The organism is Streptomyces sp. NPDC048639, assembly GCF_043199075.1.
Classification (GTDB): Bacteria; Actinomycetota; Actinomycetes; order Streptomycetales; family Streptomycetaceae; genus Streptomyces.
The window spans coordinates 172232-399890 of sequence record NZ_JBICVP010000008.1 but is presented as its reverse complement, the minus strand read 5'-3'; the positions used below and the strand labels follow the sequence as shown (position 1 = coordinate 399890).

The window sequence follows — 227659 nt, the reverse complement described above, 5'->3', positions numbered from 1 at the left end:
ATCGCCACCGACGAACGGCTCATCGAGGCCGGCAACATCTTCGAGGGCAAGACCTTCGGCGTCGGCGACGGCGCGCTGCGGCGGCCGGCCAACTGGCGGCACCTCACCAATCCCTTCCGCCCGTCCTGGGGCGAGCCGTACATCGACCAGGTCGTACGGATGACGAGCGCGCTCGCGGCCGCGCGGGACGCGGCGCGCGGGCACGAGGCAGTCGCGGTCAGCCACCAGCTGCCGATCTGGATCGTGCGCAGCTACGCGGAACGGCGGCGGCTGTGGCACGACCCGCGGCGTCGGCAGTGCTCGCTCGCGAGCCTGACGTCCTTCACCTTCCAGGGCGACCGGATCGTCTCCGTCGGCTACAGCGAACCGGCCGGGGATCTCGTACCGGCGCATCTGCGGCCGGGTGCGCAACGGCGTTTCGGGCGGGGCGCGGTGAAGGGCGCCAAGGGATTCGGCGCGTAGGACTGCTGGGCAGCGCCTTCCCCGGCGCTGCACCGAATCTCCATCGAAGATACGGAAGTTACTCATAAGAAACCGGCCATCGGGCCGGAACCCCTCTCACCGTCAATCCCTCTTAACGGCTGTCCGGTTACTGGAGAAACCGGACACCGTGAGTTCGTAGGGGGACAACGATGGGTGACATCAGCCGACGGGGAATTCTCGGGCTGGGAATGGGCGCGGCAGCTGCCGTGGGTATATCGGGCTGCGGCTCGGTGAAGGAATGGACGGGGAGTTCGGGCTCCGGCGCGGGTTCGGGGAAAGAGGAGGGCCCGAAGGCCGAGCCGATCGGTGACGGTTCCACCGCCCGTACCGGGCCGCAGCCGCACCAGCCGAAGCCCGAGAGGCTCGAACCCGGCCAGACGCCGCCGCAGTTCGTGATCTTTTCCTGGGACGGCGCGGGAGACATCGGAGATGGACTCTTCCCGCGCTTCCGGAAGCTCGCCAAGGATTACGGCGCCTCGATGACGTTTTTCCTGTCCGGGCTCTATCTGCTGCCGGAGTCGAAGAAGAGTCTCTACCGGCCGCCGAACAACCCGGTGGGTGCCAGTGATATCGGCTACCTCAAGGACGAGAATATTCGCAGAACGTTGAAGGGCGTGCGATCCGCCTGGCTGGAAGGCCATGAGATCGGAACGCATTTCAATGGCCACTTCTGTGGCGGTACCGGTTCCGTCGCGAACTGGACGCCCGCGGAATGGGAGTCCGAGATCGAGCAGGCTGTGTCGTTCGTCACCAAGTGGAAGACGAACACCGGCTTCAAGGATCTGGAGCCGCTGCCCTTCGACTACCGGAAGGAACTCGTCGGCGGACGGACGCCCTGCCTGCTGGGCCAGGACAATCTGCTGCCGACGGCGAAGAAGCTGGGGTGGCGCTATGACGCGAGCTCCTCAGGCGGGCTGCAGGTCTGGCCGGCGAAGAAAAACGACATATGGGACTTCCCGCTCCAGCAAGTGCCCTTCCCCGGCCGCAGCTTCGAGGTCCTGTCCATGGACTACAACATGATGGCCAACCAGTCGCAGAACGCGTCGCAGAGCGACCCCAGCAAATACCCGGCCTGGCAGCGGCAGGCGCGCGACGCCTACATCGGCGGCTTCGAGCGGGCCTACGGAAGCAACCGCGCACCGCTCTTCATCGGCAACCACTTCGAGTCCTGGAACGGCGGGATCTACATGCGCGCCGTCGAGGAGGCGTTCAAGCGCATCGCCGACGACAAGCGCAAGGACGTACGAGTGGTCTCCTTCCGGCAGTACACGGACTGGCTCGACGCTCAGGACCCCAAGGTGCTGCAGAAACTGCGGGGGCTCGGCGTCGGGCAGCGGCCGCCGGGCGGCTGGAAGGCCTATCTCTCCGCCGCGTGATCCGCTCCGGCGCCGGCCCCAACACGGGCCTCCAGCACCGCGTGATCCCACCCGGCACCCGGCACCCGGCGCCCAGCACCGGCTTCCAGTGCCGCCTCGATCCGCTCCGGCGCCGGTCTCCCGCACCGGCTGATCCGGACGGGCTCCGGGGTCTGCCCCGGCGGCTCCCGGGGATGCCGCCGGCGGTGCTGCCGGGGATGCCGCCGGCGGTGCTGCCCGGGGGTGCCGCCGGCGGTGCTGCCGGGGTTCCCCGTGTCCGGCCAGGGTCGAGAGATGGTTTCGGGTGACTTGAGGGGGGTGCGAAAGATCCCCCGGAGCTCCATGCGAAACTTTTCACATGTTTCCCAGCCGTGCCTCGCGACGCCGCACGACCCCCAGTCGGCCTGCGGTGCGGAGGACTTCTCGCACCACGCTGCTGGCCGCCGGAGCGGCGGCCGCGGCGGTGGCACTGACCGCGTGCCAGTCGGGCGGTACGTCCGGGGGTTCCTCGGACACGAAGTTCGTCACCGGGATCGGTGGCATCGACACCGTGAAGACCGCTGACCGCAAGCCGCTCCCGGGGATCTCCGGCACCACCCTGGAGGGCAAGCCCCTCGATCTCGCCGACTACAAGGGCAAGATCGTCGTCATCAACGTCTGGGGATCGTGGTGCGCCCCCTGCCGCGCCGAGATGAAGCACCTGGTGAAGGTGGCCAACGCCACGAAGCCGGACGGGGTGGAGTTCGTCGGGATCAACACTCGTGACCCCAACAAGCCGCCGGCGCAGAAGTTCGAGAAGGAATACGACGTTCCGTACCCGAGCCTCTACGACCCCATGGGCAAGCTGATGCTCCGTTTCCCGCCCGGCAGCCTCAACCCGAAGGCCATCCCTTCCACGGTGATCGTCGACCGTGAGGGCAGGATCGCGGCCCGGGCGCTCAAGCCGCTGAACGAGAAGGACCTCACCAAGACGCTCGATCCGCTGATCGCGGAGAAGTGATCACGTGATCGCCCTCGCCGCCTCGACCGACCCCAACCAGACGGTCCTCACGGGCGCCCTGCTGCTCGCGGTGCCCGTCGCGCTGGTGGGCGGACTGGTCTCGTTCTTCTCCCCGTGCGTGCTGCCTCTCGTGCCGGGCTATCTCTCGTACGTGACGGGGGTCACCGGGAGCGATCTCGCCGAGGCGCGGCGCGGCCGGATGGTCGGCGGGGCGGCGTTGTTCGTGCTCGGCTTCACCGCGGTCTTCGTCTCCTACGGGGCGCTGTTCGGGCATTTCGGGCTGACGCTGGAGGAGCACAAGGAGACGATCTCCCGGGTGCTCGGCGGCCTCACGATCGTGCTGGGACTCGTCTTCATGGGACTCCTCGGCGGCTTCACCCAGCGCGAGTTCCGATTCCACAAGCGGCCCACCCTCGGCCTCGCGGGGGCGCCCATGCTGGGCGTACTGTTCGGCATCGGCTGGACCCCCTGCATCGGCCCGACGCTGGCGGCCGTCAACGTCCTTGCGCTCAACGAGGCGAGTGCGGGCCGCGGCGCACTGCTGACCGTGGCCTACTGTCTGGGTCTCGGCGTGCCCTTCATCCTGGCTGCCGTAGCCTTCCGCCGGGCGCTGGGTGCGTTCAGCTGGGTCAAGCAGCACTACGTATGGGTGATGCGGACCGGCGGCCTCATGCTGGTCATGGTCGGCGCCTTGCTCATCACGGGGATCTGGGACCGCTTGATCGGCGATCTGCAAGTCTGGTCGTCCACCTTCACTCCGGGAATCTGAGCCAATGTCCAAGACCGAGACGCAGACCGACGGCCGCGCCACGGCCGATGACGTCGGGACCGACGAGGTTCGGACCGAAAAGGTGCGGACCGGCGACGCCGGGACCGACCACGCCGCGACCGAGGAAGGCGCGGCCGGATCGGACGAGCGCGAACTCGGCGCCGCGGGCTCGCAGCTGTCGACCACGCCCGAGGACAGGCTCAACGCCCCGGCGCTGGGGGTACTCGGCTGGACGCGCTGGTTCTGGCGACAGCTCACATCGATGCGCGTCGCGCTGATCCTGCTCTTCCTCCTCTCGCTGGGCTCCATCCCCGGCTCGTTGATCCCGCAGGACAACGTCGACCCCATCAAGGTCGAGGAGTTCCGGAAGCGCCACGAGACGCTCTCCCCGCTCTACGACGAGCTCGGACTGTTCCACGTCTACAGCTCGGTGTGGTTCTCGGCGATCTACATCCTGCTGTTCATCTCCCTCATCGGCTGCATCGTTCCCCGCAGCTGGCAGTTCGTCGGGCAGCTCCGCGGCCGTCCGCCGGCCGCCCCGCGACGCCTCACCCGGCTTCCCGCGTACACCACATGGCGGACCGACGCCGAGCCCACGCAGGTTCTCGCCGCCGCGCAGCGGATGCTGGGCCGTCGCCGCTTCCGCGTGCACACTCCCGGCGACGCGGTCGCCGCAGAGAAGGGCTATCTGCGGGAGGCCGGCAACCTCGTCTTCCATGTCGCGCTGATCGTGATGCTGGTTGCCTTCGCCGTCGGACAGCTCTGGAAGTCCGAGGGCGGCAAGCTGATCGTCGACGGCGACGGCTTCTCCAACACCCTCACGCAGTACGACGACTTCAGGTCGGGCGACCTCTTCGACTCCGACACCCTCGCTCCCTTCGGCTTCTCGCTGCACGGCTTCGATTCCAGCTTCGAGCGCACCGGTCCCGAGAAGGGCACAGCCCGCGAGTTCCGCGCCCACGTGAAGTACTGGGAAGGCGCGGACGGCACCGAGCACAGCGACACCATCGAGGTCAACGAGCCACTCGACGTGGCCGGCAACAAGGTCTACCTGCTCGGCAACGGCTACGCCCCCGTGGTCACGGTCAAGGACGGGCAGGGCGACATCGCGTACCAGGGGCCGGTGCCCTTCCTGCCGCAGGACAAGAACCTGACCTCCGTCGGCGTGGTCAAGGTCCCCGACTACCGTGACAAGAACGGCAAGAAGAACCAGCTCGGATTCCAGGGCCGGTTCACCCCGACCTACGCGCTCGACGAGGTGCGCGGCCCGCACTCCTCCTTCCCCGCGCTCGACTACCCCGTGCTCTCCCTGAACGCCTTCCGCGGCAGCCTGGGCATCGACTCCGGTCTGCCGCAGAACGTGTACCAACTCGACACGCGGAAGATGAAGCAGTTCAAGGACGAGAAGGGCGACCTCTTCCGCAAGGCCCTCCGCCCCGGCGAGACGATGACGCTGCCCGACGGCGCGGGCTCGCTGACGTTCGACGGCGTGAAGACCTGGGCGAGTTTCCAGATCTCCTACCAGCCCGCCAACGGCCTCGCCCTCGGCGGTGCGTTGGCCGCCCTGGCCGGCCTCGCCGCGTCGCTGTTCATCCAGCGCCGCCGCGTCTGGGTCCGGGCGGTCCGGGGCGACGACGGCATCACCGTCGTCGAGATGGCCGGCCTCGGCCGCAGCGAGTCCGCCAAACTCCCGGAGGAACTGGCCGACCTGGCCGTGGCGTTGCAGCCCGACGCACCGCCGGTCGCCGACGACCAGGCCACCGAAGACCTGGCCACCCAGGGCCCGGTCACCCAGGACCATGCCACCGACGACCCGGCCACCGAGGACCGAGACACCGAGGACCGAGACACCGAGGACCGGGCCGAAGAGGACCCTGCCACCGAGGACCGGGATTCGGAGAGCAAGGCTGCCGAGGACTCGAGCACCGAGGGCCCTGGTACTGAGGACCTGGGCACCGAGGACCCTGGTACCGAGGACTCGGGCACCGAGTCTCCGGCCACCATGGTCACCGAAGACCAGGCCACCGAAGACCCGGTCACCGGAGACCAGGCCACCCAACACGACGACCCCGCTGATCCTGCTGAAGGCGAAGGAGCGCGCGCGTGAACCTCGCGGTCGCGGCCAACGAGAACATGGCCAACATCAGCAATGTGCTGATCTATTCGGCAATGGCGGTCTACACCCTCGCCTTCCTCGCGCATATGGCCGAGTGGGTCTTCGGCAGCCGGAGCAAGGTCGGCCGCACCGCCGCCGCGCTCACCGACACCGCCGGTGCCGCTCCCGCCTCCACCGTGGCCGTGAAGGTGGCCACGCAGGGCGGAGGCACCGCCGTACTGGAACGCCCCAAGGTCATCACCCGGTCCGTCGCCGGATCCCGCGACGTCCCGGACGGCCCCGGCGCCGCCGGTGACAGCGAACAGGGCGATCTGTACGGCAGGATCGCGATCTCCCTGACCGTCCTGGCGTTTCTCCTCCATATGGCCGGCGTCGTCGCCCGCGCCCTCTCCGTGCAGCGCGCCCCCTGGGGCAACATGTACGAGTTCTCGACCACCTTCTCCGCAGTGGCCGTCGGCGCATACCTGGTCTTCCTCGTGCTGAAGAAGAATGTGCGCTGGATCGGGCTCCCCCTGGTCACGACCGTCCTCCTCGATCTCGGCCTCGCTGTCACTGTCTTGTACACCGACAGCGACCAGTTGGTTCCCGCCCTCCACTCGTACTGGCTGTGGATCCACGTCTCCTGCGCGATCATCTCCGGCGCGGTGCTCTACCTCGGGTTCGTCAGCACGCTGCTCTACCTCTTCCGCGACCGCTACGAGGTCAAGCTCGCCGCCCCGCAGGGCAAGCGGCCGGGCGCCTTCGCCTCGTCCGTGCTCGAGCGGCTCCCCTCGGCCGCGAGCCTGGACAAGTTCGCGTACCGCATCAACGCGACCGTCTTCCCGCTGTGGACCTTCACGATCATCGCCGGCGCCATCTGGGCCGAGGCGGCGTGGGGCCGCTACTGGGGCTGGGACCCCAAGGAGGTCTGGTCGTTCATCACCTGGGTCGCCTACGCCTGCTACCTGCACGCCCGGGCCACCGCGGGCTGGAAGGGCCGCAAGGCCGCGTACATCGCGCTGGTCGCGTTCGCCTGCTTCCTCTTCAACTACTACGGCGTCAACTTCTTCATCAACGGCAAGCACTCCTACGACGGAGTCTGAGGCGCCGAGTCCCGTACGCCGTAGGCCCGGTGCCCCGGGCCGCCCACCCGCCGCGGCGGTCAGTCCGCGCTGATCGCGTCGAGCTTGGCGCGCAAGTACGTGTGCGAGTCCACCGGTTCGTACGCGATCCTGCCGACCGGCGCGGGCAGCGACTCCACATGTGTCCGCGGGTCGCACTCGTAGAAGTACACCAGTGACATCAGTTCCTCCGCCGGGGCGTCGGCCGGTGGGGGCAGCACCCGGTGGCGGCCCGAGCGCCAGCGGTCGCCCGTCCAACGGGCCATCAGATCGCCGATGTTGACGGTGAAAGCCGCCGGATCGTACGGCGCGTCCTCCCAGCCTCCTTCATCCGTGAAGACCTGCAGCCCGCCCTTGCCGTGCTGCCGGTCGAGGAGGGTGACCGTCCCGAAGTCGGTGTGCGGGCCGATGCGGAACTGGCCCGGCTCCGGTTCGCCCACGACGTCCCTGCCCGGATACCAGTTGATGTTGAAGCCCCAGGTGGGGTGACCCGTGTGCCGGGTGAAGTACTCCGCCGGGAGGCCGAGTGCCCGTGCCAGCAGTTCCAGCACCGTGTCGGACAGCGTCCGCATCCGCGCGAGATACGCCTCGACCAGCGGGCGCAGCTCCGGCGCCTCCAGCGGCCAGGTGTTGGGCAGGAACCACTCCGCGTCGATCTCTGCGTCACCCGTCGGCTCCTCGGCGGCGAAGGAGAGCGACTCCTTGAGGTCCGGCGGGCTCTTCACCCGGTCCGAGCCCGTGCCCGAGTTCAAGCCCGAGTTCGAGCCCAAGCCCGAGTTCGAGCCCAAGCCCGAGTTCGAGCCCGAGTCCGAGCCGGAAGAGGTATCGGCAGCGGTGTCCGCGTAGGCGTTGGCCTCCGCGCCCGGTCCCAGCCAGCCCCGGCCGCCGACCTTCACCGCGTACGGGCGCTTGGCGGCCTCCGGCAGCCGGAAGAAGGCGCGGGCGGCCTCGCGGATCCCGGTGCGCAGCGCCGGGTCGACCCCATGACCGGTGATCAGCAGGAATCCGGCCGTCCGCAGCGCCTCGTCGACCTGTCGCGCGGTCCGCTCGCGCTCTTCCGCGTCGCCGGACAGCCATGGACCGAGATCGATGGACGGAATACGGGAACGGGCCACGTGATCACTCCTCGCACGGCGAGCTGCGGAGCCCCTGGGCCGGCGCCCCGCCGCGGTCAGGGGCGCTTGTCGTCCGGACCGTGGTCCCGGTCCCCGTCGCGGTCCCGGTCCCGGTCCCCGTCACGGTCTCCGTCCCGGTCCTGGATCCCGTCCCGGTCCGGCTCCCCCTGCTTGTCCTTCTCCTGGCCCTTCTCCTTGCCCTTGTCCCCGTCCTGCCCCAGCGACTTGAGGAACTCGGGGTTGTCGTCCGGCGCCACCCAGCGCGCACGCCCCCGCCCGGCCCCGTACGGGCGCGTGCCCCGCGCCGCCTCGGACCGGCGCGCGCGTCCCGCAAGCAGCCAGGCAAGGGAGCCGAAGAGGAGATAGCCGAAGAGCACGATGATGAGGACCCAAGCGGGCTTGGGGAGCTTGCGCACCTGGTCCTCGGGCGTGTTGAGGCAGTCGATGAAGGCGTAGATCCACAGCCCCAGGACCAGCAGGAAGGGCAGATACCTGAGCATGGTGGAGCGGTCTCCCGGGATGCGGAGGAGGGCCGGGGGCGGCCCTGATGACGCGTCCAGGGTAGGCCCCCGGTGGCGTATCCACGGTAGGAGGTGACAGATACTGGGGCGTATGGCTTACGACGATCTTCGCTCGCTCCTGCGGGCGCTGGAGCGCGACGGCGACCTCAAGCGCATCACGGCCGAAGTCGACCCGTATCTGGAAGTCGGTGAGATCGTCGACCGGGTGAACAAGGCGGGCGGCCCGGCGCTGCTCTTCGAGAACGTCAAGGGCTCGGCGATGCCGCTGGCCATGAACGTCTTCGGCACCGACCGGCGCCTCCTCAAATCGCTCGGCCTCACCTCCTACGACGACATCAGCGGCAAGATCGGCGGGCTGCTGAAGCCGGAGCTGCCGCACGGATTCGTCGGGATGCGCGAGGCGTTCGGCAAGCTCGGCAGCATGGCCCACGTGCCGCCGAAGCGGGTGAAGGACGGCCCGGTCCAGGAAGTCGTCCTGACGGGTGACGACGTGGATCTCGACCGGCTCCCGGCGCTGTTCACCTGGCCCGATGACGGCGGGTCCTTCTTCAACCTCGGGCTCACCCACACCAAGGACCCCGAAAGCGGCGTGCGCAACCTCGGGCTGTACCGCCTCCAGCGCCACGACCGCCGCACCATCGGCATGCACTGGCAGATCCACAAGGACAGCCGGAACCACTACCAGGTGGCCGCCCGGCGCGGTGAGAGGCTGCCGGTTGCCATCGCCTTCGGGTGCCCGCCCGCCGTCACCTACGCGTCGACGGCCCCGCTGCCCGGGGACATCGACGAGTACCTGTTCGCCGGGTTCGTGCAGGGCAAGCGCGTCGAGATGGTGGACTGCAAGACCGTGCCGCTGCAGGTCCCGGCCCACGCCGAGGTCGTCCTGGAGGGCTGGCTGGAGCCCGGGAAGATGCTGCCCGAGGGCCCGTTCGGTGACCACACCGGCTTCTACACGCCGCAGGAGGACTTCCCCGCACTGACCATCGACTGCGTGACGATGCGGCGCCGCCCGCTGCTCCAGTCGATCGTGGTCGGCAGGCCGCCGACCGAGGACGGGCCGTTGGGGCGGGCGACCGAGCGGTTCTTCCTGCCGCTGCTGAAGATCATCGTGCCCGACATCGTGGACTACCACCTGCCCGAGGCGGGCGGCTTCCACAACTGCGCGATCGTCTCGATCGACAAGAAGTACCCGAAGCACGCGCAGAAGGTCATGCACGCCATCTGGGGCGCTCACATGATGTCGCTGACCAAGCTCATCGTGGTCGTCGACGCCGACTGCGACGTGCACGATCTGCACGAGGTCGCATGGCGGGCGCTCGGCAACACCGACTACGCACGGGACCTCACGGTCGTCGAGGGCCCGGTCGACCACCTCGACCACGCCTCGTACCAGCAGTTCTGGGGCGGCAAGGCGGGCATCGACGCGACCCGGAAGCTGCCGGAGGAGGGCTACACGCGCGACGGCGGCTGGCCCGACATGGTCGAGTCGGATCCGGACACGGCCGCGAAGGTCGACCGCCGGTGGAAGGAGTACGGCCTGTGAGCGCGGCAGAGGGCGTCCTCGGGTCCGGGCCCGCGCCTGCGCGCGGCGGGATCCGGGCCTTCCTGCGGCTGGTGATGATCGAGCACTCGGTCTTCGCGCTGCCCTTCGCCTACATCGCAGCGCTCACCGCGATGTTCCTCGAGGACGGGACCGTCCACTGGAGGGAACTGCTCCTGATCACCGTCGCGATGGTGGGCCTGCGCACCTTCGCCATGGCCTGCAACCGGATCATCGACCGCGAGATCGACGCCCGCAATCCGCGCACCGCGGGGCGTGAACTGGTCACCGGCGCCGTGTCCGTACGGTCCGCATGGACCGGCGCCCTCTTCGCCGTCGTCGTGTTCCTGGGCGCGGCTGCGCTGCTGAACCCGCTGTGCCTCGCGCTGGCCCCCGTCGCCGTGATCCCGATGGTCGTCTATCCGTACGGGAAGCGGTTCACCCACTACCCGCACGCGATCCTCGGACTGGCCCAGGCCATGGGGCCGGTAGGCGCGTGGCTCGCCGTCACCGGGACCTGGTCGTGGGACGCGGTGATCCTCGGCCTGGCGGTGGGCGTGTGGATCGGCGGCTTCGACCTGATCTTCGCCTGCCAGGACGTGCAGGCCGACCGTGCGCACGGCGTGCTGTCCGTCCCGGCCCGGTTCGGCATCCCGGCCGCGCTGTACGGCGCCCGGGTCTGCCACGCCGTCACCACCGGGCTGCTCGTCTGGTACGGGGTGGCGACCGGCGCCGGGATCCTCTACTGGGCGGGACTGGTGGTCGTCGCGGCGGCCTTCCTCTACGAGCACACGATCGTCAGGCCGCACGACCTGTCCCGGCTGAACCGGGCGTTCTTCACGGTCAACGGCTTCATCGGCATCGCACTCTTCGGGTGCGCGCTGCTCGACCTGATGATTCGCGGGCTCGGCGTCTGAGGGCGGGCGGAAAGTGCTTCCGGACGGCCGCGCGCCGTCCGGGAGTTGACACTGCGGCGACCCGGAGTTGCACCGCGCCGTCCGGGAGTTGCCGCGGCGACCCGGAGTCGCCCCGCGCCCGCAGGGCCCTCGTGCGCGGACAGTCCCCCCGTCAGCCAGTGAGTTCCCCGCCGCGCTGCTCACGGTGCTCGCGGAAGAGGAAGGCGGCCAGCACGCCGCCGAGCAGGCCGAAGAGATGGCCCTGCCAGCTGATGCCCGAGTCCGTCGGCAGCGCGCCCCACAGGATCGACCCGTAGAGCACCCCCACCACCAGGCCGATGCCCACCCACGTCGGCCGCCGGTCGACGAAGCCGCGCACCAGCAGATAGCCGAACAGGCCGAAGACCACGCCCGACGCGCCCGCCGTGAAGGTGCCGGCAGGGGCGAAGAGCCATACGCCCAGCCCGCTCGTCAGGATGATCACCGCGACCACTCCGGCGAAGCGGCGTATCCCGCTGACGGCGGCGATGAAGCCGAGGATCAGCAGCGGCACGGTGTTCGCCATGAGGTGGCCGAACCCGAAGTGGAGGAAGGCCGCGGGCACCACGTCCCGCAACTCGCCGATCTCGCGCGGCGTGACCGCGTACGTGTCCAGGGCGTGGCCGCTCGCGACGTCCAGCGCCTCCAGCAGCCAGAGCAGCGCCACCCACGCCAGCACGATCAGGGCCGCGGCCTTCACACGCTCCCTGCGCGCCGGCGCGGCGGGCCGCGCCGGTCCGGTCCCGTAAGGCGACGGGCCGGAGCCATAGCGCCCCGGGCCGTACGACCCGGGGTCCGGCGAACCGAAACCGGAAGGTCCGTACACCATGGACGACCCCCTTTCCTCCACCCCGACAACGCCCGGAACGGCCCCCCGGGTTCCTTGCGGCCCCGACGGATAGGCTCGGTGCGTGCAGCCGCAGGAGAGACCGAGCGCCGACGCCGGTACCGGGCAGCGCCGGCCCTGGGTGGTCGGGGTGTCCGGAGCCTCCGGCACGCCGTACGCCGCGGCCGTGCTGCGTGCGCTGCTGCACGCGGGCGAGGCCGTCGACCTCGTCGTCAGCCGCGCGTCACGGCTCACCCTCCTGGACGAGACCGGTATCGCCTTCCGCGACGCGCACTGGCGCGAGGACCTGCGGAGCTGGCTGGCGCGGGGTGCGGACGGCACGCCGGACCGGTTCGCGGCCGCGCTGCCGGACCTGACGGCCCTGCCCGAGCGGTCGGACGTACGGCACTGGGCGGCCGGTGACCTGGCCGCGGGACCGTCGTCGGGCTCGTACCCGGTCAAGGGGATGCTGATCGTCCCCGCGAGCACGGCATGCGTGGCCGGTGTCGCGCTCGGGCTCTCTAAGGACCTGCTGCAGCGGGCGGCGAGTGTGACGCTCAAGGAGCGCCGCCCCCTGGTCGTCGCGGTGCGGGAGACGCCGCTGAACGGGCAGACCCTGGAGCACCTGGTGGCGCTGGACCGGGCGGGTGCGGTGGTGACGCCGGCGTCACCGGCGTTCTACGCGGGCGCGCACGACATCCAGGACCTGGTGGATTTCGTGGCCGGCCGGGTGCTCGACGCCGCGGGGGTCCCGCACAAGCTGTACCGCCGCTGGGACGGGGCGATCGGCGGATCCCGGGAGCAGGCCTAGCCGGACCGCGTCTGCCGTGGGAGCCTGGGATGCCTTGGATCCTTAGGTCGATTCGCAGGCGAGTTGGCTCGTATGCCTTTGAATCTTTATACTGGAGCCTGACATTGTGAACAATGGAAGGCGCCAGTGATGGACGCGGTTGACAGGCAGCTCATTCAGGCACTGCGGGAGAACGGCCGGGCCTCGTACGCCGAACTCGGACGGCTGGTCGGACTCTCCGGGCCCAGCGTCACGGACCGGATCAACCGTCTGGAGGCGGCCGGGGTCATCACCGGCTATCGCGCGACCGTCAACGCCGCCACGCTCGGGCTCGGGGTGACCGCCCTCATCGGCATCTCCCTCTCCGACGCCACCGACCACGAGGACGTGGCGCGCCGGCTGCGCGACCTCGAGGAGATCGAGGACTGCTGGTTCATCGCCGGTGACGACTCCTACATGCTCAAGGTCCGCGTCGGCGATGTGGACGGGCTGGAGAAGACCATCCGCCGGCTGTCCGGCACCAAGGGCGTCTCCCGCACCCGTACCACCGTCGTGCTCTCCACCAAGTGGGAGAACCGGGTCGGCGAGCTGCCCGAGAGCGTCTAGGCGTAGGCTCGTTCAGGCCCGATTTCGGCGGAGTACAGGAGAGGCGGCGGCATGGACGCGGGGCTCAAGCGCGAGCTGGAGGAGAAGGTCCACGCCGGGGAGCGGCTGACCCGGGAGGACGGCCTGGCTCTCTACGAGTCCGACGACCTCGCCTGGCTGGGCGGCCTGGCCCACGAGGTGCGGATGCGGAAGAACGGCGACGTCGTCCACTTCAACGTCAACCGCCACCTCAACATGACGAACGTGTGCACCGCGTCCTGCGCGTACTGCTCCTTCCAGCGCAAGCCGGGGGAGAAGGACGCGTACACGATGCGCATCGAGGAGGCCGTGCGCCTCGCCAAGTCGATGGAGGCCGAGAACCTCACCGAGCTGCACATCGTCAACGGCCTGCACCCGACGCTGCCCTGGCGCTACTACCCCCGCTCGCTCAAGGCCCTCAAGGAAGCCCTCCCGCACGTCTCGCTGAAGGCCTTCACGGCGACCGAGATCCATCACTTCGAGACCATCTCGAAGCTGAGCGCGAGCGAGATCCTCGACGAACTGATCGACGCCGGCCTGGAGTCGCTCACCGGCGGCGGCGCCGAGATCTTCGACTGGGACGTCCGGCAGCACATCGTCGACCACCGCACCCACTGGGAGGACTGGTCGCGCATCCACCGCCTCGCGCACGAGAAGGGCCTCAAGACCCCGTGCACGATGCTCTACGGGCACATCGAGGAGCCCCGGCACCGCGTGGACCACGTCCTGCGGCTGCGCGAGCTGCAGGACGAGACCGGCGGCTTCCAGGTCTTCATCCCGCTGCGCTACCAGCACGACTTCGTGGACATGCAGGACGGCAAGGTCCGTAACCGACTGCAGGCCCGTACGACCATGGCGACCGGGGCCGAGGCGCTGAAGACCTTCGCGGTCTCCCGTCTCCTCTTCGACAACGTCCCGCACGTCAAGGTCTTCTGGGTGATGCACGGCGTGCAGACCGCGCAGCTCGCGCTCCAGCACGGCGCGGACGACATGGACGGCTCCGTCGTCGAGTACAAGATCACGCACGACGCGGACAACTTCGGCACCCCGAACAAGCTGACCCGCGACGACCTGCTCGACCTCATCCGCGACGCCGGCTTCCGGCCGGTCGAGCGGAACACGCGGTACGAGGTCATCCGCGAGTACCCGGGCCCGGACGCGGACCGGCGCGAGTCGCCGCAGCCGATGCGGGTGTGAGGTCGGAGGCAGTCCGAGGCAGGTCCGATGGGCGTCCGAGGCGCGGCCGTGCGCGCCGGGCGGGACTTCGGGGCAGGCGCCCGAGCGCACGGGGCAGGACTTCGGGAAGTGATCGTCGCGCTCGGCGCGGCGGCCGGGAGGCGCTGCTCGGGCCGTCGTTCCTGGTGACCGAGCAGCGCGGGATGCTGCTGCCGTGCCCCTCGGTCGATGGGTGGCCCGGCGGCCGGGGCGACGGTTCGGCGGACGGTTCCCCCGAGGGGGAGAGCGAGGCCGGGGGGCGCGCCTGGTCGCCACCATCCACCCCTCCCCGTCCTGCGCTAGGACGACCGGGAGGCGACGTACCAGGGGCTGGTGTCCGACCTGCGGATCGCCGCGGAGGCGCTGCGCCCGCCCGGTTAGGGTCAGTGGCATGCCGTTCACGCCGTTCACGCCGTTCACGCCGCTCACCTTCGACCTGGACCCCGAGATGACGCGCGAGCTGCGAGACGGGGTCTGCCGGCTCTGGGCGGACGTCTCGAACGCCGGCGGTGCCGTCGGCTTCGTACCGCCCGTGACCGCCGACGACATCCGACCCGAACTCGTCAAGCACCTCGCCGCCATGTCGGACGGCCGCACCCGGCTGCTCGTCGGCCGCGACGAGCGCGGCGAGGTCGCCGCGACCGCCTTCTTCACCCTCAACACCCACCGGCTGATGAGCCACTGGTGCTGGCTCTACACGGTGATGGTGCACCCCGCCCACCAGGGCAAGGGATACGGGCGCGCGCTCATGGCCGCCGCCGAGGAGGCCGCCCGCACGGGGGAGGGCATGGAGGGCATCCAGGGGATCCGGCTCACCTGCCGGGGCGGCGAGAACCTGGAGCGGTTCTACGCCGCCTGCGGCTACAAGGAGGTCGGGCGGGTGCCCGGCGCGGTCAAGGTCGCGGAGGACGACTACCGCGACGACGTCACCATGTGGCTCCCGCTCCACTGATCGCCGGGGGCACATGCTTCACTGGAAGCGGTCGGCGCGAGAGCCCGCCGGAGACACCCACAGCCGGAGAAGAAGGTCGGACCCGTGAGCACGAGTACGAGCAGCAGTGGCAGCAAGCAGCGCGCGACGCTCCGCTACACCGCGATGCGGCTCGGCGTCTTCGCCGGCTGCTTCCTCGTCGTCTGGGGCCTGACCTACTTCCGCCTCCTGCCGAGCGGGCTCGGGGATTCCAACTTCGTCTGGGTGGTCCTGCTCGCGCTGATCCTTTCCGCCCCGCTGAGCTGGGTGCTGCTGCGCAAGCAGCGCGAAGCGATGTCGGAGCAGATCGTCGGCACGGTCGACCGCGCGAAGACGCGGCTGACGGCGAACCAGGCGCAGGAAGACGCGTAGCGCTCGCCGCACGTGCGCCTCTCGCCCGGCCTGTTCCTCTCGCGGCGCGTACGCCCTCGCGGCGCGTACGCCCTCGCGGCGCGTACGCCCTCGCCGCGCGGAGCGGTAGCCGTACGGCGTCGGCCAGGCGGAGTGCTCGCCGCACGTAACGCTCCCCCACCCGCGCACACGTAACGCTCGCCCACCCGCGCGCACGTAACGCTCGTCACATCCCTCAGGCACCCCGCCGCGGAGCAGCCGCCTCCGGGTGGGGTGTTGGCGTCTCCGCAAGCCTCTGACTCAAAGCAGAACTTTGAAGTACTCAAAGTTCAAGTGTTAACGTGCTCGGCATGACGACAGCAGCCGCGCACCGCCACGCCGTGGGGCATCCGCTCCCGGCGCGCCTGCCCGTCGGGTTCTGTCGCTGCAATTGCTGTATGTCCGCGGCCTGTTGCCGCCGCAGCTGAGCGACATAGCATCGGCGCTGCCGTCCGTACCTCCACGCGACAGTCCCATCCGCGTCAGTAACGTCACGGCCCGCCGCACCCCGTCCCCGTAGGTCTTCACCCGCCGGAGTGTGTCCGTGTCTTCCCCCGAAACGTCCGCGCCCTCGCCCGAGGCGCCCGCCCGGAAGCCGTCAGGCTTCTCCTTCCCCAAGGTGCCGTTCTGGGCCCAGATCCTGCTGGGTCTCGTCCTCGGCGTGCTGCTCGGCTGGATAGCCCGCAGCGGTGACGTCGGCTGGCTCGTCACCACCCTCGACAAGATCGGCTCGATTTTCGTCCAGCTGCTGAAGCTGGCCGTCGCGCCGCTCGTCTTCTTCGCGATCCTGGTGTCGATCACCAATCTGCGGAAGGTCAACAACGCGGCCAGGCTGGCCGGCCGCACCCTGCTGTGGTTCATGATCACGTCGCTGATCGCGGTCGCCATCGGCCTGGCGATCGGCCTGATCACCAACCCCGGCGCCGGCACCGGCCTCACCGCCAAGGACGGCGCCAAGCCCGAAGAGGCCGGCTCCTGGCTGGACTTCCTGACCGGCATCGTCCCGACGGACGTCGTCACGCCATTCACCGAGCTCAACGTCCTGCAGATCGTCTTCCTCGCGGTTGTGGCGGGCATCGCCGCCCTGCAGCTCGGAGAGAAGGCCGAGCCGATCCTGCGGCTCAGCCACAGCGTGCTGGAGCTGCTCCAGAAGGCCCTCTGGTGGGTCATCCGCCTCGCGCCGCTGGGCACCCTCGGCCTCATCGGCTTCGCCATCGCCACGTACGGCTGGGACCTCATCGGCAAGTACGCCACCTTCACCGCGGACGTCTACATCGGATGCGCCCTGGTGATGTTCGGCGTCTACCCGCTGCTGCTCGCGACGGTCGGCAAGGTCAACCCGGTGCAGTTCTTCCGCGGTGCCTGGCCGGCGATCCAGCTCGCCTTCGTCTCGCGGTCGTCCGTGGGCACGATGCCGGTCACGCAGCGCGTCACCGAGCGGCTCGGCGTCCCGCGCGAATACGCGTCCTTCGCCGTGCCGTTCGGCGCCACGACGAAGATGGACGGCTGCGCCGCGATCTACCCGGCGCTCGCCGCCATCTTCATCGCGGAGATCTTCGGGGTGAACCTGGGCATCGGCGACTACCTGCTGATCGCCTTCGTCTCGGTCATCGGCTCGGCGGCCACCGCGGGTCTGACGGGCGCGACGGTGATGCTCACCCTCACCCTGTCCACGCTCGGCCTCCCGCTGGAGGGTGTCGGCCTGCTGCTGGCGATAGACCCGGTGCTGGACATGATGCGGACGGCCACGAATGTGGCGGGTCAGGTCGTCGTCCCGCTGCTGGTGTCCGGCCGCGAGGGAATCCTCGACCGCGAGGCGTACGACAGCGCCGGGAGCGTCGGTCTGGACGCGGACGCGGACGTGGACGCCGAGCCCGCCCCGGCTGCTGCGTAGGTCGTCGCCAGCCGCGGAGTCCCCGATCACCTCCGGGTATCGGGGATTCTGTCATGGGGGCGTGGTGTGCCCCGTACGGCAGTTGGAACCTCGACTGCGGTCGTCGGTAGCCTCGGAACATGGCTGATTGCGTGCAGGTCTACACAGCGACAGAGAGCCGCGAGGCAGCTGTGGCGCTGGGCAAGAGCGCGACAGAAGCCCGTCTGGCAGCGGGTGTTCAGGTGGTGGGACCGGTGGCCTCGCTCTACTGGCACCTGGGTGAGTTCGGGCAGGGCGAGGAATGGCAGGTGATCTTCAAGACCACGGCTGAGCGCTATCCCGAGCTGGAAGCACACCTTCTCGAGCGGCACCCGTGGAAGAACCCTGAGATCATCGCGGTGCCGGTCGTGGCGGGTGCTCCCGGGTACGTCGATTGGGTCCACCGGACCGTGGCAGACACCTCGGACTGAGTCACATGGCCGCGCGGTCCAGCAGCTCGGCAACGGGCGTCAGTGATCGATGCGGACGGAGGCGTAACAGGAACTCAAGTGCCCTCTCCTGGGGCCGGACAGAGCCGACTCCGGCCGAGAGGTCCATCGCTTTGCCGATCACCGTGGTGGACTGTTCGACCTCTCCGGCGTCGAGGTACGCGTGCGCGAGCCACGTGAGGTACAGCGACTTGTCACGGGCGTGCGTGTCATCGAAGTCGGCGAGCGCCTCTTCCAGCGCGGGCACTGCCCTGAGCGGCCGATGCAACTCGGTCCAGCAGCGACCCTTCATGATCTGAAGCTCTCGGGTATCGACCCAGGATGACCAGTCCGGCCCGGGTCGTTCACCACGCTTTCCGATCAGTGCCTCTTCCGCCTGCGCGATGGCGTGTTCTGCCTCCTTGGCCTGTCCAGCCTTCGCATGGGCCCAGGCGCGGCGTTCGTGGAGCAACGCGCGCACGGTTGCCGGGGCGTCGGGCCCGGCTGTCTCGCATGAAGCTGCTGCGGTGGCCACTCCCGATGTGTCGGTGCTGACTTGCTGATAGGCGAGAAACGCGAGCGAGTTGCCGGCAAGAGCAGAGTCTCCGGCTTCGGTCGCCGCGTGATGGGCCTTTTCGTAGAGTGCTGAGGCCTCTCGCTGGTCACCTGCGTCAAAGGCTGCCCAGCCGGCCTGCTGGGCCTGCTCGGCAACGACGCCCAGTAACCGGCGGCCGGTGGATTCCGTGTAGGCGGACTCCCGCAGCAGCCTCAGGGTGGTGGCGAGTTCGGCCCGGTAGACAAGGCGTGTGTCCGCGCCGCCGAGCACGTCGTCGAGGCCACGAAGCCGTGCCGTACGCCGTTGGATGTGCTCTACGTCTCTGCTTCCGATGCGCCGTCCCTCAGCGGTCTCGGGCAGAAAGGCCGCTCCGCCGGTGACACCTATCGATGCGGCAAGGAACTGCCTGCGCTGCACGTCGTCTCCTTCGAGATCGAAACTCCCGAGATCATGGAGTTCGGGGGAGTCCGTAACCGGCATGAGCCCCGGCTTCAACTCTGGGAGGGTTCTTCCTGAGGGCGTCCGTGCGCTCTCCCAAGGGCGTGGCGCCAGCCCGACCAGATGGCCTGGGATGTGCATCGCATCGGTGATTTGGGCGATCTTCTCGTAGGTCGTGATCGAACCCTCGCCACGAGCGAGCTTTCCCACCCGTTCCGGTTTGATGTCGCAGGCATCTGAGATCTTGACGAAACTGATCCCGCCCCATTGCCGAGCCAACTTGAAAAGCCTGCCGAAATCGTGACACCTCAACGCTGCTCGAACATCGGCGCGACTCAAGACGTCCGCCGGTAACGATGCTGGTGAGCGGTGCCCTGACATGCGACTTCCCCGAATCTGCCTACACAGAAGGAATATCAGCCGACCTGCGAGCGGAGTCTACCCATCATGGGTACCCCCCTCGTCGGGAATCGCGGGCGTCGCTCTATCGCCATCCTCTGAGGCATGCAGGAGTCTCAGGTGTCGCTGAATTCGTCGGCTGTGGTGCGCCGTTGGGCCCGGCATCCGCGGTGCGTCGCACTGGCCCGTGCCGAGTTGCGAAAGGCTGTGGCCGACTGGGGATTGGCCAAGATCGAGGACGCGGCCCTCGTTGTGCTGTCAGAGCTCGTGACCAACGCGTTGCAGCATGCCCGCGTACCTCCGGGGCGAGAGATCGAGACCCGCTACGTCCAACTTGGCAGGGGCCTCCTGATCGAGGTCCACGACGCGGCTGACGAACAGCCCCAACGGCGTGTGTCCGACCTCGACTCGGAGGCAGGCCGTGGTTTGGCACTCGTCTCCGCACTGGCACACGAGTGGGGCGTGAACGAACGCGGTGGCGTCGGTAAGGCGGTGTGGGCTGTGGTGACGACATCTGACGGGGATGGTGATGGGTGATGACGGCTGTGCGGAACAGGCGCCCGCGGCCGCGGGCCCGGATTCGGGTACGGATTGCGTACGGAATTCAGGTCGGGCCCAGGCACTCTCCCGTTGACCGACCCGCCTTCGGCGAGTGCCGGCCGTGCCCGGACCTTCTCCTGTGGGGCGCCCGCGTGCGTGCCGCTAGCGGGCGAACTGACCTACACAGGCGACGATCGCGACGAGAAGACTCAGCACGCCGATGAGAACTTGCCACTTGTCAGGCCCGGTCCACCTCTCCGGCCCGGCCCATCGGTTGCTCGTCCGCTCCAGGTCCTGATCGTCCATCGCTCCTCCTCGCTCCTCCGGACGGGCCCCGAAGGACAGGGCCTCCGCCGGCATCCGGCCGACGAAACTGTGAGGAGGAACGGGGATGAACTCACCTGAGAATACAGCGAGTTGACGTACGACGGCAGGCTTTCCCGCCGGTACGCCCAGGAGTGCGCACGCGCGTGGCGGTTTCGTCGCGACGTGGCGAGGCGCGCGCCGTCGAATGCGCCCTTTCGTCGGCTTCGGGCCGTCCGTTGCCGCGAACGCTGTCTCTACACTGACCGCTTGGTCAGGGCCGGGGGAGAACGTCGGAGACGCCGGGTGGTGCGGCGCTCGTGGGCAGGGGAGTGCGGTGACGGGTTTCGAGATCGCGGTGGTGATCATCGCGGGTGGCTATGTCGTGGGCGGCGTCTGGGATCGCGTGAAGGCCGCGGCCCGCGACCGCCGTACGGAACGCCGACGGGAGATCAACGGCCCGGAACCGATATGCGGTTGCCGTCACCACCTCGCGTACCACGACCCGAAGGAAGGGCGCTGCTACGCCGAGGTGAAGAAGCCCGTGGAGTGGGACGAGGACGGGGACGAGATCCGGTTCGCGCACGAGCGGTGTCCCTGCCGCCGGTACGCCGGGCCGGAGCCGCTGGCGACCCTGTACGCGCCCGAGGTCACGGGGGGCGGTGGCGGGCGTGGCGAGCGGCCCGCTCTGGAGAGCGACTGACGGCGCGCCCGGCGGGCCCTCAGTCGTCGTCGAAGCCGGTGGAGGCCGCGTCGACCGCCAGGTCCTCGCGCATCTCGCCGCGCAGGTGCGACAGATGTCCCCACGCCTCGTCGAACCCCTCGTCGAAGGCCCGGAGTTGGGCCGAGTCGCAGGGCGTGGTCCCGGCGATGCGCTTCAGCGTGCCGTACCGCGTGTTGAGGTGCCTGCTCACGATCCCCGCGACGGCGAGGACCTTCACGGGCATGATCATCTGGGCTTCGGCGTAGTGCTCGCGGTGCGCCGTGCGGCGTTCTTCCAGCTGCTGGAGCTCGGCGTCGAGGTCGCCCGTCCCGTCGCGGAGTGCGTGCAGGACGTTGACCTGGGCGGTCATGTACTGCCGCGCCGCGGTGTTCACGGCGATGTAGCAGGCGCGGCGCAGTGCGAGAAGCTGCTGCGCGCGGGCCTCGGCGCGTTCCGCCTGCAACAGCGCATCGGCGTGGTCGCGTTCCTCGCGCCGCTGTTCGGCTGCCGCCGCCAGCTCCAACCGTTTGGTGCGGTCGGCGCGGCTCTGCGAGAGCAGTGTGCCCGTCAGGGTGCCCGCGACGCCCACCACCGCCACCAGCAACGCGCCCCAGCCGTCGCCCACTTGCCCTCCCCTGCGTCCGGCACGGCCGTCCGTCCACCGGCGTCCTGTGCGGCCCGGAAGAAGTATGGCCGGTCGCCGCATCCTCCCGTCATGGGGCGGTACGAACGGCTCGACCCGTGCGCGCCGCGGCCTGTGACCGGCCAAGCCCGTCAGCCATGTGCGACCGACGTGACGGGCGGTTCTCCAGGGGCCGCGCCGTGCCGGTCCCGCTCGGGCGTGCCGCGCGGTTCCTCCGGCACCGTGCCGCGCGGTTCCTCCGGCACCGTGCCGCGCAGTTCCTCGGGCACTGCGCCGCGCAGCGCCGCGGTGATCGCCGCGATCGCGGGGTGGCCCCCTGAGCCGCTGCGGAAGGCGACCGCGGTGCGCCGGCTCATCGGCAGCCGCGTCAGGGCGACCCCGTCCGGTGCGTCGCCGACGGCGAGTTGGGGCACCAGGGCGACCCCTTGCCCCGCGGCCACCATGGCGAGCACGGTGGTGAACTCGTCCACCTGGTGCCGGATGCGCGGGGTGAAGCCGGCGGCTTCGCAGGCGCGGATCGTCATCGCGTGGCAGAGCGTTCCCGGGGTCGCGGTGATCCAGGGGGCGTTCCTCCACCGGCCGACCGTCTCGCCGGGCCCGGCCGCGGTCGCCGCGGCGGCCGCGCCCGCCGCGGAGACCGATGCCGCCCCCACGTACGACGCGAGGAACATCGACTCGACGCACAACGGCCTGCTTTCCAGGCCCGGTTCGGCGAGCGGAGGTACGAAGTCGTACGCGTGGACCAGTGCGACGTCCAGCTCGCCCACCCGTATCCCGTCCGCCACGCACACCGGGTCGATCTCGGAGACCATCGGCTCCAGGCCGGGGTGCTGGCGCGCCAGGGTCGTCAGCGCCGCCGGGACGATCGCCCGCGCGGCCGTGGGGAAGGTGCCGATGCGCAGGGGGCCCGCCAGGCCCTGACGGGTGTCGGCGAGTTCGGAGGCGGCCTGCTCCAGGCGTTCGAGGACGGCTTCCGCGTGGCGTACGAGATTGTGTCCCGCGGGCGTGAGGACCACGCGCCGTCCGGTGCGCTCCAGCAGGGGAACGCCCGCCTCCCGTTCCAGGGTGCTGAGTTGCTGGGAGACCGCCGAGGGGGTGAAGGCCAGGGCCTCGGCCACGGCGGCGATGGTGCCGCGGAGGGCGAGTTCGCGCAGCAGGCGCAGACGTCGGACGTCGAGCATCGGCTCAGCTTAAGGGCACGTCCAGAAAAGCGAACTGGACCTGCATGATTGCGATGGCGCAGCCTCGTTCCATGGACCAGAAGACCCTTGCGTCCCTCTACGGGATCCATGTGCCGCTCGTTACCCCTTTCGACGCCGACGGGCGGATCGCGGGAGAGGCCCTCGCGGACCTCGCGCGCTCCGTGCTCGACGCGGGCGCCGCCGGAATCGTGGCGCTCGGCACCACGGGTGAGGCCGCCGCGCTCGACCCCGCGGAGAAGCGCGCCGTGATCGGGACGTGCGCGCGGGTGTGCGGGGAGCGGGGCGCGACGCTGACCGTGGGCGCCGGGTCCAACGACACCCGGGCCGCCGCGGCCGCGCTGGCCGGGCTGGCGCACTGGCCGCAGATCACGGCGGCGCTCGTGGCCGTCCCGTACTACACCCGGCCCGGGGAGGCGGGTGTCCTCGCGCACTTCGCCGAGCTGGCGGCAGCGAGCCCGGTGCCCCTGGTCGCGTACCACATCCCGTACCGCACCGCGCAGCCGCTGAGCGGGGAGGCACTGCGGGCGCTCGCCCGGATCCCCGGGGTCGTCGCCCTCAAGTACGCGGCGGGCGGTATCGATCAGGCGGCCGTCGAACTGCTCGGGGACCCCGAACTCCCGCAGGAGTTCACCGTCCTGGCGGGGGACGACGCCTACGCGTCACCGTTGATGGCGATGGGTGCGGCGGGAGGCATTCTCGCCTCGGCGCACCTGGCCACCCGCCGGTTCGTGGAGCTGGCGGACGCCTGGCGCGAGGGGCGGGCGGGGCGCGCCCGGCAGCTCGGGCACGAGCTGGCGGGGCTGTCGGCCGCCGCGTTCGCCGAGCCCAACCCCACGGTGATCAAGGGGGTGTTGCACGCGCAGGGCCGGATCCCCACACCGGACGTACGGCTTCCGCTGCTGCCCGCGGGGCAGGACGCGGTGGACGCGGCGCTGAAGCGGCTGGCCGGGCTGGGGGAGTAGGCGCTCGTCCGAGGTTGTTCCCGGGTGTTGCCCGGGCGAAAGCTGACGTCTTCGGGGGAATGCCCCGGGTGGTGCCCCGTCGGACCGTAAACTTACCTCCGAGTAGCGAATGGGCGGAGGGGTAACGGGTCGTGGGTACGAGGGGCAGGCGGCTGCCGCGTGCGGTACGGGAGCAGGAGATGCTCGACGCGGCGGTGACGACCTTCGCACGGTGCGGCTACGGAAACGCCTCGATGGACGGGATCGCCGAACTCGCCGGTGTCTCCAAGCCGTTGGTCTATCTCTACTTCCAGTCGAAGGAAGACCTGTTCAGCGCCTGCATCCGGCGGGAGTCGGAGGCACTGGTGCAGACGGTGCGCGACGCGGTCCTGTTGCCGGGCGACCGGTCCGTGCCCCGGGAGTCGGCGCAGCGGCTGCTGTGGGACGGGCTCACGGCCTTCTTCTCGCACACCGCGGAGCACCCTGACGGCTGGGCGGTTCTGCACACCCTGGCCCGCAGGTACGGCGAGCCGTTCGCGGACGAAGTGGCCGGGATGCGGGCCGAGATCGTCGCGTTCGTCACCCGGCTCATCGCGGACGCGGCGCGGGAGAGCGCGTGCGGCGCGAAGGGCGGGGAGGGCGCGAAGGGCGGGGAGGCGCGGCCAGCCGGGCGGGCTGGCAGCGCCACCGAGGCCGCGCCGACCGTCACCGGTGACCATGTGGCCGACGGAGCCGACGGAGCCGACGGAGCCGACGGAGCCGACGGAGCCGACGGAGCCGACGAGGGTGACGCGGCCGGCGAGGACAACATGGCCCCTGGGACCGACGCACTGGCCGTGCGCGAGATCTCCGGTCTCGCGCACGCGCTGGTCGGGGCGGCGGAGTCCCTCGCGGCGTGGGCGAACGACCGCGGTGAGGACCGCCCGTCGGCCAAGGAGGCGGCGGCCATACTGATGAACTTCTCCTGGTCGGGCCTGGAGAACCTCATGGACGGGCAGCGCTGGAGCCGGCACCGGTAGCGCCCTTCCTCGGCGCGGCGCGGGGTCGCGCCCGCTCACCGGCGGGCCGGCGGCGCCGTCACCTCGCCCCTGAGGTGGAGCCGCTCGCCGCCGTCCCCGGAACGGAGTTCAAAGGCCGGGCCGTCAGCCGCGTACGTCACCGAGGACGGGAGCAGGACCGGGCTCCGGAACTCCGCCCGTACGGTGACCTCTTCGGCCGCCGCGGCATCCGACTCCGCGACACAGCGGGCGAAGGTCCACATGCCGTGGGCGATCGCACGGCGGAAGCCGAGCGGCCGCGCGGTCCAGGGGTGGAGGTGGATCGGGTTGTAGTCGCCGGACACCGCGGCGTGCCGCCGGCCGAGCCCGGGGGGCAGGCGCCAGGTGGCACGCGCCGTCAGCGGCCCGTCCGCAACGCCGGCTGCCCGGTCACGTGCGGGGGCGGAGTCGGTGCCCGCCGTGCGGTCCGTGGGCGTGGCCGGTCCGCGCGCCAGGTACGTGCTCAGGTCCCGCCAGACCCGTACCCCGTCCCGCCACGCCTCCGTGACGATCACTGCCTCCGTACCGCGCCGGTGCGCCTTCAACTCCTCTGCGTGTACGGACAGATCGACGCTGTCGTCCGGGCTCAGCGGCGCCCACTGGGTGATCTCGATCGATGTATGGACCAGGCCCGGCAGCGGCAGCGGAAAGGCCCGGGCGGCCATCAGCCGGGCCGCGAGCGGAAAGCCCAGAACATGCGGATAGGTGAGCGGCAAGGGTCGGTGCCCGGGCGGGAAGCCGCAGACCTCGGAGTACGCGGTGAGGCGCTGCCGGTCGGGCCTGACCCCGGGCACCACGAGCCGGAAGCGAGGCAGGGCCGCCTCCGGGCGCGGCCTCTTGCCGATGCCGGTCAGCACCCCGGCACCGAGCGCGGGCACCAGCCGCGGCACGCGCCCGAACCGGCGGACGTCACTGCCGGGTTCACCCGGGACCTCACCTCCGGCGGCAGGTCCGGCGGCAAGACCGGCATCAGGCCTGGCATCAGGCCCTGCCTCATCCCGGGCGGCGCTGTCCCCGCCGCTGTCCCTGCCCCCGCCCCAGCCGCTGGCGTCGTCCCGCACGCGGCCGTCACGCTCCCAGCAGGCTCTGGCCGCAGACCCGTACGACCTGCCCGTTGACCCCGCCCGAGGCGGGATGCGCGAGCCAGGCCGTGGTCTCGGCGACGTCGATGGGAAGTCCGCCCTGGGCAAGGGAGTTCATACGGCGCCCGGCCTCGCGGAGGAGCAGGGGTACGGCCGCGGTCATCCTCGTCTCGATGAAGCCCGGCGCGACCGCGTTCACCGTGACGCCGTGCTCGTCGCGGGCGCGCGGAGCGAGGGAGCGGACGAATCCGATGATTCCGGCCTTGCTCGCGGCGTAGTTGGTCTGCCCGGCGTTGCCCGCGATGCCGCTGATCGAGGCGGTGGCGACAATACGGCCCGAACCGCTCCGCAGTGTCCCCGACTCCAGGAGGCGGTCCGTCGTCCGCAGGACGCTGCCGAGGTTGACCTCCAGCACCTGGTCCCAGCGGTCGGCGGGCATGTTCGCGAGTCTGCGGTCGCGTGTGATGCCCGCGTTGTGGACCAGGACGTCGAGCCCTCCCGGTACGGCGGCGGCGATGCGCTCGCCCGCGTCCTCCGCGGTCATGTCGACCGTGAGGGCCGTACCGCCCAACCGGTCGGCGAGCGCGGCAAGTTCGGCCTCCGTCTGCGGAACGTCGAGGCAGACGACGTGCGCGCCGTCGCGTGCCAGGACCTCGGCGACCGAGGCGCCGATGCCGCGCGCGCTGCCCGTGACCAGGGCCGTGCGCCCGGCCAGGGGACGGTCGGGGTCCAGGCCCGCGTGGAGGCCCGTATCCGCGGAGGTGCGCAGCTCCATGCCCGCTTCCGTCGCCGCCTTCGCGGCCGCCGGGTCCCCCTCACCGGCGCCGCTCACCTCGATCACCTGGCCGCTGACATAGGCGGACTTGGGGGAGAGGAGAAAGCGGAGCGTGGATTCCGCCGAGCCCGCGGCGCCGGGCGCCAGGCGGACGAGCTGGACCGTGCGCCCTCCGCCGGTCTCCTTGCCCAGGGAGCGTACGAACCCTTCGAGTGCCTGCTGCGCCGCCGCCTGGTGGTGGTCGGCCGGGTCCGGGCGTGCGCCCAGCACCACGATGCGGCCGCCGCCCGCGACCCGGCGCACGACGGGGTGGAGTGCGGCGTGCACCTCGCCGAGTGAGCCGGTCCCGGTGACACCGGTCGCGTCCAGGACGACAGCCGCGTACGAGATGTCCGGCCGTGTCCGCTCGTGGACCTCCAGGCCGGTCCGCGAGAGGATCGCGGCCAACTCCGCGCCGTGCGGGGAGGCGGCGACCGGCAGATGGAGCACGGGGCCGGTCAGGGCGGGGTGCTGTACCGACCACCGGTGCAGGGGAGCGGGCCGGGGGAGCCCGAGGCGACGGGTCAGGAATCGGCCAGGAGTGCTTCCGGCGAAACGAAGATAGCGATCGGCCATTGGCCAACTCCTTACCCTGCCGTAAATTTACCTCGCGGTAAGGTTACTGCCGGGTCAGGAGCTGGTCGAGATGAGTTCTCGCGCGCGAGATCCACACCGGGATCCCCACGCCGGGGACGTACCCGCCACGGCGCACGCGTCCACGGCGTCCCCCGCGCCGGACGAGCCCCCGCACCTGCTGAGCCCGCGCGTCCGTCGCGTCGCCGTCATCGGCGGGAGCCGGATCCCCTTCGCCCGCTCCGACGGCCCGTACGCCACCGCCTCCAACCAGGAGATGCTCGCCGCCGCCCTCGACGGTCTCGTCGAGCGGTACGGCCTGCGGGGCGAGCGCGTGGGGGAGTTCGTGGCCGGTGCCGTGCTCAAGCACAGCCGCGACTTCAACCTCGCCCGCGAGACGGTGCTCGGCAGCGCCCTCGACCCGCGCACCCCCGCGTACGACATCCAGCAGGCATGCGGCACCGGTCTGCAGGCCGTCATCGCCGCCGCCAACAAGATCGCGCTCGGGCAAATCGACTCGGCCGTCGCGGGCGGCGCGGACACCGCGAGCGACGCACCGCTCGGCGTCAACGACGACCTCCGCAGGCTGCTGCTCGGCGCCCGCCGCGCGACGTCCCTCGGCGGGCGCCTCCGGGAGCTCGCGCGGTTCAGGCCGCGCCACCTCGTCCCCGACATCCCGCGCAACGCCGAGCCGCGCACCGGCCTGTCGATGGGCGAGCACGCCGCCCGTACGGCCGAGGAGTGGGGGATCGGGCGCGAGGAACAGGACGTCCTCGCCGCGACCAGCCACCAGCGCCTCCACGCCGCCTACGAGCGCGGGTTCCTGGACGATCTCGTCGTGCCCTTCCGGGGCCTGTCCCGCGACCAGAACCTCCGGCCCGGTTCCACCGCGGAACAACTCGCCCGTCTCCGGCCCGTGTTCGGCCGCGGTCTCGCCGAACCCACCATGACCGCGGGCAACTCCACGCCCCTCACCGACGGCGCCGCGACCGTGCTGCTCGCCGGCGAGGACTGGGCCCGGGAACGCGGACTCGAACCCCTCGCGTACCTCACGGCGTACGAGACCGGGGCCGTCGACTTCACCGGCGGCGGGGACGGGCTACTGATGGCGCCCGCGTACGCCGTCCCGCGGATGCTGCGGCGCGCCGGCCTCGGCGTCGAGGACTTCGAACTGGTCGAGATCCACGAGGCGTTCGCGTCCCAGGTGCTCGCCACGCTCGCCGCGTGGGAGCAGCAGGGGCTGGCGCCGGTCGACCGGGACCGGCTCAACGTCGCGGGATCCTCGCTGGCCACCGGCCATCCGTTCGCGGCGACCGGCGCCCGGATCGTCGCGACGCTGGCCAAGCTGCTCGCCGAGCGTGAGGGGCCGGGCCGCGGCCTGATCTCCGTCTGCGCGGCGGGAGGCCAGGGGGTGACCGCCGTCCTCGAACGCCCCTGACGCCGCCGCGGCCGGCGCACTCCCGCGACAGGCAGGCCGCAGACACGCCCCGCACCCATCCCAGACACGAAGACACACCCCGCACCCATCCCAGACACGCAGACCCCCCGGACCGCCGCCGCACTCACCCCAGGCACGCAGACGATCCGTTCGCACCCTGCGTACGCACGTCCCACCCCGCCACTCCCCACGCTCCCGATTCGCTCGCACCATCCCAGAGACGAGGAGCCGCTCGTGTCCCGCCAGGAATCCGCACCCCCATCACCCGCCACCGACGTCCCCCTCCCCGCCCCCGCACCCGCCCCCCTCTCCGCGCCCGTGCTCGTCCCGCCGCAGAAGTCGGTCGTCGACGGGGTCGTCCGCGAGGTCTCCGTCCCTCCGCTCGTGCCGACCGTGGCCAGGGGGTCCGTCGCCGACATCCCCTTCGACAACGCGGCCGAGGCCCCGGCCGAGGTCGTGCTCAGCCGGAAACAGCCGGACGGCGCCTGGCGGGACGTGACCGCGGCCGAGTTCGCCGCCGAGGTGCTGGCCACGGCGAAGGGCCTGATCGCGCACGGCCTCCGCCCCGGCGACCGGCTCGCGATCATGGCCCGTACGACCTACGAGTGGACGCTCCTGGACTTCGCCGCCTGGGCCGCGGGCCTGATCCCGGTCCCCATCTACCCCACCTCGTCCGCGAGTCAGGCGGCGTGGATCATCCACGACTCGGGTGCGGCAGCCTGCGTCGTGGAGAACGTCGAGCAGGCCAGGATCATCAGCGGGGAGCGTGCCGGACTGCCCTATCTGGCCCACCTCTGGCAGCTCGACGCGGGAGCGGTCTCCCAACTGGCCACCGCCGGCCGGCAGATCACGGACGAGGAGGCCGCCGCACGCCGCGCCTGGCTCGGGCCCGAGTCGATCGCCACCCTCATCTACACCTCGGGAACCACGGGCCGACCCAAGGGCTGCGTCCTGACCCACGGCAACTTCTTCGCCGAGGTGGACAATTCGATCGAACTGCTCCACCCGGTCTTCAAGTCCGTCACCACGGAGCCCGCCTCCACGCTCCTGTTCCTCCCGCTGTCCCATGTCTTCGGACGGATGGTGGCGATCGGCTGTCTGCGCGCCCGCGTCCGCCTCGGCCATGCCCCGAGCATCCAGACGGACGACCTGCTGGCCGATCTGGCGGGCTTCCGGCCGACGTTCCTGCTCGCCATCCCGTACGTCCTGGAGAAGGTCTTCAACACCGGCCGGGCCACGGCCGAGAAGATGGGCCGTGCCTCCTCCTTCGACCGTGCCGCCAGGATCGCCCGGCGCTACGGGGAGGCGCTGGAGGCCCAGCAGCACGGCACCGGCCGCGGCCCCGGCATCGGCCTGCGCGCCGCCCGCGCGCTCTACGACCCGCTCGTCTACCGCCGGATACGGGCGGCCCTCGGCGGCAACGTCCGGTACGCCGTCTGCGGCGGCTCGCCCCTCGGTCACCGCCTCGCCGCCTTCTACACCGGCGCCGGCATCGAGGTCTTCGAGGGCTACGGCCTGACGGAGACGACCGCCGCCTCGACCGTCACCCCGCCCCTCCAGCCCCGGCTCGGCACGGTCGGCTGGCCCCTCCCCGGCACCGGGGTGCGGATCGCCGACGACGGTGAGGTGCTGCTGCGCGGCGCCCATGTCTTCTCCGGCTACTGGGACGCGTCCATCGCCACGGCCGTGCCCGCCACGCGCGACGGCTGGTTCCCGACCGGAGACCTGGGCGCGCTCGACGGGGACGGCTACCTCACCATCACCGGGCGCAAGAAGGAGCTGATCATCACCGCGGCGGGCAAGAACGTGGCCCCCGCGCCCCTGGAGGACCGGCTCCGCTCGCACCCGCTCGTCGGCCAGTGCATCGTGATCGGCGACAACCGCCCGTACGTCAGCGCGCTGGTCACCCTCGAACCGGACGGGCTCGCGCACTGGCGCCAGATGAAGAAGAAGCAGGACATACGGATCGAGGAGCTGGTGCACGACGAGGAACTCCTCGCGGACATCCAGCGGGGCGTGGACGACGCCAACGGGCTGGTCTCCAGGGCGGAGTCGATCCGCCGCTTCACCGTGCTGCCGGTCGATTTCACGGAGGACCAGGGGCATCTGACCCCGTCGCTGAAGCTGAAGCGCGCGGTCATCATCCGGGACTTCGCCCCGCAGGTCGAGGCGCTGTACGCGAAGCGGCGATAGGCGCGTCGCCGGGATCGCGCCGGGCCAGGGGGTGCGGTGCACCGTTCCGCGCCGCACTCCCCGCGCCCGCCTCGCCGACGGCGGTGCGTTTCGCGCCCGCGGCCGCCTCGCCGACGGCCGTCGGGTTCGCGCCCGCGTTCGTCCCGTCCGCGGCCGTCCTGAACGGTTCCGCCCCGCCCGCGGCCGACCTGAACGCGCCCGGTGTCGTCCCCGTCCAGCGCCGGAACGCGCGGTGGAACGCGGTGTCCTCGGAGAAGCCGAGCCGCGCCGCCACGGCCGCGATCGGTTCGCGCCCCCCGACGAGGCCCTCGATCGCCGCGTCCTGCCGCACCGCGTCCTTCAACTCCTGGAAGGAGGTGCCCTCCTGCCGCAGCCGGCGCCGCAGGGTGGAGGCGCTGACGGCGAGGCGGGCCGCGACGTCCGCCGCCTCCGGCAGCCGCGCGGGGCCACCGGCGCGCAGGGACGGTACGAGAACCCGGCGGACCTGCTCGGCGACCGTCGTGCCGTAGTCGTGGCGGCTGAGCAGGGCGGCGGGCGCCCGGCGCAGCAGTTCGCCGAGCGTCGCTTCGTCCTGCACGACCGGGGCGGACAGTCGGCGGGCGTCCATCGCCGCCGCGGTGCGCTCCGCGCCGAAGCGCACCGGACACCCGAGCAGCAGCTCGTACTCGGCGCGGTGCGGGGGAGCGGGCGCGGGGTGGGCGAACTCGGCGCGCAGCAGCGGGATGCGGTCGCCGATCAGCCAGCTCGACAGCCGGTGCCAGACGACGACCAGGCACTGTGCGACGAAGCGGTCCTCGTCGCGGGACAGGTCGTTGCGGACGACGCACAGGGCCTCGCCGTGCCCGGCGTCCGGATCCCTCCCCGGCCCGTGCCGCTCCAGGGCGAGCCGAGGACCGCTCGGGAAGAGCCCGTAGAACAGGAACGCCCGTTCCGTGGCGGCCCCGAGGTCCTCGCAGCCCAGCGCGGCGCAGCACATCATCGCGAACGTGCCCGGCTTGCTCGGGGCGGCGCCGAGGCCGAGGAACTCGTCGTCCGTGGCCGTGTACACCGCCCGGACGAGAGCGGTGAACTGCTCCGGCGTGACCCGCGCGGTGTCGTCGCGGAGCAGCAGGGGCGGAATCCCGGCCCGCTGCAGCAGCGGTAGGGCGTCGAATCCGCGCCGCTGCGCGCCGCGCAGGACCGCGCGCGCGTGGTGCACCGTGATCGTCCGCCGGCTGGGCATCGAAAGCGGCTCCGTGGGCTCGGTCGTCTCCGTACGTCCGTGGGCTGCGCGGCTCCGGTTCCCGCCCCGTTCATGGGGGCGGTGGTGTGAGCGGTGAGGCCAGTCGTGCTGACGCTTCCCGTCATGCCTGCCCGCCATGCCCGCTCCGTAGCGTCGTGCGCACGCGTCGTATGCACGTCCCCGCGGGGCCCGCGCCCCGCGCGACCGAAGGAGGCGCCATGACCGCACGGCCCGAACAGCCCGCCACGCTCGCGGTGTTCGCCGAGTGGATCGCCGACCGCTTCGGCGATCTGCCCGCCCTGCGCTTCCGGCAGGGGGACGGCTGGGCCGGCCTGACGTACGGGGAACTGCGCGAGACCGTACGGGCCGTCGGCCGGGGACTGATCGGCGGGCTCGGCGTGCGCGCGGGCGACCGGGTGGCGATCCTCGCCGAGACCCGGCCCGAGTGGACGTACGCGCATCTCGGTGTGCTCGCCGCGGGCGCGGTCGCCGTTCCCGTCTACCCGACCGCGGGGGACGAGGAGGTGGCCTGGGTGCTCGCCGACTCCGGGGCCACCGTGATCATCTGCGAGGACGCGGCGCACGCCGCGACGATCCGGCGCCTCCGGAAGCGGCTGCCCGCCCTCCGGCACGTGGTGCTCATGTCCGGGGCCACCGACGCCGAACCGGCCCTGACCGCGCTTCCCGGCCCCGCGCCGACGGCCGACCTCCTGGAGCGCGGCGTGGCCGTCAAGGCCGGGGACCTCGCGTCGATCGTCTACACCTCCGGCACCACAGGACCGCCCAAGGGCTGCCGCCTCACACACGGCAACATCGACGCCGTCTGCGCGGGCACCCTCGGGCTGACCGACGGCGGCCCGGGCGACCTCACGTACCTCTATCTCCCGCTCGCCCATCTCATGGCGCAGCTCGTGCAGTTCAAGGCGCTCCTGCGCGGCGGGAGCCTCTGCTACTTCGGCGGGAGGACCGAGAACATCCTCGCCGAGCTGGCCGAGGTCCGGCCGACCCATCTGCCGTCCGTGCCGCGGCTGTTCGAGAAGGTCCACGCGGGCGTCCTGGCGGCCGCCGAGTCCCAGGAGGGCGGCCGCGACCGCTTCGAGGCCGCCGTACGGCTGGGCGTGCGGGTCGCGGAGGCGCGCGGGCGCGGGGAGGAGCTCCCGGACGAGACGGCGGCACGCTGGGAGGAGGCCGACCGGAACCTCTTCGCCCGCGTCCGCGCGGCCTTCGGCGGCCGCCTGCGATGGGCCCTGACCGGTGCGGCGCCCATCGCCCCGCAGACCCTGGACCTCCTGCGCGCCTCCGGCATCGCCCTCTTCGAGGGGTACGGGATGACGGAGTCGGGCGGCGTCATCGCCCTCAACCACCCGGGCGCGGTGCGGTACGGGACGGTGGGCCGGCCGATGCAGGGCTGCGAGGTGCGGATCGCCGAGGACGGCGAGGTACTGGCCCGCGGAGCCAACGTCTTCCCCGGCTACGAGGGCGACGACGGAGCCACGCGGGAGGCGGTGGACGCGGACGGCTGGCTGCACACCGGCGACCTCGGGGCGCTGGACGCCGACGGGTACCTCACCGTCACCGGCCGCAAGAAGGACCTGATCATCACGTCCTCCGGCAAGAACCTGACGCCCTCGCTCGTCGAATCGGCGATCCAGCAGTCGCGGTGGATCTCCCGCGCGGTGATGGTCGGTGACCACCGCCCGTACCCCGTCGCGCTGTTGACGCTCGACGCGGAGGAAGTCGCCGGCTGGGCGCGGCGCGAGGGCGTGGACACCGGCGACCGCCCGTCCCGCCACCCCGCCGTACGGGCGCTCTGCCAGGAGGCGGTGGACGCGGCGAACGCCCGTGCCGCCCGCCCGGCCCGCATCCGTGCCTTCGCGGTCCTCGACGAGGACTTCACGGTGGCCTCCGGCCTGTTGACCCCGACGCTGAAGCTGCGCCGAGCGGCGGTGTCCGAGCGGTACGCGCCGGAGATCGCTGCGCTGTACGAGCGGGGCTGACGACTCCCGGACGGGCCGGCCGACCTGGACGCGCCGGCCGCTCCGAACGGGCGGAGCGGAGGGTCCGGCTCCGGCTCGGGGCAGCGGCCCCGTGCCGGAGCCGGTGCCGACCCGACCGGACCCGACAATCGGGAAATTGCGGACAATGGAGAGATGGAGCGGTCTCCGTCCGCTGACGTGCACTGTCACGCGTACGCCTGGATCGGGCCCCGCCGGCTGTTCGACCTGGAGGAGGAGCGGCGGCCCGAGTTCGAGGCTGCCTTCGCCGTGTCCGACGTGACACCGGTCCGGGTGGTGGAGTGGCTGCGCAAGCCCCGGCGGCTGATCCGGTCCACGTTCACCGATCCGGCCGAGGCGGCTTCATGGATCAGGGCCCGTGCCGCAGAGGTCCTGCCGGAACTGCTGCACCCCGAGGAGGCCGACTGGCCGGCCCTCGACCGCCGCGAGAAGAGCGCGGCCGACATGATCGGCCGGGGCGGGGACGTGGTGTGGGGCTTCTATCTGCGCGACGGGCGCTTCGCCTCGTACGCGCTCATCTCCTGCCCGAACCGGCTGGAACCGGGACTGCCGTGCCCGGAGCGCGGGCCCTGACCCGCGCGGTGCGGACCGCGACCTGCGCGGTGCGGACCCTGACCCGCGCGGCGCTGAACGTGCTCCCGTCGCGGGCCGTGACCGGCGATCCGGGATCCCGGGTGGGCCCCCGGCGGCACAAAAGGCAGGAGCCCCGCTCCCCACCGTGGCGGAGGAGCAGGGCTCCTTGGGTACTGCGACTCAAACCGCTATTGGCCGTCCCGGGCAGGTCAGGCCGGGGTGACGTTCTCCGCCTGCGGGCCCTTCGGGCCCTGCGTGACGTCGAACGTCACGGTCTGGTTCTCCTCCAGGGAGCGGAAGCCAGACGCGTTGATCGCGGAGTAGTGGACGAAGACATCGGGGCCGCCGCCGTCCTGGGCGATGAATCCAAAGCCCTTCTCGGCGTTGAACCACTTGACGGTTCCGGTAGCCATAAGCCCTCCTTGGGCCAAAGGGTTGCCCTGCTCCAGAACCTGCAAGAAGTCTGAAAACTACAAAAGCCTGCGGCGTCACATGCTCCGCAGGCTCTGTACTGCAAGGGAAACCAAACTGCAACTTGCGCTGAGAATAGCACGCAGCTCTCAGCGCGAGGAAGAGGTGAAGATCACCCACGGGGTGGGTTTTGCTGTTCTGAGACCCCTCCCACCTGCACAGTCACGCACGGTGACGTAGCGCGTGCGGTGCCGCGGCGGCGCGTCAGGACCTGAGCATCCGGGTGAATTCGACCCTCGCGGCTCCCGCCCCCGAGCGCCTGCCGCCCGCGCGCCGCTTTGCCCTCGTTCCCCTTCTTCCCTTTCCTCCCCCCGCCTTCTTTTGCCGCTGCCCCTCTCCGCCGCGTTCGCGCCGCGACGCGCTGGGCGGGCCCCCGGCCACGGGCCGCCGCCCCGCCGGGTCTAGCCTCCCGATGTGGAGAATCCAGACCGAGCCGCCGATGCCGGCGCCACCCCTGCCGCCGACGGCCACCGCCGCAGCCGGCCCCGGGTCGGACACATCCAGTTCCTCAACTGCCTGCCCCTCTACTGGGGTCTGGCGCGTACCGGCGCCCTTCTCGACCTCGAGCTGAGCAAGGACACCCCCGAGAAGCTCAGCGAACAGCTCGTCCGCGGCGAGTTGGACATCGCCCCCATCACTCTCGTCGAGTTCCTCCGCAACGCGGACGACCTCGTCGCCTTCCCCGACCTCGCCGTCGGCTGCGACGGCCCGGTCATGTCCTGCGTGATCGTCTCCCAGGTGCCGCTGGACCAGCTCCACCGCGCGCGCGTGGCACTCGGCTCCACCTCCCGTACCTCCGTACGCCTCGCGCAGCTGCTCATCGCCGAGCAGTACGGGGTCGAGCCCGAGTACTACCGCTGCCCGCCCGACCTGGGGCTGATGATGCAGGAGGCACAGGCCGCCGTGCTGATCGGCGACGCCGCGCTGCGCGCCTCCCTGCACGACGCCCCCCGCCTCGGCCTCCAGGTCCACGACCTCGGGCAGATGTGGAAGGACTGGACCGGGCTGCCGTTCGTGTTCGCCGTCTGGGCGACCCGCCGCGACTACCTCGCGCGGGAGCCGCGGATCGTGAGCCAGGCGCACGAGGCGTTCCTCGCCTCCCGCGACGTCTCCCTCCAGGAGGTCGCCAAGGTCGCCGAACAGGCCGCGCGCTGGGAGTCCTTCGACGCCGGCCTGCTGGAGCGCTACTTCACCACGCTGGACTTCCGCTTCGGTCCCGAACAGCTCGCGGGCGTGGCCGAGTTCGCGCGGCGTACGGGTGCCACGACCGGGTTCCCGCCCGACGTGCGCGTCCGGCTGCTGCCCGAGCCGGACACGCTGTCCGTGCCGGACGCGCCCTCCGTGCCGGACGCGCCCTCCCTGCCGGACGCGCCCTCCCTGCCGGGCGTGCAGTCCGTGCCGGGCGCTTCGGGCGCCCACCAGGGAGCCGATCCGGTAGCTCCCGGGCGCTGACCCCCAGGCTCTAAGCTGTCGGCACGCCGCAAGGAGGGCATCCGGGCGAGCCGAGGGGGGAACGGCAGGCCATGCATCCGCTGGGAGCGGACGATCCGCGCGCCATCGGCCCGTACCGGCTGCTGCGCCGGCTCGGCGCGGGCGGTATGGGCCGGGTCTATCTGGGACGCAGTGCAGGCGGCCGCACGGTCGCGGTGAAGGTGGTGCACCCGCACCACGCGGGCGAGCCGGAGTTCCGCGCCCGCTTCCGGCGCGAGGTGGAGTCCGCACGCCGGGTCGGTGGCGCATGGACCGCACCGGTGCTCGACGCCGACCCCGAGGCCTCTCTGCCCTGGGTCGCGACGGGTTACGTGGCCGGACCCGATCTCAGCGACGCCGTTTCCGCCGTCGGCCCGCTGCCCGCGCACACGGTACGGACGCTGGGCGCGGGGCTCGCCGAGGCGCTGGCCGCGGTGCATGCGCTCGGCCTCGTCCACCGCGACGTCAAACCGTCCAACGTCCTGCTGACCGTGGACGGTCCGCGGCTCATCGACTTCGGCATCGCGCGGGCCACGGACGGCACGGCGTCGCTGACCTCCACCGGCGTCTCCATCGGTTCGCCCGGCTACATGTCGCCCGAGCAGATCCTCGGCCACGGGGTGACACACGCCTCGGACGTCTTCTCCCTCGGTGCCGTGCTCGCGTTCGCGGCGACCGGCGAGGCGCCGTTCCCCGGCGACAGTTCGGCGTCCCTGCTCTACAAGGTGGTGCACGAGGAGCCGGTGCTGGGCGCCGCGCTCACGGGCGAACTGCGCGAACTGGCCACCGCCTGCCTCGCCAAGGACCCCGCGGCCCGGCCCACCCCGCAGCAGGTGGCGCAGCGGCTGGGCGGCGGTACGGGCGCGCAGGGGCTCGTACGGAGCGGGTGGCTGCCGGGGCCTCTGGTCGAGCAGGTGAGCCGGCGGGCCGTGGAACTCCTCGGCCTGGAGGTGGGGACGGAGGCGGGACCGGACGACGCGGGGCCCGGCGCTCCACCGGACCGCTCGGGCCTGGTGACGCTGCCGCCCGCCCAATTCCCGTCCGCGGGGACCGGGTCGGGCAGCGGCACCGACCGCCCGTCGGCACCCTCGTACACACCGGTGGGCGCGTACGGGCCGCCCCACCCCTCGTACGCGGACGCGGCGGTGGGAACCGACGCGGGCAACGGGGCCGGGCGCGACGGCGGTCGGGGGATCTCCGTGTCCGCCACGGCCAACGCCGCGCCGGCGTCGACCGGCGCCCGCGGTGCGCGACGGCTGAGCTGCACGCTGGTGCTGTCCGTGGCCACCGCCCTCGTGGTCGCCACCAGCACCGCGTACTTCCTCGGCCTGATGCCGGGCACCGGAGGCGGCGACACCAACGCGGCCGACAGCGCGGGCAGACCGTCGCCGTCACGCACGCCGTCCGCCGCGGCGTCCTCCGTGCCCGAGGACTTCCTCGGCACCTGGCAGGGCAATCTCACGTCCGAGAACGGCATTCCGGGCGGCCTGATGACCATCACCATCGAGCAGGGCAAGGTGGGCCAGAAGGTGGGGTCCGGCGACATCCGGCTCTCCCCGCTCACATGCCGCAGTCTCTGGCGGCTCGTCACGGCACGGCCCAAGGAACTGGTCCTCGACTCACGGTTCAAGGAGACGGAGGGCCAGGCCCTGTGCAGCCAGGGCTCGACGGAGGAGCGCCTCAGGCTGAAGCCGGACGGCACCCTCCACTACGCGGCGAAGGACGACCCGGCGGGCAATCCCACCGGGACCCTGCGCAAGCTCGCCCGGCCCACGCCCGAAGCAGGCTGACGGGCAGGGACAGGGACAGGGACAGGGGCAGGGGCAGGGACAGGGGCAGAGGTACGGGCGCCCGGGAGCCGGGACGGACACAGGGGGAGAAGCGAGTTGGGACACTCGGCCCGCCCGGGACGCCGTAAGGCCGCGCCCGCCTCGTACGGCGGGGCACCGAAGAAGCAGGGCCGCACCCGGGGAGGCAAGGCCGGCGCGGGACGGCGCGGTGGGTGGGACCGGGAGTCGCGCGTCGGCTGCCTGTTCATGGCCGCACTGCTCGTCGGCATCGTCGCCTTCGCCGTGGCGGTGGCGGAGTGGGGCGCCGCGCTCTGGGCGGACGTCGCCCCCGGCTGGCCCGGTGGCGGCTACGGGTTCGCCGTCACGGCCGGTGCGCTCCTGCCCGTTTCGGCGACGGCGACGGGCATCGCCTTGTTCCGGGTGAGCCGGCGGACGCCCAAGGCCCGTTCGGCGGCCTTTGCCGCCGCGGCCCTGGCGAGCGGGTCGGTCACCCTCGTCACGGTCATCGTGGCCTTCGCGGCGCTGCCGCCCAAACGACGCCGCCGCATCGGCTGTTACGGACCGGGCGAGCCCTGCTCGGTGAACCTGGACCATCCGTACGTCTGGGCCGTGGGCCTCGCCTCGACCGCCGTGACGATCGCGCTGCTGGTCCTCCTGCACCGCCTGCTCGACCGGCGCCGCAAGGACGGGGAGAAGGAGCCGGTGCCCGCGGGGTGAGCGGCGGCGGTCCCGTTCCCCGCGGCCGAGGAGCGCTGGCGTACGCTGGGGCGGTCGTCACGTACCCCCTCGGAAGGGACCGGTCCCCGGTGAGCGAGAGCGCCGACCTGCAGTCCGTCCTCGACCGCGCCGCCTCCGGTGGCCGCATCACGCCCGAGGAGGCGCTCGACCTGTACCGGTCGGCGCCGTTGCACGCGCTGGGCTCCGCGGCGGACGCCGCGCGCCGCAGCCGCTACGCCGGCACCGAGCACATCGCGACGTACATCATCGAGCGGAACATCAACTACACCAACGTGTGCGTGACGGCGTGCAAGTTCTGCGCCTTCTACGCCCCGCCGAAGGACACCGCGAAGGGCTGGACGCGGGACCTCGAGGACATCCTCAAGCGCTGCGAGGAGACCGTCCGGCTCGGCGGCACCCAGATCATGTTCCAGGGCGGCCATCACCCGGACTTCGGCGTCGAGTACTACGAGGAGCACTTCTCCGCCATCAAGAAGGCGTTCCCGCAGCTCGTCATCCACTCCCTGGGCGCCTCCGAGGTCGAGCACATGGCCCGCATCTCCGGCGTCACCGCCGAGGAGGCGATCCGCCGGATCCACGACGCGGGCCTGGACTCGTTCGCGGGCGCCGGCGCCGAACTCCTCCCCGCCCGGCCGCGGAAGGCCATCGCCCCGCTCAAGGAGTCAGGCGAGCGCTGGCTGGAGATCATGGAGGTGGCGCACGGCCTCGGCGTCGAGTCGACCTCCACGATGCTCATGGGCACCGGCGAGACCAACGCCGAGCGCATCGAGCACATCCGGATGATCCGCGACGTCCAGGACCGTACGGGCGGCTTCCGCGCCTTCATCCCGTACACCTACCAGCCCGAGAACAACCATCTGAAGGGCCGCACACAGGCGACGATCTTCGAGTACCTGCGGATGATCGCCGTCGCCCGCCTCTTCCTCGACAACATCGCCCACATCCAGGGCTCCTGGCTCACCGTCGGCAAGGAGGCCGGACAGCTCTCGCTGCACTACGGCGCCGACGACCTCGGCTCGGTGATGCTGGAGGAGAACGTCGTCTCCTCGGCCGGCGCCAAGCACCGCTCCAACCGCATGGAGCTGCTGGAGCTGATCCGTGCCGCGGGCCGCGTCCCGGCGCAGCGCGCCACCACGTACGAGCACCTCGTCGTGCACGACGATCCGGCGAACGACCCGGTCGACGACCACGTGGTCTCCCACTTCTCCTCGACCGCGATCGAGGGCGGCACGGCGCACCCCGAGCTCAAGCTCGTCGAGGCCAACTGACGCTGCGGTGCTGACCGTTCACGCCGCCGACGCGGTCTGGCCGGGGCCCGGCCGGGAGGTCGTCCGCGGGGGCGCGGTGGCCGTCGAGGGCACGACGATCGCCGCCCTCGGCCCGTACGAGCAGGTGGTCGCCGACCACTCCCGCGCCCGCGTCCGGCGCTGGCCGGGGCTGCTGACGCCGGGACTGGTCAACCGCGGGGCGGGGCGGCTGCTGGAGGCCGTCTACCACCCGGACCCGCGCGAGGCCGACGAACTGGGCACGGAGCCCGTGCCCGACGCGGCCCTGGCCGCCGCGCGGCGGGGCGCGAGCGCGCGGCGCGGCATCCAGCGGATGCTGGCGCACGGGACGACGGCGGTGGCCGGGGAGTTCGGGTCCCCGGAGGTGCGCACGGCGCTCGCCCGGGCCGGGATGGTCGTCCTGGGCGGCCCCATCGCGGGCGCTTCCCCTCCGCTCTCGCTCGATCCGCTGGCCGGCGGAGTGCCCGACGAGGTCTTCTCCGGGGTGCTCGCGCCCGGTGGACGCGCGGACTTCGCGGTGTTCGCGGTGTTCGCGGTGTCCGCGGTGGAGGGGGAGAGCGATCCGCGGGAGGCACTCGCCGCGCGCGGCGCCGGGCTTTGCGTCGCCACGGTCCTGGGGGGCCGTCTGGTGTACCGGGGCCGATAGTCCAGAATGGGCGCGTGACCCGAGCCTCCCTGGACAAGCAGCCGCACGAAGTCGCCGCGATGTTCGACGACGTGGCGGCGAAGTACGACCTCACGAACGACGTGCTGTCCCTGGGCCAGGCCCGGCTCTGGCGCAAGGCGGTCGCGCAGGCCGTCGGCGCCCGCCCGGCCGAGCGGATCCTGGACCTCGCCGCGGGCACGGCCACCTCCTCGCAGCCCTTCGCCGCCGCGGGTGCGTACGTCGTCCCCTGCGACTTCTCGCTCGGCATGCTGCGCGAGGGCAAGAGGCGGCACCCGCACATGCCGTTCACGGCCGGGGACGCCACCCGGCTGCCCTTCGGCGACGACAGCTTCGACGCCGTCACCATCTCCTTCGGGCTGCGCAATGTGCAGGACACGGACGCCGCGCTGCGCGAGCTCCTGCGCGTGACCCGGCCCGGCGGCCGGGTGGTGATCTGCGAGTTCAGCCATCCCACGTGGGCGCCGTTCCGCACGGTCTACACCGAGTACCTGATGCGCGCGGTGCCGCCGGTCGCCACCGCATGCAGCAGCAGCCCCGACGCGTACGTCTACCTCGCCGAGTCCATCCGCGCCTGGCCGGACCAGCCCGCGATGGCCGCGCGGATGCAGAGGGCCGGCTGGTCGAAGGTCGCCTGGCGCAACCTGACCGGCGGGATCGTCGCCCTGCACCGGGCGTACAAGACGCGGTAGCGGGGCATGGGCCCTAGCGTCCCACCGGGAGTCCTTGCGGCTCCTTGATCCGCTTCATCACGATCTGCGAGTTGACCTCCGTCACCCCCGGCAGCGCGGTGATCCGCTCGATCCACAGCCGCTCGTACGCGTCGATGTCGGCGACCGCGATCCGCAGCAGGCAGCCGGGGCTGCCGAAGAGCCGGTACGCCTCGACGACGTCCGGCAGCTCGCGCAGCGCGTCCTCGAACGCCTCCACCGTCTCCCGGTCGCGCCGTACCTCCACCGAGACCAGCACCTCGAAGCTGCGGCCGACGGACGGCGGGTCGACCACGGCACGGTAGCCGCGGATCACCCCGTCCTCCTCGAGCTGCCGTACGCGGCGCAGGCACGGCGAGGGGGTCAGGCCCACGCGCTGGGCCAGTTCCTGATTGGTCAGCCGGCCGTCCCGCTGAAGCTCTCGCAAGATGCTGTGATCAATCTTGTCCATACGAGCAATTATCTGCCATGCCGGGACCGGGTAGTGTGAAAATCCGCCATCCTATTGCAGGCAAGAGTCCCTATTCTTGCTCGAAAGCGATCGGGGGCGGAGCAGCGCGGAAACGCACCGGGGAAGAAGGTGAGCAGGGCATGCGAAGGATCGTCGTGGTGACCACAGGCGGGACGATCGCCAGCCGCTGGCAGGGCAACGGTTACGCGGCCGACGCGGCCGGGCGGGACGTCCTCGCCGTGGCGGCGGTGCCCGAGGGCGTCGAGACCGAGATCGTCGACCTGTTCACCGTCAACAGCCCCCGGCTGACCTCCGCCCACCAGTTCGCACTGCTCCGCGCCGTGCACGAGGTCCTGGAGGACCCGTCCGTCGACGGCGTCGTCGTCACCCACGGCACCGACACCCTGGAGGAGTCGGCCTTCCTGCTCGACCTCCACCACCAGGACCGCCGCCCGGTCGTCTTCACCGGAGCCCAGCGCCCCCTGGAGGCCGTCGACGGCGACGCCTCCAGCAACCTCTACGACGCGCTGCTGACCGCCGCGAACGTCCAGGACGTCGGCACGCTCACCGTCTTCGCGGGCCGGATGCACGCCGCCCGCGGCACCATGAAGACCCAGACCGTCGCGTCCGACGCGTTCGCCGACCCCTCCAACGAGCCCGTGGGCAAGGTCGGTTTCGGCCGCGTACACGTCCTGCGCCGCCCCGACCGCTCCCCTCCCCTCCCGCTGCCGTCCGTGGACACCCCGCTGCCGCGCGTCGACATGGTCATGCACCACGCGGACGCCGACCCGCTGTTGCTGGAGGCCGCCGTGGAGGCCGGCGCGCGCGGCATCGTCCTCGTCGCGGCGGGCGCGGGCAACGCCACCCCGGAGTTCGCCGCCGAGGTCGAGCGCGCCGTCTCCCGCGGCGTCCTCGTCGCGCTGACGACCCGGGTCCCGGCCGGTCCCGTCACGCCGATCTACGCGGGCGGGGGCGGCGCCGTCGACCTCATCGCGGCCGGTGCCGTACCGACCGGCACGCTGCGCGCGGGTCAGGCCCGGATCGCCCTCCTCTCCGCGCTGATGGCCGCAGAGAAGCCGGCCGAGCAGGCCGACATCCTGCGCCGCATCGCGGAACCGGACGAGGCCGTCCTCGCGGCCCGGGCGTCCTGACCGCACACCGTCTCCGGACGGCCCGCCGCGTCGCCGAAGACCGCGGCCGGCCGTCCGGGCTTCACCGGCACGCGCGGGACCACCGGCGGGCGGGCGGAGCGGGCGTTCTAAACTGCGACCGTCCGCCGCCTTTCCGCCGAGAGCACCAGGAGTGCCGACGTGCCCGACACCGCCCGCAGCGAGCGCAGCGCCGATGTGATCGTCGTGGGAGCCGGGCCCGCCGGCTCCACCACCGCCTACTACCTGGCCAAGGCCGGACTCGACGTCCTGCTGCTGGAGAAGACGGCGTTCCCCCGCGAGAAGGTCTGCGGTGACGGTCTGACGCCGCGCGCCACCAAGCAGCTCGTCTCCATGGGCATCGACATCTCCGAAGAGGCGGGCTGGCTGCGCAACAAGGGCCTGCGCATCATCGGCGGCGGTGTCCGTCTCCAGCTCGACTGGCCGGAGCTGGCCTCGTTCCCGGACTACGGGCTCGTCCGCAAACGCGACGACTTCGACGAGCAGTTGGCCCGCCAGGCGCAGAAGGCGGGCGCGCGGCTGCACGAGCGGTGCAACGTCGGCGCTCCCGTCATCGACCCGCGTACGGGCCGCATCACCGGCGTCGAGGCCAAGCTCGGCGAGGAGAAGACGCCGGTCACCTTCCACGCGCCGCTCGTCGTCGCCGCCGACGGCAATTCCACCCGGCTGTCCCTGGCGATGGGCCTGCACCGGCGCGAGGACCGCCCCATGGGCGTGGCCGTGCGGACGTACTTCACCTCGCCGCGCCACGAGGACGACTACCTCGAGTCCTGGCTGGAGTTGTGGGACCGGCGCGGGGAGCAGGACCGGCTGCTGCCCGGCTACGGCTGGATCTTCGGCATGGGCGACGGCACCTCCAACGTCGGCCTGGGCGTCCTCAACACCTCGGAGGCGTTCAAGGAGCTGGACTGGCGCGAGGTGCTCAAGGCCTGGTGCGCGTCGATGCCCGAGGACTGGGGCTACACCCCGGACAACATGACGTGCCCGATCCGCGGCGCCGCCCTCCCGATGGCCTTCAACCGCCAACCGCACTACACCAAGGGCCTGTTGCTGGTCGGTGACGCGGGCGGTCTGGTCAACCCGTTCAACGGCGAGGGCATCGCCTATGCGATGGAATCCGGCCAGATCGTGGCCGACGTCATCGTCCAGGCGCACGCGCGCTCGACCCCGGCCCAGCGCGAACTGGCCCTGCACGCCTACCCGAAGATCCTCAAGGAGACCTACGGCGGCTACTACACGCTCGGCCGCGCCTTTGTGAAGCTCATCGGCAACCCGAAGGTCATGAAGGTCGCCACCGAACGCGGGCTCACCCACCCGATGCTGATGAAGTTCACGCTCAAGATGCTCGCCAACCTCACCGACCCGAGGGGCGGCGACGCGATGGACCGCATCATCAACGGTCTGAGCAAGGTGGCCCCGAAGGCCTGAGAAGGGGCCTGGCGGGCCTCGTACGACGCGAAGGGCCGCCGCTCCCGGGAGAAGGAGCGGCGGCCCTTCGAGCGCTCGCGGAGGGGCCACACGCCGGCTCGGAGCGGCGGCCCGGGGGCGGCGGCTCAGAGCACGCGCGTCGCCGACGTCGCCGGGTAGTCGCTGAGCTTCTGCTTCACCACACCCTTGCTGGGGTTGGCGGCGTCGATGTACATGCCGTCGCCCGCGTAGACCGCCACGTGGTACGCGCTGCCCGTACCGCCCCAGAAGAGCAGGTCGCCCACCTGAAGGTTGTCCAGGGACACCGGCGTACCGGTCGTCGACTGGTCCTGCGAGACGCGCGGCAGGTCGACGCCGACGCTCTTGAACGCGGCCTGGGTGAGGCTGGAGCAGTCGTACGCGGCCGTCCCGGTCGCACCGAGCACGTACGGCTTGCCGAGCTGGGCCTCCAGGAAGCTCATGACCTGACCCACACTGCCGCTGGCGGAGGACGCGGTGCTGAGCGTGGTGCGCTCGGCGGAACGGGAGGCCCGCTCCTCCGCGGCCTTCTTGGCCTTCGCCCGCGCCTCGGCCTTCCGCTCGGCCTCCTGCTTGGCCTTCTTGGCGGCCTTGCGAGCGGAGTCGGCGGCACGCTCCCGCATGTCCTGGAGGTCGGCGCGCTGCTGGTAGTCGAGGGCGGCCTGCTCGGTCGCCGCGGAGGACTGCGCGGCGACGTCCGAGAGGACGTCGTTGACCGCGGGAATCTCCGCGGTCGTTTCGCCGGCGGGCTCGGCCGCGATCGCGGACCCCGATCCTGCTGTCACGGCGATGGTGCTGAGGACGCCGCCGGCAACGCGCGCGCGCACCCATGTGGTGGTGGTGCGCGGTTTCCGGCGGCTTCGTATGTGAGCGGTGTGGGACATGCGTACACGGCTACCAGGGAGCCATGGGTTCCTTCAAGAAACGTGTGATGCGCCACACTTGTCGAGTACGCGTCGAGAATGGTTCGTTGCCGATCTTGGCGTACTGATTCCGCTCCGGAGGGATCAGCTCCGGTCAGAGCCATGATCACGTGTTTTCGTTGATTCGCCCGAATTGCACGCTGCTTACCACCACATACGGTCGGTGGCCAAGAAACGGATTTCGCAGCACATCGGCGGAGTGGGATAGCTCACGGTTTGGCGACGAATTGAACACGGCCCCCTCGCAAGTGAATGTGTGCACGCACCGGCGATCTTGGCCGGATTTCACGCCGTCACCCGGAGCCCTCTTCGCGCCCTGTGCTTCCGTGTTCGTGGTTCAACTATCAGGCCTCGCGATCCATTGCGAATTTGCATGGACAGTGGGGCTTTGCTAGGCCTCCACCCCCCTGACCAGCGGTAAGGCGGCCGAATGTCACGTCTCGTGGTCGGCCGGACGCTTCGCGTATGAAGATCACCGCTGATCCGACTTCATGATCGTTCGTCAGGTGGTGGAGATCACAAAGGCCTTGTGCAACCCCGTGTCGCAGATCACAGACCGGGGGGCATAGGATGCATTCGACTCGGGCTTGTGAACTGCCTCACATGTACACGATCTTCGCCTCGGCAGAGCACATGTCCGGTCGCGGTCCGCAGTCATCGTCGACTGGAAGGAGCGAGGAGCGTGAACGCCTATGCGCCCATCCTCGTGCTAGGCGCCCTCGGGGCAGGCTTCGCGATCTTCTCCGTGGTCATGGCCAGTCTCGTCGGCCCGAAGCGCTACAACCGGGCCAAGCTCGAGGCGTACGAGTGCGGCATCGAGCCGACCCCGCAACCCGCCGGCGGCGGGCGCTTCCCGATCAAGTACTACCTGACGGCGATGCTGTTCATCGTCTTCGACATCGAGATCGTCTTCCTCTATCCCTGGGCCGTCACCTTCGACGCGCTGGGGCTGTTCGGGCTCGTCGAGATGCTCCTCTTCGTGCTCACGGTCTTCGTCGCCTACGCCTACGTGTGGCGGCGCGGCGGCCTGGAATGGGACTAGGGAGCTAGGGGCCAAACCATGGGTATCGAAGAGAAACTGCCGAGCGGCTTTCTGCTGACCACCGTCGAGCAGGCAGCCGGCTGGGTGCGCAAGTCCTCGGTCTTCCCGGCCACGTTCGGCCTGGCATGCTGCGCCATCGAGATGATGACGACCGGCGCCGGCCGCTACGACCTCGCGCGCTTCGGCATGGAGGTGTTCCGCGGATCGCCGCGCCAGGCCGACCTGATGATCGTGGCGGGCCGGGTGAGCCAGAAGATGGCGCCCGTGCTGCGGCAGGTCTACGACCAGATGCCGAACCCCAAGTGGGTCATCTCCATGGGCGTCTGCGCCTCCTCCGGCGGGATGTTCAACAACTACGCGATCGTGCAGGGCGTCGACCACGTCGTTCCCGTGGACATCTACCTGCCCGGGTGCCCGCCTCGCCCCGAGATGCTTCTGGACGCGATTCTCAAGCTCCACCAGAAGATCCAGGAGGAGAAGCTCGGTGTGAACCGCGAGCAGGCCGCCCGCGAAGCGGAGGAAGCGGCGCTCAAGGCACTGCCCACGATCGAGATGAAGGGGCTGCTGCGATGAGCGACGACAACGGCAGGGCCGCGAACGGCGACGGCAACGGGGTCAACCCCGACAAGGACCTCAACGCCCAGAACCTGCCCGGCCAGCGTGGTGACCAGGGCGAGGTCGTCGATGTGCGCCGCGGCATGTTCGGCGGCAGCACCGGGGGCGACACCTCCGGGTACGGCGGGCTCGTACGGTCCGTGCGGATGCCGGGTGCGTCCCACCGCCCGTACGGAGGCTGGTTCGACGAGGTCGCCGACGAACTCGAGGGCGCTCTGGAGGAGCAGGATCTGCTCCCGGAGAACGCCATCGAGAAGACCGTTGTCGATCGCGACGAACTCACCTTCCACATCGCCCGCGAGCACCTGCCGCAGGTGGCGAGGACGCTTCGCGACGACCCGGCCCTGCGGTTCGAACTGTGCACCGGAGTCAGCGGAGTTCACTTCCTCGGCGACAAGGGCCGCGAGCTGCACGCCGTCTACCACCTGCGCTCGATCACCCATAACCGGCTGATCCGGCTGGAGGTCGGCTGCCCCGACGAGGACCCGCACATCCCGTCGATCGTCTCGGTCTACCCGACCAACGACTGGCACGAGCGCGAGACGTACGACTTCTTCGGCATCGTCTTCGACGGCCACCCGGCGCTGACGCGGATCATGATGCCGGACGACTGGCAGGGCTTCCCGCAGCGCAAGGACTACCCGCTCGGCGGCATCCCCATCGAGTACAAGGGCGCGCAGATCCCGGCTCCCGACCAGCGGAGGTCGTACACCTGATGTCCACGTCCCATGCAACTCCGCGCGAGACCACCGAAGGCACCGTCTACACCGTCACCGGCGGTGACTGGGACGAGGTCGCTGCCGCCGCGGCCAAGGCGGACGACGAGCGCATCGTCGTCAACATGGGCCCCCAGCACCCGTCGACGCACGGTGTGCTGCGGCTGATCCTGGAGATCGACGGCGAGACGGTCACCGAGGCCCGCTGCGGAATCGGCTATCTCCACACCGGTATCGAGAAGAACCTCGAGTACCGGACGTGGACGCAGGGCACCACCTTCGTGACGCGCATGGACTACCTCACCTCGTTCTACAACGAGACGGGGTACTGCCTGGCCGTGGAGAGGCTGCTCGGCATCGAGGACGACATCCCCGACCGGGCCACCCTGATCCGCGTGCTCCTCATGGAGCTGAACCGTCTCTCCTCGCACCTGGTGTGCATCGCCACCGGCGGTATGGAGCTCGGCGCCACCACGGTCATGATCTACGGGTTCCGGGACCGCGAAATGATCCTGGACCTCTACGAGTTGATCACCGGCCTGCGGATGAACCACGCGTACATCCGCCCCGGAGGCCTCGCCCAGGACCTGCCGCCCGGTGCCGTCGACGCCGTGCGCGAGTTCATCAAGACCATGCGGAAGAACCTCCCGGAGTACGACAAGCTCGCCACCGGGAACCCCATCTTCAAGGGCCGTATGCAGGGCGTCGGCCATCTCGACCTCGCGGGCTGCATGGCCCTCGGCGCCACGGGACCGATTCTGCGCTCCACCGGTCTCCCGCACGACCTGCGCAAGGCCCAGCCCTACTGCGGGTACGAGACCTTCGACTTCGAGGTCCCGACCGCCGACACCTGCGACTCCTACGGCCGCTTCCTCATCCGCCTGGAGGAGATGCGCCAGTCGCTGCGCATCGTGGAGCAGGTGCTGGACCGGCTGGAGCCGGGCCCGGTGATGGTCGGTGACAAGAAGATCGCCTGGCCCGCGCAGCTCGCGCTCGGCCCCGACGGTCTGGGCAACTCGCTCGACCACATCAAGAAGATCATGGGCACGTCGATGGAGGCCCTGATCCACCACTTCAAGCTGGTCACCGAAGGCTTCCGGGTTCCGCCCGGCCAGGCGTACGCGGCCGTGGAGTCGCCCAAGGGCGAGCTGGGCGTGCACGCGGTCAGCGACGGCGGCACCCGCCCGTACCGGGTCCACTTCCGCGACCCCTCGTTCACCAACCTGCAGGCCATGGCGGCGATGTGCGAAGGCGGCCAGGTCGCCGATGTCATCGTCGCGGTGGCGTCCATCGACCCCGTGATGGGAGGCGTCGACCGGTGACAGCCAACCCCGCCAACCCCGAGGTGCAACTGGGGATGCCGCAGCTCCCGGCTCCCGACTACCCGGCCGACGTCCGGGCCCGGCTGGAGGCCGACGCGCGCGAGGTGATCGCCCGCTACCCCGACAGCCGGTCCGCGCTGCTGCCGCTGCTGCACCTGGTGCAGTCGGAGGAGGGGTACGTCTCCCGCACCGGCATCCGGTTCTGCGCCGAGATGCTGGACCTCACCACCGCCGAGGTGACCGCGGTCTCGACCTTCTACACGATGTACCGGCGCAAGCCGTCGGGCGACTACCAGGTCGGCGTCTGCACCAACACCCTGTGCGCGGTGATGGGCGGCGACGCCATCTTCGACGATCTGAAGGAGCACCTGGGCGTCGGCAACGGCGAGACCACCGAGGACGGCAAGGTCACGCTGGAGCACATCGAGTGCAACGCGGCCTGCGACTTCGCGCCGGTCGTGATGGTCAACTGGGAGTTCTTCGACAACCAGACGCCCGACTCCGCACGGCAGTTGGTGGACGACCTGCGGTCCGGTCGCGAGGTCGAGCCGACCCGTGGCGCGCCCCTGTGCACGTACCGGCAGACCGCCCGGATCCTCGCCGGCTTCCCGGACGAGCGGGACGGAGCGGTCGAGGCGACCGGCGGTGCGGGCCACGCCTCGCTCGCCGGACTGCGGCTCGCCAAGGGCGAGACCGGACCCGGCCGCGTCGTCTCCCCGCGCTCCGCCGACCGGTCGGCGGACGAGCCGCCCGCGACCCGTCCGTCGGGCGAGCCGCCCGCCACCCACCCCAGCTCGCACGACGCACCCCACAAGACCTCCGCCTCGGACCCGAAGCACCCCTCCGGTCCGGTGTCCGAGGAAGGCGAGGAGTGATGACCGTGTCCACTGAACAAGGGGGCACCTCCCGGCACGAGACCGGGGGAGAGACCAGCCCCGAGAAGCTGCTCGTACCCGTGCTGTCGGCGTTCTGGGACCAGCCGGACTCCTGGACGCTGGACACCTACCGGCGTTACGACGGCTACCAAGGGCTGCGCAAGGCCCTGGAGATGCCACCGGACGATGTCATCGCCCTGGTCAAGGACTCCGGTCTGCGCGGCCGCGGGGGCGCGGGCTTCCCCACCGGCATGAAGTGGCAGTTCATCCCGCAGGGCGACGGCAAGCCGCACTACCTCGTCGTCAACGCCGATGAGTCCGAGCCCGGCACCTGCAAGGACATCCCCCTCCTCTTCGCCAACCCGCACTCGCTGATCGAGGGCATGGTGATCGCCTGCCATGCCATCCGCTCCAGCCATGCCTTCATCTACCTCCGCGGCGAGACCGTGCCCGTCCTCCGCAGGCTGCACCACGCGGTCGCCGAGGCGTACGAAGCCGGCTATCTCGGCAAGGACATCATGGGCAGCGGCTTCGACCTGGAGCTGACCGTCCACGCGGGCGCGGGCGCGTACATCTGCGGCGAGGAGACGGCGCTGCTCGACTCGCTCGAAGGCCGCCGCGGCCAGCCCCGGCTGCGGCCCCCCTTCCCCGCGGTCGCCGGCCTCTACGCCTGCCCCACTGTGGTGAACAACGTCGAGTCCATCGCCTCGGTTCCCGCGATCCTGCACAAGGGCAAGGACTGGTTCCGCTCCATGGGCAGCGAGAAGTCCCCGGGCTTCACGCTCTACTCGCTCTCGGGACACGTCGCAGGACCAGGCCAGTACGAGGCGCCCCTCGGTGTCACCCTGCGCCAGCTCCTGGACATGAGCGGCGGCATGCGGCCCGGCCACCGGCTGAAGTTCTGGACGCCCGGCGGCTCCTCCACCCCGCTGCTCACCGACGAGCACCTCGACGTCCCGCTCGACTACGAGGGCGTGGGCGCGGCCGGTTCGATGCTCGGCACCAAGGCGCTGCAGTGCTTCGACGAGACCACCTGCGTCGTGCGGGCCGTCACCCGCTGGACGGAGTTCTACGCCCACGAGTCCTGCGGCAAGTGCACGCCCTGCCGCGAAGGCACGTACTGGCTCGTTCAGTTGCTCCGCGACATCGAGGCAGGCAAGGGCCGGATGGAGGACCTCGACAAGCTGAACGACATCGCCGACAACATCAACGGCAAGTCCTTCTGCGCCCTCGGTGACGGTGCCGCCAGCCCGATCTTCTCCTCACTGAAGTACTTCCGCGAGGAGTACGAGCAGCACATCACCGGCCGCGGCTGCCCCTTCGACCCGGCCAGGTCGACCCTCTGGGCCGACGACCACAAGACCGCCACCACCAAGGGGGTGCACGCGTAAATGACCGTCACGACGAACGCCCCCACCGGAGGCGGGGAGGCGGCGGTGCCGCCGGAGGACCTGGTGTCCCTCACCATCGACGGCATCGAGATCTCCGTCCCCAAGGGGACCCTCGTGATCCGGGCTGCCGAGCTGCTCGGCATCGAGATCCCGCGCTTCTGCGACCACCCGCTCCTCGACCCCGCCGGCGCCTGCCGCCAGTGCATCGTCGAGGTCGAGGGTCAGCGCAAGCCCATGGCGTCCTGCACGATCACGTGCACGGACGGGATGGTGGTGAAGACCCAACTCACCTCGCCCGTGGCCGACAAGGCCCAGCGCGGTGTGATGGAGCTGCTGCTCATCAACCACCCGCTCGACTGCCCGGTCTGCGACAAGGGCGGCGAGTGCCCCCTGCAGAACCAGGCGATGAGCGCGGGCCAGGCCGACACCCGCTTCGAGGGCCAGAAGCGGACGTTCGAGAAGCCCGTCCCGATCTCCACCCAGGTGCTGCTGGACCGCGAGCGGTGCGTGCTGTGCGCGCGCTGCACCCGCTTCTCCAACCAGATCGCGGGCGACCCGATGATCGAGCTGCTGGAGCGCGGCGCGCTGCAGCAGGTCGGCACCGGTGAGGGCGACCCCTTCGAGTCGTACTTCTCCGGCAACACCATCCAGATCTGCCCGGTGGGCGCCCTGACCTCCAAGGCGTACCGGTTCCGCTCCCGCCCGTTCGACCTCATCTCCTCGCCGAGTGTGTGCGAGCACTGCGCGGGCGGCTGCGCGACGCGCACCGACCACCGGCGCGGCAAGGTCATGCGGCGCCTCGCCGCCGACGACCCCGAGGTCAACGAGGAGTGGATCTGCGACAAGGGGCGCTTCGGCTTCCGCTACGCGCAGGGCATCGACCGGCTGACCACGCCGCTCGTCCGCAATGACGACGGCGAGCTGGAGCCCGCGAGCTGGCCGGACGCCCTGGACGTGGCGGCCCGGGGCCTCGCCGACGCCAAGGGCCGTACGGGCGTGCTGACCGGTGGCCGGCTCACCGTCGAGGACGCGTACGCCTACGCCAAGTTCGCCCGTGTCGCCCTCGACACCAACGACATCGACTTCCGCGCCCGCGTGCACAGCGCCGAGGAGGCCGACTTCCTCGCCGCGCATGTGGCAGGGCGGGGGCGCGATCTCGACGGGAGCGGGCTGACGTACAGCGCGCTGGAGAAGGCACCCGCGGTGCTGCTCGTCGGGTTCGAGTCCGAGGAGGAGGCGCCCGGCGTCTTCCTGAGGCTGCGGAAGGCCAACCGCAAGCACGGCCAGCGCACCTTCGCCGTCGCCCCGCACGCCACCCGCGGCCTGACCAAGGCCGGCGGCGTACTGCTCCCGGCCGCTCCCGGTACGGAGACCGCGTGGCTGGACGCCATCGCGAGCGCCTCGGGGCTGGACGGCGACGGTGAGCAGGCCGCGCAGGCACTGCGCGCCACGGGTGCGGTCATCGTCGTCGGCGAGCGGCTGGCGGGCATCCCCGGCGCGCTCACCTCGGCCGTCGGCGCGGCGAACGCGACCGGCGCGACGCTGGTGTGGATCCCGCGCCGCGCGGGCGAGCGCGGAGCGATCGAGGCGGGCGCGCTGCCCGGGCTGCTGCCCGGCGGCCGGCCGGCGACCGACCCGCGGGCCCGCGAGGAGACCGCGGCCGCCTGGGGCATCGGCGGACTCCCGCACCGCCACGGTCGCGACACCGCCCAGATCGTCGAAGCCGCCGTGGGCGGCGAGCTGTCCGCGCTGCTCGTCGCGGGCGTCGAGGTCGCCGACCTCCCCGACCCCGACCGCGCGGTCAAGGCCCTGGACGAGGCGCGCTTCGTGGTCAGCCTCGAACAGCGGCCGAGCGAGGTCACCGATCGGGCGGACGTGGTGCTGCCGGTCGCGGCCGTCGCCGAGAAGGACGGCACGTTCCTCAACTGGGAGGGCCGAGCACGGCTGTTCCGGGCCGCGCTCAAGCCGGACCTGATGGTGCAGCGCCACCGCATGACGGACGCCGTCGTGCTCTCCATGCTCGCCGACGCCATGGACGAGCACCTCGGCCTGCCGGACGTGAGCGCCGTGCGCCGCGAGATGGAGCGGCTCGGCAGCTGGACCGGCCCGTACGCCGCGGGGCCCACGGAGCAGCCGGAGATGCTGCCCCGGCCCGCGGAGGGCGAAGCCGTCCTCGCCGGTCACCGGCTCCTGCTCGACCAGGGCCGCCTCCAGACCGGCGACGAGGCGCTGGCCGGGACCCGGCACGCCGCCGTGGCCCGCCTCTCGGCCGCCACGGCCGAGGAGGCCGGGGTGACCGACGGCGCGCTGCTGCGGATCTCCGGCCCGGCCGGGTCGGTGGAACTCCCGCTCCAGGTGACGCCGATGCCGGACCGGGTGGTGTGGATGCCGCTCAACTCGACGGGCGGCGGAGCGTACCGGGACCTGGGGACCGTGCCCGGCCGACTCGTGAAGATCGCCGCGGCCCCGACGGAGGTTGACGCATGATCCAGATGCTGGCAGCGGAAGACCTGTCGATGTTCGGCCGCGACCCGTGGTGGCTCGTCGTCATCAAGGCCGTCTTCTGCTTCGCCTTCCTCATGGTGACGGTGCTCATCGCGATCGTCTGGGAGCGCAAGGTCGTCGCCTGGATGCAGCGGCGCATCGGCCCCAACCGCCACGGCCCCTGGGGCATGCTCCAGTCCCTCGCGGACGGCATCAAGCTGATGCTCAAGGAGGACCTTGTCGTCAAGCGCGCCGACAAGGTGGTCTTCATCCTTGCCCCGGTGGTCGCCGCGATTCCCGCCTTCATGGCCATCGCGGTGATCCCCTTCGGCCCCGCGGGCAACGAGATCTCCATCCTGGGCCAGCGCACCACCATGCAGCTCACGGACCTGCCGATCGCGGTCCTCTACATCCTCGCGGTCGCCTCCGTCGGCTTCTACGGCATCGTGCTCGCCGGCTGGTCGTCCGGCTCGACGTACCCGCTGCTCGGCGGTCTGCGGTCGGCCGCGCAGCTCATCTCGTACGAGATCGCGATGGGCCTGTCGTTCGCGGCCGTCTTCCTCTACTCCGGGTCGATGTCGACCTCGACGATCGTCGCGGAGCAGCACGACCGCTGGTTCGCGATCCTGCTCCCGGTCTCGTTCCTGGTCTACATCATCTCGATGGTCGGTGAGACGAACCGCCTGCCGTTCGACATGCCGGAGTCCGAGGGCGACCTCGTCGGCGGCTTCAACACCGAGTACTCGTCGATCAAGTTCGCGATGTTCATGCTCGCCGAGTACGTCAACATGGTCACCGTCTCGGCGGTCGCCACCACGCTCTTCCTGGGCGGCTGGATGGCCCCGTACCCCATCAGCGCGTTCTGGGAGGGTGCGAACCACGGCTGGTGGCCGATGCTCTGGTTCACCGTCAAGCTCCAGCTGCTGCTGTTCTTCTTCATCTGGATCCGCGGTTCGCTCCCGCGCGTGCGCTACGACCAGTTGATGAAGCTGGGCTGGAAGGTCCTCATCCCCATCTCGATGGTCTGGGTGATGCTCGTCGCGACCGTACGGGCGCTGCGCAACGAGAACGTGGACTACCAGGAGATCGTGCTGTACGTCGGCGGCGGAGTCGTCGCACTGCTCCTGCTGTCGTTCGTGGTGGACATCTTCCGCGAGCGCGGCGCGAAGGCGACGGAGGCCGAGGCGGGTCCGGAGCCCGCGTTCGACCCGATGGCCGGCGGCTTCCCGGTTCCCCCGCTGCCCGGACAGACCCTGCCACCCGTTCCGCGCCGACGGCCGCGCGACGAGCGCGAGTTGATTGTCAGTGGCGGAGTCGATACTGACCGTGACGGAAAGGAGGCTGACGGTGCCTGACTTCCAGAACCCTGTGGCCGGCTTCGGCGTGACCTTCAAGGCCATGTTCACGAAGCGGCTGACCGAGCAGTACCCGGAGGAGAAGAAGCCCACCGCGCCGCGCTTCCACGGCCGGCACCAGCTCAACCGCCATCCGGACGGGCTCGAGAAGTGCATCGGCTGCGAGCTGTGCGCCTGGGCCTGCCCGGCCGACGCGATCTACGTCGAGGGCGCGGACAACACCGAGGAGGAGCGCTACTCCCCGGGTGAGCGCTACGGCCGCGTCTACCAGATCAACTATCTGCGCTGCATCCTGTGCGGGCTGTGCGTCGAGGCGTGTCCCACCCGCGCGCTGACCATGACCAACGAGTACGAACTCGCCGACCGCAGCCGCGAATCGCTCATCTACACCAAGGAAGAGCTGCTTTCGGGGCTGGACGAGGGCATGGTCGACGCGCCGCACTCGATCTTCCCGGGGATGACCGAGAAGGACTACTACCGCGGTGTGGTCACCGAGGCCGCCCCCGGCACCGAGCGCCAGGTCGCGGTCTCCAAGGGCGAGAAGCCCGAGGACGCCGCCTCGACGACCGGTGAGAACGAGCCGGCGGCAGCGGATCCTGCGGCGCAGAAGGGGGCCGAGGCATGAGCGCGCTCGCCGCCTACTCCACCTCCACCGGCGAGGCCGTCCAGTTCTGGGTGCTGGGCACCGTGGCCGTCATCGGCGCGCTGTGCACGATCCTGATGAAGAAGGCCGTGCACAGCGCGCTGTGCCTGGCCGGCACCATGATCATCCTGGCGGTCTTCTACCTCGCCAACGGCGCGTACTTCCTCGGCGTCGTGCAGGTCGTCGTCTACACCGGCGCCGTCATGATGCTCTTCCTCTTCGTCGTCATGCTGGTCGGCGTCACCGCGTCCGACTCGCTCAAGGAGACGCTGAAGGGCCAGCGCTGGCTGGCGGCGCTCTGCGGGCTGGGCTTCGGCGTCCTCCTGGTCGCCGGTATCGGCAACGCCTCGCTGAAGGACTTCAGCGGACTGGGCCAGGCCAACTCCGGCGGGAACGTGGAGGGTCTCGCGGCCCTCGTCTTCACCAAGTACGTGTTCGCCTTCGAGATCACCGGCGCGCTGCTGATCACGGCGGCCGTCGGGGCGATGGTGCTCACCCACCGCGAGCGCACGGAGCGCGCCGCGACCCAGCGCGAGCAGGCCGAGGCCCGCGTCCGCGCCGGCAAGCAGGTGCCGCCGCTGCCCGCACCGGGTGTCTACGCCCGGCACAACGCCGTCGACATCCCCGGACTGCTGCCCGACGGCACGGTCTCCGACCTGACCGTCAGCGACACGCTGCGGGCCCGGGGCCAGATCCGCGATGTATCGGGCCAGGCGCTCGCCGACCTGGCGGCGCTGGAGCAGCGCGCCGAGGCGCGGCTGGGCCGGCTCGAGCGAGCCGAGGAGGCAGGCAAGTGAACCCGGTCAACTACCTCTACCTGGCTGCTCTGCTGTTCAGCATCGGCGCGGCCGGGGTGCTGATCCGGCGGAACGCGATCGTGGTCTTCATGTGCGTCGAGCTGATGCTGAACGCCTGCAACCTGGCGTTCGTCACCTTCTCGCGGATGCACGGCAACCTCGACGGCCAGATCATCGCGTTCTTCACGATGGTCGTCGCCGCGGCCGAGGTCGTGGTCGGCCTGGCGATCATCGTGATGATCTTCCGCTCCCGCCATTCGGCCTCGGTCGACGACGCCAGCCTGATGAAGCTGTAAGGGGTCGCAACAGTGGACAACCTCATCGGACTTCTCATCGCGGCCCCGCTGCTCGGCGCGGCCGTACTGCTGTGCGGCGGGCGGCGGCTCGACCGGATCGGCCACTGGATCGGCTGCGCGCTCGCCTCGGCGTCCTTCGTCATGGCCGCGGTCCTCTTCTTCCACATGCTGGGACTGGGGGGTGAGGAACGCACCATCCGCGAGCACCTGTTCAGCTGGATCCCGGTCGGCGGCTTCCAGGCCGACGTGGCCTTCCAGCTCGACCAGCTCTCCATGACCTTCGTGCTGCTGATCAGCGGGGTGGGTTCGCTCATCCACTTCTACTCGATCGGCTACATGGAGCACGACGAGCGGCGCCGCCGCTTCTTCGGCTACCTCAACCTCTTCCTCGCGGCGATGCTCCTGCTGGTCCTCGCCGACAACTACCTGCTGTTGTACGTCGGCTGGGAGGGTGTGGGCCTCGCCTCGTACCTGCTCATCGGCTTCTGGCAGCACAAGCCGAGCGCGGCGACGGCGGCCAAGAAGGCTTTCATCGTCAACCGCGTCGGCGACATGGGCCTGTCCATCGCGATCATGATCATGTTCGTGACCTTCGGGACGTTCGCCTTCCAGCCCGTGCTGGACTCGGTCGGCGAGACGAGCGAGGGCACGCTCACCGCGATCGGGCTCATGCTGCTGCTCGGCGCCTGCGGCAAGTCCGCCCAGGTGCCGCTCCAGTCCTGGCTCGGTGACGCGATGGAGGGCCCGACCCCGGTCTCGGCCCTCATCCACGCCGCCACCATGGTGACCGCCGGCGTCTACCTCATCACCCGCTCCGGGGCGATCTTCAACGCCTCTCCGGACGCACAGATCGCGGTGGTCACGGTCGGCGCGGTCACGCTCCTCTTCGGTGCGATCGTCGGTTGCGCGAAGGACGACATCAAGAAGGCCCTGGCGGGCTCGACGATGTCCCAGATCGGCTACATGATCCTCGCCGCGGGCCTCGGCCCCATCGGCTACGTCTTCGCGATCATGCACCTGGTCACCCACGGCTTCTTCAAGGCCGGGCTCTTCCTCGGCGCCGGTTCGGTCATGCACGGCATGAACGACGAGGTGGACATGCGGAAGTACGGGGGCTTGAGGAAGTACATGCCGATCACCTTCGTCACCTTCGGGCTCGGCTATCTGGCGATCATCGGCTTCCCCGGTCTGTCCGGCTTCTTCTCCAAGGACAAGATCATCGAGGCGGCGTTCGCCAAGGGCGGCACTGAGGGCTGGATCCTCGGCGGTGCGGCCCTGCTGGGCGCGGCCATCACCGCGTACTACATGACGCGCGTGATGGTGATGACCTTCTTCGGCGAGAAGCGGTGGCATCCGGATGCCGAGGGCAACGAGCCGCACCCGCACGAGTCGCCGAAGTCGATGACCATCCCCATGATCATCCTGGCGTTCGGATCGGTCTTCGCGGGCGGGCTGTTCAGCATCAACGAAGCGTTCGTGAAGTGGCTCGAACCGGTCACCCAGTTCGAGCACGGGCACTCGCCGCTCAGTGCGACCACCGTCACCACGGCGACGGTCGTCGTGATGCTGCTCGGCGTGGGCCTCGGCTGGGCGCAGTACGGTCGCCGGCCGGTGCCGGTCACCGCGCCGCGCGGTTCGCTGCTGACCCGTGCCGCCCGCCGCGATCTGCTGCAGGACGACTTCAACCACGCCGTCCTGGTCAAGCCCGGCGAGTATCTGACGCGCGGTCTGGTCTACCTCGACCACAGCGCCGTCGACGGTGTGGTGAACGGGACAGCGGCCTCGGTCGGAGGTCTGTCGGGCCGGATGCGCAAGATGCAGAACGGCTTCGTCCGCACCTACGCGGTCTCGATGTTCGGCGGCGCGGCGGTCCTCGTCGCCGCGACCCTGCTGATGAGGGCGGTCTGATCGATGTCATTTCCCCTGCTGACGCTCACGGCCGCGGTGCCCGCCATCGGTGCCGTCGCCACGGCCGCCGTGCCGGCCGCGAAGCGCACCGCCGCGAAGTGGCTTGCGCTGGGCTTCTCGCTCGCCACGCTCGTGCTGGCGGCGGTCGTCCTCGTACGGTTCGAACCGGGCGGCGCGCGCTACCAGTTGACCGAATCCCATGCCTGGATCGCGGACTTCGGAGTCCGGTACGAGCTGGGTGTGGACGGGATCGGGGTGTCCCTGGTCGCCCTGACGGCTCTGCTCATCCCCTTCATCATCATGGCGGGCTGGCATGACGCCGACCCCCTGGAGGAGGAGGCGCCCAACCGCCGGTGGCGGCCGACCCAGGGCTTCTTCGCGCTGATCCTGATGGTCGAGGCGATGGTGATCCTCTCCTTCGAGGCCACCGACGTCTTCCTCTTCTACATCTTCTTCGAAGCCATGCTCATCCCGATGTACTTCCTCATCGGCGGTTTCGGGGACAGGGCGGGCGCCCACGGTGAGGACGAGGCGAGCAAGCAACGCAGCTACGCCGCCGTGAAGTTCCTCCTGTACAACCTCGCCGGCGGTCTCATCATGCTGGCCGCCGTCATCGGGCTCTTCGCCATCACCGCCGACGACCTCGGCCAGGGCACGTTCTCCCTCCAGGAGATCGTCCAGGCGCGGGCGAACGGCGACCTCACCATGGCGACGTCCACCGAGCGGTGGCTGTTCCTGGGCTTCTTCTTCGCGTTCGCGGTCAAGGCGCCGCTCTGGCCGCTGCACACCTGGCTGCCGAACGCGATGGGGGAGTCCACCGCGCCCGTCGCCGTCCTCATCACCGCGGTCGTCGACAAGGTCGGCACTTTCGCGATGCTCCGCTACTGCCTCCAGCTCTTCCCGGAGGCGTCGAAGTGGGCCACACCGGTGATCATCGCGCTGGCGCTGGTGAGCATCGTCTACGGCGCGCTGGTCGCGGTCGGCCAGCGGGACATCAAGCGTCTGGTCGCCTACGCGTCGGTCTCCCACTTCGGCTTCATCATCCTGGGCATCTTCGCGATGACCACCCAGGGCCAGGGCGGTGCGACGCTCTACATGGTCAACCACGGGATCTCGACCGCGGCGCTGATGCTGGTCGCGGGCTTCCTGATCTCGCGCCGCGGCTCGCGTCTGATCGCCGACTACGGCGGTGTGCAGAAGGTGGCGCCGGTCCTCGCCGGCACCTTCCTCATCGGCGGTCTGGCCACGCTCTCACTGCCGGGGCTCGCGCCGTTCGTCAGTGAATTCCTGGTCCTGGTCGGCACGTTCAGCCGCTATCCGGTGGCGGGGATCATCGCGACCTTCGGCATCGTGCTCGCCGCGCTGTACGTCCTGGTGCTCTACCAGCGCACCATGACGGGGCCGGTCAAGGAGGACGTCCGGGGCATGCCCGACCTCAAGGTTCGTGAACTGGCGGTCGTCGCCCCGCTGATCGCATTGCTGATCTTCCTGGGCGTCTACCCGAAGCCGGTCGCGGACATCGTCAACCCGGCGGTCGACCACACGATGTCCGTGGTGGACGAACACGACCCCAAGCCTGACGTTCCGGTACGAGACCTGGAGGCCGCGAAGTGATCGCCGTGGCAGACGCAAGTGTTGTCCACAGCCTGTGGACAACGGCGGCAGAGGCTCCCCAGAAGATCCCGGCCCCCGACATCGAGTACGGGCAGCTCGCCCCGACGCTGATCGTGCTCGGTGCCGCCATCGTCGGCGTGCTCGTCGAGGCTTTCCTGCCGCGCCGCAGCCGCTACTACACCCAGCTCATGGTGTCGCTGACCGGCCTTGCCGCGGCCTTCGCGGCGGTCGTCGGGCTGGCCGCGGGGGGCTACTCGGACACCAAGTCGCGGATCGCCGCCATGGGTGCCGTCGCGGTGGACGGCCCCGCCCTCTTCTTGCAGGGCACGATCCTGCTGGTCTCCCTGGTCGCCGTCTTCACCTTCGCCGAACGGCGGCTGGAACCGGCGGCGCACGGCAAGGAGGTCGACTCCTTCGCGCCGTCGGCCGCCGCCACACCGGGCGGACCGGCCGAACAAGACGCGGTCAAGGCCGGGTTCACCACCACCGAGGTGTTCCCGATGCTGCTCTTCGCGGTCGGCGGCATGCTGATCTTCCCCGCCGCGAACGATCTGCTGACCCTCTTCGTCGCCCTCGAGGTCTTCTCGCTCCCGCTCTACATCCTGTGTGCGCTGGCCCGGCGTCAGCGGCTGCTGTCGCAGGAGTCGGCGATGAAGTACTTCCTCCTCGGCGCCTTCTCCTCGGCGTTCCTGCTGTTCGGCATCGCGCTGATCTACGGCTACGCGGGCACCGTCACGTACTCCGGTATCGCCGATGTCGTGGACGGCACCGCGCGGGAGATCACCCCCGCCCTCGCGGGGACCATGGGCAACGACGTGCTGCTGCTGATCGGCGGAGCGATGGTGCTGATGGGACTGCTCTTCAAGGTCGGCGCCGTGCCGTTCCACATGTGGACCCCGGACGTCTACCAGGGCGCCCCGACCCCCGTCACCGGCTTCATGGCGGCGGCGACGAAGGTGGCCGCGTTCGGCGCGCTGCTCCGCCTGCTGTACGTCGTGCTGCCGGGCATGCGCTGGGACTGGCGGCCGGTGATGTGGGGCGTCGCGATCATCACCATGCTGGTCGGTGCGATCGTGGCGGTCACCCAGACCGATGTGAAGCGCCTGCTGGCCTACTCCTCGATCGCCCACGCGGGCTTCATCCTGGCCGGTGTCATCGCGGCCACCCCGGACGGCGTCTCCTCGGTGCTGTTCTACCTGGCCGCGTACTCCTTCGTGACGCTCGGCGCCTTCGCGGTCGTCACGCTGGTGCGCGACGCGGGCGGCGAGGCCACGCACCTGTCCAAGTGGGCCGGGCTCGGGCGCCGTTCGCCCCTGGTGGCGGCGGTCTTCGCGGTCTTCCTGCTGGCCTTCGCAGGTATCCCGCTGACCTCCGGCTTCTCCGGCAAGTTCGCCGTCTTCAAGGCGGCGGCCGAGGGCGGTGCCGGGGCGCTGGTCGTCGTCGGTGTGATCTCGTCGGCGATCGCGGCGTTCTTCTACATCCGCGTCATCGTGCTCATGTTCTTCCAAGAGCCGAAGCCGGAAGGACCCACGGTCGCCGTGCCCAGTCCGATGACGATGGCCGCGATCGCGATCGGCGTCGCGGTGACGGTCGTGCTCGGTGTCGCGCCGCAGTACTTCCTGGATCTGGCGGGCCAGGCGGGTGTGTTCGTGAGGTAGCGGTTCACAGCGGCTACCTCTCCTGTACGCGGGCGATGCCCCGGAGCCGAACCGGCTCCGGGGCATCGCCCGTTCTTGTCCCCGCCGGCTTGCTGACCCCCCGTTGGTCCGTGTGGACGTAGGCCGTCTGAGGGAGACCCCTGGTTCTCGCCATGTCCGGAGGAATCCGCGGCCCGTTGAAGGGCGGGGGTGGAGCGGGTCCAGAGTTCCGAGTGCTCTTAGGAGACATGGTGCAGATGCAGAAGTTCATGAGGGCCACCATGGTGGTCTTGGCGGTGGGCGGGCTGGTGTCCGCAGGTTCCGGGATCGCCTTCGCCGACGACGACCGTGGCGCCTAAGCCGTCGGCGGCTCCTCGGCTGCCGGCGCGGTGTTCCAGCAGAACACCGCCCAGGAGCACCGGCAGAACAACAGCTGTGCCAACCCCGTTGGCACGACCGGTGAGCCGCTGCTGACAGGAAGCCGGGCGGACACCCGCTGTGCAACGGGGGACGCCTCCTTCAACAAGCACACGGTGACCGAGGGGCGCGGCGCGCACGCCAGTGGCGGTTCCACGCCGGGCCAGGTGGTCCAGCAGAACACCGCACAGAAGGGTCGGCAGAACAACAGCTGCGCCAGTCCCCTCGGGCTCAACTCCACCCTGAACGGCGGTCGTGTGGACGGGCGGTGCGTCAGCAAGGACCTCTCCGGCAGCGAGCACACCGTGACCAGGACCGGTGGAGCTCGTACGGAGGGTGGTTCCGACGTGCTCGGCGGCGTGACCCAGCAGAACACGGCGCAGGAAGGGCGGCAGAACAACAGTTGTGACCAGCCCGCCTTCGAGTCGTTCACCGTCAACGGCGGCCGAGCGGATCGTCGATGCGGGAACCGCGACCGGTCCTACACCGGGCACAGCCTCGTCGAGAGTGAGGGCGCCCGCACGACGGGCGGTTCCACCACGGGGTTCAACGTGAACCAGCAGAACGCGGCGCAGGAGGGGCGGCAGAACAACAGCTGCGACAACCGCAACACCGGCGGGATCGACCCGACGGGTGGCCGGGTGGACAGCGCGTGCGGGAACGGGGACCGGTCGCACACCAAGTACAGCGTGGTCAAGGGCGGCGGCGCGGAGACGACCGGTGGTTCCAGCGAGACCCTCTCCGTGTTCCAGCAGAACTCGGCGCAGGAAGGTCGGAACAACAACAGTTGCGACAACGCCAGCAGTGGCGAGATCACCCTGACCGGTGGCCGGGTGGGGAGCAAGTGCAGGAACGGTGACCGGTCGGACACCGAGCACAGCGTCGTCAAGGGCGGTGGTGCGCAGACGACCGGTGGTTCCGCCACCGCAGCCGTGAGCCAGCAGAACTCGGCACAAGAGGGTCGGCAGAACAACAACTGCGCCGACACCAACAACCTCGACGCCACCATCACAGGTGGCCGCGCGCATGCCCGTTGCACCACGGTGGACGACTCCGCCACTCTGGGCTCCGCGGAGTTCGGCGGTGGTGCCGAAGCCGCAGGCGGCACCAGCGGGGCGTCCTTGTTCCAGCAGAACATCGCCCAGGAAGGCCGGCAGAACAACGACTGCGCCAACCTCAACAACCTGACCCTCACCACCTCCGGCAGCCGTACCGACAACCAGTGCGTTGCGTTCGACCGCTCCAAGAGCATCGGCTCCGTCTACCAGTAGACGACGGCACGGCATCGGAAAGGTCCTTGAAGGGCCCTGTGCCTCGATCGGCCCCGTCCGGTACTCCACCGGGCGGGGCCGTCGTCCTTCCGTCGAGCGGTGATCTTTCGGGGCGGGGTCACTGCGGTGAAGCGTTATAGAGGACATTTCTCCGCATTGCGGGTCGTTGGTCGTTCGTTCACCGCCGGATGCCAAGGTTGCGTGCGTGAACCTCCCACAGTCGCAGGGCCGTTACGGCCACCCGGCCGTCCCCACCCGCCGGGTCACCCAGGTCGTCGCCCACCGCGGTGCCTCCCACGACCACCCCGAGCACACTCTCGCCGCCTACGCACAGGCCATCGAGGACGGCGCCGACGCGCTGGAGTGCGATGTCCGCCTGACGCGTGACGCGCGTCTGGTGTGCGTCCACGACCGTCGCGTGGACCGTACGTCGGACGGCCGCGGCGCCGTCTCCGCGCTGACCCTGGACGAGCTCGACCGGTTCGACTTCGGCTCCTGGAAGGGCGGCGATGCCGAGCCCTCGCGGATCCTCGCCTTCGACGAACTGCTGGCGCTGGCCACGTCCGCGCCCCGCCCCGTCGGCATCGCCGTCGAGACCAAGCACCCCACTCGCTGGGCCGGCCGCGTCGAGCAGGAACTCGTACGCCAGCTACGGCTGTTCGGGCTCCACCGGCCCCGGCCGGGGGAGCCGGCGAGGGTGCGGCTGATGAGCTTCTCCCGGACCGCTCTGCGCCGGCTCGCGACCCTGGCGCCGGGGCTGCCGCGGGTGCTGCTCACCGAGCGCAGACCGCTCCCGGGCAGGGCAGCGGCCCTGCCGCACGGTGTCCGGATCGCTGGCCCGGGCATCGATCTCGTACGGGCCCGGCCCGATCTCGTACGGCGGTTGCGGGTGGCGGGACACCGGGTGCACGTGTGGACGGTGGACGAGCCGGAGGACGTGGAGCTGTGCCTGCGGCTCGGCGTGGAGACGCTGATCACCAACCGCCCGCGCCAGGTCCTGGAGCAGATCGGCAACCGCTGAACCGGCCCACGGGCGGGGTGGGGTGTCGCTGCATTCCGGCGGGCCTCCCGGACCGTCGCCTGCCGGTTTCGGCGGTACGTCTCCGGCGCCGTGCGCGGACAGCGGCAGGGGGACGATGCCGTGGCGTCGTCCCCCTGTACCGGGCCGGAGAGTGCTCGGCAGCCTCGAAGTGCCGGGTCACAGCCCGTCCCGATGTACTCCCGACCGGGGATGTCCCGGCCCGGCTACCGTCTCGGTCCCGCGATGGCGTAGGCCGCGGTGCCGACGACCGCGAGGACCAGGGCCGTCCAGGTGCCCGTCGCCGTGCCGGGCGGCAGCAGCATCCAGTTCGCCACCTCCAACGGCACATTCGTCGGTGAAGGGGCGAAGAGCGAGAACGACAGCCAGGCGACCGGCGGCGTCCACGCGAGGTGCGCCCCGCACATCGCCGCCCCGAGGGCGACGAGTCCCATCAGCCCGGCGCAGTCGCGGATGATGAACGCGGTGGTGGCCAGTTCATCGCCCACGGTCCGCACCGCCAGCAGCACCGCGCAGACGACCGTGCCGATCAGCAGGACATGCGCCGCCCTGCGGGGAACCCAGCGGATCGCTGCCGTCCGGTCCAGGGCGAGGTCCTGCCCGCCGAGCCCGATCGAGGCCGCCGTCACCCCCGCCGTGAGGGCGAGTACGGGCAACTGCGGATCACCGGGCCCCCCGTCGCCGTCCTGGGCAAGGGCCCCCACGGCCAGCGCGCTGATCACCACCGCGGCGAGCGACGCGGGAACCTGCCGCGAGCGTGCGTAGAGGGTCAGCCATCTCACGGGGACCCACCGCCGGCCAGCACGGAGAGCGGGTCGGCCTTGCAGGAGAGCGCGGCGGCGTGCGCGGCCTTGAGCCGCGAGAGCTGTTCGGCCCGCGGCAGCGCCTTGAGCTTCTTCCATACCGGTTCGGCCAGCGCGGTCAGGTCTCGCAGGCGGTGCTGGGTGCCGCGGAGCGGTTCGAGGTCCCCGAGGACCCAGCCGGCCGCGACGCCCTGCGCGGCGGTTTCGCTGGGCATGCCGCTGCGTGTGACGGCGGTGCGGGGCTGACAGTGCGGCGCCATGCCTTGGGCGAGCATGGCGCGGGTCAGGTCCTCGCCCTTGGTGTCGGCGATCGCCCCGTCGTCGAAGTCGACGAGCACGGACGTGCGGGACCGTTCGAGCGTGGCGCTGGATGCCCGTAGGGCGGTGTTCTCCCGGATCGAGACCGGCGCCTGGCTGCCCAGGGCGTCGTGCAGCAGGCGCAGTGCCTTCTTTCCGGGGCCCACGATGTCGCCGAGTCGTGCCTGGTGCGCCTTCGTCACGCACACCGGGCCGTCGCACACCATCGCCGCGGCGGCCTCGTCGACGACGTACGTCCGGCGCGGGTCGGAGGGGAGGACGAGCAGAGCGATCGCCGCGCCCGCAAGGAGGGGGGTCAGGGCGAGCAGCCGGGTGCGCGGGGCCGCGGCGATGAGCAGCGCGAAGCCCGTCGCCGCCATGCCGAGCAGCCAGACCGTCTGCCCGACGTGCACGGAGGCGGAGAGCGTGAGGAGCATCTCGCTGACCTGCGCCACAGCCGGTGACAGCAGCGAGACGCGGTTCGGCACCGCGGCCTCCGGCACCGCCGATGCCTCCGACACCCGCAGGAGGTTGGTGAACACAAAGGCGCCCACGGCCATGGCGGGCGGGGTGAGCGCGGATGGCAGGGCCCGCCCGACTCCCATGCCGAGCACGGCCCCCGCGACGAGGGAGAGTGCCCCCACCAGCGAAATGGGCAGCCATCCGAGGTGCATGTATTCGGTGCCGGCGACCACCTGGACCCCACCCACGACAACGAGGAGTGCAAAAGCCGAGGCCAGAGTGAGGGCAGTCGCGCCCGCCAGCGTGGCCGCGCGGTGCCGGGCGGGTCGCGGCGTGCTCGTCAGCAGTTCGTACATCCCGGAGCGGCGGTCACGCAGCCCCTGGAGTGCCCCGAGCCCGACGGCGATCGGCCACAGCAGGATCAGCAGGGAGCGGGTCCACATGGCCAGGGACGTCCACTGGGCCGTCCACCCCGCGGTACCGCTCCACCACAGTCCGGGAATCAGGTACAGGAACGCCAGCGCGGCCGCCAGGATCACGACGCCGGCCAACGGGGCGACGGAGCGCTTCAGTTCGATGCGCAGGACACGGGTGTTCACCAGGCGTTCCTTCCCTGCTCGGGGCCCAGAAGCAGCGCCGAGTAGCCGCGCTCCAGCGGGCTGTCGCCCACGTGCTCGGGGCCGCCCACCGAGGCCAGCTCGTCCGGGGGGCCCTGGAAGACCAGCCGGCCCTCGGCGAAGAGCACCACGTCGGTGCAGGCGGCGGCCACGTCCTCCACCAGGTGGGTGGAGACGACCACGCACGTGTCCTTGCCCAGCTCCTGCAGCAGTTCGCGGAAGCGCAACCGCTGCGCCGGGTCCAGGCCGACGGTCGGTTCGTCCAGCAGCAGGATCGTCGGGTCGTTGACGATGGCCTGGGCGATGCCGACCCGTCGCACCATGCCGCCCGACAGGGCCTTCATCCGGTCGTCGGCGCGGTCCGCAAGGCCGACCCGCTCCACCGCGCGCTGGACAGCCGCGGGGATGTCGGCCTTGGGCACCTCCTTCAGCCACGCCATGTACTCGACGAACTCGCGCACCGTGAAGCGCTTGTAGTAGCCGAACTCCTGCGGCAGGTAGCCGATCCGGCGGCGCAGCGCACGGTGCTCGCCCATGCCGCCCGCGGATTCGCCGAGCAGGTGCAGGGTTCCCTCGGTGGGGCGCAGCACGGTGGCCAGCGCCCGGATGAGGGTCGTCTTGCCTGCCCCGTTGGGGCCGAGCAGACCGTGTACGCCCGTGCCCAGCGACAGGTCGAGCCCGTCGACGGCCATCCGATTTCTGCCGACCCTGACCTTCAGCCCGGCGGCCTGGATCTCCCAGGCGTAGGCAGTCGGTGCGATGTCGGCCGCGCTCACCGCGCGCATCATGTGGTGTTCCTCTCCGATGGTCAACGATGGGCTCCCAGCACGGAGTACGCGCCCCTGCGGGCGAACACGACACCGATGCCGAGCGCGAGGATCAGCCCCCACACGGGCAGACCGGCCGTTTGCAGGGCGATGGTCGTACGGCTCGCGGCCAGGGTCGGCGCCACGATCACGGTGGCCCACACGGCCACCAGTCCGACGGCGGCGCGGGTCACGCCGACGACACCCCCGAGCGCCAGGGTCGCGGAGGTGAAGGCCAGACAGGGCAGCAGCCACTGCGCGGCCATCACCCCCGTCGCCCATCCGCCCGCCAGCAGCGCGGGGATGACCACGGCGAGCACGGACGCGGTGCGTCGCAACACCAGATAGAGCCCGGCCCTGGGCACGGATGCCGTCAGCTCGTACGCCGGGTCCATGCCGCGCGACCAGGACGCCGCGACGCCGAGTACGGGCAGGACCGGGGCGAGCAGCAGCACGAACGACACGTCGCCGGTGCCCGTGTCGACCAGGTCGAGAAGGAGCGCGAGGAGTGCCACGCTCATGACCATGGTCAGCCACGGCACCATCGTCGGCGTCAGCCACCTCGACAGCCGCGCCGACCAGCGCCGTTGGCGCGGCATCGCCGCGGTGGCGGCCAACTGGGGCGCGAGGTCGGACCACACGGTGTCGACGAGCGCCGCCACGGCGGGCGCCTGTGCGGTGACGGCGGCCGACAGCCGGTCGCGGCAGACCCGGCACGCTTCCAGGTGGGCCTCCAGGGCCCACACCTCGTCGGTGGCGAGGTCCGTGTCGCCGCGCGCGTAGCCGTCGATGATCCGCGTCGACGCGTGTTCCCCGCTCATGTCAGCGCCTCCCTCATCGCGATCCGGGCCCGGCGGGCACGGGTCTTGACCGTGCCCTCGGGCAGCCCGAGCAGGACAGCGGTCTCTCGCACGGACAGCCCGTCGAGCACCATGGCCTGCAGTACCTGTCTGAGCTCCGGCGCGAGGCGCCGCAGCGCGTCCCCGACATCACCGCCGACGGTCGCCGCGAGCGCCTCCTCCTCGGCGGCGGGCGCCACGGGCTGCGAGGCTGCCGCGGGCGGCGGCTCCGCGTGGTGAGCCCTGCGCCTGAACGCGTCGATCAGCCGGCGCGCGGCGATCGTCCACAGCCAGCCGACAGCCGTCCCTCCGGCCGCAGTTCCGGCGAACGCGCCCGCTGCGCGCCACACCGCCAGATACGTCTCCTGCATGACCTCGGCAACGATCTGCTCGTCCGCGCAGCGGCGGCGCAGCCGCACCGCCAGCCACGGTGACGTAAGCCGGTACAGCTTCTCGAATGCGGCACGGTCGCCTTTTGCCACGAGCCGGACGAGACGCTCCTCGTCCGGTTCGTGCTGCGCTGCCGCCCTGACTGATCTCACGCCTTCTAGACGCCCGGCCAGGACGGAAGGTTTTCTCGCGGATGTGATCTGCGCCATGTGCGAGGTCTCCTCGGGCACTCTGCGGCGGGTCCCCTGCCGAGACACTCACGAGTGCGGTCATGGGCTCGCAGCGTCAAGACGCCGATCACCGACCGCCCGCGCCAGGTCGTGGAGCGGATCGGGAATCGCTGAACCGGCCGGAGTACGGCGCCGGTTCAGCGGGCGGGGGTTCCGGTCTCGGCGCTCCGGAGCGCTGGGGCGGAAGCGGAATGCCCAGCAGTCACCGGAAGAGGAGCCGCACTGCCCGGGGACGCCGGTGACCGGCCGCATTGCACGAGACCGCGTGCAGATGCCCGCGCTCTTCCTGCCGGTTGGCGGTCTGCGTAAGGGGCCGGCGCAGTGCTCGCGCAGCCGCGCTTCGTTCACCACCGGCTGGAACTCGCGGTGGTGGAGCGCGTCGTCGCCGACGTGGTCGCCGCCCTCCGGAACGGAACCGTCGATGAGACAGGGGCGCTGTGGTGCCCCACGGGCCGATCGCGGGAGAGGGGAGAGGCCCATGTCACGCGGACCGTACGGCCGTTGATGCGGCGGGTGCTCGCGGTCACCGGCCCGCCGCCCCTCCACGCCTCTCAGTGCCGCGCCCACCCGCCGCCTCTCGGCGACGGGTGGGCGCGTGTGTCTGCTGGAGCAGCGCGAAGGCCGCCCCGGTGCCTGCCGGCCTACTGGTCCGCCGCGGGCAGGACGCGGCCCGAGACCTCGCCGAGGCCGATGCGGCTGCCGCCCGGGCCCGGGGCCCACGCCGTCAGCGTCACCTCGTCCCCGTCCTCCAGGAACGTCCGCTTGCCGTCCGGCAGTTCCACCGGGTCGCGCCCCGACCACGTCAGCTCCAGCAGGCACCCGCGCTGCTCCGGCTCCGGGCCGGAGACGGTGCCGGAGGCGAAGAGATCGCCTGTGCGCAGCGAGGCACCGTTGACCGTCATATGGGCGAGCTGCTGTGCCGCGGTCCAGTACATCGTCGAGAAGGGAGGCTCGGAGATCGGGTGGCCGTTGATCGAGACCGTGATCCGCAGGTCCAGCCCGCCGGGCTCCAGGTCGGCGTCGTCCAGGTACGGCAGCAGCGCGTGATCCCGGGCCGGTGGCGTCGTACGGGCCGCGTCCAGCGCCTCCAGCGGGGTGACCCACGGGGAGACGGACGTGGCGAAGGACTTCCCGAGGAAGGGCCCGAGCGGCACGTACTCCCACGCCTGGATGTCCCGCGCCGACCAGTCGTTGAGCAGGCACACACCGAAGACGTGATCACGGAAGGCGGTCTGCGGGACCCGCTCCCCGAGCGCCGACGGCGTGCCGACGACGAAGCCGACCTCCGCCTCGATGTCCAGGCGCAGCGAGGGCCCGAAGGAGGGCGCCGGGTCGGAGGGTGCCTTGCGCTGGCCACACGGCCGTACGACCGGAGTGCCGGAGACGACGACGGTGCCGGCCCGCCCGTGGTAGCCGATGGGCAGGTGCTTCCAGTTGGGGGTGAGCGGCTCGCCGTCGGGCCGGAAGATCCGGCCGACGTTGGTGGCGTGGTGCTCGCTGGCGTAGAAGTCGACGTAGTCGGCGACCTCGAAGGGGAGGTGCAGGGTGACGTCGGTCAGGGGGTGCAGGAACGGTTCGATCGCCGGGTAGCCGAGCCAGGTGCGGATGTCGGCGCGCACGGCCTGCCAGACGGGGCGGCCCGCGGCCATCAGGGCCCCCAGGGTGGGGTGGGCCAGCAGATCCGAATGCGGGGAGCCCAGTGCCGTCGCCGCCGTGTGGACGTCCAGGACGTGGTCGCCGTAGCGCACACCGATACGGCGCCTGCCGGGCTCGTCCGCCGTGCTGAAGACGCCGTACGGGAGATTGCTCAGACCGAAGAGATCGCCTTCGGGAAGATTGAGCGGGCTCCGCTCGGGCTGCTCAAGCTGCTCGGGCATGGATCGGTGCCTCGCCTTCCTGTCCGCCGGGTGGCCGGTCCCACAGGTTACGGCCTGGCGGCGGACCGCGGGCCGATAGGCAGTGAATCACCAATGCACATCACATGCTGGGAAAAAGCAGTGCTGGCGTGGGAAGTTCCGCACGCGCCGGGGGAGGCTCCGTATGCGACCCGGAAGGCTCCGTACGCCCCCCCGGGGAGGCTTCCGTCCACCCCCGCCATCGCCCGGTTCGTGCGGGTTCCGTGCTCGCGGCCCGGGGCCCGCGCTGCGCCGTATGGCCGAGCGCACATGCCCTGCGCCTCGGTGTCACCGGTGGTCGAGGTGGTGTTCCGGTGGCCGGGCCCATCGGACGGACGGCCGCCCGCTGTGATCCACAGGCGACCGGATACGCTGCCAGTGGTGACAGCGACAGATCGACATTGCGTGCAGGTCGTTTGCAGACAGGAGACCCCCTCGTGACCGTCGTCGGGCCATTCGGGCTGAGCGTGCGGGACCAGGCTCTGGAAGCCGATGTCCAGGCCGGGTTGGCGGCTGTCGAGGAGGGCCTGCTGGAGGCCACCAAGAGTGAGGTGCCCTTCATCACCGAGGCCGCACAGCACTTGGTGAAGGCCGGCGGCAAGCGGTTCCGCCCCCTGCTGGTGATGCTCGCGGCGCAGTTCGGCGACAGCCACGCCCCGGGCGTCGTCCCGTCCGCCGTGGTCGTCGAGCTGACGCATCTGGCCACGCTCTACCACGACGACGTCATGGACGAGGCCGACGTACGGCGCGGGGTGGCCAGCGCGAATGCGAACTGGGACAACTCGGTCGCGGTGCTGACCGGCGACTTCCTCTTCGCCCGCGCCTCCCACATCCTTGCCGACCTCGGCCCCGAGGCGGTCCGCATCCAGGCCGAGGCGTTCGAGCGGCTGGTGACCGGCCAGATCCTGGAGACGGCCGGGCCGCGTGACGGCCGTGACCCCGTCGACCACTACCTCGACGTCCTCGCGGGCAAGACCGGCTCGCTGGTGGCGGTCTCCGGGCGCTTCGGCGCGATGATGTCCGGCGCCGACGAGCGCGTCGTCGACATCCTGACCCAGTACGGCGAGCGGCTCGGCATCGCCTTCCAGCTCGCCGACGACGTGCTCGACATCGCGAGCGACAGCCACGAGTCCGGCAAGACGCCGGGCACGGACCTGCGCGAGGGCATTCCGACGCTGCCCGTGCTGCACCTGCGGGCGCGGGCGGCCGCCTCGGGCGACCCTGCCGACCAGGAGCTGTGCGCGCTGCTCGACGGGGACCTGACGGACGACGCGCGCCACGCGGAGGCGCTGCACAGGCTGCGTGCCCACCCGGCGCTCGAGCAGGCCCGCCGGGACACCGTCCGCTACGCGGAGGAGGCGCGCGCCATGCTGGGGCCGCTGCCGACGAGCCCGGCGCGGGCGGCGCTGGAGGAGCTGTGCGACGCGGTGGTGCACCGCGCGGGCTGACCGCGGGTCCGGGGCCGGGGCCGGTGTGGATCGGGGCCGGGACGACGGCCGGGCGTCGGGTGTTCGTGTTGAGGCGTCGTCACATTGCTTGTTCCGCCGAGCTGTCACGGACCGGCACCGGCACCGGCGTCACGGAGTCCGGCACTCCGCGGTACGTCCCGTCCCTCCGGGGTGCCACCCGCTCCGCCCCCTAGGGGATGCTCCGCCGTACGCGGTAGATCCTCCCCCGGGCGGATGGCGCGTCTCATCCCCCAGACGTATGCGGAGTTGATCCCGTCGGCTGACGCCCCGGCGTGGCCGGTTTGGTGGGATTAGTAGCACCAGCGCGGCGGACTAGGGTGACAATATGCGCGACGTGCCCCGGCTCGACGCAACGACCGCCGCCGACACGGAGGTAGGGCAGATGTCAGGTAAGCGACCGACGCAGGCCAACGACGCTTGGAATGTCGACGACGCTGCGGTGCCGCGGAGCCGCAGAGCCGCCCGTTACGCGGTGCCGGTCGCGGTCGCGGGAATCGCGGCGGCCACGATCGGACTCGTGCCGGCGTTCGCCGGCTCCGGCGACCCCGACCTTCCGAAGATCTCGGCCGAGGATCTCGTCGCCAAGGTCGCCGCCTCCGACACGGAGCAGATGTCCGGCACCGTCAAGGTCAAGACGGACCTCGGACTGCCGTCGCTTCCGGGCATGGGCTCGGGCGGTGGCTCCGCCCTCTTCGGCGGCGGGGACAAGGGCAAGGGCGGCGGGACCGCGGATCCGCAGTCGAAGCTGATGGAACTCCTGTCCGGCTCCCACACGTTGAGGGTCGCCACGGACGGACCCGACAAGCAGCGCGTCTCGATCATCGACGATGCAGCCGAGTACAGCCTCATCCACAACGGCGACGAGGTCTGGGCGTACGACTCCGCCGACAACGCCGCCTACCACGCGACCGCGCCCGAGGGCACCGGGACCGACGGGAAGAACGGCGACCGAGGGCACCGCCCGCCGCGCGGCGACGCGGCGGACGCGACGCCGCAGCAGCTCGCGAAGGAGGTGCTGAAGGCCGCGGACGGTACGACGTCCATCACGGTCGACGGCACGGCGAAGGTCGCCGGGCGCGACGCGTACCAGCTCGTGATCAAGCCCAAGCAGAAGGAGTCCACGATCGGTGCGTTCCGCATCGCCGTGGACGCGGAGAACGGTGTACCGCTGAAGTTCACGCTCTCCCCGAAGTCCGGCGGCGGGCCGGTGTTCGACGCGGGCTTCACCAGCGTCGACTTCGCCAAGCCGGACGCGAAGACCTTCGAGTTCACCCCGCCCAAGGGCACCGAGGTCACCGAGCAGAAGGACGACTCCGCAAAGGCGTCCGAGCGCGGGACGGACGTGCCGGTCCAGCCGTCGTCACCCCGTGGCGGCCTCCCGGAGCTGGCGGGACTCGGCGGCTCGGGTGAGGGATGGGCGACCGTCGTCCGGGTCAAGGACCCGGAGGGCGGCCCGGCGTCCCGGCGCGAGGGCAAGGGGGAGTCCGAGGCGCAGTCGCTCATGGACACCTTCGGTGACAAGGTGAGCGGCAAGTTCGGTTCGGGCACGGTCTTCAGCACCCGCCTGGTCAACGCCCTGCTGACGGACGACGGCGCGGTCTACGTCGGCGCCGTCGACAAGTCGGCCCTGGTGAAGGCGGCCAACGAGGCCAAGTAGCCCGCCCCTGACACGCGCCCCACCGCAACCCCCCCCCGCGGTGGGGCGCGTCCATGTCCCACGACGCGTCCGTGTCCCACGACGCGTCCGTGTCCCACGACGCGTCCGTGTCCCACGACGCGTCCGCGTCCCACTGCGCGTCCGCGTCCCACCACGCGTCCCCGCCAGGCGCCAGGCAACCGTCGGCCCGCATGCGGGCCCGTACCGGGTGTACGGATGTCTCCCTGCGGACCGCGTGGCGCGCGAGCGCTTCGCGACCGCCACCGGGGGAGGATGAGCGTGCGGGCGGCCCGGGTCGCCCGCGGCAGCGCCTGATGACGGGGAGAGCGATGGAGCGAATGCTCGGTGAACGGGCCGGGCCCGGCGGGCCCCTGAGGCGCGGAACCGCCCCCGCGCCCGCCCGTACCGGCCCGGCGGCGGGCGCCGGCGGCGAGCCCGTCATCGCCGCGCGCGGCCTCACGAAGCGGTTCCGCGGTGGGCAACTCGCCGTCGACGCCCTCGACCTCGCGGTGCCACGCGGCAGCGTCTTCGGCTTCCTCGGGCCCAACGGCTCGGGCAAGACCACCACCATCCGCATGCTCATGGGGCTGATCGCCCCCACCTCCGGGTCGGTCCGCGTCCTCGGCCGCCCCATGCCGGGCGCGGTGCGCGATGTGCTTCCCGAGGTCGGCGCGCTCATCGAGGGCCCGGCGCTGTACGGATTCCTCTCGGGCCACGACAACCTCGTACGGTTCGACTCCGCCGACCCCACCGCCGATCCCCGCACCCGAACCGACCGCGTCGCCGCGGCACTCGACCGTGTCGGCCTCGCAACGGCCGCGCGCAAGAAGGCGCGGGCCTACTCGCTCGGTATGAAGCAGCGGCTGGGTCTGGCCGCGGCTCTGCTCCGCCCGCGCCGGCTGCTGGTCCTCGACGAGCCGACGAACGGTCTGGACCCGCAGGGCATGCGGGAGATCCGGACCCTGGTGCGCGAGTTGGCGTCCGACGGCACGACCGTGTTCCTCTCCTCCCACCTCCTCGACGAGATCGAGCAGGTGTGCACGCACGCGGCGGTCATGGCGCGCGGCCGCCTCCTCGTACAGGGTCCGGTCGCCGAACTGTCCGCGGGGGCGCGCGGCAGGCTGGCGGTGACCACACCGGACACCACCGTCGCCGTACGGGTGCTGGTGGAGCACGGCGTGGCCGGGATCGCCGTCGCCGGTGACCGGGTCACCGGCGAACTGCCCCCTGGCGAGGCGCCGGACCTCGCGGATCTCAACGCCGCGCTCGTACGGGCCGATGTGCGCGTACGGGCATTCGGTGCCGAACGGGCCTCGCTGGAGGACGCGTTCGTCGCCCTGACCGGGGAGGGTTTCGATGTCGCGGGCTGAGGACGCCACGGGGACCGCGGACCCCAGGGGAACCGCAGACGCCAGGGGCGCCGCAGACGTACGGGCCGTGGACGAGGGCCGCGATCACGCGCGGGTCCCTTCTGACGACGAGGCCCGCACCCACGGCGGAGTCCGTCCACCGGCCGGAGGCGGCCATACCCGCGCCGGGGTCCGCGCACCCGCGCCGGACGAGATGCGGCGCGGCCCGCTGCGGTCGCTCGGCCTCCTCCGCAGCGAACTGCGGACCACCTTCCGCCGCTGGCGCACACTCGCGCTGCTCGCCGTCCTCGCCGCCGTGCCCGTCCTCATCGGTGTAGCCGTACGGATCGAGACGCGCGACGGCGGTCAGGCGGGCGGGGGAGGCGGCGGCCCGGCCTTCCTCACCCAGATCACCGGCAACGGGCTCTTCCTGGTCTTCGCGGCGCTCGCCGCGACGCTGCCCGTCTTCCTGCCGATGGCGGTGGGCGTGGTCGCGGGCGACGCGATCGCGGGCGAGGCGAGCGCGGGGACGTTGCGCTATCTGCTGGTCGCACCCGCCGGCCGCACCCGTCTGCTGCTCTGCAAGTACGCGGCGGTGCTGGTCTTCTGCCTCGCCGCGGCCCTGGTCGTGGCCGCATCCGCCCTGGCCGCGGCCGCGCTGCTGTTCCCGCTCGGAGACCTCACCCTCATCTCCGGCGTCACGGTCTCCTTCACGGAGGGGCTCGTACGGGCCCTGGCCGTCGCGGTCGCCGTCGCCGCGTCGTTGACCGGGATCGCGGCGCTGGGCCTGTTCGTGTCCACGCTCACCAACAGCGGGATCGCGGCGATGGCGACGACCGTCGGCCTGCTGATCACCGTGCAGATCCTCGACAGCATCCCGCAGTTGCACGCCGTCCACCCGTATCTCTTCCCGCACTACTGGCTGAGCTTCGCCGACCTGCTCCGCGAACCGGTCTACTGGGAGAAGCTGGTGAGCAATCTGGAGCTGCAGGGCCTGTACATGGCGGTGTTCGGCTCCCTGGCCTGGGCCCGCTTCACGGCGCGCGACGTCACGGTGTAGCAGCACGGCCCGCAGGGCCGGTGGCCCCGCGTCCCGTGCGGCGGGCAGGGCGAAGGCCCCGCGCCGCAGGGACGCGGGGCCTTCGCATGGGTGGGGGGTGGCGGTTCGAGGGACCGGTCAGAACGTCAGCTTCCAGCTGTCGATGTAACCCGTGTCCTGCGCGGCCACGTCCTGCACGCGCAGTTTCCACGTGCCGTTCGCGACCTCGCTGGAGGCGTTGACCGTGTAGGTGGCGATGACGTTGTCCGCGGAGTCGGAGCCGCTGGAGTTCTTCAGCCGGTACGCGGTGCCGTCCGGCGCGAGGAGGTCGACCACCAGGTCACCGCGCCAGGTGTGCTTGATGTTGACGCCGACCTTGAGGGTCGTCGGGGCGTTGCCCGTACGGCCGGTGACGCCGACGGAGGAGCTGACCGCGGTGCCGTTGTCGGGGATGGCGACATCGGCGGCGTTCTCGAAGACCGTCCCGGGGTCGGGATCGGTCTGGCCGGCCGACAGCGTCCAGATCGCGTGGGCGATGGCGTCGCTGTTGCGGTCGAGCGCGGTGTCGTTGATGTTCGAGGTGGTGTCGCACGAGGAGTGGTAGCAGCGGTCGAAGGCCTGGCCTGCCGTACCGCCCCACTTCTGCGCCTGCGCCGAGGACTTGGCGCGGCTGGCACCGGTGAAGAGGCCGCCGACCGGGATGCCGACGTTCTTGAACGAGGCGTGGTCGGAGCGGCCGTCGCCCTCGGTCTCGATCTCCGTCGGCACGCTCTTGCCCGCGAAGAAGTCCTTGAAGACCGACTCGATCTGGGGGTCGTCGTCATAGACGAAGTAGCCCGGGTTCGGTGAGCCGATCATGTCGAAGTTGAGGTAGCCGGAGATCTTGGAGCGCTCGGCGGAGGGGAGGTTGTTCACGTAGTACTTGGAGCCGACCAGGCCCAGCTCCTCGGCGCCCCACCAGCCGAACCGCAGGTGCTTGGCGGGCTTGAAGTTCTCGCGGGCCACGGTGAGCGCGGTCTCCAGGACGGCGGCGGAGCCGGAGCCGTTGTCATTGATGCCGGGCCCCGAGGAGACGGAGTCGAGGTGGGCCCCGGCGAAGAGCACCTGGTCGGGGTCGCCGCCCGGCCAGTCGGCGATGAGGTTGTAGCCGGTGGAGCCGCTGGAGGTGAACTGCTGGAGGGTGGTGGTGAATCCGGCCGCGTCCAGCTTGGCCTTCACAAAGTCGATGGACGCCTTGTAGCCGGGGCGGCCGTGGGCGCGGTTGCCGCCGTTGGCGGAGGCGATCGACTGCAGTTCGTTCAGGTGCGCCTTGACGTTGGCAACGGGGATGTCGGGCGCGGCCACGGCCGACGGCGCGGAGGGGGCCGAGGGGGCGGACGCCGCGGCGGTGGCACCGGGTGCGGTGGCGACGAGCCCGGCGACGGCGCCTGCCGCGACAGCTGCGGTGGTGGCTCTGCGGACCCATGATCTTCGGGTGGATCTGGGCTCGGCTATGCGGGGGGTGCGTGATGACATGGTGGGGGCTCCGGATTCCGAGAGGTCTGAAAGAGATCAGGACGGAACGAACGGGACGCCCCACGGTTGGGTGAAGTGCGGGGCGCTGGAGCGAAAACGATTCTTTGACGCGAGCATGATGCTCGGCTGCGGCTGACGCTCCGTCAAGGGCAGATTTCGGACATGACCCGCCGGATATCGGTTTTTCCGGTGCGCGGGGGACCGTTGCGTGTACGGGCACCCGGCCGGGCTGCGGAGGAGCGCCGGGACCGCCGTTGTGCACGGGGCGCGTGGGCGCTTGCTGTCGGCGCCGACGGCGGGCACCCGTACCCGCCCGGCCGGTCACCCCGTACCGGTTCCGTCGCCCCGAAACCGCTCCCGTCGCCCCGTACGGTTCCGTCACCCCGTACCGGTTCCGTGCTCACGTACCGGTGTCGGCCGTGCCGCTCTCGGTCCGGGCGACCGGCATCCCTGTGGCCGCCGCCGGCCGCAGCGCGTCCTGGGCCGCGGCGGCCCGCAAGGCCGCGCGCCCGCGCCGGGCGGCGCGCAGCGCGTCCCACGTCAGCACCGTGAGCGCGAGCCAGACGAGCCCGAAGCCCGCCCACCGCTCGACGGGCATCTTCTCGTGGAACCAGACCAGCCCGAGCACGAACTGGAGCACCGGGGCGAGGTATTGGAGAAGCCCGATCGTGCTCAGCGGGATACGGATCGCTGCCGCACCGAAGCACACCAGCGGCACCGCCGTGACCAGGCCGCAGGACGCCAGCAGCAGGGCGTGCGGGACGCCCTCGTTGCCGAAGGCCAAGGCGGAGCGCGAGGAGAGGAACAGCAGGAAGCCCAGCGCGGGCAGGAACTGCACGGCGGTCTCGGCGGCGAGGGACTCGATGCCGCCGAGGCCGATCTTCTTCTTCACCAGGCCGTATGTCGCGAAGGAGAGGGCGAGGAGGAGCGCGATCCATGGCAGCCGCCCGTAACCGGCCGTCAGGACGACCACGGCCGCAGCGCCGATGCCCACCGCCACCCACTGGGCCGGGCGCATCCGCTCCTTCAGCAGCAGGACGCCGAAAAGGATGGTGACCAGGGGGTTGATGAAGTAGCCGAGTGAGGTCTCGACCACGCGCCCGGAGTTCACGCCCCAGATGTAGAAGCCCCAGTTGATGGAGATGACGGTCGCCGCGACCGTCACCAGCGCGAGCCGCCTCGGCTGTCGCACCAGCTCGGGTATCCACGCCCAGCGGCGCAGCACGATGAGGATCAGCCCGACCGCGGCCAGGGACCACACCATGCGGTGCGCCAGGATCTCGACGGCCGAGGCGGGCTTGAGCAGAGGCCAGAACAGCGGCACGAGGCCCCAGAGGCCGTACGCGGCGACACCGCAGAGCAGGCCGGTGCGCTGGTCGTTGCTCGGCGAGGCCGCATCGCTCTCCAGCGGTGGCTGCGGCGTCCGCGGCGTCTGCGTCAAGAGGCACTCCCGGGTGCGGCGGGGCAACGCCACGACGGTAGCGCCGCACGGGCTCCCTGTCATGCCCGTATCGCCATACGGTCATGACAGGCTCGGGGGCGGCGGAGGCCCCGGGCGGGCGGAGGCTCCGGCAGGGAGGTGGGTGAGCCGGCGGCGGGACGAACGAACGCGGCCCGCCCCCGAGTCTCTCGGGCGCGGGCCGCGATGGTCCGTCCGTGCGCCGCGGAACGATCCCGCGGGGAAAGAATCCGGGGGAAGCGACCCCGCGGAACGACCGCCGCGGAACGGCGCCGCGGAAACCCTGGGGTCTCCGGCGGGCCTCAGGCGGTGACGGTCCAGGTGTCGTTGCCGTGCAGCAGCGCCGCCAGGTCACCCTTGCCGCCCTGCTCCACCGCCTGCTCCAACTGGTCGGCCATGAGCGTGTCGTAGACCGGGCGGCGGACGCTGCGCAGGACGCCGATGGGCGTGTGGTGCAGGGTGTCCGGGTCGGCGAGCCGGGAGAGCGCGAACGCCGTGGTCGGGCTCTCCGCGTGTGCGTCGTGCACCAGGACGTCGGCCGCCGTGCCGGGCGTCACGTCGACGATCCGGAGGTCGCCGGTCGCCGGGTCGCGGACGACGCCCTTGGAGCCGAGGCCGTCCTCGGCAGGGGTGCCGAAGCGGATCTGCTGCCCGTGCTCCAGCCGGATCACGGCCTCTTGCGCCTGCTCCTTGTCCTTGAGGACCTCGAAGGCGCCGTCGTTGAAGATGTTGCAGTTCTGGTAGATCTCCACCAGCGCCGTGCCCGGGTGGTCGGCGGCCTGGCGCAGCACCTCGGTGAGGTGCTTGCGGTCCGAGTCGACCGTACGGGCCACGAAGCTCGCCTCGGCGCCGACCGCCAGCGAGACGGGGTTGAAGGGCGCGTCGAGCGAGCCCATCGGCGTCGACTTGGTGATCTTCCCGACCTCGGACGTCGGGCTGTACTGGCCCTTCGTCAGGCCGTAGATCCGGTTGTTGAACAGCAGGATCTTGAGGTTGACGTTGCGCCGCAGGGCGTGGATGAGGTGGTTGCCGCCGATGGACAGCGCGTCGCCGTCCCCGGTGACCACCCAGACCGACAGATCGCGGCGCGAGGCCGCGAGGCCGGTCGCGATGGAGGGGGCGCGGCCGTGGATGGAGTGCATCCCGTAGGTGTTCATGTAGTACGGGAAGCGGGAGGAGCAGCCGATACCGGAGACGAAGACGATGTTCTCCTTGGCCAGGCCGAGTTCGGGCATGAAGCCCTGCACGGCGGCCAGGACCGCGTAGTCACCGCAGCCGGGGCACCAGCGCACTTCCTGATCGGACTTGAAGTCCTTCATGGACTGCTTGGCTTCGGCCTTCGGCACCAGCGAGAGCGCCTCAGTCATCGATGGCCTCCTTAAGGGCCTTGGCGAGCTCCTCGGCCTTGAACGGCAGCCCCCGCACCTGGTTGTAGGAGCGGACGTCGACCAGATACCGGGCTCGCAGCAGCATGGCGAGCTGGCCCAGGTTCATCTCCGGCACCAGCACCTTCTCGTAGCGCCCCAGCACCTCGCCGAGATTCCGGGGGAACGGGTTGAGGTGGCGCAGATGGGCCTGGGCGACGCGTCCGCCGGCGGCGCGGACACGGCGGACGCCCGCCGTCACGGGCCCGTACGTCGAACCCCAGCCCAGCACCAGCAGCGAGGCGTCGCCGGTCGGGTCGTCCACGGCCAGGTCCGGCACCTCGATGCCGTCGATCTTGGCCTGGCGGGTGCGGACCATGAAGTCGTGGTTGGCCGGGTCGTACGAGATGTTGCCCGTGCCGTCCTGCTTCTCGATGCCGCCGATGCGGTGCTCCAGGCCCGGTGTGCCGGGGATCGCCCAGGGGCGGGCGAGGGTGTGCGGGTCCCGCTTGTAGGGCAGGAAGACCTCGGTGCCGTCCTCGGCGGTGTGGTTGGGGCCGGTCGCGAACTGCACGCGCAGATCGGGGAGTTCGTCGATGCCCGGGATGCGCCACGGCTCCGAGCCGTTGGCCAGGTAGCCGTCGGAGAGCAGGAACACCGGGGTGCGGTACGCCAGCGCGATACGGACCGCCTCCAGCGCCGCGTCGAAGCAGTCCGCCGGGGTCGAAGGGGCCACGATCGGGACCGGCGCCTCACCGTTGCGCCCGTACATCGCCTGCAGCAGGTCGGCCTGCTCGGTCTTGGTGGGCAGGCCCGTGGACGGGCCGCCGCGCTGGATGTCGACGATCAGCAGCGGCAGTTCCAGCGAGACCGCGAGCCCGATCGTCTCCGACTTCAGGGCGACCCCGGGCCCCGAGGTCGTGGTCACACCGAGCGCGCCGCCGAAGGCCGCGCCGAGCGCGGCGCCGATGCCCGCGATCTCGTCCTCGGCCTGGAAGGTCCGCACACCGAAGTTCTTGTGCCGGGACAGCTCGTGCAGGATGTCGGAGGCCGGGGTGATCGGGTACGAGCCGAGGAACAGCGGGAGGTCGGCCTGCTGGGAGGCGGCGATCAGCCCGTAGGCCAGAGCCAGGTTTCCGGAGATGTTGCGGTACGTACCGGAGGGGAACGCGGAGGCGGCCGGCGCCACCTCGTAGGAGACCGCGAAGTCCTCGGTGGTCTCGCCGAAGTTCCAACCCGCCCGGAACGCCGCCACGTTGGCCTCGGCCAGCCGCGGCTTCTTCGCGAACTTCGAGCGCAGGAAGGACTCGGTGCCCTCGGTCGGCCGGTGGTACATCCAGGACAGCAGGCCGAGCGCGAACATGTTCTTCGATCGCTCGGCCTCCTTCCGCGTCAGCTCGAATTCCTTCAGTGCCTCGACGGTCAGCGTCGTCAGCGGCACCGGGTGGACGTGGTAGGCCTCCAGCGAGCCGTCCTCCAGCGGGCTGGCCGCGAACCCCACCTTGGTCAGCGCGCGCTTGGTGAACTCGTCGGTGTTGACGATGATCTCCGCGCCGCGCGGCAGGTCCGCCAGGTTCGCCTTCAGGGCCGCGGGATTCATGGCGACCAGCACGTTCGGCGCGTCACCCGGGGTGAGGATGTCGTGGTCCGCGAAGTGGAGCTGGAAGCTGGACACGCCCGGCAGGGTGCCGGCGGGGGCGCGGATCTCGGCGGGGAAGTTCGGCAGCGTGGAGAGGTCGTTCCCGAAGGACGCGGTCTCCGAGGTGAAGCGGTCGCCCGTGAGCTGCATGCCGTCGCCCGAGTCACCCGCGAACCGGATGATCACTCGGTCGAGCCGTCTGACTTCCTTGGTGCCGGGAGCGCGCTGCTCACCGGTGGCTGCCCCGTCGGCCTCATCGGCCTGGGCGCTGACCTGGCTGGTCACTGAACTGGACCTCCTTCGAGGCGGCGGCTGGGGTCTCGCGACGTACCGACCGGTTGTTCCCTCGGCCACTGTACGGGGGTAAGGGTGACCTTCCCCCTAGCTCTCACGTCGTGGACCCCGGTGCGAGACGCCGTTCTGAGCCGGTATGTCGTTACTTGCCCGGCTTGCTGGGCCCGTCCTCGTCCCAGGCCCCAGGCTCATTCTTTGGGCCTACGACCACGACTCGAGTGAACGGCGCGGAACGGCTTCAGGAGTTGAGATACGTGAGCACGGCCAGCACGCGACGGTGATCTCCGTCACTCTGTGACAGGCCCAGCTTCATGAAGATGTTGCTCACGTGCTTCTCCACCGCGCCGTCGCTCACGACCAGCGCCCGTGCGATCGCCGAGTTCGTACGGCCCTCGGCCATCAGCCCCAGGACCTCCCGCTCCCGCGGGGTCAGCCCCGCCAGCACGTCCTGCTTGCGGCTGCGCCCCAGGAGCTGGGCGACGACCTCCGGGTCGAGCGCCGTACCGCCCCGGGCGACCCGCACCACCGCGTCCACGAACTCACGCACCTCGGCCACCCGGTCCTTGAGCAGATAGCCCACGCCCCGGCTGCTTCCGGCGATCAGCTCCGTCGCGTACTGCTCCTCCACGTACTGCGAGAGGACCAGCACGCCCAGACCCGGGTGATCGCGGCGCAGCCGTACGGCCGCCCGGACGCCCTCGTCGGTGTGCGTCGGCGGCATCCGTACGTCGGCGACGACCACGTCCGGCAGCTCGCCCCGTGCGTCCATCTCCGCGATCGCCTTGATCAGCGCCTCGGCGTCGCCGACACCGGCGACCACCTCGTGGCCCCGGTCGGTGATCAGCCGGGTCAGCCCCTCCCGCAGCAGCACCGAGTCCTCGGCGATGACCACCCGTACGGTGTCCCGCTCGCCGCCCTGCGCGTCCGTCACGTCTGCTGTCCCCCGATTCGCCGTGTCCCAGAGCGCCGTCCGCGCCCCGGAGGACGTCGTCCGCCCTTGAAGGCGTCGTCCGTGTCCCTGATGGGTCCGCGTCCCCTGACGGCGCCGGTGTCCCCGACGCCGCCCGATCGCGTGCCCCAGTGTCTCAGGATCCGGATGACGGTCCCAGGCGGCGCGGGGAGGACGAGGGCTGCGCACGCCAGGGGAGTTCGGCGGTGACGGTGGTGCCGGTGCCCGGCGGGGAGTCCACGACGAGCAGGCCGTCGACCGCGTCGAGCCGCTCGGCGAGGCCCGACAGCCCGATGCCGCCGCCCCCGCTCCCGTCCCGGGCGGCGACGGACGCTGTCGCGCCGCCCAGGCCGTTGTCCGTCACCTGGACCATGATCCGTCCCTCCGCCCGCCAGACGTCCACGGAGGCGGCGGTCGCTTCGCTGTGTTTGCTGATGTTCTGGAGGAGTTCGGAGACGGTGAAGTAGGCGATGCCTTCGATGGCGGGTGCGGGGCGGGTGGGGAGTTCGGCGGTGACGGTGACGGGGACGGTGCATCGGGCGGCGAGTGCGGAGAGTGCGGGTCCGAGTCCGCGGTCGGTGAGGATGGCGGGGTGGATGCCGCGGGCGAGGTCGCGGAGTTCTTGGAGGGCGATTTTCACTTCTCCGTGGGCTTCGTCGACCATGCGGGCGGCGGCTTCGGGGTCTTCGAGGAGTTTTTCCTTGGCGAGGCCGAGGTCCATGGCGAGGGCGACGAGGCGTGCTTGTGCTCCGTCGTGGAGGTCGCGTTCGATCCGGCGGAGGTCGGCGGCGGCGGTGTCGATCACGACGCCCCGGTCCGACTCCAGCTCCGTCACCCGCGTCACCAGCCGGGACGGCCCGAGCAGCCCGGCGACCATCGTCCGGTCCACCTGCGCGAATCCGCGGATCACCCAGGGAGTGGCGAGGACCAGCAGCAGGCCGGCGCCGGAGGTGACGGCGACCTCGAAGGGCGAGTCGAGGTAGAAGCGGTCCCGGCCGTCCTCACTCCCGTAGAGCTGCATACCCGGCTGGTCCATGAAGCGGGGGAACGTCCAGTGCCACAGCGGATAGAGGAACATCCCCCAGGCGTTCACCCACAGCACGAGCGAGACGCAGAAGGCGAAGACCGCCCAGGGGAAGTGCAGCACGCAGTAGAGCAGGTGACGCCAGGACGCCCCGCTCTTCAGCACCGCCCCGATCAACGGCATCAGCCCGCCGCGCCGGGGGCGTACCGGCTCGGGCGCCGCCACGTCCAGACGCAGCAGCGCACGGGCCCTCGCCCGCTCCAGGCTGCCGAGACCGCGCGCGCCGGCCAGCGCGGCCGCCAGCACCGGCACCCCGAGGAACGTGACGAGCAGTCCGACGCCCAGGCTGGTCGTCGCCACCGCGTACACGAACATCACGATCGCGAGGGGCAGATTGAGCAGCAGGTGGAGGAACTCCCGCCAGGTGCGGCCCTCGATCGGGGCGCGCAGCGCCGCGGGCATCCCGTGCGGACGGGTCTGCGGCCCGTAGCCGTATGCGGTGTCCATCGTGTCGCCATCCGTTTCTGCCGTCGGGCGGGTGAGTCGCTGCGAGTGAGGCCCGGTGGCCGGTCCTCGCGGAGGGGGGTGTGCCGGGGCCGTGGTGCACCGGGCCAGGGGTCTGCCGGGTCAGAGGTCTGTGGTGCGGAACCGCTGGTTCAAGGCTGCGGGTGCGGGGGTGGGCGGAACCATGGAGCGGCTCGGTGTTCCGGGGGTGGGGCTGTCCCCACCCCCGCCGGCGCCCGGTCGTCCGTCTCGGCACTGCCCGCGTTCCTCAGTGGTACGGGCGCGGGGGCCCCGGGTGGAGGAGAGGCCTGTACGCGTACGCCGCCGTACGTGTCAGGCGTCCGTACGGTCCGTCCGTCAGGGCCAGGCGTCCGTACGGTCCGTCAGGCGTCCGTACGGTCCCGCCAGGGCAGCTCCGCCGTCACCGACGTCGGCCCGCCCTCGGGGGAGTCGAGCACGAACAGCCCGTCCACCGCGCCCAGCCGCTCGGCCAGCCCTGCGAGTCCGCTGCCGCCGTCCAGGCGCGCACCGCCGCGCCCGTCGTCCCGGATCTGGAGGAGCAGCCGATGCTCGGACCGCCACAGCTCGAGCGACGCGGAACGGGCACCGCTGTGTTTGCTGATGTTCTGGAGGAGTTCGGAGACGGTGAAGTAGGCGATGCCTTCGATGGCGGGTGCGGGGCGGGTGGGGAGTTCGGCGGTGACTGTGACGGGGACGGTGCATCGGGCGGCGAGTGCGGAGAGTGCGGGTCCGAGTCCGCGGTCGGTGAGGATGGCGGGGTGGATGCCGCGGGCGAGGTCGCGGAGTTCTTGGAGGGCGATTTTCACTTCTCCGTGGGCTTCGTCGACCATGCGGGCGGCGGCTTCGGGGTCTTCGAGGAGTTTTTCCTTGGCGAGGCCGAGGTCCATGGCGAGGGCGACGAGGCGTGCTTGTGCTCCGTCGTGGAGGTCGCGTTCGATCCGGCGGAGGTCGGCGGCCGCGGTGTCGACGACGATGCCCCGGTCCGACTCCAGCTCCTCGATACGCCGCTCCAGCTCGTCGGAGGGGGACAGCAGCCCTCGGACCATCGCCCGGTCGGCGTTGGTCAGTCCCCGCGCGATCCACGGCAGCACCGGCCACAGCACGAAGAGCGAGACAAGGGTGACGGCGAAGGTGACCACGCCCCACGGCAGCCGCATGAAGGAGTACAGCGCCGCGCGCCAGCCGACCGGGTCCCGCAGGCTCGTCCACAGCCAGGGGAAGAAGCCGCCCTCCGCGCGGTGACGCAGCGGCGACGGCTCCTCGATCCGTACGCGCAGCAGCGCCCGGGCCCGCGCCCGCTCCCACCGGCCGAGCAGCCGCGCCCCCGCCATGCCGGCCGCGAGCAGCGGCAGCCCGATCACGGTCACCGAGAGCGCCGAGCCCGTCAGCACCCACGTCGTCACGTAGACGAACCCCGCGAGTGCCATCGGCAGGTTGGCCAGGAGGTGGGCCACCTCCCGCCAGGTCTGTGCGCCGAAGGTGCTGCCCGGGGGCGGCAGCCGGTCGTCGTCGTCCGCGGCGGCGGTCACGGCGCCCGGGGAGGAAGGGGAGCTCTCGGTCATGGAGTCAGCCTGCCGGGAGGGGCCCGGTGGGCGCCATGGGGTGATTAGGTGGGAGACGGGTGGGGACAACCCCACCTGCTGTCCGGGGCGGGGACGTGAGACGGCTGCTCACGCGGCCTGTGGCAGGCCCTAGACTTCCCGTCCGTACAGATCGTCGAACAATGCAGAACCCACCGGCAGTCAGGGAGCGAGGGGCGGACGTGACGGACGTGGCGACCGGCTATGCCGCGGACTATTACGAGAGCTACTCGGTGGTCGGCCTGCTCGCCGTCGTCGGCGTGCTGTTCGTGGCCGTGGCCTTCGGGGCCGGGCGGCTGCTGCGGCCCGCCGTGCCCACGCCGGAGAAGCTGCTGACCTATGAGTGCGGCGTCGACCCCGTCGGCGAGGGCTGGGCGCACACACAGGTCCGCTACTACGTGTACGCGTTCCTGTACGTGATCTTCGCGGTGGACTCGATCTTTCTGTTCCCGTGGGCCACGATCTTCGCCGCCCCCGGCTACGGCGCGACGACGCTGGTGGAGATGTTCGTCTTCCTCGGCTTCCTCGCCGTGGGTCTGCTCTACGCCTGGAAGAAGGGCGTCCTCGCATGGACGTGACACCCGCTCCCGAGCTGCTCCCGGAGCCGCGCAGGCTCGGTGTGCTCTCCCGCCTCGCCCCGGAGCCGATGAAGGTGGTCCTGAACTGGGGCCGCCGCTACAGCCTGTGGGTCTTCAACTTCGGGCTGGCGTGCTGCGCGATCGAGTTCATCGCCGCGTCGATGGCGCGGCACGACTTCATCCGGCTCGGGGTGATCCCGTTCGCCCCGGGCCCGCGCCAGGCGGACCTCATGATCGTCTCCGGCACGGTCACGGACAAGATGGCCCCGGCGGTCAAGCGGCTGTACGAGCAGATGCCCGAGCCGAAGTACGTGATTTCCTTCGGCGCCTGCTCGAACTGCGGCGGCCCGTACTGGGACTCGTACGCCGTGACCAAGGGCGTCGACCAGATCATCCCCGTCGACGTCTACGTCCCCGGCTGCCCGCCGCGGCCGGAGGCCCTGCTGCAGGGCATCCTCAAACTCCAGGAGAAGATCGCGCGCGAGTCGCTGGGCGAGCGGTACGGCACTGCCCCGGGCGGGAGTTCCGGGAGCGGTGCGGTCGGCCGTGCTCCGACGGCCGCGCTGCGCAGCGGGCTGGTGCAGCCGCCGTTGCCGCCGGGGGCCTCGGGTGACTCGGCCGGTGGGGCTGGTTCTGCTGGTTCGGCCGGTGGGGCTGGTTCTGCTGGTTCGGCCGGTGGGGCTGGTTCGGCCGCGGAGGGACCGGAGGCACCGGAGGGACCAACGGCACCGGGGACACCGGAGGCGCCGGAGGGAGACGGCCGGTGAGCGAGCCCACGGAGCCGAGAGAGCCGGAGAACGACCCCACCCGTGCGGCAGAGACGTCCGGGGCGGAGGCGTCCGGAGCGGAGACATCCCCGGCGCAGACCTCCGGAGCGGAGGCATCCGTAACGGGGCCCTCCGGGGCGGAGGACGCCGCTGCCGAGGAGGCTGCTGCGGAGGGGGCTGCTGCGGAGACGCCGGCCGCGCCCGCCGAGCCGCCGGTGGGCTGGCTGCCGGGCCGTACCGCGGAGCTGTTCGGCGAGGAGGCGACGGCCGAGGAGTCGTACGACCTGCTGACCGTCGATGTCCCGCCCGCCTCCTGGCTGTCCGCGCTGGAGACCGCACGGGACACCCTCGGCTGCACCTACTTCGACTGGCTGAGCGCGGTCGACGAGCCCGGCGTGGGCTTCCGCGTCTCGGCGCATGTCGTCGCTCTCCCGGGAGGCGTACCCGGCACCGGAACCGAGGATGTGATCGCCCGGGACGGAGGGGCCGCGGACGCTGGTGCCGCACGACCGCACCGGCTGCACATCCGGACGACCGTGCCGCACGACGCGCCCGCCCTGCCCACCGCGATCGACGTCTACGCGGGCGCGGGCTGGCACGAGCGCGAGACGCACGAGATGTTCGGCGTGGACTTCACCGGACACCCCCACCTCGTACCGCTGTTGCTGCCCGACACCTTCGAAGGACACCCGCTGCGCAAGGACTTCGTCCTGGCGGCGCGGGTGGCGAAGGCGTGGCCGGGGGCCAAGGAGCCGGGGGAGTCCGAGCACGGAGGGCCCAAGCGGCGGCAGATGCTGCCGCCGGGCGTGCCCGACCCGAACGAATGGGGGCCTCTCAAGGGCCAGTTGCCGCCCGCGCCCGCCCGTCCCGCCCGGGGCGCCCGCGCCGCCGGGGGTGAGCGTCCGCCGCGCCGTACGCGGACTGCGGGTGCGGGTGCCGGGCCGGCGAGCAGGCAGGGCGCGGAGGGTGCCGCCGCGAGCGAGGCCGCCTCGGCGCCTGAGGCACCCGCGCCGACCGAGCCGCCCGCACGCCGTACGCGCAGTGCGAGCGAGGGTTCGGCGAGTCAGCAGAGTCGGCCGGCCGCGAAGCCGCAACCCGAGGCGGCGTCCGCGCCCGCACGTGAGCCCGATGCCACCAAGGGTCCGGGCGAGACGAGTACGGCCGCTACGTCCGGAGCGGTGGGTGAGCCCGGTGCGGCCGCTACGTCCGGTGCGGCGGGTGAGCCCGGCGGCTCGGGCGAACAGGCCCCGGAGGCCACCGAGGCAACGGACGCCGGGAAGCCGGAGGCACGCGAGTCCTCATCCGCCGCCGGGAAGGACTCGGCGCCCGCGGCCGAGGGGCCCGCCGCCGCGCGGCGCGCGGTGGACGCCCCCTGGCACCATGCCCGTCCGGCGTTCGAGGACAACTCCGCGCCGGAGAAGGCCGAGCCGCGGACGGCGGACGATGCGGCGGACGACGGATCCGCCCCGGACACGGTCCGTACGGCCGATTCCCGGGACGCGGCACGTACGGCCGATTCTCCGGACACGGCCCGTACGCCAGCTCCCCCGGAGGCGGGCACGCCCGGCACCCCGGACGAAGCCACAGAACCCGCCGAACCCGCCGAACCCGCCGAACCCGCCCGCGGGGACGGCGACTCGGCCGGTGAGAAACAGCCCGGCACCGAGCCGAGCCCGGAACCCGGCACCGAGCAGCACAGGGAACCCGGCATCGAGCCCGACGGGGAACCCGGCACCGAGCCGAGCGCCCGCTCGTCCCGCGAGGACGACACCACCACCGACCCACCCCGGACCGACGACGGAGGCGAAACCGCATGAGCGACGTCATCGACGTCACCTGGCGGCTGCTCGCCGTCTTCGTCGCCTTCCTGCTCCTGCCACTGATCGTCGGGCAGACCGAGCACAAGGTCATGGCACATATGCAGGGCCGCCTCGGCCCCATGTACGCGGGCGGATTCCACGGCTGGGCCCAACTCGTCGCGGACGGCGTCAAGTTCGCGCAGAAGGAGGACGTCGTGCCCGCCGGTGCGGACCGGCGGATCTTCCAGCTCGCCCCCGCCGTCGCGCTGCTGCCGTACCTCCTCGTCATCGTCGCCATCCCGATCGGGCCGGGGGAGGGCGCGGTCGGGCAGGTCGTCGACGCGGGCATCTTCTTCGTCCTCGCCGTGATGGGAATCGGCGTGCTCGGCTCATTGATGGCGGGCTGGGCGTCGGCGAACAAGTTCTCCCTGCTCGGCGGTCTGCGCACCGCCGCGCAACTCCTCGCGTACGAGCTGCCGATGCTGCTCACCGCGGGATCCGTCGCGATGGCCGCCGGGACCGTCTCCCTGGTCGGCATCCTCGATGGCTTCCAGTGGTGGTGGATCCCGTGGCAGATCGTCGGCGGGCTGGTGTTCTTCACGGCGGGCCTGGCCGAGCTGCAGCGGCCGCCGTTCGACATGCCGGTCGCCGACTCCGAGATCATCTTCGGTGCGTACACCGAGTACACGGGCCTGCGGTTCGCGCTCTTCCTGCTCGCCGAGTACGCGGGCATCATCGTCCTCTGCGGTCTGACGACCGTCCTCTTCCTCGGCGGCTGGCACGGGCCCTTCGGGGCCGATGGACTCGGCTGGCTCTGGACGCTGCTGAAGACCGCGATCCTCGCTTTCGTCGTCATCTGGCTGAGGGTGAGCTATCCGCGGCTGCGCGAGGACCAGTTGCAGAAGCTCGCGTGGACCGTCCTCATCCCGCTCGCACTCGCGCAGATCGCGCTCACCGGCATCGTCAAGGTGGTGATCTCCTGATGTCCCGCCCGTCGCCCGACCACCACCCCTCGAAGGCGCCCTCCGGGCGAGCCCGCTCCTTCCCCGGCAGCGGGCTCGCCAAGGGCCTGGCCGTCACCCTGCGGACGATGACGCGAAAGTCGCACACCGCGCAGTACCCGGACGCGCAGCCGCACCTGCCGCCCCGCAGCCGCGGTGTCATCGCGCTCTTCGAGGAGAACTGCACGGTCTGCATGCTCTGTGCGCGCGAGTGCCCGGACTGGTGCATCTACATCGACTCCCACAAGGAGACGGTGCCGGCCGCCACCCCCGGCGGGCGCGAGCGCAGCCGCAACGTCCTGGACCGCTTCGCCATCGACTTCGCCCTGTGCATGTACTGCGGTATCTGCATCGAGGTGTGCCCCTTCGACGCGCTGTTCTGGTCGCCGGAGTTCGAGTACGCGGAGGAGGACATCCGCGATCTGACCCACGAGCGGGACCGGCTCCGCGAGTGGATGTGGACCGTACCCGCCCCGCCCGCGCTCGATCCTGCCGCCGAGGAACCGAAGGAACTCGGCGCGGCCCGCAAGGCCGCCGATAAGCTCGCGGCCGCGGAACAGGCCGCCTTGGAGCAGGCCGAAGCGGAGGCCGTACGGGAACAGCCCGCACAGCAGCAGCCCGTACAGAACCACCCTGGACAGAACCAGTCAGCACAGGATCCGTCCGCACAGGAACAACCCGCGGACCCGGCGACGGAGAAGCGGCACCCGACGGACAACAAGACGGACAGCAAGACGGACGATCAGACGGACAACCGGCAGCAGGAGGGGGAGGCGTGACGCTCGCAGCCGCAAGCCACGGCTTCCTGTCGCCCACCGGCGTGGAGATCGCGTTCCTCCTCGTCGGTCTTGTCACGTTCGGGGCGGCCCTGATCACCGTGACGACGCGCCAGCTCGTGCACGCCGCACTGTGGCTGGTCGTGACGCTCGGCGGCCTCGCCGTCGAATACCTGCTTCTCACGGCCGAGTTCATCGCCTGGGTTCAGGTGCTCATCTACGTCGGCTCCGTGGTCGTCCTCCTTCTCTTCGGGCTGATGCTCACCAGGGCGCCCATCGGCCGGTCCCCTGACGCGGACTCCGGCAACCGCTGGGCCGCGCTCGTCGTGGCCGTCGGCGCGGCCGGGGCCCTCGTCTGGGTCGTCGTGGACGCCTTCCGCGCGACCTGGATCGACCTCGACGGGCCCGCCCAGGGCTCGACCAAGGTCTCCGGAGAGTTCCTCTTCCGGCACTGGGTGCTGCCGTTCGAGGCGCTCTCCGTCCTGCTGCTCGCCGCCCTCGTCGGCGCGATCGTCCTCTCCCGCCGGAACGATGCGGGCGAAGGCGCCGCCGACAGCCGCCCCCCGGCCGCCGCCAACGGTAAGGAGCAGCGCTGAGATGCACCTCGCCTATCCCGCCGTGCTCGCCGTCCTCCTCTTCTGCACCGGCCTCTACGGTGTGCTCGCCCGGCGCAACGCGATCCTGGTCCTGATGTCCGTCGAGCTGATGCTCAACGCCGTCAACCTCAACCTCGTGGCCTTCGACGTCTGGCTCCGCGACACCCTCCACGCCGGTCAGGCACTCACCCTCTTCACCATCACCATCGCCGCGGCCGAGATCGGCATCGGCCTGGCGATCGTGCTGCTCGTGTACCGCAACCGGGGCAGCTCCGACGTCGACCGGCTCCGCGACCTCGCCGAGCGGCCCGACGGCCCGGGCGGCCCGGACGAGCAGCCGGCCCAGCAGACCCCGGCCGAGCAGGCGGAGGCCGCCGCGTGACGACCACGACTCTCGCCGTCCTCGTCCCGCTGCTGCCCTTCCTCGGGGCAGCGGCGGGCCTGATGACCGGCCGCCGCGCCCCCGGCTTCGTACGCCCCCTGGCGATCCTGCCGACCCTGACCGCCGCCGCACTCGCGGTGGTCGTCGCCGTACGGCAGGGCGGCGGCGAGGCGGTCAACGCCGCGACGCAGCTCACGCCCACCGGCTCGGTACCCATCGATCTGGCGCTGTCCATCGACGGGTTCGCGGCGCTGGTGGCCGTGGTCGTCGGTGTCGTCGCCTCGTGCGTGCAGCTCTACTCGACCGGCTATCTGCGCAATGACCCGCGCTACGCCTCATATGCCGCGCTCGTCTCCCTCTTCACCTCCGCCATGCTGCTCGTCGTCTACTCCGGCGACCTGATGGTGCTGCTGGTCGGCTGGGAGATCATGGGCATCTGCTCGTACTTCCTCGTGGGGCACTACTGGGAGACCGAGGCCGCCCGGTCGGCCTCGATCAAGGCGTTCCTGGTCACCAAGCTCGGCGATGTCCCCTTCCTCTTCGGCCTGTTCGCGCTGGCCGCCGACGCCGGCACCTTCCGGATCAACGGCATCCTCACCGCCGTCGTCTCCGGGAACGGCCTCGACCACCCGACGCTCATCGCGCTGCTGCTCCTCGCCGGTGTGGCGGGCAAGTCCGCACAGTTCCCGCTGCACACCTGGCTGCCGGACGCGATGGCGGGTCCCACCCCCGTATCCGCGCTGATCCACGCCGCCACGATGGTCGCCGCGGGCGTGTATTTCATCGCCCGGCTGCTCCCCGTCTTTGCCGCCTCCGCAGCCGCGCTGGTCGTGATGGCGGTGATGGCGGCCGTCACGATGGTCGGCTCCGCGCTCGCCGCCCTCGCCCAGGACGACATCAAGCGCGTCCTGGCCTATTCGACGATCGGCCAGCTCGGCTACATGATCGGCGCCCTCGCCGTCGGCGACCGCGGCGCGGCCGTCTTCCACCTCCTCTCCCACGGTGCGTTCAAGGCCCTCCTCTTCCTCGGCGCCGGCGTCGTGATCGCCGCCGCCGGCACCAACTCCCTTGCCGCGATGAGCCGGATGGATGGGCTGGCACGCCGCATCCCCGACGCGTACTGGACGATGACCGTCGCCCTCCTCGCGCTCGCCGCCATCCCGCCCTTCGCCGGCTTCTTCTCCAAGGAGGCCGTCCTGGGGGCCGCCGAGCACGCGGCCACCGGTCACGCCGAGGGGGTCCCCGGCCCCGCGGGCTGGATCGTCCTCGTCTCCGGACTGCTCACCGCGCTCCTCACCGCGGGCTACGCCGCCCGCCTCTGGCTCCTCGCCTTCCGCGGCAAGGGCGCGCCCGCCCCCGACCTCGGCAGGCAGCCCGTCGTCATGAACGCCGTGCTGTGGGTGCTCTTCCTGCCCACCGCCGCCTTCGGCATCACCGTCGGATTCCTCCCCGGCTGGTTCGACGACCGCTCGCTCGACCCGACGCTGACCACCTCCGTCCTCGGCACCGGACTGGCCCTCGTCGGCGGTCTGGTGACCTATGCGGCCTGGCGGCACACCGCAGCCCTCGCCGGCCGGACCCCCGTCGGCGCGGTCGCGGCGCACCCGCACACCGAGCCCGCCCTCACCGAGATCGAGGCCATCGACACCCACGAGGCCGTCTACGGCGATATCGCCTCCGCCGAGGACCCCGCCGATCCCGGCCGCCTCCTGCTCGGCCCGCTCCATGGGCCCGCGGCCCACGGCTTCCACCTCGACGTGGTCTACACCGCGCTGTTCGTACGCCCCGTGGGCGCAGCCGCCCGGCTCGTCCGCTTCCTCGACCGCGAGGTCGTCGACACCTACGTGCGCGGCGCGGGTGGTTCCGCCCGCCTCCTCGGTGCGGTCGTCCGCCGCACCCAGACCGGCAACGTGCAGACCTATCTCAGCGCGCTGCTCGCCGGCTCCGTCGTCCTGGCTATCGCCGCCGTCCTCGTCGCCGCCGGAGCGTGAGCCATGACTGGCCTGATCAATGAGACCGCTATGCAGTACCTTCTCGCGGCCGTCGTCGTCCTCCCCCTGATCGGCGCCGCCGCGGCGCTGCTCCCGGCCCCGCCCGGACTCAGGGGCAGGAACCCCCAACAGGCCGTGCTGCGCCACGGCGTGACCGTCACCGGCGTCGTCCTCGCCCTTTCCATCGCCCTGGCGATCGGCTTCGACCACGACCACCCGTCGAGGATCCAGGCGACGACGGACATCAGCTGGATCCCCGCCCTCGACGTGCGGATCCACCTCGGCATCGACGGCATCTCGCTCCCCCTCCTCGTGCTGACCGCGCTGCTGACCTTCCTCTGCGCGCTCTACAGCTACTTCCGCCCGCCGTTCGCCCGGCGCGACTCCGACGGAGCACCGGGCGCCGGGCGCGGCTCCGCCACGGCGTTCGTCGCCCTGCTGCTCGTCCTCGAGACGGGCACCCTCGCGACCTTCGCCGTCCTCGATCTGCTGCTGTTCTTCCTGGCCTTCGAGATGGTGCTCATCCCGATGTACTTCCTCATCGCCCGCTGGGGCGGCGAGCGCCGCGAGGCCTCGGCCTGGAAGTTCATCCTCTTCACCCTCCTCGGCTCGGTCGTCATGCTGCTCGGCCTCCTCCTCGTCGGTCTTCAGGGCGGCACGTTCGACATGGTGGCACTCGCCACTGACAACGGGTCATCGCTCAGTCGCACCACGCAACTCCTCGCCGTCCTCGCCATCGGCATCGGCCTCGCCGTGAAGACCCCGATGTGGCCGCTGCACAGCTGGCTCCCGGACGCCCACACCGCCGCTCCCACCGTCGGCTCCGTCCTCCTCGCCGGCGTCCTGCTGAAGATGGGCACGTACGGCTTCGTGCGGATCGTGCTCCCCATCGCCCCCGAGGGCATGCGCACCTTCGCCCCGTACCTCGCCGCCTTCGCCGCCGTCGGCATCGTCTACGGGTCCCTGGCCTGCCTCGCGCTCGCCCGCACCGGCGCCAAGGGCGATCTGAAGCGCCTCATCGCGTACTCGTCCGTCGGCCACATGGGGTTCGTGCTCCTGGGCATCGCCACCCTGACGCCCACCGGACTCAACGGCGCGCTCTTCGCCAACATCGCCCACGGCCTGATCACCGGCCTCCTCTTCTTCCTCGTCGGCGCGGTCAAGGAGCGCTGCGGCTCCACCGACCTCGACCGGCTCGCGGGGGCCACCGGCGCCGCGCTCTACGGCAGGACCCCGCGCCTCGGTGCGCTGTTCGCCTTCGCCGCCGTCGCCTCGCTCGGCCTGCCCGGACTGGCCGGATTCTGGGGCGAGATGCTGGCGATGTTCGCCGCGTTCAGTCCGGCCGAGGGGCTCAGCCGTCCCGCGTATCTGACCTTCATGGTGCTGGCGGGCCTCGGCACCCTGCTCACCGCCGCGTACCTGCTGGTCGTCGTACGCCGCCTGTGCATGGGCGAACGCCTGGAGCCCGAGCCCGAGCCCCTCGCCGACGGCGAACCGCACCCGCAGGGATCCGCCGAGCCCGTCGCCGGACGCGGGCCCCGCATCGACCCCCGGGCCAAACCGGGGTCCACGCCCGCCTTGGCCGACGTCCGCGGCTATGAAAGCGCCGCCTGGACCCCGCTGGTGGCCCTCACCGTTCTCGCCGGGCTCTGGCCCGCGGCCCTCATCGGCCTCACCGATCCGGCCGTGCAGCAGCTCCTCGCAGGAGGCAAGTGATGACTGTGGCCGCAGGAAGCCTGGTCCAGTCCGTCGACTGGCTCGCGATCGCCCCGCCCACCATCGCCGCAGTGGCCGGGCTCGTCGCCCTCGTCGCCGACCTCTTCGTCCCCGAGCGCCGCAAACCCGTCCTCGGCTGGATCGCGATCGCCGGCCTCGCCCTCGCCACGCTCTCCCTCCTGCCGCTCCTCGACGGCGACCGCAGTACCTTCTGCCTGACCTCCGACCCCGGCGTCTGCAGCTACACCGCCGACCACTTCACGCTGGCGATCCAGCTCCTGGTGCTCGCCGGCGCGCTGGTCTCCGCCCTGCTGTCGATCCACACCGTCAAGGAGTCCGAACTCCCCGCGGGCGAGTACTGGTTCCTGCTGCTGGCCTCGGCCGCCGGTGCGGCGCTGCTGCCCGCCTCGCGCGACCTCGCGACCCTCGTCGTCGCCCTCGAAGTGGCCTCGCTCCCGGCCTTCGCGCTGGTCGGCCTGCGCCGCGGCGACCGGCTCTCCTCGGAGGCCGCGCTCAAGTTCTTCCTCTCCTCGGTCGCCGCAACGGCCGTCACCCTGCTCGGGATCAGCTTCGTCTACGCCGCCACCGGCAGCATGCACCTCACCGAGGTCGCCTCCCGGCTGAACGACGTGCCGGGCCGCTTCGACACCCTCGTCACGGCGGGCGTCGCCATCACGCTCGTCGGCTTCGCCTTCAAGACCGCGGCCGTTCCCTTCCACTTCTGGGTGCCCGACACCTACGTCGGGGCGCCCCTGCCCGTCGCCGCGTACCTCTCCGTCATCGGCAAGGCCGTCGGCTTCACCGGCATCATCCTGATCACGGTCATCGCGTTCCCGTCGTACGCGGACGTGTGGGGCCCCGTCCTCGCCGTCCTGGCCGCCCTCACCATGACCGCGGGCAATGTCGCGGCCCTGCGCCAGCGCCCCGACCGTGCCCACAGCGCCGTACGCCTGCTGGCCTGGTCATCGGTCTCCCAGGCCGGCTATCTGCTGGTCCCCATCGCCGCCGCCGGTTACGTCGACGACCCTGCCCGTGCGATCGGCTCCACCGTCGCGTACGCCCTCATGTACGGCGCCGTGAACCTCGGCGCGTTCGGCGTCGCCGCCCTCGTCAGCCGTACGAGCCCCGCGGGCCGCATCGACGACTACCGCGGCCTGTACGCCTCCCGCCCCCTCGCCGCCCTCGCGATGGGCTTCTTCCTGCTCAACCTGGCCGGCCTGCCGCCGGGCATCATCGGACTCTTCGCCAAGGTCACGGTCTTCTCGGTCGCCGTGGACGCCGGACTCGCCTGGCTGGCCGTGGTCATGGCGGTGAACGTCGTCATCGCGCTCTACTACTACCTCCAGTGGACGGCCGTCCTCTTCCGCGCCCCCGAGGGCACCTCCGAGGCCGCCTCCGAGGCCGCCCCCGCGAGGGTCCGCGTCCCCGCCCCGCTGACCGCTGCCATCGCTCTCGCCGCGCTCCTCGGCATCGCGCTCTCCGGCGCACCCCAACTCGTTCTGCGCTTCGCCTCGGCGACGCTGCTCTGAGGCGCGCACGACACTGCTCCGAGGCGCGCGCAACCCTGTTCCGAGGACGCGCCGCACGGCACTCCAGGCCGCCCCTGCGTCACCCGTACGCACCGTGACCCGCCCGGCCGGACCAGGGAACCAGGGCGGCCCGCCTCGCGTTGACCAGTGCAGGAGGGTCCACTGAAGAGTGGAAGACACCGAGTCAGAGGGGTCCCCGCCACAGCACTGGGAGGGCGTACCGTGCACCGCCGGCACAACGGACTGAGGACTGCCCTGCTTCTGGGCGGCCTGTCGGCACTCATCATCGTCATCGGCAGCGTCTTCGGCCGTACGGGCCTGATCGTCGCCGTCGTCGTGGCGCTGGGCATGAACGCGTACGCCTACTGGAACAGCGACAAGCTCGCCCTGCGCGCCATGCGGGCCCGCCCGGTGAGCGAGTTCGAGGCCCCGGCCCTGTACCGCTTGGTCCGCGAACTCTCGACCGCCGCCCGGCAGCCCATGCCCCGGCTCTACATCTCGCCCACCCAGGCGCCGAACGCCTTCGCCACGGGCCGCAATCCGCGCAACGCCGCCGTCTGCTGCACCGACGGCATCCTGCAGATCCTCACCGAGCGCGAACTGCGCGGCGTCATCGGCCATGAACTCAGCCACGTGTACAACCGCGACATCCTCATCTCCTCGGTCGCGGGGGCACTGGCCTCGGTGGTGATGTTCCTGGTGAACTTCGCCTGGCTGATCCCCATAGGACGGTCCGACGACGACGAGGGCCCCGGCATCCTCGGCCTGCTGCTGATCATGATCCTCGGCCCGCTGGCCGCCTCCCTGATCCAGCTCGCGGTCAGCCGCTCACGGGAGTACGAGGCCGATGCCTCGGGCGCCCAGCTCACCGGCGATCCGCTCGCCCTGGCCTCCGCCCTGCGCAAGCTCGAGGCAGGGACGAAGCAGCTCCCGCTGCCGCCCGAGCCGCGCCTGGAGACCACGAGCCACCTGATGATCGCCAACCCGTTCCGCCCCGGCACGGGCATGGCCAAGCTCTTCTCCACCCACCCGCCGATGGCGGAGCGCATCGCCCGCCTCGAGCAGATGGCGGGCCACCGGAACTGAGGTGCCGGCGGGGTCGTCCTCAGGCACGCACGAGGGTGGGGCGGGGCGCCGGGAAGGTCGGGACGGGAGGCCCGGAAACAGGCCCTCGACCGGCCCGGGGACTCGTAGCGCGGCCGGTTCGGCGCCGTGGGACGCTGGAAGCATGACGCCGATCAATCTCATTCTGAACATTCTCTGGTTGATCTTCTGCGGCATATGGATGGCCATTGCCTATGCCGTAGCAGCCCTCGTCTGCTTCATCCTCATCATCACCATCCCGTTCGGCATCGCCGCGCTCCGCATAGCGGGGTACGTGCTGTGGCCGTTCGGCAGGACCACCGTCGAACGGCGGGACGCGGGGGCGCCGTCATTCGTCGGCAATGTGATCTGGGTGATCTTCGCAGGCTGGTGGCTCGCTCTCGGGCACCTGGTCACGAGCATCCCGCTGTTCCTGTCGATCATCGGGATCCCGTTCGGCTGGGCCAACTTGAAGCTGATCCCGATCTCGCTGATGCCCCTGGGCCGTGACATCGTCCCCACCGACCAAGGGGAGTTCGCGCGGAGCTGGTGACCCGGCGGCCGCAGGTACGGCGACGGCGGTACGACGCCGCCGCCGTACCGCCGTGGACTGCTCCGGTGCCCCCGGGGCCCGGGGATTCCGCGAGGACCCGGAATTCCTCGATGCCTCGGGGTTCTGCGAGGCGCGGGAGGACGGGCAGTCGGCTGCCTGCCGTGCGACAGGCCTGCTCTCACCGGTAGTTGACGAACTGCAGCGCGAAGTCGAAGTCCTTGCCCTTGAGCAGCGCGATGATCGACTGCAGGTCGTCGCGGCTCTTGGAGGTCACCCGGAGCTCGTCGCCCTGCACCTGCGCCTTGACGCCCTTCGGGCCCTCGTCGCGGATGACCTTGGCGACCTTCTTCGCGTTCTCCTGCGTGATCCCCTCCTGCAACGAGGCGAAGATCTTGTACTCCTTGCCCGAGGCCTGCGGCTCGCCCGTGTCCAGGGCCTTCAGGGAGATGCCGCGCTTGACCAGCTTGGACTGGAAGACGTCGAGGATCGCCTTGACCCGCTCCTCGGAGTTGGCCCGCATCTCGATCTTGTCGCCGGACCACTCGATGGATGCCCCGACGTTCTTGAAGTCGTACCGCTGGGAGATCTCGCGGCTCGCCTGGTTGAGGGCGTTGTCGACCTCCTGCCGCTCGACCTTCGAGACGATGTCGAAACTGGAGTCGGCCATGGTGAGTTGGCTCCTCGTACCTAGATCCGTCATGTGTACGGAACCGTCCCCGGCCCGCACCGTCAGCCTAGTCACCCGGGACGGGGTTCCAGCGGCGATCAACCGGGTGGCGAACCACCCCCCGCCATCAGGTATGGTTTACGTCGTTGCCAGGGAGCGCCGCGCGAAAAGCGCAGGTCCCGGCCACATCCCCGGCGGGTTGCCCGAGCGGCCAAAGGGAGCAGACTGTAAATCTGCCGGCAATGCCTACGTAGGTTCGAACCCTACACCCGCCACACGCGAAGAAGGGCCCCTGGCCTGCGGAAACGCAGGCCAGGGGCCCTTTGTGTTGCATCGTTGAGCGGCGGGTGCTGTCTCGCTCCGTCTCGTCCTTTCCCGCCCTCTATCAGTAGTTGTGGACGGGGCGTGGACGGGAGCGGAGGCATTGGGGCACGAGGTGCTCGGTGCATGGCCACCGGGGGCCGCTGCTTCGTGCTCGCGCTCGAGCACCCCCATGCTTTCTCGGCGAGAGGACAGAGCATCGGGCACCGGGCGGACGGCACCTCCAGGGTGCTCGCCGGTTCGCCCCGAGCCCCCCGCCCCCAGCCGCCATCGCCCACCAGGGTCAGCGGGCCCCGACACGTGATCGTGTCAGGGCCGTCTTCTGTGTCTGCGCCAACCCGCATGCCAACGGGATCAGCAGAGCTGGTCTCCGAGCGCCGCAGGATCCGCGCGGGAACCACGTGCCGGGTGGGTTCGTGATCTTCTGCGTCGACGTGCCCTGCCGGGCTGTGCGGTCCTGGAGAACTCCCGTCCCTCAGGTGGCGAATCCCCCGGAGTCCGTGCGGGTCCGGATCCCGTACGCCGTCGGAAGGACACCTGCGGTCGGGCCATGTCGAGCCGCCCTGGACGTCGTTGAGGAGGTCACGAGTCTCCGAACCAGGCCGGGAGGAACAGTGCAGGTGCAGCGGATCGGAAGAGCAACGCTGGTGGCCCTGGCAGTAGCGGGAATGGCGTCCGCATGGCCCGGGATCGCCTTCGCGGACGGCCCCGGCGCCACCGCTTCCGGCGGTGCCGGCTCGGCCGGTGGGTTCTTCCAGCAGAACACCGCCCAGCAGAGCAAGCAGAACAACACCTGCGCCAACCCCAACCGCACGACCATCGAGGTGACCGGCGGCCGGTCGGTCGTCCGCTGCGCCAGCGGCGACGCCTCCGTCAACGAGCGTGTGCTGGCCAAGGGCGGCGGCGCCCACGCCGACGGCGGCAGTGCGGGCGCCGACGTGTTCCAGGGGAACACCGCCCAGAAGGGCCGGCAGAACAACGCCTGCGACCGCTTCACCAACATCTTCGTCGAAGGCGGCCGGGTGGAGAGCGGCTGCGCCAACCACGACCGGTCCCGCAACCACCACACCCTGGCCAAGAGCGGAGGCGCCCACACCGCCGGCGGCACTGCGGGGCCCGCCTTGTTCCAGCAGAACACCGCCCAGGAAGGGCGGCAGAACGCCTATTGCGCCCACTCCAACGGCGCCGTCTCCCAAGTGGACGGCGGCCGGATGGAGAGCCGCTGCACCACCCACGACCTCTCCCGCAATCACCACACCCTGGCCAAGAGCGGCGGCGCCCACACCACCGGCGGGGGCGGCGGGGCGACCGGCATCGTCGACTCCGAGGACAACATCGCTCAAGAGGGTCGGCAGAACAACGCCTGCGCCCGCCTTCTCAACAACGGCATCAGCGTGTCCGGAGGCAGCACGGAGAGCCGCTGCACCACTCACGACCTCTCCCGCAATCACCACACCCTGGCCAAGAGCGGCGGCGCCCACACCACCGCCGGCGGCGGGGCCGGCTTCGTATCTCAGCAGAACACCGCTCAAGAGGGCCGGCAGAACAACGCCTGCGCCGACCTCAACAGTTCCAACATCGACGTGGAAGGCGGCCGGGCGGAGAGCAGCTGCTCCGCCCACGACAACTCCCGGAACCGCCACACCCTGACCAAGAGCAACGGCGCCCACACCACGGGCGGCAACGCGAGTGCCGATCTGTTCCAGCAGAACACCGCCCAGGAGGGTCGGCAGAACAACGCCTGCGGCAACCTCAACAGCTCCTTCGTCAGCGTGGAAGGCGGCCGGGCGGAGAACCGCTGCACCCACCACGACCGCTCCCACGGGGTGGGCACCGCCGAGGTCAGCGGTGGCGCCGAGGTGGAGGGCGGCTCGAGCACGGCGAACCTGTTCCAGCAGAACACCGCCCAGGAGGGCCGGCAGAACAACGCCTGCGGCAACCTCAACAACACCGCCCTCAGCGCCTCCGGCTCCAGCAGCCGGGCCCAGTGCGGGACCGTCGACGCGTCGAAGTCCGTCGCCTCCGTCTACCGGTAGCCACCCCGCCCCTGTCCGACCGGCCCAGCCCGCATCCGCGTACCCCGTCCGGCGGGGCCTGGCCATGCCCATCGCGCCCTGAAGGGGAACGTCGCCGGTTCGGTCCGGTTCGAACCAGCCGTTCGCCGGTGCGACATGCGGCCCCGGCTTGCGGAAACGGCAACGCCGGGGGCCGTTCGCGCCGCGGTCGCCCGATACGTACGAGCAGGGACGCCGGCGGGGCGACGCGGCTGAGCCGGGCCGTCCCGCTCCTGTCCGGCCGCCGCCCCGCCTAGAGTCGTATCCATGGCTTCCGACGAGGGGACCGTACGGGTCGACAGCTGGATCTGGTCCGTACGCCTGACCAAGACCCGTTCGATGGCGGCAACGGCCTGTCGGGGCGGGCACGTCCGCGTCAACGGCGAGCGCGTCAAGGCGTCCCACGCGGTGCGGACCGGGGACGAGGTGCGGCTGCGCCTCGCCGGCCGGGAGCGGATCGTGGTCGTCTCGCGTCTCGTACGCAAGCGCGTGGGTGCGCCCGTCGCCGTGGAGTGCTACGTCGACAACAGCCCGCCGCCGCCCGAGCGCCTCGGCCCTGCGGAGGTCGCACGGCGCGATCGCGGTGCGGGGCGGCCGACGAAGCGAGACCGGCGGGAGATGGACCGACTGCGAAGCCGCGGCGACGCCGCTCCCGCTCCCGGTGCCGGGGGCTCGGGAGACGCCTGACGCCCGGCGGACGGCAAGGCCACCGGGCGCCCACCGCGCCCCCACCGCGTGCCGACAGCACACCGCGCGCAGCGGCTCATGCGGTAGCCCGCACACGCGCCGGGTTCGATTCCGGCCGCGCCGCTCCGCGTGCCGTCCGCCCACCCCGACCTGCGCCGCTCAGCCCTCCGCCGCTGCGTCGTCCCCCGATTCGTTCACATGCTTGAGCGCCATCCGCGCCGTCACGCGCGTCGGGCCTTCGAGGGAGTCCCAAAAGGTGTGGGTGCTCACGAACACCGCGAGCTCCAAGTCGCGGTCCAGCAGCACCCCGACCGCCGTGCGGTCCTCGTCGCCCCAGCCCTCCGTGTACTGCGGCAGCCGCCCGTAGAGCGCGCTGAGCTCGTGCCGCACCTGATGCAGCTCCTGCTGCGCCTCCAAGAGGTCCTCGGGAAAGTCATAGGTGTCCGCCACAGTCCTAATAGTACGTGAGTTCGAATCCGGGCGGCGGGAGCACACGCCCGGGATTTCCCGCCGCCCGTACGAGGACCGCCGTCTGCCCGTCCCTCCCTCGCCTGCCGCAGCGCCCGTCCGCCGTGGGATGCTGGTCGCGTGACCTCCGCGGACCTCGTCCGGCTGCGCCGGGCCCGTGACCTGATGGACCGCGACTACGCGGAGCCCCTCGACGTCCCCGCCCTGGCACGTGTCGCCCTCATGTCGCCCGGCCACTTCTCGCGCAGCTTCCGAGCCGCCTTCGGCGAGACCCCGTACAGCTACCTGATGACCCGCCGCATCGAACGGGCCAAGGCCCTGCTGCGGCGCGGCGATCTCACGGTGACCGAGGTGTGCTACGCGGTCGGATGTACGTCCCTGGGGTCGTTCAGCTCCCGCTTCACCGAACTGGTCGGTGAGACGCCGAGCGCCTACCGGGCCCGAAGCCACGACTTCGGCGCCGGGATTCCCGCCTGCGTCGCCAAGAGGTTCACGCGGCCGGTCAGGAATGGAGAAGCCGATCCGGCACCCCCGCCCGTACCGTAAAACGCATGGAACTCAAGCTTTCGCACTGCTTCATCGCCGTCGACGACCACGACAAGGCGCTCGTCTTCTACCGCGACATTCTCGGATTCGACGTACGCAATGACGTCGGATTCGAGGGAATGCGCTGGGTGACCGTCGGCCCGCCGTCCCAGCCGGACCTGGACATCGTCCTCGAACCGCCGGCCGCGGACCCCAATACCTCGCCCGCCGACAAACAGGCCATGGGTGAACTCCTCGCCAAGGGCTTGCTGCGGGGCGTCATCTTCGAGACGGACGACTGCGACGCCACGTTCGAGCACATCCGCGCGGCCGGCGGCGAGGTGGTCCAGGAGCCGATCGACCAGCCGTACGGTGTCCGGGACTGCGCCTTCCGCGACCCCGCGGGCAACCTGCTGCGGTTCAGCGGCCCGCGCGCCCGCTGAGATCCGCCGGCCGACGGGCGGAGTACGGCGGGGCCCGCCGTACTCCTCGGCCTCGACGTCCGGGCCGAGCGCTGCCTACGATCCGGGGTACGGCATCGCGTGCCGGTCACCGGCCGGGTGAGGCATGGAGGTGCCGTGAGTTTGCCTTACGGAGGCATTCCACCGTGTCAGTCGAGTTGAATCACACCATCGTTCACGCCCGGGACAACCGGAAATCCGCCGAATTCCTCGCCCACATCCTGGACTTGGAGATCGGCGCCGAGTGGGGCCCGTTCATTCCGGTCGCCACGAGCAATGCGGTCACCCTGGATTTCGCCATGATTCCGGCGGAGTCCATCACCATGCAGCACTACGCGTTCCTCATCTCCGACGAGGAGTTCGACGCCGCCTTCGAGCGGATCCGGCAGGCCGGGATCACGTACTACGCCGATCCGCACGGCAAGCAGCCCGGGGAGATCAACCACCATCACGGCGGCCGGGGGCTGTATTTCCTCGATCCCGCCGGGCATGGGATGGAGATCATCACGCGCCCGTACGCCGACCACGAGAAGTAGGCGCGCGACGACAGAGGCGGCCCGCGCCGTGAGGCAGTGAGGCGTCAGGGCACCAAGGCGCCGGTCCGGCCGTCCGGTCCCAGGAGGCCGGATCGGCGCCTCGTTCCGCGAAGTCCCCACGCACCGACCGCCGTACGGCCGTTGTCGTGTGTAGTTGCCTCGCGGGTCGCGGGTCGCGGGTCGCGGGTCGCCGGGCCATGGCTGGGCGCGTCCCTGGCCGACCGTCACAGGTGGTGCTGACCCGTCCTGGTGATGTGCGTGATCTCGCCCGTGCCGCCGAGCTTCACGGGCTCGACCACGATGTAGTCGAGTCGCTCCAGCGAAAGGACGGCCTCCGTCACGCTGTCCTCGGTCAGTCCGGTGGCCCCGATGAGATCGCTCGGGTGGGGTTGGCGGGGTGGTTTGGTGTCCAGGAACGCGTCGATGGCGCGCAGGACCGTGCGCTCGGTCTGCGTGATGGCCGACTCTCCTGGCTGCGCGGGATCCGCCGGGTCCATGGGGTCTGCCGGGTCCACGGCGTCTCCCCGTTCCCGGCGCCCCGCCGGGCCCGAGGGGCCGGCGCCCGGGCCGCTGCTGACCCAGTGCTCCGCGGGGTCCGTCGGACCAAGGGGTTTCATGGCCGGGCCTGTTCGTCGGGCCAGTCGGCAGGACCCCCGCCACGCCATTCGATGAGGTTCGGGTCATCCAGGTCCACCGCGCTCTCGTCCAGCCCGGCCACGCGCAGGAACTCGATCACGTCCTTCGGCGCGTGTGCCTTGCCGACCGGCTCGCCGCGGATGGTCACGCGCCGGGCGCCCCGGTCCGGCGGGTGAACGACGACGGGCGGCTGTCCCTCCATGTTCCCAGCGTGGGGGGGGGGGCCCCCCGGGGCGCCCCCCCCCCCGGGGGCGCCCCCCCCCCCCCCCCCGCGCGGGGCCCCCAAACAGCGAGACGCGCCCCCCGCGGGTCCCCCCCCCCGGGCCCCCCCGCGGGGGGGGTCCCACCCCCCGCGGCGGTGGCCCCCCCTGGCCCCCCCGGGGGGGGGCCCCCGGGGGGCCCCCCCCCGGGGGGGGGCCCCCCCCCACGCAAGAGGTCCGAGAGGTCGCAACCAAGAGGTCGCAACCGCCGCCTGCTGAGGCAGGAGCGGGGTGTCAGCGCGTGGACACGGCCTTGACCGCCGCCTCGACCGGCACCGTCCCGCTGATCAGCTCCAGGACCAGCCCCGCTGTGCCCGGCTCGTGGAGGAGAGCGGCGAGGACGGCCGCGACATCGTCCCTCGGCACCGCGTCCCGCCCTGTGTGCTCGGTGAGGTCGACCGTGCCCGTGCCGGTTTCGTTGGTCAGCCGGCCCGGCCGCAGGATCGTCCAGTCCAGTGCCTTCCGCGCCCGCAGGTCGTCGTCGGCCGCCTTCTTGGCACGCAGGTACGTCGCGAACACGGGGTCGGTGCCCGGCGGCGGCTCCTTGTCGGCGCCCATGGAGGAGACCATGACGTGGCGCCGTACGCCCGCCCGCTCGGCCGCGTCCGCGAACAGCACCGCCGCGGCGTGGTCCACCGTGTCCTTGCGCGCGGTGCCGCTGCCCGGCCCCGCCCCGGCGGCGAAGACCACCGCGTCCGCACCCCGCAGATGCGACGCGACCTCCTCGACCGAGGCCGACTCCAGATCGCAGAGGACGGGGTCGGCGCCCGCCGCCCGCAGATCGTCCGCGTGTTCGGGGTTGCGGATAAGGCCCGCGGCCTCGTCTCCGCGCGTCGTGAGGAGCTTCTCCAGCCGCCGCGCGATCTGACCGTGTCCACCAGCGATGACAATGCGCATGGTTCCGACCGTACGCCCGGCGCCCGTGTCGCGGCTTCGGGACACGGCGCGATGCCGTCCATCGAGCGCCCGTGAACTCCCGGCAGTTCCTCAGGAGTTCCCCGATCCGGGACACTGCCTCGCCCGCGCGCCGCTCGCGTCAGGATCCGCCCGAGGCCTGCCGTGGCAGGTCCAGCCCTGCCACCGCCGCCGAGTCGCAGTACTCGCGCACCGCGCTCGTCCTCGCCACTACACGCCCCCGGTGCACCACGATCCGGCTGTACGCCAGGGACAGCACCCCCGCGAGCCCGTCCCCGCGCACCGCCAGCAACTCCGCGGGGAAACCGGCCTCCACGCGCACCTCCGGCAGTGCCATCGCCGCCCGCGCGTGCCCGCTCACCGTCTCGTACGCGGTCTCCGGCCGCTCCCCGCCCTGGGCCGTCAGGAGATACGCCGCCTCCAGCGGGTCGCCGCGCCCCACCGGGTTCGCGGCGTCGCGCATCGCTCCGCTCCCCGCCGCGACCCGTACGCCCGCGGCTCGCAGAAGCCGTACGGGTGCGGCGCACGCTCCGTGCCCGGTGCCGGCGTGGGAGCGGGCCGCGCGGGTGCGCCCCTCCCGCCGTTCCCGTGGGTCCTCGGCGGGCGGCCGCTCGCCGGCGCCCGTCCGCTCCATGGCTCCGCAGCCACCCTGCGGCAGGCAGACGACCGTGATCCCGGCCGCCGCGAGCTGGTCCGCCGCCCGCTCCGCGACGCCTTGCGGCAGGCGGGAGAGTCCCGCGCACGGCCCGAGCGAGACGCCGGGACGCAGGCCCCCCGCCATCGCGGCCAGCCGCGCGAGCCGCGCCGGATCGTCACCTTCCGTGTGCAGGTCCACGGCGCAGCCGTGTTCCGCCGCGACCTCCAGTACCGCCTGCGTGTAACCGGTCGGGTCGGGGTCGAGGTCGGGGCAGCCGCCGACGACCTCCGCACCCATCTGCACTGCGTCCCGCAGCATCGCGAGGCCGTCCGCGCCCGCCACACCCGTCAGCACGCGCGGAACCGCGACCGCGGACAGGTCGGTCAGACCGCGCAGCGCGCGCCGCGAGTGGAGGACGGCCTCCAGGGAGCCGAGCCCCTGGACGTCGCCGATCCGTACGTGGGTCCGCAGCGCCGTGGCACCGTGCCCGAGCTGCAGGAGCGCGGCCTCGATCGTGCGCCGCTGGACGTCCTCGGGCGCGTACGAGACGGGGCCGTCGGCGTCGGCGGTGAGGGCGGTGTCGCTGTGCGCGTGGGGCTCGGCCGGCGCGGGCAGCAGCAGATACCCGCCTAGGTCGACCTTCGCCCCGCTCCCCGCCGGACCCGCTCCGCGGGCGAGACTGCCCGCCGTACCGACGGCCTCGATCCGGCCGCCGCTGAGTCGTACGTCCACCGTCCGCCCGTCGGTGAGCCGTGCGCCGCACAGCACCAGGGCGCCGGGTTCGGGAGCCGCGCCGTCGCGCTTCGGGGGTTGCTGCGGGTGCTGCGGGTGGCTCTCTGGCATCGCGCTCCCTGACGTCCCTGAGGGGGTGACGCTCCCTGAACTGTCCGGCGCGCTGCCATGATCACGCAGCGCGGGACGAGCCTAGGGGGAGGCCTCGACGGCATCGCGGAGGAGCCGAATAGTCGTACTGGTGTGGTGGCCTGGCCACCTGGGAAGGAGCACCGATACGGATTTCACGTTCGGCGGCCGAGCGTGTAATGTCTTCACCGCTCGCCCCAATAGCTCAGTCGGCAGAGCGTCTCCATGGTAAGGAGAAGGTCTACGGTTCGATTCCGTATTGGGGCTCTGGTGATCCGGCAGCTCGCCTCGCGGCGGGAGGTCAGCTCACTCGAAGCGGCGTAGCTCAGTCGGTAGAGCAAGCGGCTCATAATCGCTGTGTCACCGGTTCAAGTCCGGTCGCCGCTACACCGCGTAGCCGATTGTGGGATCGGTCCTTCAATCGGCTACTCTTTCTGCGTTAATCCATCTGTCCGTCAAGGAGCACTCACGTGGCTGCCACCGATGTCCGCCCGAAGATCACGCTGGCCTGCGTGGAGTGCAAGGAGCGGAACTACATCACCAAGAAGAACCGGCGCAACAACCCGGATCGTCTTGAGATGAAGAAGTACTGCCCCCGTTGCAACTCGCACACGGCTCACCGCGAGACGCGGTAAAGACGACTGACACGCGAGGCCGTCCCCATGCGGGGGCGGCCTCGCGTCGTTGATCGCGCCCGCATCGTCGGCCCGCCGGGCCTCGTTGATCGACCCGGCGCCGACCGATCGACCCGGCATCGACCGGCCGTCGACCGGTCGCACCGATCATCGACAGAGCTTCGACCCAGGAGGTGGCGAGCCCATGCCGCTCGACAAGTCCTTCATCGGGCGGTCCTATCCGCCCACCGCGCCGTACGAGGTCGGCCGCGAGAAGATCCGCGAGTTCGCCGAGGCGATCGGCGACACCAACCCCGCGTACACCGACGCGGAAGCGGCCAAGGAGCACGGCCACCCGGATGTGATCGCCCCGCCCACCTTCGCCTTCGCGATCACGTTCAAGGCGGCGGAAGAGGTCATCCACGACCCGGCGCTGGGCCTGGACTACGGCCGCGTCGTCCACGGCGACCAGAAGTTCGCGTACGCCCGTCCGGTCCGGGCCGGCGACCGCCTGTCGGTCACGTCGACGATCGAGGCCATCAAGTCCCTTGGGGGCAACGACATCATCGACATCCGCGGCGATGTCCACGACGAGAGCGGCGAGCTCGTGGTGACGGCCTACACGAAGCTGGTGGCGCGCGGCGCCGAGGCGGGGTCACCCGCCTCGGAGACCAAGGGAGGCTGACGGCGATGGCGGCGAAGATTTCGTACGACGAGGTCGAGGTCGGCACCGAGCTGCCGGCTCAGACGTTCCCGGTGACGCGCGAGACCCTCGTGCGGTATGCGGGCGCGTCCGGTGACTTCAACCCGATCCACTGGAACGAGAAGTTCGCCAGGGAGGTCGGACTCGACGATGTGATCGCCCACGGCATGTTCACCATGGCCGAGGCGATCCGCGTGGTGACCGACTGGGTGGGCGACCCGGGAGCGGTCGCGGAGTACGGCGTGCGGTTCACCAAGCCCGTCGTGGTCCCCAACGACGAGGACGGCGCGGCCATCGAGGTCAGCGGCAAGGTCGCCGCCAAGCTCGAGGACCGTACGGTGCGCGTCGACCTCTTGGCCAGGAGCGCGGGCCAGAAGGTCCTGGGCATGTCCCGCGCCGTCGTACGCCTGGCCTGAGGCGACGGCGGGGCTTGCGCGGGGGCCCGGCAGCCGGACCCCCGCGGCATCGGCACAGGGGTAAGGGGCGAGGACCATGGATCCCGCCCCTTACGCTTGTGCGCGTGCAGGAACTTCACGACGCCCCGCTCGCCCCGCTGACCACCTTCCGGCTCGGCGGCCCAGCCACGCGCCTGATCACCGCCACCACGGACGACGAGGTCGTCTCCGCCGTCCGCGAGGCCGACGCGTCCGGCACGCCGCTGCTGATCGTCGCCGGCGGCAGCAACCTCGTCATCGGCGACAAGGGCTTCGAGGGGACCGCCCTGCGCATCGCCACGACCGGCCATGAGCTGTCCGGGGCGCGGCTGGAGCTCGCGGCGGGGGAGAACTGGTCCGAGGCCGTGGCCCGCACGGTCGAGGCGGGGCTCGCCGGGATCGAGTGCCTCGCCGGAATCCCCGGCTCCGTAGGCGCGACCCCGATCCAGAACGTGGGTGCGTACGGCCAGGAGGTCTCCTCCGTCATCAGCGAAGTCGTCGCCTACGACCGCCGCACCGACGAGACGGTCACCATCCCGGGTGCGGAGTGCGCCTTCTCGTACCGGCACAGCCGCTTCAAGGCCGACCCGGCCCGCTTCGTCGTGCTGCGCGTCCGCTTCGCCCTCGAGGACGCCGGAGGACTCTCCACCCCGGTCAAGTACGCGGAACTCGCCCGCACGTTGGGCGTCGCGCCGGGCGACCGGGTTCCGGCCGCCGCCGCGCGCGAGGCGGTCCTCAAGCTGCGCGCGGGCAAGGGCATGGTGCTGGACCCCGAGGACCACGACACCTGGTCCGCCGGCTCGTTCTTCACCAACCCCATCCTCACGGCCGCCCAGCACGAGGCGTTCATGGCCCGCGTCGCCGACCGCCTCGGCCCGGACGTGGTGCCCCCGGCGTATCCCGCGGGGGGCGGCCTGACCAAGACCTCCGCCGCCTGGCTCATCGACAAGGCGGGCTTCACCAAGGGGTACGGCACGGGCCCGGCGCGGATCTCCACCAAGCACACCCTGGCCCTCACCAACCGCGGCGCCGCCACGACCGAGGACCTGCTGGCCCTCGCGCGGGAGGTCAGGGACGGGGTGCGGGACGCCTTCGGGGTCACTCTCGTCAACGAGCCGGTGACGGTCGGCGTCAGCCTCTGAGTGACGCCCGACCGTCAGTCTTCGAGTGACGGTCGGCGTCAGCCTCCGAGTGACGGGTCTAGTACGCGACCCCCACCGCCTGCTGCACCGTCGACGCGTCGTCCGCCATCGCGAGCATCGCGTGCGCCACGTCCGCACGCCCGATCATCATGCTGTCCTTCGGAGTCGTGGCGAACGCCTTCCGGTACGAGCCCGTCAGCGGCCGGTCGTGCAGTCTCGGCGGCCGGACGACGGTCCAGTCCGTCCCACTGCGCCGGACGTCCTCCTCCATCACCGCCAAGTCCGCGTACTGATCCCGGAACACGGCTTTGACCAGGGGCGTCATCAACCGCAGTCGCAACGACTCACCCTCCGGCGGCGGCCCCACCGGAGCGGCGCTCACCGCCAGGAAGCGCCGGACTCCCTCCGCCTCCATGGCCCGCAGGATGGTGCGCGTGCCGGAGGAGGCGATGCCGACCTGCTTGCGGCTGCGCGGGCCGAGTCCCGAGAACACCGCGTCCCGTCCAGCGACGGCCGGGCCCAGGAGGGCCGGGTCCGTCAGCCCGGCCGTCACCACCTCGACGGTGCCGGACTCAGGGACCGACAGCCGCGCCGGGTCGCGTACCACCGCTGTCACCTCGTGCCCCGCCGTCAGGGCCTGCCGGACTATCTCCCGGCCTATTCCGCCCGTCGCTCCGAAAACGGTGATCCTCATGGCGTACGCCCCTCAGGTGGGTAAGTATTCACTCACCTTCTAGGGTGGGTATCCGCCCACCTCTCGTCAAGCCTGGTTGGAGCCTCCATGGAGCCCAGACCGACGCGCACGCGCATCCTCGACGCGGCGGCCCGGCTGATGCGCTCGATCGGCCTGGCCCGTGCCACCACCAAGGAGATCGCGAAGGCCGCCGGATGCTCGGAGGCCGCTCTCTACAAGCACTTCGCGAGCAAGGAGGACCTCTTCGTCCGCGTCCTGGAGGAGCGGTTGCCCCGGCTCGGCTCACTGCTCGCCGAGATCCAGCAGGCTCCGGTGGCGCACAGCGTCGAGGAGAACCTCACCCGCATCGCCCGCGGAGCGGTCCTCTTCTACGAGTCGAGCGTGCCCATCGCCGCCTCGCTCTTCGCCGAACCGGCCCTGCTGCGTCGCCACCGCGACGGGCTGCGCAGGCTCGGCGGCGACGCGGGACCGCACCGCCCCATCGAGGAACTCGCCGCGTATCTGGACACCGAACGCGACGCCGGCCGTATCCGCGCGGACGCCGACACGGACGCGGCCGCCGCGCTGCTGCTCGGCGCCTGCTACCAGCGCGCCTTCCTGGATGCCTTCACCGGAAACCCGGCAGACCCCGGAGCTGCCACGACCCCAGTGGACCCCGGAGCTGCCGCGACCCCCGCGACCCCCGACGCCGCCCACGGCCCTGCGGACCGTACGGACCCCGAGGCTCCCGAGAACGCCGCAGACCCCCGGGGCGCCGCAGCCCCCAAAGACGTCGCCGACGCCGACGCCCCCACCGCCCGTCCGCTGAACGCCTTCGCCGCCGCCCTCGCCCGCACCGTCCTCCGCGGGATCGCCTGACCGGGCCCGTCGCCGCTCCGCGAGTCCGCCTCAGCCCGCGCCCCACGCGTCGATGTCGGCCAGCAGCCGCGCCCGGACGTCCTCCGGTGCCGCCGAGCCGCGCACCGACTGCCCTGCCAGTTCGGCGAGTTCGGCGTCCGTGAAGCCGTGGTGCTCGCGTGCCAGCTCGTACTGGTCCGCCAGGCGCGCGCCGAAGAGCAGCGGGTCGTCCGCGCCCAGCGCCATCGGGACCCCGGCGTCGAAGAGCGTGCGCAGCGGTACGTCCTCCGGCTTCTCGTAGACGCCCAGTGCGACGTTCGAGGTGGGGCACACCTCGCAGGTCACCCCGCGTTCGGCCAGCTTGCGCAGCAGTCGCGGGTCCTCGGCGGCCCGTACACCGTGCCCGATGCGCCCGGCGGCCAGATCGTCGAGGCAGTCCCGGACGCTGCCGGGCCCGGACAGCTCGCCGCCGTGCGGTGCCGCCAGCAGACCGCCCTCCCGGGCGATGGCGAAGGCGCGGTCGAAGTCCCGCGCGAAACCCCGCCGTTCGTCATTGGAGAGCCCGAAGCCGACGATGCCGCGGTCCGCGTACCGCACCGCGAGCCGTGCCAACGTCCGCGCGTCCAGCGGGTGTTTCGTACGGTTGGCCGCGACGAGGACCCGCATCCCGAGGCCGGTCTCGCGCGACGCGCGGTCCACCGCGTCGAGGATGACCTCCAGGGCCGGGATCAGTCCGCCGAGCCGCGGCGCGTACGAGGTGGGGTCGACCTGGATCTCCAGCCAGCGCGAGCCGTCCCGCACGTCCTCCTCGGCCGCTTCCAGGACGAGGCGCTGGATGTCCTCCGGGGACCGCAGGCAGGAGCGCGCGATGTCGTAGAGCCGCTGGAAGCGGAACCAGCCCCGCTCGTCGGTGGCGCGCAGTCTGGGCGGCTCCCCGCTGCTGAGCGCCTCGGGCAGGTGGACGCCGTACTTGTCGGCGAGTTCCAGCAGTGTGGCGGACCGCATCGACCCGGTGAAATGCAGATGCAGATGGGCCTTCGGCAGCCGGCGCAGATCACGGTCGGCGACTCCGCCGCGGGCATGGGGGGCTGGGGCGTCCGGGGCGTTCGTCGAGTTCGGGGGTCGGTCCCCTGCATGGTGCGGCATTCAAAGATCCTGCCGCATCGGCCGGGCGGCCCGGTAGGGGATTCCCTGAACGAGCGCTTGCCCGAAAACGAATGCGGGGCCCCGAGGGGCCCCGCATCGCACACTTTCAGCCGTTCTCGGCGCAGTGGCCCGGGCTCAGGCCTTGGCCTCGCCCAGCAGCTTCTGGACCCGCGAGATGCCCTCGACCAGGTCCTCGTCGCCCAGCGCGTACGACAGGCGCAGGTAGCCCGGCGTACCGAAGGCTTCGCCCGGAACGACCGCGACCTCGGCCTCCTCGAGGATGATCTCGGCCAGCTCCACGCTCGACTGCGGCCGCTTGCCCCGGATCTCCCTGCCGAGCAGGTCCTTCACCGTCGGGTACGCATAGAACGCGCCCTCCGGCACCGGGCACACGACGCCGTCGATCTCGTTGAGCATGCGCACGATCGTGCGGCGGCGGCGGTCGAACGCCACCTTCATCTCCTCGACGGCCTCCAGGTCGCCGGAGACCGCGGCGAGGGCTGCCATCTGCGCGACGTTCGACACGTTGGACGTGGCGTGGGACTGGAGGTTGGTCGCGGCCTTGACCACGTCCTTGGGTCCGATGACCCAGCCCACGCGCCAGCCCGTCATGGCGTACGTCTTGGCCACGCCGTTGACGACGATGCACTTGTCGCGCAGCTCGGGCACCGCGACCGGCAGCGAGGTGAACTCGGCGTCGCCGTACACCAGATGCTCGTAGATCTCGTCGGTGAGCACCCACAGCCCGTGCTCGGCGGCCCAGCGGCCGATCTCCTCGACCTGCTCGCGCGTGTAGACGGCACCGGTCGGGTTGGACGGCGAGACGAACAGCACGACCTTCGTGCGGTCCGTGCGCGCGGCCTCGAGCTGCTCGACGGAGACGCGGTAGCCCGTCGTCTCGTCGGCGACCACATCCACCGGCACACCGCCGGCGAGCCGGATCGACTCGGGGTAGGTGGTCCAGTACGGCGCGGGGACGATGACCTCGTCGCCCGGGTCGAGGATCGCGGCGAAGGCCTGGTAGATCGCCTGCTTACCGCCGTTGGTCACCAATACCTGCGAGGCGTCGACCTCGTAGCCGGAGTCGCGCAGCGTCTTGGCGGCGATGGCGCTCTTCAGCTCGGGCAGGCCGCCGGCGGGCGTGTAGCGGTGGAACTTCGGGTTGCGGCAGGCCTCCACGGCGGCGTCGACGATGTAGTCGGGCGTCGGGAAGTCGGGTTCGCCCGCGCCGAAGCCGATCACTGGACGCCCGGCGGCCTTGAGGGCCTTGGCCTTGGCGTCCACGGCGAGGGTCGCGGACTCGGAGATCGCGCCGATACGGGCCGATACCCGTCGGTCGCTGGCGGACGATGCGGGTGGTGTTGCAGCGCTCATGACTGCCATCGTCGCAGACCCGGGCCCGGCTGGGCATAGGGGTATCGCAGGGGACCGCAGGGTACGCGTTCGACGCCCGGCCGTGGACCACGTACACTCATGCCCCGTTGGCCTTCACCGGCCGCTCCGTCCTGCGCACTCCGTGCATCCGGGCGGATGCGGTACGTTGGGGGAAACAACAAAGGGTCGTAGCTCAATTGGTAGAGCACTGGTCTCCAAAACCAGCGGTTGGGGGTTCAAGTCCCTCCGGCCCTGCTCCGCACTTTCCTCGTGAATGTGCGTGCAGGTACGTACTGATTGCATCGCCGTGCGGCTCCCGCCGGGCGCGGCACGGCCACGACCCGGGATTTCAGGTGAGGACGAGTGACGGCAGCCCCTGGCTCCACCGCGATGCCTGAAAGCGGTCGTCCCGAGGACGAGGTCGCTGGCAAGAAGGGCCGCCGCGGAGGCAAGCGCGGAAAGAAGGGCCCCCTGGGCCGACTCGCGCTCTTCTACCGGCAGATCGTCGCGGAGCTCCGCAAGGTCGTCTGGCCGACGCGCAGCCAGCTGACGACGTACACCACTGTGGTGATTGTCTTCGTTGTCATCATGATCGGCCTTGTGACCGTGATTGACTTGGGATTCTCCGAGGTCGTCAAGTACGTCTTCGGCTGATCCCGCGGAGGGAGTCCGCGGGACGAACCTCCGCCAGTTCCACCCCTTGAAGCCAGGAAGAAGCAGCCACCGTGTCTGACGACCCGAACCTGAACGACGCCACCGAGCCCGCCGAGGGTGACGAGGCTGCGGCGCCGGCCGAGTCGCCCGCTGCCTTCGAAGCGGACAGGGTCGACGACGACGGGATCGACATCATTCAGGCGGCCGACGAGGTCGACCCCACCGAGGCGCTGGACACCACGCCCGACGAGCCCGCCGAGGCGGCCGCGATCCACGTCGAGGACGACGCCGCGATCGCCGAGGTCGACGAGGACGAGCACAAGGGCGAGGACGAGGACGAAGACGCGGCCCCCGAGGCCGAGGCTCCGGTCGCCGACCCGGTCGAGGCGCTGCGCGAGGAACTGCGCACGCTCCCGGGCGAGTGGTACGTGATCCACACCTACGCGGGCTACGAGAAGCGCGTGAAGGCCAACCTGGAGCAGCGTGCCGTCTCGCTGAACGTCGAGGACTTCATCTACGCGGCCGAGGTGCCCGAGGAAGAGATCGTCCAGATCAAGAACGGCGAGCGGAAGAACGTTCGCCAGAACAAGCTTCCCGGCTACGTTCTCGTCCGCATGGATCTCACCAATGAGTCGTGGGGCGTCGTCCGCAACACCCCGGGCGTCACCGGCTTCGTCGGCAATGCCTACGACCCGTACCCGCTGACCCTGGACGAGATCGTCAAGATGCTCGCCCCGGAGGCGGAGGAGAAGGCCGCCAAGGAGGCCGCCGAGGCCGAGGGCCGGCCGGCCCCGAGCCGCAAGGTCGAGGTCCAGGTGCTGGACTTCGAGGTCGGCGACTCGGTCACGGTCACCGACGGCCCGTTCGCCACGCTTCAGGCGACGATCAACGAGATCAACGCCGACTCGAAGAAGGTCAAGGGCCTGGTCGAGATCTTCGGCCGGGAGACCCCGGTCGAGCTGAGCTTCGATCAGATCCAGAAGAACTGAAACCTTCCGGAACGGTTCTTCGCACCGCTTCCGATAGCTTCCGGCCAGGTCAGGCAGGCCCTCGGGCCCGCCTGACCTGCCGGTTTTCTGCCGCGCAGCCATACCCGTTATCGTTGTGCGGTATGCCTCCAACCGGATGAACCGGGCTCGGAGGCGAATCACCTCTCACTAGGACCCGGAGAGAGCATGCCTCCCAAGAAGAAGAAGGTCACGGGGCTGATCAAGCTCCAGATCCAGGCCGGTGCCGCCAACCCGGCTCCGCCGGTCGGCCCCGCGCTGGGTCAGCACGGCGTCAACATCATGGAGTTCTGCAAGGCCTACAACGCCGCGACCGAGTCGCAGCGCGGCATGGTCGTGCCGGTGGAGATCACGGTCTACGAGGACCGTTCCTTCACCTTCATCACCAAGACTCCGCCGGCCGCCAAGCTGATCCTCAAGGCCGCGGGTGTGGACAAGGGCTCCGGCGAGCCGCACAAGACCAAGGTCGCCAAGATCACCCGCGACCAGGTCCGCGACATCGCCACCACCAAGATGCCCGACCTGAACGCCAACGACCTGGACGCCGCCGAGAAGATCATCGCCGGCACCGCCCGTTCCATGGGCATCACGGTCGAGGGCTGATCCTCCCCGCACCACACCCTGTGGAGGGGCCACGCGCTGGCCCGCACCACGACTCCATTCCGACATAGGAGCAGCAGTGAAGCGCAGCAAGACTCTCCGCGCTGCGGACGCCAGGATCGACCAGGAGCGCCTGTACGCCCCGCTCGAGGCCGTCCGTCTCGCCAAGGAGACTTCCGGGACCAAGTTCGACAGCACCGTCGAGGTCGCCTTCCGCCTGGGCGTTGACCCGCGCAAGGCCGACCAGATGGTCCGCGGCACCGTGAACCTCCCGCACGGCACCGGTAAGACCGCCCGGGTCCTGGTCTTCGCGACCGGTGACCGTGCCGAGGCCGCGCGTGCCGCGGGCGCCGACATCGTCGGTTCCGACGAGCTCATCGACGAGGTGTCGAAGGGCCGTCTGGACTTCGACGCCGTCGTCGCCACCCCGGACCTCATGGGCAAGGTCGGCCGCCTCGGCCGCGTCCTCGGCCCGCGTGGTCTGATGCCGAACCCGAAGACCGGCACCGTCACCCCCGACGTCGCCAAGGCCGTCACCGAGATCAAGGGCGGCAAGATCGAGTTCCGTGTGGACAAGCACGCGAACCTGCACTTCATCATCGGCAAGGTCTCGTTCGACGAGACCAAGCTGGTGGAGAACTACGGCGCCGCGCTGGAGGAGATCCTCCGCCTGAAGCCGTCCGCCGCGAAGGGCCGGTACATCAAGAAGGCCGCCATCAGCACCACGATGGGCCCCGGCATCCCGCTCGACTCCAACCGCACCCGCAACCTCCTCGTCGAGGAGGACCCCGCCGCCGTCTGATCCGGACGGCGGCCGCGGGCCGCGTAACGCACGAAGAGCCGGTCCCCGCACCTCTCCTGAGGTGCGGGGACCGGCTCTTTCTCCCGCGCCCGCTGCGGCCCGTACGGGGCGGCGGCGCCCGCTGCTCGTACGGGGAAGGCCTGGAGGCGTACGGGACGCCCTGACGGCGGCGCTGGGCGGCTGCGGTCGGGTGGGCCCGCGGGAGGCGATTTGCCTGCGGGAGGCCCGCTCACGTACTCTCCACATGAAGCCAAAGACCGCTGGTCGTTGCTGTGTGTCCGCAAGGGCGTACGGCGGCCGAAGGATCCGCTACGTGCGGGCGACCTGCGCAGGTGAATGTGGAGAGTTCCCGGACTGCTGTCCGGTCGAGCTGAGCCCCGTGCGCCTGCGCCGGGGCGTTTTGTATGTTCCCAGCTCCTTCCTCGTGCGCCCGACGTGGGCGGTCCGGCGTTATGACCGGCCGGAAAGCCGGTCGAGGATCGCATCACCCGGAAGGAGGGCCGAGGCTCATGGCGAGTCCCGACAAGGTCGCAGCCGTTGCGGAGATCAAGGAGAAGTTCCAGAACTCCAATGCCGCTGTTGTCACCGCGTACACCGGTCTCAGCGTGGCACAGCTCAAGGACCTGCGCCGTTCTCTCGGTGAGAACGCTCAGTACCGAGTGGCGAAGAACACCCTGACCAAGATCGCGGCGAACGAGGCCGGGGTCAGTGAACTGGACGAGTTCTTCGTCGGTTCCACGGCTGTCGCCTTTGTGACCGGTGACCCGGTCACGGCGGCGAAGGGTCTTCGCGACTTCGCGAAGGACAACCCCGCGCTCGTCATCAAGGGCGGTGTCCTTGACGGCAAGGCGCTGTCCGCCGACGAGATCAAGAAGCTCGCGGACCTCGAGTCCCGTGAGGTGCTGCTCGCCAAGCTGGCCGGTGGCATGAAGGCGTCCATGGCCAAGGCCGCGGCGACCTTCCAGGCCCCGCTCACGAAGTTCGCCCGCACCGCGGACGCGCTTCGCAGCAAGGTCGAGCAGGGCGGTGCCGGTACGCCGGCTCCCGCCGAGGCCGAGTCCGCCGAGTAACCACTCGCGTTCGGTCGCAGCGGGCCCGTACGCCCGCCGATATGTACACCCGGCACCAGCCGAATTAGTGGAAGGACCGCCAAAATGGCGAAGCTCAGCCAGGACGACCTGCTCGAGCAGTTCAGCGGAATGACCCTCATCGAGCTCTCCGAGTTCGTGAAGGCCTTCGAGGAGAAGTTCGACGTCGAGGCCGCCGCGCCGGTCGCCGTTGCCGCCGCCGGTGCCCCGGGCGCCCCGGCCGCCGAGGCCGCCGAGGAGCAGGACGAGTTCGACGTCATCCTCACCGGCGCCGGCGACAAGAAGATCCAGGTCATCAAGGTCGTGCGTGAGCTGACCTCCCTGGGTCTGAAGGAGGCCAAGGACCTCGTCGACGGCACCCCGAAGCCGGTCCTCGAGAAGGTCAACAAGGAGCAGGCCGAGAAGGCCGCCGAGTCCCTCAAGGGCGCCGGCGCCTCCGTCGAGGTCAAGTGACCTCGCGAGTCTGCTGACTCTTTCCCGTTCCGAGGGCGATCACCCGAAAGGGTGGTCGCCCTCGGGCGTCCCCGGACGGGGGTCCTTGCCCCTCGTGCGGTGACAGGTATGGTGATCTTCGTTGCCCGCTGCCGGGCCCTTGGTTGATCCCGATGGGGGTGGGGGGCCTTGACGAACGGCACGCAGCGCGCAATTCTCAGGACGCGTCGTTGACCGATCCAGGATCCGAGGCATGGATCGCAGACGAAGAGGGCAGGATCGATATGCGCTTCGAGCGCGTGGCTTGATGCAGGCGATGAAGAACAACAAGGGATGCACGAGGACCTCCGAGGACCCGGTGTGGACATCAGTGGGCCAAGTGGCTACACTGACCCTTTGCGCTGCCTGTTAGCTGATCCCTGCCCGTCACCAGGGACACGCCCACGTTCGAACATTTCTGAATGAACTCCCTGACCTGGGATTTCTCTCCGGGTGTGTATCGAACTGGACCGGTACGCGCGTAGTGAGTCCGAGCCCTCGGAAGGACCCCCTCTTGGCCGCCTCGCGCAACGCCTCGACTGCCAATACGAACAACGGCGCCAGCACCGCCCCGCTGCGCATCTCTTTTGCGAAGATCAAGGAGCCCCTCGAGGTTCCGAACCTCCTTGCGCTGCAAACCGAGAGCTTCGACTGGCTGCTCGGCAACGCCGCGTGGAAGGCTCGCGTCGAGTCGGCCCTGGACAGTGGACAGGACGTCCCCACCAAGTCCGGCCTTGAAGAGATCTTCGAAGAGATCTCCCCGATCGAGGACTTCTCCGGCTCGATGTCGCTGACGTTCCGCGACCACCGCTTCGAGCCGCCGAAGAACTCGATCGACGAGTGCAAGGAGCGCGACTTCACGTACGCGGCGCCGCTCTTCGTCACCGCCGAGTTCACCAACAACGAGACCGGTGAGATCAAGTCCCAGACGGTCTTCATGGGCGACTTCCCGCTCATGACCAACAAGGGCACGTTCGTGATCAACGGCACCGAGCGTGTCGTCGTGTCGCAGCTCGTCCGCTCTCCCGGTGTCTACTTCGACTCCTCCATCGACAAGACGTCCGACAAGGACATCTTCTCCGCCAAGATCATCCCGTCCCGGGGTGCCTGGCTGGAGATGGAGATCGACAAGCGCGACATGGTCGGTGTCCGCATCGACCGCAAGCGCAAGCAGTCCGTGACCGTCCTCCTCAAGGCGCTCGGCTGGACCACCGAGCAGATCCTCGAGGAGTTCGGCGAGTACGAGTCCATGCGCGCCACCCTGGAGAAGGACCACACCCAGGGTCAGGACGACGCGCTGCTCGACATCTACCGCAAGCTGCGTCCGGGAGAGCCGCCGACGCGTGAGGCGGCGCAGACCCTGCTCGAGAACCTCTACTTCAACCCCAAGCGCTACGACCTCGCCAAGGTCGGCCGCTACAAGGTGAACAAGAAGCTCGGCGGGGACCAGCCGCTCGACGCCGGTGTGCTCACCGTCGACGACGTGATCGCCACCATCAAGTACCTGGTCAAGCTGCACGCCGGCGAGACCGAGACGGTCGGCGAGAACGGCAACCAGATCGTCGTCGAGACCGACGACATCGACCACTTCGGCAACCGCCGCCTGCGCAACGTCGGCGAGCTCATCCAGAACCAGGTCCGTACGGGTCTGGCCCGGATGGAGCGCGTCGTCCGCGAGCGTATGACGACGCAGGACGTCGAGGCGATCACGCCGCAGACCCTGATCAACATCCGGCCGGTCGTCGCCTCCATCAAGGAGTTCTTCGGCACCAGCCAGCTGTCGCAGTTCATGGACCAGACGAACCCGCTGTCGGGTCTGACCCACAAGCGCCGTCTGTCGGCGCTGGGCCCCGGCGGTCTGTCCCGTGAGCGGGCCGGCTTCGAGGTCCGTGACGTGCACCCGTCGCACTACGGCCGCATGTGCCCGATCGAGACGCCTGAAGGTCCGAACATCGGTCTGATCGGTTCGCTCGCCTCCTACGGCCGGGTCAACGCCTTCGGATTCGTCGAGACCCCGTACCGCCGCGTCACCGACGGCATCGTCACCGACGAGGTCGACTACCTCACCGCCGACGAGGAGGACCGCTTCGTCATCGCGCAGGCCAACGCCCCGCTGACGGACGACCTCCACTTCGCCGAGTCCCGGGTCCTGGTCCGCCGCCGTGGTGGCGAGGTCGACTACATCCCGGGCACCGAGGTCGACTACATGGACGTCTCGCCGCGCCAGATGGTGTCGGTCGCGACCGCCATGATCCCGTTCCTGGAGCACGACGACGCCAACCGCGCGCTCATGGGATCGAACATGATGCGCCAGGCCGTGCCGCTCCTCAAGGCGGAGTCCCCGCTGGTCGGCACCGGCATGGAGTACCGCTGCGCGGTCGACGCCGGTGACGTGATCAAGGCCGAGAAGGACGGTGTCGTCCAGGAGGTCTCCGCGGACTACGTCACGGTGGCCAACGACGACGGCACGTACACCACGTACCGCGTCGCCAAGTTCAGCCGCTCCAACCAGGGCACCTCCTTCAACCAGAAGGTCGTCGTGGACGAGGGCGCGCGGGTCATCGAGGGTCAGGTCCTCGCCGACGGTCCGTCCACGGACGAGGGCGAGATGGCGCTCGGCAAGAACCTGCTCGTGGCGTTCATGCCGTGGGAGGGCCACAACTACGAGGACGCGATCATCCTCAGCCAGCGTCTGGTGCAGGACGACGTCCTCTCCTCGATCCACATCGAGGAGCACGAGGTCGACGCCCGTGACACCAAGCTCGGCCCCGAGGAGATCACCCGGGACATCCCGAACGTCTCCGAGGAGGTCCTGGCCGACCTCGACGAGCGCGGCATCATCCGCATCGGTGCCGAGGTCGTCGCCGGCGACATCCTGGTCGGCAAGGTCACGCCCAAGGGTGAGACCGAGCTGACCCCGGAGGAGCGCCTGCTCCGCGCGATCTTCGGTGAGAAGGCCCGTGAGGTCCGTGACACCTCGCTGAAGGTGCCGCACGGCGAGACCGGCAAGGTCATCGGCGTCCGCGTCTTCGACCGCGAGGAGGGCGACGAGCTGCCCCCGGGCGTGAACCAGCTGGTCCGCGTCTACGTCGCGCAGAAGCGCAAGATCACCGACGGTGACAAGCTCGCCGGCCGTCACGGCAACAAGGGCGTCATCTCCAAGATCCTGCCGGTCGAGGACATGCCGTTCATGGAGGACGGCACCCCGGTCGACATCATCCTCAACCCGCTCGGCGTCCCGTCCCGGATGAACCCGGGACAGGTGCTGGAGATCCACCTCGGCTGGCTCGCCAGCCAGGGCTGGAAGGTCGACGGCAACGAGGAGTGGATGGAGCGTCTGCGGGCCATCGGCGCCGACGACGTCGTGGGCGGTACCAACGTCGCGACCCCCGTCTTCGACGGTGCGCGCGAGGACGAGATCGCGGGTCTCTTCAACGCCACGGTCCCGAACCGCGACGGCGAGCGGATGGTTCTGCCGTCCGGTAAGGCGCGCATGTTCGACGGCCGCTCCGGAGAGCCGTTCCCGGACCCGATCTCGGTCGGGTACATGTACATCCTCAAGCTGCACCACCTGGTCGACGACAAGCTGCACGCACGGTCGACCGGTCCGTACTCGATGATCACCCAGCAGCCGCTGGGTGGTAAGGCCCAGTTCGGTGGCCAGCGGTTCGGCGAGATGGAGGTGTGGGCCCTCGAGGCCTACGGCGCCGCCTACGCCCTTCAGGAGCTGCTGACCATCAAGTCCGACGACGTCACCGGCCGCGTGAAGGTCTACGAGGCCATCGTCAAGGGCGAGAACATCCCTGAGCCCGGCATCCCCGAGTCCTTCAAGGTGCTCATCAAGGAGATGCAGTCCCTGTGCCTCAACGTGGAGGTGCTGTCCTCGGACGGCATGTCCATCGAGATGCGCGACACCGACGAGGACGTCTTCCGCGCTGCGGAGGAGCTCGGTATCGACCTGTCCAGGCGCGAGCCGAGCAGCGTCGAAGAGGTCTGACGGGTCTGGCCGGGACCTCCCCGGAGGCCCCGGCCAACCCCGGACCCCGTCCCCCAGGCCCAGTGGGCGTGGGGGGACCCCCAGTCAGACTTCTGAACACGACCCCGAAAGAGGGATTGACGACAAGTGCTCGACGTCAACTTCTTCGACGAGCTGCGGATCGGCCTGGCCACTGCTGACGACATCCGTCAGTGGTCGCACGGCGAGGTCAAGAAGCCGGAGACCATCAACTACCGCACCCTCAAGCCCGAGAAGGACGGACTCTTCTGCGAGAAGATCTTCGGCCCCACCCGGGACTGGGAGTGCTACTGCGGTAAGTACAAGCGCGTCCGCTTCAAGGGCATCATCTGCGAGCGCTGCGGCGTCGAGGTCACTCGCGCCAAGGTGCGCCGTGAGCGGATGGGCCACATCGAGCTTGCCGCTCCCGTCACCCACATCTGGTACTTCAAGGGCGTCCCGTCGCGTCTGGGCTACCTGCTCGACCTCGCCCCGAAGGACCTCGAGAAGGTCATCTACTTCGCCGCCTACATGATCACGTGGGTGGACGAGGAGCGCCGTACGCGCGACCTGCCCTCGCTGGAGGCCCACGTCTCCGTCGAGCGCCAGCAGGTCGAGCAGCGCCGCGACGCCGACCTGGAGGCCCGCGCCAAGAAGCTCGAGGCCGACCTGGCCGAGCTGGAGGCCGAGGGCGCCAAGGCCGATGTGCGCCGCAAGGTGCGCGAGGGCGCCGAGCGCGAGATGAAGCAGCTCCGTGACCGCGCTCAGCGCGAGATCGACCGCCTCGACGAGGTGTGGACCCGTTTCAAGAACCTCAAGGTCCAGGACCTCGAGGGCGACGAGCTGCTCTACCGCGAGCTGCGGGACCGCTTCGGCACGTACTTCGACGGTTCCATGGGTGCCGCCGCGCTGCAGAAGCGCCTGGAGACCTTCAACCTCGACGAGGAGGCCGAGCGCCTCCGCGAGATCATCCGTACCGGCAAGGGCCAGAAGAAGACCCGTGCGCTCAAGCGCCTCAAGGTCGTCTCCGCCTTCCTGCAGACCAGCAACAGCCCCAAGGGCATGGTGCTGGACTGCGTCCCGGTGATCCCGCCGGATCTGCGTCCGATGGTGCAGCTGGACGGTGGCCGCTTCGCGACCTCCGACCTGAACGACCTGTACCGCCGCGTCATCAACCGGAACAACCGCCTGAAGCGGCTTCTCGACCTCGGTGCCCCCGAGATCATCGTCAACAACGAGAAGCGCATGCTGCAGGAGGCCGTCGACGCGCTGTTCGACAACGGCCGCCGCGGCCGCCCGGTCACCGGGCCCGGCAACCGTCCGCTGAAGTCCCTCAGCGACATGCTGAAGGGCAAGCAGGGCCGGTTCCGTCAGAACCTGCTCGGTAAGCGCGTCGACTACTCGGCCCGTTCGGTCATCGTCGTCGGCCCGCAGCTCAAGCTGCACCAGTGCGGTCTGCCCAAGGCCATGGCGCTGGAGCTCTTCAAGCCGTTCGTGATGAAGCGCCTGGTGGACCTCAACCACGCGCAGAACATCAAGTCGGCCAAGCGCATGGTCGAGCGCGGCCGTACGGTCGTGTACGACGTGCTGGAAGAGGTCATCGCCGAGCACCCCGTGCTGCTCAACCGTGCGCCGACCCTGCACCGCCTCGGCATCCAGGCCTTCGAGCCGCAGCTGGTCGAGGGCAAGGCCATTCAGATTCACCCGCTCGTCTGCACCGCGTTCAACGCGGACTTCGACGGTGACCAGATGGCCGTGCACCTGCCGCTGTCCGCGGAGGCCCAGGCCGAGGCCCGCATCCTGATGCTGTCCTCGAACAACATCCTCAAGCCGGCCGACGGTCGCCCCGTCACCATGCCCACCCAGGACATGGTGCTCGGCCTCTTCTTCCTCACCACCGACGAGGAGGAGCGGAAGGTCATCGGTGAGGGCCGGTCGTTCGGCTCCACCGCCGAGGCGATCATGGCCTTCGACGCCCGCGAGCTCTCGCTCCAGGCGAAGATCGACATCCGCTTCCCGATCGGTACGGTCCCGCCCCGCGGCTGGACCCCGCCGACGCCGGAGGAGGGTGAGCCGGAGTGGCAGCAGGGCGACAGCTTCCGGCTGCGGACGACTCTGGGCCGTGCGCTCTTCAATGAGCTGCTGCCCGAGGACTACCCGTTCGTCGACTACTCGGTGGGCAAGAAGCAGCTCTCCGAGATCGTCAACGACCTGGCCGAGCGCTACCCGAAGGTCATCGTGGCGGCGACGCTCGACAACCTGAAGGCGGCGGGCTTCCACTGGGCCACCCGGTCCGGTGTCACCGTGGCGTTCTCCGACATCGTCGGTCCGCCCGAGAAGCCGGCGATCCTCGAGAACTACGAGGAGCAGGCGCTCAAGGTCCAGAGGCAGTTCGAGCGCGGTCTCATCACCAAGGACGAGCGCCACCAGGAACTGGTCGTCATCTGGAACAAGGCCTCCAACGAGGTCTCCGAGGCGATGCAGCGCAACTTCCCGCGGACCAACTCGATCTTCATCATGATCGAGTCCGGTGCGCGAGGAAACATGATGCAGATGCGTCAGATCGCCGGTATGCGTGGTCTGGTGGCGAACGCCAAGAACGAGACCATCCCGCGGCCCATCAAGGCGTCGTACCGTGACGGTCTCTCCGTGCTGGAGTACTTCATCGCCACGCACGGTGCCCGTAAGGGTCTGGCGGACACCGCCCTGCGGACCGCCGACTCGGGTTACCTGACCCGTCGTCTGGTCGACGTCTCGCAGGACGTGATCATCCGCGAGGAGGACTGCGGCACCGACCGCGGTCTGAAGCTGTCGATCGCGTCCAAGGGCGCCGACGGCGTCCTGCGCAAGGCGGACGACGTCGAGACCAGCGTGTACGCGCGCTGCCTCGCCGAGGACATCGTCGTCGACGGCAAGGTGCTGGCCCCGGCCGGCACCGACCTGGGCGACGTGCTCATCGACGAGCTGGTCCGCCACGGCGTCGAGACGGTCAAGACCCGCTCGGTCCTGACCTGCGAGTCCGCGGTCGGCACCTGCGCGATGTGCTACGGCCGTTCGCTGGCCACCGGCAAGCTGGTCGACATCGGTGAGGCCGTCGGCATCATCGCGGCCCAGTCCATCGGTGAGCCCGGAACCCAGCTCACGATGCGTACCTTCCACACCGGTGGTGTGGCCGGTGACGACATCACCCAGGGTCTGCCGCGTGTCGTCGAGCTCTTCGAGGCGCGTACCCCCAAGGGTGTCGCCCCCATCTCGGAGGCGGCGGGCCGGGTCCGCATCGAGGAGACCGAGAAGACCAAGAAGCTGGTCGTCACCCCGGACGACGGTTCCGACGAGACGGCGTTCGGCGTCTCGAAGCGTGCCCGTGTCCTGGTGGGCGAGGGCGATCACGTCCAGGTCGGCCAGCCGCTGACCGTGGGTGCCATCAACCCGCACGACGTGCTGCGGATCCTCGGCCAGCGTGCCGTCCAGGTCCACCTGGTCGGCGAGGTCCAGAAGGTCTACAACTCGCAGGGTGTGTCGATCCACGACAAGCACATCGAGATCATCATCCGGCAGATGCTGCGCCGCGTGACGATCATCGAGTCCGGCGACGCCGAGCTGCTGCCGGGCGAGCTCGTGGAGCGCACGCGCTTCGAGGGCGAGAACCGTCGCGTGGTCCAGGAAGGCGGCCACCCGGCCTCCGGCCGTCCGCAGCTGATGGGTATCACCAAGGCCTCGCTGGCGACCGAGTCCTGGCTGTCGGCGGCGTCCTTCCAGGAGACGACCAGGGTCCTGACCGACGCGGCGATCAACGCCAAGTCGGACTCCCTGATCGGCCTCAAGGAGAACGTGATCATCGGTAAGCTCATCCCGGCCGGTACGGGCCTGTCCCGCTACCGCAACATCCGGGTCGAGCCGACCGAGGAGGCGAAGGCCGCGATGTACTCGGCCGTCGGTTACGACGACATCGACTACTCGCCCTTCGGCACGGGCTCCGGCCAGGCGGTCCCGCTGGAGGACTACGACTACGGGCCTTACAACCAGTAAGCCCCGCAGGCACGTTGCTCACAGGGCGGTCCCCTTCGGGGGGCCGCCCTGCGGCATGTCGGCAAGGTCACCGGCCGCTACCAATGGCGAGGGAACTGCGCGAAGCGCCCGGGCGTCGGGGATGATGGGGGAGAGGTTTCCTGGGCGGGGAGGTGGATCGCGGTGTCAATGCAACCGTGGCCGGGCGGTGGACAACCGCCGCAGGGGCAGACGCAGTCGTCGATGATGCGGGCGTCGCACGCGGACCGGGAGCGCGCGATCGATGTGCTCAAGGCCGGTTTCACCGAAGGCCGCCTCTCCCAGGAGGAGTACGAGCAGCGGCTGACGCGCGCTCATCACGCCCAGACCTACGGGCAGTTGCAAGCCCTCGTCGTCGATCTGCCGCAGGGGCCCGTCGCGTCGAGCGGCTATGCGTACCCCGTACGTCAGCAGGTGGCGCCGACCTTCTGGGCGGCACCACCGCCCCCGCCGCCGACGAACGGTCTGGCCACGGGCTCCATGGTGTGCGGTGTGCTGACACCGGTGACTTGGGGACTGACCGCGATCCCCGCGGTGGTTCTCGGTCACAAGGCACGGGCGGAGATGCGGCGGACCGGCGAGACCGGCGAGGGATACGCGACGGCCGGCCTGGTACTGGGCTATCTGGCACTCGCCGTCGGCCTGCTCGTGATCATCGGCGTGACAGTGGCCGCGCTGTCGGTATGACTCTGGCCGAGGCGCCGGCCGGGGCCAACTCCGGGGCGTAGCCGAGCAGGTGCCCGGAGTGTCCTGCCCAGGTGCTTTTGTTTTGACCGGAGCCGGTGCTATAGGTACGCTCTGACCTTGTGCCTGGGGTGTGCCCGGGTTCTCGTGCGTGCCATCCCAGCCATCGGCCGGGTGGGCCCACTCCCGGACCGAGTCCGGGAGAGGACTCCGGCCGTACGGGACCGAGGCCGAATCGCCGATCACATCCGCGCTTTCCGTTCCACGGAGCACGTGTGGGATTCGCGACACACCCGACCGCGTGGGTCGGAGGTGCCCCAGGTTAGCTTCACTAGACGGCACACAGAAACCGGAGAAACGGTGCCTACGATCCAGCAGCTGGTCCGGAAGGGCCGGCAGGACAAGGTCGAGAAGAACAAGACGCCCGCGCTCGAAGGATCCCCTCAGCGCCGCGGCGTCTGCACGCGTGTGTTCACGACCACCCCGAAGAAGCCGAACTCGGCCCTCCGCAAGGTCGCGCGTGTGCGCCTGACCAGCGGCATCGAGGTCACGGCCTACATCCCGGGTGAGGGACACAACCTGCAGGAGCACTCGATCGTGCTCGTGCGTGGTGGCCGTGTGAAGGACCTGCCGGGTGTTCGCTACAAGATCATCCGCGGTTCGCTCGACACCCAGGGTGTCAAGAACCGCAAGCAGGCCCGCAGCCGTTACGGCGCCAAGAAGGAGAAGTAAGAATGCCTCGTAAGGGCCCCGCCCCGAAGCGCCCGGTCATCATCGACCCGGTCTACGGTTCTCCTCTGGTCACCTCGCTGATCAACAAGGTGCTGCTGAACGGCAAGCGCTCCACCGCCGAGCGCATCGTGTACGGCGCCATGGAGGGCCTGCGCGAGAAGTCCGGCAACGACCCGGTCATCACGCTCAAGCGCGCGCTGGAGAACATCAAGCCGACCCTTGAGGTCAAGTCCCGCCGTGTCGGTGGCGCCACCTACCAGGTTCCGGTCGAGGTCAAGCCCGGCCGCGCCTCCACACTCGCGCTGCGCTGGCTCGTCGGTTACTCGCGCGCCCGTCGTGAGAAGACCATGACCGAGCGCCTGATGAACGAGCTGCTGGACGCCAGCAATGGTCTGGGCGCCTCCGTCAAGCGCCGCGAGGACACCCACAAGATGGCCGAGTCCAACAAGGCCTTCGCGCACTACCGCTGGTAGTCGCTACCCCATCGAGATCCGAGAGAAGACTGAGCCATATGGCCACCACTTCACTTGACCTGGCCAAGGTCCGCAACATTGGGATCATGGCCCACATCGACGCGGGCAAGACGACCACCACCGAGCGGATCCTGTTCTACACCGGTGTGAGCTACAAGATCGGTGAGGTCCACGACGGCGCTGCCACGATGGACTGGATGGAGCAGGAGCAGGAGCGCGGCATCACCATCACGTCCGCCGCGACCACCTGCCACTGGCCCCTGGAAGACGTCGACCACACCATCAACATCATCGACACCCCCGGGCACGTCGACTTCACCGTCGAGGTGGAGCGTTCGCTGCGCGTGCTCGACGGTGCCGTGACGGTGTTCGACGGTGTTGCCGGTGTCGAGCCCCAGTCCGAGACGGTGTGGCGTCAGGCGGACCGCTACCGCGTTCCGCGTATCTGCTTCGTCAACAAGCTGGACCGCACCGGCGCCGAGTTCCACCGCTGTGTCGACATGATCGTCGACCGGCTGGGCGCGACGCCGCTGGTCATGCAGCTCCCGATCGGTGCCGAGGCGGACTTCAAGGGCGTCGTCGACCTGGTTCGTATGAAGGCTCTCGTCTGGTCCGCCGAGGCGACCAAGGGCGAGATGTACGACACCGTCGACATCCCCGACACCCACATCGAGGCCGCCGACGAGTGGCGCGGCAAGCTGCTCGAGGCCGTTGCCGAGAACGACGAGGAGATGATGGAGCTGTACCTCGAGGGCCAGGAGCCCACCGAGGAGCAGCTCATGGCGGCGATCCGCCGCATCACCATCAACTCCGGCAAGGGCGGCGACACCACGGTCACCCCGGTGTTCTGTGGTACCGCGTTCAAGAACAAGGGCGTTCAGCCCCTGCTCGACGCGGTCGTCCGCTACCTGCCGTCGCCGATCGACATCGAGGCGATCGAGGGCCACGCGATCAACGACGCCGAGCAGGTCGTCATTCGCAAGCCGTCCGACGAGGAGCCGTTCGCCGGCCTCGCCTTCAAGATCATGAGCGACCCGCACCTCGGCAAGCTCACCTTCGTCCGGGTCTACTCGGGTCGCATGGTGACCGGCACGCAGGTGCAGAACTCGGTCAAGGGCAAGAAGGAGCGCATCGGCAAGATCTACCGGATGCACGCGAACAAGCGTGAGGAGATCGAGTCGGTGGGTGCCGGTGACATCGTCGCCGTCATGGGTCTGAAGCAGACCACCACCGGTGAGACCCTCTGCGACGGTTCGAACCCGGTGATCCTGGAGTCGATGGACTTCCCGGCCCCCGTCATCCAGGTCGCCATCGAGCCCAAGTCGAAGGGCGACCAGGAGAAGCTGGGTGTCGCGATCCAGCGGCTGGCCGAGGAGGACCCGTCCTTCCAGGTCAACACCGACGAGGAGACCGGCCAGACGATCATCGCGGGTATGGGCGAGCTGCACCTCGACGTGCTGGTCGACCGTATGAAGCGCGAGTTCAAGGTCGAGGCGAACGTCGGCAAGCCGCAGGTCGCCTACCGTGAGACGCTCCGCAAGGCCGTCGACCGGGTCGACTACACGCACAAGAAGCAGACTGGTGGTTCCGGCCAGTTCGCGAAGGTGCAGATCGCGATCGCGCCCCTCGAGGGCGACGGGTACGAGTTCGAGAACAAGGTCACCGGTGGCCGTATCCCGCGGGAGTACATCCCGTCCGTGGACGCGGGCTGCCAGGAGGCCATGGAGTTCGGTGTGCTGGCCGGCTACCCGCTGACCGGCGTGAAGGTGACGCTGCTCGACGGCGCCTACCACGATGTCGACTCCTCCGAACTCGCCTTCAAGATCGCCGGTTCGATGGCCTTCAAGGAGGCCGCGCGCAAGGCCAGCCCGGCCCTGCTCGAGCCGATGATGAAGGTCGAGGTCACGACGCCCGAGGACTACATGGGCGATGTGATCGGCGACATCAACTCCCGTCGCGGACAGATCCAGTCGATGGAGGAGCGGTCCGGTGCCAAGCTGGTCACCGGTCTGGTTCCGCTGTCGGAGATGTTCGGCTACGTCGGGGACTTGCGCAGCAAGACCTCCGGTCGCGCCAGTTACTCCATGCAGTTCGACTCCTACGCCGAGGTTCCGAAGAACGTCGCGGAGGAGATCATCGCGAAGGCCAAGGGTGAGTAACGGGGCTCCGCCCACGTTTCTTACGCTTTAGGCTGGAGCAAAGGCATCGGGGCAATCCGTCGCAAAGCAACCGCTTTGCGGCGGGCCCCGCAGCCCGCCCCCAAGCGAATACGGCCAAGGGCATCCCCTCGGGGTCCTGGTCGGTTCGGTAAGACCACCTGAACCCACTCGCAAAGCGCGGGTGGAGTACAGCACCAGTCCACAGGAGGACCCCAGTGGCGAAGGCGAAGTTCGAGCGGACTAAGCCGCACGTCAACATCGGCACCATCGGTCACATCGACCACGGTAAGACCACTCTTACCGCGGCGATCACCAAGGTGCTGCACGACGCGTACCCGGACCTGAACGAGGCCTCGGCCTTTGACCAGATCGACAAGGCTCCTGAGGAGCGCCAGCGCGGTATTACGATCTCCATCGCGCACGTCGAGTATCAGACCGAGACGCGTCACTACGCCCACGTTGACTGCCCGGGTCACGCGGACTACATCAAGAACATGATCACCGGTGCGGCGCAGATGGACGGCGCCATCCTCGTGGTCGCCGCGACCGACGGCCCGATGCCGCAGACCAAGGAGCACGTGCTCCTGGCCCGCCAGGTCGGCGTTCCGTACATCGTCGTCGCCCTGAACAAGGCCGACATGGTCGACGACGAGGAGATCCTGGAGCTCGTCGAGCTCGAGGTCCGCGAGCTGCTCTCCGAGTACGAGTTCCCGGGCGACGACGTTCCGGTCGTCAAGGTCTCGGCGCTCAAGGCGCTCGAGGGCGACAAGGAGTGGGGCGAGTCCGTCCTCAACCTGATGAAGGCTGTGGACGAGTCCATCCCGCAGCCCGAGCGTGACGTCGAGAAGCCGTTCCTGATGCCGGTCGAGGACGTTTTCACCATCACCGGTCGCGGTACGGTCGTCACCGGCCGTATCGAGCGTGGTGTCCTCAAGGTCAACGAGAACGTCGACATCATCGGCATCAAGACCGAGAAGACCTCCACCACGGTCACCGGTATCGAGATGTTCCGCAAGCTGCTCGACGAGGGTCAGGCCGGTGAGAACGTCGGTCTGCTCCTCCGTGGCATCAAGCGTGAGGACGTCGAGCGCGGCCAGGTCATCATCAAGCCGGGTTCGGTCACGCCGCACACCGAGTTCGAGGCCCAGGCCTACATCCTGTCGAAGGACGAGGGTGGCCGCCACACCCCGTTCTTCAACAACTACCGCCCGCAGTTCTACTTCCGTACGACTGACGTGACCGGTGTCGTGACCCTCCCCGAGGGCACCGAGATGGTCATGCCGGGCGACAACACCACCATGTCGGTCTCGCTGATTCAGCCGGTCGCCATGGAGGAGGGCCTGAAGTTCGCCATCCGTGAGGGTGGCCGGACCGTGGGCGCCGGCCAGGTCACCAAGATCAACAAGTGACCTGCCGCTCCTAGGAGCAACAGGGGAGGGCCCGTACGGCTTCGGCCGTACGGGCCCTTCTTCGTGTCTGTCGTGCCCCGGCAGGGCGCCGGGCTGCCCCGCCGCGGGTGCCGAACCGGCGGCCGCCACGGGCGGGTTGAGTGGGGCGAAGCCCTCCTGACGCTCGTAGGGGGAGTGCGGCTAGGGCGCGGGCCGGTGGCTCGCCGGGTCGAGCCCCGCCATCCGGTCCGGCGCGAGCGACCGGCCCACGGCGCTCGGATTCTGGCGGAGTCGCTCCTCGGGGCGGGCGCCGATGATGACGGAGGAGACCGTCGGCTGCTGCGGCAGCCGGCTGAGGGCGATCCGCGGTACGGCCCTGCCGACTCCTGCGGGATCTGCGCAAGGGCGTTTGACGACGCGGCCGAGGTCCTTCTCGTCCACGGGCGGGCCGAACAGCCGTGCCGTAGAGCCGGCTTCGCGCGGGCAGCGGTCGTCCGCGGCGGGCCTTGCCAGTGAGCCGTCCCCCGGTCCAGCGGGCTCCGTACGAGGACGCCGAGGCCCTGGCCGAGCACAGCCGGCATCAGGTCCCACTCGTCGTCGCGGCCGACGGGGGAGTGGTGGACCTTGTGTGCGAAGTACCGCGGTGGCCGTAAGTCCCCGCGGCCGCACGGGACTTCATCACTTGTCTGCCGGAGAGGTTGGAGACGCCGATTGCAGCGGACCTTTCCCGCCGCGACGAGGATGTCGAGCGCCGAGAGGACCTCCTCGACGGGTACGCCGACGTCGTGGGCGTGGCGCTGGAAGAGGTCGATACGGTCCCTGCCGAGCGGTGGCGACCTCGTCGCCGACCTGCCCGCGGCCAGGGCCGAGCAGTCGCTGCCGCGTACGGGGCGGGCTCGCCTGCCGGTGCTTTCATCGCCAACGCCCGCCTGGTGGAACGGACGTTGACGGATTCGCGCCAGGGTTCGCTCTTCCGTGCCGTGATCGCCGCCGCCGGTGACGACACGAGAACGGCCGGAGCCCTGCACCGCTTCTACGAGGTCCGCATCGCGGAGTGGGCGCCCTGCGTCCGGCAGGCCACGGAAGCGGATGCCTTCCGTCACCGATGCCCACGATCCGCGCCGTCTCCGCGCCCGCCGCCACCGTCTGCACGTCAGTGGCGACCGCCTCGACGAGGCGGCGGCCGACCGCGCCGCCGCGGACGCGGCGGAGGCCGGCCCGCGCCCGGGGTGTACCGCGCGAAAGGGGCGGACCAGGTGTGATGTGCGGTGCCGGGGGCCCTCGTGCGGCCCCTGCTGGGGTGCCGCGGACCGGGTGGTGAGGTACTCTCCTCGGCTCGATTCGCGACCGCCTGGCCCTATATGGCACACTGTCCAGGTTGCTCGGTTGAGTGCCGATGCTGCGCGCCTCCCGCCGGGAGGACTGGAAGCGAGTCCCGCAGTACTCGTCGCCCCTTCTCAGGGGCGGAAGTACGGGAATCTTCCGGGAAGCAAAGCGGGGTACCGACCAGGCACCCGGTGGGTGTTCTCCCCCGGTCCTGCGGTCTCGTGGCCGCGTCCCCCAGCAGGGAAATCCTCAGGGAACTCCGCTGCGGAGGGATCGCGACACGCCCGACCGCGGGGGTCGGAGGACAGGAACCGGCCGGGTCCCGGAGCGTTACGAGAGACAGGACTACGAAGCAGCCATGGCGGGACAGAAGATCCGCATCCGGCTCAAGGCCTACGACCACGAGGTCATCGACTCCTCGGCGAAGAAGATCGTCGAGACGGTGACCCGCACTGGTGCGTCGGTCGCGGGCCCGGTGCCGCTGCCCACAGAGAAGAACGTGTACTGCGTCATCAAGTCGCCGCACAAGTACAAGGACTCGCGCGAGCACTTCGAGATGCGTACGCACAAGCGCCTCATCGACATCCTCGACCCCACGCCGAAGACCGTCGACTCGCTCATGCGTCTCGACCTGCCGGCGGGCGTCGACATCGAGATCAAGCTCTGAGGTGACGCGCGAGATGGCTAAGCAGATCAAGGGCGTCCTGGGCGAGAAGCTCGGCATGACGCAGGTGTGGGACGAGAACAACCGTGTCGTCCCCGTCACCGTCGTCAAGGCCGGGCCCTGTGTCGTTACCCAGGTCCGCACCAACGACGCGGACGGCTACGACGCCGTCCAGATCGCCTTCGGCGAGATCGACCCGCGCAAGGTGAACAAGCCCCTCAAGGGCCACTTCGCCAAGGCCGACGTCACCCCGCGCCGCCACCTGGTGGAGCTGCGTACCGCTGACGCCAGCGAGTACACGCTCGGCCAGGAGGTCACCGCCGAGGTGTTCGAGTCCGGTGTCAAGGTCGACGTGACCGGCACCAGCAAGGGCAAGGGCACCGCCGGTGTCATGAAGCGCCACGGCTTCGCCGGCCTCGGCGCCGGCCACGGCACGCAGCGCAAGCACCGCTCGCCCGGCTCCATCGGTGGCTGCGCCACCCCGGGTCGCGTGTTCAAGGGCCTGCGCATGGCCGGCCGCATGGGCAACGAGCGGGTCACCACCCAGAACCTGACCGTCCATGCCGTTGACGCGGAGAAGGGCCTGCTGCTCATCAAGGGCGCAGTTCCTGGTCCGAACGGCGGCCTCGTCCTGGTCCGTACCGCGGCCAAGGGGGCCTGAGGTAACGATGAGCACCATTGACATCCTTTCGCCGGCCGGCGACAAGGCCGGGTCTGTCGAGCTCCCCGCGGAGATCTTCGACACGCAGGTCAGCATTCCGCTGATCCACCAGGTCGTTGTCGCCCAGCTGGCCGCTGCCCGCCAGGGCACGCACAAGACCAAGTCGCGCGGCGAGGTCCGCGGCGGTGGCAAGAAGCCGTACCGCCAGAAGGGCACCGGCCGCGCCCGCCAGGGTTCGACGCGTGCGCCGCAGTTCGCCGGTGGTGGCGTCGTGCACGGTCCCGTGCCGCGTGACTACTCGCAGCGGACCCCGAAGAAGATGAAGGCCGCCGCCCTGCGCGGTGCCCTCTCCGACCGGGCGCGTCACAACCGCATCCACGTCGTGTCCGGCGTGGTCGAGGGCGAGGTCTCCACCAAGGCCGCCAAGAGCCTGTTCGGCAAGATCAGCGAGCGCAAGCACGTGCTCCTGGTCGTCGACCGGGCCGACGAGGCCGCGTGGCTGTCCGCCCGCAACCTGCCCCAGGTCCACATCCTGGAGCCGGGCCAGCTCAACACGTACGACGTGCTCGTCTCCGACGACGTGGTCTTCACCAAGGCCGCCTTCGAGTCCTTCGTGGCTGGTCCCAAGGCCGCTCAGCTCGAAGGGAGCGACGCCTGATGACTGAGGCGACCGCTGTCACCAGCAAGACCTTCACGGACCCCCGCGACGTTCTCGTCAAGCCGGTGGTCTCGGAGAAGAGCTACGCGCTGCTGGACGAGAACAAGTACACGTTCATCGTCGACCCGCGTGCGAACAAGACCCAGATCAAGCAGGCCGTCGAGGCGGTCTTCTCGGTCAAGGTCACCGGGGTCAACACGATCAACCGCCAGGGCAAGCGCAAGCGCACCCGCACGGGTTTCGGCAAGCGCAAGGACACCAAGCGCGCGATCGTGACCCTCGCCGAGGGCGACCGTATCGACATCTTCGGCGGCCCGGTCTCCTAACGGAGTCCGAGTCGTCCGATATCGGACGAGGACTGAGAAATGGGTATCCGCAAGTACAAGCCGACGACGCCGGGCCGTCGTGGCTCCAGCGTCGCCGACTTCGTCGAGGTCACGCGGTCCACGCCGGAGAAGTCGCTGGTCCGCCCCCTGCACAGCAAGGGCGGCCGTAACAACGCCGGTCGTGTGACCGTTCGCCACCAGGGTGGTGGCCACAAGCGCGCCTTCCGCGTGATCGACTTCCGTCGTCACGACAAGGACGGCGTGCCGGCCAAGGTCGCGCACATCGAGTACGACCCGAACCGCACCGCGCGCATCGCGCTCCTGCACTACGCGGACGGCGAGAAGCGCTACATCCTCGCCCCGGCCAAGCTGGGCCAGGGCGACCGGGTTGAGAACGGCCCCGGGGCCGACATCAAGCCGGGCAACAACCTCCCGCTGCGCCACATCCCGGTGGGTACGGTCATCCACGCCATCGAGATGCGCCCCGGCGGCGGCGCGAAGATCGCCCGTTCCGCGGGCTCTTCCGTCCAGCTGCTGGCGAAGGAGGGCACTCACGCCCACCTGCGCATGCCCTCCGGCGAGGTCCGCCTGGTCGACATCCGCTGCCGCGCCACTGTTGGCGAGGTCGGCAACGCCGAGCAGTCGAACATCAACTGGGGCAAGGCCGGCCGCATGCGCTGGAAGGGCGTTCGCCCGACCGTCCGCGGTGTCGCCATGAACCCCGTCGACCACCCGCACGGTGGTGGTGAGGGCAAGACCTCCGGTGGTCGCCACCCGGTCTCGCCCTGGGGTCAGAAGGAGGGCCGTACGCGCTCGCCCAAGAAGGCCAGCAACAAGTACATCGTCCGCCGCCGCAAGACGAACAAGAAGCGCTAGGAGCAGGTTCGATGCCGCGCAGTCTCAAGAAGGGGCCTTTCGTCGACGACCACCTCAGCAAGAAGGTGGACACGCAGAACGACGCAGGCACCAAGAACGTCATCAAGACCTGGTCCCGCCGCTCGATGATCGTCCCGGCCATGCTCGGCCACACGATCGCGGTGCACGACGGCCGCAAGCACGTCCCGGTGTTCGTCACCGAGTCGATGGTCGGCCACAAGCTCGGCGAGTTCGCGCCGACCCGCACCTTCCGCGGCCACGAGAAGGACGACCGCAAGTCGCGGCGTCGCTGATCTGCGGAAACAGCGAAGACCGATGACAGACACCGAAGGGACAACCATGGAAGCCAGGGCCCAGGCGCGGTACATCCGCGTCACGCCCATGAAGGCCCGCCGCGTGGTGGACCTCATCCGTGGCATGAAGGCCACGGAGGCTCAGGCGGTCCTGCGATTCGCTCCGCAGGCCGCGAGCGTGACGGTCGGCAAGGTGCTGGACAGCGCCATTGCCAATGCCGCGCACAACTACGACCACACCGACGCCGGCAGCCTCGTCATTTCCGAGGCGTACGTCGACGAGGGCCCGACCCTGAAGCGGTTCCGACCGCGCGCCCAGGGCCGTGCCTACCGGATCCGCAAGCGGACCAGCCACATCACCGTGGTCGTCAGCAGCAAGGAAGGAACCCGGTAATGGGCCAGAAGGTTAACCCGCACGGGTTCCGCCTCGGCATCACCACGGACTTCAAGTCCCGGTGGTACGCCGACAAGCTGTACAAGGACTACGTCAAGGAAGACGTCTCCATCCGCCGGATGATGACGAAGGGCATGGAGCGCGCCGGTATCTCCAAGGTGGAGATCGAGCGCACCCGTGACCGCGTCCGCGTCGACATCCACACCGCCCGGCCGGGCATCGTCATCGGCCGCCGCGGCGCGGAGGCCGACCGTATCCGCGGCGAGCTGGAGAAGCTCACCGGCAAGCAGGTCCAGCTGAACATCCTCGAGGTCAAGAACCCCGAGACCGATGCCCAGCTGGTCGCGCAGGCCGTCGCCGAGCAGCTGTCCTCCCGCGTCTCCTTCCGTCGCGCCATGCGCAAGAGCATGCAGTCGACGATGAAGGCCGGTGCCAAGGGCATCAAGATCCAGTGCGGTGGCCGTCTCGGCGGCGCCGAGATGTCCCGCTCGGAGTTCTACCGCGAGGGCCGTGTGCCCCTGCACACGCTCCGTGCGAACGTCGACTACGGCTTCTTCGAGGCCAAGACGACCTTCGGCCGTATCGGTGTGAAGGTCTGGATCTACAAGGGCGACGTCAAGAACATCGCCGAGGTCCGCGCCGAGAACGCCGCCGCCCGTGCCGGCAACCGCCCGTCGCGTGGCGCCGGTGACCGTCCGGCCCGTGGTGGCCGCGGTGGCGAGCGTGGCGGCCGCGGCGGCCGCAAGCCGCAGCAGCAGTCGGCTCCGGCTGCCGAGGCCCCCAAGGCCGAGGCTCCCGCCGCTGCCGCTCCGGCTGCCGAGGCTGGTTCCTCTAACAGCGCCGGAACGGAGGCCTGACCGTCATGCTGATCCCCCGTAGGGTCAAGCACCGTAAGCAGCACCACCCGAAGCGCAGCGGTATGGCCAAGGGCGGCACCGAGCTTGCGTTCGGCGAGTACGGCATCCAGGCGGTGACTCCGGCCTACGTGACGAACCGTCAGATCGAGTCGGCTCGTATCGCCATGACCCGCCACATCAAGCGTGGCGGCAAGGTCTGGATCAACATCTACCCGGACCGCCCGCTCACGAAGAAGCCGGCCGAGACCCGCATGGGTTCCGGTAAGGGTTCTCCGGAGTGGTGGGTCGCGAACGTCAAGCCCGGTCGGGTGATGTTCGAGCTGTCCTACCCGAACGAGAAGATTGCTCGCGAGGCGCTCATCCGTGCCGCGCACAAGCTTCCGATGAAGTGCCGGATCGTTCGGCGCGAGGCAGGTGAGTCGTGATGGCGGCCGGAATCAAGGCGTCCGAGCTGCGCGAGCTGAACAACGAGGACCTCGTTGGCAAGCTTCGTGAGGCCAAGGAGGAGCTGTTCAACCTCCGCTTCCAGGCGGCGACCGGACAGCTCGAGAACCACGGCCGGCTGAAGGCCGTCCGCAAGGACATCGCCCGGATCTACACCCTGATGCGGGAGCGCGAGCTCGGCATCGAGACGGTGGAGAGCGCCTGATGAGCGAGAAGAATGTGACTGAGCAGAAGACCGAGCGCGGATTCCGCAAGACCCGTGAGGGTCTGGTCGTCAGCGACAAGATGGACAAGACCGTCGTCGTCGCCGTCGAGGACCGCGTCAAGCACGCGCTGTACGGCAAGGTCATCCGCCGTACCAACAAGCTCAAGGCGCACGACGAGCAGAACGCTGCGGGTGTCGGCGACCGTGTCCTCCTCATGGAGACCCGGCCGCTGTCCGCGACCAAGCGCTGGCGCATCGTCGAGATCCTTGAGAAGGCCAAGTAGGTAATTCCCGCAAGGGAATTCCATGGATACAGCCAGAAGGCAATTGCCTTCTGGACAAGTTCCGCCAGGCTCGGCAGGGACCGTGACACGGTCCCTGCCGGGAACCGGCAGACGATCAGGAGATAGACGTGATCCAGCAGGAGTCGCGACTGCGTGTCGCCGACAACACTGGTGCGAAGGAGATCCTTTGCATCCGTGTTCTCGGTGGTTCCGGTCGCCGCTACGCGGGCATCGGTGACGTCATCGTCGCCACCGTCAAGGACGCGATCCCCGGTGGCAACGTGAAGAAGGGTGACGTCGTCAAGGCGGTCATCGTGCGCACCGTGAAGGAGCGCCGGCGCCCGGACGGCTCGTACATCCGCTTCGACGAGAACGCGGCCGTCATCCTCAAGAACGATGGCGACCCCCGCGGCACCCGTATCTTCGGCCCCGTGGGTCGTGAGCTGCGCGAGAAGAAGTTCATGAAGATCATCTCCCTCGCGCCGGAGGTGCTGTAACCGATGAAGATCAAGAAGGGCGACCTGGTCCAGGTCATCACCGGTAAGGACAAGGGCAAGCAGGGCAAGGTCATTCAGGCCTTCCCCCGCGAGGACCGCGTCCTGGTCGAGGGTGTCAACCGGGTCAAGAAGCACACCAAGGCCGGCCAGACCGCTCGTGGTTCGAAGACCGGCGGCATCGTGACGACTGAGGCCCCCATCCACGTGAGCAATGTTCAGCTCGTGGTGGAGAAGGACGGCAACAAGGTCGTCACCCGCGTCGGGTACCGCTTCGACGACGAGGGCAACAAGATCCGCGTTGCCAAGCGGACCGGTGAGGACATCTGATGACTGCCACCACCAACGCGCCGCGTCTCAAGCAGCGCTACCGCGAAGAGATCCAGGGCAAGCTGAAGGACGAGTTCTCCTACGAGAACGTCATGCAGATCCCTGGTCTGACCAAGATCGTGGTCAACATGGGTGTGGGCGACGCCGCCCGCGACTCCAAGCTGATCGACGGGGCCATCCGCGACCTCGCCACGATCACCGGACAGAAGCCGGCCGTCACCAAGGCCCGGAAGTCCATCGCGCAGTTCAAGCTGCGTGAGGGTCAGCCGATCGGCGCCCACGTCACCCTCCGCGGTGACCGCATGTGGGAGTTCCTGGACCGCCTGCTGTCGCTCGCGCTGCCGCGTATCCGCGACTTCCGTGGTCTGTCGCCGAAGCAGTTCGACGGCCGAGGCAACTACACCTTCGGTCTCACGGAGCAGGTCATGTTCCACGAGATCGACCAGGACAAGATCGACCGGGTCCGGGGCATGGACATCACCGTGGTCACCACGGCGTCCAACGACGATGAGGGCCGTGCGCTGCTTCGTCACCTCGGCTTCCCGTTCAAGGAGAACTGACCGTGGCGAAGAAGGCTCTGATTGCAAAGGCCGCCCGCAAGCCGAAGTTCGGTGTGCGCGGGTACACCCGCTGCCAGCGCTGCGGCCGGCCCCACTCCGTTTACCGCAAGTTCGGCCTCTGCCGTGTGTGCCTTCGTGAGATGGCTCACCGCGGCGAGCTGCCGGGCGTGACCAAGAGCTCCTGGTAACCAGCCCTTACGGGCTGGTACCGGACTCTTGGTAAGCATCTGGTCGGCAGGAAGCCCTCCTCGCGTCCACTAGGATTGTGGGGTTGGGCGCCTGCCGCCCAAGACCGTCTTACTACGCCGTAGGTCCCCGCACCGCACCCGTCCCGGCTTGTTCCGGGGAGAGGGATGGAGCAGACAGGAAACCCCGGCGAGAGAGGCCGAAGGCCATCATGACCATGACCGATCCGATCGCAGACATGTTGACTCGTCTGCGAAACGCGAACTCGGCGTACCACGACACCGTGTCGATGCCGCACAGCAAGATCAAGTCGCACATCGCGGAGATCCTCCAGCAGGAGGGCTTCATCACCGGCTGGAAGGTCGAGGACGCCGAGGTCGGCAAGAACCTCGTCCTCGAGCTGAAGTTCGGCCCCAACCGCGAGCGCTCGATCGCCGGCATCAAGCGGATTTCGAAGCCGGGTCTGCGGGTCTACGCAAAGTCCACCAATCTGCCGAAGGTGCTCGGCGGCCTGGGCGTGGCGATCATCTCCACCTCGCACGGGCTCCTCACCGGACAGCAGGCCAGCAAGAAGGGCGTGGGTGGGGAAGTCCTCGCCTACGTCTGGTAGTCGGGAACGGAGGAAAAGCTCATGTCGCGTATTGGCAAGCTGCCCATCCAGGTTCCCGCCGGTGTGGACGTCACCATCGATGGCCGGACGGTCTCGGTGAAGGGCCCCAAGGGTTCCCTCTCCACCACCGTTTCCGCGCCGATCGAGATCGCCAAGGGCGAAGACGGCACCCTCGCGGTGTCGCGCCCCAACGACGAGCGTCAGAACAAGGCCCTCCACGGCCTGTCCCGCACGCTGGTGGCGAACATGATCACCGGTGTGACCACGGGATACATCAAGAGGCTCGAGATCAGCGGTGTCGGCTACCGCGTCCAGGCCAAGGGCTCCAACCTGGAGTTCTCCCTGGGCTACAGCCACCCGATTCTCGTCGAGGCTCCCGAGGGCATCACCTTCAAGGTGGAGTCCCCGACCAAGCTGAGCGTCGAGGGCATCGACAAGCAGAAGGTCGGCGAGGTGGCCGCGAACATCCGCAAGCTGCGCAAGCCCGACCCGTACAAGGCCAAGGGCGTCAAGTACGAGGGCGAAGTCATCCGCCGCAAGGTCGGAAAGGCTGGTAAGTAAGCCATGACATACGGTGTGAAGATCGCCAAGGGCAAGGCCTACAAGGGCGCTGCTCTCAAGCGTCGCCACATCCGCGTCCGCAAGCGGGTCTCCGGTACCTCGGAGCGTCCGCGCCTGGTCGTGACGCGGTCCAACCGCCACATGGTCGCTCAGGTCATCGACGACATCGCGGGCCACACGCTGGCCTCGGCGTCGTCGCTGGACACGTCCATCCGCGGTGTCGAGGGCGACAAGAGCGCCCAGGCCAAGCAGGTGGGCGCCCTGGTCGCCGAGCGGGCCAAAGCCGCCGGTATCGAAGCCGTCGTGTTCGACCGCGGTGGCAACAAGTACGCCGGACGCATCGCTGCTCTGGCCGACGCCGCCCGCGAAGCCGGGCTCAAGTTCTGAGCCGGTTCCGTAGCTAGCGGATTGAAACGAGAGAGGTAATTCCAATGGCTGGACCCCAGCGCCGCGGTGGCGGCGCCGGTGGCGGCGAGCGGCGGGACCGGAAGGACCGGCGGGACGGCGGCTCTGCCGCCGAGAAGACCGCCTACGTCGAGCGTGTCGTCGCGATCAACCGCGTCGCCAAGGTTGTGAAGGGTGGTCGTCGCTTCAGCTTCACCGCGCTGGTCGTGGTGGGTGACGGTGACGGCACCGTGGGTGTCGGATACGGCAAGGCCAAGGAGGTGCCGGCCGCCATCGCCAAGGGTGTTGAGGAGGCCAAGAAGCACTTCTTCAAGGTCCCCCGGATCCAGGGCACCATCCCTCACCCGATCCAGGGCGAGAAGGCTGCGGGCGTCGTTCTGCTCAAGCCGGCTTCCCCCGGTACCGGTGTGATCGCCGGTGGCCCGGTGCGCGCCGTTCTGGAGTGCGCGGGCATCCACGACGTGCTGAGCAAGTCGCTCGGCTCGTCGAACCCGATCAACATCGTGCACGCCACGGTGGCTGCCCTCCAGGGACTGCAGCGTCCCGAGGAGATCGCCGCCCGTCGTGGCCTGCCGCTGGAGGACGTCGCCCCCGCCGCTCTGCTGCGGGCGCGTGCCGGAGTGGGTGCGTGATGGCCCGCCTCAAGATCACGCAGACGAAGTCGTACATCGGCAGCAAGCAGAACCACCGCGACACTCTGCGTTCGCTCGGGCTCAAGCGCCTGCACGACGTGGTTGTCAAGGAGGACCGCCCCGAGTTCCGCGGCATGGCCAACACCGTGCGGCACCTCGTGACGGTTGAGGAGGTCGACTGACATGGCGGAGCAGAAGCCGCTGAAGGTCCACAACCTCCGGCCCGCCCCGGGCGCCAAGACCGCCAAGACCCGTGTCGGTCGTGGTGAGGCGTCCAAGGGTAAGACCGCAGGTCGTGGCACCAAGGGCACCAAGGCCCGCTACCAGGTTCCGGAGCGCTTCGAGGGTGGGCAGATGCCCCTCCACATGCGTCTCCCGAAGCTCAAGGGCTTCAAGAACCCCTTCCGCACCGAGTTCCAGGTCGTCAACCTGGACAGGCTGGCCGCGCTCTACCCGCAGGGTGGCGAGGTCACGGTGGCCGATCTGGTCGCCAAGGGTGCGGTGCGCAAGAACCAGCTCGTGAAGGTGCTGGGTTCCGGCGAGGTCTCCGTGGCGCTGCAGGTGACGGTCGACGCCGTCTCCGGCTCTGCCAAGGAGAAGATCACCGCCGCTGGTGGCACCGTCACCGAGCTCGTCTGAGCACGATGACGCATTCAACCGGGGATGCCTCGCATGAGGCATCCCCGGTTGGTCGTTCCACGGGGGACATGTCCGCCGGTAAGGTGGCGTGCGTTGTTGCTTGTGAACACCTGGGGTCACGACCCGGGCCGCGCGGTCCGCATCCGCGCGGCTTTTGACTGATCAGTACTTGTCGACTTTCTAGACCGTCACCTCTCGCGCCGATACGCGGGGGTCGCAGGAGGCACCGTGCTCACCGCGTTCGCCCGGGCGTTCAAGACGCCCGACCTGCGCAAGAAGCTGCTCTTCACGCTGGGCGTCATTGTGCTGTTCCGGCTCGGGGCAAAAATCCCGATCCCGGGTGTCAGCTACCCGAACGTCAACTACTGCATGAAGCAGGCCGAGGGCAGCCAGGGGCTGTTCGGCCTGGTCAACATGTTCAGCGGTGGCGCTCTGCTGCAGGTCACGATCTTTGCGCTCGGCATCATGCCGTACATCACGGCGAGCATCATCCTGCAGCTGCTGACCGTGGTCATTCCACGCCTCGAGGCCCTGAAGAAGGAGGGGCAGTCCGGGCAGGCGAAGATCACGCAGTACACCCGCTATCTGACGGTCGCCCTCGCCGTACTCCAGGGCACCGGCCTGGTTGCCACCGCTCGCAGCGGCTCCCTCTTCCCGCAGTGCCCCCGCAACGGGCAGATCATCCCGGACCAGTCGATCTTCGTGACCATCACCATGGTCATCACCATGACCGCGGGCACCGCGCTGATCATGTGGCTCGGCGAGCTGATCACCGACCGCGGCATCGGCAACGGCATGTCGATCCTGATGTTCATCTCGATCGCCGCCGGCTTCCCGCAGGCCCTGTGGGCGATCAAGGTCGAGGGCAAGATCATGGACGGCTGGCTCGAGTTCGGTGTGGTGATCCTGGTCGGACTCGTGATGGTCGGCCTGGTGGTCTTTGTCGAGCAGGCCCAGCGCCGGATTCCGGTGCAGTACGCGAAGCGCATGATCGGCCGCAGGTCGTACGGCGGTACGTCGACCTACATTCCGCTGAAGGTCAACCAGGCGGGTGTGATTCCCGTCATCTTCGCATCGTCGCTGCTCTACATTCCGGCCCTGCTGGTGCAGTTCAGCAACTCTCAAGCGCCCTGGGCAGCCTGGATCCAGCAGCATCTGGTGCAGGGCAACCACCCGTATTACATGGTCACGTACTTCGTCCTCATTGTTTTCTTCGCCTTCTTCTATGTGGCCATCTCGTTCAACCCCGAGGAAGTCGCCGACAACATGAAGAAGTATGGTGGCTTCATCCCGGGCATCCGGGCTGGACGACCTACTGCTGAGTACCTGAGCTACGTGCTCAATCGGATCACCTGGCCGGGGTCGCTGTACCTGGGCTTGATCGCACTTGTGCCGACAACGGCGTTGGCAGGTTTCGGAGCGAACCAGAACTTCCCGTTCGGCGGGACCAGCATCCTGATCATCGTGGGTGTGGGTCTGGAGACCGTCAAGCAGATCGAGAGCCAGCTTCAGCAGCGTAACTACGAAGGGTTCCTCCGCTGATGCGAATCGTCCTCGTCGGGCCTCCCGGGGCCGGTAAGGGTACGCAGGCCGCGTACCTCGCCGAGAACCTGTCGATCCCGCACATCTCCACGGGCGACCTGTTCCGCGCCAACATCAGCCAGGGCACGCCCCTGGGGCTCCAGGCGAAGGAGTTCATGGACTCCGGTGAGTTGGTGCCGGACGAGGTGACCATCGGCATGGCGAAGGACCGCCTCGAGCAGCCCGACGCCGCGAGCGGCTCCCTGCTCGACGGTTTCCCGCGCAACCTCAGCCAGGCGAAGGCCCTCGACGAGATCCTCGAGGAGAAGGGCATCGCGCTCGACGCCGTGCTCGACCTCGAGGTGCCCGAGGAAGAGGTCGTCAAGCGGATCGCGGGTCGTCGCACCTGCCGCAACAACAGCGCGCACACCTTCCATGTCGAGTACAAGCCGGCGAAGGCCGAGGGCGTCTGCGACGAGTGCGGCGGCGAGCTGTACCAGCGCGAGGACGACAGCGAAGAGACGGTCCGCAAGCGCCTCGAGGTCTACCACGAGCAGACCGAGCCGATCATCGACTACTACAAGTCCCAGGGCCTGGTCGTGACGATCTCGGCTCTCGGCAAGGTGGTCGAGGTCACGCAGCGGGCCATGGAGGCCCTGCGGCAGAAGGCCGCCTGAAGTTCTCGACGGCGTACGACGGCCGCGGTGTTCCTCACGGGCACCGCGGCCCTCCGCTGCCGGGAGCCGTTACCGTAGAAGCGGTAACCGATGATGGAGCAAGGACAGCGGAGGGCAACCACCTCCGCGGGAGCGGCGGCTGAGCCGCCCGGAGGAGCGGCACGGCGATGGTAGAGATCAAGACCCCGGAGCAGATCGCGAAGATGCGCGAGGCGGGGCTGGTCGTGGCCGCGGTGCACGCGGCCTGCCGGGAGGCCGCCGTCCCGGGCGCCACCACCAAGGACCTGGACGACACCGCGCGCAAGGTCCTCGCCGAGCACGGCGCCAAGTCCAACTTCCTCGGCTACGGCGGCTTTCCCGCCACCATCTGCACCTCGGTGAACGAGGTCGTGGTCCATGGCATCCCGGACACCGAGACCGTTCTGAAGGACGGCGACCTCATCTCCGTCGACGCCGGTGCCATCGTCGACGGCTGGCACGGAGACGCGGCGATCACGGTCTTCGTGGGGTCCGGTCACGCTCCGGAACTCCATGAACTCAGCCGGGTCACCGAGGAGTCCATGTGGGCCGGCATCGCCGCGGTCAAGCAGGGCAACCGGCTCGTCGACATCTCCAAGGCGATCGAGGGCTACATCCGCCGCCAGCCGCGCCCGGACACCGGCAAGTACGGGATCATCGAGGACTACGGCGGCCACGGCATCGGCTCCCAGATGCACATGGACCCGCATCTGCTCAACTACGTGGACCGCAGGCGCGGTCGCGGCCCCCGGCTGGTCCCCGGCTTCTGCATCGCGATCGAGCCGATGGTGAGCCTCGGTACCCCGCGCACCCATGTCCTTGAGGACGACTGGACCGTCAAGACCGACGACGGGACATGGAGCAGCCACTGGGAGCACTCGGTCGCGCTGACCGAGGAAGGGCCGCTGGTGCTGACCGCAGTTGACGGCGGCAAGGCCAAGCTGGCCGAGCTCGGCGTCACCACGGCTCCCGACCCGCTGGGTTAAGGATCTCTCCCGCGGGGCAGGTTCCAGGCCCGATTTCGTCTTTCAGGATGCCCTGACGTAGACTGATGCGTCGGCTCTCGTGCATCCGCATGTCCGCATGCGCGCGCGGGAGCTGATCAAGGTAGCCGATTCGAAGGGCGAAGCGTGGCCAAGAAGCAAGGTGCCATCGAGATCGAGGGCACCGTGATCGAGTCCCTCCCGAACGCCATGTTCAAGGTGGAGCTCCAGAACGGTCACAAGGTCCTCGCGCACATCAGCGGCAAGATGCGGATGCACTACATCCGTATCCTCCCGGATGACCGGGTCGTTGTGGAGCTGTCTCCGTACGACCTGACGCGCGGCCGGATCGTCTACCGCTACAAGTAGATCTTGCCCCGCCCCTCCCGTGGGGTGGCGGCACCTGACCCGGAGAACCTCACATCCCATGAAGGTCAAGCCGAGCGTCAAGAAGATCTGCGACAAGTGCAAGGTGATCCGCCGTCACGGCCGGGTCATGGTCATCTGCGACAACCTGCGCCACAAGCAGCGCCAGGGCTGACGCACGCCGACCTGCACTCCGCAGTTCTTCGCGCGACGCACGTAACAACACGTACATACGCAGTCACCCGATCCGCCCCCGAGGCGGGTCGACACCCTCGGTCGGAGGCCGGGGACCCGGGACGTACTTGGTACGGCGGTCGGGACCGGTGCTGCGGAAGACCTCCGCAATCAACAGGAGCCATGAATGGCACGCCTTGCAGGCGTTGACCTTCCGCGTGAGAAGCGCGTGGAGGTTGCCCTCACCTACGTCTTCGGCATCGGGCGCACCCGTGCCCAGGAGACGCTGGAGAACACTGGTGTGAACCCCGACACTCGCGTGCGTGACCTGGGCGAGGAAGACCTCGTCAAGATCCGCGAGTACGTGGACGCGAACTACAAGACCGAGGGTGACCTCCGTCGCGAGATCCAGGCCGACATCCGCCGCAAGGTCGAGATCGGCTGCTACCAGGGTCTCCGCCACCGTCGTGGCCTCCCGGTCCACGGTCAGCGCACTCACACCAACGCCCGCACCCGCAAGGGCCCGCGTCGCGCGATCGCCGGCAAGAAGAAGCCGGGCAAGAAGTAGTCCTCACCGGACGCTGCCAAGCGGTCCGAGCTGTAGGACCGACCACCTCCACGGGAGAAGATTCACTCAATGCCTCCGAAGAGCCGTACGGCCGGCGCCAAGAAGGTGCGCCGCAAGGAGAAGAAGAACGTCGCCCACGGGCACGCTCACATCAAGAGCACGTTCAACAACACGATCGTCTCGATCACCGACCCGACCGGGAACGTGATCTCTTGGGCCTCGGCCGGCCACGTCGGCTTCAAGGGCTCGCGCAAGTCCACCCCCTTCGCCGCGCAGATGGCCGCCGAGTCGGCCGCCCGCCGCGCGCAGGAGCACGGCATGCGCAAGGTCGACGTCTTCGTCAAGGGTCCCGGCTCCGGCCGTGAGACCGCGATCCGCTCCCTCCAGGCCACCGGCCTCGAGGTGGGTTCGATCCAGGACGTCACCCCCACCCCGCACAACGGATGCCGCCCGCCCAAGCGCCGCCGCGTCTGACCCATCTGAGGTAGGAGACAAGACAACAATGGCGCGTTACACCGGGGCCGACTGCAAGCGTTGCCGTCGGGAAAAGCAGAAGCTCTTCCTCAAGGGGAGCAAGTGCGAGAGCGCGAAGTGCCCGATCGAGATCCGTCCTTACCCCCCGGGTGAGCACGGACGCGGGCGCACCAAGGACAGCGAGTACCTCCTGCAGAAGCGTGAGAAGCAGAAGTGTGCCCGTATCTACGGTGTCCTCGAGAAGCAGTTCCGTGGCTACTACGGCGAGGCCAACCGCAGGTCCGGCAAGACCGGTGAGAACCTGCTGCGCATCCTGGAGACCCGGCTCGACAACGTGGTCTACCGCGCGGGCTTCGCCAAGTCGCGCGACCACGCCCGTCAGCTGGTCCGCCACGGACACATCCTCGTGAACGGCCGCAAGACCGACATCCCGTCGGCTCGCGTCAGCGTGAACGACATCATCGAGGTCCGCGAGTCCTCCCGGAACATGACCCCGTTCCAGGTGGCTCAGGCCGAGGCGGGTGACAGGACCGTCCCGGCGTGGATCGAGGCGATCCCGTCCAAGCTGCGGATTCTCGTGCACTCCATGCCCGAGCGTCAGGCGATCGACACGCAGGTGCAGGAGCAGCTCATCGTCGAGCTCTACTCGAAGTAGTAGCTCGGTCTCGGGCGGTACGGACCCGTTCGGGCCGTACCGCCCGTACCCTTGCAGTATCGACCTCGGGCTGCCGCCCGGGGCTCGGCATCAAATAGCGGGTGCCGAAGACTGGAGGCAATTTCCATGCTGATCGCTCAGCGTCCCTCTCTGACCGAAGAGGTCGTGGACGAATTCCGCTCACGGTTCGTGATCGAGCCGCTCGAGCCGGGCTTCGGCTACACCCTCGGCAACTCTCTGCGTCGTACGCTCCTCTCCTCGATCCCCGGTGCCGCCGTGACGAGCATCCGGATCGACGGCGTTCTGCACGAGTTCACCACCGTGCCGGGCGTCAAGGAGGACGTCACCGACCTCATCCTCAACATCAAGCAGCTCGTCGTCTCCTCGGAGCACGACGAGCCGGTCGTGATGTACCTGCGCAAGCAGGGCCCGGGTCTGGTCACCGCCGCCGACATCGCCCCGCCGGCCGGCGTCGAGGTCCACAACCCGGACCTCGTCCTCGCCACCCTGAACGGCAAGGGCAAGCTGGAGATGGAGCTGACCGTCGAGCGCGGTCGCGGCTACGTCTCCGCGGTGCAGAACAAGCAGCTCGGCCAGGAGATCGGCCGGATCCCGGTCGACTCGATCTACAGCCCGGTGCTCAAGGTCACGTACAAGGTCGAGGCGACCCGTGTCGAGCAGCGCACCGACTTCGACAAGCTGATCGTCGACGTCGAGACCAAGCAGGCCATGCGCCCGCGCGACGCCATGGCGTCGGCCGGTAAGACCCTGGTCGAGCTGTTCGGCCTGGCCCGCGAGCTCAACATCGACGCCGAGGGCATCGACATGGGTCCGTCCCCGACGGACGCCGCCCTGGCCGCCGATCTCGCGCTGCCGATCGAGGAGCTCGAGCTCACGGTCCGCTCGTACAACTGCCTCAAGCGCGAGGGCATCCACACGGTGGGCGAGCTGGTGGCCCGCTCCGAGGCCGACCTGCTCGACATCCGCAACTTCGGTGCGAAGTCGATCGACGAGGTCAAGGCGAAGCTGGCCGGCATGGGCCTGGCGCTCAAGGACAGCCCGCCCGGATTCGACCCGACCGCCGCCGCCGACGCGTTCGGCGCGGAGGACGAGGGCGACACCGGTTTCGTGGAGACCGAGCAGTACTGAGCCTTCCTTCCCGCCGCCGGCCTCGGCGGCAGGAGAGGCCACGGCCGGGGCGCCCCGGTGATCATCGGGCGCCCCGTCGCCGTGTCGACGCGTGACCGTCGCGTGCCGGCCGGGCCCCATGCGCCGGGCCGGCCGCGACAACAGAAGACTTCCGGCGGGCAAACGCTCGTACGGACCCTGACACCGGTACCTGATACGGCCGGTGCAGACACCAAGGAGAAACACCATGCCGAAGCCCGCCAAGGGCGCCCGTATGGGCGGCAGCGCTGCGCACGAGCGGCTCATGCTGGCGAACCTCGCCACCGCGCTGTTCGAGCACGGCCGCATCACGACCACCGAGGCCAAGGCCCGTCGCCTGCGTCCGGTGGCCGAGCGTCTGATCACCAAGGCGAAGAAGGGCGACCTTCACAACCGCCGTCTGGTGCTCCAGACCGTCCGCGACAAGGGTGTCGTCCACACCCTGTTCACGGAGATCGGCCCGCGCTACGAGAACCGTCCGGGCGGCTACACCCGGATCACCAAGATCGGCAACCGCCGCGGCGACAACGCGCCCATGGCGGTCATCGAGCTGGTCGAGGCCCTGACCGTGCAGCAGGCGGCGGTGGGTGAGGCCGAGGCCGCCACCAAGCGCTCCGCCAAGGACGCTGCCGGTGACCAGGCCGTCGCGGACCTCAAGAAGGACGAGGCGGCCCCGGCCGCCGACGCCCAGGACGAGGCCGCCGAGGCCCCGGCCGAGGAGTCCAAGGACGCCTGAGGCCCTCCCCCGCGCGAGCGGGGTGAGCCGGATGCCTGAGCCATCCGATGGCTTGTTGGACGGGCCCGCACCCAGTTTCGGCTGGGGGCGGGCCCTTCCGTTTGGGTCCGCACGGATCCGCAGGGAGAGGAACGCGTGGGGTGAGTGACGAGGTGGAGCCCGGCTTCGTACGGGTCCGGCTGGACCTTGCGTACGACGGCAAGGACTTCTCGGGCTGGGCGCGGCAGCGGGAGCGCCGTACGGTCCAGGGCGAGCTGGAGAGCGCCCTGCGGACCGTGATGCGGCTGCCGGAGCCGGTCGAGCTGACGGTCGCGGGGCGTACGGACGCGGGGGTGCACGCCCGCGGCCAGGTCGCGCACGTCGATCTGGCCGATGAGGTGTGGACCGAGCACCGCGAGAAGCTGCTGAGGCGGCTCGCCGGCCGTCTTCCGCACGATGTACGGGTGTGGAGCGTCGCGGAGGCCCCCGAGGGCTTCAACGCGCGATTCTCGGCGATCTGGCGCCGCTACGCGTACCGGGTCGGCGACCGGCGCGGCGGGGTGGACCCGCTGCGCCGCGGGCATGTGCTGTGGCACGACTGGCCGCTCGATGTGGACCTGATGAACCGGGCGGCCAAGCGGCTGCTCGGCGAGCACGACTTCGCCGCGTACTGCAAGAAGCGCGAGGGCGCGACGACGATCCGCAAGCTGCTCGACCTGCACTGGGAGCGGACGGACGACGGCCTCGTGGTCGCGACGGTCCGGGCGGACGCCTTCTGCCACAACATGGTGCGCGCCCTGGTCGGGTCCCTGCTGCTCGTCGGCGACGGACACCGTCCGGTCGACTTTCCGCGCGAGGTCCTCGCGGGCCGGGTGCGGCACTCCGCGGTGAATGTGGTGCGGCCGCACGGGCTCACGCTGGAGGAGGTCGGCTACCCGCCGGACGATCAGCTGGCGGCGCGCAATCTGGCGGCGCGCAACAAGCGGACCCTGCCGGGGGCCGGGACGGGCGCCGGCTGCTGCTGAGGCCGCGGGCCGCCGTGGGCGGCGGGCCTGTCACGCGCCCCGGCGAGGGTGTCACGGGCCCCGACGAGGCCGCTGCCGGGCTACGCCGAGGTGTCCTGCGACCAGACGTGGGTGCACGCCGGGCACTGCAGATGCACCACGTGACCGCGGTTGGACAGCAGGTAGCGCCAGTGGTCCGCGCACGTACGGCCCCCCAGGCAGGCCTCGCAGTCGAGGTGGTCCTCGCAGCGGGGGCAGGGGAGCCAGGCCCGGCGGGCCCGGTCGGCGTCGGGGTCAAGCGGAAGCACGGCCGTCCTCGGGACGGGCGGGCAGAACGCCCTCGGCCACCAGGCGGTCGTGGATCTCCTGCTGGCGCTCGTCGAGGTCGGAGTAGAGCATCCGGTAGGCCTCGTCCTCGGCCTCCATCACGGCGGCCGGGTCCCACTCCGGGCCCATCGCCGCGAGAACCTCGGCGCGGCGACGCGCTTCCTGGTGGGTGAGGTCGATCTCGAATATGTGCGGGTCGGAGGCGCTGTCGTGGGCCATGGGTGAGCTTTCGCCTCCTGAAGTGGAATACCTGCCTCCGTGCCTATCACCCGTGGAGGCGCCCGAGGAAGCCGGGAGCGGGAGATACGCGTCACTCCGTACGCGGGGGTGGCCCTGACTGCGGACGCGCACTCCGTTCTGCTGACGCGCGGGGCTCCGGAACCCGTACATGCGGCGCTCCCCTTCGCTCAGGCCCGACGGGGCCTGCGGCGCCAGGCGCGCAGCAGACGGCCTCCGACGTAGAGCGTGGCGCAGGTGGCGAGTGAGGCCCGCAGGGCGTCGACGCCGGGGGACCCCCATGCGTAGACCGTGGTGGGCAGGAAGACCAGAAGCGCGATCGAGCGCAGGGCCCACCAACGGGTCGGCAGGCGGGCCGAGTCGGGCCGCGCGCCGTTCTCGCCGGGCATGGTGCCCGGCTTGGCCGTCACCGATTCGCGGAAGCCGGTGAGCAGGCCGCGGCGGGCGATGACCCGCGCACCGGGGAACCCTTCGAGGACGTCCGCGCGCTCGCCGAACCCGGTGGGCGGGGCGGGCAGGCCGAGCACCCGTACCAGGTCGGACTGGCGGCGGGCCGCCTCGTCCGAGCTGCGCAGCAGCGCCGTCAGCGGTCGGGTGTCGGCGACGGGGAAGGCGGTGGACAGGGCCCGGGCAGTCGTGGAGGCGTCCTCCAGGGACGGGATCGCCGCGGCCGGATCCCAGTGATGTCCGGCCGTGCGCCTGCCGCGCTGGAAGACGGTGAAGCCGGACCGGTCGCCGCTGCGGTGGAGGACGATCGCCGGCCACTTCTCACCCGTGGTCAGGGTGTCGACGGCGGCGATGAGCGGCTCATCGCCGAGGAGCGTGCCACGCACGGGCGCATCCGGATCGGCGGCCAGCTCCACGTACGTGGCCGACGGCCCGGCCGGGGCGACGCGGAGCGATGCATTGCACATCAGGGCCGCCTGGGCGACCTGGTGCGGCGCGGCCGCGCAGATGGCGAGTGTCCTCGGGGCCCACTCGGGGTGGTCGGGCGGGGAGGTGCGGGGCGGGTGCGGTGTGCCGAAGAACGGCGTCTGCATGGCGACCTGCATGCGCACGCCCGTACGGAAGTCGAGGAACTCCTTGCGCGGGTCGCCGAAGCAGGCCCAAGGGGCGCTGCGGGCGTGCACGCCGATCGCCCGGAACACGTCGAGCGCGACGGTCCACCGGCCGGCACGGAGCAGCATCAGGGCGAGGTGGTTGCGGACGCCGGCGACCTCCGGGTCGCCCGGGTCGTACCAGGAGGAGAGCTCCAGGGCGCGGTCGATCGCCGCGGCGATGCGGTCCTCGGCGAACGAACGCGCCCCGGTGGACTTCCCGGTGCTGCCGGCCGCGAGCTCGTACTCGACGGCGGCGAGGAGGGGGAGGGCGTGCAACTGGGAGCCGGGAAGGGCCGCGTCGGCGGCGTGCTCGGCGAAGGCGAACATCTCCTCGTGCGAGCCGTACCACTTCTTGCTCAGGTACTGGAGCGCGGTGCTGTGGCAGCCGTAGTGGTGCGGGGCGCGCTCGACGGCTTCCTCCCAGTACGCGTCGAAGACCTCGCGCGGGGCCTGGACGCCGCGGGCGTGGGTGAGGGCGATGCGCCAGGGCACGGGGTCGGTCGGGTTGAGGTCCGCGGCGGCCCGGATGACCGGGACGGCGTCCTCGAGGAGGGCGAAGAAGGCGCGGAACTGCTCCGGTGACACCTCGGCGGCGCGTGCCGCGCTGCGGACGCGCCACGCCTGGTCGATGCTGAGGCCGGCCTTGACCAGGACGGCGTCCGGGTCCTCGGGGGACGCGGCGAGCCAGGCGTCCAGCCAGCCGGGGTTGTGCACGGCGAACTCGGCCAGGGTGGAGACGTAGCGGTCGCGCCGCTCCCACTCGGCGCCGAGCCGGGTGCCGGCGAGCAGATCGCGGACCTGGGCGAAGTCGCCCGCGCCGGCGGCGGTGATCGCGGCTCGCAGGGGTGCCTCGGGGGCGTCCAGGACCACGGCTTCGTCGGGCGGCAGGTCGGTGCCGACGCGCGAGCCGTGGCGCAGCATGCGCGGGAAGGCGGTCAGGGCGCGGAGGAAGGGCACGGTCGTTCATTCAACGATCCGTGCCACGCTCCCGACCAGGGGGTTCCGATGACGATGCGATATCGGTCGCGCGTTTGTCCCGGTGCGCGCGGTACGCCACGGCCCGGACGGACCCGCTCCGCGCTTCCTGGCCCAGGTCCGGGGCGCCGCCGGGCCATGCCTGTCCCGGGGCGCCGCCGGTCCGGGCTCAGTTCGCCGTCTGCTTGGTCGCCGCCGCGGACGCCTGGTCCTCGCCGCGGTCCACGATGCGGCTGAAGGTGTAGTCGGCGATGTCCTTGCCGGCCTGCCGTGCCTTGGTGTCGGAGTCGGTCACCGCCTTGCCGGAGGTGAAGCCCGAGACCGTGAAGTAGGCATAGCGGCCAACGGCGTTGGTGGTCAGGCGGCAGGCGGTGGCGCGGCAGAAGGTGGGAATGCCGTCGCCCGCGAGCGATTGCACGTTGCCGTTCGCCTGGTCCTTGGCCTTCGTCGCCTGTGCCGCGGTGTCGAACACCGCGACGCCGACGGTCACCGCGACGCCGCCGCGCTCGAAGCTCGCGCGGATCAGCCGGGTGCAGTCGTTGCGGTTGAGCGCGGACGCGAGGCGGCCGGAGACGCCGGAGGCGCAGTTCTTGCTGGAGGCCGAGGCGCCCCGGTCGTACGAACGGCTGCTCATCGTCACGGACTTGCCGGGGAAGAGGGTGCCGGCGCTGAGCGGGGCCTTGTCCTTCTTCCCGTTGGAGATGAAGTCGATGGGCTTCGGCGGCGGTGGTACGGAGACGTCCGAGAAGGTGGGCTCGGGCTGATCCGGCTCGGCGGGCAGCGTCTCCGGCGTCGGCAGCGACTGCGGACTGTCGTCGGAATCGCCCGCGTTGACCACCGCGGTCGCCACGAGCACGGCCACCGCCGCGGTCGCGGCCGCGCCCCCGATCATCAGCGTCAGCCGCCGCTTGCGCTTGCGCGACGCCGTACGGTCGGCCATGGCACCCCAGTCGGGTGTGCCCTGCTGCGAACCCCCCGGGCCCGTAGGCCCCCCTTGCCCAAAGCTCATGGCGCGCATCCTACGGAAGAAAAACGGGTTGGTGCGCGGGTGGTCCGGAGCCCACAATGCGCGGCATGGGGCATATCGAGGCGGCGCATGTGGAGTACTACCTGCCTGACGGGCGCGTTCTGCTCGCGGACGCCTCGTTCCGGGTGGGCGAGGGCGCGGCCGTGGCACTGGTCGGGGCGAACGGCGCCGGGAAGACCACGCTGCTGCGGCTGCTGGCGGGAGAGCTGACGCCGCACGGCGGTTCCGTGACGGTAAGCGGCGGTCTGGGCGTGATGCCCCAGTTCGTGGGGAGTGTGCGCGACGAGCGGACCGTACGGGACCTGCTCGTCTCCGTCGCCCAGCCCCGCGTCCGGCAGGCGGCGAAGGCCGTCGACGACGCCGAGACGGCGATCATGACCGTGGACGACGAGGCCGCGCAGATGGCGTACGCGCAGGCGCTCAGCGACTGGGCCGAGGCGCGGGGATACGAGGCCGAGACGGTCTGGGACATGTGCACCACGGCCGCGCTCGGCATCCCGTACGAGAAGGCGCAGTGGCGCCAGGTGCGGACGCTCTCGGGCGGCGAGCAGAAGCGGCTCGTGCTGGAGGCGCTGCTGCGCGGGCCGGACGAGGTGCTGCTGCTCGACGAGCCGGACAACTACCTCGACGTGCCCGGCAAGCGGTGGCTGGAGGAGCAGTTGGGGGAGACGCGGAAGACGGTGCTCTTCGTCTCCCACGACCGGGAGCTGCTCGCCCGTTCCGCGGAGAAGATCGTCAGCGTGGAGCCGGGCCCGGCCGGGAGCGATGTCTGGGTGCACGGCGGCGGCTTCGGCACGTACCACGACGCGCGGCGCGAGCGCTTCGCCCGCTTCGAGGAGTTGCGCCGCCGCTGGGACGAGCGGCACGCGCAGCTGAAGCAGCTCGTGAACACGCTCAAGAACAAGGCCGCCTACAACGACGGCCTCGCCTCCCGCTACCAGGCCGCCCAGACCCGGCTGCGGAAGTTCGAGGAGGCCGGGCCGCCGCAGGAGCCGCCGCGGGAGCAGGACATCCGCATGCGGCTGCGCGGCGGGCGCACCGGCGTCCGCGCCGTCACGGCGAAGGGCCTGGAGCTGACCGGCCTGATGAAGCCGTTCTCGCTGGAGGTCTTCTACGGCGAGCGCGTCGCGGTCCTGGGGTCCAACGGCTCGGGCAAGTCGCACTTCCTGCGGCTGCTCGCCGGGGACGACGTACGGCACACGGGGGAGTGGAAGCTCGGCGCGCGCGTCGTGCCCGGTCACTTCGCGCAGACCCATGCGCACCCCGAGCTGGAGCGCCGCACCCTGGTGGACATCCTCTGGAAGGAACATGCCAAGGACCGGGGCGGGGCCATGTCGGTCCTGCGCCGGTACGAGCTGGAGCGCCAGGGCGACCAGCCCTTCGGCCGGCTCTCCGGCGGCCAGCAGGCCCGATTCCAGATCCTGCTGCTGGAGCTGGAAGGCACGACCGCGCTCCTCCTGGACGAGCCCACGGACAACCTGGACCTGGAGAGCGCGGAGGCGCTCCAGCAGGGCCTGGAGGCGTACGAGGGAACGGTTCTGGCCGTGACGCACGACCGCTGGTTCGCCCGCTCCTTCGACCGCTTTCTCGTCTTCGGCCAGGACGGTCTGGTGCGGGAGGCGGCGGAACCGGTGTGGGACGAGGGGCGCGTGGTGCGGGCGCGCTAGGCGGTGCGGGCGTGGTGCGGGCGTGGTGCTGGAGGGGGCAGCCGCACCGGGCCCGCGGGGGCGATTTTGACCCTCTACCTCCGGGCCGGTATTCTGCCAGTTCGTTATGCGTACTGGCTTGCTCGTTCTCACGTGAGAGGCCGTTACGCCGGTTCACCGGGCCGATGACCAGCGGCGTGCACTCGGTATGCGTCACCGATGTGCGGCCAGGGCTGTCGTGATCGTCCGGGTGGCCTTGTAAAGGACCCGTCCTCTCAGCCCTTGCGGGTCTGGGGAGACCCCATCACTGAAGAAGCGAAGGCTACGACCGTGCGTACGTACAGCCCCAAGCCCGGCGACGTGACGCGTCAGTGGCACGTCATCGACGCCACCGATGTTGTTCTGGGCCGTCTGGCTACCCAGGCCGCCACCCTTCTCCGGGGCAAGCACAAGCCGGTTTACGCGCCGCACGTTGACACTGGTGACTTCGTCATCATCATCAACGCCGACAAGGTGCACCTCTCCGGCAACAAGCGGACCCAGAAGATGGCTTACCGCCACTCCGGTTACCCGGGTGGTCTGCGGTCCGTCCGCTACGACGAGCTGCTGGACAAGAACCCCGAGAAGGCCGTCGAGAAGGCCATCAAGGGCATGCTCCCGAAGAACACCCTGGGCCGTCAGATGCTCTCGAAGCTGAAGGTCTACGCCGGCTCCGAGCACCCGCACGGTGCCCAGCAGCCGGTCCCGTTCGAGATCACCCAGGTCGCGCAGTAGTCCGGCCATCCCCAAAGACGAAGAGAATCTGAGGAGCATCGTGGCCGAGACCACCGCTGAGACCCCGCTCGAAGAGGTCGAGGAGTACACCACCGAGACGCCCGAGCAGTCGGAGTACACCTCCGAGTCGCTCGCGTCGCGCTTCGGCGAGCCGCAGCCTGCCGCCGGGCTCGGGCGCCGCAAGAACGCCATCGCCCGCGTCCGCATCGTGCCGGGCAGCGGCCAGTGGAAGATCAACGGTCGCACCCTTGAGGAGTACTTCCCCAACAAGGTGCACCAGCAGGAAGTCAACGAGCCCTTCAAGGTGCTCGAGCTCGACGACCGCTATGACGTCGTCGCCCGCATCAACGGTGGCGGCGTGTCCGGTCAGGCCGGTGCGCTGCGCCTCGGCGTTGCCCGTGCGCTGAACGAGGCGGACGTGGACAACAACCGCGGCCCGCTGAAGAAGGCCGGCTTCCTGAGCCGGGACGACCGCGCCGTCGAGCGCAAGAAGGCCGGTCTGAAGAAGGCCCGCAAGGCGCCGCAGTACAGCAAGCGCTGATCGCTCGTTTCCGTACGCCCGCCCCGGCGGCACTGCATTGTGCCGTCGGGGCGGTCGTATATGGGCAGCCGGAGAGCGTATACAGACATAAGGCGCTCATACGCCGCTCATTTCGACAGCAACTCGGAGGACACCAGTGGGACGACTCTTCGGCACGGATGGTGTGCGCGGTGTCGCGAACGCGGATCTGACGGCAGAGCTGGCGCTCGGCCTGTCGGTCGCGGCGGCACATGTGCTCGCCGAGGCGGGTACGTTCGAGGGCCATCGGCCGACGGCGGTGGTGGGGCGTGACCCGCGCGCTTCCGGAGAGTTCCTGGAGGCCGCCGTCGTGGCCGGCCTCGCGAGCGCGGGCGTGGACGTTCTGCGCGTCGGTGTGCTGCCCACCCCCGCGGTGGCGTATCTCACCGGCGCGCTGGGCGCCGACCTCGGCGTGATGCTGTCCGCCAGCCACAACCCGATGCCGGACAACGGCGTCAAGTTCTTCGCGCGCGGCGGGCACAAGCTCGCCGACGAGCTGGAGGACCGGATCGAGTCGGTCTACGAGGAGCACAGGTCGGGTGAGCCGTGGGACCGGCCGACGGGCGAGGGCGTCGGCCGCGTGCGGACGTACGACGAGGGGTTCGACAACTACGTCGCGCACCTCATCGGCGTCCTGCCGAACCGGCTCGACGGGCTGAAGGTCGTCCTGGACGAGGCGCACGGCGCGGCCTCGCGGGTCTCTCCGGAGGCGTTCGCGCGGGCGGGCGCCGAGGTGGTCACCATCGGCGCGGACCCCGACGGCCTCAACATCAACGACAACTGCGGCTCCACGCACATGGATCAGCTCCGTGCCGCGGTCATCGAGCACGGCGCCGATCTGGGCATCGCGCACGACGGTGACGCCGACCGCTGCCTGGCGGTGGACGCGCAGGGCAACGACATCGACGGCGACCAGATTCTCGCGGTCCTCGCCCTCGCGCTGCGCGAGGCGGACGGCCTGCGCAAGAACACCGTCGTCGCCACCGTCATGTCGAACCTCGGCTTCAAACTGGCCATGGAGCGCGAGGGCATCGCGATGGTGCGGACGGCGGTCGGCGACCGCTACGTGCTGGAGTCGATGAAGAACGAGGGCTATGCGCTGGGCGGCGAGCAGTCCGGCCACGTGATCATCCTCGACCACGCCACGACCGGCGATGGCACCCTGACCGGCCTGATGCTGGCGGCGCGGGTGGCGGACACCGGCCGCAGCCTCGCCGAGCTGGTGTCCGTCATGGACCGGCTGCCCCAGGTGCTGATCAACGTCCCGGACGTCGACAAGTCCCGTGTCGCCACGTCCCCGGAGCTGGCGGCCGCGGTGGCCGAGGCCGAACGTGAACTGGGCTCCACCGGCCGGGTCCTGCTGCGGTCCTCCGGCACCGAGCCGCTCGTACGGGTCATGGTCGAGGCCGCGGACATCGAGCAGGCGCGCTCGGTGGCCGGACGGCTGGCGGACGTGGTGAAGTCCGCACTGGGCTGAGCGAAGCGTTGGCGGCGGAGCCGGTACGGTTCTGCCACCCGCACCCGCACCCGCACCCGCACCCGATCGCGCCGGGCGTCCGGGCTGGGCCCTCTGAGGGGGGTTCGGCTTCGGGCGTTCGGCGTTCTTGCGCTGTCCGCTGTCCGCTGTCCGCTGTCGGCTGTCGGCTCGGGGCGCCCGGCGTTGGCGTTCGGCATCGGGCCGGCGTGGCCGGGTCCCGTCCGCCGGTTCCGCGGGCCAGGACGGCGACGGGCATGAACGCGCCGCTACGAGGCGGCTGTTCGGGTCCCGGGCAACGGGGCGGGTGGGTGAGGCGGAGGTGTCGTCCGCGTCACGCCGGGCCAACGGGCGTGTGGCGGTGGAGTGGAGGATTCCGTCCCTTCTTCGCCCGCTCCGCGAACCGGCTGGTAACTGGTGGTTTCTTCGAGTGCGGATCCGGCCACCCGCCCTAGGATGACGGTTCCTCGTCAAGCTCCAAGCGCGCAGAGAGAGCCTTTTGCGTAGGGAAGACGCCGACCCAGCCCACGACGCCCTGCACCGGACCGGCTCCCCAGCCCGGTCGCACGACGCCCCCGCCCAACCTGCCCTCGTACGCCCCTATGCCCGCCTCCCCGCCCGTATGGTCGAGGCACCCGTCACGCTCACCCGGTCCCTGCTCGACAACCTGACCAAGCCCGGGGACGAAGTCCCTTCCGGCGGCAGCCGGTCCCGGCGCGACGTGCCCCCCGGGTGGCAGGCGCTCCGCAGACTCCGCGGCTCGATCGCGGAGGGCGGGCGCGGAGGGCTTCGCGCCGCGTTCGCGGGCGGTACCGCGGCCGGACTCGTCCTCGTCCTCGCGGCGGTCATCGCCCATCAGGCCGGTGTGTGGCCGTTCGGGGTCGCGCGCCACGAGGCGGAACCGCCCGCGCCGCGGGCGCCCGTGGTGCCGCCGGAGCCCAGCGACTCCGCCCCGGTGAAGCCCAGCCCCGGCGACTCACCGCCCCGGAAGGAGAGCCCGTCGCCGGACCGCCCGTCGAAGTCCCCCGGGAAACCGTCCGGTTCGGCGTCCCGGCCCGCCCAGCCCAGCCGCTCCCCGGAGCCCACGTACAGGGGAGGCGGGGGCGCCGGCGCGGGGCCGCAGCGGGGCGACCGCGGCTGCCGCGCCTCCTGGCAGGTGGACAGCCAGTGGGAGCACTTCACCGCCACGATCAGGGTCATCAACACGTCCGGAGCGACGATCCACGGGTGGACGGTCGGCTGGACATGGCCCGGTGACCAGAAGGTCGTCGACAGCTGGAACGCCGGCTTCAGGCAGTCCGGCCGCAACATCACCGCGGCCAACGACGACACGCACGGTCTGGTCACCGCGACCGGCGAGACCACGTTCGGCTTCGAGGCCACCGGCAGCGGAACCCCGGCGCCGCTCCTGAGCTGCTGGGCGGAGTGACGCGGGAGGCGTGACGGCGGACGCGTGACGACCGGACGTATGACGGCGGACGCGTGACGACCGGACGTATGACGGCGGACGCGTGACGACCGGACGTATGACGACTGGACGTATGACGGCGGACGCGCGACGAGCGGCGCCGGGTGCGGCCGTCGGCTAGGCCGCCGACTTCGTCGTGCGCTCGCGCTGCCTCGCCCAGAACAGCTTCTGGGCCAGGAGCGTGAGCGTGCCCGCGACCACGATCCCCCCGAGATTCAGCAGGAGTTGCTCGGACGAGCCACGGGCCTGCGCGAACTCGCCGTAGCTCAGCGCCACGGCGGCGTTCGCCGCGGCCGGGACGGTGGTCACCGAGATCGCCACGCCCACCAGCGCACCGGACTTCGCCGAGGTGAGCGACAGCGTCCCCGCGATGCCCGCGAGGACGGCCACGACGAAGGAGAAGAGGTCCGGCTGCCAGATGAAGTCGGTGTTCGGGCGTTCGGCGGTGACGTCGGAGGTGTGGAAGAGCCCGAACGCGTCCATCATCTCGCTGAATCCGGCGGTCAGTGCCATGGCGACGGCGAAGCCGACGAGCAGGGCCAGCAGCGAGCGCCAGGCCAGCCGCGGGGCGCGCTGCACCAGGGCGGTGCAGATGCCCGCGAGCGGACCGAACTCCGGGCCGACGGCCATCGCACCGACGATCAGGATCGCGTTGTCCAGCACCACACCGCAGGCGGCGATCATCGTGGCCAGGCTGAGGAATGCCAGGTAGGTGACCGAGAGCGTCGACTCCTCGTGCGTGGATTCGGCCAGGTGCTCCCACAGGACGGCGTCCGCGCCCTCGCCCGGAGCGTCGTCCTCCGCCCGGTCCGCGCGCTTGGAGAGCGACAGGTCGATGTTCTCGACGGCGATGGCGCCCTCGTCCTCCAGGCCCAACTCGCGCAGTTCGGCGAGCAGTCCGTCCGCGGCCTCCCGGGCGACGTCGCACATGACGACGTCACCGGCGGGATCGCGGGCGGCTCCCGGCAGCAACGCCACATGCGTGGTGCCGATGTTGTCCTCGATGCGTGCCAGCACGTCCTCGGTGCGGTCGGCGGGCACGATCAGGCGGAGATGCAGCACGGCCCCGCTCCTTCCCCCATAGTCAGAGTTTCCGCAGGGACAGACGCTGGACCTTGTGGTCGGGGCCCTTGCGCAGCACGAGGTTCGCCCGGCCCCGCGTCGGGGCGACGTTCTGTTCCAGATTCGCCCGGTTGACGGTGCGCCAGATCATGCGTGCGTAGTCCAGGGCCTCGTCCTCGGTGACCTGCGTGTACTTGCGGAAGTACGAGTGGGGGTTCTGGAACGCGGTCGCGCGCAGCTTGCGGAAGCGGCCGAGGTACCACCGCTCGATGTCCTCGGCGCGGGCGTGCACATAGACGCTGAAGTCGAAGAAGTCGGCGAGGCCGAGGCGCGTACGGCCGTCCTTGCCGGGCAGGGCGGGCTGCAGGACGTTGAGGCCCTCGACGATGAGGATGTCGGGGCGGCGCACGGTCATGCGCTCCCCGGGCACGATGTCGTAGATCAGGTGCGAGTAGACGGGCGCCGTCACCTCGTCCTTGCCGGACTTCACATCGGCCACGAAGCGGGTGAGTGCGCGGCGGTCGTAGGACTCGGGGAAGCCCTTGCGGGACATCAGGCCGCGGCGGTGCAACTCGGCGTTGGGGAGCAGGAATCCGTCGGTGGTGATCAGCTCCACGCGAGGGTGCTCGGGCCAGCGGGCGAGCAGGGCCTGGAGGAGGCGCGCGGTCGTCGACTTGCCGACGGCGACGCTGCCCGCGACGCCGATGACGAAGGGCGTGCCGGGCTGGGCGCCGTGGCCGTTGCCCGCCTCGCCGAGGAAGGTGTTGAGCGCGCCGCGGAGGTTGCTGGTGGCGCCGACGTAGAGGTTGAGCAGCCGGGAGAGCGGGAGGTAGACGTCACGCACCTCGTCGAGGTCGATCACGTCGCCGAGCCCGCGCAGCCGCTCGACCTCCTCGGCGGTCAGGGGCAGCGGGGTCTTCTCGCGCAGGGCGCTCCACTCGGCGCGGGTGAGGTCCAGGTACGGGCTGGTCTCGGGCCGTCGCCGTTCGGGGCTGCGCGGTGCTGCTGCTGCCGTCGGTGAGGTGATCGTCACGTCCCTCATTGTCGGGGCTCGGAGGCCGGGGCGGGGCGTGGTGTCGCTCACGCCGGCGGGTGTGCGCGGGAGGTCCGGGGTGGTTGCCCACAGGGCGCGCGGAATGTCAGTGGTGTGCGTCACAGTTGTGGGAGACATGCGCCCGAGGCGGACGTCCGCAGAGGCAAGGGGAACTTCCATGACGTACGCGATCCAGGCGGAGGGCCTGGTCAAACGATTCAAGGAGACCCATGCGCTGGCCGGTGTGGATCTGGCCGCGCGCACGGGCACCGTGCTCGGGATGCTGGGGCCCAACGGTGCGGGAAAGACCACCGCGGTCCGGATCTTCGCCACTTTGCTGCGGCCCGACGGCGGGAGGGCCACGGTCGCCGGCCACGACGTGGTGAGGGAGGCCGGCCTGGTCCGCTCCGTCGTCGGGCTGACCGGGCAGTACGCGGCGGTCGACGAGAATCTCACCGGCACCGAGAATCTGCTGATGATCGGCCGCCTGCTGGGCATGCCGCGCCGTGACGCGCGCGTGCGCTCGGCCGAGCTACTGGAGCGCTTCCAGCTCAGCGACGCCGCCGGTCGGGCGACCAAGACGTACTCCGGCGGTATGCGGCGGCGCCTGGACCTGGCGGCGAGCCTGGTCGGCAGGCCGCAGATCCTGTTCCTCGACGAGCCCACCACCGGGCTCGACCCGCACAGCCGCGGTGAGCTGTGGGAGATGCTGCGCGGCCTGGTCGCCGAGGGCGTCACGGCCCTGCTCACGACCCAGTATCTGAACGAGGCGGATCAGCTCGCGGACGACATCGTGGTCATCGACAAGGGCCGGGTGATCGCCAAAGGTACGCCCGACGAGCTGAAGTCCCAGGTCGGAGGCCAGGTGCTACAGCTCCAGCCGGTCCACGCACCCGATCTGGCCAGGGCCCACGCACTGATAGCCGAGGAAGCCGGCCCGCAGACCCAGATCGAGGGCGATGCGATCACCGCTCCGGTGAACGATCCCGCGCTGATGCCCGCCGTCGTACGCCGGCTCGACCAGGCGGGGATCGCGGTGGGGGAGCTGGCGCTGCGCCGCTCCTCGCTCGACGAGGTCTTCCTGGCGCTGACCGGCCACCGCGCCGAACCGGAGACGCGAGAGGGCGAGGATCCCGCCGCGGGCGAGGACGCGTTCGAGAAGGTGGGGAGCCCGTCATGACCGCCGCGACGTTCACCCCACCGCTGACCAAGAGCGGGCGGGTGCGGCTCGGCGCCGGGCTGCGGCAGACGGCCACGATGGCGTGGCGGAGCCTGGTGTCGGTCAAGCACAACCCGCTCGAACTGGTCGACTACAGCGTCACGCCGATCATGTTCGTGTTCCTGTTCACGTTCGTCTTCGGCGGCCAGATGGCCGGTTCGCCCAAGGAGTACCTGCAGTACGCGCTCGCCGGGATCATCGTGCAGAACACGCTGTTCATGAGCATGTACACGGCCATGGCGCTCAACTCCGACCTGACCAAGGGCGTCTTCGACCGGCTCCGCAGCCTGCCGATAGCACGCTCCGCGCCCCTGTTCGGCCGGATCACCGCCGACCTGGCCAAGCAGGTGTGGGCGATGCTGCTGATGATCGCGCTGGGCATGGTGCTCGGCTTCCGGGTCACCGGTGGTGTCGACGGGTTCTTCGCGGCCCTGCTGCTGTTGGTCGTCTTCGCCGCGGCGGTGTCCTGGAGCGCGGTGCTCGTCGGCATGCTCGCGGGCGACCCGGAGAAGGTTCAGGTCTTCACGTTTGTGCTGATCTTCCCGATCACCTTCACCAGCAGTGCGTTCGTCCGGGTCGACACGATGCCTGGCTGGCTCCAGGCGTGGGTCGACGTGAACCCCGTGACCCACCTTTCGGATGCCTTCCGCGGCCTGCTGGTCGGTGGTGAGGTGGCGGGGCCCGTGCTGTGGTCGCTGGTCTGGGCGGCCGGGATAGCCGCCGTGTTCCTTCCGCTGGCGATGCGGGCGTACCGGGCGAGGGTCTGAGCGCCGGACGCTCTGAGGCCGGACGCTCTGAGGCCGGACGCTCTGAGGCCGGGCGCTCTGAGGTCGGGCGCCCTGAGGACGGCGCCGGGATCCAGATGCCCCTGACACCGGGGGCCGGGCTACGGGTGCCGCCGAGACCGGGCCGGTCACGGGTTCGCTGAGGCCGGGTGCCGGGTGCCGGGTGCCGGGTGCCGGATCCCGGCGCCTGTAGGCCGGAGGCCGGATCCGGGTGGCCGTGTATCGGGTGTCGGATCCGGGTGCCGAGGCGGGCCGAGTATCGGGCGGGGGTCCGGATGCCGGCCGCGCCCGTTCCGGACCGTGCCCGAGTGCCGTGCGGCGTGGGGCCCGCACCGGTCGTGGGGCCGGGCGCCCGGGCGCCCGGCCCGAGCGCCTCCGGCGTACGCACCCCGTGGTGTGAGGAGCCCGGTGCGCCCGGCGCTCCGCCTGAATGCTGCGGTTCCGGGAGCTGGTTCGCGAAACGTCTGTACCCGGGACGTGATTGGCCGCTACGGTCGCCGCGGGGGAAAGCCGACGACGTCATCCCTGGGGGGCCGATGTCCGTATACATCCCGACACATATGCCCGCGCGTCTGCGGGATCTCCGGCGCCGGCGAGCGGAGCGCGCCACTGCCGCCCGCCTCGCCCAGCGTGACTTCGCCGGTCTGATCCAGAGCGATCTGGCGGCCGAACTGCCGGACGAGGACGTTCGGGAGGATCTCGACGACTCCCTCGACCTCTACGAGCCCGGCAGCAAGCCCCGTTGCGAGGAAGTGGAGTACATCGCCCTGCTCAGGGAGGCCATCGAGCGGATGGAGCGTGGCCGGTGAACGAACCGGGGATGCACGCGACGTAGGCTGCCGCCATGTGCGGAATCGTTGGCTATGTGGGAGGGCAGTCCGCCCTCGATGTCGTGATCGCCGGTCTCAAGCGGCTGGAGTACCGGGGCTATGACTCGGCGGGGGTCGCTGTGCTCGCCGACGGCGGGCTCGCTGCCGCGAAGAAGGCGGGCAAGCTCGCCAATCTGGAGAAGGAGCTGGCCGACAGGCCGCTGCCGAGCGGCAACACCGGCATCGGCCACACCCGGTGGGCCACCCACGGTGCCCCCAACGACGTCAACGCCCATCCGCATCTGGACAACGCCGGCCGCGTCGCCGTCGTCCACAACGGCATCATCGAGAACTTCGCCGCCCTGCGCGCCGAGCTGACCGACCGCGGCCACGAGCTCACCTCCGAGACGGACACCGAGGTCGTCGCGCATCTGCTCGCCGAGTCCTTCTCCTCCTGCGGCGACCTGGCCGATGCGATGCGGCAGGTCTGCCGGCAGCTCGAGGGCGCGTTCACGCTCGTCGCCGCCAGCGCGGACGAGCCGGACGTCGTCGTCGGGGCCCGCCGCAACTCGCCGCTCGTCGTGGGCGTCGGCGACGGCGAGTCCTTCCTCGCGTCCGACGTGGCCGCGTTCATCGCGCACACCCGCGAGGCGATCGAGCTCGGCCAGGACCAGGTCGTGGAGCTCCGCCGCGACGGCGTCACCGTCACCGACTTCGACGGCGCGCCCGCCGAGGTGCGCGAGTTCCACGTCGACTGGGACGCCTCCGCCGCCGAGAAGGGCGGCTACGACTACTTCATGCTCAAGGAGATCGCCGAGCAGCCCAAGGCCGTCGCCGACACGCTCCTCGGCCGGATCGACGCGGCCGGCTCGCTCTCGCTCGACGAGGTCCGCATCCCCGACTCCGTCCTGCGCGAGGTCGACAAGGTCGTCATCGTGGCGTGCGGAACGGCGTTCCACGCGGGCATGATCGCCAAGTACGCGATCGAGCACTGGACACGGATCCCCTGCGAGACCGAGCTGGCGAGCGAGTTCCGGTACCGGGACCCGATCCTCGACCCGCGGACGCTCGTGATCGCCATCTCTCAGTCCGGCGAGACCATGGACACGCTGATGGCGCTGCGCCACGCGCGCGAGCAGGGCGCGAAGGTGCTGGCCATCTGCAACACCAACGGCTCGACGATTCCCCGGGAGTCGGACGCCGTCCTCTACACGCACGCCGGCCCCGAGGTCGCCGTCGCGTCGACCAAGGCCTTCCTCACCCAGCTCGTGGCCTGCTACCTGGTCGCCCTCTACCTGGGCCAGGTGCGCGGTACGAAGTGGGGCGACGAGGTCCGGTCCATGATCCGCGACCTGTCGGAGATCGGCACGCAGGTCGAGCAGGTGCTCGGCACGATGGAGCCCGTACGGGAGCTGGCGCGGACGCTGGCGAAGAAGAACACGGTGCTCTTCCTCGGGCGGCACGTGGGGTACCCCGTGGCGCTGGAGGGCGCGCTCAAGCTCAAGGAGCTGGCGTACATGCACGCCGAGGGCTTCGCGGCGGGTGAGTTGAAGCACGGGCCGATCGCGCTCATCGAGGACGACCTGCCGGTGGTCGTGGTCGTACCGTCGCCGCGGGGACGCTCCGTCCTGCACGACAAGATCGTCTCCAACATCCAGGAGATCCGGGCCCGGGGCGCCCGCACGATCGTGATCGCGGAGGAGGGGGACGAGACGGTCGTGCCGTACGCAGACCACCTCATCCGCATCCCGGCCACCCCGACGCTGCTCCAGCCGCTGGTCGCCACCGTGCCGTTGCAGGTCTTCGCCTGCGAACTGGCCACGGCCCGCGGCAACGAGGTCGATCAGCCGCGCAACCTCGCCAAGTCCGTCACGGTCGAGTGACCGGATCGGTGGAGGACTCGGTGACCGCACAGGTGGCGGGATCAGTGACCGGACCGGACACCGGATCGGGGCGGGCGTGATCATCGGGGTCGGCATCGACGTGGCCGAGATCGACCGCTTCGAGGCGGCACTGGAGCGTACGCCCGGTCTCGCGCGGCGTCTCTTCGCCGAAGCGGAACTGTGGCTGCCCAGTGGCGAGCGCCGCGGGGTCGCCTCCTTGGCGGCGCGGTTCGCGGCCAAGGAGGCCCTGGCCAAGGCGCTCGGCGCACCCACCGGACTCCACTGGACGGACGCCGAGATCGTCACGGAGGACAGCGGCCGCCCGCGGCTGCGCGTCACCGGCACGATCGAGGCTCGCGCCTGCGAACTGGGCGTCCGCGACTGGCACGTCTCGCTCAGCCACGACGCGGGAGTGGCGTCCGCGGTGGTCATCGCCGAGGGCTGACCGGCCGTCGACGGCACCGGGAGCTCTCAGCGGGCAACGGCCCGGCCGGCTCGCGGTCCCAGGCGCAGCGCTGGTGCGTCGTGCCGGTGCGCCGTGCCCGGAGAAGATCGTGCCGAGATCGCGCGCCGCGTCCGGGTCTTGGGAAGACTGGGGGCATGAGGACTGCCTACAGCGTGGAGACCGTACGGGGCGCCGAGCGGGAGTTGATGGCGCGGCTGCCCGAAGGGGCGCTCATGCAGCGCGCCGCTGCCGGGCTGGCCGCCGCCTGTGCCGATCTGCTCGGGCGCGTATACGGCGCCCGCGTCGTGCTCCTCGTCGGCAGCGGCGACAACGGCGGCGACGCCCTCTACGCCGGTGCCCGCCTCGCGCGCCGCGGAGCCGGTGTCACCGCCGTCCTCCTCGCTCCCGACCGCACCCACCCCGCCGGCCTCGCCGCGCTGCGCGCCGCCGGCGGCCGCGCGCTCCCCGCGGCCGGGAAGGGCGACGGGGACAACGACGGTGCGGACAAGGGCGACGGTGCCAAGGACGGCGGGGACGACGAACGCGTCCTCGCCCGCGCCGACCTCGTCCTCGACGGAATCGTCGGCATCGGCGGGCGCGGTGGACTCCGCCCCGACGCCGCACGGCTCGCCGACGCCGCGCGCGCATCGGGTGCCGCCATCGTCGCCGTCGATCTGCCCAGCGGCGTGAACGCCGACTCCGGCGAGGTCGAGGGCCCCGCCGTGCACGCCGACGCGACCGTCACCTTCGGCGCGTACAAGCCCGGACTGCTCATCGATCCCGCGGCGATGCGGACCGGTGCCCTGCGCCTCGTCGACATCGGCCTCGGTCCGTTCCTGCCGGGCGCACCCGATGTGGAGGCCCTGCAGCACGCGGACGTCGCCCGGATGTTGCCGGTGCCCACGGCCGAGAGCGACAAGTACCGGCGCGGGGTGATCGGTGTCGTGGCGGGCTCCGCGCGCTACCCGGGCGCTGCCGTGCTCGCGGTGTCGGGCGCACTGCGCGGCGGCGCCGGCGCCGTACGGTACGTCGGCCCGGCCGCGGACGCGGTCATCGCCCGCTTCCCCGAGACGCTCGTCCACGCCGGGCCGCCCGCGAAGGCGGGCCGGGTACAGGCGTGGATCGTCGGCCCGGGTCTGGGCGACGGTTCGGACGCCCAGCAGTCCCTGGACGACGTCATCGCTTCCGACGTGCCCGTGCTCGTCGACGCCGACGGGCTGCGTCTGCTCGACCGCGAACGCGTCCGCGCGCGCCGTGCCCCCACCGTGCTCACCCCGCACGCCGGCGAGGCGGCGGCACTGCTCGGCGTCGCGCGGGAGGAGGTCGAGACGGCGCGGCTGGCAGCCGTACGGCGGCTCGCATCGCAGTACGGGGCGACGGCGCTGCTCAAGGGCTCGACGACGCTGGTTGCCGACCCCTCCGGCGAACCGGTGCGGGCCAACCCGACCGGGACCGGCTGGCTGGCCACGGCCGGCAGCGGCGACGTGCTGTCGGGGCTGGCCGGTGCGTTTCTCGCCTCCGGGCTGGGGGCTCGGGACGCGGCGTCGGCCGCGGCGTATGTGCACGGGCTGGCCGGCCGTCTCGCCGCGGGCCGCGAGGGCGGCCCCATCGGCGCCTCGGACGTGGCCGAGGCCCTCGCCCCGGCATGGCGGGACATCGCCGCGACGGCATGATCCTCTGCGGCATGCCGGGCTATCCGACCCGAGTGGGCTGGAACAAGGTCTACTGGAAGAACTAGGACCACACCTCGACGATCTACGACTCGCCGATGCCGTTCGCCCAGTTCTTCAACGGCGGCCAAGCGTTCCACGGTGACCACGGCACCATCTACGACCGCAACGGCGGCTCGCACGGCTGCGTCAATCTCCGCTACGACGACGCGAAAGGCTGTGGGACGTGCTGTACGTGCAGGATCGCGTCTACTCCTGGGGCCGCCGCGCCGGTACGTGAGCTGCACCCCGCCGCGTCCGGGCCGCCGGCCCCCGCGATGTCCCGGCCCCGCGTATCGGGGGAGGGGCATGCGAGGCGCCTGGTGAGAGACTGTTCCCGATGACAGCACACTCCGGCGGTGTCCCCACCCACCCCGCCCTCCCGATGCGCGCCCGCGCCGTGGTCGATCTGGCCGCCCTGCGCGACAACATCCGTGCGCTGCGTGCCCGCGCGCCGCGCTCGGAGCTGATGGCCGTGGTCAAGTCGGACGCGTACGGCCACGGGGCCGTACCGTGTGCCCGCGCCGCCCGGGCGGCCGGAGCGAGCTGGCTCGGCACGGCCACCCCCGACGAGGCGCTGGCGCTGCGCGCCGCGGGCGACACCGGCCGGCTGCTCTGCTGGCTGTTCACGCCCGGCGGCCCCTGGCGCGAGGCCATCGAGGCGGACATCGACGTGTCGGTGAGCGGGATGTGGGCGATGCGCGAGGTCACCGTTGCCGCGCGCGAGGCCCGTACTCCCGGTCGTACGGCCCGCGTTCAGCTCAAGGTCGACTCCGGTCTCGGGCGCAACGGCTGCCCGCCCGGCGACTGGCTGGAACTGGTCCACGCCGCCCGTGCCGCCGAGGCCGAGGGCCTGCTGAAGGTGACCGGCGTCTGGTCCCACTTCGCGTGTGCCGACGAGCCCGGCCACCCGTCGATCGCGGCACAGCTGGCGGTGTACCGCGACGCCGTCGCCGCGGCCGAGCGTGCCGGGCTCCGGCCCGAGGTCCGTCATCTCGCCAACTCACCCGCCACGCTGACCCTCCCCGAGTCGCACTTCGATCTCGTACGGACCGGGGTCGCGATCTACGGTGTCTCCCCGATCCCGGACGCCGGCTCCGCGACCGACTTCGGGCTGCGCCAGGTGATGACGCTCTCCGCGGACATCGCGCTGGTCAAGCGGGTCCCGGCCGGTCACGGCGTCAGTTACGGCCACCAGTACCTCACCCCCGGCGAGACGACGCTCGCGCTCATTCCCGTCGGCTATGCGGACGGCATCCCCCGGCACGCCTCGGGCGCGGGGCCCGTGCTGGTCGGCGGGAAGTGGCGCACGGTCGCGGGCCGGGTCGCGATGGACCAGTTCGTCGTCGATCTCGGCGGTGACAGCGCCGAAGCGGGCGACGAGGCGGTGCTGTTCGGGCCGGGCGACCGGGGCGAACCGACCGCCGAGGACTGGGCCCGCGCGGCGGGAACCATCGCGTACGAGATCGTCACACGGATCGGATCGCGCGTTCCGCGCGTCTATGTGGGCGAGGGGGACGAGGGCGGCGACGCCGGGACCGGCGTCTGACTCCGCCCGCGCCCCCGCCGACGGCCGCACCGCGGGCCCGTGCGGGCGAGTGAGCAACGGCACGCCGGAGCCCCTCGGTCGCGGGCACCGGATGCGGCACCGTAGTTGACCGATGACGCGCGCGGCCGAGGCGGCCGTACGCATGAGGCCGCAGGGCAGGGGCAGATGGTAGCCACGGGGTGAGGTCACCCCTGCCACGGGCCAGGGGAGGCACGATCATGGGCGAGAGCACTGCGAACCCGGCAGGAGCGGCGGCCGGTTGGCGCCGCGCCGGCATCGCGGGCGCCGCGATCGGCGTGGTCGCGGCAGGCGCCGCTGCGGGTGTGGCGATCGAGCGGATGACCGTCGGCCGCGGGATGCGCAGCAAGGCGCGGCTCGCGCTGGACGCGTCCAGCCCGTACGGCCAGTTGCACGGCACCCCCGGCCGGGCGGTCGCCGACGACGGAACCCAGCTCTACTACGAGACCGACGAGGTCGAGCCGGCGGGTGATCCGCCGCGCAGGCGCCGCCTGTTCGGGCGGCGCAGGCCCGCGCCCGTCACCGTCGTCTTCTCCCACGGCTACTGCCTGAACCAGGACTCCTGGCACTTCCAGCGGGCCGCGCTGCGCGGCATCATCCGCACCGTCCACTGGGACCAGCGCAGCCACGGCCGTTCCGGGCGCGGCCTGGCGCAGGCCGACGGCCTGCCCGTCAGCATCGACCAGCTCGGCCGCGACCTGAAGGCGGTTCTGGACGCGGCGGTGCCCGAGGGGCCCGTGGTGCTGGTGGGGCACTCCATGGGCGGCATGACGGTGATGGCCCTGGCCGCCCATGACGCGGAGTACGTACGGGAGCGGGTTGTCGGCGTCGCCCTGGTCGGTACGTCCTCCGGAAAGCTCGGCGAGGTCAACTACGGCCTGCCGGTGGCGGGCGTCAACGCGGTGCGGCGCTTCGTGCCCGGCGTGCTCAAGGCGCTGGGGCAACAGGTGGATCTGGTCGAGCGCGGGCGGCGGGCGACCGCGGACCTCTTCGCGGGACTGATCAAGCGGTACTCGTTCAGCTCGCGGGACGTGGACCCGGCGATCGCCCGGTTCGCGGAGCGGATGATCGAGTCGACGCCGATCGACGTCGTCGCGGAGTTCTATCCCGCATTCCAGGAGCATGACAAGGCGGAGGCCCTGGCGGCCTTCCGGGACCTGCCCGTTCTGGTCCTCGCGGGCAGCGGCGACCTGGTGACGCCCAGCTCGCACAGCGAGGCGATCGCCTCGCTGCTGCCGCATGCCGAGCTGGTCCTCGTCCCCGACGCGGGGCACCTGGTGATGCTGGAGCACCCGGAGACGGTGACGGACCGGCTGGCGGAGCTGCTGACGCGGGCGGGCGCGGCGCGGGCCGCGACGGCCGACCGCACCTCCCGCACGGCCGGCGGCTGACCGCCGGTACTCAAGCGATCGGCCGGGCCCGTCGCGCCCGGTCCCGGCCGCGGGCCGGGGACGTCCCGGACGTCCCGTCTCGGATGTCCCGTCCCGGACGTCGCCGGCCCGCGGCAGAGCGCGTCGCCCGGGCCCCCGCGCCCCGTACCATCGGCGGATATGGACGCCCCGTACGACCCCGCACCCGCCTCCGCCCCCGGCGGCGGGTCGCCGGCGACAGCCACCGGAGTCATGACCTCTGCCCGGCTCACCATTGCCGGACCGGACGCGATGCAGGACCTCGGGCGGCGGCTGGCGAAGATGCTGCGCCCCGGCGATCTCGTGCTGCTCAGCGGGCCGTTGGGCGCCGGCAAGACGACGCTGGCCCGCGGACTGGGCGAAGCACTCGGCGTCCGCGGGGCGGTGACCTCGCCGACGTTCGTGATCGCGCGGGTGCACCCGTCGCTGGGCGACGGGCCGCCACTGGTGCACGTGGACGCCTACCGGCTGGGCGGGGGGCTCGACGAGATGGAGGACCTCGACCTGGACGTGTCGCTGCCCGAGTCGGTGGTGATCGTCGAGTGGGGCGACGGCAAGGTCGAGGAACTCTCCGAGGACCGGCTGCACTTGGTCATCGGGCGCGCCGAGGGCGACGAGACCGTGGAGAACGACGTGCGCGAGGTGAGCGTCACCGGCGTCGGCCCGCGGTGGGCGGCGACGGACCTCTCGCCGCTCGCGGGCTGACGGCACACCCCGCCCCGCACGACACCTCGTACGACTCCCGAATTTCTCGCCTCGATCCCGAGCCGCGGCGTTCCCGGGACCCTCCCGCGGCCCTCCCGGGGAGGCATCTCGTACGCCGCCGCGCCGTGCCCGAAGCCGCCCGGCGGGCCGGGGCGTCTCCGCCGCCGTTCGGGGAACCCGACCGGGTCTGAGCGGCGTCTTTTCTTTCGTGTGTACGTTCCGACAAGACGTCGGCAAAATGTTGCGCGGCCGGTGCCGGGCGTGGTCACATGGTGACAGCGACCTTGGTTAGGTCTACCTAACTTAGCATCCGGCTCGCCCCGTACGAGCCCGCGAGGAGGCACCCATGCCGCGTCATGAGCCCGACGCTGATGCGCTGATGCACGGGCGTCCCGGCGATGAACCACCGGAGCCGGGCGCCCCGTTGTCCCCCGGCCCGTCGATGAGTCAGCTCCTCGCCGCCTGCGCCGCGGCGAACGCGGTGTCCACTCCGCCGGAGGACCCCCGGGGCGAGCACCGGGCCACGGGCTCGCAGAGTGAGGTACGGCGCGACGCTGCGTAGTCCGTACGAGTGATGTGTGCCGGGCGCTGTCGCGGGCCGGCGCATCGAGCGCCGGCTGGTGCCTCCCGCCGGCTCAGCCCACCACGACGGGCGGCTCAGTCCACCACGACGGGCGGCTCAGTCCACCACGACGATCTTGGTGCCGATCGTCGCGAAGGACCACATCGCCTTGCCGTCGGCGCGCTTCTCCCGGATGCCGCCGGTCTTCCGCTCGGCGCCGGGGTCGGGCATCCGGCCGTTCATCGCGGCGCTGAAGCCGACCACAACGCCCTCGACGGTCGTGAACCGCACGACGTGCTCGACCGGTACCCCGTCGGAGCCCGCGATCCGGGCCGACCGCGACGTCACCGCGTACTGGCCGGGCTCCGGACTGACCGTGCTCGGCGTGACCGGGAAGGTCCGCGTCACCTCGTCGTCCTCGCCGACCAGCCACACCCGCCGCTCGTCGAGCGCGTAGACGACACGTACGCCGCCACCGGAGGCGGCCGGGAGCGGGTGCTTCTCCTGCTTGTCGCTGTCGTCGTCCGAGTCCCGCCGGTCGGCGGAGTGCGAGGAGTCGCGGCGGGCCGTCGAGAGGTCGTCCGGGGCGGTGGCGGATGCCTGGTAGGCGAGGAAGACGACCACGGCGAGGGCCGCGGCCGTGATACCCGCCACGATCGGCCCCGAGTTGCTCCGTGCCACGCCGCTCCGCCTCTCGCCCCGTCAACGCCTTGTGCCGTATGCCTTCGCGCCCGAAGGTAGCACCGCCCGAACCCACTTTCGGCGCGGAGCGCCACGGGCCCGGTGCATACGGGCCATGCGCCGTACGCGGGGCTCCGAGGTCCCGAACCGGGCGGCCTCCTTCCTTCCGCAGGAAGGGGACGGACGCCGGGGAACGCGCCGTAGGCTGTACTCGTGCTGCTGCTCGCTCTTGATACCGCCACCCCCGCCGTCACCGTGGCCCTGCACGACGGAGACGGAGTCGTCGCCCGGTCGCACGAGGTGGACGCGCGGCGCCACGGCGAACTGTTGCTCCCCGCCGTCGACCGGGTGCTGGGCGAGGCCGGGGTGAAGCTCGCCACGGTGACCGGATTCGTCGTGGGCGTCGGACCGGGCCCGTACACCGGGCTGCGCGTCGGTCTCGCGACTGCCGCCGCCTTCAGCGCCGCGACCGGCGCCCCCGTCCACGGGCTGTGCACCCTGGACGGCATCGCGTACGCCGCGGGGCAGGCCGGTCTCGAAGGGCCCTTCACCGTCGCCACCGACGCACGCCGCAAAGAGGTCTACTGGGCGAGCTACGCCGACCCGCGCACCCGCGTCGCCGGCCCCTCCGTCGACCGCCCTGCCGATATCGCCGACATGGTGGCGGGGCTGCCGGCCGTCGGCGCGGGCGCCCACCTCTACCGCGAGGCCTTCACGGATGTGCCGGAGGGCATGCCCGAGCTCCAGTCGGCGGCCGCGCTCGCCGCGCTGGCGAAGGAAAGGCTGGCCACCGGCGGGGAGTTCCTGCCGGACCGGCCGCTCTATCTGCGCCGCCCGGACGCCCAGGTTCCGGCCAACTACAAGGTGGTCACGCCGCGGTGACGAACGGGAAGGTCGCGCTGCGCGAGATGCGGTGGTGGGACATCGAGCCCGTGCTGGCGCTGGAGCGCGAGCTGTTCCCCGACGACGCCTGGTCGCGCGGCCTGTTCTGGTCCGAACTGGCGCACGCCCGCGGCCCGTTCGCCAGCCGCCGCTACATCGTCGCCGAAGCGTGCGAGGACGAGGCGTACGGCGAGGCCCCCGGGGGGAACGGCCTCGATCCGGGCGAGGCGGCAGCCGCCGCCGCGGGCCGCACGATCATCGGCTACGGCGGTCTGGCCGCAGTCGACCGCACCGGAGACATCCAGACCATCGCCGCGGCCCGCGCGTACTGGGGTACGGGCCTGGGCGCCCGCCTCCTCGGCGACCTGCTGGCCGGCGCGACCGACTTCGAGTGCCGCGAGGTGCTGCTGGAGGTGCGGGTCGACAACACCCGCGCCCAGCGCCTCTACGAGCGCTTCGGCTTCGAGCCCATCGGCCTCCGCCCGAACTACTACCAGCCGGGCAATGTGGACGCCGTGGTGATGCGCCGCCTGGAGCGCTCCGCGGACGACGAGCACGACGGAACCGGCCCCGGTTCCCCGGACGAACACGAACAGGGAATGACCAACGATGGCTGACGAGCCGCTTGTCCTCGGTATCGAGACCTCTTGTGACGAGACCGGCGTCGGCATCGTCCGCGGCCACACCCTGCTGGCCGACGCGATCGCCTCCAGCGTCGACGAGCACGCCCGGTTCGGCGGCGTCGTGCCCGAAGTCGCCAGCCGTGCGCACCTGGAGGCGATGGTCCCGACCATTCAGCGGGCACTGAAGGACGCGGGCATCGCGGCGAGCGACCTCGACGGCATCGCGGTCACGGCGGGCCCCGGGCTCTCCGGCGCGCTGCTGGTCGGCGTCGCGGCGGCCAAGGCGTACGCGTACGCGCTCGGCAAGCCGCTCTACGGCGTGAACCACCTCGCCTCGCACATCTGCGTCGACCAGCTCGAGCACGGCCCGCTGCCCGAGCCGACGATGGCGCTGCTCGTCTCCGGCGGCCACTCCTCCCTGCTGATGTCCTCCGACATCACCACGGACGTACGGCCGCTGGGCTCGACGATCGACGACGCGGCGGGCGAGGCGTTCGACAAGGTGGCCCGGGTCCTGAACCTCGGCTTCCCCGGCGGCCCGGTCATCGACCGCTGGGCCCGCGAGGGGGACCCCGCCGCGATCGCCTTCCCCCGCGGACTCACCGGCCCTCGCGACGCGGCCTACGACTTCTCCTTCTCCGGCCTCAAGACCGCCGTCGCCCGCTGGATCGAGGCCAAGCGCAACGCGGGGGAGACGGTGCCGGTCGCCGATGTCTCCGCGTCCTTCCAGGAGGCCGTCGTCGACGTGCTGACGCGCAAGGCCGTACGGGCGTGCAAGGACAACGGCGTCGAGCATCTGATGATCGGCGGCGGCGTCGCCGCCAACTCCCGGCTCCGGGCGATGGCCGAACAGCGCTGCGAGGACGCCGGGATCACGCTGCGCGTGCCGCGGCCGAAGCTGTGCACGGACAACGGTGCGATGGTGGCGGCGCTCGGCGCGGAGATGGTGGCCCGCGGCCGTCCGGCCTCGGCCTGGGACCTCTCCGCGGACTCCTCGCTTCCGGTGACGCGGACGCACGTACCGGCGCCCGGAGGAGACGCTCACGACCACGTCCACGAGATCAGCAAGGACAACCTCTACACATGACCGCTCACTTGACGGTTCCCTGATGACCGTCGCACTGATGTGGGAGGCCAGGGCGGCCGATGGGCGCGGCCCGGAACTCCTGGACTGGGCGCGGGAACAGGACCTCACGCCGTCCCCGCTGCGCCGCGAGACCTTCGCGGCCCCGGGCGACCGCGTCCTCGTCATCACCTGGTGGGACGCCCCGTACGACGCCGAGCTGCCCGAACTCCCCGAGCCGGGCGAAGAGTTGGCGCGCCGGGCCGTGCACCGCTGGCGCTTCGAGTCCGTCGGGCTCGCACAGGGCGGCTGAGGGCCCTTCCGTAATCCTCGGCGGGCGACTGCCTGTTCATGGCCGGGCCCGGCCCGCTCAGGGCCGGACGGCCGCTTTCGCGGGCCGTCCGATGAGCATGGTCGGCGCGCCCGCCACGCGCGTGAGGAAGACGGTCGCCGCGTTCGGGCCCTGCGGTTTGACCTTCCTGCGCAGCTCCTCCGGTTCGACGGCCGAGCCCCGCTTCTTGACGGTCAGGGTGCCGACCTCGCGCTCGCGCAGCAGCGCCTTCAGCTTCTTCACGTTGAACGGGAGGACGTCCGTGATCTCGTACGCGGCGGCGTACGGGGTGGGGCGCAGCTCGTCCGCGGTCACATACGCGATCGTGGGGTCGATGAGGCGGCCGTCGAGCCGCTCGGCCACGTCCGCCACCAGGTGTGCCCGGATCACCGCGCCGTCCGGCTCGTAGAGGAAGCGGCCGACCGGTCCCGCGGCGGGGTCGGGGAGGCCGGCGCCGAGCAGATGGTGCGGGCCGGGGAGGAGGGTGGCCCGGCGGGCACCGGCCGGACCGGCGCCGAACCACAGCACCGCCTCCTTCACGTCGCCGCCGTCGGAGATCCACTCGGCCTCCGCGTCCTCCGGCAGTGCCTCGTGCGGTACGCCGGGCGCGATCTTCAGGGCCGCGAAGGGGGCCTTGCGGGCGGCTTCGACGGCCCAGGACAGCGGCGGCGAGTACGCCTCGGGGTCGAAGATCCGCCCGGCCGACGCCCGGCCTCCGCCGCCGCCCCGCCTCCTCGGGGTGCCCCGCCTCGCGGGATCCACGAACACCGCGTCGTACGGGCCGAGTTCGACCTCCGTGACGTCCGCGCAGCGCACCTCGACGAGGTCCGCCAGCCCCAGCGCCTCGGTGTTGGCCCGTGCGACCGCGCAGGTGAGAGGGGAGCGGTCGACGGCGACCACGGCGATGCCCGCCCGCGCGAGCGCGATCGCGTCACCGCCGATGCCGCAGCACAGGTCGGCCACGCGCCGTACACCGAGCGCGGCGAAGCGGGCCGCCCGGTACGCGGCGACGGACGTACGGGTGGCCTGCTCGACGCCGTCCGGGGTGAAGAACATGGCGGCCGCGTCCGCGGCGCCGAACTTCGCCACCGCGCGCTGCCGCAGCCTGGCCTGCCCGAGCGCGGCGGAGACCAGCTCGGCCGGGTGGTCGCGGCGGAGGCGGGTGGCGGTCGCGAGCTCCTGCGCGGGGTCGTAGTCGCGCAGGGCGTCGAGGAGCGTCCGGCCCTCGTCGGTGAGCAGGGCGGCGAAGGCGTCGAGGTCGTCCACCCGCTCCATTGTGCCGCTGGCCGGTACGGGCCCGGACCGCGGTAGCCGCGGGGGGCGATCGGTCGTCGCGGTGCGGCGGGGAGGGGTGCGCAGGAGGCGGCGGGACGAGGTGCGGGACGGGCCGCGACGGCTGGGGGAGCGGTGTGGGCCGAGCGGTGGACCGGGTGGGGGCCTCGGCGTTTTCGGAGCCTTCTGGGCCGGCGCCCCTGGCAGGATGCGACACTATGCATCTTGTACGACAAAACGAAAAAAGCGACCACATCTGGAGTAAGGGTCAGATCTGGCGGTGGGGCACAAGCGTTCGTGGCGCCGCGGTGTTCATGCTCATCGGCGTCGTCGGCGGCGCCTGCGCCCAGCCTCCCGACCATGCGCCACGCGACCGGTCGAGTCCCGAGTCCGGCCGCGCGACCCTCGGCGCGGCCGGCGCGCCCACCGCGGCGTATGCCCTGGAGGGCGGAACGCGCGCCGGACGTACGGGCGCACGCGGATCCGCCCCGTACGCCGGAGGGCGTGCCCTGGCGGGGGAGACGGGCGCCGCGGCGCACGGCCCGGAGCGCGACCCCTCGGCGGACCCTGCCGCCGGGGCGCCGGGTGCCCCCGCCGGGCAGGCCGGGGTGAGCGCCGGTACGCCCGCCGCCGCATCCGCGTACGGCACCAACCGGGCGCTGGCCTTCTACGCCCGCCAGACAGCCAGGTCCCAGTCCGTCAGGCTCGCGCTCGCCCGCCGCTGGGGCCTGCCCGTCCCGCCGCTCGTCGCGCCGGCCCCGCCCGAGCGCAGACTCCCGCCCGCCGCCCTCCGCGGCCCCGGGGTCCGCCCCGGTCTGCCGCCGGTGATCGCCCGCGTCCCCACCCGCGACCGCGTCGTTTTCCTGACCATCGACGACGGCGCCCACAAGGACCCCCGCCTGATCCGCATGCTCCGCGAACTCGGCGTCCCGGTCAGCGCGTTCCTCAGCGACTACGTCGTACGCGACGACTACGACTACTTCCGGCAGCTCCAGAGCCTCGGCGTCGCCATCAACAACCACACCGTCAACCACCGCGATCTGCTCACCCTGTCCTACCGGGCCCAGCGCAAGGAGATCTGCCGCCAGCAGGACACCATCGAGCGGGAGTTCGGCGTACGCCCCCGCATCTTCCGCCCGCCCTACGGGAACTGGGACCGCGACACACTCCGCGCGGCCCGCTCGTGCGGCATCACGGTGGTCCCGCTGTGGAGCCAGGAGGCGTTCGCCCGCTCGATCGACTTCGGCGGCGAGGAGCACACGTTCCGGCCGGGCGACATCGTCCTCACCCACTTCCGAGGAAGGGCCGAATGGGACGGCACGATGCCGGACATGGTGCGCCGCGTGATCCGCGCTGCCACGTCCCAGGGCTTCGCTCTGGCCCGGCTGGAGGACTACGTCTGACGCTCGGGCGCCGACGCGCGGCGGTCCGGCCGGCACGGCCGGACCGCGGGAGCGGTCCGCGTCGGCGGCCGGTGCTCCCGCTCAGGGAACGACGCGCACGGCCCGGTACTCGTACCCGTCCTGCTCCAGGCCGGGTCCTTCCCACTCCGCTAGCTCGACGCGCTGTCCTGGCGTCAGGCTGCGGTACCCGTCCATCTCGACGTGCGCGAAATGAGTCCAGCAACCCCCGGGCGTCCCGGGGCAGTCCAGAACGCCCCACCCGTCCTCGTCGTGCCACTCCCGCACTGTTGCTGCAGCCATGAGGACGACCCTACCGACGGCCTGAACGCGCGTCGGGTCCGTTTCCGGGACGGATCTGCGTGCCGATGACGCGATCGGGGAACCGTGCCGTCCGGCGCCCAGGTCCGCTCGGCCGCTCCCGTACGAGTCCCGTACGAGCAGCCGGGACACGCCGATCCGGAGCGCGTCCCTCGCGTTCGCACCCCGGTGTCCTACGAGCCGCCGGGGCGTGCGCCGAACGCCGCGGACGAGACCGTCCGAGAGCCCTGATCAGTGGAAAGAGGCCCGTGAACGGCCCCTGCGGCGCGAGTTGCGCATCCCCCTGGGCGAAGCGCCTGGTGGGGCCCGTCGCGGCTCCGTTGGCACTCTAGTTGACTGAGTGCTAACCCCGTCATAGTCTCGGGCTTGGCACTCTCCACCAGGGAGTGCCAACGAAAACAGCGACGGGCAGATCCGGCACCCGCGACGACGGATCTACCAGGTCGCCACCTCAGACAGTCAACCCCGTGAGATCTCCGAAGGGGGAGGTCGGATCGTGACGACCGCCAGCACCAAGGTTGCCATCAAGCCGCTTGAGGACCGCATTGTGGTCCAGCCGCTCGACGCCGAGCAGACCACAGCCTCCGGCCTGGTCATTCCGGACACCGCCAAGGAGAAGCCCCAGGAGGGCGTCGTCCTGGCCGTGGGCCCGGGCCGCTTCGAGGAGGGCAACCGCATTCCGCTCGACGTCAAGGTCGGCGATGTCGTGCTCTACAGCAAGTACGGCGGCACCGAGGTGAAGTACAGCGGCGAGGAGTACCTCGTCCTCTCGGCTCGCGACGTTCTCGCGATCGTCGAGAAGTAATTCACCCACGTTTGTGATCTGCGCCCCGGCCTCCCGAGTCTGAACAACCGGGCGCCCGGGGCGCAGCTCTTTGAGAGGACATACGCAACCATGGCGAAGATCCTGAAGTTCGACGAGGACGCCCGTCGCGCCCTCGAGCGCGGCGTCAACAAGCTTGCCGACACCGTCAAGGTGACCATCGGCCCCAAGGGCCGCAACGTCGTCATCGACAAGAAGTTCGGCGCCCCCACCATCACCAACGACGGTGTGACCATCGCCCGCGAGGTCGAGGCCGAGGACCCGTACGAGAACCTCGGCGTCCAGCTCGTCAAGGAGGTGGCGACCAAGACCAACGACATCGCGGGTGACGGCACCACCACCGCGACCGTGCTGGCCCAGGCGCTGGTGCGCGAGGGTCTGCGCAACGTCGCCGCCGGCGCCTCCCCGGCCGCCCTGAAGAAGGGCATCGACGCCGCCGTCAAGGCCATCTCCGAGGACCTTCTCGCCACCGCCCGCCCGATCGACGAGAAGTCCGACATCGCCGCCGTGGCCGCGCTGTCCGCCCAGGACAAGCAGGTCGGCGAGCTGATCGCCGAGGCGATGGACAAGGTCGGCAAGGACGGTGTCATCACCGTCGAGGAGTCCAACACCTTCGGTCTGGAGCTGGACTTCACCGAGGGCATGGCCTTCGACAAGGGCTACCTGTCCCCGTACTTCGTCACCGACCAGGAGCGTATGGAGGCCGTCCTCGACGACGCCTACATCCTGATCCACCAGGGCAAGATCGCGGCGATCGCCGACCTGCTGCCGCTGCTGGAGAAGATCATCCAGTCCGGTGGCTCCAAGCCGCTGCTGATCATCGCCGAGGACGTCGAGGGCGAGGCGCTCTCCACCCTCGTCGTCAACAAGATCCGCGGCACCTTCAACGCCGTCGCCGTCAAGGCTCCCGGCTTCGGTGACCGCCGCAAGGCCATGCTCGGCGACATCGCCACCCTCACCGGCGGCACCGTCGTCGCCGAGGAGGTCGGCCTCAAGCTCGACCAGGTCGGCCTCGAGGTGCTGGGCTCCGCCCGCCGCGTGACGGTCACCAAGGACGACACCACCGTCGTCGACGGTGCCGGCAAGCGCGACGAGGTGGAGGGCCGGATCGCCCAGATCAAGGCCGAGATCGACGCCACGGACTCCGACTGGGACCGCGAGAAGCTCCAGGAGCGCCTCGCGAAGCTGGCCGGCGGCGTCTGCGTGATCAAGGTCGGCGCTGCGACCGAGGTCGAGCTCAAGGAGAAGAAGCACCGTCTGGAGGACGCCATCTCCGCGACCCGCGCCGCGGTCGAGGAGGGCATCGTCTCCGGTGGTGGCTCCGCGCTCGTCCACGCCGCCAAGGTGCTCGAGGACTCGCTGGGCAAGGAGGGCGACGAGGCCACCGGTGTCGCCGTCGTGCGCCGCGCCGTCGTCGAGCCGCTGCGCTGGATCGCCGAGAACTCGGGCCTCGAGGGCTACGTGATCACCTCCAAGGTCGCCGAGCTGAAGAAGGGCCACGGCTTCAACGCCGCGACCGGCGAGTACGGCGACCTGGTCAAGGCCGGCGTCATCGACCCGGTCAAGGTCACCCGCTCCGCGCTGGAGAACGCCGCGTCCATCGCCTCCCTCCTGCTCACCACCGAGACGCTCGTGGTGGAGAAGAAGGAAGAGGAGCCCGCCGAGGGCGGGCACGGCGGCCACGGCCACGCGCACTGACCGTACGCGCTCTTCGTACACGCCGAGGCCCGGTGCTCCCGTCGCGGGAGCATCGGGCCTCGGCCGTGTCGTCATCCGCTCATCCGCCTCCGCCGATGCGCAGGCCGAAATCGCCATTCGCCATTCGCCAACCGCCGGTCGCCCATTGCCCATCGGGCCGTCGTCAGAGGCGCCGCACCTACATCTCGACGGCGTCGAGCTGGCGTAGCAGGCTCAGGATGTCGTACTGCCACCAGCCTTCCTCGATCCTGCCCTCGCGCATCCGGAACACGGTGACCCCGGTCATCACGCACTCCTTGCCGGTGGCCGGGATGCCCAGGAAATCCCCGCGGTGCGTGCCGCGCCAGGTCCACCGCGTCACGACCTCCTCGCCCTCGGCCAACTGGCTCTCGAGAGAGAAGTCGAAGGCGAAGGCCTGCCGCCATCCCGCCACGTCCTGGCGGATGACGTCCGAGCCGACCGTGGTGTCCTGCTCCTTCATGACGTCGTGGTCGACGTAGTCCCACGCGAACAGCTCGTCGATCGTGTCGAGGTCGCCGGCGGTGGCGACCTCCTCGAAGAATCTGCGGGCGGTGGCCTTGTTGAGCTCGTCCTCCCGCACGACCTCCAGGTCGGTGAAGGTGGGCATCTCGTCGCAGAGCGCCACCATCTCCTGGAAGGTCCGGTCCGTCTCGGGCAGGCCGGAGTTCCTCATCGCGTCCTCGTACGAGGAGAACTCGACGATCTCCACATAGTGATCGTCGTCCGAGCGGTCCCGGCCGACGATCGCGTGGGTGGCCGTCCGCCTGCCCTTGGTCTGTTCGGCCCATGTGTCCATGAGCCGGTTCATGTCGTCGAACTTGCTCGTCTTGCAGTCGATGATCTGCACGAATGTCATGGCACCTCCCACCTCCCGGAGCGAGCGCCTTATGCCCAGTTTAGTGGCGAAAACTGGGCATCGGTCAGGGCCTTGACCGTGCAGATCGGGCCGCTGAGACAGGCCTGTTCCCGTGTGACCGCTCGATCCGGCCCGCCCGGCTCGGCGACCCGTTCGGCTCGGCCCGTCCAGCCCGTCCCGTTCAGCTCGGTCCGTACTTCCGGCCCGTACGCGAGGAGATCCCGCTCAGCACGCCGCGCGGCGTCAGCTTGGCCAGCCCCAGGAGCGTCTTGTAGCGGGCGTCGGGGATCGACACCGGCTTCCCGCGCGCCAGATCCTGCATCGCCGCGGTGACCACCTTGTCCGCGTCCAGCCACATCCAGCCGGGGATGTTGTCCGTGCCCATCCCGGCCCGCTCGTGGAACTCGGTGCGGACGAACCCGGGGCAGAGCGCCATCAGCCGCACCCCCGAACCCGCCAGATCCCGCGCCGCCCCCTGCGTGAACTGCACGACCCACGCCTTGCTCGCCCCGTACGTCCCCCGCGGTACGAACGCCGCGACCGACGCGACGTTCACCACCCCGCCGCGGCCGCGCTCCTGCATGCCCTCGGCGGCGGCGCTGGTCAGCCGCAGTACGGCCTCGCAGTGGACCTTGAGCATCCGCAGCTCGTCGGCCATCGGCACCTGGAGGTAGCGGCCCTTGTTGCCGAAGCCCGCGTTGTTGACGAGCAGATCCACCGGGTGCCTGCGATCCGCGAGACGGGCCTCGACGGAGGCGATGCCCTTCTCCTCGGAGAGATCGGCGGACAGCACCTCGGCCTCGATGCCGTGCCGGTCGTGCAGCTCGGTCGCCTGCTCCCGCAGCCGGTCGACATCACGGGCCACGAGCATGAGGTTGTGCCCGTCGGCCGCCAGCCGCCGCGCGAACGCGGCCCCGATCCCTGCGGTCGCTCCCGTAATCAGTGCAGTCGTCATGCGCGAACGCTAGCGCGAGCCCGCCCCCGCCATCAGGTCCTGCCCGCGCCCTGAGACGAGCGCTTCACCGCTGTCTCGCGGGCCTCCGGGTCCAGGGCGTCCCCGGCGGCGAGGATGCGGGGGAGCAGCTCCGGTTCGAGCGTCAGCGCGCGGAACAGGAACGAGACGCTCACCTCGTGGTCGGGGCGGTGGGCGATCGTGACCGGATCCCCGGCCCGGATCTCGCCCGGCTCGAGCACCCGCAGGTACGCGCCGGGTGCCGCCCGCCGCGTGAACCGCTTCAGCCAGCCCTTCTCGCCGAGCCACCCCGCGAAGGTGCGGCACGGGATGCGGGCACCGCACACCTCCAGCAGGAGGCCGGGGCCGATCCGCCAGTGCTCTCCGATCCTCGCGCCGTTCACGTCCAGGCCGGAGGTGGTGAGGTTCTCGCCGAAGACTCCGTTGCGCAGCGGCCGGCCGAGGTCCGCCTCCCACGCATCGAGATCCTCGCGCGCGAAGGTGTAGACCGCCTGGTCGTTCCCGCCGTGATGGCGCCAGTCGCAGACCGCGTCGCCGGCGAGCGCACTGCCCGCCGTGCCCTTGGGGCCGGGCGCGGCGACCTGTACCGGCCCGGCCGCCGGGCGCTTGTCGATCCCGGTCCCGTTGGGAGCGTCGGTGTAGTCGGCGAAGTGCGGGCGGCCGAGGTTCACGGAGACCACGTGCATGTCCCGAACCTAAGCGCCCGGACCCGGAACCGCGCGGGATCATTGACCGCTGCCTCAAAGCCTCGCTTATGGTTGGGCCATGATCGAGGCTCGTCACCTCAGAGTCCTGCGCGCGGTCGCCGCGTCCGGCTCGTTCTCCGCCGCCGCCCGCGAACTCGGCTGCACCCAGCCGGCCGTCAGCCAGCAGATGAAGGCGCTCGAGCAGTCCGCCGGTACGCCGCTGCTCGTCCGCGCCGGCCGGGAGATGCGCCTGACGCAGGCCGGTGAGGCGCTGGTCCGGCACGCGGTGGGAATCCTGGCCGGGCTGACCGCCGCCGAGGAGGAGGTGGCGGCCATCGCCGGGCTGCGGGCGGGGCGCGTCCGGCTGGTGTCGTTCCCCAGCGGCAGCTCCACGCTCGTACCGACCGCGCTCGCCGAGATGCGCGCGGCCCATCCCGGTATCCAGGTCTCGCTGGTCGAGGCCGAACCGCCCCGCTCGGTGGAGATGCTGCGTGCCGGGGACTGTGAGATCGCGCTCGCCTTCCGCTACCCGCGGGTCCGCGGCGCGGACCCGGCTGCGGTGCCGGTGGGGGCGGTTCCCGAGGGCCACTGGGGGCGGGACGACGTGGTCGTACGGCCGCTGCTCACGGACAGGCTGGTGGGGGTCGTGCCGGAGGGGCACGCGTTCGCCGGTGCCGACCGGGTCCGTATCGAGGAGCTGGCCGGGGAGTCCTGGATCGCGGGCTGCCCGCGGTGCCGCCGCCATCTGGTCGAGGTGTGCGAGAGCGCGGGCTTCACCCCGCGGATCGACTTCGCGACGGATGACTACCCGGCGGTGATCGGCCTGGTCGGGGCCGGTCTGGGGGTGGCCGTGCTGCCCGCGCTGGCGCTGGAGTCCGTACGGGGCAAGGGCGTGGTGACGGTGGAGGTGGAGCCGGCGGTGGAGCGGGAGGTCGTGGCGCTCACGCTGCCGGATCTGGCGCATGTCCCGGCGGTCGAGGCGATGCTGGAGCGCCTGGCGCTGGCGGCCGACCGCTGAGGCGGCGGGCAGGGCTGGCCCGGCGCCCGGTCGGGGCCGGAGGGAGTCGGGCCGCGGCGGGACGTGGGAAGGCCGACGTGCGAGGGCCAGGGGGCCCGTACCGGCCTATAGCAGAGGCCCGGGCCGCATTGCCGCGGGGCACGCGTCGGCGGACCGTGCAGGGCAAGGCAAAGCGTCACTCAGAGCTACGAGTGCTGTTGATGAAGAAACGTTTCGTCAGTTACTGCTGGTGGCGATCAGGCGGTGTCTCGCCCGTCCCATCAGTTCCTCGCGCTCGTCCTCGGTCAGTCCGCCCCAGACGCCGTAGGGCTCCCGGACCGTGAGTGCGTGCGCCGCGCACTCCGCCCGTACCGGGCAGCGCATGCAGACCTCTTTGGCGGAGGCCTCTCGCGCACTGCGGGCCGCTCCTCGCTCGCCTTCCGGATGGAAGAAGAGCGAGCTGTCGACCCCTCGACATGCGGCCAAGAGCTGCCAGTCCCACAGATCGGCGTTGGGGCCGGGAAGGCGGGAGAAGTCTGCCATTGCTCATCCCCTCGGAGGTTTTCCGGTGGATCAAGTGCCCACGACCGTACATCAACTGTGTAAGTAGATGTAAATATGACTCATTGCGAATCTAGCGACAGACACCGGCAAATGGGAAGAAAAGCGGCCAAATAGGGCATAGTCCATCCGGAGGGTGCCCGATCCAGGCCTCTGACCAGCGCTCACGCACCGCAGCGGCCGCGTGACAGTGCCCTCACGTAGAGTATTGAAGGATGCCGCCGAACCCCGTAACTCTTTCGGGTGACCGTCGTTGAGAGTGCGGAGGCGGTTGACGGGACAAGCACTCGGGCAGATGTCCGAGGCAGTCAACCGCTGAGGTGACGATTCGTACCAGCCTGGAGGCTCAAGGTGACGCGCATCAGCTGCGGAGGACGGTCATGACATCCGTCCTCGTCTGCGACGACTCCCCGCTTGCCCGAGAGGCGCTCCGCCGCGCGGTCGCGACCGTGCCCGGCGTCGAGCGCGTGACGACGGCCGCCAACGGCGAGGAAGTCCTCCGCCGCTGGGGAGCCGACCGATCGGACCTGATTCTGATGGACGTGCGGATGCCCGGTCTCGGTGGTGTCGAGACCGTGCGCCGGCTCCTCTCCGCCGACCCCGGCGCCCGCATCATCATGCTCACCGTCGCCGAGGATCTCGACGGTGTGGCGCTCGCGGTGGCCGCCGGGGCGCGCGGGTATCTGCACAAGGACGCCTCGCGTGCGGAGCTGCGGGCCACCGTCACGCAGGCGCTCGCCGACCCCACGTGGCGGCTGGCCCCGCGCCGGCTGCGGTCCGCGGAGATGGGCGCCGCCCCGACGCTCACCGCCCGCGAGATCCAGGTGCTGGAGGGCATGAGTCACGGGCGCTCCAACGCGGAGATCGGGCGTGAGCTCTTTCTCTCCGAGGACACCGTCAAGACACACGCCCGTCGGCTCTTCAAGAAGCTCGGCGCCTCGGACCGCGCGCACGCCGTCGCGCTCGGTTTCCGCTGGGGCCTGGTCCGCTAAGGCCGTGCCGGGTGGTTCGTAGCGGGGGAAAGCCGATCCCCGCCCGCGGTTCCGCGGGCGGGGTGGCAGGCGGCTCCGATGGGGCGGACAGAGCAGTGACCAACGCGATGCCAACGTTTCGCGGGCTCTGCCGCATCCTTGGAGGTATGGATTCCTCGGGGAAGGCTCGGTCGGGGGGAGGGTGCTGGACGTGACAACAGGTGCACCCACTCATAACGCTTCGATGCACAACCGCGGGCGCGGTGCCACGCAGCGCCAGGCAGCAAGGCACCATGGACCGATGCGCGACGACGAGACCCATGGATCCGCCATGGCCGGAGGTCCCGGAGGTATCGGTGATCTCGTCCATCGCGCGGTCGAGGGCGACGAGCGGGCCACGCACGACCTGCTGGCCCATGTGCACCCGCTCGCCCTGCGCTACTGCCGCACCAGGCTGTCCCGGCTGCCGGGCGACGCCCGGCACTTCGTGGACGACCTCGCCCAGGAGGTGTGCCTCGCGGTGCTGTGCGCACTGCCGCGCTACCGCGACACCGGCCGCCCCTTCGAGGCGTTCGTCTTCGCGATCGCCGCGCACAAGGTCGCGGACCTGCAGCGGGCGGCCATGCGCGGGCCCGGGAGTACGGCGGTGCCCTCCGACGAGATGCCGGAGCGCCCCGACGACTCGCTCGGACCCGAGGAGCGGGCCCTGCTCAGCAGCGATGCGGAGTGGGCGCGGAAGCTTCTGGCCAGCCTGCCGGAGATGCAGCGGGAGCTGGTGCTGCTGCGGGTCGCGGTCGGGCTGACCGCTGAGGAAACCGGCCAGATGCTCGGCATGTCACCGGGCGCCGTCCGAGTGGCCCAGCACCGGGCCCTCAGCAGGTTGCGGGCGCTGGCGGAGCAGTGACCGGCGCGGTGCGCCGCCGGGCACCCGCATCCCCGGGTGACCGATACCTCTCCCGTGGAGGTTCGGGGGCGGAATCCGGGGCACGCGGAGCCCGTTAGCATGGGAGTCCGCGCCGGGCAAGAGCACTGGGAAGGTGTCATGACTGACAACGTCGACGGAACGCCCGAGAAGTTCGCCATGATCGGGCTGACATACGACGACGTGCTGTTGCTGCCGGGCGCGTCGGAGGTGCTCCCGAACGCGGTCGACACCTCGACCCGCGTATCGCGCAACGTACGCCTCAACGTGCCGCTGGTCTCCGCCGCCATGGACAAGGTGACCGAGGCCCGGATGGCCATCGCCATGGCCCGTCAGGGCGGCGCGGGTGTGCTGCACCGCAATCTCTCCATCGAGGACCAGGCCAACCAGGTCGACCTGGTGAAGCGGTCCGAGTCCGGAATGGTCACCGATCCGATCACCGTCCGCCCGGACGCGACGCTGCGCGAGGCCGACGCCCTCTGCGCGAAGTTCCGGATCAGCGGCGTTCCGGTGACCGACGACGAGGGCAAGCTGCGCGGCATCGTCACCAACCGCGACATGGCCTTCGAGCTGGACCGCAGCCGTCAGGTCCGCGAGGTCATGACTCCGATGCCGCTGGTGACCGGCAGGGTCGGAATCTCGGGCGACGACGCGATGGAGCTGCTGCGCCGTCACAAGATCGAGAAGCTGCCGCTGGTCGACGACCAGGGTGTGCTCAAGGGCCTCATCACGGTCAAGGACTTCGTGAAGGCCGAGAAGTACCCCAACGCGGCGAAGGACGCCGAGGGCCGGCTGGTCGTCGGTGCCGCGGTGGGCGTCGGCGACGAGGCGTTCGACCGGGCGCAGGCGCTGGTCGAGGCCGGTGCGGACTTCCTGGTCGTGGACAGCGCGCACGGCCACAGCCGCGGCATCCTCGACATGATCGCCAAGATCAAGTCCAACGTGACCGTGGACATCGTCGGCGGCAACGTCGCCACCCGCGACGGCGCGCAGGCGCTGATCGACGCGGGCGTCGACGGTGTGAAGGTCGGCGTCGGTCCCGGCTCGATCTGTACGACCCGGGTCGTCGCGGGCATCGGTGTGCCCCAGGTGACCGCGATCCACGAGGCTTCCCGCGCCTGCGGTCCGGCCGGCGTCCCGCTGATCGGCGACGGCGGCCTGCAGTACAGCGGCGACATCGCGAAGGCCATCGCGGCCGGTGCCGACACGGTCATGCTGGGTTCGCTGCTCGCCGGGTGCGAGGAGTCGCCGGGCGAGATGGTGTTCATCAACGGCAAGCAGTTCAAGATGTACCGGGGCATGGGCTCGCTGGGCGCGATGCAGTCGCGCGGCCAGGGCCGCTCGTACTCCAAGGACCGCTACTTCCAGGACAACGTCCTCTCCGAGGACAAGCTCGTCCCCGAGGGCATCGAGGGCCAGGTGCCGTACCGCGGACCGCTGGCCTCCGTGGCGCACCAGCTCGTGGGCGGCCTCCGTGCCTCGATGGGCTACGTCGGCTCGGCCGATGTCGCGGAGCTGAAGGTGAAGGGCCGCTTCGTGCGGATCACGGCGGCGGGCCTCAAGGAGAGCCACCCGCACGACATCCAGATGACGACGGAAGCGCCGAACTACTCGCGCCGCTAGGGCGGTCGGGGCAGCGGGCCGTGCACCGCCCGCACCGCGTCACCGCACTTCCGCCGACGGGCCGCTCCGCGCAACGCGCGCAGCGGCTCGCGGCACTCCCGGCCCGTGGAGCCGGAGCGGTTCCGGGCCACGGGCGCCTGCCGGTTCCGCGCGGAGACCGTCGGGGATACTGGTGGGCGCAGACGTTGAAGGAAAGGCCAGACACGTGACTGAGATCGAGATCGGGCGCGGCAAGCGCGGCCGCAGGGCTTACGCGTTCGACGACATCGCCGTCGTCCCGAGCCGGCGCACGCGCGACCCGAAGGAGGTCTCGATCGCCTGGCAGATCGATGCCTACCGCTTCGAGCTGCCGTTCCTGACGGCACCCATGGACTCGGTCGTCTCGCCGCAGACCGCGATCCGCATCGGCGAACTCGGCGGCCTCGGCGTCCTCAACCTCGAGGGGCTGTGGACGCGGTACGAGGACCCCGAGCCGCTGCTCGCCGAGATCGCCGAGCTGGACGAGCGCACCGCCACGCGCCGTATGCAGGAGATCTACTCCTCCCCGATCAAGGAGGAGCTGATCGGCCAGCGCATCAAGGAGGTGCGCGACGCGGGCGTCGTGACCGCCGCGGCGCTCTCGCCGCAGCGCACCGCGCAGTTCTCCAAGGCCGTGGTGGACGCGGGCGTCGACATCTTCGTCATCCGCGGGACGACGGTCTCGGCCGAGCATGTCTCCGGTGCCGCCGAGCCGCTCAACCTCAAGCAGTTCATCTACGAGCTGGACGTGCCGGTGATCGTCGGCGGCTGCGCCACGTACACCGCCGCGCTTCACCTCATGCGTACGGGAGCCGCGGGCGTTCTCGTCGGCTTCGGCGGCGGCGCCGCGCACACCACCCGTAACGTGCTGGGCATTCAGGTGCCGATGGCGACCGCGGTGGCGGACGTCGCGGCGGCTCGCCGGGACTACATGGACGAGTCCGGCGGCCGCTATGTGCACGTCATCGCCGATGGCGGCGTGGGCTGGTCCGGCGACCTCCCGAAGGCCATCGCCTGCGGTGCGGACGCGGTGATGATGGGCTCGCCGCTGGCCCGCGCGACGGACGCGCCGGGGCGAGGACACCACTGGGGCATGGAGGCGGTCCACGACGAGGTGCCGCGCGGCAAGCGGATGAACCTCGGTGCGGTCGGCACGACGGAGGAGGTCCTGCTGGGCCCCTCGCACATCCCGGACGGTTCGATGAACTTCTTCGGCGCGCTGCGCCGGGCGATGGCCACGACGGGCTACAGCGACCTCAAGGAGTTCCAGCGCGTCGAGGTCACCGTGGCTCCCTCGGCCCACCACACCAGGCGCTGACGCTCGCCCCGGACATACGCGAACGGGCCCCGACCGCCTTGCGGTCGGGGCCCGTTCGTCCGTGGGCGGCGCCTGGCGCCCGGCGCGCGGTGCGCGGAGGCATGGCGCGTGAGGTCAGCTACCGGTCTTCTTGGTGACGCTGAAGCCGGCAGCGGCGGCGAGGGCGAAGAAGAGGTAGCTGATGGCGTCCGCGTCTTCCTTCCAACCGTCGAAGAGATGGCCGAAGTTGTCGAAGAAGATCTCGGTGGTGGACGGTGCGCCGGGGAAGTACTCGGCCATGATCATGGCGTAGCCGTACAGCTCGCCGAAGAACACGGCAGCGACGGCTAGGACGGCGCCGAGAATCTGCAGACCCACGTTGTGGCCGCCGAGCTTGCCCAGGGCGAGACCTATGAGCGCGCCGACACCGACCGCGAGGTAGCCGATCTGCATGACCTCGCCCTTGTCCTCGTCGAACGTGGCGTACAGAACCCCCGCGTAGATGCCGGCCGCGACGACGGCGGCCACGATGCCGAGCACGACGGCCAGGCCCGGGTTGGTCTTGCGGGCGGGGGCCGGGGGCGGCGGGTAGGCGCCGGGCTGCTGTTGGGCGTAGGGGTTTCCGGGTTGCTGAGGCTGCGGCTGCTGCTGCCAAGGCTGGCTCATGTGCTGTCCCCCGATGTGAAGGTGTGTGGAGCTCCTCCGCGGACGCGCCGAGCGGACGCGTCGCACAGAAGTGCGGTTGGCTGAATTTCGGCCAGAACATTAACAGTTGGCACTGACAGTGGGGCAGCGACTTTCTACGGTCCGTGACAAGACTGGGACGTGAGCGCGTCGTTGGCGTCGTGCGGGGCGGGCGAGCGCCATTGCCGGAGCGGTAACCGCCGCTATTCGGCGACCCGTTGGGCCACCAGATAGCCCTCCAGCGCGGCCACCGTGTAGAAGATGACGTCGTTCTCGCCGAGGATCTCGCCGAACCAGTGGTCGATGGCGGGGCCGAGGTGCCAGGCGGGCATCCCGCCCGGTTCGACCTGCATCCCGGCGGCGAGGACTTGGGCCAGCGCGACACCCGCCAGGGCCAGCGGGATGCCCCACAGCGCGACCGAGCGGCCGGGTCCGCCGACCTTGCCGAGGACGGCGCCGACGAGCAGGCCGATGCCCAGGGCCCAGTAGCCGAGTTCGGGCCCGCGCGGACCGGCGGCGCCCTGGAGCGCCCCCAGCAGCAGTGCGCCGGCGAGTGCCGCGCCCGCGCCGGCGGCGACGCCGTGCGCCGCGCGCTCGGAGGACTCGCTCATGTCGGTCCGACTCCCCCTGTCGGCCGATCCGTCCGGAACGCCGGCACCGGCGAGCCCGGCGGCCTCGGTTCCGGCGGGTGCACGGCCGCCCGGCGTCACAGCCGGTGCGCGGCACCGACGGGGGTGGCGCCGCGCGTGTCCAGGAGCAACTGCGCCTTCACGGCGAGCCCTTGGAGGTCGTACGTGCGGTGGTGCTGGAGCAGCACGGTCAGATCGGCGACAGCCGCGGCGTCGTACAGCGCGTCGGCGCGCGGCACCTGCTGTCCCAGGACGCTCCACTGGTGCACGAACGGGTCGTGGTAACTGAGCTGCGCGCCCATCTCCATCAGCCGGGCGGCGATCTCGCGTGCGGGCGAGCCCTGCTGGTCGGCGACGTCGGGCTTGTACGTGACTCCGAGCAGCAGGATGCGGGCCCCGCGCGCTGACTTCCCGTGCTCGTTGAGCAGGGCGGCGCAGCGGTGGATCACATAGCGCGGCATGCCGTCGTTGACCTCCTGCGCCAGCTCCACCATCCGCAGCGGGTGGCCGGGGCCTTGCCCCTTGGGAGCGAGGCGGCCGGGGTCGACCGCGAGGCCGCGGCCGCCGACGCCGGGCCCCGGGCGGAAGGCCTGGAAGCCGAATGGCTTGGTCTCGGCGCAGCGCACCACGTCCCACACGTCGACGCCGATGTCGTGGCAGAGAACGGCCATCTCGTTGGCGAAGGCGATGTTGACGTGTCGGTAGTTGGTCTCCAGGACCTGGACGACCTCGGCCTCGCGCAGCCCGCGCGCCCGTACGACGCGGTCGGTGATCCGCCCGTAGAAGGCGGCGGCCGCCTCGGTGCAGGCGGGGGTGAGACCGCCGATGACCTTCGGGGTGTTGGCGTGGCCGTAGCGGCGGTTGCCGGGGTCCAGGCGGCTGGGTGCGTAGGCGAGGTGGAAGTCGCGTCCGCCGCGCAGCCCGGAGCCCCGTTCCAGGATCGGGAGCAGATACTCCTCGGTGGTGCCCGGGTACGCGGTGGACTCCAGCAGCACCGTGGCGTGCGGCCGCAGCCATCCCGCCAGCACCCGGGCCGCCTCGCCGACCGCGGACAGGTCCAGAGCCCCGTCCTCGCCGGCCGGCGTCGGTGCGCAGATCACGGCCGTACGGACCCGTCCCAGCTCGGCCGGGTCGGTGGTGGCGCGGAAGCCGCCGGACAGCATCCGGCGGATGTCGGCCGCGGCGAGCGAGCCGTCCACCGGGGGGCGGCCTGCGCGCAACTCGGCGATGGCGTGTTCGTCGGGGTCGTAGCCGATGGTGGAGATGCCCGCGGCGGTGGCCGCCTGGGCGAGGGGGAGGCCGAGGTGGCCGAGTCCGATGACGGCGAGGTCCGCGGGCATGGCTGGTGGCCGTCCTTCCCGAGACGATCTTCTGAGGCGCTATGTAAGGCTAAGCACACATATGACTGATATTGAGTATTGGCTGATGGTGGAGGCATCGGTGTTGCCGCCGCGGGGCGCCCGGAGATTGCGGGCCTGTGACGCGGTGAGAATCCCTCAACGGGGAAAGAGCGACCCGGACACGACGGGAGGCAGCGGTGAGGACAGCGACACTGGGACCGGCCGAGCGCGGTGAGGCACTCGCTCGTATGGCGGAACACGAGCTGGACATTCTGGTCGTGGGTGCGGGCGTCGTCGGCGCGGGCACCGCGCTGGACGCGGCGACCCGCGGCCTTTCGACCGGGCTGGTCGAGGCGCGCGACTGGGCGTCCGGCACCTCCAGCCGCTCGAGCAAGCTCATCCACGGCGGGCTGCGGTATCTGGAGATGCTCGACTTCACCCTCGTACGCGAGGCGCTGAAGGAGCGCGGACTGCTGCTGGAGCGGCTCGCTCCACACCTGGTCAAGCCGGTGCCGTTCCTCTACCCGCTCCAGCACAAGGGGTGGGAGCGCTGGTACGCCGGGTCGGGTGTCGCGCTCTACGACGCCATGTCCATCTCCTCGGGCCACGGCCGCGGCCTGCCCCTGCACCGCCACCTCTCGCGCAAGCACGCGCTGCGCGTCGCCCCCGCCCTGAAGCGGGACGCGCTCGTGGGCGCCCTGCAGTACTACGACGCCCAGATGGACGACGCCCGCTATGTCGCCACGCTCGTGCGCACCGCTGTCGCCTACGGCGCCGAGGCCGCCAACCGCGCCCGCGTCATCGGCTTCCTCCGCGAGGGCGAGCGCGTCGTCGGAGCACGCGTCCAGGACGTGGAGGGCGGCGGCGAGTACGAGATCCGCGCCAAGCAGGTCGTCAATGCGACCGGGGTGTGGACGGACGACACGCAGGCGCTGATCGGCGAGCGCGGCCAGTTCCACGTACGGGCGTCCAAGGGCATCCATCTGGTCGTGCCGAAGGACCGGATCCACTCCACGACGGGGCTGATCCTGCGTACCGAGAAGAGCGTGCTCTTCATCATCCCGTGGGGCCGGCACTGGATCGTCGGTACGACGGACACCGACTGGGACCTGGACAAGGCGCACCCCGCCGCCTCCAGCGCCGACATCGACTATCTGCTGGAGCACGTCAACTCGGTCCTGGCGGTGCCGCTGACCCGGGACGACGTCGAGGGCGTGTACGCCGGGCTGCGGCCGCTCCTCGCGGGTGAGTCCGAGGCCACCAGCAAGCTCTCGCGCGAGCATACGGTCGCGCACCCCGTGCCGGGGCTCGTGGTGGTCGCGGGCGGCAAGTACACGACGTACCGCGTGATGGCCAAGGACGCCGTGGACGCGGCCGTGCACGGGCTGGACCAGCGCGTCGCGGACAGTGTCACGGAGGACACCCCGCTGATCGGCGCCGAGGGTTACCGGGCGCTGTGGAACGCGCGGGCGCGCATCGCCGCCCGTACGGGTCTGCACGTGGCGCGGGTGGAGCATCTGCTCAACCGGTACGGCTCGCTGACCGAGGAGGTGCTGGAGCTGGTCGCCCGCGATCCGTCGCTGGGCGAGCCGCTCACCGCCGCCGACGACTATCTGCGCGCCGAGATCGTGTACGCGGCGTCGCACGAGGGCGCGCGGCACCTGGACGACGTCCTGACCCGCAGGACCCGGATCTCGATCGAGACCTTCGACCGGGGGGCGCGCAGCGCACGGGAGGCCGCGGAGCTGATCGCGCCTGTGCTGGGCTGGGACAAGGAGCAGATCGAGAAGGAAGTCGAGCACTACGAGAAGCGGGTGGAGGCCGAGCGCGAGTCGCAGCTCCAGCCCGACGACCAGACGGCGGACGCGGCGCGGCTCGGCGCTCCGGACATCGTCCCGATCTGACCCGCACCCCCTACGCCCCTCCCACCGCCCGTCCGTTCCGGCAGCTCCGCCGGAGCGGGCGGGCGGTCACCGTGTGCGCCGCGGGCAGAACTCGGCCTGTTGCAGGCGGGTTTCGGCGCGGAGGGAGGGGGTGCGGTCGGTGTTCACGCGGTAGGTGAGGACGTGGGTGCCGTCGGGTGTGCCGAGGGCGCGGACGTAACTGCCGTTGATGGTGCCGTTGTGGCCCCACAGCGTCACCCCGCACGGCAGCCGGACGGGGAAGAGGCCGAGGCCGTAGCGCCCGCCGGTGCCCGTGGTGTCCCGCATCTGCCGGAGTTCGCGGGGCTCCAGCAGTGCCCCGCCCAGCAGGGCGCGGACGAAGCGGCTCAGGTCACCGAGGGTGGAGACCGCCTCGCCCGCGGCGCCCGCGCTGGAGGGGTCGAGGCGGGTCACGTCGGCGATGCCGCCCTCGGGGGACGCGCCGCCGTGCCCGCGGTGTGCAAGGGGCTCGACGCGCGCGCCGCGCCGGGCGGGTGCGCCGTGCCGGGCGGGTGGGCCGTCGCCCGGCGTCGAGTACGCCCGCCCGTGCGGATCCGGCAGATCGGCCCGCCTCCCGGGGAACGACGTGCCCGTCAGGCGCAGCGGACGCACCACACGGCGCTCGACCTCCTCCGCGTACGGGCGGCCCGTCACTTTTTCGACGATCTGCCCGAGCAGGATGTAGTCGGTGTTGGAGTAGCCGTAGGCCGTGCCGGGCGGGAAGCGCGGCGGGTGGCGCAGCGCGACGCGCACCAGCTCCCGGGGCGTGTGGGCCTCCATGCGGTGTGCGCGGAAGCCGCGGCCGAAGAGGCGTGCGGCGAGCGGCGGATCCTCGGTGTAGTTGTACAGGCCGCTGGTGTGGGCGAGGAGTTGACGCACGGTGATCCGCCGGCCGTCGTTGCCGCGGCCGCGCACCAGGCCCGGCAGATGGTCCTCGACGCGGTCGGTCAGCCGGAGGCGGCCCTCTCCGGCCAGTTGCAGGACGACCGTGGCGACGAAGGTCTTGGTGAGGCTCCCCGCGCGGAAGCGGTCGCCCGCCCGGATGCGGCGCTCGTCGCGCAGGTCCGCCACACCCGCCGTACCGAACCACGGTGCGTGACCTTCGGTACGGGACAGGGCCGCCGCGCCCGGCGCGCCGCCCGATGTCACCAGCCGCTGAACGGCGGCCCGTACACCCGGCCGGGTGCTCTCCGCGCGCGCCGCCGTGCTCCCGGCGGGCGTCGCGCAGCCGCTCGCCAGCAGCGCAACGGACAGCGCAACGGACAGTGCGGTGGCGGCCGTTCGGCGCGCGGTGCGCTCGCTCATCGTCGTCGGTCCCTGGCCTCGTTCCGGTGCTCTTTCCGCTGTTCGTTCGGGTGCCCTGCGCAGGGCGTCCGGGTGCCCGCATAGCGGACGGTCCCTTGCCCCGCATGAGCGGACGGTAGTGGACTGCTCTGTGCCCGTCACTGCGGGTCCTGATGGAGGCGCATACCCAGGACCCGCACTCGGAGCACCCCCTCGCATGAGGGAGAATGGGGGCTCTGCCGGGGCCGGTCGCGCGAGTCGGATTCACGAAGCGCCATGCATCGCCATGGGTCGCCTTGAACCACAGCCAACTCGGCGCCATCGTGGATTGATTGCAGCGCTGAGGGGATGCATGTCGGAGGCGGAGCAGACACAGGGCACCACAGGACGCCTCCTCGCCGGACGCTACCGGCTGGGAGAGGTCCTCGGCCGCGGTGGAATGGGCACGGTCTGGCGGGCCGAGGACGAGACGCTCGGCAGGACCGTGGCCGTCAAGGAGCTGCGTTTCTCGTCGCATGTGGACGAGGACGAGAAGCAGCGCCTCATCACCCGTACGCTGCGCGAGGCCAAGGCCATCGCGCGGATCCGCAGCAAGGGCGCGGTCACCGTCTACGACGTGGTCGACGAGGACGACCGGCCCTGGATCGTCATGGAGCTGATCGAGGGCAACTCCCTTGCCGAGGTGATCCGGGAGACCGGCGGCCTCACCCCGCACCGCGCCGCCGAGGTCGGGCTCGACGTCCTCGACGTACTGCGCGCTGCGCACCGCGAGGGCATCCTGCACCGCGACGTGAAGCCGTCCAACGTGCTCATCGCGGACGACGGCCGCGTCGTGCTCACCGACTTCGGCATCGCGCAGGTCGAGGGCGACCCGTCGGTCACCTCCACCGGCATGCTCGTCGGCGCCCCCTCGTACATCTCGCCGGAGCGCGCCCGCGGCCACAAGCCGGGCCCGCCCGCGGACCTGTGGTCGCTCGGCGGCCTGCTCTACGCCTGTGTCGAGGGCGTGCCGCCGTACGACAAGAGCTCGGCGCTCGCCACGCTGACCGCCGTCATGACCGAGCCCCTGGACCCGCCGAAGAACGCGGGCCCGCTGGAGGAGGTCATCTACGGACTGCTGGCCAAGGACCCGGACCAGCGGCTGGACAACGCGGGTGCCCGGGCGTTGCTGACGGACGCCCTGAACGCGCCGGAGGACCAGGGGCCCGAGCCGCCGAACGGCGAGCGGACGCGGATGATCCCGATGCCGGCGGACCCGGATCGCGTCCCGAAGTCCGAGCGGGCGGCGGCGAAGTCGACCAAGTCGGCCAAGTCCCCCAAGGCGGCGAAGACGGCCGGGCCGGCGAAGGCCACGAAGGCGGCGGCGCCGGTGAAGGCACCGGCGGAGCCGGAGAAGGCTGCGGCCGAGCGGGACGGGACGAAGCCCGCGCGCACGCCCGAGCCTGGGGCGAAGACGACGGCGATGGCGGCGGATGCGGCGCCGGATGCAGGGCAGGACGTGTCGCCCGCGCCGTCCGCGGGGGCGCGCAGCGAGGTCGAGAGGCGTCTGCGGAGCGCGCTGGCGACCGTGCGCAATGCCGCCAAGTCCTCACCCTCGCCTGCCCCCGGGCACGGTGACGTCGAGCGGAAGGAGCCCGCGGCGGCGCCCCTCACGGACGTCTTCTCACGGCGGACGCTGGTGATCGTGGCCGTGGTGGTGGCGCTCGCGGTCCTCGGCACGATCCTGGCCCTCGCCTTCCGTGACGGCGGCGAAGACGGTGCCAAGGGCGGCGCGTCCGGCGGGGACAAGGCGGCCTCCGCCGGCAGCGAGGGCGGCAAGGACAAGGCGAAGCCCCAGGAGGGTGGCCAGGGGGACGGGTCGGAGTCCGGTTCGGTCGAGGACGAGCAGCCGAAGTCGGGTTCAGGTTCGGGGTCGGACTCGGGCACGGGGTCGGACTCCGGTTCGGGATCGGGCGGCGGGTCGGACTCGGGGCCCGGCGACGCGGAGGTGCCGGACGGCTACGACAAGGTCTCCGACTCCCGCTTCCACTTCAGGATGGCGCTCCCGAAGGACTGGAAGCGCACCGGCGTCGCGGGCCGGAACTCCGGCGGGATATACAGCGAGTCCGGCGGATTCCCGCGCGTGCAGATCGACTTCAGCCCGGGCCCCACGTCCGACGCGCTCGCCGCGTGGAAGAGCCTGGAGCCCGCGGTGCGCAGCAACTCCTCCGGCTACCGCCTGATCAGCCTCAAGAGGGTCGACTACCGGGACTATCCGACCGCGGCCGACTGGATCTTCGAGCGGAACCAGAACGGGCAGCGGGTCCGGGTCCTCAACCGCGGCTTCAAGGTGGATGCCGACCACGGCTACTCCATCATGATCACCTGCCGGGCGGACGCCTGGGACGGCAAGGAGTGCTCCACGCTCCGCGACACGGCCTTCGCCACGTTCCGGCCCAAGGACTGACCAGTGCCCGGCTCGGGCACGTATCGTGAGATCTCGCGAACCGTACGCAGCCACAACCGGCCGGAATGTGACCGGATTTGACGGTTGATCGGGACAACATGGTTGCGGTGCGAGTGGTGTGGACAGCGCGCTCCGGGGAGGGGTCGTGGACGACTATGCGGGTCGGGTGCTCGCCGGCCGCTACCGCCTGCCCCGGTCGGCCGCCGACACCTACGAGTTCGTCGAGACCGTCGCGTTCGACACCTACAGCGGCCAGGAAGTGCTGGTCCGTCAGATACCCCTGCCGGAGGTCGTCGAGGCGGAGGTCGTCGGCGCCGATGCCCCCGACGGCCGCGGCTACGGCACCGCCTTACCCGGGTACGGCACCGACCCGCGCCGCCCCGCCGACCCGGTCGTACGGCGCGCGATCGACGCCGCGACGGCCGCCGCGGCCCTGCCCGACCACCCGGGCCTGGCCCAGGTCTTCGATGTCCTCGCCGAAGGCGGCAGCCTGTGGGTGGTGAGCGAGCGGGTGGCCTCGCGGCCGCTGGCGGCCCTGCTCGCCGAGAAGCCCATGTCGCCCCACCGCGCGGCCGAGGTGGCCGCGGATCTCCTCAACGCGCTGCGGGCGCTGCACGCTTACGGCTGGACGCATCGCAACATCACGGCCCGTACCGTCCGCGTCTGCGAGGACGGTCGCGCCATGCTCACCGGCCTCGCGGCGGGCGCGGCGGAGGAGGCGCTCTGCGGCTACGACCCGGTGCCGCGCCCGGGCACGCGGCGACGCGGCGGTACGGACGCGCAGGACGAGGCGGGCGGGCACGACGACGAGGGCGGGCAGGGCGGTCCGGGACAGGGCGGTCCGAGGGGGCGCGGTCCGGTCGGGCAGCAGGAGGGCCCGCGCAGACAGGGCACGGGCGGCCGGGGCGCGGGGAGTTGGGCCGCGAGGGAGGCCGGGTACGGTCAGGGCGCCACAGGTGACCGCACCGCGCGCGCCGGGGCCGTCGCCGCCTACCGAGCCGGTGCCCGCGCCGCCGCCGGAAGGACCCAGGCGAACGCCTACATCGAGCGGGAGGACACCCGCATCGAGCGGGAGGGCGCCCCGGTCGAGCGGGACCACCCCTCGATCGAGCCGGGCGTCGAGGAGTCCCCGGGCGGGGAGGCTCGCGGACTCCCCGCTCCGCGCCGGAGCGGTACATCCGCCGCCGACGTCCCGGTGAGCCCGGCCCCTTGGGAACGTACCGCCGCCGATCAGCCCCTTCCCTCCGGCTACCTGCCGTACGAGCCCCGCTCCGGTTCGCCTTCCGTGCTCCCCGCGGCGGACGCTTACCGCGACCCCGATGAGCGCGGTGCTTCCGGCCTTCCCGCGCCGCGTACCGGACAGGGTGTGGAGTCCGCGCACGACCACGCGCGCACGAATCTTCCCGAGCTGTACGACGACCCGGCTCCGCACGACGACCCGGCCCCGTACGACGACCCCGCTCCGTACGACGGCCCGGCCCCGTACGACGACACGGACCCGTACGACGACCCGGCTTCGTACGACGTCTCGGATCCCTACGATGCCTCGGCTCCGTACGGCGGCCCCGGTCCGTACGGTGCCGCGCTCTCGCCGCGCCCGTCCGAGGCACCCGGTGGCGCAGCGCTGCCCGCGCCCCGGGTCGGCCACCCCGTCATCGAGCCGCCCGGCCAGGGCACCGACGGGGCTTGGGACGAGGCCGACGGCGCTTGGGACGAGGCCGACGACGCCGCGGACCAGCCCTGGGGTGATGCCGGTGACGGGCCCGAACGCGACGGATACCGGGGCCCCCTCACGCCGCTCGCCGCGGAACGCGCCCGCCAGGCCCGCCTGGTACTCGTCGGAGCCACGACCGAGCGGTGGGCCCCCGAACAGGCCGGGCCCGTCCACGGACACTGGCAGCTCGCACCCCCCGTCGGGCCCGCCACCGACCTCTGGGCCCTCGGCGCCCTGCTCTTCCGGGCCGTGCAGGGGCACGCGCCGTACCCGGAGGACAGCGCGGCCGAACTCGTCGACATGGTCTGCTCCGAGCCGCCCGCCTACGCCGAGGAGTGCGGCCCGCTGCGCCCCGTCGTGGAGTCGCTGCTCCGCCAGGACCCCACCGAGCGGCCGGACTTCGAGGAACTGCGCGGCTGGCTGCGCTCACTGGTACGGTCCGCGCCCGAGCCGGATCTCGGCCACCGGACCGTCACCGTTCCCTCCCTCGACGGGACCGGCCCCGCCGACCCGCGGCGTCTGCCGATCCTCCGGCGCCGCGGTGAACTGGTCCGCCGGCGCCGGGCGTCCGCGTCCGCCGCCGCCCACGGCCGCCACAAGCGCGCCCGGGAGAAGCCCGTCCGGGAGAAGGCCGTCCGGGAGAAGCCCGTCCGGGACAAGGCCGTCCGGAACGAGGCCGTCCGGAACGAGGCTGTCGGTCGGCCGCCCGTCCGGGAGAAGCTCGTCCGGGACAGGCCCGTCGGCGGACAGCGAGCGAACGGTGCGCAGAGCCCGCGCCGCCTCGGCCTCACCCTCGTCGGCCTGGTCCTGCTCGCCCTCATTGCCGCCCTCGCGTACGCCCTGCTGTTCATGCCGGGCACGGACGAGGGCGGGGACGGGGATCGTACGGGTTCGACGGGCACCGGGGCGTCCCGGCCGGGCCCGGGCGACGGGGCGTCGCACGGGTCGCAGGAGCCGCAGTCCACCGAGCCCTCCGGCCTTCCCGAGGGCTTCGCCGTACGCCGGGACCCCGCCGGCTTCGCCGTCGCCGTCGACGAGGAGTGGGAGCGGCGGGGGAAGAACTCCCGGGGCCAGATCCGGTATCTGGGCGGCGACTTCGAGATGATCGTGGTCCCGGGCCGCGACTCCGTCGACGACTTCGGCGGCGACCCGATGACCTATCAGCAGGACAGGGAACGGGAGTTGAAGCCGTTCCGGGACTCCCAGTGGTCCTCGGCGTCCGGTCTGCGGCGGATCGACGTCGGCGGGACGGCGATGGCCGAGGGCACCTTCGCCTGGAAGGACAGCAGCGGCCGCGAGGTCCACGCCCGCAACCTGGCGATGATCGTCGAGGGCCGCTACCACCTCATCGTGGTGATGGGCCCGGCCGACGAGCGGGACGCGGTCGCGAAGTTCTACCAGCAGGCCGCCGACACCTACCGCCCCACCGGCTGACCCGCCCGCCCGCCGGACTGCCGCACCGGGACCCCTGCGAGGACCGGGGCGGCCGCAGCGGGACGGCGTGGCCGTTGGGGGAGGGGTCCGATGGGCGCGGGCATCGGGTCCTTCGCGGGTGAGAATCGGTTCCTTCACGGGTGAACGGGTGAGAGGTGTGCGCACGCTTCCTCGCCGCGTACGCGTCTGCGCATCGGCCGCCTCCGCGCTCTCCGACGGCGACGCGACACGGGGACACGCCTTCGCGTCAATCGCGGACAGGAGTCCCCTCGACCCCCTAGAATCGAACTCATGTACTACTGGGAGCGTCCGACGCACGAGCCGTCGTGCGAGGCCACCGAATCCCCGGGGCGTACCGAACCGGACGGGCGGGAAGTCCGCACGGATGTGTACGCACCGGGATACGAACCCGCGGCCTGGATCCGGGCGAGTGGGAATTGGCGGTTCGGTGTCATCCGGGCCCGCCATCGCTACGCCGACGGCGTGACCGAGTTGCACGTCGAACTCGCCATCGGGATGGACCGGTTCAGACGCGTCTACCCATGGCCGCAGCCCGGCATCCTCCCCGCTCACCCCGGCCGGAGGCTGACCCGCGCCCGGGGCGGTGCGGCGACGGCGGTACGGCACGGCTGAACCGGCACGGCAAGGCTGAACCGGCACGGCCGTACGGCCTGGCAGAGTCGGCCGGGCCGCAGCCGCCGCCGTCCGGCGCGGCGACGCCACGGCGATGTCGCCGTGGCGTCGCGCCGGAGCCGGTCAGGAGAACGCCCGTGCGGTGTCCTCGCCGCTCGTCCACCAGACGCCGAGCCGCTGGCGGGACAGGCGCCAGCCGTCCTCGGTGCGGACGAACTCCCAGTCGTACGGGCCGCCCATCGCGTACGGAGCGGAGCTGCGGCCCGGTTCGGTCACGGCGACGAACCACATGTAGCCGATGCCGGTCGCCCGGTCGCCCCGGACGTCGAAGGAGACGTTCAGGATGTGGTGCTGCATGTTCGCGTACGGGGCTTCCGCCTCGCTCACCTTGTCGCGGATCGCGTCCCTGCCATGGATCTCCTGCCATGGCCCGAACTCCAGGACCGCGTCCTCGGTCCAGAAGCCGATCCAGGTGTCCCAGTCCTTGCGGTCGAGGGCGTGCCAACCGCGGACCATCAGTGTGTGCAGGGCGTCCTTGTCCTCCAGCGCGCGCAGGCGCCGCAGCAGGATGTCGTGTTCGGTGGGGTTCTCCGTGGGCAACGTCGGCTCCTCGTCGGCATCCGTGGCGCCGCACCTCCGCGAGGTGCGGTCCTGCTTCGTGGCAGCAACCCTGCGCGGTGAACACCCGCGCGACCAGGGCGGTTTGTGCCCGGGGGCGGTACACCCCGGCAGTGCCCGGCGCCACGCCCCCGGTGCGCGGGTGACCGGCCGCGATCTCGGAGAGGCGCTGCTCGCTCCGCCGGGCGCGCGGTCGTGAACGCCGGGGCACGGGGCGGCGCGAACGCCGGGGCCCGCGGCGGCGCGAACGGCCGCTCGATCGCCGGGGCCCGGAGCCGGGCGGCGGCCGGACCACCGCGACGGGACGGCCGCGGAACTGCCGCGATCCGCTGTGCAGTTCGTCCCCTGATCACCCACATGCCCGAGGCCCTGTCCCGGTTGAGGGGCCTGTGGGGCAGGATGTGACCATGGGGAGCTTCCGGGGCGAGGGTGACCGCCTCATCGCCGGGCGGTATCGGCTGGGCGCGCGCCTGGGGCGCGGCGGTATGGGGACCGTGTGGCGGGCCACGGACCGCGTCCTCGGCCGCGAGGTCGCGGTCAAGGAACTCCGTGTGGAGGAAGGGGTTCCGGAGGCCGAGGCCCGCAGTCAGCGGGAGCGGACCTTTCTGGAGGCCCGTACGGTCGCGCGGCTCGCGCACCCCGGAGTGATCGTCGTGCATGACGTCGTCGAGCAGGACGAGCGGCCGTGGATCGTGATGGAGCTGATCGACGGCCGTTCCCTGTCCGACCAGTTGGCCTCCGAGGGGCCCGTTCCGCCGCGCGAGGCGGCCCGTATCGGCCTGGAACTTCTCGGCGCTCTGCGCGCCGCGCACGCCCACGGTGTGCTCCATCGCGACCTCAAGCCCGCCAACGTGCTGATGGAGTCGTCCACGGGCCGGGTGGTGCTGACCGACTTCGGGATCGCGCAGTTCACCGGCGGCACCACCATCACCGAAACCGGCTCCTTCGTCGGTACGCCCGAATACACCGCTCCGGAGCGGATGTCCGGGGGCCGTACGGGTCCGGAGTCGGACCTGTGGTCCCTCGGTGCCCTGCTGTGCACCGCGATCAACGGCACGTCCCCCTTCCACCGGGACTCCCTCGGCGGGGTGCTGCACGCCGTCGTGTCGGACGACATCCATCCGCCCGAGACGGCCCGGCCGCTGCTGCCCGTCGTACGGGGGCTGCTGGAGCGCGACCCCGACCGGCGGCTGGACGCGGAAGGCGCCGAAGTGCTGCTGGAGGAGTATCTGCGGACCGGCCGGATGCCGGAGATGCCACGCGGATACGGGTCCACGCAGCGCCTTGCCGAGGGTGCCCCGGTGTTCCTGCGGTGGCCGTCGTGGTTGCGGCGCTCGCCGTCCTCACCGGCCCGCGCGCGTACCGCTGTTGCGGCGCTGCTGCTGCTCGCGTCGGCGGTGAGCGCCGGGGTGGCGGCCGTGGCGATCCTGCTGGACAGCACCGACGACGCCAGGCCTCCGGGCGGGTCGACGGCGACGCGCCAGCCCACCGCGCACCCGTCCCCGGAGAGCCCGACGGCCTCGCCGACGGTGACGGTCACGTCGACGCGCACCGCCACGCGCACCCCGGACCCCGCGGACAACCCGGTGCCGCGCGGCTATCGCCGGGCCTCCGACCCCGCCGGGTTCTCCCTCGCCGTGCCGGACGGCTTCACGCGCTCCGTCGAGTCGCCGCGCATCTTCTACAGCGACCGCGACCGGGTCTTCCGGATCGGCATCCACATCCGGGACACGGAGCCCGGCGGGCCGCTGGCCGTGATGCGGGACGCGCACGCCGCGGGGCCCAAGCGCTACAAGGGGTACCGGGACGCGCGGGTCACGGCGACCACGCACGGCGGACACCGGGCCGCCCTCTGGGAGTTCACCTGGAACGGCACCGCGGCCGACGGGGGCCCGCGGCAGACGTTCGACCTGAGCTGGGAGGAGGGCGGGAAGATGTACGACCTGTGGATCTCCGCTCCCGTCGGCGAACGCGCCACCGCACGGCGGCACTTCGACACCGCCGTCGAGACGATCCGGGTCGGCGGGCCCAAGTCCTGAGCTCTTGCCGTATCTCTGAGCCCCTTGCGTAGCCCGAGTCCCGAGTCCCGAGTCCCGAGTCCCGAGTCCCGAGTCCCGAGCTCGTGCCCAAGCCCGAGTCCTCTTGCGCCCAAGTGCCCCTCTGCCGAACCCGATTCCCGCGCTCGGGGCCCCGAGCCCCTGAGGTGTGTCACGGTGCTGCATCCGCTCACCGCACCCGCTGGAGGCGCACACCCCCGCACCGGTAAAGATGAGCACATGACGAACATGGGGGGACGGGCCGACGAGCCCAGCAGCTACGGCCTTCAGCCACCCGCCGGCCCCACCGGCCCTGTCGGCCCCGCCGGGCGCGACGGGAACAAGCCCGTGCCGTCGCAGGGCCACGAGCCGACCCAGGTCGCGCACCAGCTTCCGCAGCACCAGCCCCCGCAGCACCAACCCCCGTATCAGCAGCCCCCGCAGACCGGTCGGCCCCCGGCCCAGGTCGTGGCGGAGTCCGCCGGGCACGATGCGGCCGGGAGCCGGACCGTGCCCGCCGCCGCCCCCGACGTGGGCCGCCTGGTCGGCGGCCGCTACCGCCTCGACGCGCGCCTCGGACACGGCGGCATGGGCACCGTCTGGAGGGCCCATGACGTCGTGGTCGACCGCGACGTGGCGGTCAAGGAACCGCGGGTTCCCGATCATCTGCCCGAGCGTGAGCGCCGGACCGTCCATCAGCGGATGCAGCGCGAGGCCCGCGCCGCGGCCCGTATCGACCACCCCTCCGTCGTCACCGTGCACGACGTGGTGGTCGAGGACGGGCGTCCGTGGATCGTGATGGAGCTGGTGCGCGGCCAGTCGCTCGCGGATCGCCTCCAGGAGGGCACCCTCGACCCGCGCGAGGCGGCGCGCATCGGTGCCGCCGTCCTCGGTGCCCTGGCCGCCGCGCACGAGGCCGGTGTGCTGCACCGGGACGTCAAGCCCGCCAACGTCCTGCTGGGCCGTCACGACCGCGTGGTGCTCACCGACTTCGGCATCGCGCAGGTGGAGGGCGAGCAGGGCCTGACCGAGACGGGTGCGTTCGTCGGCTCCCCCGAATTCACCGCCCCGGAGCGGGTGCTGGGGCAGCGTCCCGGCCCGGAGTCCGACCTGTGGTCGCTGGGCGTGGTGCTCTACGCGGCGGTCGAGGGCATGTCGCCGTACCGCCGTTCCACGACTCCCGCCACCCTGCAGGCGGTGCTGTCGGCCGAGCCGCAGATGCCCTCGCGGGGCGCGGGCGCGCTCGGCACGCTGATCATGCAGCTGCTGAGGAAGGACCCGGCGGCGCGGCCGACGGCGTACGAGATCCGGCAGACGCTGGAGTCCGTGGCCCGCCCGCCGGAGTCCGCCGCCGCGGCGCGCCTGGCCGCTCCCGGTTCGGGGGCGGGCGGCAGCGCGTTCGTCCCGCCCGTCCTGCACGGGAACCGCAAGGCCCAACTCGGTTTCGGCGCAGCGCTGCCGGCGCTGGCCGCCGTCCTGGTGCTGATCTTCGCCAACCCCTTCGCGACCGAGGGGATGCCCGCGCACTGGGTGGTGCGCGAGGAGGGGGAGGTCGTGGGCGCGTCGCTGGCCGTCCCCGGGGAGTACCGGCGGACGGTGAACGCGGACGACCAGTACGTCGAATTCGCCGACCCGAGCGGTGTGTTCACCATCGAGGCGTCGGTCTACACCGAGGACATCGGGACGGTGGCCGAAGAGGCCGAGGGATGGGTCGACTTCTACGACTCGGGCGGGGAGAGCGGGACCGAGGTGGCGGACGCCCGGAGCGAGCGGAGCAAGGCGACTCAGCAGGGCCGCCCGGCAGAACAGGTCGATACCACCTACAAGCCGTACAACTACGACGAGGACGACATTTCGTACCGGAAGCTCAATCACATCTATGTGGACAAGGCGAAGAAGCGGTCGGTCGTGGTCACGGTCTCCGCACCCGCCCGCGGGGAGGGGCGCAAGAACGGCGAGGAGCTCTTCCGCAACGTGGTGAAGTACCTGGACATTCAGGATCTTTAGGACTCCTGCCAGTCATCACTGGCGCGATTGTGGACGACCGGTGAAAACGAGTTACCGACGGGTACCCAAAGCGTGCGTCCCGGCATACTCTCTGCCGCATGACGGACACGCAGGACACCGCAGCGCACGCCACGGGCAACCCGGTCTTCACCGCCCCCGCGGGTACCCGTAAAGCCGCCGACGTGGTCACGCCCGAGCTGGTCGCACGGCTCACGCGCGGCGTCGTCGGTTCCGGCAGTACCGCCAACCACACCCCCTTCACCGGGGAGAAGCTGGCCGACCTGCCCGAATCCACGCCCGAGGACGTGGCCACCGCCTTCGCGCAGGCCCGCGAGGCCCAGAAGAGCTGGGCCGCCACGCCCGCCCGGCAGCGCGCCGCCGTCCTGCTCCGCTTCCACGACCTGGTGCTGGCCCGTCAGTCCGAGGTCCTCGACCTCATCCAGCTGGAGACCGGCAAGGCACGGCTGCACGCCCACGAGGAGGTGCAGGCGGTCGCCAGCGCCTCCCGCCACTACGGGCGCAAGGCCCCCGCCTACCTGCGGCCCAAGCGCCACACCGGCGCCGTGCCCGTCCTCACCAAGGCGACCGAACTCCGTCAGCCGCGCGGCGTCGTCGGCCAGATCGCACCCTGGAACTACCCGTTCGAGCTGTCCGTCGGCGATGCGCTGCCCGCCTTCGCCGCCGGCAACGCGGTCGTCATGAAGCCCGACACCGAGACCTGCCTCACCGCCCTGTGGGCGCGCGATCTGATGATCGAGGCCGGGCTCCCGGCCGGCGTGTGGCAGGTCGTCCTCGGCGAGGGGCCGGTCGTCGGCCCCGCCGTCGTCCAGCACGCCGACTACGTCTCCTTCACCGGCTCGACCCGTACGGGCCGCGAGGTCGCCCAGGGCGCGGCCGCCCGGCTGGTGGGCTGCTCCCTCGAACTCGGCGGAAAGAACGCCATGCTGGTCCTGCACGACGCCGACATCGAGAAGGCGGCGGCGGGCGCGATCAGGGGCTGCTTCTCCTCCGCCGGCCAGCTCTGCATCTCCATCGAGCGGCTCTACGTCCACGAGTCGGTCGCCGACGCCTTCGTCGAGCGCTTCGCGGCCCGCACCCGGGCGCTGCGCCTCGGCTCGGCCCTCGCCTACGGCGCCGACATGGGTTCGCTCGTCTCCGACCGCCAACTCGAAACCGTCACCCGGCATGTCGAGGAGGCCGTCGAGAAGGGCGCCAAGATCGTCGCGGGCGGCCGCCACCGCCCCGACATCGGCCCGCTCTTCTACGAGCCGACCATCCTCGACGGCGTCGAGGCGCCCATGGCCGTCTGCGCGGAGGAGACCTTCGGACCGCTGGTCTCGATCTACCGCTTCACCGACGAGGACGACGCCGTCGCGCTCGCCAACGCCACCCCGTACGGCCTCAACGCCAGCGTCTGGACCAAGGACGGGCGCCGCGGCCGGGCCGTGGCGGCGCGGCTGCGCACCGGCACCGTCAACGTCAACGAGTTGTACGCCGCCGCGTACGGCAGTGTGCAGGCCCCCATGGGCGGCATGGGCGACTCCGGCCTCGGCCGCCGCCACGGCTCCGAGGGCATCCTCAAGTACACGGAGGCCCAGACCGTCGCCCACCAGCGGGTGCTGCCGCTCGCCCCGTCGTTCGGCATGGACGACGCCCAGTACGCGCAGTTCATGAGCCGGGCCCTGAAGGCCATGAAGGTGTTCGGGCTCCGCTGACCCCGGGCCGCCGGACACCGCCGGCCGCCTCGCCCCCGCCGAACCGAGATCCACCGCGCTGCCGCCCCCACACGGCGCCGACCACCACGCTCTACGGAGGTACCAGTGTCACGGGACGAAACTCCCTACGACTACGACGTGATCGTCGTCGGGTCCGGGTTCGGCGGGTCGGTCTCCGCCCTGCGCCTGACCGAGAAGGGCTACAAGGTCGGAGTCCTCGAAGCGGGACGGAAGTGGACCAGGGACACGCTGCCCAAGAACTCCTGGGACGTGAAGAACTTCCTCTGGGCGCCGCCGCTCGGCCTCTACGGCATCCAGCGCATCCACCTGCTGAGCAACGTCATGATCCTGGCGGGCGCCGGGGTGGGCGGCGGCTCGCTCAACTACGCCAACACCCTCTACGTACCGCCCAAGGCGTTCTTCGAGGACCAGCAGTGGGGGCACATCACCGACTGGCACGACGAGTTGAAGCCGTACTACGACCAGGCCCAGCGCATGCTGGGTGTGCGGCTCAACCCCACCGTCACCCCCTCCGACGTCCACCTCAAGGCGACGGCCGAGCGCATGGGGGTCGGCGACACCTTCCATCTGGCCCCCGTCGGCGTGTTCTTCGGTGACGGCAAGGACGGCGACGGCACGGCGAAGGTGAAGCCGGGCGACGAGGTCGCCGACCCGTTCTTCGGCGGCGCGGGCCCCTCGCGGCGCGCCTGCACCGAGTGCGGCGAGTGCATGACCGGCTGCCGCCACGGCGCGAAGAACACCCTCAACGAGAACTACCTCCACCTCGCCCAGAAGGCCGGGGCGGTCGTCCACCCGATGACGACCGTGACCGCGATAGCCGAGGACGGCTCGGGCGGCTATCTGGTGTCGACCGCGCCGACCGACAAGAAGCGCTCGGCGAAGCCGAAGACGATCCGCGCCGGGAAGGTCGTCATCGCCGCCGGCACCTACGGCACACAGACCCTGCTGCACACCATGCGCGACAAGGGGCTGCTGCCCCGTATCTCGGAGAAGCTCGGGCACCTGACCCGGACCAACTCCGAGGCCCTGGTGGGCGCGATGACCGACAGCCGCCGCTACCGCAAGAGGCACGGCGGCGGGGAGCGGGTCGACTTCACGCGCGGTGTCGCGATCACCTCCTCGATCCACCCCGACGACAACACCCATATCGAGCCGGTCCGTTACGGCAAGGGCTCGAACGCGATGGGCGCGATGTCCGTCCTCCAGATCCCGTACGGCAGCCGGCGGGTGCTGGCCTGGATGGCGAACTGCGCGCGCCACCCGTGGCTGACCGTGCGCATGCTCTCCAACCGGCGCTGGTCGGAGCGCACGATCATCGGCCTGGTCATGCAGACCCTGGACAACTCGCTGACCACGTACCGGAAGGAGAAGGGGATCGGGAAGGGGCTGCTCACCGCACGCCAGGGCCACGGCGCGCCCAACCCCAACCAGATCCCCGAGGCCACCCGCGCGGCGAGCATCCTGGCCGACGAGATCAACGGCTACCCGGGCAGCAACATCGGTGAGTTGATGGGCACGCCGCTCACCGCCCACTTCCTCGGCGGCTGCCCGATCGGCGAGGACGCGGACCACGGCGTCATCGACCCGTACCACCGGCTTTACGGGCACCCGGGCATCTCCGTCGTCGACGGCTCGGCGGTCTCCGCGAATCTCGGCGTCAACCCGTCGCTGACGATCACGGCGCAGGCCGAGCGCGCGATGTCGCTGTGGCCCAACAAGGGCGAGGCGGACGCGCGTCCGGAGCAGGGCACGGCGTACGCGCGGCTGGCGGCGGTTCAGCCGAAGGAGCCCGCGGTGCCCGAGGACGCGTTCGGCGCGCTGCGGCTGCCCGTCCTGCCCGTGCCGGTGGTCCCGAAGAAGACCTCCTGACCCGACGCCGAACGGGGCCGTGCCCCTTTCGCCGCGGAGAGACACGGGCCCAGGCAGAAAGAAGAAAGGGGCCGCACCCCCCTCCGGTGCGGCCCCTTTCCCGTGCGGGATGCCTCGCTTACGCGGCGGCCTCGCCGCCCGCGGCCTTGCGGCGGCGGACGAGGATGAACGCGCCTGCGCCCACGACCATGGCCGTCCCGCCGAGCGCGGCGACGGTGGGCAGGGCGGACGACGAACCGGTCTCGGCCAGCGCACCCTCGATCTTCTCGACGTCGCCGGTCGGCTTCACGTCGACGGGGTTCTTCCCGCCCTGCGGCTCGGCGTGGCCCACGTCACCGGGCTCGGCGGTGCCGGCGGCCAGCACCTCGAACTCGTACCAGTTCTCGTCGAGGTAGCAGTCCTCCTCGTCGGTGTAGACGCCGAAGGCGATGCCGACGGCCGAACCGGCCGGGGCCTTGGCGCCGATGCTCAGCCGCAGCTTCAGGGAGAGCTTCTCGCCGGCGGCGACGTCCAGCCAGCCGCCGATCGAACCGCCGTCGGAGAGGTCGCTGGACCACTTCTCCCCGTCGAAGTACTGGAGCCCGGCGAACTTCGACATGGTGTCGGAGTCGCCGTCGCTGTCCAGGTCGTTCTTGTAGACGACCGAGGCGCCGATGACGACGCTCTCCAGGTCCTCGCCCTCGCTGTTGTCCAGGTTGAGCGTGAACTCCTTCCAGCCCGAACCGGCGACGACCTTGTTCGGGAAGCCGCTGAGGCTCGATGTGAAGTCGGCCGCCCTGCACTCGTCCTCCGGCTCGTCCGTCTCGGACGAGGACGGTGACGGTTCGGAGGAGGCGGAGGCGGAGCCCGACGGCTCGGGAGCGGAGGGGCCGGTCGCCGGCGAGGACTCGTTGTCCGACGGCTCGGTCGCCGGGTCGCTCTCGCTCTCCGACGGGTCGCCGGCCGGGGTGCTCTCGCTCTCCGCGGGGTCGGGCGTCGACGTGTCGCCCGCGGTCGGGGACGCGGAAGTGTCGTCGGTCGCATACGCGGCGGGTGCGGCGAGCAGTGCGGCGGGGACGATGACAGCCGTCGCGGCAGCGGTCGCCAAGGCGCGGCGGATCTTCATGAGACCTCTTCAGGGTCCAAGGTGCTGCGGGACGCAGCACAGCATCTGGAGGCCGTCGCGGTGGGGGTGCGCGGTATGGCCGTGCGGTTGCAGATACGAGACCCGTCGGATGTGCGAAAGGTTGTGCGACGGATAAGGAGATTTCGGCGTGACCTGTGTCACTGATGTGACGGAAGTGAGGGAATGCCGGAGAGCCGGAGAAGGGGAGGCGGGGAGGCGGGGATGGGGAGCCGCGGAAGCGGAGAGCCGCAGAACCGGAGAGCCGCGGAAGCGGAGAGCCGTGGAAGAGGAGACGGCCGGCCCCGGCGTCCCGGGAACCGGCCGTCTTCATTGGCCGTGACCGGGCTGCTGTCCCCTGCTGACCGGTCACGCACTGGAGCGCGGTCCCACGACGCGCACTGCGTCACGCGCTCCAGTGGTTCCGCCCTGTTGCTGTGGGGCGCCCGATCGAACATGAGCGGAGCCACGCGTGGAATGCTGTGACCGCCCCTGGCTGGCGCGGACACCGGGACCAACGAAGGGAGTTGGCGCCGGTCACGCGCCGTACGGGTGACGGCCCGTGTCCCTACGGCCTTGGTGGCGTACGGACAGGGGGCCGCGGGCACCGTCCTCCCGCTACGCCCGCCCCCGGCACAGGTCCAGCAGCGTCATCGCCAGCGCCGTCCCCGGCCTGCCGAGCTGGTCCCTGTAGTGGCCGAGGATCTCCATCTCGCGCGAGAGGCTGACCCGGCGGCCGCCGGAGGCGGTTCGTGTCCTCTGGATGACCGCCGAGACGGCCATCCGTTCCTGGATGAGGCCGATGATCCTGCCGTCCAGATCGTCGATCCGGGCGCGGGCGTCGGTGATCTCGGCCGCCGCCTCGTCGGTACGGGCACCGGTGTCGGTGGCGTTGCCGGTGGCGCGGGCGGCGGTGGGGATGCTCATGTCCGTGTCTCCTTGCGTTTCGGGCGGCTGCCCCGGGGCGACGGTCACAGGCCCGGACACGACAGGCGCCCCGGGCCTTGTCGGCCCGGGGCGCCTGGGAAGTCGCTTGTCAGTGGCTCAAGCAGCACGACCATGGCAGCCGGACGGGCCGGGTGCCATAGGTAAAGACGAAGGTCATGTGCCGAGACATGCGGATCAGTATGGCGTGACCGGTCGTCGCGGACCAAGCCGGGCCCGGATGATGAGACGGGCGGAGCCTTACGAGGCCCTGGGGGGACGAGGCGGGAGAGCGGCCCCGGACCCCCGTTAGAATCGAGGGCACACACCCCGTATCACCGCCGGAAGGCCGCCGAAGTGCCATCAGCGACCCCGCCCGCCCCCGACGCCGACCAGACCCCGGACTCCGTCCTGGTCGTCGACTTCGGCGCGCAGTACGCACAGCTCATCGCCCGTCGCGTCCGCGAGGCCCGGGTCTACAGCGAGATCGTGCCGCACACCATGCCGGTACCGGAGATCCTCGCCAGGAAGCCGAAGGCGATCATCCTCTCCGGCGGTCCCGCGTCGGTCTACGCCGAGGGCGCCCCGCACCTGGGCCCGGAGATCTTCGAGGCCGGGATCCCCGTCTTCGGTATCTGCTACGGCTTCCAGGCCATGGCGCTCGCCCTCGGCGGCACCGTCGACAACACCGGCGGGCGCGAGTACGGCCGCACGCCGCTGTCCGTCTCCCGCCAGGGCTCGACCCTCTTCGAGGGCACCCCGGGCGAGCAGCCGGTGTGGATGTCGCACGGCGACGCCTGCTCGGCCGCGCCCGAGGGCTTCACGGTCACCGCGACCACCGACGGTGCCCCCGTCGCCGCCTTCGAGGACGACCGGCGCCGGCTCTACGGCGTCCAGTACCACCCCGAGGTCATGCACTCCACGCACGGCCAGCAGCTTCTTGAGCACTTCCTCTACCGCGGGGCCGGTCTGCAGCCGGACTGGACGACGCAGAGCGTGGTCGAGGAGTCGGTCGCCGCGATCCGCGCCCAGGTCGGCTCGAAGCGGGCGATCTGCGGGCTGTCCGGCGGCGTGGACTCGGCGGTCGCCGCGGCCCTCGTCCAGAAGGCCGTCGGGGACCAGCTCACCTGCGTGTACGTCGACCACGGCCTGATGCGCCAGGGCGAATCCGAGCAGGTCGAGAAGGACTTCGTGGCCGCGACGGGCGTCCAGCTCAAGGTCGTCGACGCCGAGGCCCGCTTCCTCGACGCGCTTCGGGGCGTCTCCGACCCCGAGCAGAAGCGGAAGATCATCGGCCGGGAGTTCATCCGGGTCTTCGAGCAGGCCGCGAGCGAGATCGTCGCCGAGGCGGGTGCGCACGGCGAGCAGGTCGAGTTCCTCGTCCAGGGCACGCTCTATCCGGATGTCGTCGAGTCCGGCGGCGGCACCGGCACCGCGAACATCAAGTCGCACCACAACGTCGGCGGGCTCCCCGAGGACCTGCAGTTCGGGCTCGTCGAGCCGCTCCGCCGGCTCTTCAAGGACGAGGTCCGGATGGTCGGCCAGGAGCTGGGCCTGCCGGAGGAGATCGTCCAGCGCCAGCCGTTCCCCGGCCCCGGCCTGGGCATCCGCATCGTCGGCGAGGTCACCAAGGAGCGCCTGGACCTGCTGCGCGAGGCCGACGCCATCGCCCGCGAGGAGCTGACCGCGGCGGGTCTGGACCGCGAGATCTGGCAGTGCCCGGTGGTGCTGCTGGCGGACGTCCGCTCGGTCGGCGTCCAGGGCGACGGCCGCACGTACGGCCACCCGATCGTGCTGCGCCCGGTCTCGTCCGAGGACGCGATGACGGCCGACTGGTCGCGCCTTCCGTACGACGTGCTGGCCAGGATTTCGACGCGCATCACCAACGAGGTGGACGGGGTCAACCGCGTCGTCCTCGACGTGACGAGCAAGCCCCCGGGCACCATCGAGTGGGAGTGACCTCCCGCTGCGGGACAACACCGACGCCGTCGCTCATTCTTTCGAGTGGCGGCGTCGCTGTTTGTCCTGGGTAGCCTGAGCCTACGGACCAGACTTCACGTCCATGGGAGCACTCATGACCGCTGCGCCCGCGCACCGCTGGCCGGTGCCGCCGCGAGACGGCTACACCGTGGATGACCTGTTCACCCTGCCCGATCTCCCGCCGCACACCGAACTGATCGACGGGAGCCTGGTCTTCGTGAGTCCGCAGCGCTATTTCCACAGCGTGGTGATCGACCTTCTGGTGAGCGGGCTGCGCCGCACTGCACCGCCCGAGACGAAGGTCGTGCGGGAGATGACCGTGGTGATCGACAAGCGCAATGGCCCCGAACCGGACGTCTCCGTCGTCCGCGCCGAGGCCCTGCAGCGCCGCGATCAGACGTACTTCCCTGCCGCGGACGTGGTGCTGGCCGTCGAGGTGGTCTCGCCCGACTCCGAGGCGCGCGACCACGACACCAAGCCCCACAAGTACGCGGGCGCGGGGATCCCGCACTTCTGGCGCGTCGACATGGCAGGGACCGACGAGCGGCCTGTGGTCCACACCTTCGCACTCGACCCGCAGGCGCGGGTCTACCGCTCCACGGGTGTCCACGCCGAGCGGCTCAAGGTCACCGATCCGTTCGAGATCGACATCGACCTCACCGAGATCGACCGCATGTGAGCCCGCCCCCGGGGCGTGTGAATGCGTGTGAACGCATCGGGGGCGGAGGTCGGCGGATCGTGCCGGTTCCGTGAGGGTGAGGCATCGCTCTGTTCTCCTCGAGTACGCGGCGGTAGCTTCCGCTCCGGAACCACGGAGTCATGAGGAGAGCCGATGCCCGAGCCCGGTCGGACACCCCAGCCCATCCCCACCGAGCAGCTGCACCTCGCGATGCCGCCGACCTTCGGGACGCTCGCCGAGGAACGGCAGTACCGCAAGGAACGGCTCGCGGGCGCGCTCCGGATCTTCGGCAGCTTCGGCTACGAGGAGGGCGTCGCCGGTCATGTCACTGTCCGCGACCCGGAGTTCGCGGATCACTTCTGGGTCAACCCCTTCGGCATGTCCTTCGACCACGTCACCGTCGGGGATCTGGTCCTCGCGAACCAGGACGGACAGGTGGTCGAGGGACGCCACCACGTCAACCAGGCGGCGTTCGCCATTCACTCGTCCGTGCACCAGGCCCGCCCGGACGTCGTGGCTGTCGCGCACGCCCACTCGATCCATGGGCGCGCGCTGGCCGCACTCGGCGCGCTGCTGGAGCCGATCACGCAGGACGTGTGCGCCTTCTACGAGGATCACGCGCTCTTCGACGACTACACCGGTGTCATCGTGGACGCCGCCGAGGCGCGGAGGATCGCCGCCGCGCTCGGTCCGCACAAGGCCGTCATCCTGCGCAATCACGGTCTCCTCACGGTCGGGGACTCCGTCGACGCGGCGGCGTGGTGGTTCATTACCATGGAGCGGTCCTGTCAGGTCCAGTTGACGGCGAAGGCGGCCGGGAAGCCGGTTCTCATCGATCACGACAACGCCCTGCAGACCCGCGAGCAGCTCGGAAACGATCTCGTGGCCTGGATCAACTACCAGGTTCTGTGGCAGCGGATCACGCACGGCGGCGTGGATCCCCTGCCCTGACAGCCCGGACGAATGCGGCACAATTCCCTCTCATCACACGGGCATTGCGGCGCGTGCAGCGAGAGAGGTGTTGTCCCATGGCCGTGGACTCGGCGAGAGACGGTGAGCCGGGCGGCGGTTCAGGCGCCATCGGCGCGACGGACGCCCCCGGCGGCAGCCGTGACCGCGGCGACCGCGACCCCGCGGAACGGTCCGCCACGACGCAGACCGCCGCGACACGGTCCGCCACGGGGAAGGACCCCAGGGGAAGCGGATGGCGCGGAAGCGACTGCACCTGCGGCTCGTGCCCGGACTGCGCCCGCGAAGGCCACCGTCGTGCCGTGGCCGCGTTCGTGGCCAAGCGGGAGGAGCTCGCCGCGGGCAGTGGTGTCCCAGGAGCGCTCGCCCACTCCACCGGCGCCTCCCGTCAGTGGGTGTCGGACGAGTTGACCCGGTCCGCCCGTACGGCCGCCGATCTGGGCCGCGCGGAGGGCCGCGCCTGGCTCCGGCACGGGCGCGGGGCGCTGGCCGGGCCGCTGGTCGGCGAGGACAACCGGCTGTCCACCTCGCGTACGGTCGCAGCCCTGTGGACGCTGGTCGCCGTCGTCTCCGTGCTTGTCGTCGCCGTGGCCCTCGCCGTGACCGACGACCGGGCGCGGCTCCTCGACGGGCTGCGCATCGGCCGCAGCCCCGGTCTCCTGGCCGTCGTGGCGCTGGCGTTCCTGGTGGCGGTGGCCGCGCGGATCGTCGTGACCCTGCGGGTGCGCACCCAGCGGCTCCAGAAGGTGGCCGCGTCCCGGCCGCGCGCCGCCGATGTGCTGACGGACGACGCGGGGCGCGGCAGTCTCACGGACGTGCAGTACGCGGCGGTGGCCGCCGGGGTGGCGGTGTTCGCGGTCGTCGCACTCGTACGGGATCCGCAGCGGCTGCCGGATCTGCCCTGGGGGCTCGCCGCCTTGGCCGGTGTCTCCGCCATGGCCTATCTCGCGGCGAAGCTGACCGACGGCGGGCGGCCCCTCGTGCTGTCGGTCGTACGGGCCCGGGAGGCGGGCGACCTCGACGGCCCCATCAGGGCCGGGGACGACATCGAGATCCGCGGCAGCGGGTTCGTGCCGCCGGGCGCGGACACCGCCGAGTCCCTCGCCCGAATGGTCGTACGCATCGGGACCGTTCATGTGCATGTGCCGCTCGTGCCGGTCGCGGGCGGCTTCGGCAATCCGACGGATCTGACGCTCATCGTGCCTGTACCGGCGGAGGTCGAGCCGGGCCGGGTGGAGGTCCAGGTGGTCACGGCGACCGGCGCGGAATCCAACCGCTGCCGGATCGACGTCGCGGACGGCTGAAGGAACGGCCCGCAGGGCCCGTTCCGCGGCCCGCCCGGAGCGTGTTCACGATCCGGGCGACGATGCCGTGCCACCGCCGTATCAGCAGGCCCGGTTCATGAGGATTGGGCCCGGTTGCCGCCGATGGCCGCTGGTTGAACCCTCACCGAATCTCGTGCGTACCTCTCGCCGACACCACCCGTGTGCCGGAGAATCGGAGCCGCGGGGGCCGGCGATGAAGGGCGGACGGCATGGCTCATGGAGCACGCGTTGACCGGAGTCGTACGGGCGGGCTGGGCGAGCCCGTTCCGACATGGAGGGATTCCGCTTCCCGCTATGCCCTGCTCCCGTTGCGCATCTTTCTCGGTGTCACCTTCATCTACGCCGGGGTGGACAAGCTGACCGACTCGGCCTTCCTCGCCAACAGCGGCAACGGCTCGGTCGGCGACCTGATGCGGTCCGTACGGGACGGGGCGGCCATCCCCGCCATGGTCGACCTGGCCCTGAAGAGCCCGACGAACTTCGGCTACGCGATCGCCATCGGGGAGATCGCGGTCGGCGTCGGCACGCTCATCGGCCTCCTCGCCCGGCTCGCGGCCTTCGGCGGTGTGCTGATCTCGCTGAGCCTGTGGCTCACCGTGAGCTGGCAGACCCACCCGTACTACTACGGCAACGACCTCATCTACATGATGGCGTGGGTCCCGCTGATCTTCGCCGGTGCGCCGATGCTCTCCCTCGATTCCAGACTGGGCTCGCGCCGTACGCGCTACGGCACTCAGCTCTACGGATAGCAGCCGGCTCCAGGGACGACCGGCCGCGACGGTCGCAGCAGCCGTCCTCCGCGCGGCTGTCGCCGAACCGGCCTCCGCCGGGGTGCCGCAACCCGCCTCCGCGCGGCTGTCGCTGAGACCTCGCGCGGGGTGCCGCCGAGTCTTCGCGCGGGGTGCCTCCGAGACCTCGCGCGGCTGCCGCCGCACCCGCCTCCGCGTGGCCGCGGCCGCCCGCGCGGGAACCACCGCGGCGCGGTTCGCATCCCCGAGGGCATGGAGCGACCCTCGGAATCCGCCGGCGCCGCCGGGTGCCTCGTCGCCGCCGCCGGGGCCGCGGCCGGGTTCTTCACCTGGCTGCGCATCGCCCGCCCCGGCCTCTCCGGCGCCTTCGAGGGCGAGCGGGACTGGAGCCTGCTCCATGTCGAGCTGCCGGCCCTGGTGTTCGGCTTTCCGGCCGCGGCCCTCGCCGCCTGGGGCCTGGTGCACCTCGCGCTGCGCGGCCGGGCGCCGCGGAGCGTGCGCGCGCTCGCCGGGGTCCTCGTCGTGCTGGTCACTCTCGCGCTGCTGTGGTGGATCTGCGTCCCCTGGCTGGACACGAAGAGCGACACCCCCCTCTAGCACCGCCACCGGGGCAGCCCGTCCAGCCCCGCCGCCGGGATGCTTCCCTCACGCCCGCGACCGACGGCCCCCCCACCGACGGGTGTCCGACCCACCTCTGCAACATCGAGAAGCCGGACGATGTCTCTCGCGGCAGGGGGTTGCCCTCTCCGGACGGTCCGGCGCCGTCAAGCGTCACCGACGATCCGCGGCCCCGGGACGCAGGGCAGTGCCCCGTCCGGTGGCAGCGCAACGAGGCGAGGGCTTCCGGGAGATCGTGGGCTTCGACATCCGGAACACCCCGAACGGACCGGGCGCGTACCCGCAGTTCGGCGGACAGGTCCGCGCCGTGTGCCTGGACACGGACTGGGGGACTCCGACCAGTGGTACGTCCGCCACTACGGCGTCCGTCGGCCGCCCCGGCTGTGCGGGCCCGGCAATGAAGAACAACTCCGTTTCGCCGGGGGCGCGTTCACCCCGTCCGCCTCACTCCGCGGGACCGTTCCGGGGCGCTCCCGCACCGCTTCCGCGCCCCGCCCCATCGCCTCCGCGCCCGTCCCAGTCCTCGCCCCAGCCCCTGTCCCGGTTCCGGTCCCCGCCCCTGCGCCGTTCCGAGCCGCGCCGGATCGCCGACCGTACGACGCCCGTAGCGCCCGCGAGCGACAGCCCGCCGACCACCACGGGGATCAGCACCCAGGCCGGGACGGACCAGGCGCCCGTCGCGTCCAGCGCGAAGATCAGGCCGCCGGCCAGCAGGGCGAGTCCCGCTACCAGCTTGCCCGGTTCGAACTCATGGCGTCCCACGGCTCACCACCACCTGTCCCGCGCCCGTCTCCACCTTGAGGTCGAGCGTGCCGCGCGCCTTCCGTCCCTCCGCGGGCCGGACCGTCCTGTGCTCGTCGATACCCGGGGTGACGTCGACGTCCTCCCGCCGTTCGCCCGGAAGCCGCAGATCCCCGAGCCCGATCTCGACGTCCAGTTTCACCGTGGCGTCCTCCGGCACGACGATCCTGAGCTGGCCGGCGCCCACGCTCGCGCGCGTCGAGACGGTCTGCTTCCCGCCGAGCTTCACCTCCGACAGGTCCAGCGTGCCGACGCCCGTGCCCAGTTCGTACGCGGGCCGTACGGCGGAGGCCGTGGCGGGCTTCCACTCCGTACGAGCCCAGTCCGCCGTCACGCTCTTCGGCAGGGCCGCCGCGCAGGCGAGCAGCCCGGCGGTCAGCACCGCCAGGACGATCGTCCCGCCGCCCGCACGCCCGTAGAACGCGCCGACCACCAGGCCCAGTCCGAAGACGGCCAGTGCGCAGGCGAGTCCGATCTGCAGGCTGGTCCCCAGCGGTTCGGCGCCCCAGGAGGCGCCGATGCCGGTCGCGCACGCCGCAACCGCCAACAGGAACACCCAGCCGCCGATCCATGGACTGCGGCGCCGGGCGGGTCGGTGAACCGTTCCCCAGGCGGGGCGGGCGGCGGGCTCCTTGGTGTCCCACGACCGCCCGTCGTCCGGGCCCCACAGGTATCCGGTGCCCGTCGTGCCGGTCGTACCGTCCTTGGTGAGCGGGTCGCGCCACCAGGAGGGCGCGCCCGGCGTCGGCGGTGCCTGGGTCTCCGGGGGCGCACCCTTCTGACCGGTGACGGGAGTTGCCGCACCGGCGCCGCCCGCGCCGGTGGGGTCCGCGGGCCCCGCACCCGCCACCGTGTCCGCCGTGCCGGACTGCTGGCGCCGCTGCGACCAGCGGGCGCACCCGGCGAGAATGCCGAGCACCACCACCGAGAAGAACAGGCGGGTCGGGTGGCCGAGCGTCGCCAGCAGCAGACCGCAGCCCACCAGCGCGCACAGCACGGCGGCCAGCGCCTCGCCCTCCACGCGCCCGTAGAGCAGCCGTCTGGCCTCGTTCTCGTCCTCGCCCTCGCGCGGGATCAACAGCCAGGCGACGGCGTAGGCGATGAATCCGACGCCGCTCGCGAGCGCCAGCACGGCCAGCACGACACGGAAGATGACCGGATCGATGTCGTACGTCCGGCCGAGCCCACCGCACACCCCGGCGATCACCTTGCTGTCGCGGCTGCGCCGCGGCGGCGGCGCGTGGTTGGGGTCCGCGCCCGTCCGGTTCGTGGTGGTGTGGTGGTCGGTCATGACTCCATGGTGACGGCCCCGTGACCCTGAGGGCATCGGGCTCGACCCTGGTACGACCCTGAGATGTCCCCGGTGGGGACGCGGCAGGTGAACGCCGATATCGTGGCGGGTCCATGGCAGTGTCGGGTCCATGGCAGGCGGGGGAGCAAGGGGAGCTAAGAGGTGTCTTACGACACGGGGAGGGACGAGGGACGGCTCGTCGCAAGCCGCTACCGTCTGCTCGAACGGATCGGCCGCGGGGGCATGGGCACGGTCTGGCGGGCGGAGGACGAACTGCTGGGCCGTCATGTTGCCCTGAAGAAACTGCACGTACCGCCGCATCTGGCCGACGACGAGCGCCGGACGCTGTACGAGCGGACCCGGCGCGAGGCGCGCAGCGCGGCCCGGATCACGCACCAGAACGTGGTCGTGGTCCATGACGTCGTGGACGACGACGGGCTCCCCTGCATCGTGATGGAGCACGTGCCGTCGCGGACGCTCGGCGACGTGCTCAAGCAGGACGGTCCCGTGACGACGGACGAGGCGGCCAGGATCGGGCGCGGGATGATCGCGGCCCTGCGGGCCGCGCACGCCGCCGGAGTTCTCCACCGCGACGTCAAGCCGGGCAATGTGTTGCTGGGCGAGGACGGGCGGGTCGTGCTCACCGACTTCGGCATCGCCGTCGCCTCCGGCACCTCCACGCTGACCCGCACCGGCGAACTCGTCGGCTCGGTGGACTACGTCGCCCCCGAACGCGTCCGGGGCGGAACCCCGGGGCCCGCCTCCGACCTGTGGGCGCTGGGCGCGACGCTCTACCAGGCCCTTGAGGGGCGGCCGCCGTTCCGCAAGGACACCGCCATCGAGACGGCGTACTCGATCGCCGTCGACGCGCTGGATCCCCCGCGCAGCGCGGGCACCCTGACCCCGCTCATCGAGCACCTGCTGGCCAAGGACCCCGAGGCGCGGCCCACGGCGGACACCGTCGAGCTGCGGCTGCGCGACCACGCGGCGGAGGCGGACACCGCCTACGTGGACCGGGAGCAGTTCCCGGACGCGGCGGAGACCACCACCATGGGACGGCCGACCGGTCCGGGGACCGGCCAGGGGCACAGCGACGGCACTGGCCAGGGCTACGGCGCGGGCCACGTCACCGGAGGCCACAGCACCGGCGGCTACGGCAGCGGCCAGGGCGCCGCACCGGGACACGGTCAGGCGGGCGGGTACGGCCCGGCGGGCGGCTACGGCCCCGGCAGCGGCGCGACAGCCACCCCGCCCCCGTACCCCGGCCACTCCGGCGACACCCCTCCCGCGCCCATGCCGGTGCCCGCACCGCCGCGGCGCAAGGGAGCCCGTATCGCCGCCTGGACAGCGGTCGCCGTCGTCGTGGCCGCGGCTGCGGGCGGCTACGTCATGTGGCGCGGGGTGGGCGGGGATCCGGGTGCCTCGGCGGGCAACGGGCCCTCCAAGCCCACCAAGTCGCAGTCGCCGTCGAAGCCTGCCCCCAAGCCCTCGCCCCTGCCCGACGGATACCACCTCGTCGAGCACAAGGAGCACGGCGTCTCCGTCCCCGTCCCCGATGGTTGGACGCAGACGTACCCGAAGGACAGCGTCATCGGGTACGCCGATCCCTCCGGACGTGTCGGGATACGCATCAACGTCCTCGACTTCGCGACCTCCGACCCCCTCCAGCACTGGAAGGACGACGAGGCCAAGTCCCTGGAGGAGGGCAAGCTGCCCGACTACAGGCAACTGCGCATGCAGTCCACGTCCTTCCGGAACATGCCTGCCGCCATCTGGGAGTTCAGCTGGGCGGGGACCAACCGCAGGTACCGCGCGATCGATCTGGGCTTCGGCGAACCCGGGGAGAAGGAGTACGCCGTCTACCTGTCCGCTCCCGAGGAGGTCTGGGACGAGAACCGGGAGATCTTCGACGACGTGCGGAACAGCCTGAAGATCCTGGACTGACGGGTGGACGTACGGCCGCGTCGCCCGCGGGCAGCCGTACGGACGCAGCCACGTGTCGG

The 227659-nt window shown here is 70.8% G+C and carries 219 protein-coding genes, 4 tRNA genes and 2 pseudogenes (1 of these 225 only partly in view); 166 read left to right on the top strand and 59 right to left on the bottom strand.

What is annotated here, in order from left to right; translation table 11 throughout:
* From ACGFNH_RS23715 to ccsB, 6 genes are all read left to right on the top strand, one after another.
* A protein-coding gene (locus ACGFNH_RS23715) for a histidine phosphatase family protein (protein WP_393656770.1) crosses the window boundary here: on the top strand, nt 1–462 show its 3' portion. Its footprint begins 279 nt before the window's first position; 462 of the gene's 741 nt are visible here — the last part of the coding sequence; the start codon falls outside the window, past its left edge; its stop codon occupies nt 460–462.
* A gap of 170 nt (nt 463–632) precedes the next feature.
* Nucleotides 633–1859, top strand: a complete 1227-nt coding sequence (locus tag ACGFNH_RS23710; RefSeq protein ID WP_393656768.1) for a hypothetical protein — start codon at nt 633–635, stop codon at nt 1857–1859.
* Nucleotides 1860–2196: 337 nt separating this feature from the next.
* A complete protein-coding gene (locus ACGFNH_RS23705; protein WP_393656766.1) occupies nt 2197–2838 on the top strand; it encodes a TlpA family protein disulfide reductase in 642 nt (213 codons plus the stop codon).
* 4 nt (nt 2839–2842) lie between these two features.
* Nucleotides 2843–3607 (top strand): cytochrome c biogenesis CcdA family protein, encoded by a 765-nt coding sequence (locus ACGFNH_RS23700; protein ID WP_393656764.1) that lies wholly within the window; start codon nt 2843–2845, stop codon nt 3605–3607.
* A gap of 4 nt (nt 3608–3611) precedes the next feature.
* The gene (locus tag ACGFNH_RS23695) at nt 3612–5714 is read left to right on the top strand and encodes a cytochrome c biogenesis protein ResB (RefSeq protein WP_393656762.1); all 2103 of its coding nucleotides are present in this window, start codon (nt 3612–3614) and stop codon (nt 5712–5714) included.
* Nucleotides 5711–6805: a c-type cytochrome biogenesis protein CcsB gene (gene ccsB / locus ACGFNH_RS23690; protein WP_393656760.1), complete on the top strand. Its 1095-nt coding sequence runs from the start codon at nt 5711–5713 to the stop codon at nt 6803–6805. Before ACGFNH_RS23695 ends, ccsB begins: the two co-directional genes overlap by 4 nt.
* A gap of 59 nt (nt 6806–6864) precedes the next feature.
* Here the strand turns inward: ccsB and ACGFNH_RS23685 are convergent, their stop codons facing one another.
* Both ACGFNH_RS23685 and ACGFNH_RS23680 read right to left on the bottom strand, forming a co-directional pair.
* Nucleotides 6865–7938, bottom strand: a complete 1074-nt coding sequence (locus tag ACGFNH_RS23685; protein ID WP_393656758.1) for an isopenicillin N synthase family dioxygenase — start codon at nt 7936–7938, stop codon at nt 6865–6867.
* Between the two features lie 56 nt (nt 7939–7994).
* Complete coding sequence (locus ACGFNH_RS23680; RefSeq protein WP_393656756.1) at nt 7995–8438, bottom strand: PLDc N-terminal domain-containing protein; 444 nt, start codon at nt 8436–8438, stop codon at nt 7995–7997.
* A gap of 112 nt (nt 8439–8550) precedes the next feature.
* On the opposite strand from ACGFNH_RS23680, the gene ACGFNH_RS23675 reads away from it, so the two are divergent.
* Entirely contained in the window at nt 8551–10002 is a 1452-nt protein-coding gene (locus ACGFNH_RS23675) for a menaquinone biosynthesis decarboxylase (protein ID WP_393656754.1), read from the top strand.
* Entirely contained in the window at nt 9999–10916 is a 918-nt protein-coding gene (mqnP, locus tag ACGFNH_RS23670) for a menaquinone biosynthesis prenyltransferase MqnP (RefSeq protein WP_393656752.1), read from the top strand. Before ACGFNH_RS23675 ends, mqnP begins: the two co-directional genes overlap by 4 nt.
* Nucleotides 10917–11067: 151 nt before the next feature.
* Here the strand turns inward: mqnP and ACGFNH_RS23665 are convergent, their stop codons facing one another.
* The gene (locus ACGFNH_RS23665) at nt 11068–11763 is read right to left on the bottom strand and encodes a rhomboid family intramembrane serine protease (protein ID WP_393656750.1); all 696 of its coding nucleotides are present in this window, start codon (nt 11761–11763) and stop codon (nt 11068–11070) included.
* Between the two features lie 82 nt (nt 11764–11845).
* Here ACGFNH_RS23665 and ACGFNH_RS23660 point away from each other — a divergent pair, with 82 nt between their 5' ends.
* From ACGFNH_RS23660 to cutA, 7 genes are all read left to right on the top strand, one after another.
* Nucleotides 11846–12571 (top strand): UbiX family flavin prenyltransferase, encoded by a 726-nt coding sequence (locus ACGFNH_RS23660; RefSeq protein ID WP_393656749.1) that lies wholly within the window; start codon nt 11846–11848, stop codon nt 12569–12571.
* Nucleotides 12572–12700: 129 nt separating this feature from the next.
* Nucleotides 12701–13156: an Lrp/AsnC family transcriptional regulator gene (locus ACGFNH_RS23655; protein WP_393656747.1), complete on the top strand. Its 456-nt coding sequence runs from the start codon at nt 12701–12703 to the stop codon at nt 13154–13156.
* Between the two features lie 51 nt (nt 13157–13207).
* Nucleotides 13208–14371, top strand: a complete 1164-nt coding sequence (gene mqnE, locus ACGFNH_RS23650) for an aminofutalosine synthase MqnE (protein ID WP_393656745.1) — start codon at nt 13208–13210, stop codon at nt 14369–14371.
* Between the two features lie 409 nt (nt 14372–14780).
* On the top strand, nt 14781–15341 hold the full coding sequence (locus ACGFNH_RS23645) for a GNAT family N-acetyltransferase (RefSeq protein ID WP_393656743.1): 561 nt from the start codon (nt 14781–14783) through the stop codon (nt 15339–15341).
* Nucleotides 15342–15425: 84 nt separating this feature from the next.
* A complete protein-coding gene (locus ACGFNH_RS23640) occupies nt 15426–15731 on the top strand; it encodes a DUF4229 domain-containing protein (protein WP_393656741.1) in 306 nt (101 codons plus the stop codon).
* Between the two features lie 556 nt (nt 15732–16287).
* Nucleotides 16288–17643, top strand: coding sequence for a dicarboxylate/amino acid:cation symporter (locus tag ACGFNH_RS23635; protein ID WP_393656739.1), 1356 nt, complete (start codon nt 16288–16290; stop codon nt 17641–17643).
* Nucleotides 17644–17762: 119 nt separating this feature from the next.
* Complete coding sequence (gene cutA / locus ACGFNH_RS23630; protein WP_393656737.1) at nt 17763–18092, top strand: divalent-cation tolerance protein CutA; 330 nt, start codon at nt 17763–17765, stop codon at nt 18090–18092.
* 1 nt (nt 18093) lies between these two features.
* Here cutA and ACGFNH_RS23625 read toward each other — a convergent pair whose 3' ends face one another.
* Nucleotides 18094–19362 carry an XRE family transcriptional regulator gene (locus ACGFNH_RS23625; protein ID WP_393656735.1) on the bottom strand — a complete coding sequence of 423 codons (1269 nt, stop codon included), beginning with the start codon at nt 19360–19362 and terminating at the stop codon, nt 18094–18096.
* A 225-nt stretch (nt 19363–19587) separates the two neighbouring features.
* Here ACGFNH_RS23625 and ACGFNH_RS23620 point away from each other — a divergent pair, with 225 nt between their 5' ends.
* Nucleotides 19588–20019: an ATP-binding protein gene (locus ACGFNH_RS23620; RefSeq protein ID WP_393656733.1), complete on the top strand. Its 432-nt coding sequence runs from the start codon at nt 19588–19590 to the stop codon at nt 20017–20019.
* Between the two features lie 165 nt (nt 20020–20184).
* Here ACGFNH_RS23620 and ACGFNH_RS23615 read toward each other — a convergent pair whose 3' ends face one another.
* Nucleotides 20185–20328: a hypothetical protein gene (locus tag ACGFNH_RS23615; RefSeq protein WP_360861154.1), complete on the bottom strand. Its 144-nt coding sequence runs from the start codon at nt 20326–20328 to the stop codon at nt 20185–20187.
* 334 nt (nt 20329–20662) lie between these two features.
* Between ACGFNH_RS23615 and ACGFNH_RS23610 the strand changes: the two genes are divergently transcribed.
* Nucleotides 20663–21028: a hypothetical protein gene (locus ACGFNH_RS23610; RefSeq protein WP_393656731.1), complete on the top strand. Its 366-nt coding sequence runs from the start codon at nt 20663–20665 to the stop codon at nt 21026–21028.
* Between the two features lie 19 nt (nt 21029–21047).
* Here the strand turns inward: ACGFNH_RS23610 and ACGFNH_RS23605 are convergent, their stop codons facing one another.
* On the bottom strand, nt 21048–21653 hold the full coding sequence (locus ACGFNH_RS23605) for a hypothetical protein (RefSeq protein ID WP_393656729.1): 606 nt from the start codon (nt 21651–21653) through the stop codon (nt 21048–21050).
* 149 nt (nt 21654–21802) lie between these two features.
* Nucleotides 21803–22852, bottom strand: a complete 1050-nt coding sequence (locus ACGFNH_RS23600) for a LysR family transcriptional regulator (protein WP_393656727.1) — start codon at nt 22850–22852, stop codon at nt 21803–21805.
* Nucleotides 22853–22923: 71 nt separating this feature from the next.
* On the opposite strand from ACGFNH_RS23600, the gene ACGFNH_RS23595 reads away from it, so the two are divergent.
* Nucleotides 22924–23835 (top strand): dihydrodipicolinate synthase family protein, encoded by a 912-nt coding sequence (locus ACGFNH_RS23595; protein ID WP_393656725.1) that lies wholly within the window; start codon nt 22924–22926, stop codon nt 23833–23835.
* Nucleotides 23836–23966: 131 nt separating this feature from the next.
* Entirely contained in the window at nt 23967–24833 is an 867-nt protein-coding gene (locus ACGFNH_RS23590) for a TetR/AcrR family transcriptional regulator (protein ID WP_393656723.1), read from the top strand.
* A 35-nt stretch (nt 24834–24868) separates the two neighbouring features.
* On the opposite strand, the gene ACGFNH_RS23585 is transcribed toward ACGFNH_RS23590, so the two are convergent.
* Complete coding sequence (locus ACGFNH_RS23585) at nt 24869–25741, bottom strand: MaoC/PaaZ C-terminal domain-containing protein (protein ID WP_393656721.1); 873 nt, start codon at nt 25739–25741, stop codon at nt 24869–24871.
* 178 nt (nt 25742–25919) lie between these two features.
* Nucleotides 25920–27323, bottom strand: coding sequence for a 3-oxoacyl-ACP reductase (locus ACGFNH_RS23580; RefSeq protein ID WP_393656719.1), 1404 nt, complete (start codon nt 27321–27323; stop codon nt 25920–25922).
* 70 nt (nt 27324–27393) lie between these two features.
* Between ACGFNH_RS23580 and ACGFNH_RS23575 the strand changes: the two genes are divergently transcribed.
* On the top strand, nt 27394–28758 hold the full coding sequence (locus ACGFNH_RS23575; protein ID WP_393656717.1) for an acetyl-CoA C-acetyltransferase: 1365 nt from the start codon (nt 27394–27396) through the stop codon (nt 28756–28758).
* 234 nt (nt 28759–28992) lie between these two features.
* Nucleotides 28993–30951, top strand: a complete 1959-nt coding sequence (locus ACGFNH_RS23570; RefSeq protein WP_393656715.1) for an AMP-dependent synthetase/ligase — start codon at nt 28993–28995, stop codon at nt 30949–30951.
* Here ACGFNH_RS23570 and ACGFNH_RS23565 read toward each other — a convergent pair.
* Nucleotides 30899–32173: an AraC family transcriptional regulator gene (locus tag ACGFNH_RS23565; RefSeq protein ID WP_393656713.1), complete on the bottom strand. Its 1275-nt coding sequence runs from the start codon at nt 32171–32173 to the stop codon at nt 30899–30901. The two genes, ACGFNH_RS23570 and ACGFNH_RS23565, sit on opposite strands and share 53 nt — an antisense overlap.
* 218 nt (nt 32174–32391) lie before the next feature.
* Here ACGFNH_RS23565 and ACGFNH_RS23560 point away from each other — a divergent pair, with 218 nt between their 5' ends.
* Nucleotides 32392–34170 (top strand): AMP-dependent synthetase/ligase, encoded by a 1779-nt coding sequence (locus ACGFNH_RS23560; RefSeq protein ID WP_393656711.1) that lies wholly within the window; start codon nt 32392–32394, stop codon nt 34168–34170.
* Between the two features lie 153 nt (nt 34171–34323).
* The gene (locus ACGFNH_RS23555) at nt 34324–34761 is read left to right on the top strand and encodes a hypothetical protein (protein WP_393656710.1); all 438 of its coding nucleotides are present in this window, start codon (nt 34324–34326) and stop codon (nt 34759–34761) included.
* Nucleotides 34762–34970: 209 nt separating this feature from the next.
* Here ACGFNH_RS23555 and ACGFNH_RS23550 read toward each other — a convergent pair whose 3' ends face one another.
* Complete coding sequence (locus ACGFNH_RS23550; RefSeq protein ID WP_030620150.1) at nt 34971–35174, bottom strand: cold-shock protein; 204 nt, start codon at nt 35172–35174, stop codon at nt 34971–34973.
* A 472-nt stretch (nt 35175–35646) separates the two neighbouring features.
* Here ACGFNH_RS23550 and ACGFNH_RS23545 point away from each other — a divergent pair, with 472 nt between their 5' ends.
* From ACGFNH_RS23545 to ACGFNH_RS23520, 6 genes are all read left to right on the top strand, one after another.
* The gene (locus ACGFNH_RS23545; RefSeq protein ID WP_393656708.1) at nt 35647–36684 is read left to right on the top strand and encodes an MqnA/MqnD/SBP family protein; all 1038 of its coding nucleotides are present in this window, start codon (nt 35647–35649) and stop codon (nt 36682–36684) included.
* Between the two features lie 71 nt (nt 36685–36755).
* Entirely contained in the window at nt 36756–38492 is a 1737-nt protein-coding gene (locus ACGFNH_RS23540; protein WP_393656706.1) for a serine/threonine-protein kinase, read from the top strand.
* 96 nt (nt 38493–38588) lie between these two features.
* Entirely contained in the window at nt 38589–39209 is a 621-nt protein-coding gene (locus ACGFNH_RS23535) for a hypothetical protein (protein WP_393656705.1), read from the top strand.
* Nucleotides 39210–39298: 89 nt separating this feature from the next.
* The gene (mqnC, locus tag ACGFNH_RS23530; RefSeq protein ID WP_393656703.1) at nt 39299–40498 is read left to right on the top strand and encodes a cyclic dehypoxanthinyl futalosine synthase; all 1200 of its coding nucleotides are present in this window, start codon (nt 39299–39301) and stop codon (nt 40496–40498) included.
* Between the two features lie 7 nt (nt 40499–40505).
* A complete protein-coding gene (locus ACGFNH_RS23525; RefSeq protein WP_393656701.1) occupies nt 40506–41162 on the top strand; it encodes a hypothetical protein in 657 nt (218 codons plus the stop codon).
* Between the two features lie 14 nt (nt 41163–41176).
* On the top strand, nt 41177–41872 hold the full coding sequence (locus ACGFNH_RS23520) for a demethylmenaquinone methyltransferase (RefSeq protein WP_393656699.1): 696 nt from the start codon (nt 41177–41179) through the stop codon (nt 41870–41872).
* Between the two features lie 13 nt (nt 41873–41885).
* Here the strand turns inward: ACGFNH_RS23520 and ACGFNH_RS23515 are convergent, their stop codons facing one another.
* Nucleotides 41886–42341 carry an Lrp/AsnC family transcriptional regulator gene (locus ACGFNH_RS23515; protein WP_393656697.1) on the bottom strand — a complete coding sequence of 152 codons (456 nt, stop codon included), beginning with the start codon at nt 42339–42341 and terminating at the stop codon, nt 41886–41888.
* A gap of 140 nt (nt 42342–42481) precedes the next feature.
* On the opposite strand from ACGFNH_RS23515, the gene ACGFNH_RS23510 reads away from it, so the two are divergent.
* A complete protein-coding gene (locus ACGFNH_RS23510; RefSeq protein ID WP_393656695.1) occupies nt 42482–43492 on the top strand; it encodes an asparaginase in 1011 nt (336 codons plus the stop codon).
* Between the two features lie 159 nt (nt 43493–43651).
* Nucleotides 43652–44938 carry a geranylgeranyl reductase family protein gene (locus ACGFNH_RS23505; protein ID WP_393656693.1) on the top strand — a complete coding sequence of 429 codons (1287 nt, stop codon included), beginning with the start codon at nt 43652–43654 and terminating at the stop codon, nt 44936–44938.
* 125 nt (nt 44939–45063) lie between these two features.
* Here ACGFNH_RS23505 and ACGFNH_RS23500 read toward each other — a convergent pair whose 3' ends face one another.
* Nucleotides 45064–45840 (bottom strand): C40 family peptidase, encoded by a 777-nt coding sequence (locus ACGFNH_RS23500; protein WP_393656691.1) that lies wholly within the window; start codon nt 45838–45840, stop codon nt 45064–45066.
* Between the two features lie 721 nt (nt 45841–46561).
* Here ACGFNH_RS23500 and ACGFNH_RS23495 point away from each other — a divergent pair.
* The 16 genes from ACGFNH_RS23495 (at nt 46562) to ACGFNH_RS23420 (ending at nt 65283) form a co-directional block, all read left to right on the top strand.
* Nucleotides 46562–46921 carry an NADH-quinone oxidoreductase subunit A gene (locus ACGFNH_RS23495; RefSeq protein WP_393656689.1) on the top strand — a complete coding sequence of 120 codons (360 nt, stop codon included), beginning with the start codon at nt 46562–46564 and terminating at the stop codon, nt 46919–46921.
* Nucleotides 46922–46939: 18 nt separating this feature from the next.
* Nucleotides 46940–47494, top strand: coding sequence for a NuoB/complex I 20 kDa subunit family protein (locus ACGFNH_RS23490; protein ID WP_393656687.1), 555 nt, complete (start codon nt 46940–46942; stop codon nt 47492–47494).
* Nucleotides 47491–48252 carry an NADH-quinone oxidoreductase subunit C gene (locus ACGFNH_RS23485; RefSeq protein ID WP_393656685.1) on the top strand — a complete coding sequence of 254 codons (762 nt, stop codon included), beginning with the start codon at nt 47491–47493 and terminating at the stop codon, nt 48250–48252. The genes ACGFNH_RS23490 and ACGFNH_RS23485 overlap by 4 nt, the downstream gene beginning before the upstream one ends.
* On the top strand, nt 48252–49574 hold the full coding sequence (locus ACGFNH_RS23480; protein WP_393656683.1) for an NADH-quinone oxidoreductase subunit D: 1323 nt from the start codon (nt 48252–48254) through the stop codon (nt 49572–49574). Before ACGFNH_RS23485 ends, ACGFNH_RS23480 begins: the two co-directional genes overlap by 1 nt.
* A gap of 35 nt (nt 49575–49609) precedes the next feature.
* Nucleotides 49610–50449, top strand: a complete 840-nt coding sequence (gene nuoE, locus ACGFNH_RS23475; protein ID WP_393656900.1) for an NADH-quinone oxidoreductase subunit NuoE — start codon at nt 49610–49612, stop codon at nt 50447–50449.
* Nucleotides 50449–51840: an NADH-quinone oxidoreductase subunit NuoF gene (gene nuoF, locus ACGFNH_RS23470; protein WP_393656681.1), complete on the top strand. Its 1392-nt coding sequence runs from the start codon at nt 50449–50451 to the stop codon at nt 51838–51840. The genes nuoE and nuoF overlap by 1 nt, the downstream gene beginning before the upstream one ends.
* Nucleotides 51841–54327 carry an NADH-quinone oxidoreductase subunit G gene (locus ACGFNH_RS23465; RefSeq protein WP_393656680.1) on the top strand — a complete coding sequence of 829 codons (2487 nt, stop codon included), beginning with the start codon at nt 51841–51843 and terminating at the stop codon, nt 54325–54327.
* Nucleotides 54324–55679 (top strand): NADH-quinone oxidoreductase subunit NuoH, encoded by a 1356-nt coding sequence (gene nuoH / locus ACGFNH_RS23460; RefSeq protein WP_393656678.1) that lies wholly within the window; start codon nt 54324–54326, stop codon nt 55677–55679. The genes ACGFNH_RS23465 and nuoH overlap by 4 nt, the downstream gene beginning before the upstream one ends.
* Complete coding sequence (gene nuoI, locus ACGFNH_RS23455; RefSeq protein ID WP_393656676.1) at nt 55672–56304, top strand: NADH-quinone oxidoreductase subunit NuoI; 633 nt, start codon at nt 55672–55674, stop codon at nt 56302–56304. Before nuoH ends, nuoI begins: the two co-directional genes overlap by 8 nt.
* On the top strand, nt 56301–57119 hold the full coding sequence (locus ACGFNH_RS23450) for an NADH-quinone oxidoreductase subunit J (RefSeq protein WP_393656674.1): 819 nt from the start codon (nt 56301–56303) through the stop codon (nt 57117–57119). Before nuoI ends, ACGFNH_RS23450 begins: the two co-directional genes overlap by 4 nt.
* Nucleotides 57116–57415, top strand: coding sequence for an NADH-quinone oxidoreductase subunit NuoK (gene nuoK / locus ACGFNH_RS23445; protein ID WP_251414822.1), 300 nt, complete (start codon nt 57116–57118; stop codon nt 57413–57415). Before ACGFNH_RS23450 ends, nuoK (ACGFNH_RS23445) begins: the two co-directional genes overlap by 4 nt.
* Nucleotides 57416–57427: 12 nt before the next feature.
* Entirely contained in the window at nt 57428–59323 is a 1896-nt protein-coding gene (nuoL, locus tag ACGFNH_RS23440; protein WP_393656672.1) for an NADH-quinone oxidoreductase subunit L, read from the top strand.
* Nucleotides 59324–59326: 3 nt separating this feature from the next.
* The gene (locus ACGFNH_RS23435) at nt 59327–60937 is read left to right on the top strand and encodes an NADH-quinone oxidoreductase subunit M (protein WP_393656670.1); all 1611 of its coding nucleotides are present in this window, start codon (nt 59327–59329) and stop codon (nt 60935–60937) included.
* A 5-nt stretch (nt 60938–60942) separates the two neighbouring features.
* Nucleotides 60943–62595 (top strand): NADH-quinone oxidoreductase subunit NuoN, encoded by a 1653-nt coding sequence (nuoN, locus tag ACGFNH_RS23430; protein WP_393656668.1) that lies wholly within the window; start codon nt 60943–60945, stop codon nt 62593–62595.
* A gap of 368 nt (nt 62596–62963) precedes the next feature.
* Nucleotides 62964–64262, top strand: coding sequence for a hypothetical protein (locus ACGFNH_RS23425; RefSeq protein WP_393656664.1), 1299 nt, complete (start codon nt 62964–62966; stop codon nt 64260–64262).
* A 205-nt stretch (nt 64263–64467) separates the two neighbouring features.
* The gene (locus tag ACGFNH_RS23420; protein WP_393656662.1) at nt 64468–65283 is read left to right on the top strand and encodes a glycerophosphodiester phosphodiesterase; all 816 of its coding nucleotides are present in this window, start codon (nt 64468–64470) and stop codon (nt 65281–65283) included.
* 224 nt (nt 65284–65507) lie between these two features.
* Here ACGFNH_RS23420 and ACGFNH_RS23415 read toward each other — a convergent pair whose 3' ends face one another.
* From ACGFNH_RS23415 to fahA, 6 genes are all read right to left on the bottom strand, one after another.
* On the bottom strand, nt 65508–66083 hold the full coding sequence (locus ACGFNH_RS23415; protein ID WP_393656660.1) for a hypothetical protein: 576 nt from the start codon (nt 66081–66083) through the stop codon (nt 65508–65510).
* Complete coding sequence (locus tag ACGFNH_RS23410; RefSeq protein WP_393656658.1) at nt 66080–67462, bottom strand: hypothetical protein; 1383 nt, start codon at nt 67460–67462, stop codon at nt 66080–66082. Before ACGFNH_RS23410 ends, ACGFNH_RS23415 begins: the two co-directional genes overlap by 4 nt.
* Nucleotides 67459–68268, bottom strand: coding sequence for an ABC transporter ATP-binding protein (locus tag ACGFNH_RS23405; RefSeq protein WP_393656898.1), 810 nt, complete (start codon nt 68266–68268; stop codon nt 67459–67461). The genes ACGFNH_RS23410 and ACGFNH_RS23405 overlap by 4 nt, the downstream gene beginning before the upstream one ends.
* A 20-nt stretch (nt 68269–68288) precedes the next feature.
* On the bottom strand, nt 68289–69107 hold the full coding sequence (locus ACGFNH_RS23400) for a zf-HC2 domain-containing protein (RefSeq protein ID WP_393656656.1): 819 nt from the start codon (nt 69105–69107) through the stop codon (nt 68289–68291).
* Nucleotides 69104–69607: an RNA polymerase sigma factor gene (locus tag ACGFNH_RS23395; protein WP_393656896.1), complete on the bottom strand. Its 504-nt coding sequence runs from the start codon at nt 69605–69607 to the stop codon at nt 69104–69106. Before ACGFNH_RS23395 ends, ACGFNH_RS23400 begins: the two co-directional genes overlap by 4 nt.
* A gap of 779 nt (nt 69608–70386) precedes the next feature.
* On the bottom strand, nt 70387–71622 hold the full coding sequence (fahA, locus tag ACGFNH_RS23390; RefSeq protein WP_393656654.1) for a fumarylacetoacetase: 1236 nt from the start codon (nt 71620–71622) through the stop codon (nt 70387–70389).
* A 455-nt stretch (nt 71623–72077) separates the two neighbouring features.
* Here fahA and ACGFNH_RS23385 point away from each other — a divergent pair, with 455 nt between their 5' ends.
* From ACGFNH_RS23385 to ACGFNH_RS23370, 4 genes are all read left to right on the top strand, one after another.
* A complete protein-coding gene (locus ACGFNH_RS23385; RefSeq protein ID WP_393656652.1) occupies nt 72078–73088 on the top strand; it encodes a polyprenyl synthetase family protein in 1011 nt (336 codons plus the stop codon).
* Nucleotides 73089–73491: 403 nt separating this feature from the next.
* Nucleotides 73492–74766 carry an outer membrane lipoprotein carrier protein LolA gene (locus ACGFNH_RS23380; RefSeq protein ID WP_393656894.1) on the top strand — a complete coding sequence of 425 codons (1275 nt, stop codon included), beginning with the start codon at nt 73492–73494 and terminating at the stop codon, nt 74764–74766.
* Between the two features lie 329 nt (nt 74767–75095).
* Nucleotides 75096–76136, top strand: coding sequence for an ABC transporter ATP-binding protein (locus ACGFNH_RS23375; RefSeq protein ID WP_393656650.1), 1041 nt, complete (start codon nt 75096–75098; stop codon nt 76134–76136).
* A 193-nt stretch (nt 76137–76329) separates the two neighbouring features.
* Nucleotides 76330–77175, top strand: coding sequence for an ABC transporter permease (locus ACGFNH_RS23370; protein ID WP_393656893.1), 846 nt, complete (start codon nt 76330–76332; stop codon nt 77173–77175).
* A gap of 117 nt (nt 77176–77292) precedes the next feature.
* On the opposite strand, the gene ACGFNH_RS23365 is transcribed toward ACGFNH_RS23370, so the two are convergent.
* From ACGFNH_RS23365 to ACGFNH_RS23335, 7 genes are all read right to left on the bottom strand, one after another.
* Entirely contained in the window at nt 77293–78669 is a 1377-nt protein-coding gene (locus ACGFNH_RS23365; protein ID WP_393656649.1) for a M28 family metallopeptidase, read from the bottom strand.
* A gap of 400 nt (nt 78670–79069) precedes the next feature.
* A complete protein-coding gene (gene rarD / locus ACGFNH_RS23360) occupies nt 79070–80077 on the bottom strand; it encodes an EamA family transporter RarD (RefSeq protein ID WP_393656891.1) in 1008 nt (335 codons plus the stop codon).
* 353 nt (nt 80078–80430) lie between these two features.
* Nucleotides 80431–81495, bottom strand: a complete 1065-nt coding sequence (locus tag ACGFNH_RS23355) for a 2-oxoacid:ferredoxin oxidoreductase subunit beta (RefSeq protein WP_393656647.1) — start codon at nt 81493–81495, stop codon at nt 80431–80433.
* On the bottom strand, nt 81488–83416 hold the full coding sequence (locus ACGFNH_RS23350) for a 2-oxoacid:acceptor oxidoreductase subunit alpha (protein WP_393656645.1): 1929 nt from the start codon (nt 83414–83416) through the stop codon (nt 81488–81490). The genes ACGFNH_RS23355 and ACGFNH_RS23350 overlap by 8 nt, the downstream gene beginning before the upstream one ends.
* A 247-nt stretch (nt 83417–83663) precedes the next feature.
* Nucleotides 83664–84317, bottom strand: coding sequence for a LuxR C-terminal-related transcriptional regulator (locus tag ACGFNH_RS23345; RefSeq protein ID WP_393656890.1), 654 nt, complete (start codon nt 84315–84317; stop codon nt 83664–83666).
* A gap of 193 nt (nt 84318–84510) precedes the next feature.
* Nucleotides 84511–85905, bottom strand: coding sequence for a sensor histidine kinase (locus ACGFNH_RS23340; RefSeq protein ID WP_393656643.1), 1395 nt, complete (start codon nt 85903–85905; stop codon nt 84511–84513).
* A 380-nt stretch (nt 85906–86285) separates the two neighbouring features.
* A complete protein-coding gene (locus ACGFNH_RS23335; protein ID WP_393656641.1) occupies nt 86286–87485 on the bottom strand; it encodes a sensor histidine kinase in 1200 nt (399 codons plus the stop codon).
* 161 nt (nt 87486–87646) lie between these two features.
* Between ACGFNH_RS23335 and ACGFNH_RS23330 the strand changes: the two genes are divergently transcribed.
* The 12 genes from ACGFNH_RS23330 to ACGFNH_RS23275 all read left to right on the top strand — a co-directional run bounded on the left by ACGFNH_RS23330 (nt 87647) and on the right by ACGFNH_RS23275 (nt 100274).
* Nucleotides 87647–88081 (top strand): NADH-quinone oxidoreductase subunit A, encoded by a 435-nt coding sequence (locus ACGFNH_RS23330; RefSeq protein ID WP_393656639.1) that lies wholly within the window; start codon nt 87647–87649, stop codon nt 88079–88081.
* A complete protein-coding gene (locus ACGFNH_RS23325) occupies nt 88072–88848 on the top strand; it encodes an NADH-quinone oxidoreductase subunit B (RefSeq protein ID WP_393656638.1) in 777 nt (258 codons plus the stop codon). The genes ACGFNH_RS23330 and ACGFNH_RS23325 overlap by 10 nt, the downstream gene beginning before the upstream one ends.
* 215 nt (nt 88849–89063) lie before the next feature.
* Nucleotides 89064–90665, top strand: a complete 1602-nt coding sequence (locus tag ACGFNH_RS23320) for an NADH-quinone oxidoreductase subunit C (RefSeq protein ID WP_393656888.1) — start codon at nt 89064–89066, stop codon at nt 90663–90665.
* The gene (locus ACGFNH_RS23315) at nt 90662–91630 is read left to right on the top strand and encodes an NADH-quinone oxidoreductase subunit H (protein ID WP_393656636.1); all 969 of its coding nucleotides are present in this window, start codon (nt 90662–90664) and stop codon (nt 91628–91630) included. The genes ACGFNH_RS23320 and ACGFNH_RS23315 overlap by 4 nt, the downstream gene beginning before the upstream one ends.
* Nucleotides 91631–91737: 107 nt before the next feature.
* On the top strand, nt 91738–92427 hold the full coding sequence (locus ACGFNH_RS23310; protein WP_393656887.1) for a 4Fe-4S binding protein: 690 nt from the start codon (nt 91738–91740) through the stop codon (nt 92425–92427).
* Nucleotides 92424–93020: an NADH-quinone oxidoreductase subunit J gene (locus tag ACGFNH_RS23305; RefSeq protein ID WP_393656634.1), complete on the top strand. Its 597-nt coding sequence runs from the start codon at nt 92424–92426 to the stop codon at nt 93018–93020. Before ACGFNH_RS23310 ends, ACGFNH_RS23305 begins: the two co-directional genes overlap by 4 nt.
* 1 nt (nt 93021) lies before the next feature.
* The gene (nuoK, locus tag ACGFNH_RS23300) at nt 93022–93402 is read left to right on the top strand and encodes an NADH-quinone oxidoreductase subunit NuoK (protein WP_393656632.1); all 381 of its coding nucleotides are present in this window, start codon (nt 93022–93024) and stop codon (nt 93400–93402) included.
* Nucleotides 93399–95393, top strand: coding sequence for an NADH-quinone oxidoreductase subunit L (locus ACGFNH_RS23295; protein WP_393656630.1), 1995 nt, complete (start codon nt 93399–93401; stop codon nt 95391–95393). Before nuoK (ACGFNH_RS23300) ends, ACGFNH_RS23295 begins: the two co-directional genes overlap by 4 nt.
* A 30-nt stretch (nt 95394–95423) precedes the next feature.
* Nucleotides 95424–97109 (top strand): NuoM family protein, encoded by a 1686-nt coding sequence (locus ACGFNH_RS23290; protein WP_393656629.1) that lies wholly within the window; start codon nt 95424–95426, stop codon nt 97107–97109.
* Nucleotides 97109–98638 carry an NADH-quinone oxidoreductase subunit N gene (locus tag ACGFNH_RS23285; RefSeq protein ID WP_393656627.1) on the top strand — a complete coding sequence of 510 codons (1530 nt, stop codon included), beginning with the start codon at nt 97109–97111 and terminating at the stop codon, nt 98636–98638. Before ACGFNH_RS23290 ends, ACGFNH_RS23285 begins: the two co-directional genes overlap by 1 nt.
* A gap of 222 nt (nt 98639–98860) precedes the next feature.
* Nucleotides 98861–99724 carry a zinc metalloprotease HtpX gene (gene htpX, locus ACGFNH_RS23280; RefSeq protein WP_393656625.1) on the top strand — a complete coding sequence of 288 codons (864 nt, stop codon included), beginning with the start codon at nt 98861–98863 and terminating at the stop codon, nt 99722–99724.
* Nucleotides 99725–99866: 142 nt separating this feature from the next.
* On the top strand, nt 99867–100274 hold the full coding sequence (locus ACGFNH_RS23275) for a YccF domain-containing protein (RefSeq protein WP_393656623.1): 408 nt from the start codon (nt 99867–99869) through the stop codon (nt 100272–100274).
* Nucleotides 100275–100452: 178 nt separating this feature from the next.
* On the opposite strand, the gene ACGFNH_RS23270 is transcribed toward ACGFNH_RS23275, so the two are convergent.
* Nucleotides 100453–100941: a YajQ family cyclic di-GMP-binding protein gene (locus ACGFNH_RS23270; RefSeq protein WP_393656621.1), complete on the bottom strand. Its 489-nt coding sequence runs from the start codon at nt 100939–100941 to the stop codon at nt 100453–100455.
* Nucleotides 100942–101134: 193 nt separating this feature from the next.
* Between ACGFNH_RS23270 and ACGFNH_RS23265 the strand changes: the two genes are divergently transcribed.
* The 3 genes from ACGFNH_RS23265 to ACGFNH_RS23255 all read left to right on the top strand — a co-directional run bounded on the left by ACGFNH_RS23265 (nt 101135) and on the right by ACGFNH_RS23255 (nt 104003).
* Nucleotides 101135–101216 (top strand) — tRNA-Tyr (locus tag ACGFNH_RS23265).
* A gap of 693 nt (nt 101217–101909) precedes the next feature.
* The gene (locus tag ACGFNH_RS23260; protein ID WP_393656619.1) at nt 101910–103298 is read left to right on the top strand and encodes a hypothetical protein; all 1389 of its coding nucleotides are present in this window, start codon (nt 101910–101912) and stop codon (nt 103296–103298) included.
* A 285-nt stretch (nt 103299–103583) separates the two neighbouring features.
* Complete coding sequence (locus tag ACGFNH_RS23255; RefSeq protein WP_393656617.1) at nt 103584–104003, top strand: RNA-binding S4 domain-containing protein; 420 nt, start codon at nt 103584–103586, stop codon at nt 104001–104003.
* Nucleotides 104004–104162: 159 nt separating this feature from the next.
* Here the strand turns inward: ACGFNH_RS23255 and ACGFNH_RS23250 are convergent, their stop codons facing one another.
* A complete protein-coding gene (locus ACGFNH_RS23250; RefSeq protein ID WP_393656616.1) occupies nt 104163–104453 on the bottom strand; it encodes a hypothetical protein in 291 nt (96 codons plus the stop codon).
* A gap of 138 nt (nt 104454–104591) precedes the next feature.
* Between ACGFNH_RS23250 and ACGFNH_RS23245 the strand changes: the two genes are divergently transcribed.
* The 3 genes from ACGFNH_RS23245 (at nt 104592) to ACGFNH_RS23235 (ending at nt 105993) form a co-directional block, all read left to right on the top strand.
* Entirely contained in the window at nt 104592–105017 is a 426-nt protein-coding gene (locus ACGFNH_RS23245) for a helix-turn-helix domain-containing protein (RefSeq protein WP_393656614.1), read from the top strand.
* A 5-nt stretch (nt 105018–105022) separates the two neighbouring features.
* Nucleotides 105023–105439, top strand: coding sequence for a VOC family protein (locus ACGFNH_RS23240; protein WP_393656612.1), 417 nt, complete (start codon nt 105023–105025; stop codon nt 105437–105439).
* Nucleotides 105440–105603: 164 nt separating this feature from the next.
* A complete protein-coding gene (locus tag ACGFNH_RS23235) occupies nt 105604–105993 on the top strand; it encodes a VOC family protein (RefSeq protein WP_393656610.1) in 390 nt (129 codons plus the stop codon).
* 224 nt (nt 105994–106217) lie between these two features.
* On the opposite strand, the gene ACGFNH_RS23230 is transcribed toward ACGFNH_RS23235, so the two are convergent.
* From ACGFNH_RS23230 to ACGFNH_RS23215, 4 genes are all read right to left on the bottom strand, one after another.
* Complete coding sequence (locus tag ACGFNH_RS23230; protein WP_393656609.1) at nt 106218–106508, bottom strand: hypothetical protein; 291 nt, start codon at nt 106506–106508, stop codon at nt 106218–106220.
* A 98-nt stretch (nt 106509–106606) separates the two neighbouring features.
* Nucleotides 106607–106831 (bottom strand): hypothetical protein, encoded by a 225-nt coding sequence (locus ACGFNH_RS23225; RefSeq protein ID WP_393656607.1) that lies wholly within the window; start codon nt 106829–106831, stop codon nt 106607–106609.
* 292 nt (nt 106832–107123) lie between these two features.
* Nucleotides 107124–107786 (bottom strand): SDR family oxidoreductase, encoded by a 663-nt coding sequence (locus tag ACGFNH_RS23220; RefSeq protein ID WP_393656605.1) that lies wholly within the window; start codon nt 107784–107786, stop codon nt 107124–107126.
* Between the two features lie 139 nt (nt 107787–107925).
* Nucleotides 107926–109284 carry a hydrolase gene (locus ACGFNH_RS23215; RefSeq protein ID WP_393656603.1) on the bottom strand — a complete coding sequence of 453 codons (1359 nt, stop codon included), beginning with the start codon at nt 109282–109284 and terminating at the stop codon, nt 107926–107928.
* Nucleotides 109285–109496: 212 nt separating this feature from the next.
* Between ACGFNH_RS23215 and ACGFNH_RS23210 the strand changes: the two genes are divergently transcribed.
* The 6 genes from ACGFNH_RS23210 to ACGFNH_RS23185 all read left to right on the top strand — a co-directional run bounded on the left by ACGFNH_RS23210 (nt 109497) and on the right by ACGFNH_RS23185 (nt 112195).
* Nucleotides 109497–109569, top strand: a tRNA-Thr gene (locus ACGFNH_RS23210).
* A gap of 47 nt (nt 109570–109616) precedes the next feature.
* Nucleotides 109617–109689, top strand: a tRNA-Met gene (locus ACGFNH_RS23205).
* An 83-nt stretch (nt 109690–109772) separates the two neighbouring features.
* Nucleotides 109773–109937, top strand: coding sequence for a 50S ribosomal protein L33 (gene rpmG, locus ACGFNH_RS23200; RefSeq protein WP_255952984.1), 165 nt, complete (start codon nt 109773–109775; stop codon nt 109935–109937).
* A gap of 184 nt (nt 109938–110121) precedes the next feature.
* The gene (locus ACGFNH_RS23195) at nt 110122–110601 is read left to right on the top strand and encodes a MaoC family dehydratase N-terminal domain-containing protein (protein WP_393656601.1); all 480 of its coding nucleotides are present in this window, start codon (nt 110122–110124) and stop codon (nt 110599–110601) included.
* 5 nt (nt 110602–110606) lie between these two features.
* Nucleotides 110607–111035 (top strand): MaoC family dehydratase, encoded by a 429-nt coding sequence (locus tag ACGFNH_RS23190; RefSeq protein WP_393656599.1) that lies wholly within the window; start codon nt 110607–110609, stop codon nt 111033–111035.
* Between the two features lie 104 nt (nt 111036–111139).
* Complete coding sequence (locus ACGFNH_RS23185; RefSeq protein ID WP_393656597.1) at nt 111140–112195, top strand: UDP-N-acetylmuramate dehydrogenase; 1056 nt, start codon at nt 111140–111142, stop codon at nt 112193–112195.
* A gap of 58 nt (nt 112196–112253) precedes the next feature.
* Here the strand turns inward: ACGFNH_RS23185 and ACGFNH_RS23180 are convergent, their stop codons facing one another.
* Complete coding sequence (locus ACGFNH_RS23180; protein ID WP_393656595.1) at nt 112254–112889, bottom strand: NAD(P)-dependent oxidoreductase; 636 nt, start codon at nt 112887–112889, stop codon at nt 112254–112256.
* A gap of 87 nt (nt 112890–112976) precedes the next feature.
* Here ACGFNH_RS23180 and ACGFNH_RS23175 point away from each other — a divergent pair.
* Nucleotides 112977–113570 (top strand): annotated as a pseudogene (locus tag ACGFNH_RS23175) (TetR/AcrR family transcriptional regulator); the annotation flags it as partial.
* Between the two features lie 207 nt (nt 113571–113777).
* Here ACGFNH_RS23175 and ACGFNH_RS23170 read toward each other — a convergent pair.
* Nucleotides 113778–114872: an adenosine deaminase gene (locus ACGFNH_RS23170; protein ID WP_393656594.1), complete on the bottom strand. Its 1095-nt coding sequence runs from the start codon at nt 114870–114872 to the stop codon at nt 113778–113780.
* 135 nt (nt 114873–115007) lie between these two features.
* The gene (locus tag ACGFNH_RS23165) at nt 115008–116246 is read right to left on the bottom strand and encodes a pyridoxal phosphate-dependent aminotransferase (protein WP_393656592.1); all 1239 of its coding nucleotides are present in this window, start codon (nt 116244–116246) and stop codon (nt 115008–115010) included.
* A gap of 182 nt (nt 116247–116428) precedes the next feature.
* Here ACGFNH_RS23165 and ACGFNH_RS23160 point away from each other — a divergent pair.
* The 14 genes from ACGFNH_RS23160 (at nt 116429) to tuf (ending at nt 134366) form a co-directional block, all read left to right on the top strand.
* Nucleotides 116429–116501, top strand: a tRNA-Trp gene (locus ACGFNH_RS23160).
* Nucleotides 116502–116609: 108 nt separating this feature from the next.
* Complete coding sequence (gene secE / locus ACGFNH_RS23155; protein ID WP_393656590.1) at nt 116610–116900, top strand: preprotein translocase subunit SecE; 291 nt, start codon at nt 116610–116612, stop codon at nt 116898–116900.
* A 71-nt stretch (nt 116901–116971) separates the two neighbouring features.
* Nucleotides 116972–117889, top strand: coding sequence for a transcription termination/antitermination protein NusG (nusG, locus tag ACGFNH_RS23150; protein WP_393656588.1), 918 nt, complete (start codon nt 116972–116974; stop codon nt 117887–117889).
* A 186-nt stretch (nt 117890–118075) separates the two neighbouring features.
* Nucleotides 118076–118510 (top strand): 50S ribosomal protein L11, encoded by a 435-nt coding sequence (gene rplK / locus ACGFNH_RS23145; protein WP_055471151.1) that lies wholly within the window; start codon nt 118076–118078, stop codon nt 118508–118510.
* Nucleotides 118511–118586: 76 nt separating this feature from the next.
* A complete protein-coding gene (gene rplA / locus ACGFNH_RS23140; protein WP_393656586.1) occupies nt 118587–119309 on the top strand; it encodes a 50S ribosomal protein L1 in 723 nt (240 codons plus the stop codon).
* 509 nt (nt 119310–119818) lie between these two features.
* Nucleotides 119819–120379 (top strand): 50S ribosomal protein L10, encoded by a 561-nt coding sequence (rplJ, locus tag ACGFNH_RS23135; RefSeq protein ID WP_393656584.1) that lies wholly within the window; start codon nt 119819–119821, stop codon nt 120377–120379.
* Between the two features lie 84 nt (nt 120380–120463).
* Nucleotides 120464–120850 carry a 50S ribosomal protein L7/L12 gene (gene rplL / locus ACGFNH_RS23130; RefSeq protein WP_393656582.1) on the top strand — a complete coding sequence of 129 codons (387 nt, stop codon included), beginning with the start codon at nt 120464–120466 and terminating at the stop codon, nt 120848–120850.
* Nucleotides 120851–121382: 532 nt separating this feature from the next.
* Nucleotides 121383–124865, top strand: coding sequence for a DNA-directed RNA polymerase subunit beta (rpoB, locus tag ACGFNH_RS23125; RefSeq protein ID WP_393656581.1), 3483 nt, complete (start codon nt 121383–121385; stop codon nt 124863–124865).
* A gap of 126 nt (nt 124866–124991) precedes the next feature.
* Entirely contained in the window at nt 124992–128891 is a 3900-nt protein-coding gene (locus ACGFNH_RS23120) for a DNA-directed RNA polymerase subunit beta' (protein ID WP_393656579.1), read from the top strand.
* 168 nt (nt 128892–129059) lie between these two features.
* A complete protein-coding gene (locus tag ACGFNH_RS23115; RefSeq protein ID WP_393656885.1) occupies nt 129060–129596 on the top strand; it encodes a DUF1707 and DUF4190 domain-containing protein in 537 nt (178 codons plus the stop codon).
* A 357-nt stretch (nt 129597–129953) separates the two neighbouring features.
* Complete coding sequence (gene rpsL / locus ACGFNH_RS23110; protein WP_003948652.1) at nt 129954–130325, top strand: 30S ribosomal protein S12; 372 nt, start codon at nt 129954–129956, stop codon at nt 130323–130325.
* A gap of 2 nt (nt 130326–130327) precedes the next feature.
* Nucleotides 130328–130798, top strand: coding sequence for a 30S ribosomal protein S7 (gene rpsG / locus ACGFNH_RS23105; RefSeq protein ID WP_360853510.1), 471 nt, complete (start codon nt 130328–130330; stop codon nt 130796–130798).
* A gap of 38 nt (nt 130799–130836) precedes the next feature.
* Nucleotides 130837–132957: an elongation factor G gene (gene fusA / locus ACGFNH_RS23100; protein WP_393656577.1), complete on the top strand. Its 2121-nt coding sequence runs from the start codon at nt 130837–130839 to the stop codon at nt 132955–132957.
* A gap of 215 nt (nt 132958–133172) precedes the next feature.
* Complete coding sequence (gene tuf, locus ACGFNH_RS23095) at nt 133173–134366, top strand: elongation factor Tu (protein ID WP_393656575.1); 1194 nt, start codon at nt 133173–133175, stop codon at nt 134364–134366.
* Between the two features lie 180 nt (nt 134367–134546).
* Here the strand turns inward: tuf and ACGFNH_RS23090 are convergent, their stop codons facing one another.
* Together ACGFNH_RS23090 and ACGFNH_RS23085 are read right to left on the bottom strand one after the other, a co-directional pair.
* On the bottom strand, nt 134547–134786 hold the full coding sequence (locus ACGFNH_RS23090; protein ID WP_393656573.1) for a hypothetical protein: 240 nt from the start codon (nt 134784–134786) through the stop codon (nt 134547–134549).
* Nucleotides 134787–135112: 326 nt separating this feature from the next.
* Nucleotides 135113–135373: pseudogene (locus ACGFNH_RS23085) on the bottom strand (hypothetical protein); the annotation flags it as partial.
* On the opposite strand from ACGFNH_RS23085, the gene ACGFNH_RS23080 reads away from it, so the two are divergent.
* The 33 genes from ACGFNH_RS23080 (at nt 135278) to truA (ending at nt 154093) form a co-directional block, all read left to right on the top strand.
* Nucleotides 135278–135607 (top strand): hypothetical protein, encoded by a 330-nt coding sequence (locus ACGFNH_RS23080; protein ID WP_393656883.1) that lies wholly within the window; start codon nt 135278–135280, stop codon nt 135605–135607. The pseudogene ACGFNH_RS23085 and the gene ACGFNH_RS23080 sit on opposite strands and share 96 nt — an antisense overlap.
* Nucleotides 135608–136029: 422 nt before the next feature.
* Entirely contained in the window at nt 136030–136338 is a 309-nt protein-coding gene (gene rpsJ / locus ACGFNH_RS23075) for a 30S ribosomal protein S10 (RefSeq protein WP_003948644.1), read from the top strand.
* 13 nt (nt 136339–136351) lie between these two features.
* The gene (gene rplC, locus ACGFNH_RS23070; RefSeq protein WP_393656572.1) at nt 136352–136996 is read left to right on the top strand and encodes a 50S ribosomal protein L3; all 645 of its coding nucleotides are present in this window, start codon (nt 136352–136354) and stop codon (nt 136994–136996) included.
* Nucleotides 136997–137003: 7 nt separating this feature from the next.
* Complete coding sequence (rplD, locus tag ACGFNH_RS23065; RefSeq protein WP_393656570.1) at nt 137004–137654, top strand: 50S ribosomal protein L4; 651 nt, start codon at nt 137004–137006, stop codon at nt 137652–137654.
* Complete coding sequence (rplW, locus tag ACGFNH_RS23060; protein WP_262705012.1) at nt 137654–137980, top strand: 50S ribosomal protein L23; 327 nt, start codon at nt 137654–137656, stop codon at nt 137978–137980. The genes rplD and rplW overlap by 1 nt, the downstream gene beginning before the upstream one ends.
* Before the next feature lie 39 nt (nt 137981–138019).
* On the top strand, nt 138020–138856 hold the full coding sequence (gene rplB, locus ACGFNH_RS23055) for a 50S ribosomal protein L2 (RefSeq protein ID WP_393656568.1): 837 nt from the start codon (nt 138020–138022) through the stop codon (nt 138854–138856).
* An 11-nt stretch (nt 138857–138867) separates the two neighbouring features.
* The gene (gene rpsS / locus ACGFNH_RS23050) at nt 138868–139149 is read left to right on the top strand and encodes a 30S ribosomal protein S19 (RefSeq protein ID WP_393656566.1); all 282 of its coding nucleotides are present in this window, start codon (nt 138868–138870) and stop codon (nt 139147–139149) included.
* A 46-nt stretch (nt 139150–139195) separates the two neighbouring features.
* A complete protein-coding gene (gene rplV, locus ACGFNH_RS23045; protein ID WP_393656564.1) occupies nt 139196–139543 on the top strand; it encodes a 50S ribosomal protein L22 in 348 nt (115 codons plus the stop codon).
* On the top strand, nt 139543–140400 hold the full coding sequence (gene rpsC / locus ACGFNH_RS23040) for a 30S ribosomal protein S3 (RefSeq protein ID WP_393656562.1): 858 nt from the start codon (nt 139543–139545) through the stop codon (nt 140398–140400). Before rplV ends, rpsC begins: the two co-directional genes overlap by 1 nt.
* Before the next feature lie 5 nt (nt 140401–140405).
* Nucleotides 140406–140825 (top strand): 50S ribosomal protein L16, encoded by a 420-nt coding sequence (gene rplP / locus ACGFNH_RS23035; protein ID WP_393656560.1) that lies wholly within the window; start codon nt 140406–140408, stop codon nt 140823–140825.
* Complete coding sequence (gene rpmC, locus ACGFNH_RS23030; RefSeq protein ID WP_201851661.1) at nt 140825–141049, top strand: 50S ribosomal protein L29; 225 nt, start codon at nt 140825–140827, stop codon at nt 141047–141049. Before rplP ends, rpmC begins: the two co-directional genes overlap by 1 nt.
* On the top strand, nt 141049–141333 hold the full coding sequence (rpsQ, locus tag ACGFNH_RS23025) for a 30S ribosomal protein S17 (protein WP_261957048.1): 285 nt from the start codon (nt 141049–141051) through the stop codon (nt 141331–141333). The genes rpmC and rpsQ overlap by 1 nt, the downstream gene beginning before the upstream one ends.
* Before the next feature lie 128 nt (nt 141334–141461).
* On the top strand, nt 141462–141830 hold the full coding sequence (gene rplN / locus ACGFNH_RS23020; RefSeq protein ID WP_003998823.1) for a 50S ribosomal protein L14: 369 nt from the start codon (nt 141462–141464) through the stop codon (nt 141828–141830).
* 3 nt (nt 141831–141833) lie between these two features.
* Complete coding sequence (rplX, locus tag ACGFNH_RS23015) at nt 141834–142157, top strand: 50S ribosomal protein L24 (RefSeq protein WP_030062892.1); 324 nt, start codon at nt 141834–141836, stop codon at nt 142155–142157.
* On the top strand, nt 142157–142717 hold the full coding sequence (gene rplE / locus ACGFNH_RS23010) for a 50S ribosomal protein L5 (RefSeq protein WP_393656558.1): 561 nt from the start codon (nt 142157–142159) through the stop codon (nt 142715–142717). The genes rplX and rplE overlap by 1 nt, the downstream gene beginning before the upstream one ends.
* A 2-nt stretch (nt 142718–142719) precedes the next feature.
* Nucleotides 142720–142905 carry a type Z 30S ribosomal protein S14 gene (locus ACGFNH_RS23005; protein ID WP_003948630.1) on the top strand — a complete coding sequence of 62 codons (186 nt, stop codon included), beginning with the start codon at nt 142720–142722 and terminating at the stop codon, nt 142903–142905.
* Between the two features lie 209 nt (nt 142906–143114).
* The gene (gene rpsH / locus ACGFNH_RS23000; RefSeq protein ID WP_393656556.1) at nt 143115–143513 is read left to right on the top strand and encodes a 30S ribosomal protein S8; all 399 of its coding nucleotides are present in this window, start codon (nt 143115–143117) and stop codon (nt 143511–143513) included.
* A 21-nt stretch (nt 143514–143534) separates the two neighbouring features.
* Nucleotides 143535–144074, top strand: coding sequence for a 50S ribosomal protein L6 (gene rplF, locus ACGFNH_RS22995; RefSeq protein ID WP_393656554.1), 540 nt, complete (start codon nt 143535–143537; stop codon nt 144072–144074).
* A 3-nt stretch (nt 144075–144077) separates the two neighbouring features.
* Nucleotides 144078–144461 carry a 50S ribosomal protein L18 gene (rplR, locus tag ACGFNH_RS22990; RefSeq protein WP_393656552.1) on the top strand — a complete coding sequence of 128 codons (384 nt, stop codon included), beginning with the start codon at nt 144078–144080 and terminating at the stop codon, nt 144459–144461.
* A 44-nt stretch (nt 144462–144505) separates the two neighbouring features.
* Nucleotides 144506–145111, top strand: a complete 606-nt coding sequence (gene rpsE, locus ACGFNH_RS22985; protein ID WP_393656550.1) for a 30S ribosomal protein S5 — start codon at nt 144506–144508, stop codon at nt 145109–145111.
* A complete protein-coding gene (rpmD, locus tag ACGFNH_RS22980; RefSeq protein WP_024491595.1) occupies nt 145111–145293 on the top strand; it encodes a 50S ribosomal protein L30 in 183 nt (60 codons plus the stop codon). The genes rpsE and rpmD overlap by 1 nt, the downstream gene beginning before the upstream one ends.
* Nucleotide 145294: 1 nt before the next feature.
* Nucleotides 145295–145750, top strand: a complete 456-nt coding sequence (rplO, locus tag ACGFNH_RS22975) for a 50S ribosomal protein L15 (RefSeq protein ID WP_393656548.1) — start codon at nt 145295–145297, stop codon at nt 145748–145750.
* 228 nt (nt 145751–145978) lie between these two features.
* A complete protein-coding gene (gene secY / locus ACGFNH_RS22970) occupies nt 145979–147292 on the top strand; it encodes a preprotein translocase subunit SecY (RefSeq protein ID WP_393656546.1) in 1314 nt (437 codons plus the stop codon).
* Nucleotides 147292–147948 carry an adenylate kinase gene (locus ACGFNH_RS22965; RefSeq protein ID WP_393656544.1) on the top strand — a complete coding sequence of 219 codons (657 nt, stop codon included), beginning with the start codon at nt 147292–147294 and terminating at the stop codon, nt 147946–147948. Before secY ends, ACGFNH_RS22965 begins: the two co-directional genes overlap by 1 nt.
* A 167-nt stretch (nt 147949–148115) precedes the next feature.
* On the top strand, nt 148116–148952 hold the full coding sequence (gene map / locus ACGFNH_RS22960; RefSeq protein ID WP_393656542.1) for a type I methionyl aminopeptidase: 837 nt from the start codon (nt 148116–148118) through the stop codon (nt 148950–148952).
* A 144-nt stretch (nt 148953–149096) separates the two neighbouring features.
* Complete coding sequence (infA, locus tag ACGFNH_RS22955) at nt 149097–149318, top strand: translation initiation factor IF-1 (protein WP_003956442.1); 222 nt, start codon at nt 149097–149099, stop codon at nt 149316–149318.
* A gap of 58 nt (nt 149319–149376) precedes the next feature.
* Entirely contained in the window at nt 149377–149490 is a 114-nt protein-coding gene (rpmJ, locus tag ACGFNH_RS22950; protein WP_003956441.1) for a 50S ribosomal protein L36, read from the top strand.
* Nucleotides 149491–149676: 186 nt separating this feature from the next.
* Nucleotides 149677–150057 (top strand): 30S ribosomal protein S13, encoded by a 381-nt coding sequence (gene rpsM / locus ACGFNH_RS22945; RefSeq protein ID WP_393656540.1) that lies wholly within the window; start codon nt 149677–149679, stop codon nt 150055–150057.
* A gap of 69 nt (nt 150058–150126) precedes the next feature.
* Nucleotides 150127–150531, top strand: coding sequence for a 30S ribosomal protein S11 (rpsK, locus tag ACGFNH_RS22940; protein WP_009715860.1), 405 nt, complete (start codon nt 150127–150129; stop codon nt 150529–150531).
* A 28-nt stretch (nt 150532–150559) separates the two neighbouring features.
* The gene (rpsD, locus tag ACGFNH_RS22935) at nt 150560–151186 is read left to right on the top strand and encodes a 30S ribosomal protein S4 (protein WP_393656538.1); all 627 of its coding nucleotides are present in this window, start codon (nt 150560–150562) and stop codon (nt 151184–151186) included.
* A 126-nt stretch (nt 151187–151312) separates the two neighbouring features.
* The gene (locus tag ACGFNH_RS22930) at nt 151313–152335 is read left to right on the top strand and encodes a DNA-directed RNA polymerase subunit alpha (protein WP_360853578.1); all 1023 of its coding nucleotides are present in this window, start codon (nt 151313–151315) and stop codon (nt 152333–152335) included.
* Between the two features lie 226 nt (nt 152336–152561).
* Nucleotides 152562–153089 (top strand): 50S ribosomal protein L17, encoded by a 528-nt coding sequence (gene rplQ / locus ACGFNH_RS22925; RefSeq protein WP_393656535.1) that lies wholly within the window; start codon nt 152562–152564, stop codon nt 153087–153089.
* A 140-nt stretch (nt 153090–153229) separates the two neighbouring features.
* Complete coding sequence (gene truA / locus ACGFNH_RS22920) at nt 153230–154093, top strand: tRNA pseudouridine(38-40) synthase TruA (RefSeq protein WP_393656533.1); 864 nt, start codon at nt 153230–153232, stop codon at nt 154091–154093.
* Between the two features lie 80 nt (nt 154094–154173).
* On the opposite strand, the gene ACGFNH_RS22915 is transcribed toward truA, so the two are convergent.
* The 4 genes from ACGFNH_RS22915 to ACGFNH_RS22900 all read right to left on the bottom strand — a co-directional run bounded on the left by ACGFNH_RS22915 (nt 154174) and on the right by ACGFNH_RS22900 (nt 157720).
* Entirely contained in the window at nt 154174–154380 is a 207-nt protein-coding gene (locus tag ACGFNH_RS22915) for a hypothetical protein (protein ID WP_393656531.1), read from the bottom strand.
* Nucleotides 154367–154618 carry a DUF6400 family protein gene (locus tag ACGFNH_RS22910; protein ID WP_393656530.1) on the bottom strand — a complete coding sequence of 84 codons (252 nt, stop codon included), beginning with the start codon at nt 154616–154618 and terminating at the stop codon, nt 154367–154369. Before ACGFNH_RS22910 ends, ACGFNH_RS22915 begins: the two co-directional genes overlap by 14 nt.
* Before the next feature lie 188 nt (nt 154619–154806).
* Nucleotides 154807–156693, bottom strand: coding sequence for a hypothetical protein (locus ACGFNH_RS22905; RefSeq protein WP_393656528.1), 1887 nt, complete (start codon nt 156691–156693; stop codon nt 154807–154809).
* A gap of 187 nt (nt 156694–156880) precedes the next feature.
* Entirely contained in the window at nt 156881–157720 is an 840-nt protein-coding gene (locus tag ACGFNH_RS22900; RefSeq protein ID WP_393656526.1) for a hypothetical protein, read from the bottom strand.
* A gap of 65 nt (nt 157721–157785) precedes the next feature.
* On the opposite strand from ACGFNH_RS22900, the gene ACGFNH_RS22895 reads away from it, so the two are divergent.
* From ACGFNH_RS22895 to ACGFNH_RS22875, 5 genes are all read left to right on the top strand, one after another.
* Entirely contained in the window at nt 157786–159405 is a 1620-nt protein-coding gene (locus tag ACGFNH_RS22895; RefSeq protein ID WP_393656524.1) for an ABC-F family ATP-binding cassette domain-containing protein, read from the top strand.
* A 309-nt stretch (nt 159406–159714) separates the two neighbouring features.
* Entirely contained in the window at nt 159715–160158 is a 444-nt protein-coding gene (gene rplM / locus ACGFNH_RS22890; protein ID WP_393656522.1) for a 50S ribosomal protein L13, read from the top strand.
* Between the two features lie 40 nt (nt 160159–160198).
* Nucleotides 160199–160699: a 30S ribosomal protein S9 gene (gene rpsI / locus ACGFNH_RS22885; protein ID WP_393656520.1), complete on the top strand. Its 501-nt coding sequence runs from the start codon at nt 160199–160201 to the stop codon at nt 160697–160699.
* A gap of 136 nt (nt 160700–160835) precedes the next feature.
* On the top strand, nt 160836–162194 hold the full coding sequence (glmM, locus tag ACGFNH_RS22880; RefSeq protein ID WP_393656518.1) for a phosphoglucosamine mutase: 1359 nt from the start codon (nt 160836–160838) through the stop codon (nt 162192–162194).
* 619 nt (nt 162195–162813) lie between these two features.
* Complete coding sequence (locus ACGFNH_RS22875; protein WP_393656516.1) at nt 162814–163620, top strand: cellulose binding domain-containing protein; 807 nt, start codon at nt 162814–162816, stop codon at nt 163618–163620.
* Between the two features lie 156 nt (nt 163621–163776).
* Here ACGFNH_RS22875 and ACGFNH_RS22870 read toward each other — a convergent pair whose 3' ends face one another.
* Together ACGFNH_RS22870 and coaA are read right to left on the bottom strand one after the other, a co-directional pair.
* The gene (locus ACGFNH_RS22870; RefSeq protein WP_393656514.1) at nt 163777–164721 is read right to left on the bottom strand and encodes a DUF389 domain-containing protein; all 945 of its coding nucleotides are present in this window, start codon (nt 164719–164721) and stop codon (nt 163777–163779) included.
* Nucleotides 164722–164743: 22 nt separating this feature from the next.
* On the bottom strand, nt 164744–165763 hold the full coding sequence (gene coaA / locus ACGFNH_RS22865; RefSeq protein ID WP_393656881.1) for a type I pantothenate kinase: 1020 nt from the start codon (nt 165761–165763) through the stop codon (nt 164744–164746).
* 169 nt (nt 165764–165932) lie between these two features.
* Here coaA and ACGFNH_RS22860 point away from each other — a divergent pair, with 169 nt between their 5' ends.
* The 11 genes from ACGFNH_RS22860 (at nt 165933) to ACGFNH_RS22810 (ending at nt 176847) form a co-directional block, all read left to right on the top strand.
* Nucleotides 165933–166934 (top strand): ATP-binding cassette domain-containing protein, encoded by a 1002-nt coding sequence (locus ACGFNH_RS22860; RefSeq protein WP_393656512.1) that lies wholly within the window; start codon nt 165933–165935, stop codon nt 166932–166934.
* A complete protein-coding gene (locus tag ACGFNH_RS22855; RefSeq protein WP_393656510.1) occupies nt 166931–167740 on the top strand; it encodes an ABC transporter permease in 810 nt (269 codons plus the stop codon). Before ACGFNH_RS22860 ends, ACGFNH_RS22855 begins: the two co-directional genes overlap by 4 nt.
* A 554-nt stretch (nt 167741–168294) precedes the next feature.
* Nucleotides 168295–168567, top strand: coding sequence for a hypothetical protein (locus ACGFNH_RS22850; RefSeq protein WP_393656508.1), 273 nt, complete (start codon nt 168295–168297; stop codon nt 168565–168567).
* A gap of 35 nt (nt 168568–168602) precedes the next feature.
* Nucleotides 168603–170450 carry a glutamine--fructose-6-phosphate transaminase (isomerizing) gene (glmS, locus tag ACGFNH_RS22845; protein ID WP_393656506.1) on the top strand — a complete coding sequence of 616 codons (1848 nt, stop codon included), beginning with the start codon at nt 168603–168605 and terminating at the stop codon, nt 170448–170450.
* Nucleotides 170451–170526: 76 nt separating this feature from the next.
* The gene (locus ACGFNH_RS22840; protein ID WP_393656504.1) at nt 170527–170895 is read left to right on the top strand and encodes a holo-ACP synthase; all 369 of its coding nucleotides are present in this window, start codon (nt 170527–170529) and stop codon (nt 170893–170895) included.
* 155 nt (nt 170896–171050) lie between these two features.
* Entirely contained in the window at nt 171051–172568 is a 1518-nt protein-coding gene (locus ACGFNH_RS22835) for an NAD(P)H-hydrate dehydratase (protein ID WP_393656502.1), read from the top strand.
* Nucleotides 172569–172663: 95 nt separating this feature from the next.
* Nucleotides 172664–172948, top strand: a complete 285-nt coding sequence (locus ACGFNH_RS22830; RefSeq protein ID WP_393656500.1) for a L,D-transpeptidase — start codon at nt 172664–172666, stop codon at nt 172946–172948.
* Complete coding sequence (gene alr / locus ACGFNH_RS22825; protein WP_393656498.1) at nt 172945–174153, top strand: alanine racemase; 1209 nt, start codon at nt 172945–172947, stop codon at nt 174151–174153. Before ACGFNH_RS22830 ends, alr begins: the two co-directional genes overlap by 4 nt.
* Before the next feature lie 218 nt (nt 174154–174371).
* Entirely contained in the window at nt 174372–175562 is a 1191-nt protein-coding gene (locus tag ACGFNH_RS22820) for an alpha/beta fold hydrolase (RefSeq protein ID WP_393656496.1), read from the top strand.
* Nucleotides 175563–175721: 159 nt separating this feature from the next.
* Complete coding sequence (tsaE, locus tag ACGFNH_RS22815; RefSeq protein WP_393656494.1) at nt 175722–176285, top strand: tRNA (adenosine(37)-N6)-threonylcarbamoyltransferase complex ATPase subunit type 1 TsaE; 564 nt, start codon at nt 175722–175724, stop codon at nt 176283–176285.
* A gap of 346 nt (nt 176286–176631) precedes the next feature.
* The gene (locus ACGFNH_RS22810; protein WP_393656492.1) at nt 176632–176847 is read left to right on the top strand and encodes a hypothetical protein; all 216 of its coding nucleotides are present in this window, start codon (nt 176632–176634) and stop codon (nt 176845–176847) included.
* Between the two features lie 117 nt (nt 176848–176964).
* Here the strand turns inward: ACGFNH_RS22810 and ACGFNH_RS22805 are convergent, their stop codons facing one another.
* Nucleotides 176965–177528: a hypothetical protein gene (locus ACGFNH_RS22805; protein WP_393656490.1), complete on the bottom strand. Its 564-nt coding sequence runs from the start codon at nt 177526–177528 to the stop codon at nt 176965–176967.
* Nucleotides 177529–177741: 213 nt separating this feature from the next.
* Between ACGFNH_RS22805 and tsaB the strand changes: the two genes are divergently transcribed.
* Genes tsaB through ACGFNH_RS22785 form a run of 4 tightly spaced genes read left to right on the top strand, consistent with a single transcriptional unit; the run spans nt 177742 to nt 180409 of the window.
* Nucleotides 177742–178410 (top strand): tRNA (adenosine(37)-N6)-threonylcarbamoyltransferase complex dimerization subunit type 1 TsaB, encoded by a 669-nt coding sequence (gene tsaB / locus ACGFNH_RS22800; RefSeq protein WP_393656488.1) that lies wholly within the window; start codon nt 177742–177744, stop codon nt 178408–178410.
* Nucleotides 178411–178436: 26 nt separating this feature from the next.
* Nucleotides 178437–179027, top strand: a complete 591-nt coding sequence (gene rimI, locus ACGFNH_RS22795; RefSeq protein ID WP_393656879.1) for a ribosomal protein S18-alanine N-acetyltransferase — start codon at nt 178437–178439, stop codon at nt 179025–179027.
* The gene (tsaD, locus tag ACGFNH_RS22790; protein WP_393656486.1) at nt 179020–180120 is read left to right on the top strand and encodes a tRNA (adenosine(37)-N6)-threonylcarbamoyltransferase complex transferase subunit TsaD; all 1101 of its coding nucleotides are present in this window, start codon (nt 179020–179022) and stop codon (nt 180118–180120) included. The genes rimI and tsaD overlap by 8 nt, the downstream gene beginning before the upstream one ends.
* A 22-nt stretch (nt 180121–180142) precedes the next feature.
* Nucleotides 180143–180409, top strand: coding sequence for a hypothetical protein (locus ACGFNH_RS22785; RefSeq protein ID WP_393656484.1), 267 nt, complete (start codon nt 180143–180145; stop codon nt 180407–180409).
* 57 nt (nt 180410–180466) lie between these two features.
* Here ACGFNH_RS22785 and ACGFNH_RS22780 read toward each other — a convergent pair whose 3' ends face one another.
* Nucleotides 180467–181702, bottom strand: a complete 1236-nt coding sequence (locus ACGFNH_RS22780; RefSeq protein ID WP_393656482.1) for a methyltransferase domain-containing protein — start codon at nt 181700–181702, stop codon at nt 180467–180469.
* 311 nt (nt 181703–182013) lie between these two features.
* Between ACGFNH_RS22780 and ACGFNH_RS22775 the strand changes: the two genes are divergently transcribed.
* Nucleotides 182014–183102, top strand: a complete 1089-nt coding sequence (locus ACGFNH_RS22775) for a polysaccharide deacetylase family protein (RefSeq protein ID WP_393656877.1) — start codon at nt 182014–182016, stop codon at nt 183100–183102.
* An 81-nt stretch (nt 183103–183183) separates the two neighbouring features.
* On the opposite strand, the gene ACGFNH_RS22770 is transcribed toward ACGFNH_RS22775, so the two are convergent.
* Nucleotides 183184–183402: a cold shock domain-containing protein gene (locus ACGFNH_RS22770; protein ID WP_393656480.1), complete on the bottom strand. Its 219-nt coding sequence runs from the start codon at nt 183400–183402 to the stop codon at nt 183184–183186.
* A gap of 514 nt (nt 183403–183916) precedes the next feature.
* Between ACGFNH_RS22770 and groES the strand changes: the two genes are divergently transcribed.
* Together groES and groL are read left to right on the top strand one after the other, a co-directional pair.
* Entirely contained in the window at nt 183917–184225 is a 309-nt protein-coding gene (gene groES / locus ACGFNH_RS22765) for a co-chaperone GroES (RefSeq protein WP_360853671.1), read from the top strand.
* A 90-nt stretch (nt 184226–184315) separates the two neighbouring features.
* On the top strand, nt 184316–185941 hold the full coding sequence (gene groL, locus ACGFNH_RS22760; RefSeq protein WP_393656478.1) for a chaperonin GroEL: 1626 nt from the start codon (nt 184316–184318) through the stop codon (nt 185939–185941).
* Between the two features lie 178 nt (nt 185942–186119).
* On the opposite strand, the gene ACGFNH_RS22755 is transcribed toward groL, so the two are convergent.
* From ACGFNH_RS22755 to ACGFNH_RS22745, 3 genes are all read right to left on the bottom strand, one after another.
* Nucleotides 186120–186818, bottom strand: coding sequence for an ester cyclase (locus tag ACGFNH_RS22755; RefSeq protein WP_393656477.1), 699 nt, complete (start codon nt 186816–186818; stop codon nt 186120–186122).
* A 181-nt stretch (nt 186819–186999) separates the two neighbouring features.
* A complete protein-coding gene (locus tag ACGFNH_RS22750; RefSeq protein WP_393656475.1) occupies nt 187000–187773 on the bottom strand; it encodes an SDR family NAD(P)-dependent oxidoreductase in 774 nt (257 codons plus the stop codon).
* A gap of 32 nt (nt 187774–187805) precedes the next feature.
* The gene (locus ACGFNH_RS22745) at nt 187806–188477 is read right to left on the bottom strand and encodes an MOSC domain-containing protein (protein WP_393656473.1); all 672 of its coding nucleotides are present in this window, start codon (nt 188475–188477) and stop codon (nt 187806–187808) included.
* Between the two features lie 79 nt (nt 188478–188556).
* Here ACGFNH_RS22745 and ACGFNH_RS22740 point away from each other — a divergent pair, with 79 nt between their 5' ends.
* Nucleotides 188557–189495, top strand: a complete 939-nt coding sequence (locus tag ACGFNH_RS22740) for a LysR family transcriptional regulator (protein WP_393656471.1) — start codon at nt 188557–188559, stop codon at nt 189493–189495.
* Between the two features lie 216 nt (nt 189496–189711).
* On the opposite strand, the gene ACGFNH_RS22735 is transcribed toward ACGFNH_RS22740, so the two are convergent.
* Complete coding sequence (locus ACGFNH_RS22735) at nt 189712–190017, bottom strand: WhiB family transcriptional regulator (RefSeq protein ID WP_360853690.1); 306 nt, start codon at nt 190015–190017, stop codon at nt 189712–189714.
* Nucleotides 190018–190415: 398 nt separating this feature from the next.
* On the opposite strand from ACGFNH_RS22735, the gene ACGFNH_RS22730 reads away from it, so the two are divergent.
* The 4 genes from ACGFNH_RS22730 to ACGFNH_RS22715 all read left to right on the top strand — a co-directional run bounded on the left by ACGFNH_RS22730 (nt 190416) and on the right by ACGFNH_RS22715 (nt 194887).
* Nucleotides 190416–191027: a response regulator transcription factor gene (locus ACGFNH_RS22730; RefSeq protein WP_003948568.1), complete on the top strand. Its 612-nt coding sequence runs from the start codon at nt 190416–190418 to the stop codon at nt 191025–191027.
* Nucleotides 191028–191307: 280 nt separating this feature from the next.
* Nucleotides 191308–191910 (top strand): sigma-70 family RNA polymerase sigma factor, encoded by a 603-nt coding sequence (locus ACGFNH_RS22725; protein WP_393656469.1) that lies wholly within the window; start codon nt 191308–191310, stop codon nt 191908–191910.
* A gap of 138 nt (nt 191911–192048) precedes the next feature.
* Complete coding sequence (gene guaB / locus ACGFNH_RS22720; RefSeq protein ID WP_393656468.1) at nt 192049–193551, top strand: IMP dehydrogenase; 1503 nt, start codon at nt 192049–192051, stop codon at nt 193549–193551.
* 205 nt (nt 193552–193756) lie between these two features.
* Nucleotides 193757–194887, top strand: a complete 1131-nt coding sequence (locus ACGFNH_RS22715; RefSeq protein WP_393656466.1) for a GuaB3 family IMP dehydrogenase-related protein — start codon at nt 193757–193759, stop codon at nt 194885–194887.
* A 114-nt stretch (nt 194888–195001) separates the two neighbouring features.
* On the opposite strand, the gene ACGFNH_RS22710 is transcribed toward ACGFNH_RS22715, so the two are convergent.
* The 3 genes from ACGFNH_RS22710 to ACGFNH_RS22700 all read right to left on the bottom strand — a co-directional run bounded on the left by ACGFNH_RS22710 (nt 195002) and on the right by ACGFNH_RS22700 (nt 197519).
* Nucleotides 195002–195532 carry a hypothetical protein gene (locus ACGFNH_RS22710; protein WP_393656464.1) on the bottom strand — a complete coding sequence of 177 codons (531 nt, stop codon included), beginning with the start codon at nt 195530–195532 and terminating at the stop codon, nt 195002–195004.
* 221 nt (nt 195533–195753) lie between these two features.
* Nucleotides 195754–196161 carry a hypothetical protein gene (locus tag ACGFNH_RS22705; RefSeq protein WP_393656462.1) on the bottom strand — a complete coding sequence of 136 codons (408 nt, stop codon included), beginning with the start codon at nt 196159–196161 and terminating at the stop codon, nt 195754–195756.
* 95 nt (nt 196162–196256) lie between these two features.
* Complete coding sequence (locus ACGFNH_RS22700) at nt 196257–197519, bottom strand: nucleotide sugar dehydrogenase (RefSeq protein ID WP_393656461.1); 1263 nt, start codon at nt 197517–197519, stop codon at nt 196257–196259.
* A 197-nt stretch (nt 197520–197716) separates the two neighbouring features.
* On the opposite strand from ACGFNH_RS22700, the gene ACGFNH_RS22695 reads away from it, so the two are divergent.
* Nucleotides 197717–199423, top strand: a complete 1707-nt coding sequence (locus ACGFNH_RS22695) for a glycerol-3-phosphate dehydrogenase/oxidase (protein ID WP_393656459.1) — start codon at nt 197717–197719, stop codon at nt 199421–199423.
* A 66-nt stretch (nt 199424–199489) separates the two neighbouring features.
* Here ACGFNH_RS22695 and ACGFNH_RS22690 read toward each other — a convergent pair whose 3' ends face one another.
* A complete protein-coding gene (locus tag ACGFNH_RS22690; protein ID WP_393656457.1) occupies nt 199490–200746 on the bottom strand; it encodes a serine hydrolase domain-containing protein in 1257 nt (418 codons plus the stop codon).
* Nucleotides 200747–201077: 331 nt separating this feature from the next.
* Between ACGFNH_RS22690 and ACGFNH_RS22685 the strand changes: the two genes are divergently transcribed.
* The 3 genes from ACGFNH_RS22685 (at nt 201078) to ACGFNH_RS22675 (ending at nt 206952) form a co-directional block, all read left to right on the top strand.
* Nucleotides 201078–203171 carry a serine/threonine-protein kinase gene (locus ACGFNH_RS22685; protein ID WP_393656455.1) on the top strand — a complete coding sequence of 698 codons (2094 nt, stop codon included), beginning with the start codon at nt 201078–201080 and terminating at the stop codon, nt 203169–203171.
* 145 nt (nt 203172–203316) lie between these two features.
* A complete protein-coding gene (locus tag ACGFNH_RS22680) occupies nt 203317–206319 on the top strand; it encodes a serine/threonine protein kinase (RefSeq protein WP_393656453.1) in 3003 nt (1000 codons plus the stop codon).
* Between the two features lie 291 nt (nt 206320–206610).
* Nucleotides 206611–206952, top strand: coding sequence for a hypothetical protein (locus ACGFNH_RS22675; RefSeq protein WP_393656451.1), 342 nt, complete (start codon nt 206611–206613; stop codon nt 206950–206952).
* Between the two features lie 123 nt (nt 206953–207075).
* Here ACGFNH_RS22675 and ACGFNH_RS22670 read toward each other — a convergent pair whose 3' ends face one another.
* Nucleotides 207076–207552 (bottom strand): nuclear transport factor 2 family protein, encoded by a 477-nt coding sequence (locus tag ACGFNH_RS22670; RefSeq protein ID WP_393656449.1) that lies wholly within the window; start codon nt 207550–207552, stop codon nt 207076–207078.
* 425 nt (nt 207553–207977) lie between these two features.
* On the opposite strand from ACGFNH_RS22670, the gene ACGFNH_RS22665 reads away from it, so the two are divergent.
* The 4 genes from ACGFNH_RS22665 to ACGFNH_RS22650 all read left to right on the top strand — a co-directional run bounded on the left by ACGFNH_RS22665 (nt 207978) and on the right by ACGFNH_RS22650 (nt 215218).
* A complete protein-coding gene (locus ACGFNH_RS22665; RefSeq protein ID WP_393656447.1) occupies nt 207978–209609 on the top strand; it encodes a protein kinase in 1632 nt (543 codons plus the stop codon).
* Nucleotides 209610–209846: 237 nt separating this feature from the next.
* Complete coding sequence (locus ACGFNH_RS22660) at nt 209847–211613, top strand: serine/threonine-protein kinase (RefSeq protein ID WP_393656445.1); 1767 nt, start codon at nt 209847–209849, stop codon at nt 211611–211613.
* A 98-nt stretch (nt 211614–211711) separates the two neighbouring features.
* Nucleotides 211712–213328, top strand: coding sequence for a succinic semialdehyde dehydrogenase (locus ACGFNH_RS22655; RefSeq protein ID WP_393656443.1), 1617 nt, complete (start codon nt 211712–211714; stop codon nt 213326–213328).
* A 105-nt stretch (nt 213329–213433) separates the two neighbouring features.
* Entirely contained in the window at nt 213434–215218 is a 1785-nt protein-coding gene (locus ACGFNH_RS22650; protein ID WP_393656441.1) for a GMC oxidoreductase, read from the top strand.
* A gap of 118 nt (nt 215219–215336) precedes the next feature.
* Here the strand turns inward: ACGFNH_RS22650 and ACGFNH_RS22645 are convergent, their stop codons facing one another.
* Together ACGFNH_RS22645 and ACGFNH_RS22640 are read right to left on the bottom strand one after the other, a co-directional pair.
* On the bottom strand, nt 215337–216323 hold the full coding sequence (locus tag ACGFNH_RS22645; RefSeq protein WP_393656439.1) for an LPXTG cell wall anchor domain-containing protein: 987 nt from the start codon (nt 216321–216323) through the stop codon (nt 215337–215339).
* Nucleotides 216324–216938: 615 nt separating this feature from the next.
* Entirely contained in the window at nt 216939–217247 is a 309-nt protein-coding gene (locus ACGFNH_RS22640; RefSeq protein ID WP_393656438.1) for a chorismate mutase, read from the bottom strand.
* A gap of 354 nt (nt 217248–217601) precedes the next feature.
* Between ACGFNH_RS22640 and guaA the strand changes: the two genes are divergently transcribed.
* From guaA to ACGFNH_RS22610, 6 genes are all read left to right on the top strand, one after another.
* On the top strand, nt 217602–219203 hold the full coding sequence (gene guaA, locus ACGFNH_RS22635) for a glutamine-hydrolyzing GMP synthase (RefSeq protein ID WP_393656436.1): 1602 nt from the start codon (nt 217602–217604) through the stop codon (nt 219201–219203).
* A 103-nt stretch (nt 219204–219306) separates the two neighbouring features.
* Nucleotides 219307–219903, top strand: coding sequence for a Uma2 family endonuclease (locus ACGFNH_RS22630; RefSeq protein WP_393656434.1), 597 nt, complete (start codon nt 219307–219309; stop codon nt 219901–219903).
* Between the two features lie 153 nt (nt 219904–220056).
* Nucleotides 220057–220854: a class II aldolase/adducin family protein gene (locus ACGFNH_RS22625; RefSeq protein WP_393656432.1), complete on the top strand. Its 798-nt coding sequence runs from the start codon at nt 220057–220059 to the stop codon at nt 220852–220854.
* A gap of 77 nt (nt 220855–220931) precedes the next feature.
* Nucleotides 220932–222176, top strand: a complete 1245-nt coding sequence (locus tag ACGFNH_RS22620; protein WP_393656430.1) for a hypothetical protein — start codon at nt 220932–220934, stop codon at nt 222174–222176.
* Between the two features lie 230 nt (nt 222177–222406).
* Nucleotides 222407–222946, top strand: coding sequence for a DoxX family protein (locus ACGFNH_RS22615; protein WP_393656428.1), 540 nt, complete (start codon nt 222407–222409; stop codon nt 222944–222946).
* 252 nt (nt 222947–223198) lie between these two features.
* The gene (locus tag ACGFNH_RS22610) at nt 223199–223543 is read left to right on the top strand and encodes a hypothetical protein (protein WP_393656426.1); all 345 of its coding nucleotides are present in this window, start codon (nt 223199–223201) and stop codon (nt 223541–223543) included.
* 465 nt (nt 223544–224008) lie between these two features.
* Here the strand turns inward: ACGFNH_RS22610 and ACGFNH_RS22605 are convergent, their stop codons facing one another.
* Together ACGFNH_RS22605 and ACGFNH_RS22600 are read right to left on the bottom strand one after the other, a co-directional pair.
* Nucleotides 224009–224326: a hypothetical protein gene (locus ACGFNH_RS22605; protein WP_393656424.1), complete on the bottom strand. Its 318-nt coding sequence runs from the start codon at nt 224324–224326 to the stop codon at nt 224009–224011.
* Nucleotides 224313–225656: a PspC domain-containing protein gene (locus tag ACGFNH_RS22600; RefSeq protein WP_393656422.1), complete on the bottom strand. Its 1344-nt coding sequence runs from the start codon at nt 225654–225656 to the stop codon at nt 224313–224315. Before ACGFNH_RS22600 ends, ACGFNH_RS22605 begins: the two co-directional genes overlap by 14 nt.
* A 162-nt stretch (nt 225657–225818) precedes the next feature.
* Here ACGFNH_RS22600 and ACGFNH_RS22595 point away from each other — a divergent pair, with 162 nt between their 5' ends.
* Nucleotides 225819–227600 carry a serine/threonine-protein kinase gene (locus ACGFNH_RS22595; RefSeq protein ID WP_393656420.1) on the top strand — a complete coding sequence of 594 codons (1782 nt, stop codon included), beginning with the start codon at nt 225819–225821 and terminating at the stop codon, nt 227598–227600.
* The last annotated feature ends 59 nt before the right edge of the window (nt 227601–227659 follow it).

Bases quoted from the DNA above. Each gene is read 5' to 3' on its own strand.
- ACGFNH_RS23710 (WP_393656768.1), top strand. From the start codon at position 633: ATGGGTGACATCAGCCGACGGGGAATTCTCGGGCTGGGAATGGGCGCG.
- ACGFNH_RS23705 (WP_393656766.1), top strand. From the start codon at position 2,197: ATGTTTCCCAGCCGTGCCTCGCGACGCCGCACGACCCCCAGTCGGCCT.
- ACGFNH_RS23695 (WP_393656762.1), top strand. From the start codon at position 3,612: ATGTCCAAGACCGAGACGCAGACCGACGGCCGCGCCACGGCCGATGAC.
- ACGFNH_RS23680 (WP_393656756.1), bottom strand. From the start codon at position 8,438: ATGCTCAGGTATCTGCCCTTCCTGCTGGTCCTGGGGCTGTGGATCTAC.
- ACGFNH_RS23675 (WP_393656754.1), top strand. From the start codon at position 8,551: ATGGCTTACGACGATCTTCGCTCGCTCCTGCGGGCGCTGGAGCGCGAC.
- ACGFNH_RS23665 (WP_393656750.1), bottom strand. From the start codon at position 11,763: ATGGTGTACGGACCTTCCGGTTTCGGTTCGCCGGACCCCGGGTCGTAC.
- ACGFNH_RS23655 (WP_393656747.1), top strand. From the start codon at position 12,701: ATGGACGCGGTTGACAGGCAGCTCATTCAGGCACTGCGGGAGAACGGC.
- mqnE (WP_393656745.1), top strand. From the start codon at position 13,208: ATGGACGCGGGGCTCAAGCGCGAGCTGGAGGAGAAGGTCCACGCCGGG.
- ACGFNH_RS23645 (WP_393656743.1), top strand. From the start codon at position 14,781: ATGCCGTTCACGCCGTTCACGCCGTTCACGCCGCTCACCTTCGACCTG.
- cutA (WP_393656737.1), top strand. From the start codon at position 17,763: ATGGCTGATTGCGTGCAGGTCTACACAGCGACAGAGAGCCGCGAGGCA.
- ACGFNH_RS23620 (WP_393656733.1), top strand. From the start codon at position 19,588: ATGCAGGAGTCTCAGGTGTCGCTGAATTCGTCGGCTGTGGTGCGCCGT.
- ACGFNH_RS23615 (WP_360861154.1), bottom strand. From the start codon at position 20,328: ATGGACGATCAGGACCTGGAGCGGACGAGCAACCGATGGGCCGGGCCG.
- ACGFNH_RS23600 (WP_393656727.1), bottom strand. From the start codon at position 22,852: ATGCTCGACGTCCGACGTCTGCGCCTGCTGCGCGAACTCGCCCTCCGC.
- ACGFNH_RS23595 (WP_393656725.1), top strand. From the start codon at position 22,924: ATGGACCAGAAGACCCTTGCGTCCCTCTACGGGATCCATGTGCCGCTC.
- ACGFNH_RS23580 (WP_393656719.1), bottom strand. From the start codon at position 27,323: ATGGCCGATCGCTATCTTCGTTTCGCCGGAAGCACTCCTGGCCGATTC.
- ACGFNH_RS23575 (WP_393656717.1), top strand. From the start codon at position 27,394: ATGAGTTCTCGCGCGCGAGATCCACACCGGGATCCCCACGCCGGGGAC.
- ACGFNH_RS23565 (WP_393656713.1), bottom strand. From the start codon at position 32,173: ATGCCCAGCCGGCGGACGATCACGGTGCACCACGCGCGCGCGGTCCTG.
- ACGFNH_RS23560 (WP_393656711.1), top strand. From the start codon at position 32,392: ATGACCGCACGGCCCGAACAGCCCGCCACGCTCGCGGTGTTCGCCGAG.
- ACGFNH_RS23555 (WP_393656710.1), top strand. From the start codon at position 34,324: ATGGAGCGGTCTCCGTCCGCTGACGTGCACTGTCACGCGTACGCCTGG.
- ACGFNH_RS23550 (WP_030620150.1), bottom strand. From the start codon at position 35,174: ATGGCTACCGGAACCGTCAAGTGGTTCAACGCCGAGAAGGGCTTTGGA.
- ACGFNH_RS23540 (WP_393656706.1), top strand. From the start codon at position 36,756: ATGCATCCGCTGGGAGCGGACGATCCGCGCGCCATCGGCCCGTACCGG.
- ACGFNH_RS23515 (WP_393656697.1), bottom strand. From the start codon at position 42,341: ATGGACAAGATTGATCACAGCATCTTGCGAGAGCTTCAGCGGGACGGC.
- ACGFNH_RS23510 (WP_393656695.1), top strand. From the start codon at position 42,482: ATGCGAAGGATCGTCGTGGTGACCACAGGCGGGACGATCGCCAGCCGC.
- ACGFNH_RS23500 (WP_393656691.1), bottom strand. From the start codon at position 45,840: ATGTCCCACACCGCTCACATACGAAGCCGCCGGAAACCGCGCACCACC.
- ACGFNH_RS23490 (WP_393656687.1), top strand. From the start codon at position 46,940: ATGGGTATCGAAGAGAAACTGCCGAGCGGCTTTCTGCTGACCACCGTC.
- ACGFNH_RS23485 (WP_393656685.1), top strand. From the start codon at position 47,491: ATGAGCGACGACAACGGCAGGGCCGCGAACGGCGACGGCAACGGGGTC.
- ACGFNH_RS23480 (WP_393656683.1), top strand. From the start codon at position 48,252: ATGTCCACGTCCCATGCAACTCCGCGCGAGACCACCGAAGGCACCGTC.
- nuoE (WP_393656900.1), top strand. From the start codon at position 49,610: ATGCCGCAGCTCCCGGCTCCCGACTACCCGGCCGACGTCCGGGCCCGG.
- nuoF (WP_393656681.1), top strand. From the start codon at position 50,449: ATGACCGTGTCCACTGAACAAGGGGGCACCTCCCGGCACGAGACCGGG.
- ACGFNH_RS23465 (WP_393656680.1), top strand. From the start codon at position 51,841: ATGACCGTCACGACGAACGCCCCCACCGGAGGCGGGGAGGCGGCGGTG.
- nuoH (WP_393656678.1), top strand. From the start codon at position 54,324: ATGATCCAGATGCTGGCAGCGGAAGACCTGTCGATGTTCGGCCGCGAC.
- ACGFNH_RS23450 (WP_393656674.1), top strand. From the start codon at position 56,301: ATGAGCGCGCTCGCCGCCTACTCCACCTCCACCGGCGAGGCCGTCCAG.
- ACGFNH_RS23435 (WP_393656670.1), top strand. From the start codon at position 59,327: ATGTCATTTCCCCTGCTGACGCTCACGGCCGCGGTGCCCGCCATCGGT.
- ACGFNH_RS23405 (WP_393656898.1), bottom strand. From the start codon at position 68,268: ATGATGCGCGCGGTGAGCGCGGCCGACATCGCACCGACTGCCTACGCC.
- ACGFNH_RS23400 (WP_393656656.1), bottom strand. From the start codon at position 69,107: ATGAGCGGGGAACACGCGTCGACGCGGATCATCGACGGCTACGCGCGC.
- fahA (WP_393656654.1), bottom strand. From the start codon at position 71,622: ATGCCCGAGCAGCTTGAGCAGCCCGAGCGGAGCCCGCTCAATCTTCCC.
- ACGFNH_RS23380 (WP_393656894.1), top strand. From the start codon at position 73,492: ATGTCAGGTAAGCGACCGACGCAGGCCAACGACGCTTGGAATGTCGAC.
- ACGFNH_RS23375 (WP_393656650.1), top strand. From the start codon at position 75,096: ATGGAGCGAATGCTCGGTGAACGGGCCGGGCCCGGCGGGCCCCTGAGG.
- ACGFNH_RS23370 (WP_393656893.1), top strand. From the start codon at position 76,330: ATGCGGCGCGGCCCGCTGCGGTCGCTCGGCCTCCTCCGCAGCGAACTG.
- ACGFNH_RS23365 (WP_393656649.1), bottom strand. From the start codon at position 78,669: ATGTCATCACGCACCCCCCGCATAGCCGAGCCCAGATCCACCCGAAGA.
- ACGFNH_RS23355 (WP_393656647.1), bottom strand. From the start codon at position 81,495: ATGACTGAGGCGCTCTCGCTGGTGCCGAAGGCCGAAGCCAAGCAGTCC.
- ACGFNH_RS23340 (WP_393656643.1), bottom strand. From the start codon at position 85,905: ATGGACACCGCATACGGCTACGGGCCGCAGACCCGTCCGCACGGGATG.
- ACGFNH_RS23335 (WP_393656641.1), bottom strand. From the start codon at position 87,485: ATGACCGAGAGCTCCCCTTCCTCCCCGGGCGCCGTGACCGCCGCCGCG.
- ACGFNH_RS23330 (WP_393656639.1), top strand. From the start codon at position 87,647: ATGCAGAACCCACCGGCAGTCAGGGAGCGAGGGGCGGACGTGACGGAC.
- ACGFNH_RS23325 (WP_393656638.1), top strand. From the start codon at position 88,072: ATGGACGTGACACCCGCTCCCGAGCTGCTCCCGGAGCCGCGCAGGCTC.
- ACGFNH_RS23315 (WP_393656636.1), top strand. From the start codon at position 90,662: ATGAGCGACGTCATCGACGTCACCTGGCGGCTGCTCGCCGTCTTCGTC.
- ACGFNH_RS23310 (WP_393656887.1), top strand. From the start codon at position 91,738: ATGACGCGAAAGTCGCACACCGCGCAGTACCCGGACGCGCAGCCGCAC.
- nuoK (WP_393656632.1), top strand. From the start codon at position 93,022: ATGCACCTCGCCTATCCCGCCGTGCTCGCCGTCCTCCTCTTCTGCACC.
- ACGFNH_RS23290 (WP_393656629.1), top strand. From the start codon at position 95,424: ATGCAGTACCTTCTCGCGGCCGTCGTCGTCCTCCCCCTGATCGGCGCC.
- ACGFNH_RS23285 (WP_393656627.1), top strand. From the start codon at position 97,109: ATGACTGTGGCCGCAGGAAGCCTGGTCCAGTCCGTCGACTGGCTCGCG.
- ACGFNH_RS23275 (WP_393656623.1), top strand. From the start codon at position 99,867: ATGACGCCGATCAATCTCATTCTGAACATTCTCTGGTTGATCTTCTGC.
- ACGFNH_RS23270 (WP_393656621.1), bottom strand. From the start codon at position 100,941: ATGGCCGACTCCAGTTTCGACATCGTCTCGAAGGTCGAGCGGCAGGAG.
- ACGFNH_RS23255 (WP_393656617.1), top strand. From the start codon at position 103,584: ATGGCTTCCGACGAGGGGACCGTACGGGTCGACAGCTGGATCTGGTCC.
- ACGFNH_RS23240 (WP_393656612.1), top strand. From the start codon at position 105,023: ATGGAACTCAAGCTTTCGCACTGCTTCATCGCCGTCGACGACCACGAC.
- ACGFNH_RS23225 (WP_393656607.1), bottom strand. From the start codon at position 106,831: ATGGAGGGACAGCCGCCCGTCGTCGTTCACCCGCCGGACCGGGGCGCC.
- ACGFNH_RS23220 (WP_393656605.1), bottom strand. From the start codon at position 107,786: ATGCGCATTGTCATCGCTGGTGGACACGGTCAGATCGCGCGGCGGCTG.
- ACGFNH_RS23215 (WP_393656603.1), bottom strand. From the start codon at position 109,284: ATGCCAGAGAGCCACCCGCAGCACCCGCAGCAACCCCCGAAGCGCGAC.
- ACGFNH_RS23195 (WP_393656601.1), top strand. From the start codon at position 110,122: ATGCCGCTCGACAAGTCCTTCATCGGGCGGTCCTATCCGCCCACCGCG.
- ACGFNH_RS23190 (WP_393656599.1), top strand. From the start codon at position 110,607: ATGGCGGCGAAGATTTCGTACGACGAGGTCGAGGTCGGCACCGAGCTG.
- ACGFNH_RS23180 (WP_393656595.1), bottom strand. From the start codon at position 112,889: ATGAGGATCACCGTTTTCGGAGCGACGGGCGGAATAGGCCGGGAGATA.
- ACGFNH_RS23170 (WP_393656594.1), bottom strand. From the start codon at position 114,872: ATGCCGCACCATGCAGGGGACCGACCCCCGAACTCGACGAACGCCCCG.
- ACGFNH_RS23165 (WP_393656592.1), bottom strand. From the start codon at position 116,246: ATGAGCGCTGCAACACCACCCGCATCGTCCGCCAGCGACCGACGGGTA.
- rplK (WP_055471151.1), top strand. From the start codon at position 118,076: ATGCCTCCCAAGAAGAAGAAGGTCACGGGGCTGATCAAGCTCCAGATC.
- rplJ (WP_393656584.1), top strand. From the start codon at position 119,819: ATGGCGAGTCCCGACAAGGTCGCAGCCGTTGCGGAGATCAAGGAGAAG.
- rplL (WP_393656582.1), top strand. From the start codon at position 120,464: ATGGCGAAGCTCAGCCAGGACGACCTGCTCGAGCAGTTCAGCGGAATG.
- ACGFNH_RS23115 (WP_393656885.1), top strand. From the start codon at position 129,060: ATGCAACCGTGGCCGGGCGGTGGACAACCGCCGCAGGGGCAGACGCAG.
- rpsG (WP_360853510.1), top strand. From the start codon at position 130,328: ATGCCTCGTAAGGGCCCCGCCCCGAAGCGCCCGGTCATCATCGACCCG.
- fusA (WP_393656577.1), top strand. From the start codon at position 130,837: ATGGCCACCACTTCACTTGACCTGGCCAAGGTCCGCAACATTGGGATC.
- rpsJ (WP_003948644.1), top strand. From the start codon at position 136,030: ATGGCGGGACAGAAGATCCGCATCCGGCTCAAGGCCTACGACCACGAG.
- rplC (WP_393656572.1), top strand. From the start codon at position 136,352: ATGGCTAAGCAGATCAAGGGCGTCCTGGGCGAGAAGCTCGGCATGACG.
- rplD (WP_393656570.1), top strand. From the start codon at position 137,004: ATGAGCACCATTGACATCCTTTCGCCGGCCGGCGACAAGGCCGGGTCT.
- rplW (WP_262705012.1), top strand. From the start codon at position 137,654: ATGACTGAGGCGACCGCTGTCACCAGCAAGACCTTCACGGACCCCCGC.
- rplB (WP_393656568.1), top strand. From the start codon at position 138,020: ATGGGTATCCGCAAGTACAAGCCGACGACGCCGGGCCGTCGTGGCTCC.
- rpsS (WP_393656566.1), top strand. From the start codon at position 138,868: ATGCCGCGCAGTCTCAAGAAGGGGCCTTTCGTCGACGACCACCTCAGC.
- rplV (WP_393656564.1), top strand. From the start codon at position 139,196: ATGGAAGCCAGGGCCCAGGCGCGGTACATCCGCGTCACGCCCATGAAG.
- rpsC (WP_393656562.1), top strand. From the start codon at position 139,543: ATGGGCCAGAAGGTTAACCCGCACGGGTTCCGCCTCGGCATCACCACG.
- rplP (WP_393656560.1), top strand. From the start codon at position 140,406: ATGCTGATCCCCCGTAGGGTCAAGCACCGTAAGCAGCACCACCCGAAG.
- rpmC (WP_201851661.1), top strand. From the start codon at position 140,825: ATGGCGGCCGGAATCAAGGCGTCCGAGCTGCGCGAGCTGAACAACGAG.
- rpsQ (WP_261957048.1), top strand. From the start codon at position 141,049: ATGAGCGAGAAGAATGTGACTGAGCAGAAGACCGAGCGCGGATTCCGC.
- rplX (WP_030062892.1), top strand. From the start codon at position 141,834: ATGAAGATCAAGAAGGGCGACCTGGTCCAGGTCATCACCGGTAAGGAC.
- rplE (WP_393656558.1), top strand. From the start codon at position 142,157: ATGACTGCCACCACCAACGCGCCGCGTCTCAAGCAGCGCTACCGCGAA.
- rpsH (WP_393656556.1), top strand. From the start codon at position 143,115: ATGACCATGACCGATCCGATCGCAGACATGTTGACTCGTCTGCGAAAC.
- rplF (WP_393656554.1), top strand. From the start codon at position 143,535: ATGTCGCGTATTGGCAAGCTGCCCATCCAGGTTCCCGCCGGTGTGGAC.
- rplR (WP_393656552.1), top strand. From the start codon at position 144,078: ATGACATACGGTGTGAAGATCGCCAAGGGCAAGGCCTACAAGGGCGCT.
- rpsE (WP_393656550.1), top strand. From the start codon at position 144,506: ATGGCTGGACCCCAGCGCCGCGGTGGCGGCGCCGGTGGCGGCGAGCGG.
- rpmD (WP_024491595.1), top strand. From the start codon at position 145,111: ATGGCCCGCCTCAAGATCACGCAGACGAAGTCGTACATCGGCAGCAAG.
- rplO (WP_393656548.1), top strand. From the start codon at position 145,295: ATGGCGGAGCAGAAGCCGCTGAAGGTCCACAACCTCCGGCCCGCCCCG.
- ACGFNH_RS22965 (WP_393656544.1), top strand. From the start codon at position 147,292: ATGCGAATCGTCCTCGTCGGGCCTCCCGGGGCCGGTAAGGGTACGCAG.
- map (WP_393656542.1), top strand. From the start codon at position 148,116: ATGGTAGAGATCAAGACCCCGGAGCAGATCGCGAAGATGCGCGAGGCG.
- rpmJ (WP_003956441.1), top strand. From the start codon at position 149,377: ATGAAGGTCAAGCCGAGCGTCAAGAAGATCTGCGACAAGTGCAAGGTG.
- rpsM (WP_393656540.1), top strand. From the start codon at position 149,677: ATGGCACGCCTTGCAGGCGTTGACCTTCCGCGTGAGAAGCGCGTGGAG.
- rpsK (WP_009715860.1), top strand. From the start codon at position 150,127: ATGCCTCCGAAGAGCCGTACGGCCGGCGCCAAGAAGGTGCGCCGCAAG.
- rpsD (WP_393656538.1), top strand. From the start codon at position 150,560: ATGGCGCGTTACACCGGGGCCGACTGCAAGCGTTGCCGTCGGGAAAAG.
- ACGFNH_RS22930 (WP_360853578.1), top strand. From the start codon at position 151,313: ATGCTGATCGCTCAGCGTCCCTCTCTGACCGAAGAGGTCGTGGACGAA.
- rplQ (WP_393656535.1), top strand. From the start codon at position 152,562: ATGCCGAAGCCCGCCAAGGGCGCCCGTATGGGCGGCAGCGCTGCGCAC.
- ACGFNH_RS22910 (WP_393656530.1), bottom strand. From the start codon at position 154,618: ATGGCCCACGACAGCGCCTCCGACCCGCACATATTCGAGATCGACCTC.
- ACGFNH_RS22900 (WP_393656526.1), bottom strand. From the start codon at position 157,720: ATGAGCTTTGGGCAAGGGGGGCCTACGGGCCCGGGGGGTTCGCAGCAG.
- ACGFNH_RS22895 (WP_393656524.1), top strand. From the start codon at position 157,786: ATGGGGCATATCGAGGCGGCGCATGTGGAGTACTACCTGCCTGACGGG.
- ACGFNH_RS22875 (WP_393656516.1), top strand. From the start codon at position 162,814: ATGGTCGAGGCACCCGTCACGCTCACCCGGTCCCTGCTCGACAACCTG.
- coaA (WP_393656881.1), bottom strand. From the start codon at position 165,763: ATGAGGGACGTGACGATCACCTCACCGACGGCAGCAGCAGCACCGCGC.
- ACGFNH_RS22860 (WP_393656512.1), top strand. From the start codon at position 165,933: ATGACGTACGCGATCCAGGCGGAGGGCCTGGTCAAACGATTCAAGGAG.
- ACGFNH_RS22855 (WP_393656510.1), top strand. From the start codon at position 166,931: ATGACCGCCGCGACGTTCACCCCACCGCTGACCAAGAGCGGGCGGGTG.
- ACGFNH_RS22850 (WP_393656508.1), top strand. From the start codon at position 168,295: ATGTCCGTATACATCCCGACACATATGCCCGCGCGTCTGCGGGATCTC.
- glmS (WP_393656506.1), top strand. From the start codon at position 168,603: ATGTGCGGAATCGTTGGCTATGTGGGAGGGCAGTCCGCCCTCGATGTC.
- ACGFNH_RS22835 (WP_393656502.1), top strand. From the start codon at position 171,051: ATGAGGACTGCCTACAGCGTGGAGACCGTACGGGGCGCCGAGCGGGAG.
- ACGFNH_RS22830 (WP_393656500.1), top strand. From the start codon at position 172,664: ATGCCGTTCGCCCAGTTCTTCAACGGCGGCCAAGCGTTCCACGGTGAC.
- alr (WP_393656498.1), top strand. From the start codon at position 172,945: ATGACAGCACACTCCGGCGGTGTCCCCACCCACCCCGCCCTCCCGATG.
- ACGFNH_RS22820 (WP_393656496.1), top strand. From the start codon at position 174,372: ATGGGCGAGAGCACTGCGAACCCGGCAGGAGCGGCGGCCGGTTGGCGC.
- tsaE (WP_393656494.1), top strand. From the start codon at position 175,722: ATGGACGCCCCGTACGACCCCGCACCCGCCTCCGCCCCCGGCGGCGGG.
- ACGFNH_RS22810 (WP_393656492.1), top strand. From the start codon at position 176,632: ATGCCGCGTCATGAGCCCGACGCTGATGCGCTGATGCACGGGCGTCCC.
- rimI (WP_393656879.1), top strand. From the start codon at position 178,437: ATGCGGTGGTGGGACATCGAGCCCGTGCTGGCGCTGGAGCGCGAGCTG.
- tsaD (WP_393656486.1), top strand. From the start codon at position 179,020: ATGGCTGACGAGCCGCTTGTCCTCGGTATCGAGACCTCTTGTGACGAG.
- ACGFNH_RS22785 (WP_393656484.1), top strand. From the start codon at position 180,143: ATGACCGTCGCACTGATGTGGGAGGCCAGGGCGGCCGATGGGCGCGGC.
- ACGFNH_RS22780 (WP_393656482.1), bottom strand. From the start codon at position 181,702: ATGGAGCGGGTGGACGACCTCGACGCCTTCGCCGCCCTGCTCACCGAC.
- ACGFNH_RS22775 (WP_393656877.1), top strand. From the start codon at position 182,014: ATGCTCATCGGCGTCGTCGGCGGCGCCTGCGCCCAGCCTCCCGACCAT.
- ACGFNH_RS22770 (WP_393656480.1), bottom strand. From the start codon at position 183,402: ATGGCTGCAGCAACAGTGCGGGAGTGGCACGACGAGGACGGGTGGGGC.
- groL (WP_393656478.1), top strand. From the start codon at position 184,316: ATGGCGAAGATCCTGAAGTTCGACGAGGACGCCCGTCGCGCCCTCGAG.
- ACGFNH_RS22755 (WP_393656477.1), bottom strand. From the start codon at position 186,818: ATGACATTCGTGCAGATCATCGACTGCAAGACGAGCAAGTTCGACGAC.
- ACGFNH_RS22750 (WP_393656475.1), bottom strand. From the start codon at position 187,773: ATGACGACTGCACTGATTACGGGAGCGACCGCAGGGATCGGGGCCGCG.
- ACGFNH_RS22745 (WP_393656473.1), bottom strand. From the start codon at position 188,477: ATGCACGTGGTCTCCGTGAACCTCGGCCGCCCGCACTTCGCCGACTAC.
- ACGFNH_RS22740 (WP_393656471.1), top strand. From the start codon at position 188,557: ATGATCGAGGCTCGTCACCTCAGAGTCCTGCGCGCGGTCGCCGCGTCC.
- ACGFNH_RS22735 (WP_360853690.1), bottom strand. From the start codon at position 190,017: ATGGCAGACTTCTCCCGCCTTCCCGGCCCCAACGCCGATCTGTGGGAC.
- ACGFNH_RS22730 (WP_003948568.1), top strand. From the start codon at position 190,416: ATGACATCCGTCCTCGTCTGCGACGACTCCCCGCTTGCCCGAGAGGCG.
- ACGFNH_RS22725 (WP_393656469.1), top strand. From the start codon at position 191,308: ATGCGCGACGACGAGACCCATGGATCCGCCATGGCCGGAGGTCCCGGA.
- guaB (WP_393656468.1), top strand. From the start codon at position 192,049: ATGACTGACAACGTCGACGGAACGCCCGAGAAGTTCGCCATGATCGGG.
- ACGFNH_RS22710 (WP_393656464.1), bottom strand. From the start codon at position 195,532: ATGAGCCAGCCTTGGCAGCAGCAGCCGCAGCCTCAGCAACCCGGAAAC.
- ACGFNH_RS22705 (WP_393656462.1), bottom strand. From the start codon at position 196,161: ATGAGCGAGTCCTCCGAGCGCGCGGCGCACGGCGTCGCCGCCGGCGCG.
- ACGFNH_RS22700 (WP_393656461.1), bottom strand. From the start codon at position 197,519: ATGCCCGCGGACCTCGCCGTCATCGGACTCGGCCACCTCGGCCTCCCC.
- ACGFNH_RS22690 (WP_393656457.1), bottom strand. From the start codon at position 200,746: ATGAGCGAGCGCACCGCGCGCCGAACGGCCGCCACCGCACTGTCCGTT.
- ACGFNH_RS22685 (WP_393656455.1), top strand. From the start codon at position 201,078: ATGTCGGAGGCGGAGCAGACACAGGGCACCACAGGACGCCTCCTCGCC.
- ACGFNH_RS22675 (WP_393656451.1), top strand. From the start codon at position 206,611: ATGTACTACTGGGAGCGTCCGACGCACGAGCCGTCGTGCGAGGCCACC.
- ACGFNH_RS22665 (WP_393656447.1), top strand. From the start codon at position 207,978: ATGGGGAGCTTCCGGGGCGAGGGTGACCGCCTCATCGCCGGGCGGTAT.
- ACGFNH_RS22660 (WP_393656445.1), top strand. From the start codon at position 209,847: ATGACGAACATGGGGGGACGGGCCGACGAGCCCAGCAGCTACGGCCTT.
- ACGFNH_RS22655 (WP_393656443.1), top strand. From the start codon at position 211,712: ATGACGGACACGCAGGACACCGCAGCGCACGCCACGGGCAACCCGGTC.
- ACGFNH_RS22645 (WP_393656439.1), bottom strand. From the start codon at position 216,323: ATGAAGATCCGCCGCGCCTTGGCGACCGCTGCCGCGACGGCTGTCATC.
- ACGFNH_RS22640 (WP_393656438.1), bottom strand. From the start codon at position 217,247: ATGAGCATCCCCACCGCCGCCCGCGCCACCGGCAACGCCACCGACACC.
- ACGFNH_RS22630 (WP_393656434.1), top strand. From the start codon at position 219,307: ATGGGAGCACTCATGACCGCTGCGCCCGCGCACCGCTGGCCGGTGCCG.
- ACGFNH_RS22625 (WP_393656432.1), top strand. From the start codon at position 220,057: ATGCCCGAGCCCGGTCGGACACCCCAGCCCATCCCCACCGAGCAGCTG.
- ACGFNH_RS22620 (WP_393656430.1), top strand. From the start codon at position 220,932: ATGGCCGTGGACTCGGCGAGAGACGGTGAGCCGGGCGGCGGTTCAGGC.
- ACGFNH_RS22615 (WP_393656428.1), top strand. From the start codon at position 222,407: ATGGCTCATGGAGCACGCGTTGACCGGAGTCGTACGGGCGGGCTGGGC.
- ACGFNH_RS22610 (WP_393656426.1), top strand. From the start codon at position 223,199: ATGGAGCGACCCTCGGAATCCGCCGGCGCCGCCGGGTGCCTCGTCGCC.
- ACGFNH_RS22600 (WP_393656422.1), bottom strand. From the start codon at position 225,656: ATGACCGACCACCACACCACCACGAACCGGACGGGCGCGGACCCCAAC.